Raw genomic sequence first — 230,686 nt, 5'->3', positions numbered from 1 at the left:
AAAGGCTATAACGTATACGTTGGTACAAGTCCTGGAGCTAAGGACGTTTCATCAGCTTTCGTTACCACAAATTCTTATACGATTCCTAATGCTGTAGCACGTGCCAAATACTATATGTACGTTACTGCGGTAGACAATCAAGGGAATATTTCATCTAATTCTGATAACGGAAGTGACGTTGCTAGGAAGCAATTGGACGCAACGATATCAAACTATTCGTTCCCTGCCCAAATGGAGGCAAGTGGAAATTACAATGTCACAGTAACAGTTAGAAACGAAGGTCTCCAAGCATGGACCTCTTCAGACGGTATCTATCTTGGTTCTAAAGAAGAAACGGACCCGCTAACAAAGGATACAAGGTTACCTTTAAGCTCAAGTGACTCAATAGGTACAACGCAAGAGAAAACATTTAATCTCACATTTGTAGGAAGCAAAAATCCAGGTGACTATATTAGTGAATGGCAAATGTTGAAATTAAATGTAGGACGATTTGGGGACTCTATCACCAAAAATATTAAAGTAGTAGACACTACCCCGCCAAAAGGAAATATCGTAATCAATAATGGTGAGACGTTAACTAACTCACCTAATGTCAATCTGCAGCTCTCACTAGATGATAATGCAAATGGACCTTATTACCAGAAGTTTAAGAACGAGAGCAACTCATGGTCAACTTATGAAACCTACTCTTCTTCCAAGCAATGGACACTGTCCAATTCAAATGGTGAAAAGACGGTTTCGGTTAACTATAAAGATGCGAGTGGAAATGAATCGATTGCTTATTCCGATAAAATTACTTTAGATACTTCTTTCCCAACAGCAAAGATCGATTCTCCTAATAGTTTAGACTATGTAAATGGAAAAAAAGTTATAAATGGATCAGCAACGGATAATGATTTAAAAGATTATACATTAAGTTATGGAGTGGGAGAAACTCCAAGTAATTGGACTGTATTCTCAACCAAAAATGGTGTTATTAGTCAAGGTGCCCTGGGGGAATGGGATACTACTGGTTTACAAACCGGATTATATACCCTGAAGCTAACGGTTACAGACCAGGCTGGTAATACTTCGGTTTCTTCGAAAATAGTGTGGATTGACCCCCTTGTTTCAATGCTGGGGGAAGAAGACTACTGGGCTTATGAAGATATCCAATCGGGATATGGATCATCCAAAGTAAACCTGGCAAATGGAAACCTTTTTGCTTTATTTACAGATAGTAATTTAAACGGAAGAGGGTTAGATACTTCCATTTTACGCGTGTACAATAGTCAGGATGACTCTAAAGAATCGCTAGGAAAGGGCTGGCGTTTCAATCATGATATGTCAATTTCCCAGCAAGTAAATGGTGATATTTTACTTACTGATGAAGATGGAACAAGACATCTGTTTAGTAAGAATTCTGATGCTACTTATACATCTCCTTTGGGAGTATTCAGAAATTTAACAAAACTCAGTGATGGGAAATACACTTTAGAAGATTTAGATGAATCAAGTTTAAAGTATTCTTTCAATAGTAATGGGCAGCTGATCTCATACGAAGATCGGAATGGGAATAAGATTCAAATTCGATACGATGCGGATGGCGTGAAGGAAATAGAAGATTCGACAGGACGAATCATTTCGTTCACCTATCAAGGTAATAAACTTTCAGACTTAACAACGTTTGCTGGGACAAGAATTCATTATTCCTATACAAACGACTTGTTGTCTAAAGTGGAATACTTTGATCAGGATACCAAACTCTATCGATCGATGAGTTATTCGTATAATGCTGATGGGAAATTGAAGGAGTATACAAATCCAAATCAAAACAAGGTAATTTATGACTATAACGGTCACAGAATTGTCAACGTAAAAAGTTCGTTAACTTCTTACAATGCTGCAACTGGTGCAAAGAATGAAGCATTCTCTTTGGATGAATCATTTAATTACGATTTGATAAAAAAATCAACAAGAGTAACGGAAACTGGACCAACCAAGTCCAACATTTCAGACTATGAGATAAACGAGTATGGTAATTTAGTTAAAAGTATTGATGATCCGAGTGGAATTAAGATTGAAGAAAGAAACATATATGAAAATAATAAGCTTAAAGAATCCTTTGATGGAAAAGGGTATAAAACTTCATATACTTATGATGGAAGAGGAAATGTCTTAACTAAAACGGAGCCGCAAACAACAGATATTGACGGCAATGTTTATACACCAGTTACACAATTTGAATATAAGTCTGGAACGAGTTTAATAAGTAAAGAGATAGACCCATTAAATAGAATTACAACATATGATTATGATACAAAGGGTAATCGTAAGTGGACGATGGATGTTGATGGTTTTAAAGAGAGTTATACCTATGATTCTTATGGGAATGTTCTTGAAACCAAATATGAACGCGGACCCATTTATGGTTTTATTCCGAACTATAGTTTCGAATCAGGAGAAGGTTCATCTGTTCCTAACTGGACTGTGAATGGAGCTACTTCGTATCAATCAACTGATAAGCGCAGTGGCAGTAGAAGCCTATCGGTTAGTGGGAATGTTGAATCAGAATTAATTCCGGTGAAAAAAGGGAATCTTCCGATTAGAGCTTTGGTATGGATGAAAGGAACTGGAGCAACTGTTTCTGTTCAATTCCTCAATCAGGACAAAAGCCTGATAAGTACACAGACGAGTGCCCCATCCAGCTCAACGGCTTGGAGTTTACAGCATGTTGTTTCTGACATACCAACAGACGCTTCTTTTGTGAAAGTAAAAGTGAATGCTGGAACATCTCCTGTACTGATGGACGATGTACGTATTGAAGAGACAAATTATATATCTACAAGTAAATATTCAGATAACGGTTTGTACTTGATAGAATCCTATGATCCTTATGGTAAAAAAGCAACATTTGAATATGATATTTTTGGAAACAAGAAAAAAGAAACGAATGAGTTAGGGCAAATCGCTCAATTTAAATATAATGCTGATGGTCAATTACTTGAAGAAACGGATCGTCGTGGGAAACTTACTAAATACGAATATGATCCAATTGGTAATTTGATTAAAGAAACGGATGCATTAGGTCAAGCAGTTGAATATGAATATGATGAACAAAATCACCAGGTGTTGATTCGGAATCCAAAAGTAACCAGAACATTCTATGATTCTCAAATTCCAAGAGAGTCAGAGGTTATCTCTATTACAGAGATAGATGAATATAACGCACTTGGGGAAAAAGTTACTGAGAAAGATGGAAATGGATCCATCATTCGGTATGAGTATGATGCTCTAGGAAGACAGACAAAGAGTATCGATCCCTTACGCAATGAATTGCGATTTACGTATGACTCGAATGATAATAAACTAACAGAAGAGAATTTTGCCTGGGATGAAGTGACCTCCACTTTATATCCAAAAGGAAAAACCTATTATCGATATGATGAATTAAATCGAATGACGGGGTACTCAGATCCAACTAAGGATCAAAATACGCTTGTTGAACAGACAAAGTATGATTCTGTGGGGAATATCACTAAAACGATTGATGGGTCAGGGAATTGGACGGAATTTCAATATGATAAGAATAATAACGCCATCTACAGTAAAGATTCCTCAACTCCATCAGTAGAGACTTGGACACTTTATGATGGCCTAGGCAATGAAGCCATTGCTCATGATAAGTTAGGTGCAACGACTTATATATATGAAGCAAACGGACAGTTAAAAGAGGTCCTCGATGCAGAAGGTAAAAAAACCACATACACCTACAATGCTGCGGGGGATAAAACAAAACTAGTAGATGCAACTGGCTCTGTAACAGATTGGACGTATGATGAAGAAGGTCAGCTTAAGACAGAAACAAATGAAGTTACAGATCCGACTACAGGAGAAACCACTTTACAGGTTACTTCTTATGAATACGATTCAATAGGACAAGTAAAGACAAAAAGCATTGCAGAAACGAAAGGTACTAATTCTACCACATCTAAAGAAAATACGTATGTCTATGATGAACTAGGGCGATTAGTTAAAGAAGCTGGTATTAACCTTGATGATGGTAAGAAGACAGAAAGTCGATACTACCATGATAGGAATGGAAATGTCACCAATACATGGATTTATGATGAAACAAATCCTGTTCCTTTACCTGTAGATCCAGATGGGGATGGCTATTTCAATAGTGAGACTATATCGGTATATGATAAAAATAACCGATTGTTGTCAGAGTCCATTAGTCATACTGGCACGACGACAACCAATACATTTAATGATAAAAATAACGAAGAGACGTTGAAAAACGCTTTGGGTGATACCGTAATCACATATGACGATAATGATCGTACTAAAAAGATTGTGACACCTAATTTCGATACATTTAATTATGAATATTTGGTTGATGATTCATTATCAAAAATCGTTAGCCCGGGTGTTGAAACATCTATTTCATACAATGGTGGTTCCAAAGTAAAATCTTTAAAAGCAATCAATCGGAATAACCAGAGTACAATTTCAGATTTACAGTATACACATTCTGACACTGAACAAATCGTACAAATTGCAGATAAGGGAACTGTAAAGAAAAAGTACACCTATACAGCGTCAGGGCAACTTGAAACAGTTGAATCAAATGGAAAAAAACTGAAGTACTCCTATGATGCGAATTCGAATATAGTAAAAGTTCAAAACCTTACAACTGGAAAAGTTGTAGAAGAATATTCTTATCTTACAGAAAATCGAATTCGTCAAAAAAAGGTTTACAATGAGACAACAGGTAACTTGATTCGAACATATGATTATGAACATAACGCCACTGGGACCCTTTCCAAAATCACCATTAAAGAAGGGGCAATTGTAACCGTCACAAACTATGATTACAATAGTGATGATCAACTGATGAAGGTCAATAAAACGGTTAACGGGCAAAAACAACCTGAAGTACTTTATGAATATGATACGGATGGGAATCGAATCGCTAAGAACGTAAATGATGGGACAAAGAACACTCATTATCATTATCACTTAGATACGAACGGCGGCTTGTTCTTAGAAACAATCGAAGGCCCGTCACAGCAACAACGAGTTAAATATTATCGTGACGCAGATGGAAATCTCCTGAGTTTTAGTTTAGATGAAGTGGTGTATTATTATCAGTTCAATGCAAGAGGCGATGTCATTGCCATTACGGATGCTGCTGGTAACGTAAAAGCAACCTATGACTACGATGAGTGGGGAAATGTAACCTCTATTACCGGAGACCAAAACCTAGCAAAAGCCAATGTGTATCGTTATGTTGGAAAATATGGTGTGCTTTATGATGCCGATACAAACCTTTACTTGATGGGATGGAGAGACTACGACCCAACTACTGGACGTTTTATTGTTCCTGATGAATATGAAGGTACGGAAGAGGATCCTACATCATTAAATCGTTATTTATATGCTGATGCTGATCCGGTAAATAATATTGATCCAGATGGCCATGCGCCTAAATGGCTACAAAAAGGATGGAAAGCAACGAAGAAGTATTCCAAAAAAGGGTACAACTACTACATTGGAAACGACATTAAAACGCTCAGAAGTAAAAAATCTAAATGGTACCATAAAGCCGGTGCCACAGCTTCGATTGCCAGTAACTTTATTCCAGGTGCTGGGCAAGCGAAATGGGCTGTAAAGGCGGCTAAAACGGGTATTAAATACGGAAAAAAGGCGAAAAAAACCAAGAAGTTCACCGCTTCATCTTTGAAGAAATCTAGGTCGAAAAGAAATGTGAATGCCAGCAAGAACTGTAACTGTTTCACTTTAGGTACTAAGGTTAAAACCATCGACGGTGAAAAGCCTATTGAAGAAATACAGGTAGGAGACGAAGTTCTTGCCAAAGATGAAAATACAGGTGATCAGGATTACAAAGAAGTCGAATGGTTATATGAAAGAGAAGTAGATGAAATATACGAATTGACCATCGACGGTGAGAAAATAGAAACTACTGATGAACATCCGTTTTGGGTTGACGGAGAAGGTTGGGTTAAGGCTAAGGATTTAAGGACAGGAGATCAGTTAGTCACTGATAACAAAAAAACCCTACCAATTACTAATATAGAAATAATAAAGAAGCATGTGACTGTTTACAATTTCAAGGTTAAAGATTATCATTCATATTACGTAAGTAACTTAAGGATATGGACACATAATTCTTGTAAAATAGAAAATGGTTATATTTACTTGAGAACGTCTAAAAATGGAAAGAAATATGTAGGTCAAGCAAAAAATGCTAAGAGGTATAAAGCTAGACAAAAAGAACATGACAGGAAAAACCCCGATGCCGAATATAAGTTTAAAGTTATCGGTCGAGCTAAAAAAGGGAAAAGTCTAGATGTTCTTGAACAAAAAAAAATTAATCAACATGGCGGTGTTAAAAAGCTTGAAAATAGAAGAAATCAAGTTCGTGAGAAAAACTGGAATAAGCACGGAATTAGACCTCCGAAAAAATAAAAAGAGTGGTGGTAGCTTATGAAAAGACAAGAGGTTAAAAAAGGTGATATATTTACAATGAAAATTCACCCAGAAAATAATTTGTATGCTTATGGTCAAGTAATTTCACTAGGTGATTTATCAGATTGTTTAATAGCATATGATTTAATTAATAGTAGTAGCGTTCATCCATCGTTAGGTTCAATAACTTCTGCCCAAATATTGTTTGTAATTCAGACAGTGACGTCTAGAATTGAGGATGGCTTATGGGAAATAATAGGTAATGAAAATATTCCTACCAATTTTGTATATCCACAATACAGAATGGAAGTTGAAGATGGGTATGAACTGGTTAATTATAGGGGTGAATTATTGAGAGAGCTTGATGAGGAATCTGCTGAAGGATATAAAGACTTTGAATCGTGGTCGCCCGTTAGTTTAGAAAATGCACTAAAAGCAAAGTATGTAACGGATTGGGATCCATATTATGATGAGTTAATTTATTCGAGTTAATTTAGCCTATAGAAAATATATTTTTAATTACAATGTGAAAGGAGTTTTATTAAAATTTCTTTATCAACAGAGCCTATGACCATCACAAGTAACAGGGGTGGGGCATTAGGCTCTTTTTTTACTTAAATTTAAAATACATCATATAAATCCAATTAGTCTTTTTCCAAATAGATGAGTATAACGCACTTGGGGAAAAGTTGCCGAGAAAGATGGAAGTGGATCCATCATTCGGTATGAGTATGTTGCTCTAGGAAGACAGACAAAGAGTATCGATCCTTTACGCAATGAATTGCGATTTACGAAAAACAAAAGCGGGAGAAGAAATAACTGATTTTTCACATGCAGAGTCCTCAATATTTTTATTGCGTAAGGATGTGACAATGAAGGTAAGTTAAAGAGTGTCTTTTCTAATGGGCAGGGTAAGGAAAACGCCCGTTTTCCTTACCCTGCCCATTATTGATGATCAATTATTAAATTTCGTGTTTCTTCACTAAGAACTTTGTAAGTAAGAATTCAATTATACTAAACAGTACAGGTAGTAATAAAAAGTAGATTATAGCATGAATAGAAAACTGTTTTTGGATGATAGTAAAGGGTATATAGATAAAAAATAGACATATGATAAAGTAAGACATTGATATAAATAAAAGGCTAGTCTTTTTATACCTCTTTTTTATATATTCAACTAAGTAGGAGATAGGAAGGCCAACGGACATACTTAAAAATATTGTAGGAAACATCATTAAGGAGTAGTATAAAACTCCTATACTACCTTGTTTAGGGTTATATACATAAGAAACAAAATACATACTACCTATTAACGATACAATAACTAGAGTTAAGACTTTCAAAATGAATTTTTTCATAGATATCTCTTCCTTTGTGAAAAGCCACTTTTATCTTTAGCCTATCAAAAAGATAGGCTGAATAAAAGTGGCTTTTCACTTAATATTATGAACTATACTGCCAATATTCGTTTGGAACTGGTGGGAAAAGGTTATAGAAGTCGCCCTCTCCTCCTACAGAAAAGTCGTGTATTCTATATGCGGGTAAACTTGAATATGCTCTAGCCAAATATACTTCGTGATTAGGGGCTCTATCATGGTTGCCTGAAGCAGTAATATTTCCGTTTTTATACATTCTTGCGTCGTATCTATAGTCAATTCCCGGATAACTAATTCCAAAAGGTACAGAAGCTGAATGCTCTACTCTCCATTCAATGTAGGAAGTATTAGAATATTCTTTGGTTATAGTTATTCCCGAATCAGAAGCAGTTGCACAACGAACATCTGAAGACGAACATGATTTTCCGATAGCCGAAGCATTCTCATATAAAGTACTTTGTGAAACATCTTTCTCTGAATAGAAACCTGGACTACCATTATACCATTCAGGCATAACATCTACACGAGTTCTATAGCTACTATTGAAAAAGTCAAAACCTCTCCAATTTGCTTTATCATTGCCATAGCCATCGCCTTTTAAATAAGTTCCCGAGTCACCAGCTAACCAATTGTTATTCGCGACATACTTCATTGGGATAAATGTAGTGTACCTAATAATGAAACTATCTAAAGTACTAGCTGCAGATTGAAAGTCTTCAAGTTGAGGTGTTAAATCCTTCTTCAAAATTTCTTTTTTATCTAAATTTTTTAATGTCATTACATCTTTTATAACTGTCTTTCTTTCTCTGTAAGCAGACTCTGGAATATCTTCTTTTTTATACCCTTCTTCTATAAGTTTTGATTGAATGGTTTCTTTCCTCTCATCACTAACTGTTTGTTCAGCAATTATTTTATAACGATAAGACTCCCCGTTTATAATATTTTCATCAGTATAGCTATTAGTTTTTACCATATCTATCTTTTTATCATCTCTATATATTTCAAATACCCCATCATCATCACTTAAATTAGCCCAATCTAATTTAATGTAATCTTTAGTTACTGCAGCGTTTATAACTGCATCCTCGTTTTCATAGGACTTATTCTTTTGGGAGGTACTTTGTATTAAACTTTTTGAAAATCCTTTTTTTGTTTGTGTTTTGTATTTAATTATGTCTTCAATTTCTTTTTTGTTTTTTTTGTATAAAACAATGTCATATGAATACATGGTATTGGAATTCAAATTAGTATCTTGAAATTCGGAATTTTTTCCGTTATAAATTAATTTATCGTCTCTGTATACTTCATAATAACTTCCTTTCCCTTCTTTCCAGTCTAGATCAATAGATGTCTGGTTTTCCTTACTAACTAGCATTTCTTCTTCTGCGGATGAAGTTGTGGCCAACCCGCAAAATAGCAAACTAGAAAAAATAGTGGCTCCTAATATTTTTTTCATAAAGAGATCCCCCTTAAAATTAGTACGGATCTAATAATATACAAAATATATAAAAATTGGAAATTCAATTAACTCTCCTTATTTATAAAGAGAGCTAAATACATACAGCAATACTTGTTTATTCTCCTTCTTCTATAAACTTTATAACTCTATAACTACTTTTAAAAAATATTAAAAAAGGTATTTATAGGTTTGATTGATAAAACTTGAAATTTATATTTCAATAAAGGAAGTATAGTTTAATAATATATTCTTACAACTGAAATATGGCGAGCTATTGAGGTGATAAAAGACTGATCAATTGACAATCTAATTCCACTAGAGCCTAGTTTGATGTTTCACCTTGTAGCAATAATATGGTAAATAATGTATATTGCGTTAACGGGCAGGATTATGGAATAAACGGATAAGGAGGTAACTTGACTTTAAGATGGGGTGGTTTTATTTCAATTTCGCTAATAAAATTATGTTTTTTTCTTCTCTCTTAGTTCTATAGAGAACCCTTAAGAAGGTGATAAACATGTTGCTGTACAGTCAAAGATAGCAGCAATTGTTTGTCTTTGGTTGTCCCTTTTTATTCTTTTCTTATAATTGCATATGAACTCTAAATACAATCTTTTGCTTATGAGGACTTATCAGGAACGGGATGAGTTTTTTTAGTTTCAAATATTTTTTGAGACCACTGCTTGATTTTGAAAGAATTTTTATTAAACTAAATTGCAGATTAATAAAGCTTTTAAACAATAGTTAACCATTTCCTTTCCTTCTGTTAATTCCAAAGCTTGAGATAAGGTATTTATTGCAGTCTCACTTTCCGTAAACTTCAAAAAGGCAAATCCCTTTATGCCAACGAACATATTGCATTAGATTTATATCATTCAAATAAAATAGCCTACTTTCAAGGGACAGTACTAAACTATACAATTTGTCGTATCTTTGATTCGTTCTTAAAGAGTCCATCTCGTCTATTGATTCTTGAACATAGTCTAAATTTGGTGTATAGGGAACGAAGGATGCGCTTGTCCACAAGAGAATCGAGCGAATTAGGTCAACCCGTCGTGGCACAACCCAGTCGTAAAGCCTCAACGCGAAACCGTTCTGAAAGCGTCCAGCAGAGACCGAGTATTGGGCCCCATGTGTCAACACGCTCTAAGGGTAACGCCATCCGTACAACCACTGATTCACCGGCGGTGCGCCCGTCTAACCCGACCGCAAAATTCAACATCCAGCCGTACCGAGGTGTATGGGGAGCGAAGGGAAGCCAAGAAGCTCACAGCTCCCATTCAGTTCGTCCTGGTGATGTTTATTGTGGTAGTCGTCTCGGTATTTGCGTTCGGGTTGTTAAGGGGAGACCCTACGACCTGATCGTCCGGAGCAGGAGCGCGGGGCAGGGACGGAGGTTTTCTATGAAAAAGAGGGAACAACCAGTACAAACACTGGTATTCTCCGCGGTCACTTATTTAACAGTACCAAAGATAAAAAGCACAGGGCTTATAGTTCTGTGCTTTAGGTGATTATATAATGATTAATTATTCGACTGGTTAATCGAACTAAATAAAATACTGTATTTAATTTCTCCAAGGATCCCCTCGTATGCCAACCCCCCCTGTAGTAAACTTTCTAGAATAATTTTGTTTCCTATGAAACTTTTTACGTGTTTTTTTAGTCTAACGGTTAGAAAAGAGGTGAACATCTTGATTGAACAAATAATTAAAAAGGCGAAATCCGGAGATGAAAAAGCGTTTGAAGAATTACTTCGAATAGAGAGAGAGAAACTTTATCGTATGGCATACCTCTACGTGAAGAATGAAGATGATGCCCTCGATATTGTTCAGGAGACCGCATGCAGGGCTTTTACGTCTATTAAGAGATTAAAAAGGCCTGAATACTTTTCAACTTGGCTGACCAGGATACTGATAAACTCTGCTCTCGATTTTATAAAAAAGAAGAAGAATGTAATCCCGTTCGACGATATTAGCATCTTTCCCGAAGAGGAGGATACCTCTCTGGAGGATAACATGGACTTAGTAGAAGCCATTAATCGATTAGATGACCACTATAAAACAGTTGTCATTTTAAGATATCAACAAGACTTACCCTTAAAAGAAATATCATCCATTTTAAAGTGTCCGGAGGGAACAGTAAAAACTAGAATTCGCAGGGCTCTTAATCAACTAAAAAATGAATTAAAAAGGGGTGTCCCGAATGGACAATCTATCTAAAGATGTAAAAAAGGTGATGGAGCAAATAAACATACCTGAAGAGAAATTGAATCAAGCTGTTTTACTTGGGGTCCAAAAAGCAAAAAGAGAAAAGAAGTTAAGAATAAAAAAATGGTCTTATGTCTGTAGTGTAGCTGTTTTGATGTTTGGGCTTTTTCTTGGTTCGGCATCAGTCTCCCCCACAATGGCAAAAATTGTGTCTAAAATCCCTTTATTGGGTCAAATATTCTATTCCGACGCTGATGTAGGTTACCTCATTTCTGAAAAACTTGAAGATAACGGATATAAAAGTTCTATTCAGATCTCGAGTATTAATAAAGAAATTAACATAAAAATAAAAGACCCTACAGACGATGAACAAAAACGAAAAAAGGTAGCAGGTATCGCCCAGAGCATCTTAGATGCCAAACAATATGACGCTTATTCAGTAACGGTTGCTAGTGATACAAACGTATCAAAAGGTGAGCCTATGAAAGACGAAGATGTACAAAAAGAAAGCGAAAAATTTCAATCGATTGATGCAGAGCTACGAAAAGAATTAAAACAAAGAAATATTGAAGTGTGGAGCATTATGTCAATGAATAATCCTAATTCTCTTGTTTTAACTATTTCTGATACAGAGACTAGAACGGACGAGATTAGACAAATCGCAAATGGCATTTTCGAGAGAAACCAAACATCCATCTCGCTTGATATAAAGAAAGTTGAATTAGATAAGAAAAAGCAAGAAAGTAGATGGGCTGATATCGTACGTTTAATTCAGGGCGATTTAAAAGGAAAAAAAGAATATAAAGTAAGAACTGTAGGTTTCACTGTAAATCCAGAACCGACAATACTAGTGCATTTGTCTATTTCCAATGAAGATGATGGAGCAAAAAGTTTCGCTAAGGAGCTTGAAAAGGTTATCAACGATTCCTTAGGGACTGAACAGATTCAGCAAAAAATTAAAAACGATAACTATAAGATAGAAATATACAATTCAGAAGAAAAAAAACTAAATTAAATTCATTTCTTTTAGAAAAAGCTGAAAATCTAAATAGTGATTTTCAGCTTTTTTTCTATTTTTAAAAATGAAACATGAAACACATCGACAAAAATAGTGAAAATGCCCCATTTTAGTATAAATTCTACCAATTAAGTAAATAAAATGGTATATTGATAGATGGATTTAACAATAAAGAGGGGGAAACGAAATGAAAAAAGCTTTAAGCACGATTGCAATCGCTACAGGTTTATTTGTCTCTACTTCCATGACATCTCTAGCCGCACAAGGGGAGGAGAGTATTGCTGTTAAGCCTAGCGTAATGCCTGAAAACAATGAAGCTGTTCAAGTAATAGATTTAGAAACAATTGGGTTGTCAAAAGACACCTTGAATAGAATTGCAGTGAGTGGTGATACGCAAAGCACCATCCAAAGGGCAGCAGGGTGGCAATTGCTGGACCCATCACATACAGTATGGCCAAATGCTGATAATGGTACATGGAACACCACAAATTGGGATTACATATCACAATCGTATACTGCAGTAGATGGAGGAAATATTGGTTGGTCGGTTTATAATCTCTCTGGTGTTTGGCAAGGTGCAAAATACCTTTCTCCTTCACTGGCAAGGATTGAAGTGATGGTATATGAAGATGATGGAGTATGGTCAGACGATGACTTTGTTACGAAATTTAATGTATACCCGTTTAATGGCGATCAACAAAAAATGTATACGATACCCATTAGTGGATGGGCCGATGGGACAAATGCAAAAGCAGAAGTTGAATTCCGATATACTTACAACTTTACAGCAACTAGTGAGGGAATTGGTAATGTTTGGGATTGATTCCAAATCATATTAGTAATTAGGATAGGGTCACCGAAAGGCTTAGAGAAATGAAAATTCTCTAAGCCTATTTATTTTACGGTAGTCAATTTCATATCCTCACAGGGGATGTTGCTCTTCACCTACGTATAGTATTACTCGCATATCTACTTTTAGGGGGCCATTTATTCGCCCTTTTAATCCAATGTTTATTTTCGTGCAGTTGTTCTCCAGCTTTCTCTTTGAACTTTTAAATAGACATTGTTCAACAAACGGGGGCGAATGTTGAAAAGCATAGGTAGAATTGATTAACCTTTTTTTATAAAAACCAAACTAAAATTTAATGAAGAAGAAGCCCTTTGGATTAGTATTTTTTCAAAATGGCTTCTTTTTATTAATCTAATATAAGGGTTTATTTCAAAGCTACAAATAGATCACTCATTTACCGGATTTGTTAAAAGGGCAGTAGAAAAAGCAGAAAGTGCTCTAATATCGGGAGGTAATGTGGAGGAACATATAGAATCCTTAAAAAGGTTTTACCAACTGTAAAGGGTAGTTATTACTAACAGAGAAGATAGAGAAATTAATTTCAACTTGATATTTCTTTGAAATCCCCCCTTATATTAAGCGGAGGATTTTTTAGTTTTCGTTCCTTTTTTTGGTATAATTAGAAAGGATCATTCAATGAAGGGGAATGTTAAGATGGATTACTTTATAGACCGGCTTGAAAAGCTAGATATTCAAACTAGGCTTAATAACTGTGTAGAAGCCGTTGAGAAATTGGAAAACAAAGAAGGAATTGAAACAGATACAGAAGCACTTAATTATATCGAACGTATAAAGTTGCTGGTCAAGCATGTAGAAAGTTTAATAGCTTCCTCTGATGTATACCTAACCCCTTTTAATGCGTATAAATCTGTAAGCGATAACCTAAATCAAATTCACTCAAATATCAATGCCTATATTTCAAATAATAATAGAGGACATCTAACAAACGTTGTTAATCAAAGTGATGCATTACTTGCAGCACTTAGCCAGTTTGCCGTTCCTCACTCAACAGAGGAACTAGAAAGTCTCATGGAGAGTATAGTCTCTGTGAAGCGCTCCCTTGGCCAGCATCGATCTAATATTAGGGAAGATGGGGAAAAGATACAACAATATAAAGATGAATCTCAAAGCTTAATAACTCTAATTCAAAAATATACGAGACTGATATAAAGAAAACAAAAGAGGGTCTTGAGAAAGTCATTGAAGAGTATCTTGTTGCACAACAAAAGGAATTTGAAAGTAGCAAAGAATCCATTTTGGAAGAGGAAAAGAACAATTATACTTCTGAATTTGATGAACTGGCTAAAGGTTTTGAGGATTATTTAACTAACCACAAGGAAGACCTGACACAAAAGCAAGACGAATTTATTAAACTTTTTAAGCTTGTTACGGACCAGGGTATATCCGGAGAGTTTCATAAGACAGCAAATGAAGAAGAAAAATTAAGGAAGGGATGGACTGTAACAACCTTAATAGGGTTTGGTGTTTTAATAGTTTATTCTGTCTACGCATTCTTTTTTCATGACTTAGTATTAGCGAAGGTTTTTGAGGTTGAAGTAGCGATAAGTTGGGCGGATATTTTAAAAAGACTTGCCCTTAGTTTAGCTCTTGGTGGATTTGTTACTTATGCAGCCAAACAAGCTGCGGATCATAAAAGAGAAGCTCGATATAATCGGGGAGTACAAATGAAAATCCAGTCAATTAACCCTTATCTATCTAATTACCAAGAAGAGCCTGAAGCTATCCAGGAAATAAAGCGAGAGTTGGCCAATACTATTTTCACAAAAGAGCCTACCTTAAATCAAAATCCGAATCATATCCAAAATCCCCAAATAGGACCGAACACAGCAGTTCCACTTGACTCGGTTATTACATTGATCAGAGAAATTGCAGCCGGTGGAGGGAATAAACAGTGATTTTCCACAAATCCAATGTAGCAATGAAATAAAGTCACGATTTTTATAAAAAGATGCTATTTCCTATTCAAATGGTTCTTGTACCTCAAATGGAAAAATTATCAAAATCTCTAAAGGGGGAGGAACGCTTCTTAGTTCAGAGGATGATTTTAAGCCTTTGCATATGTGATTTTTGAGGAGATAATTCCTTTAAATTAACCCTATTTAAAGCATCTGACACCTTCAATTAAACCAGCTAATAGTTTGTCAACATTTTTAAATGAAAAGTTCAAAATGAACATGTTACACTAAATTTAGGCATACCAAACAGCCTTCCACTATGTTTGTTATGGAAGGTTTTGTATTGAGTGGACAAGTCTATCTTTTAATCTATATCTTGGAAAACTTCTTTGCTTGTTAAAATGGCAAAGATCCATCTTAAAAGTTTGTTTACACAGGCTATTACGGCTACTTTGTAAGGTTTCCCTTCGTCTCGTTTCTTATCATAAAAGGCTATTAACCTTTTGTTTCGAGGGATAACCTCATCGGTGATCTTCTTTTTTGCGACAGTCACGAATGGCACACTTCACCGCCATCAATAACGCCTGGCGAAGACGACTTGAACCTCTTTTGGTTATGCGATTGATCGTGGCTCTGAACTTGCCAGATTCAAAGACACTTGGATCAATTCCTGCGAAGGCTACAAGCTTTTTGGGGTGACTAAACCGTTCAATCTCCCCGATTTCAGAGATAATCGTTGCCGCGATTTTTTCTCCGATTCCAGGGATTGATTTTATAAGTTCATATTCTTCTACTTCTTTTGCGAGAGCGTCTATTTCAGCTGCCAACTTTGATAGATGCTCTTTATACTGTAGAAGCATATGAATATACATGTTCATGCTCAAGATATGGCTTTGATAAAGTGTTTTTTGAATTCGATTACGCTTTGCCGCCTCTTTCAATTCAGTAGCTTTTTCTTTTGCCCATGCTTTAGATCGAGACTTACATAATTCAGCTATCTTATCAGAAAGCTCTTCCTCTTCCGTCCTTAAAATATCCTCTGAAGAAGGGTATTCCTTTAACGTCAGTAGTGATACCACTGAATATAAGCTGCCAAAAACCCCTTTATATTCCGGAAAAACTTGATCAAGTAGTGATTGGAATTGTAATTTAGCCTGTACATGAAGTTCTGTGATATTCTCATGTTGCCATGTGACATTCCGAAGGTTCAAGAGTTGGATTCCTCTCTTTTGTAGGGCTCTAACTCCTCCTTATAATACAGCTCACATAGGTGATAGGCATCAATCACATCAGTTTTTACCTTCCGTAAATTTGAACTTTTGGCTCTATAGGAGACAAGGGGATTAACAATAATTAATAGATAATCACGCTCCTCCAAATATTGGACGACTGGAAGGTGAAAGTGACCTGTAGATTCTAATACGACCGGAGGTCTAATCCCATAAGAGCCCTTATTTCCTCAAGATACTCTACGAGACAATCAAGTCCTTCTATAGTGTGGGGGATACTGAAACTCTTTCGGTGAGGCTTTCCTTTTTCCAAGAATGCTTGAACTTGGCTTTCTCCTTTAGAGACATCCAGACCAACGACTGGATTCATTCTAAGATCTCCTCCTTATGAATATACTTGCCGGTAACCCCTAAATCCATCTTGCAGTTTCATAGCTTCGCTTGTTATACGGGATCCTGGTCCCAACCAGCCTCAATCATGTTTCTACAAGTAGGGGACGAACAGTTTAATGGACGAGATCAAGTCCCACGGGGGCTTCCGTTCTACCCCGACTACCGTAATCATATATCGATATAAAAAATGGTCAACCAGAAATATCTGGCTGACCTTATAATACGAACGGGGGCAATAACTGTAGATCAGCAAGTTGATCCGGCTATTCCCCTTTTTTAATACGAAGGGGCAGGATACTTGAAGACTCAGCTGCGAGATAAGTATTCTTAAGACGCATAAGGAATGTTTCTTAATTTCATTATTTAAAGAAAGAACCTCAATAAAAGTTTAGAATGGATTCCTTACGTGAAATAATAATTGTATTGAATTAAAAGGGAGGATTTGCATGGAAGAGAATTATGAAGAAATATTTAAAGGTGTTTATAAACAATTGATCTCGTCTTGGAATGAGCGTAATGCACAAGGGATGGCTAGTCTATTTTCTAAATCAGGCGAGAGTATAGGGTTTGACGGAAGTATATCAAAGGGACCAGAAGAAATTGTTGCCCATCTAGAGCCGATCTTTAGAGATCATCTCACTGCTCCTTACGTTACAAAGGTTAAAGAAATTAAGTTTATCGGAGATAGGGTTGCCATGCTCAGAGCCATTGCCGGCATGATTCCACCTGGTGACTCTGATAAAAAGCCAGACGTAAATACTCATCACACAATAGTGCTAGAGTTAATAGATGATGTATGGAAAGTTGTATTATTCCAAAATACCCCTGCTCAATTTCATGGGAGACCTGAGTTAGTGAAACAAATGACAAATGAACTGAGAGAACAATTATAGGGAAAAAGAGCACTTTTCTTTGATGCTTATTTGAAGTTTTATGCGTATCAAATCTTGGTTTCGAGTATACATACACAGGAGATAATCCAATTAATGAAATATTGGTCCTCGTAAATTAGGAATGAGAACAATCTGGAAGTCCAATAATCGTATATGGGATGCTGATGACCTACATCCAGACTGGGTTGTATCCGACCTTGCTGAATTAAAAAGTATATTTATCAATGGGGTTGGGGTGTCTAAACTAATAAGTTTATAATCTAACAGGAATTTAATAGAACAGGTAGTTCTATGAGGTATGATGTCTTTTATTTTTGTGTGAAAGCATAATATTATACAGATACAAAGGGCACTTTACTTCCCCTTTACTGGATAATCCTTCTATACATGGTATTTAGAAGGATTATCCAGTAAAGGGGAAGTTTTTATGTTCAGAAAGAACTATGCGAATAGATTTCATCCCTAACTTCAGTTTATAGAAATATATTTGATTAAGGTCCCTAAACGCAACTACCGCCCTATTATTTCTGGGAGAATTAGATCCTACCTCTTTACATCCAATAGTAATTAATAACTTCACTCTATGAGGTATAAAACCATTGTTTCTGTAGATAATAGTATTATTAAAATTTTTTTACTGGAGGGAGGTTGAAAGAATGGGAGATTCAAATAAATATTGGCAGAGTATCAATGAAAAAGTTTCAGATGCCTCCCGAGTAATATTAAACGAATATTTGCTTAGTTTAAAGTTGGCAAACAAAGCTGAGAGAACCATTGAAACATATCGAAAGTTGTTAGAACAATTCTTCATCATGTGTCCCACACCTTTAGAAAGACTGACATCGAATGAGGTTTTAAGACAATTAAATGAATACTCCCAAAATAAAAAAACAAAAACTATCACCCTTTTCATATCTACTCTATCATCTTTCTTTAAATTCTGTGTTGCAGAAGATTATTTAAAAGAGATTGTCATAAAAAAACGTTGGCGACCAAAGGTGCCAGAATCTCTACCAAAATATCTAAATGAGCAAGAATTTGCTCAAGTAAAATTAGTAACTGAAGGCTTGTCAATTAGGGATCGAGCACTTGTTTTGTTTCTGTTTTCTTCTGGATGTAGGCGATCGGAGGTATCACAGTTAACTATTCAAGATATCGATATTGATAGAAGAACCGCAAAAGTAAAAGGGAAAGGGAAACGGATTCGACATATCCATTTCTCAGAAGAGTGTGCACTTATTTTAAAAGAATATTTAGGAATGAGACACTTTAAAAAAACAGATCCATTGTTTGTAACTCGAACTGGGAGGCCACTTCAGGGTGATGGGATTTATGAAGTAACAAAAAGGTTAGGTGAAAAAGCAAGTCTTCCATATATTCTGCATCCACATTGCTGCCGTCATACTTTTGCTTATAACATGGTGTTAAGGGGGGCTCCTCTCGAATTTATTGCAGCTGAAATGGGGCATGAAAACTTAAATACCACAAGAATCTATGCGCGTATTCCAACTGAAGATATGATACAAGCCTATCAAAATAAAATGGGGTAATTACTATGGATTTCGAAGTGCAAACAGCTTTTTTTAATGATTATAAAACCCGTTTCAGTCCGGCTACTATCCATAGCTACACAATCACTCTTCAACAACTCTTTACTTTCTGTAATAAGAGTTTTGATGAAGTAAAAGCAACAGATATTAGGTCCTGGTTAGCAGCTATGGAGGATGAGGGCCTTAAGCAAAGAACCATACACACAAAGCTAGCCGGAGTAAAATCTTTTTATCGATATTGTATAGAAGAAAATAAAGTAATTAAGGATCCCACATTAACAATTCAATCTCCTCAAATTGATGACTCACTCCCATATTATTTGAGTAAAAGACAGTTAGTTTTGCTTCAAGAATTGACGAGGGGTAACCTTAGAGACAGAGCAATAGTAGAAACCCTGTACGCAACAGGAGTGAGAATAAGTGAACTCTTACAGATTGCAACTGAAGATGTTAAATGGGAAACGAGGCAAATATGGATTCGTAAGGGGAAAGGAAATAAGGAGCGCTTTGTTCTTTTTACACACGAATGTACAGAGAGAATCAAACTTTACCATTTAAATCGGGGTATTAAGAGCGAATTTTTATTTTCCAATAGTAGGGGAGGGAAATTGAGTAGGCAATTTGTACAACAGCGATTCAGAGAATTTTCTACAACGCTGGGTTTCAAAGTAAGTCCTCATACTTTACGACATACTTTTGCAGCACATCTTGCTGAAAAAAATATGCCACAACTCTACATCCAAGAGTTACTTGGTCACGTAAATATTAACAGTACACGTATGTACACACGTTTAATGGAAACAGCAAGGAAAAAACAATATGACAGGTTCCAGACTTAATAAGGAGAAGATGTTCATGGATAAATACTGGGAATTAACTAAAACGCTTACAATAAGAGTAAACCAGGAGACAGTTAATGATTTCTTGCTAAGTTTAAAACTGTCTCACTGTAGTAGAGGTACTGTTATTCAATATCGCCGTTTCTTAGAGCGTTTCTTTGGAGATATGAACGAACCATTTTTTTCTATCTCATCAGAAACCATCTTGCACTGGTTTAGAGATCATCAAATTCACGTGAAAGAAACTACTCTTCAGTTGCGATTTAGCATATTATCCTCCTTTTTTACTTTTTGCTTAAAAGAAGAACTTTTGAAACGTTCCCCCATGAAGAGTAGATGGTATCCAAGATTACCACAACCCGTACCCAAATATTTAGAGAAGGAAGAAATAGCTAAAACACGTCAACAGAGTGAATCCATTTCTATAAGAAACCAAGCATTAATTGAGTTTATGCTTACCTCAGGGTGTAGGGTAAGCGAAGTTCATGGACTAAATTTGAAGGACATCGATTTACCTAATAGAACAGCGAAAGTGATGGGGAAGGGTAAGAAGATTCGTTACGTCCATTTCACTGATAAGTGTGCAGTCCTCTTTGAAGAATATTTATTAATAAGGGAAAAAGAGGCAACAACTTCTGCTTTTTTTGTTTCAAGTACAACTACTAAACGTTTGAGTATTCGGATGATTCAACAACTTCTAAATAATGTAGGAGAGATGGCAAACCTACCTACAAAACTGCATCCTCACCGATTACGTCATACTTTTGCAACAGAACTTTTAGCTAAGGGGGCAGATCTTTCTTTTATTAGTGACGAATTGGGACATTCTAATTTAAGTACCACTCAAATTTACGCCAGACTACCAAAGAGAGAGATCATCAGTCTTTATAGGAAATATATGGGTTGAAGGAGGTTTCATAATGATTAGCTCTGAGGAATGTATTCAAAATTTTATTTTAGAATACAGTTTTCGTTTAAATGAAAAAACGATAGATCTTTACCAAAAAGCTGTTAGACAACTTTTTAATCACTGCGAGAAGGTATTTAATGAAGTATCAACGAAAGAAATAAGGAACTGGATAAACTATCTAGATGATAACGATTATAAACCAGCCACAATAAATTCAAAATTGTTCGGAATTAAACTTTTCTACAAATATTGTGCAGAAGAAGGGTTGATTTCAAGCAACCCAGCAGTAGCAATATCTTTACTAGAATTAGAAGACTCACTCCCCCATTATTTACAAGTAGAGCAATTAATGCAATTGAGAAAAATGGTTGAAGGAAATACAAAAGAACGAGCGATTATTGAAGTTCTGTATTCAACTGGGATTCGATTAGGAGAGTTAATAAGCTTGAGGAAAGAAAATATCAATTGGTCGGAGCGATTGATAAATATAGAGAATGGCAAACGGAAAAAGGGGAGAATTGTATTATTTACAAATATGTGTGCCGAGCATTTAAAGATATATCTTCACCAACGTAAAGATGATCTTCCTTACGTATTTACAAACGCAACTAGCAGTGGCCCAGTTGTAAAACGAAGTATCCAATCAAAATTTGAAACTTATGAAAAAAATTTAGGGATTCGACTTACACCACATACCTTACGTCATACGTTTGCTGCACACTTAGCACAAAAAGGTATGCCAATAGAATGTATTCAGGTCCTCTTAGGCCATATCAGCCCTTATCAGACTCAAATATATGCAAGGCTATATAGCCATGCTCGAAAAATGATGTACGATGAGTGGATGTAAAGAAAACTAAAAATTTGATCCTTCAGTTTTCTTTTTTTGTTAAGTATCCAAAGTGAGTGAAGTAATTTACACATCAATAAGATTAAAATAAACTAGTTCAAGGCTCTCAAATTCACCACTATATTTTGAATAAAAATACGATAATTGTACATATTTGAATGGGGATAGGGTAAAGTATGATTAGAGTAAAAGTGGATGAAAATAATTTAAGAAGCCATGAATAGTACATTATCCGGAGAATAGAAGGTTTGCGTGAAATAGTAATTAACGCAATTAACTAAATAAATGAAGAACGCCAAGGATCCTTGATAGGGAGGGAACCTTGGCGTTTTTCATTCTACCACACCTTACCCAGAAAATTCCCATTAACGAACCACCAATTTTATTGTAGAATAGATAAATGGGAGGTTAGTAATCATGAATTTGAAAGCAGGGCTTTTTCAAAATCAACAACTCAAACTTCAAATGACTCAACAGCTTTCTCAAGCCATCACGATCCTCCAATATTCTACGATGGAACTGAATGCTTATTTAGAAGCTAAGCAATTAGAGAATCCCCTTATACAAGTAGAACCGCCTAAACAAGACTCCCTCTATCAACGAGAACCTTATACGTATAAACGAAATTCCGGAAATCCCGATCATATGGTTGATTGGTATGAATATGTTTCCGTGCCAACGAGATCCCTTGCGGATGCGTTATCTGTTCAAATGAATTTGAAATCGCTTACTTCTTTCGATCGGAAAATACTTGATGAATTAATATGCAGCTTGGATGACAACGGTTATTTAAGAATGGAGGAGCAATCCTTCATTCAAAAACATGGTTTGGAATGGGCTCAACTGGAAAACTATATTAAGTGGATTCAGGAGTTGGAACCGGCTGGGGTAGGGGCGAGATCCCTGCAGGAATGCATTTCCCTTCAGTTGCAGAGAAAAGCCGATGTCCCCCCTCTGGTGACGAAGATCGTAAACAATCATTTTCATGCTTTTGCCGAAAAGAAGTGGAAGTCGATCACCAAGGATCTTGGGGTTGAACTGAAAGACATCCAGCAGGCTGCTGATTTCATCCAGCAGTGCAACCCGAGGCCAGGATCGAAATACTCACAGCATATTGCTGAATACATTATTCCTGAGCTTGTGGTGAACGTGATCGACGGGCATACCGTGGCCGTATCGTTATATGATGGAACTACCGTGAACGTCACTTATAATGAAGAGTACACTGATTACTTGAAACATCATCCTGATAAGGAAGTCCAAACCTATCTTCAAGAGAAGGAGCAGGATTTCCAGTGGCTCCTGCAAAGTTTACGACAGAGAAAACAGACGATCCTGAAAGTGGGGAAGATGCTTGCTGAGAAGCAGAAGTCGTTCTTTCTGGAAGGGCCATCTGCAATCCAGCCTCTGACCCTGAAGCAGGTGGCGGATGAAATCGATGTTCATGAATCGACGATCAGCCGCGCCGTGAAAGGGAAATATATGCAAACCCCTTATGGGATCTTCGAGTTGAAGTATTTTTTTACCTCGGCGATCAAATCGGTCAGACTTGAGGACTCGGAAGCGGCATCTGCCAGGACTGTGAAAAACGAGCTTCAAAAGCTGATAGACGAAGAAGACAAGAAAAAGCCTCTCTCAGACCAGAAGATTGTGAATCTACTATTAGATAAAGGGTATGATGTTTCCAGAAGGACCATTGCCAAGTACCGGGATCAAATGGGAATCACTTCTTCTACGATGAGGAAGAGGTATGAATAGAGGATTTTTGCATGGAGACTGTACCTGGTACAAAATGGTTAGTTTGTACCAGGTACACCGAAGCTATTTTATACCTGGTACAAGGATAACAAACCAACCTTACGCTACCTACAACTAAACAAAGCGAGGCAACAATATGAAGCAAGTGATTTTTTATACACGAAACCAATGCGGACTGTGCGAAGACGCAAAAATCACTCTGAAACTGATTCAGGATGAGATGGGCTTTTCCATTAAAGAAGAGGATATTGATAAAAGCGATGACCTCACCGAACGTTTTGGACTCATGATCCCGGTCGTGGAACTGGACGGGGAAATCCTTCAGTATGGGCAGATTGATTATTTTACGCTCAGCAAGCGTTTACATGAAAAAACCCGATAGTTTCTAGTTGAATTACGATTCATACCCTGATAAAATGAATCTTGAAAGCAGGGATGAATTTTTTTTGGAGGCAGTGGGACATAATATGTCTATGTGGGACTTTTTAGGTCCATCTCATCTGTGCACTCCATTTGAAGGAGCTTTTAACTATGGAATCTTTAATTGACATACAAAAGCGATTATTACCTGACCTGCTTGAAGTTATGCAAAAAAGGCATCAAATTCTTCGTTCCATCCGTTTCATGCAGCCTGTCGGACGCAGAAGTCTTGCTCAGAATATGGGCCTGACCGAACGCGTACTGAGAAGCGAAGTGGAGTTCCTGAATAATCAAGATCTCATTGATATCAAAACCTCTGGCATGATCATGACGGAGGAAGGCACCAAGCTTTTAGAAAACCTTGAAAGCATGATGAGAGAGATTTCAGGAATCAACGTAATGGAACAGGAATTAAAAACGTTACTAAATCTTAATCAAATTGTAATTGTTCCTGGGAATAGTGATGAGTCTCCTTGGGTAAAAGAAGAATTAGGGCGTGCATCAGCTTCCAGTATGAAACGCCGACTTAAGGGAAATACTATCATCGCTGTGACTGGAGGCTCGACGATGGCAGCCGTGGCAGAAGGGCTGACGCCTGATTTTTCAGACGATACCCTGTTTGTTCCTGCTCGGGGTGGAATCGGAGAAGACGTTAAAAACCAGGCCAATACCATATGTTCCAAAATGGCCGAGCATACGAGAACGCGACATCGTGTTTTATATGTACCGGATCAGGTTAGTAAAGAAGTATACAAATCCTTCTTGAAAGAGCCGATGATCAAAGAGGTCCTGAATCTGATCAAATCGGCTAACATGGTTCTTCACGGTATTGGAGATGCTATTACAATGGCTGAAAGACGAAAGACCACGGACGAAGATTTTGAGAAAATCACCAGGGGGCATGCCGTCGGGGAAGCATTTGGTTATTATTTTAACGAAGCGGGTGAAGTGGTACATAAGGTGCCAACGATCGGCCTGCAATTAGAAGATTTAAGTCACATCGAGAACGTCATCGCCGTCGCTGGCGGCAGCTCGAAGGCGAAAGCGATTCGGGCGTATATGAAGAGTGCTCCTCATAAAACCGTGCTCATCACGGATGAAGGAGCAGCGAGAGAGCTTTTAAAAGGGTAAGCCCTTTTGAAATATAAAAAAATCATCCTTAACTATCTAAAGGAGGAAATTATTCATGGCAACAAAAATTGGTATTAACGGATTTGGACGTATCGGACGTAATGTATTCCGTGCTGCACTTAAAAATAACGATGTAGAGGTAGTAGCAGTTAATGACTTAACTGATGCAAACATGCTTGCTCACCTTTTACAATATGATACAGTTCACGGAACTCTTCAAGAGAAAGTAACTGTTGACGGTGACTACCTTGTAGTTGGCGGCAAGAAAGTAAAAGTATTGGCTGAGCGCGATCCTGCTCAACTTGGTTGGGGAGATCTTGGTGTAAATATCGTTGTTGAATCTACTGGACGCTTCACAAAGCGTGCTGACGCAGCGAAACACATCGAAGCTGGTGCGAAGAAAGTCATCATCTCTGCTCCTGCATCTGATGAAGACATCACAGTGGTTATGGGTGTTAATGAAGATAAATACGACGCGGCTAGCCACGACGTTATCTCTAACGCATCTTGTACGACAAACTGCTTAGCGCCATTCGCGAAAGTTCTTAACGATAAATTCGGCATCAAGCGTGGAATGATGACAACGATCCACTCTTACACAAACGACCAACAAATCTTAGACTTACCACATAAAGATTACCGTCGTGCACGTGCAGCTGCTGAGAACATGATTCCAACAACTACAGGTGCTGCGAAAGCTGTATCCCTAGTTCTGCCTGAGCTTAAAGGGAAACTGAACGGTGGAGCGGTTCGTGTTCCGACTCCTAACGTTTCTCTAGTAGACTTAGTTGCTGAACTTGATAAGAACGTAACGGCTGAAGATGTGAACGCAGCTCTTAAAGAAGCTGCTGAAGGCGATCTTAAAGGAATCCTTGCTTACAGCGAAGAGCCTTTAGTATCAACTGACTATAACGGCAGCCCTGCTTCTTCTACAATCGATGCACTTTCTACAATGGTTCTAGAAGACAACATGGTGAAAGTCATCTCTTGGTATGACAACGAGAGCGGATACTCTAACCGTGTCGTAGACTTAGCTGGTTATATCGCTTCAAAAGGACTATAATTTATAAAGTTTTGTAAATTGACATCATTAGCATGGTGATTGATGGATAAATTTTGTCCCACCATCTATAATGAAGATGTGATGAAGGGGAGCGGGGAAGATTCCCCTCTCCCTTTTCTTATTGTTGTTTCTATTTTTTTGAAAAAGATGTAGAAATTGAAAACCAAAGGAGGCCTTTTACGATGAACAAAAAGTCGATTAAAGATGTCGATGTACGAGGGAAACGCGTATTTTGCCGTGTGGACTTCAATGTACCGATGTCAGAAGGCAAAATCACAGATGAAACCCGTATTCAAGCTGCTCTCCCTACGATCAAGTATCTAGTAGACGGCGGAGCAAAGGTCATTCTGGCTAGTCACTTAGGCCGTCCGAAAGGTGAAGTGGTGGAAGAACTGCGCTTGACACCTGTGGCTGAAAGACTTTCCGAACTTCTCGGGAAAAACGTAGCTAAAGCAGACGAAGCGTATGGTGATGCTGTTCAATCAAAGATCGGCGACATGTCTGAAGGTGACGTTCTTGTACTTGAAAACGTTCGCTTCTACCCTGGGGAAACGAAGAATGACCCTGAGCTTGCGAAAGAATTTGCAGCGTTAGCTGACCTTTATGTGAACGATGCATTCGGTGCTGCTCACCGTGCGCATGCATCCACTGAAGGAGTCGCGAAACATCTTCCGGCAGTAGCAGGACTTCTGATGGAGAAAGAGCTTGACGTATTAGGAAAAGCCCTATCCAACCCTGAACGCCCATTCACAGCCATCGTCGGTGGAGCGAAAGTGAAAGACAAAATCGGTGTCATCGACAACCTGTTAGATAAAGTGGACAACCTGATCATCGGTGGAGGGCTTGCTTACACATTCGTGAAAGCCCAAGGCCATGAAGTAGGGAAATCCCTTCTTGAAGAAGATAAAATTGATTTAGCGAAGCAATTCATGAAAAAAGCAGAAGAAAAAGGCGTTAAATTCCTTATGCCTGTTGATGTAGTCGTTGCTGATGACTTCTCAAATGATGCAAATACGAAAGAAGTGGATATCGATTCGATCCCTTCTGATTGGGAAGCACTTGATATCGGACCTAAGACGAGAGCGTTATTCCAGGATACGATTAAAGATTCTAAGCTTGTCATCTGGAATGGACCGATGGGTGTATTCGAATTAGAAACATTTGCAAACGGAACGAAAGCCGTAGCGGAGGCGTTAGCCGATGCAACAGATACATATTCTGTTATCGGTGGCGGTGACTCTGCAGCAGCCGTTGAAAAGTTTGGCTATGCTGATAAGATGAGTCATATTTCTACAGGTGGTGGAGCATCACTCGAATTCATGGAAGGAAAAGAACTTCCGGGAGTAGTGGCTCTAAACGATAAATAATCGCTTCTCAAAGACCAACAATTTTTTAGAAACGATTTAAAACCAGAAAGGATGAGGACTATGCGTAAACCGATTATTGCAGGTAACTGGAAAATGAACAAAACGCTTGGAGAAGCTAAATCCTTTACTGAAGAAGTAAAAGGACTCGTGCCGGATCAAGAAGTGGTCGATTCTGTCATTTGTTCACCAGCCTTATTTTTAGAAAGCCTGGTGAGCTTGACGAAAGATTCAAAAGTGGCTGTTGGTGCTCAAAACATGCACTTTGAAGAGAACGGAGCATTCACAGGAGAAGTGAGTCCTGTAGCCCTTTCTGACTTAGGCGTCCAATATGTCATCCTTGGACACTCAGAGCGTCGTGAAATGTTCAATGAAACAGACGAGTCAGTGAACAAGAAGACTCTTGCTGCATTCAAACACGGATTAACGCCGATCGTTTGTGTAGGTGAAACCCTTGAACAACGTGAAAACAATGAAACGAAGGATCTTGTCGGAAATCAAGTGAAAAAAGCACTTGCAGGTCTTTCTGAAGATCAAGTGAAACAAACCGTCATTGCTTATGAGCCAATCTGGGCAATCGGTACAGGTAAATCTTCTACAGCGGAAGACGCGAACGAAGTATGTTCCCACATCCGTCAAGTGGTTGCAGGGGAATTCTCTGAAACAGCGGCAGACGCCGTGCGAATCCAATACGGTGGTAGTGTGAAGCCTGCCAACATCAAGGAATACATGGCTCAATCTGATATCGATGGTGCCCTTGTAGGTGGAGCAAGCCTTGAACCACAAAGCTTCCTGCAATTGTTAGAAGGTGCTAGTAACAATGAGTAAGTCACCAGTAGCATTAATCATCCTGGACGGCTTTGCCTTCCGTGATGTGAAAGAAGGAAATGCGGTCGCTCAGGCAAACAAGCCGAACTTTGACCGCCTGTGGAATCAATATCCACATAATCAACTGACTGCATGTGGCGAAGCGGTGGGACTCCCTGAAGGTCAAATGGGGAACTCAGAAGTGGGTCACTTGAATATCGGTGCAGGACGTATCGTGTACCAAAGCTTGACGCGTGTGAACCTGGCCATCCGTGAAGGGGAATTCGAACAGAATGCCACGTTCCTGGATGCCATCAATCACGCAAAAGAAAAAGGAACAAATCTTCATATCTTCGGACTGCTTTCGGATGGCGGAGTGCACAGCCATATCGAGCATCTTTATGCCCTCTTAGGTTTAGCGGCCAAAGAAGGAATGAAAGATGTTTATGTCCATGCCTTCCTTGACGGTCGAGACGTCGGCCCTCAAACGGCGAAGAAGTATATTGAAGACGCGGAAGCAAAAATGAAGGAAATCGGCGTCGGACAATTCGCAACGATTTCAGGTCGTTACTATTCAATGGACCGCGATAATCGTTGGGAACGAGTGGAGAAATCCTACCGTGCAATGGTATATGGTGAAGGCCCAAGCTATCAGGATCCAATCGAACTTGTAAACGATTCGTATGAAAATGGAATCCATGATGAGTTCGTGATTCCATCTGTCATTACAAAAGAAAACGGAGAGCCGGTCGCGACGATCAAAGACGAAGATGCAGTCATTTTCTACAACTTCCGTCCGGACCGTGCCATCCAAATCTCGAATACATTTGCGAATGCAGATTTCCGTTCATTCGATCGCGGGGACAAGTTCCCTAAAGATCTTCACTTTGTCTGCCTGACAAGATTCAGTGAAACGGTTGACGGCTTTGTTGCATTCAAACCGACAAACCTTGATAACACCCTTGGCGAAGTCCTTTCACAAAACGGACTGAAGCAATTGCGTATCGCTGAAACAGAGAAATACCCTCATGTCACGTTCTTTATGAGCGGTGGTCGTGAAGAGGAATTCCCTGGTGAAAAACGGATCCTGATTGATTCTCCTAAAGTGGCAACGTATGACTTGAAGCCTGAAATGAGTGCATATGAAGTGACGGATGCATTACTTGAAGAGATTCGTGAAGACCGTCAGGATGCGATTATCCTGAACTTTGCCAACCCTGATATGGTAGGTCACTCAGGTAAGCTTGAGCCAACGATCAAAGCAATTGAAACAGTGGATGAATGTCTAGGGAAGATCATCGATCTCATCACGGAAAAAGGCGGTACAGCCATCATCACGGCAGACCATGGGAATGCTGATGAAGTGGTGACGGAAGAAGGCAAACCAATGACGGCCCACACCACGAACCCGGTTCCTGTCATCGTGACAAAAGAAGGAATTGAGCTTCATGACGGTGGGAAACTCGGCGACCTTGCACCGACCATGTTAGATCTATTGAATGTAAATCAACCAGACGAAATGACTGGAAAATCATTAATTAAAAAATAAGGAGAGATTCTAAATGCCATTTATTACAGACGTATATGCTCGTGAAGTATTGGATTCACGCGGTAACCCAACAATCGAAGTAGAAGTTTACACACAATCAGGTGCTTTCGGACGCGCCCTTGTTCCATCTGGAGCATCAACTGGTGAATACGAAGCAGTAGAACTTCGTGACGGAGAAAAAGACCGCTACCTTGGTAAAGGGGTACAAAAAGCAGTCGATAACGTAAACAATGAAATCGCTGAAGAAATCATCGGTTACGATGTTACTGAACAAGTAGCAATCGACCAGGCGATGATCGCTCTTGACGGTACAGAAAACAAAGGTAAGTTAGGTGCCAACGCAATCCTTGGTGTGTCCATGGCTGTTGCTCGTGCAGCTGCTGACTTCTTCGGAGTGGAATTATACCAATACCTTGGTGGATTCAACGCGAAGCAGCTTCCAGTACCAATGATGAACATTGTTAATGGTGGAGAGCACGCTGATAACAACGTGGACATCCAGGAATTCATGGTTATGCCTGTAGGAGCTCCTACATTCAAAGAAGGACTTCGCATGGGTGCTGAAATCTTCCACAGCCTGAAATCAGTTCTTAAATCAAAAGGTTACAACACTGCAGTTGGTGACGAAGGTGGATTCGCTCCAAACCTTAAATCAAATGAAGAAGCACTTTCTACCATCATCGAAGCCATCGAAAAAGCTGGTTACAAGCCAGGAGAAGAAGTTCTTCTTGCAATGGACGTAGCAGCTTCTGAAATCTACAACAAAGAAGACGGTAAATACCATCTTTCTGGAGAAGGCGTCGTTCGTACGTCAGCAGAAATGGTTGATTGGTACGAAGAAATGTGTAACAAATACCCGATCATCTCAATCGAAGACGGTCTTGACGAAAACGACTGGGATGGTTTCAAACTACTGACTGACCGCATCGGTAACAAAGTTCAATTAGTAGGGGATGACCTATTCGTTACAAACACGACTAAGCTTTCTCAAGGTATCGAGCAAGGTATCGGTAACTCGATTCTGATCAAAGTGAACCAAATCGGTACACTGACTGAAACATTCGACGCGATCGAAATGGCGAAGCGCGCTGGTTACACAGCAGTCATCTCTCACCGTTCTGGTGAAACAGAAGACAGCACTATCGCTGACATCGCTGTTGCAACAAACGCTGGTCAAATCAAGACAGGTGCTCCATCACGTACAGACCGCGTAGCAAAATACAACCAACTTCTTCGCATCGAAGATCAATTGGCTCACACAGCTCAATATCTTGGAGCGAAAACATTCTATAACGTTAATCGCTAATAGCGATTGAAGAGAGGCAGCCCCGTCTAAGGACGGGGCTGTTTTTTTGATTTGACAGACATTCTTACCCCGTACCAACTCTTTCCACAATTCAATCAATATTACCTTGTCCAGTCCATCTTCCCTATGGTAAACTAATAGTAATGTTATGTTCGTATCAGGAGGTGGGACTCATGCACACAATACTCGTCACTTTACTTATTATCGTATCCATAGCACTTATTGCTCTTGTATTACTTCAATCAGGTAAAAGTGCTGGACTTTCAGGGGCCATCTCTGGTGGTGCAGAACAACTTTTCGGGAAACAAAAAGCGCGTGGTATTGACTTAGTACTGCACAGAATCACAATCGTATTATCGGTACTATTCTTCGTACTAACCATCGCCATCGTAGCTATCTAATACGAACAAAAACCTGATCATTAAAGGTCAGGTTTTTTTATTTACAAGCGAAATATTGGATTGTCTGTCCAATGTTTGCTAAAAATAGAGAAGAAGAGTGGTCTAAACGATCGTTTAGTGGAACGAAGCCTGTAATAGCAAGCTTCTTCGATACTAATCAAACGTTTGTTTATACTAAAATCCACTAATAATCAGATTACATAACAACATCATTTAAACATAAATGGAGCTTGTTAAATCAAGAGTTCAGCCTGTTTAAAATGAGATAAAAGGAGTCATAAAGATGAAAACCGTATTACCAAAACCATTTACATTCGAAGCAGGTCCGAGAGCTGTATTGCTGCTTCACGGATTCACGGGAAATTCAGCAGACGTCCGGATGCTTGGACGCTTCTTGGAAAAGAAGGGCTATTCATCACACGCCCCCCACTATAAAGGACACGGTGTTCCACCGGAAGAATTAGTCCATACAGGGCCTGAAGATTGGTGGAAGGATGTCATGGAAGGCTATGAGCATTTAAAGAGTAAGGGATACGGGGAGATTGCGGTTGCCGGCCTTTCTCTTGGAGGGGTATTTTCTCTCAAATTAGGTTACACTGTACCTGTAAAGGGTATTGTCCCTATGTGTGCGCCAATGTATATAAAAAGTGAAGACGTAATGTATAAAGGGGTTGTCGATTACGCCCGTGAATTTAAAAAGTTTGAAGGAAAACCGGAAGACCAAATTGAAAAAGAAATAGAAGAGTTTAAGAAAACGCCTATGAATACTCTGAAGTCCCTGCAGGAATTGATTGCAGACGTACGTGAAAACGTGGACATGATCTATTCACCGACGTTCGTCATACAGGCAAGGCATGATCATATGATCAATACGGATTCTGCAAATATCATTTACGACAACGTAGAGTCGGATGAGAAAGAGATCAAGTGGTACGAAGAGTCCGGTCATGTCATTACATTGGATAAAGAAAAAGAACAGCTTCATGAAGACGTCTACGATTTCTTGGAGAAATTGGATTGGACGGTTTGATGAATTCGATGATCAGGAGGGATTGTCATGGACGAAAATATTAAAGTGCATGTGGATAGGCTCCTTTCTTATATGAAGGAAGAAGCATACAAACCATTGACGGTGCAGGAGCTTGAAGAAGCATTCGGAATTGAAGGGTCCACGAATTTCAAGGATTTTGTCAAAGCACTTGTCGTAATGGAAGAAAAGGGGCTTGTCGTACGCACAAGAAGCAATCGCTACGGCCTGCCTGAGAAAATGAATCTGGTAAGAGGGAAAGTATCCGCTCATGCAAAAGGATTTGCGTTTGTGATACCGGAAGAATCCGGAATGGACGATATCTTCATCCCTCCTAATGAAACGAATAACGCCATGCATGGCGATATTGTATTAGTAAGAGTTTCCACCTCTTCTTCAGGTTCAAGAAGAGAAGGGACCGTCGTCCGCATTGTCGAACGCGGCGTCGATCAGATGGTCGGTACGTTCACGGAAAGCAAGCATTTCGGTTTTGTCATTCCTGATGATAAAAAGTTTGCAAGCGACATCTTCATCCCGAAATCTGCGCAAATGGGGGCAGCTGAAGGACATAAGGTCGTCGTAAAGCTGACTTCTTATCCTGAGGGACGCAAGAGTGCTGAAGGGGAAGTCATCGAAATCCTCGGTCATAAAAATGATCCTGGAGTCGATATTCTGTCGATCATCCATAAGCACGGGATTGACGTTGAATTTCCTGAAGAGGTCATGGATCAGGCGAATAAGGTGCCGAGTGAAATCGACGAATCGGAAATTCCAAACCGGAAAGATCTCCGCGATCAGACCATCGTCACGATCGATGGCGCAGATGCCAAGGATCTGGATGATGCCGTAACAGTGACGAAACTGGATAACGGGAATTACAAGCTTGGGGTACATATCGCAGACGTAACGTACTATGTCAAAGAGAGCTCCCCGATCGATCAGGAAGCATTTGATAGAGGGACGTCGGTCTATCTCGTAGACCGGGTCATCCCGATGATTCCGCATCGGTTATCCAACGGGATTTGTTCCCTAAATCCAAAGGTTGACCGTTTAACGTTATCATGTGATATGGAAATTTCACCTGAAGGCGATGTCGTCAAACATGAAATCTTCCAGAGTGTCATTAAGACGACAGAACGGATGACCTATTCTGACGTTAATAAGATTCTGGTCGATAAAGATGAAGCGCTCCGCACAAAATATGAGCCTTTGGTGCCGATGTTCGAGGAGATGGAGGACCTGGCTCAGGTTCTACGTACCAAGCGGATGAAGCGCGGGGCCATCGACTTTGATTTCAAAGAAGCGAAAGTATTGGTGAATGAAGAAGGGGAACCGACGGAAGTCGTCCTTCGTGAGCGTTCAGTGGCAGAGAAGCTGATCGAAGAATTCATGCTGGTGGCCAATGAGACGGTTGCTGAACATTTCCACTGGATGGAAGTGCCATTCATCTACCGTATCCATGAAGATCCGAAAGAAGATAAGCTTCAGCGCTTCTTCGAGTTCATCACTAATTTCGGGTTGATCGTGAAAGGAACAGCCAACAGCATCCATCCTCGTGCCCTTCAGGAAATAGTCGAAGACGTACAGGGTGAGCCGGAAGAAATGGTCGTTTCGACGATGATGCTTCGTTCCATGCAACAGGCGAAATACGATCCTGAAAGCCTTGGTCACTTCGGACTTGCGACTGAGTTCTATACTCATTTCACATCCCCGATCCGTCGTTATCCTGACTTGATCGTTCACCGTTTGATCAGAACTTATTTGATTGAAGGGAAAATCGATCAGGCCACCCGTGAAAAATGGGGTGCGCAAATGGGTCATATCGCGGAACACACATCAAGCCGTGAGCGCCGTGCAGTGGACGCAGAGCGTGAAACCGATGAACTGAAAAAAGCAGAGTACATGGAAGACAAAGTGGGAGAGGAATACGACGGCATCATCAGCTCCGTTACGAATTTCGGACTGTTCGTCGAATTGCCGAATACCATTGAGGGTCTTGTCCATGTAAGCTATATGACGGACGATTACTACCGGTTTGATGAACGCCATCTTGCCATGATCGGTGAAAGGACTGCCAATGTATTCCGGATTGGTGATGAAATCACGGTTCGTGTCGTAAGCGTCAATAAAGATGAGCGTGCCATTGATTTCGAAATCGTTGGCATGAAAGGGAAGCGCAAAGAGCGCGAAGGCCGTGTCCGTTCGATTTCGTCAGATCAAGGAAAATCAAACCGAGGGAAATCGAATCGTTCTTCTTCCGGTAAAAAGGACGGGGAATGGTCAACGCGTCCACCAAAAAATAATAAAAAGAAAAAAACAAATAAAAAGCATTTTGAAAATGCACCGAGAAGCAAACGCAAAAAGAAGAAGTAACAGGTTCAGGAGCAACGGGACATCCTTTGCTCCTTTTCTCTTCAGAGTGTAACGATACAATTTTTCTTGGAAATATGAGATAATAATGAGTAAACTGATGGAGATGACTAGGGGGATTCCAATGCCAAAGGGAGAAGGCAAGCTTATTGCCCAAAATAAGAAAGCACGTCATGACTATGCCGTAGAAGAAACATATGAGGCGGGTCTTGTGCTGCAAGGGACAGAAATCAAAGCGATCCGGGGCGGTCGTGTGAACTTGAAGGATTCTTTTGCCCGTGTTCAAAATGGAGAAATCTTCGTTCATAATATGCATATCAGTCCATATGAACAGGGAAATCGTTTTAATCATGAGCCGCTTAGAACACGTAAGCTGCTGCTTCATAAGAAGCAAATCAACAAACTGATCGGTGATTCAAAAGAAGCCGGGTATTCAATCGTTCCACTGAAGCTATACATCAAGAATGGTGTAGCGAAGCTTCTGATCGGGCTGGCACGCGGTAAGAAGAAGTATGATAAACGTGAAGACTTGAAACGTAAAGAAGCGAACCGTTCCATCCAAAGGGAACTGGCTCAGCGCCAAAAAGGAATGTAATACTACAGATTTCCGGAATCTGGCATTTGCAATTATCTCAGGATTTGTTATACTAGTATATGTCGCAAGGAAATCAAGCGGCAGTAAGAACAATTGAATAAGTGACTTACACGCTGAACTTATTCTTTCCCGTTCTTCCCTTTCTATCATGGGGACGTTACGGATTCGACAGGGATAGTTCGAGCTTAGGTCGCGAGCCGTAGGGGTCGTCTACGTTAAAACGCCAAAGCCAATAATAACTGGCAAAACTAACAATAACCTAGCTTTAGCAGCGTAATAGCGCTTTAGCTGTTCCTCCCTCCATCGCCTATGTGGTAGGGTAAGGGACTCACTCTTAGTAGGCTACGCCGGAGTCCACCGTCTGAGGACAAAGGAAGAGACCAATCAGACTAGCTGCACGGACGCCCGTCGATAGGCAGAAGCTGTAGCGAACTTGCGAATATATCGACTACGCTCGTAGACGCTTAAGTGGCGATGTTTCTGGACGTGGGTTCGATTAGTTCATAGTCGCCTTGTGTGGTAACACATAAGTGAAAATTTGGCTTTATCGGTGAAACCTAAGTCACACCCAGTGTGATAAGGCAATGCCGAGCGGTATGTGGAGCAATCCAACAGCCGTGTATCGACTTATAGGCTGCCGAAGATCGGTAGTACTAGGATGCGGAATCCTATCTGAGAACAGATAAATTTATATTTCGCATAATACGCCAAAGGACCTGAAACTACAAGGTTCAAGATATAGTCAGTGCCATGTCGAAAGCATGGAAGTGCACGTCCCACCGTCTCCACCAAATACATATTTGGTGGTTTTTTATTTGGGGTTTTATTGATACTCCTTTCCTATTTTTTAATTAAGTTAGCCATGTTCCTGTTTTAAAAGGAACATGGCTTTTTGGTGTTTGGGATTGGTTTTAGATATAAAATAACCTAAATCCGTTTAAACGCATTTTAACGGGATATAGTAAAAGTGTATCCAATAACCAAATTAATGGGAGGAATGAAAAAATGTCACATGAAAAGTATCAATCTGCCATCAAAGCACTGCATGCGTGCATGGAAGCTTGTAACCACTGTTATGATTCCTGCTTAAAAGAAGAAGATATCAACATGATGAAAGGATGCATCCGGTTAGATCGTGAATGTGCGGATATGTGTGCATACTTAGAACAGTCCTTAGTGAGAGGGACACCATTTGCGGCTGAACTCGCCCAGGTGTGTGCGAAGATATGTGAAACATGCGGGGAAGAATGTAAGAAGCATGATCATGATCATTGTCAAAAATGTGCGGATGCCTGCTTTAACTGTGCAGAAGAGTGTAAAAAAATCGCCTAACATGCACACTTGAGCAAGTGATCACCAGTTAAATAAACCTAAGAGATGATCCTTTAACGGGATCATTTTTTTTTGCCAGAGTTTATAGAAAACCACCAGTGGTACAGAATAAAGACACAGTACCTGAGCAAAAGATCTTTTTTACATATACCCAACTCAATCTGTTGACTAAAATCGATTACAGTTGTAAACTATAAATATAAATCGATTACAAATGTAAACGTAAGAGAGGTGTTCACCCTTGCCCGAAGAAGAAAAACCGGAAATCACGGATTCTGAATGGGAAGTGATGAGAGTCGTCTGGACTCTGAAAGAAGTGACCAGTAAAGAAATAAGTGCCGTCCTTCAGGAAAAGAAAGAGTGGAAACCGGCTACGACGAAAACCTTTATTGGGCGCCTGGTCAAAAAAGGGATGCTGACAACCGAAAAAATCGGAAACCGGTTCATTTACAGGCCGGGAGTCAGTGAAGAAGAAAGCCTTAAGACTTTGAAGTCAGGATTATTCACCCATATATGCAGCCGGGCGGTGGGGAAGACGATTGCCGACCTGATTGGAGAGGCAACGCTGAGTCATGATGATATCGCTCTTCTTGAACAAGTTTTACAAACCAAGAAGAAAGATGCTGTCGATGAAATCGCATGTAATTGCGTACCCGGACAATGTACCTGTAAAAAAGATCACGGCATGAACTGCCATCATTAAAAATTAAAGGAGTGTTTTTGCAATGGAAAAAACATTATTAAACGTATCTGGAATGACATGTGGGAATTGTGTAAAAAAAGTAGAGACTGTTTTGAATGAACTGGACGGAGTAGAAAAAGCCAAAGTTGATCTCGAGAATGGTGCGGCTAAGGTAAAGTATGACGAATCGAAGCAATCACCAGACAGTTTAAGTAAAGCGGTGTCTGATGCGGGATATCAAACAGAACCTGCAAAATAAAAGGTGGTTAACACAATGACGGAAAAAACATTGAACATCGAAGGGATGACATGTGCCTCTTGTTCACAGGCTGTTGAGAAAGCAACGAAGAAACTGGCTGGGGTTCAACAAGCAAACGTCAATCTTGCAACGGAGAAATTGAATATAACCTATGATGAAAGCGAACTCTCACTTGAAGAGATCAAGCAAGCCGTGGATGACGCAGGTTATAAGGCAGTCACAGAAATAGAGAAAAAGACCTTCAGCGTGACGGGCATGACATGCGCTTCCTGTGTGCAAACGGTCGAAAAGGCGACAAGAAAATTGGATGGTGTTAAGGAATCGACGGTCAATATGGCAACCGAGAAAATGGTCATTGAGTATGAGCCTGCCGTCGTTACCGTGTCGGATATCAAGGGAGCGGTTTCCGATGCCGGATATGAAGCACATGAGGACACGGACTCGGAAGAATCAGTGGACGAAGACAGAGACAAGAAAGAAGAGCACATCAAGACGATGTGGAAACGCTTCTGGGTTTCAGCTGTCTTCACGGTTCCCTTGCTCCTGGTATCCATGGGGCATATGTTTGGCATGCCTCTGCCCGATGCGATCGATCCGATGGTGAACCCGACTGGATTTGCATTGATACAACTGGTTCTTACAATTCCTGTCGTAGCGATGGGGAAACCATTTTTCACCGTAGGGTTTAAGACGCTTTCCAAACGGCATCCCAATATGGATTCATTGGTGGCGCTCGGAACTGGGGCAGCGTTCTTCTACAGCTTGTTTGCAACCATCATGATTATCACAGGTAGTGAAGGCTATTCACAGAATCTCTATTTTGAATCGGCTGCCGTCATCCTAACCCTCATTACATTAGGGAAGTATTTCGAGGCCCTTTCAAAAGGGAAAACGTCTGAAGCGATCAAGAAGCTGATGGGGCTCGCTCCTAAGACAGCCACCGTCGTAAGAGATGGAGCGGAAGTCGAGATTTCAGTTAAAGAAGTGGAAGTCGGAGATATCATCATCGTGAAGCCTGGTGAAAAGATACCGGTGGATGGAGTGGTGACAGAAGGAAAAACCTCTGTTGATGAAGCGATGCTGACAGGGGAAAGCATCCCTGTAGAGAAAACCAGTGGCTCGAACGTCATCGGTGCGAGCATTAATAAAAACGGCACCATCCGATACGAGGCGACGAAAGTCGGAAAAGATACGGCATTATCGCAGATCATCAAGCTGGTGGAAGATGCTCAAGGCTCAAATGCCCCTATTGCTAAAATGGCGGACGTCATTTCGGGATATTTTGTACCCATCGTCATCGTTCTCGCCATTCTATCCGGGGCCGCCTGGTATATTTCAGGGGAGTCAGGCCTCTTTGCCTTCACGATTGCCATTTCGATTTTAGTCATCGCCTGTCCTTGTGCTCTTGGACTCGCCACACCTACGGCGATCATGGTCGGTACGGGAAAGGGCGCTGAAAATGGGGTCCTGATTAAAAGCGGCGGAGCCCTTGAAGCGACCCATAAAATAGATACCATCGTGTTTGATAAAACCGGTACCATCACGGAAGGAAAGCCTGTAGTGACGGATATCGTGACGTCAGAAGGAATGTCAGAAGAAGAGCTTCTGATCCTTGCTGCTTCAGCAGAAAAAGGTTCTGAGCATCCACTTGGCGAAGCGATTGTCCGTGAGGCGGAGGAGAGAGGATTCGCCACTCGCAAAACCGATTTCTTTGATGCCATTACGGGACAGGGAATTGAAGTGACGGTCGAAGGAGACGATCTGTTGCTCGGAAATCGCAAGTTGATGGATGAAAATGACGTCGAAGTCGGGGAACTGGCGGAAGTTTCCGACCGCTTGGCAGCCGAGGGGAAAACGCCGATGTATATCGCCGTCGAAGAGGAAGTTGCGGGCATCATTGCCGTCGCAGACACTGTAAAAGAAACGAGTTTCAAAGCGATTGAAAAGCTTCACAGAATGGGGCTCCAAGTGGCGATGATCACGGGAGACAACAAGCGGACAGCGGAAGCGATCGCAAGAGAAGTAGGGATCGACCGCGTGCTGAGTGAAGTACTGCCTGAAGACAAAGCGAATGAAGTCAAGAAGCTTCAGGAAGAAGGAAGAAAAGTGGCGATGGTGGGGGACGGGATTAATGACGCTCCCGCCCTTGCGCAAGCTGATATCGGAATCGCCATCGGTTCCGGTACGGATGTGGCCATGGAGTCGGCAGACATCGTCCTGATGAGAAGTGACCTAATGGACGTACCGACAGCCGTTGAGCTGAGTAAAGCGACCATAAGGAACATCAAGCAGAATCTTTTCTGGGCATTTGGCTATAACATCCTTGGCATTCCCATTGCCATGGGAATCCTTTACCTGTTCGGCGGACCGTTACTTAATCCAATGATCGCAGGAGCCGCCATGAGCTTCAGCTCCGTATCCGTCTTGCTGAACGCCCTTCGATTGAAAGGATTCAAACCATCAGGACTATGATTTTAACGACTTTCATAAAGAGGGTCTGCGTTTATTCACAGGACCTCTAACTAATGGAATCAGATAAAGGATTGAAATATCTTATTCTTAGATAATTTTTTAATTTGATTTGTGAAATGTATTTGTGAAATATTCTAAAAAATCAACCTTTAAAACGCTCTCAATGTTATTCTCAGATAACGTTGAGAGTTATTTTTTTATCCATTGAGCAATTCTTTCCAACATTGTTACCGTTCTGTGAATAAAATGCGTCGAAATTTCGAAAATCTGTTTAAAAATGAAGTTATGAAGGGTACCTGATTAGAGAATTTGATAGTATAGGTCTACGAGAGTAAATTCTACATAAAGGAAGGTGATTTCTTTTGTTTAATAAATTTAAACCGTATTTAATTGTCTTAATAAGTCTTATTTCGTTATTTTTCATCATTATTTTCAGTACGGATAGCGAATTAATCATCCTGGATCCCAAAGGACCGGTGGGAGCCGTTCAAAAAGATCTAATTATGTTGTCCATCTACTATATGATTGCCATTATGGTTGTTGTACTTGGATTCTTTACAATCATATTATTCAAGTATCGAAGCAGTAAGAAGAATAGTGACTATAAACCGGATATGCACGGAAGTACATTCCTTGAGATCATTTGGACGTTGATTCCTGTCCTGATCGTCGTCGCATTATCCATCCCGAATACAAAGGCCCTTTATGAATTGAGGAACGCACCGGAAGCGACCTCTCATAAAGACCCGATCGTGATCCATGCGACGGCTGTCGATTGGAAATGGATCTTCAGTTATCCTGAAGAAGGAATTGAAACCGTAAACTATGTCAATGTCCCTGAGGATCATCCGATTCTTTTCAAAGTAACCGCAGCTGATTCCATGGCTTCCTTCTGGGTGCCGCAAATCGGCGGGCAGATCTATGGAATGCCTGGAATGGTCAATGACTTATATCTGCAGGCTGATGAGCCAGGAACGTATGATGGAAGAAATTCCAACTTCACTGGTGAAGGAATGACCCACCAAACGTTTGATTTTGTTGCGATGAAAAAAGACAAATATGAAGATTGGGTAGAAGATGCTCAAGACGAACCGAAACTGACGGAAGATACGTATGAAAAACTGATGCTTCCTGAAACGGTCGAAAAGATGACGTTTTCTTCCACTCACTTAGCATTTGTCAATCACGCCAAAAACCCTGAATATGCCTTGGCGATACGTGAGAAATACGGCTTGGATATCACGGTCGATGGAGCAGATCTAGATGCTAAATCGGTTCATGGCAACATGGATATGGAAGGCCATGAAGGCATGGACCATGACGATATGAAGAAAAAAGATCAAGATGACGACCATGAAGATCATGGCGGTCACGAGCACTAAGAAGGGAGGACTTTACATGTTTGATTTTATTAAGGATAATCTGATCCTTAACGATCCGTTGATTCTGGGAGCCAACATTTCAATCGTTTTCACCGTAATCGGAATCGTTGCAGTCCTCACTTATTTTAAAAAGTGGAAATGGCTGTGGAACGACTGGATCACAAGCGTTGATCATAAAAAAATCGGGATTATGTATATCCTGGCTGCACTTGTCATGCTCTTCCGTGGAGGGGTCGATGCACTCTTGATGAGGGCACAACTGACAGTGCCGAATAATTCATTCTTAACATCCGAGCATTACAATGAAATCTTTACGACTCATGGTACGATCATGATCCTGTTCATGGCAATGCCATTCTTACTTGGATTGATGAACGTGGTCGTTCCTTTGCAGATCGGTGCAAGGGACGTAGCCTTCCCTTATTTGAATAACCTGAGTTTCTGGTCATTCATGTTCGGGGCAATCCTTTTCAATATTTCATTCGTATTCGGTGGTTCACCGAATGCAGGTTGGACGAACTACGCACCGCTTGCGATTGAAGGTAGTCCTGGACCGGGTATTAACTATTACCTGTTGGGCTTACAGATATCGGGGATTGGTACGTTGCTGACCGGGATTAACTTTGTCGTCACCATCATCAAGATGCGTGCGCCTGGCATGACGCTTCTTCGCATGCCGATGTTCACATGGACAACGTTGATCACGGCTTTCATCATCGTGTTTGCTTTCCCGATTTTGACTGTCACATTAGCACTGATGACATTTGACCGTATCTTCGGTTCCCACTTCTTCACACTGACGGATGGTGGTAATCCGATGCTTTGGTCAAACCTATTCTGGCTATGGGGGCACCCGGAAGTATATATCGTTATATTGCCGGCTTTCGGTATTTTCTCAGAGATCATTGCTACATTTGCACGAAAAACACTATTTGGATATAAATCTATGATTATCTCACTTGTTGCGATTTCTGGATTAAGTTTCGTTGTGTGGGTCCATCACTTCTTTACAATGGGTGGAAGCGCCGCTGTGAACAGTGTATTCTCGATTTCAACGATGGCGATTGCCATTCCGACGGGAATCAAGATATTCAACTGGCTTGGTACGTTATTTAAAGGTAAAATCGAATTTACTGTCCCGATGTTATGGTCTGTTGCGTTTATTCCGACATTCCTGATCGGTGGGGTGACAGGGGTTATGCTTGGAATGGCTGCAGCCGATTTCCAATATCACAATAACTACTTCCTGGTTGCTCACTTCCACTATACGTTGATTGCCGGTGTCGTATTTGCCTGCTTCGCAGGACTTACTTACTGGTATCCTAAGATGTTCGGTCACAAGATGAATGAACCGATCGGCAGATGGGCTTTCTGGTTCTTCTCCATCGGATTCAATCTTTGTTTCTTACCGCAGTTCGTTTTAGGATTTGCAGGTATGCCAAGACGTGTGTACACGTATGGACCTGAAGACGGCTGGACATCATTGAATATGATTTCTTCCGTCGGAGCTTTCGGAATGGGAGTCGGATTTATGATTCTCGTGTACGGAATCTACTACAGCTTCCGTTTTGCCAAGAGGGAAACAACAGGTGACGCATGGGATGGACGTACCCTTGAATGGGCGACCAGCTCAGCGATCCCGCCTCATTACAACTTTGCACATGTTCCTGAAGTGAAGAGTCATGATGCATTTTATGATATGAAGCAAGAAGGAAGAAAGATGGTTCCTGATAACTTTGATTACAAACCGATCCACATGCCAAGTAATGCCGGAACACCTTTCATAATGTCCGCGCTGTTCTTCGTTGCAGGATTTGGTTTAGTGTTCGAACTGTTCTGGATGGCGATCATGGCGCTTGTCGGTATCTTCGGATGCATGGCATTCCGTTCATTGATGTCACACAAGCAGGATGAAGGTTATTATGTAAGTGTGGAAGAAATAGAAAAGACTGAAAATCCGTATAAGAGGGAGGCGTGAGCATGGCACATAGTACGAATATAGATCCAAACACGCCGCTTGAATATCAATCCGATATCGGTAAGCTGAACATATTCGGATTCTGGGTTTTCCTTGGCGCGGAAATCGCATTGTTTGCCACTATTTTCGCAACATTCTTCGCCCTTAAAGCAGGGACGATGGGTGGCCCGCTTCCAAGTGAAGTGTTTGATATGAAGAATACGATCATCATGACGCTTTTACTATTAATCAGTAGTTTCACGTCTGGTCTATCAATAAATGAATTACGAAAAAGAAATGTCAAATCCATGATGGTTTGGCTGATCATCACATTATTATTTGGACTCGGATTCCTTTACATGGAAATCACCGAATTCATCCATTTGATTCATGAAGGAGCTGCCATGGGCACGAACGCATTCTGGTCATCGTTCTATTTACTGACCGGGACGCATGGTCTCCACGTATCAGTGGGTATCCTGTGGATTCTTCTCGTCATGTTCCAGGTGAAGAACCGGGGATTGAATCCTGATACCGCTAAAAAACTATTTGTATCCAGCTTGTATTGGCACTTTCTGGACTTTGTCTGGATCTTCGTGTTCACAAGCGTGTACTTATTAGGGATGGTGGGATAATGTCACAACATACGAATCATAGTGGATTGCCTTGGACTCAGATCATTGGATTTATCTTATCGATTGCGTTGACGTTCTTAGCCGTCTGGTTTGGACTTTATACGAATATGGCATATGAACTGATCGTAGCCATCGTATTCGTCCTGGCATTCATACAGGCTGCTATCCAGCTCTTCATGTTCATGCACGTGACGGAAGGTGAAGGCAAATGGCAGGTAGGTAAGATGATGTCGGCGGCATTTATCGCGATTGTCATCGTGGCCGGATCTGTCTGGGTACTAAGCAATATGCATTAAAATGGAAAAAGAAGCTGTTGGACATTTCAACAGCTTCTTTTTTTTATGTTCGTGTATTGTTACCCTTCATGATCTTCGTAATTAAATTGCCATTGAATGCCGAATTTATCGGTGACTTGACCGTACAGCTTGCTCCAGAATGTTTCCTGAAGCTCCATATCCACCTTACCGCCTTCTTTCAACTTGTGGAAACGGGACGTCAATTTTTCAGGATCATCGCTTACCAGGGCAAGGGTGATGTTGTTACCTTCTACAAAAGGCATGTTGGGAAAAACATCGGAAAACATAACATTACTGCCATCGATGGTGAGTCGTGTATGTAGGACCAGATTTTTTGCTTCTTCCGGCAGGGGATAGTCAGGATGTGGTGGTGCCTCAGCGAACGTCATGATCTGTGGTGGTTCGGTTTCAAATACTTCAGCATAATACTCTGCCGCTGCCCGGCAATTGCCATTGAAATTCAGGTAAACATTGACCGACATATACAACACTCCTAAAATTGAGATGGGTATTCTTCTGTATTTTAACATCTTTGTAGTCGTATGAAATGATAAAAATTAGAAAAGTCAAAAAATATAACCTCAAAAAACCCCATCTTGCCTACTGGCGAAAGGGGTTTTAAGAATCGTATCAAGCTTTTAATTCTCTCAGGATATTGATGCCAAACATCAGTATACCAACTGTCGTAAGGACCCCGCCTGAGGCAATCACCGGCACGACCGCTTCATTTCCAAGTACAAACAGGAATAATCCGATCATCATCAGTGGCAAACCGATATTATGGAGCCAGAAATGAGCTTTGGCCAATTTGGTAGTCGATACAGCAGGGAATAAGTGATAAATGAGACCTGCAAGCGTCAGTGCCGTCCAGCCCAATAAGTTTATATGAACATGAACCGGGGCCAGGGTGTAGTCATGGACCATGGACATATAGAGCCCGATACATACACCGATCATAAAGTAGACGACTGAAATTTTAATCAGTTTGATCCCCATTTTAATCATCCTCCTTTTCACTGGTAATATATGAGTATTTTGACCCCTATAGAACGTCTCTTACGGAGTTTGCATAATAAAAGATGAACCATTCGTCTTCTAAAATGAGGAAAGCTCTTATCAGAAAATTGAAAGCGCTTTTTTGGAATTTTTGAAATTAATGGTTTTGTCCTTAAATCGTTGCCTACTTCGGCTCAAATTGATAGAATCATCAATTAGAGACAGCTAATCCGAATACGGGGAGTAGAGAAATGATAAACGTCACTAGTGGATTTAGAATAGAAAAAGATTTCCTCGGGGAAAAAGAAGTACCTGAAGATGTATACTATGGAATACAAACGTTGAGGGCCGTGGAGAACTTCCCGGTCACAGGTTATAAAATTCATAAAGAGATGATCGATGCCCTGGCAGTCGTAAAGAAAGCGGCCGCACTGGCCAATATGGAAACCACCCGCCTTTATGACGGAATCGGTCAAGCCATCGTGCAGGCATCCGATGAAATCCTGGAAGGCAAGCTTCATGAATTCTTTATCGTCGATCCCATTCAAGGTGGGGCAGGCACATCCATCAACATGAATGCCAATGAGGTCATTGCCAACCGCGCACTTGAGCTCATGTCCCATCGAAAAGGTGAGTACGGGAAAATAAGTCCGAACAGTCATGTGAATATGTCACAGTCAACCAATGACGTATTCCCGACAGTCATCCATATTTCAACACTGAAACTACTAGAGAAGCTGTTGGACACAATGGAACACATGCTGAACGCCTTTAGACAGAAAGCCAAGGAGTTCGATCCCGTCATTAAGATGGGTCGTACCCATCTGCAGGACGCTGTTCCAATTCGTCTAGGACAAGAGTTTGAGGCGTATAGCAGAGTAGTGGAACGGGATATCAAACGCATCGGGCGTACCCGTGAGCATCTGTATGAAGTGAATATGGGGGCCACGGCTGTAGGAACCGGCTTGAATGCGGACCCTGTCTATATCAAGAGCGTCGTCAAGCATCTGGCTGACATTAGCGGGTTGCCATTAACCGGGGCAGAGCATCTGGTAGATGCCACACAAAACACCGATGCCTACACAGAAGTTTCGGCTGCATTGAAGGTATGTATGACGAACATGTCCAAAATCGCCAATGATCTGCGTTTAATGGCTTCAGGACCGCGTGCCGGTCTTGGTGAAATTTCACTGCCAGCAAGACAGCCTGGTTCTTCGATCATGCCGGGTAAAGTGAATCCGGTCATGCCGGAACTGATCAATCAGGTAGCCTTTCAGGTGATGGGGAATGATCAGACCATCTCCCTGGCATCAGAAGCAGGTCAGCTTGAACTGAACGTAATGGAACCTGTTCTCGTATTCAATCTCCTTCAATCCATCAGCATCATGAACAATGCGTTCAGAAGCTTTACGGACAATTGTCTTGTGGGAATTGAAGCGAATGAGACGCGTATGAAGGAATATGTGGAAAACAGCGTTGGCATCATTACGGCTGTCAATCCGCACCTGGGATATGAAGTCGTATCCAGAATCGCAAGGGAAGCCATTCTAAAAGGGAAATCAGTAAGAGAGCTTTGCCTTGAGTATGATGTTCTGACTGAAGAAGAGCTTGATCTGATCTTGAATCCTTATGAAATGACGAATCCGGGGATTGCGGGTCGCGTGCTTTTTGATCGTGAATAAGTGATATGGAAACGTTCCGTTATGAATGACGGAGCGTTTTTTTTTATATAATCCTTTTCTGCCTCCAGTTGGGATAATTATATAGGTTGAAGGAACCGGGTGTTTATTCCTTTTTTTGAACAAAGCGAGAATATTTCAATTTGATTCTCTGAATATCCAGTATTTATATAGGTGCAAAGACCTTTTAAGTCGTGCCAGCTGTCTTAAAAAACCCCAAGTTCTCATTGATCACTTCTTAGTATAATAGGAGTAGAAAACGATATCACAATAATAATAGACAACGCGTTAGACCTGTTGTTTCCTTTCTACTACAGCATCCTGGAGGTTGAGACATGAACATTGGGGAATGTATGAAATACTACCGAATCTATAAGGGCATGACCCAGAAACAAGTAGGGGATGGCATTTGTACCCCGGGACATATTAGTAAAATTGAAAGCGGTCACCTGCACGTGACGAAAGAAAAGCTGGATCTCTTTAATCGAAGGCTCGGGATCAATATTGAAAATGAACGGAAGTCATATGAGAAATTACAAAAGGACCTGGGTATGTGGCACGATGCCATGATCAAGCAGATCAATGGGAAAGTGGAATTATTGAAAGAAACGATTGAACAGAATCCCCTTGTGAAGATTGAAACATTGAACGGTACATATAAACTCCTCAAAGCCCGCTATCTGATGGGGAAGGGGGATGTCCAGCAGGCAGCCTTTCTATTTAACCAGTTTTCCATTAAACGATTGTCCTATTATATGAGGGAGTTTGACCATCACTTATACTATCACTTCAAAGGAATGTTCGAGCTACTGAAGGGTGATGCCAGAGATGCCATCATACTTTTACAAAAAATTGACGCAAAAATATATACAAATTTCGAATATCACTTCCACATGGCTCTGGCCTATCAACAAATGGATCAACATGAGTTGGCCATTCACCATGGGGAGGTTTCCCTTCATCACTTTAAGGAAACGTTCAATTTCACCCGCTGCATTGATGCTGCTACGATTCAACTGGTTTCGGAATTTACAATGCGGAAATGGAATCTTGAAGATCTGGAAATCAAGCATAAAGAATTGATACAGCATTGTGATAATCTGCATGATCATAGAAGAAAAGCGATCCTGTATATGAACTTGGGGAATGTATATCGTGATGTGAAGAATGACAGGAAGGCAAAGGAAGCCTTTCAAATGGCGGATCGCCTCTCGGTGATTCCGAAAGCCATAGGGGAAGGCGCCACCATTCTTGAATCGTGGGTATAAAGTATAGAGAAAGTGGCAAGGACATAAGAGTTTAGTTAAATGAAAATCCGAACGATCATCGACATACTTTTTGAAATCGACGTCGTTCGGATTTGTCATTTAGCTGTTTACGTAAATGCTCTGCTTTGGGATATAGTGAGTAGTGGTTGATTTGCGCTCCGGGTGCTCGGTTTCCGCGGGGCTGGGCGAGCCGCCTCCGCTTTTCGTACTGTCCAGCATTTCCCGCCGGAGTCGAGCACCTTCCACTCCAATCAACTTTCTGGGCGTAAGTGATTTACTATAACAGGGTAGTGACGAAATTGCTACACCATGGCATACCCCATCTCTTATCCTATTAGTTGCAGTGACAGATTAGAGTTAGTAAAAAGGAATACTATTCCTTACCTAAACTATAGTCTGTGTATGAATAACTACAACCATGGTGAAACGGGACTTTTAATATTATTGCTAAAGCATATACACTGTATGAAGCTGGATCTAGCTTTTGATTGGAGTGCAAGACGAAGACTCCTACGGGAAAAGCGGAATAGGTGAGACCCCGCAGGAGCGTTAGCGACGAGGAGGCTTGCCTTCCGCCCGAGGAAAGCGAAGTCTTGCAAGGAAATCAAAAGCGGTGTACCAAGTGATCCTAACTAATTTTTTGATTGTTCGACTTTAGAGGAAATGGATTTAGATATGTTCCAGCCTCTTTTTACGTGTTTTCATTGGCGGATGGATAGAATTTATTTTCGATCTTCTTATACTCCTCAAGGTTCTTGGTGAATCGTGCCAGTTTATGGACTTCCTGCAGGAGAAAGGTCTTATCCAATTCATAGATGACTTCTCTTTCAATATGGTCAATGGTATTGCAGGCAAATCCCCAAATGTCCTGATGCTTGGATGGTTGAATGGATTCTGCAATGAGGGCAAGTGCCCGCACAATGTCCGTGATGATCAAATGATTGTCTTTTGCATAGTGTCGTATATAGCCAAACCCCCGATACAGGTAATAATCAAACGGTTCGGATTGGAGAATGACCCGGATCCTTCCTTCCTCATCGATCAGATAAGGGGTGAAGGATAGGTGATCCTCTATTGTCAGCATGAGGTCTGCCATCTGATCGATGGTATTAGAGGCCGTTTTAGGGTCATCATTCCCAAGTGATTTGATGGCAACTTCGGCCAGCTTGTGAATCCCCATTTGCAAGTCTTGGATTTCAGTTTCTTTATGGCCCATTTCAATGAAGTCGAGGTAGAAATTTGTTGAAATATCCTTTGTGTCCGGTCCCCATATGCTCACGATTTCATTCCCGGCCAAAACGTAGTCCCCGACTTTATAATGAAGTTGAATGACGAGGTTCTCAGTCTTTGCCCGTTGAATCATTCCTTGAAAATCGATTAATTGGATATAGCCCGATCCCCTGGAACTCACGTGAATAATATTCTGTTTATACTGATCCATCGTATCGCCATGTTCTGTCGTACGATGGGTCTCCAAATCTTTTTTAAGCGTCTGGTTGATCATCACTTCAGAAACCTGTTTCATATTGTATGTGATATTATGGACCTGCATCCACGTTGACGCATGATTAATGAAGAATATGAACGTGAGGGCAGACAGGAACGCCAGTCCGATCGTCATGACCGGGGCAGCAACAAACATTTCCTTCTTTGAATTTCCGATAAAAAGGAAAAGGAGGAGTACATAAACGAAACTCCCATTGAAAATGCCAAGGGCGTGCTGCGTTTGTTTATCCGAAATGAAATCCAACAGCATCCTTGGTGAAAATTGTCCACTGAACATCGTCAGCACGACGAGCAGGGAGTTAAGTGTAAAAGCACTGAGTGTCAGGATGCCTCCTATAAGTGTGCTCACCAGCATTCGTGTGACCGATGCATCCATGCTTAACACATCAGACGTGTACTGTGACACTTCAAGATAAAGATCTAAATAAAGGGTGAAGGCGACCATAAGCAAGGACAGGCATATGTATATAAAGGGCATATACCAAATGGTCAGCCTGATTTCATGCATACGCTGCCGTTTTGACATGAGCAAATATTTTCTGATGGATAAAGGGAGCATCTTTTTCAACATGATCGAAATGGTTCCTTTCTAGTAAATGGATATGGGTTAGTTTTCCCTCTCTAACACGGTTAAAACGTCCTATGAACAAAAAGATTAGTAGAAACGGGATTATTCTGGACTAAACCGATCGGAAATATCCTTTCCTGAATCACTAGAAAGAATTTTTAAAAAATAACAAAAATTCTATTGACGGAGTGGTGAATCCCCTATATAATCCAATTCATACTCAAATATCAAGTGAAAACATAACGTTATATCTCTTATCAAGAGCGGCGGAGGGATAGGCCCGATGAAGCCCGGCAACCTGCAGGATCAGTCTGTAAAGGTGCCAATTCCTACAGATTCCATGTGGATCTGGAAGATAAGGGGAGGAGCATGATCAATTAGCCCTCTTCTTACAAGAAGAGGGCTTTTCTGTATACCCTCTTTCTTTCCACCACGCCTTCAGACAGGAATCGTACGTGTATGTAAATCCGGAAAAAGGAGGCTGAATGATGTCAGCGATAAATGTAGCGCTTCTGGGCTTTGGAACAGTTGGTCAAGGGGTCTGTGAAGCCATTGATACTCATCAGGAGAGATTGAAAGAAGTACTCGGTAAAGAGGTGAAGGTAAGGGCCATCCTCATCAAGGATCCCACTAAGCAAAGGGAAATCGACCCGTCCATTTTGGTCACGACAGAATATAAAGACATTCTCGACATCCCTGACCTTCACGTGGTTTTTGAAGCCATAGTGGGAGAAGAACCGACTTATACGTATGTAACACAAGCAATCGAGAAGGGGATTCACGTCATAACGGCCAATAAAGCCATGTTTGCAAAATTCGGTCCCGACCTTTTGAAGAAGGCATTAATTAATGGGGTATCCCTTGGTTTCGAAGCGACCACAGCCGGGGGGATCCCGGTCATCGGCACCATCCGTCAGCTCTTGAAGGTAAATGAAATCACAAGCATTCAAGGCATATTGAATGGGACCTCCAACTTCATTCTATCTCAAATGAGGAAACGGGGACTTTCCTTTGAAACGGCACTAAAGCAGTCTCAAGAGAAGGGATATGCCGAAGCGGATCCAACGAGCGACATAGAAGGATATGATGCATTTTATAAGCTGCTGATTTTAAGTCAGACCGCCTTTGGCAGGCAGCCGGACTGGAAGGATATCAGGCGGAAAGGAATTACACACTTGACGGCAGAATGGCTGCAGGCGGCCGAGTCCTTCAGATTGCGATTTAAGCATGTGGGGTCTCTGGAACTGGACGGATACAATCGCATCAGGGGAGGGGTAGAGCCGATCCTTGTCCATGACACCCATCCGTTTTACGGGGTGGAGGACGTGGAAAACGCGATATCCCTTAAAGGGAGTCTGGTAGGGAGAATCACACTGCTGGGTCCCGGAGCGGGGAAATATCCGACTGGAAGCGCCATGGTGGAGGATTTTCTCTCCCTGATAGAGGGGAAATATACCGTCTCTCCCGAAAAGACGGAGAAGAGGGAAGATACGCAAGAAGAAAGCATCAAGCAATGGGTCCTGCGGTTCCAGGAAAAAGAGGAGTATCAAAGCTGGATTACCAAGTTCACCTTAAAGGACCGCATTCAGCTTGGAAAATACCTTTACGTCTTTGTCGAAGGAAGAAAAGAAGACCTCCAATCCCTTCTTCACTCACATGAACACATTCAGGCTGTATCGATCTTAAACGAAATACCTCTTGAAAATGAAGTGCAGGAAGGAATGGTTGTTTCATGACCGCTTTAGAAAAAGCGAAATCTGATAGAAAGTAGGGGGATCACTTGAGTATCATTGTTCAGAAATTTGGTGGGACCTCTGTAGGTTCTACGGATCGAATGAAGCGGGTGGCAGGTCATATTGTGAAGGAAAAAGAAAAGGGGAATGACGTCGTGGTAGTCGTATCGGCGATGGCCAATACGACGGATACCCTTGTTAAACTGGCAGGGGAACTTTCTGATTATCCCGGTAAAAGAGAGATGGATATGCTCCTCGCAACTGGTGAGCAGGTCACGATCTCCCTTCTGACGATGGCCCTCGAGCATAGAGGGATGAAAGCCGTGAGCCTGACAGGTCGGCAGGCGGGGATCCGGACCGATGCAGTGTTCGGCAATGCAAAGATCACTTCCATTGATACAGGAAGGATAAAAGAGGAGTTATCCAATGGGAAAATCGTGGTGGTGGCAGGTTTTCAAGGTGTAACCGAAGAAGGGGAGCTCACCACTCTGGGCAGGGGCGGATCCGATACGTCGGCTGCTGCACTGGCTTCAGCCCTGAATGCGGATCGGTGCGACATTTATACGGACGTGGACGGGGTGTATACTTCCGACCCGAGAGTGGTTCCACGGGCTGCCAAAATCGACGGCCTATCCTATACTGACATGCTCCGGTTTGCCACGATGGGAGCCAATGTCCTGCATCCGAGAGCGATTAAACATGCAAAGGAACACGGAGTACCTTTGATTGTCCGTTCCAGTTTAAAAGAGGGGCGGGGAACCGTCATCAGCGGGAAAGTCCAAAGAAATGATGCCATCGTAGGAGTTGCCCTCCAGGAAGAAATCTCTGTCCTTACGATCCATGGCTCCGATGGAGGGGAATCCTTGATTCTCTACGATCTTGATTCTCACCATATTGAAACAGAAAGGATCAAGCATCGACAAGACCTGGCCCTGATCATAAAAGATCAGGATGTTCCCCTGGTAAAAAAAATCGTCAGTCAGTATAGCCAGGCTTACTCTACTTTTGACATAAGGGAAGATTTATCGAAGGTATGTGTGATTGGAAGCATCCAGTCTTCAGGGGAAGTAAAAGAAAAGGTGACGAATGTATTTCATGATTACCATATAGGGAAGGTTTCGGTGTGGGAATCGTCAGTGGGCTTAAGCACCATTGTCGATCGCTCTGATGTTGAAAAGGCCGCAAGAATCCTTCATATGCACTTTGGGTTGGATTATATTGAATCAAAAAGGGCGATTTTATAAAGGGAAGAAGTGTATAGTTCGCTCTATACACTTCTTTCTTTATGGGGTGATCGATACCGGAGTCCCGACCGGTACGATTTTTGAGAGCTCTTCCACGTCTTTGTTATTCATCCTGATACACCCTTTGGATACCGCTTTCCCTATGGAGGCAGGGTTATTTGTTCCGTGGATCCCATAGCTTTCGTTGGATAAGCTCATCCACATCGTGCCAAAGGGCCCCCCGGGATTCGGTGCTTTATTGATGATGATGAATTCCCCGATAGGCGTTTCGAACAGGACCCTTCCGACTGCAATGGGGTATTCTTTCACTTGGACCCCATCTTTGAATAGTCGAAGAGTCCGGTTGTTAACAGACACTTGAATTCTGTAGGGATTTCCCGTTGTATCGGGGATTCCTGGGATGTTGATCGTCTGTCCCGGGTATAGTTGATCCGGGTCGATACCGGGATTAGCCTTCAGGATGTCAGCCAGGGGGGTCCTGAAATCCCTTGATATCTGATTAAGAGTTTCTCCTGTCTTTACGGTGTGGATCAATGGGACCAAACCTCCTTTTTCACTTTCTTATCATTCTATTCTATGTATGAGGCGGAAAGTGGTTCAATGAGCTAACCCCAAAAAAGCCCGCATCCATGAAGGTGCGGGCATTAGAGTCCAGATCATTGAGGTAGGTTTTGCTGCGGGACAGTTGTATAGCTCTGCAGCATGAGGGTCATATCCTGTGCATTCAGTTGGGGAACCTGATAATACCCGTGCTTATTTTGGTAAAGGAAAATTTCATAACTCATTTCAATGAAATTCGGTACACTGTCTGCAACAACACGGCGAAGCACGGGATTTGTCATCTCGAGAGCCGTCATGGCAAGGAGTGTGGCCAGGGATTTCGTCTGTCCCAGCATATAAGCGGACAAGCCTTTATCGGAAAGCTCCTGCACGGATTGATTCGGTTTTTTTGGTGCTCCGGGTTTGATACCATAAGTGGTCGTATGGTTTTGGGTCATTTGGTATTGTTGTGTCGGGACTACAGGGTCTTGTCCGGTCGAGAAGCTTCCTACAATGGTATTGTACATGGTCGTCACGAAGTCGGTCTGGCGCTTGACCATATCTTTCAATTCCGGGTCCTGAATGTGCTGATCATACATTTGATATTGGTCGAGCATGCTGATGATCCCAGCGATGACTTCATGGGCATCAAAGAGCTCGTGACCTCCGTGGTCTTGGCTTTGGGTGTTCATCATATTCGGCGGCATCTTCGCGCCAGGTTGCGGCATCCCGTTTGATTGACCTTGGTTATTCATATATATTCCTCCTCTAATGGTTTCGATGATTAGAATAACCCCGAAAAATAAAATTATGTATGACTAAGTCGGGGTTGGTCTAATACTTCCTGGCATGTCCGAATACAATAGGGAGAAGTCAACTCGAAGGTGGTTTGAATATGAGTATATTTTTTAGCTATATCGTCTTAGGGTTATCCCTGTCTGCACCTATGGGACCGATCAACGCCGCCCAATTGGACAAGGGGCTCCGATTCGGTTTCTTTCATGCCTGGCTTGTTGGAGTCGGGGGGATGGCGGCAGACGCCATCTTCATGCTCCTTATTTATTTTGGATTGGCTCAATTCATTGATACACCGTTGATAAAACTATGTTTATGGATCTTTGGTTTTATAATATTGACGTATACGGGAATCGAAAGCATCCAAAAGTCGGGTACCCTCACATCTTCCTCACATCCATCGCAGAATGAGTCGAAAGGAAAAGCGTTCCGGACGGGTTTCTTTATGGCGATTTCGAATCCGTTAAGCATCTTATTCTGGCTTGGAATCTATGGATCGATTCTCGCACAGACGTCCAGAGCATATGAATCCTCGCAGCTTTTCTTGTATAGTTTGGGAATATTTCTGGGAATAACCCTTTGGGATGTGACGATGGCTTTTGTTGCGACGGGGGCAAGGAAACTGGTGAGTCCCCTCATCCTGAGGATCATTTCCATCATATCGGGTACCGTTCTGATGGGGTTTGGCATTTATTTCGGCGTAGAGGCCTGTCGCATATTATTTGGTTAGACAGACACCCAATTGGCGCCCTCCTAATAGGATAGATGTGTAATCTTTAGGAGGGATCGGCCATGATATATACAAAAGGTTGGATTGATCAACATGTGGAAGAGCTTACTCCCTGGCAGCAATCTGCCTATACACACTTCTCGGAACTGATGTGTGATGAAGAGCATCCATACCCGTGCGTACCGGGTAAACAAGGCTATCTAACAGATACATTGCGCTTCGGTTTTGCAGGAGATCCGAGAAAGGATGAAGCGACGGATATGCTGGTCTCTTTATTAAAGGAATACGGAGGTATTTCAAGGGATACAGGGAAGTATGCATCACTTGTTGTGTTTTTTCAATCAGATGAAATCGCAGGTTCCGTTGAATCGTATCAACACATTTTCTGGGACTTATTGAATCGGGTACACGAGCTGGATGATAAGCCTTGGCCGGTTGATATCGGAAAGGATCCCCATGACCACACATGGGAGTTTTGTTTTGACGGGGAACCTTATTTTGCCTTCTGCGCGACACCAGCTCATATTATCCGAAAGAGTCGTCATTTTCCATATTTTCTCCTCGCCTTCCAGCCCCGGTGGGTATTTGATGAAATCAATTCGTCCACAGCATTTGGTCAGAAATTAAAGAAGGTCATTCGAAAACGGCTCGTTGAATATGACGGTGTCGATCCTCATCCCAGCTTGAAATGGTACGGACAGGAAGACAATTACGAGTGGAAGCAGTATTATCTCAGCGACGATGATTCTTCCATGAGCAAATGCCCCTTTTCACACATGCATAAGAAAATCAAGAGTTAAGGCATCAAGCTTTAACTTTTTTTTCTTTTATGAAGGCAGCTACAGCAATCAAGAGGATGAATCCCAGACTGACAAAGAAGCCGACACGGCTCACTCCATCAAGAAGAGTACCGCTGATGGCAAACAGAATGAGAAGCAGGGCAATGATCGTTCGAATCAGGTCCCAGGCTGTTTGGCTCATGAGTTTGTGAAAGGAAGCCAGGATGAAAAGCCATGTGTACAGAAGCATCAGCCCTGCAGCGGTAGTAATATATTCAAAGAGCTTATCCGGAAGGAGCATGGCAACGACAATGGATAGTGCAACAACCAAAGTGGTCAACCCAAAGGCGGGAAGCGGGACGGCCATTCTCCCCTTTCTGGCAAAAATCCCGGGAGCATCGCCTTCCTCGGCCAGAGCCACGAGCATCGTGGTGACGGCGTATAAAGAAGCGACCATGGTAGAAAATCCGGCAATGATCAGAATGGCATTGAATATGTGGGGGACCCACGGAATGCTGTATTGGTCAAGGGCTGTCAGAAATGGGCTTTCATTTGGGTCGATCCTGTTTGCAGGTACCAGCTTTAATACGAGATAAAAGGAAAGAATATAAAGGATCGTCAAAATCAAAAGCATGATATTCCCTGATTTCGGGGCTTCCTTTGGATCCTTCAGTTCCTTGGCCATCAGACCCATCACTTCAATCCCCCCGAATCCATAGAAGGCAAAAAGAAGGGCGAGCCATAAGCCTTTGCCATCATGTGGGAGAACTTCCTTTATGGGAGATTGAAGGACCCGAACCGAACTCCCACCCCCAAGCCAGCCAAACATGGCGGCACTTGCAATGATAATAAACATGATGATGGCAGCAGCTTTCATCACTCCGAAAACATTCTCCATTTGTTCTACTTTTCGGACTCCCATCAGGATGATCACTAAACCGAGAAGGGCAAATCCGCCCGTGAATATCCAAAGCGGGATTTGTGGGAACCAAAATTGGGCGAAGAGGGCGAGTGCGGTTAATTGACTTCCCATGATCAACATTTCTGCAGACCAATACACCCATCCGTTACTGAACCCTGCCCAGGAACCATATGCTTGTTTAGCATATGTCCGGAATGAACCCTTTTCCGGGTGATGTGCCGTTAGTTTGGCCAGTGCCTGGAAAACCATCCACGTGCCGATACCGGCCACTAAGTAGGCAATGAGAACCGAGGAACCCGCTCTTTGAATCGGTATGGCAGACCCAAGGAAATACCCGGTTCCGATGATGCAGCCCACTCCGATGAAAGAGAGCTGCCACCACGTTAGATTAGTCTGTTTCGTACATTTGCTCATATCATTTCACCTGACCTTTATCCTTCATATTGTGTTGTTCCGGCTCATGAATTATGTGATTGGAAACGGAATGATTTTTCATGAGAAAGGAGAAAGTAAGAGGAATTGATATCGAGGAGGCAGGCTGATGGAAAAGATTCATCCAAATTGCTGGAACGAACATGGAGAATTAAAGACGGTGATGGTATGCCCGCCTTCATCAGTGGATGTACCCGATCAAAGAACGGCGGATTATGTAGGGTGGGAGAAACCGGTAAACCAGGAGAAAGCGAAGGAAAACCATGAAGAGATGATGCGTGCCATGGAAGATGCAGGTGTAAAGGTCATCGATTACTCCAAACACCTTAAAGATGAAGTTAAGGACTTGAATCAACAGCTCATCAACCGTGTTTTTGTAAGGGATCTGGCATGTGTCTACGGGAAAACGGTGATCCCGGGTGATGCCGGCACTACGATGAGAGCACCTGAATATATTCACAGTCATGAATTATTTCAATCCTGGTTTGATGAGATGACGTTTTGCATTCAGGATAATAACCGGGTAAAGGCATTGGAAAATGGGGATGTGTTTGTGTTGAACAGGGATACCGTATTCATTAATACGGGCCTTAGATCGAGCATCGAAAGCATTGAAGCATTGAAGGGGAAAATTTTTCAGGCTGGATTTACGGAAATCGGGATCATCGACTTACCCAGGACGGGTGAAACGATGCATTTGGACATGAATTGCAATGTTGCCGGGGAAAATCTCCTCATTGCCAAAAGCTATATGAGGCTGTTCCCTGTTCAAATCGTCTCTGATAATGGGGGACGGTATGTGATGATGGAGGAGTTTATCAAACGTCACGGCTTCGACGTATTATGGACGGATGAGGTAAAGCATACGGTCGCGGATATCAATTTTCTGAATCTGGACCCGGAAACCCTGTTGATCAGCACGAAGGCCAATAAGAAGATATTGAATGATCATCCGTTTTTAAAAGGTAAGAAACTGGTTGAAGTGGATGTGAGTGAACTTGAAAAAGGCGGGGGCGGGATCCGGTGCATGACGCTGCCATTTGAAAGAGGATGAACGATTTTAATTGAATGAAATGATAAACCGGAGACTATTCTCCGGTTTTTTTTTGTGTTTCACTAAAATGAATTCTCAATAAGAAGTGCTGTAAATAAAACTTTTGTCCTGTATTACAGAGTGAGTCTTTATGACTGATTGTGGTGGTCGTACAAAAAAGTGTAATGCAGTTGATTTTATTTTTAAGGCGAGTAAATCCCCTTTCAACGCCAGGAACGGCGGGACGATGAGCCGAAACGAAAGAGATTCATCCAAAGTATCTGCAGAGAATATAATTAATTGAGAATAGTTATCAATCACTATTGACATTGATAATCATTATCAATTAAGATGACGTTGGAAGCAAAAGCCAATCTATCACGAAAGGAAGATTTGATTATGAAAGTACAAAGTGCCATTTCAAATAGAGAATTACTGGACCAACAAGAAAGACGCGAGTCCAATGCGAGATCCTATCCGAGAAGAATTCCACTGGCAATCAGTGAAGCAGAGGGAATCTATGTCACGGACATGGAAGGGAATAAATATTTGGATTGCTTAGCGGGAGCGGGAACATTAGCGCTGGGTCACAATCATCCGGTGGTCATTGAGGCAATGGAGCAAGTGATCCGTGATAAGCGGCCATTACATACATTAGATATTACGACGCCTGTGAAAGAGGAATTTGTAAATGAATTATTCTCCTCGTTGCCGGAAGCATTTCGTAATCGTGCGAAGATCCAATTTTGTGGACCGACAGGCGGCGATGCGATTGAAGCTGCGTTGAAATTAGTGAAGACAGCAACCGGGAGACAAAGTATTCTTACGTTTCAAGGCGGATACCATGGTGCCACTCACGGAACGATGGCGATCAGCGGAAATCTGGGCCCAAAAAAGAACGTACAGGGACTGATGCCTGATACTCACTTTTTACCTTATCCATATACATATCGCTGCCCATTTGGAGTAGGGGGAGAGGAGAGTCATCGCATCAGCAGTCAATACATCGAGAATCTACTTGATGATCCAGAGAGTGGAATATTACCACCGGCTGCCATGATTTTTGAAACGGTCCAAGGTGAAGGTGGCTCCATACCGGCACCGATCGAATGGATCCGGGAAATGAGAAGAATCACTAGTGAGCGGGGAATTCCACTCATCATCGATGAAGTACAGACGGGAATCGGACGCACTGGGGAACTATTTTCCTTTGAGCATGCAGGGATCGTACCGGATGTGTTTGTCCTTTCCAAAGCGATCGGAGGAAGTCTCCCCCTATCCGTCGTAATCTATGATCGTGACCTGGATGCCTGGGAACCGGGGGCACATATCGGCACATTCAGAGGAAATCAACTGGCCATGGCAGCAGGGACTGCAACATTGAAATTCATTAAGGAGAATCGCTTGGTCGACCATGCAGGGGAAATGGGAGAAAGACTTCTTCACTCTTTGCAAAAGCTTCAACAAGAATTTCCGGAGATAGGTGATGTAAGAGGCAGAGGACTGATGGTAGGAGTGGAGATCATTGATTCTGCTAAGACAAGTTCAGCGGTCGGTAGCAAGCCGGCTAACCCTGAAGTTGCGAGTGGAATCCAGCGTGAATGCTTCAAACGGGGATTGATCCTGGAGGTAGGGGGAAGACATGGGGCAGTGGTCCGTTTCCTTCCGCCATTGATCATCACAGAAGAGCAAGTCGATGAAGTGGTTTCGATTTTCAGAGAAGCTTTAGTAGCTTCTCTTACGGAGTAAAGTCATGAAAGTGAAGACAATCGATAGAGATACTAATCAAAATGTTGATTCCTTCTTCCTTCATCAAGGGGAAGAGAGTATCCAGGTATTTCATGAACTGATCGATGGAGTAAGTAAGAAGCTGCAAAATCTATATGAAGGCACGGGGCAGCCCTTTGTCGGGAAAATGCCAGAAGCAATAGAAGAAGAAATCAAACCGATCATGACCTTCACTCCTGAAGGAAAATCGTTTGAAGGTGTCCTGGATGAAATTAATGGACCTATATTGAAAAACAGTCTCCACATTTCCCATCAAAAGAGCATGGCTCATTTACATTGCCCTCCCCTTCTTCCAGGGGTGGCGGCGGAATTGATCATCGGAACGCTCAATCAATCGATGGATTCCTGGGATCAGAGTCCAGCTGCCACCTATGTGGAAGCGGAAATGGTGAAGTGGTTGACGGAAAAAATAAAGCTTCCGGCATCATCCGGCGGAGTCTTTACAAGTGGTGGAACACAGTCCAACTATATGGGACTCCTGTTGGCACGCGATGCCTTCTGTCATTCGAAATGGAACCATAACGTACAACGGGATGGTTTACCAGAAGGCTTTAACAGATTAAGGATTCTTTGTTCAGAAGAGGCCCATTTCACTGTGAAGAAAGCGGCTTCCCAATTGGGATTGGGAGAACAAGCGGTTGTGACGGTTAAGACCGATGAACATCATCGGATGAGCGTCCGGGAAGTGAATGAAACACTACAAGAGCTTGATCAGGGGGACTTATTGCCCTTTGCCCTTGTTGCTACGTGTGGGACCACCGATTTTGGAAGTATCGACCCAATGGAGCAACTGGCAGAAATCGCCCGTCGGCAGGGACTGTGGTTCCATATCGATGCCGCATACGGCGGTGGACTGATGCTGAGTCATTCTCATACAGACAAACTGAAAGGGTTGGGGAACGCCGACTCCATCACGGTAGATTTTCACAAATTATTTTACCAGCCGATCAGTTGCGGAGCCTTCCTCGTTAAGGATGAGGTCAATTTCCGTTATCTATCCTATCATGCTGATTACTTGAATCCCGTCAAAGACGATGAAGAGGGCATCTTGAACCTGGTGAATAAGTCGGTTCAAACAACGAGAAGATTCGATGCGTTGAAACTGTATCTGTCATTAAAGACACTGGGGACCGACCTTTTTGGCAGCATGATCGATGAAACGGTGAAGCTCTCCAGATACACAGCTTCTTATATGGAAGAGTTAAAGGACATTGTGATACAAAACCCTGAGCCGGAAATCAATACAGTCATCTTTCGCTATCAGCCGAAAAGGATGGAAGGAAATGATCTCGATCTCAATCATTTGAACCGGACGATCCAGCAAACCCTGCTATATAAGGGGAAAGGGGTTATTGCGAAAACAGTGATAAAGGGTCAAACCTTCTTGAAATTGACGTTATTGAATCCAAGAACAAAGCCGGAAGATATTCATTCCCTTCTACACGAGATTGAAGAGATCGGAAATGAATTAGTAAATGGAGGGGTCATACATTGAAAAATTCTAAGGAAATTGCTGAACATGCAACGATGCAAAGCTTTCTGAATTGCTATTTAAGAGAAACGGGGAACTACACTGAAGAGAGCCGCTCCGACAATGATCCGTCACTTGGGCAGTTTGAGAAAGTCATCGTATCTCATTTGGTTTTGCAGCAGATTGAATTGATTATACCAGTGAAATATTGGTCTCTTACGGATCGTCATCTAATCGGTTTCCCACTTTATTACCGGGTAGGGGAAAGCGAATTGAAACCACTCGACTACATTACCCTTACAACACTAGTGGTAAAAGAGTTCTTACTTGATAAGAGTCAAAGTGGTGCAGAGGACGAACTGCTCTTAAGAGTGATCTTAAGCTGTCGAAGTATAAAAAGCTATGTTGAAAGTCGGGTACAGGACAACGAGGCACTTACGGATGAAGAATTTGACTACATCGATGCTGAGCAGTCCCTTCTATTCGGACATATGCTTCATCCAACCCCGAAAAGTAAACAAGGCCTGACGGAACAAGAAGACCATTTGTATTCTCCTGAATATAAAGGAGAATTTCAGCTTCATTACTTCAGTGCAGACATATCCTTGGTAGAACAGGATTCAAGTGCCGACAAATCTGCAGCTTCCATCATTTTTGAAGAGTTAAAGGAAGATTCTGATGTAGATCAGTTATGGTTACAGAAGCTGCTGGAAGAGGGTGAACGCGTCCTGCTTCCTGTACACCCCCTTCAAGTGAAGACATTATTGGAAAAGGTGAACGTACAAGACCTGATGGAAGAAGAGCGACTGGAATACATCGGTCCATTAGGGAAGCGCTTCACGGCTACGTCATCATTTAGAACGGTCTATAGCAAAGAATCGCGATATATGTATAAATTCTCCGTACCTGTCAAAATCACAAACTCTCTTCGCATCAACCAAAAGAAGGAACTGGCAAGGGGAGTAGAGGTTTCGAAATTACTAGAAACGGAAGTGGGAAAAAGTCTTAACAAAGAGTTCCCACACTTTAAGGTCATCCAGGATCCTGCTTATTTAAACCTGGACCTGAAAGAAGAAGTTTCCGGGTTTGAGCTTGTCATCAGGGAAAATCCTTTCTATGAAAACAGTCGCGGGACCAGCTTGATCGCAGCCCTATGCCAGGACCATGCTTATGGGGGAATGGCCAGAATACATTCCATCATTAAAGGGATAGCGCAAAGAGAGAATAGAAGTCTGGAAGAAGTAAGCCAGGATTGGTTCAGTCGATACTTATCCCTGACGCTGGATCCGATGATCTGGTTGTTCCACACGTACGGGATCGCTCTGGAAGCCCATCAGCAAAACTCGGTGATCCAGCTGAGGAACGGTTACCCTGAAACCTTCTATTACAGGGATAATCAGGGATACTATTATAGCGAATCCAAAGTAGAAAAACTAAAAGAATTCCTTCCAGAATTAAATCAGGTAAGCGACACCATTTGTGCCGATGAAGTGGCAGAGGAACGATTGCGCTATTACTTCTTCTTTAACCATTTATTCGGACTGATCAATGGTTTTGGGGCAAGTGGTCTCATCGACGAAGAAAAACTTATGAATCTTGTAAAGGAACGTCTGGAGTACCATGAACAGCAGTGGGGGGAAGATTCCAATCTACTGAGCAGTTTATTATATCAACCGGTCCTTCCGTGTAAAGCGAATCTATTAACCCGATTCTATGACATGGATGAACTGGTCGGTCCAATGGAAGCTCAATCGGTCTACACGATGGTGAAAAACCCACTTGCCAAAGAGGTGGAAATCCATCATGTCCTATAACTACGAAGTGTATGATCAAGGAATTCAAAAGAAGATTCAATTTAAGAAGATTGATTTTGACCGGGACGCGGAGCTTATTCACAAATGGATGATGGAGGAACACGTCCACCCATTCTGGAATTTAAATATTCCATTTGAAAAGTTCCAAGACCATTTGATAAAAGCTTTGTCCGATTCACATCAAACCCTGTACGCAGGGTATCTTGACGGTGTGGCGATGAGTTACTGGGAGGCTTATTGGGTAAAAGGCGACGTGGTGGAGGAAACGTACACTCCTGCTCCATTCGATCAGGGAGTGCATCTGTTAATCGGGGAGAGGGAGTATCTTGGTAAAGGACTTTCCCTGCCATTATTACGAGCGATGGTTTCGTATCAGTTCCAAGAAAAGAAGACGACTAAAATCGTAGCGGAGCCGGATATCCGAAATGACAAAATGATCCATGTATTTGAGAAATGCGGTTTTAAACCCGTTAAGCCGATTACTCTCCCCGACAAAACCGGACTGCTCATGTTTTGTGAGAGAAGCGAATTTGAAAAGAGGTGGCTGAATGATGGACTTCACGAACAGATCAAATGAATTATATGACGTCATCGGGATCGGATTGGGTCCGTTTAATCTGGGGTTAGCTGCCTTATTGGATTCGGTACCCGAAGTGAAAAGCGTATTTTTGGAAAAGAAGAAAGCCTTCAATTGGCATCCGGGCATGCTGATTGACGGAACGACCTTACAAGTGCCGTTCTTTGCGGATTTAGTCAGTATGGCAGATGTACGAAGTGATTACAGTTTTCTCCGATACCTGGAGGCTCATAACCGCTTATATCACTTTTACTTTCTGGAAAAATTTCATATCCCGCGCAAAGAATATAACCATTATTGCCAATGGGTGAGTGAGCAGCTCACAACATGCCGGTTCGGGATGGATGTCCAAAGTGTCATCCCGGTCCAATTGGGGGGTGGGGAAAGTGTATATGAAGTCACCGTATGGAATGATTCCCTTCAACAAACGGAAACGATGTTCACGAAACATCTCGTACTCGGAATTGGTTCTGTTCCTTCTGTACCTGAAGCCTTTCAGGGAATGCTGGGCAAAACCGTCTTTCACAGTGCCGATTATTTATCCAATAAGGAGATATGTGCACAAGCTGAAACGGTTGCTGTGATCGGATCCGGCCAAAGTGCAGCCGAAGTGTTTCTCGATGTAGCCAAAGAACAGGAAAGTCAAGGGTTTTCACTGCAATGGTATACACGTTCAAAGGGATTCTTCCCGATGGAATATTCAAAACTGGGCCTTGAGTATTTTTCACCTGACTATACCCGGTTCTTTTATCAGCTTCCACAGGAAAAGAAGGATCAGCTCCTAAAGGAACAGGATCTTCTTTATAAAGGCATCAGTTCAGAGACGATCGCCGATATATATGATTATTTATATGAACGATCCGTAGGAAGAGAGGTTCCGGACATCTCCTTACAGGCCATGACAGAGATCGTCGGAATCAGAAAAAATGAAACAGGGTTTGAACTGCATGGCTATCACCGGATCAAGGATGAACATTTCATTGATAAGGCAGATGTCATCATTCTTGGTACTGGCTACAAGCCTGCATTCCCGGGATTCCTTTCAAAAATGAAAGAGTGGATTGCATGGGATGAATATGACAGATACAAAGTGAAAGAAGATTATCGATTGGAAACCTATGTGGAAGGTCCGGGTGAAATCTTTGTACAGAACGGTGAAATGCATACTCATGGAGTGGGGGCACCTGACCTTGGACTCGGTGCACACCGTAATGCGGTCATCATCAATACCATTACAGGGAGAGAAGTATTTCCGGTTCAGAACAAAAATGTGTTTCAAACCTTTGGAACAAAAGCGGCGTCCATTCCGGTTCCTCTCTGATGCAAAGAAAACATAGACTATGTGAAAGAAGGGATAATATGTTATTCAATGAAGAAATTCAACGTGTTTTTAAGAATGATAGCTGGACGAAAGTAAACAAGAAATTGATAGGCAAAATGCTGTCTGAATATATGTATGAAGAGATGATCCGACCTGAAATCCTCTCGGAAAAAGGGGAAGATATTGAATATTCCCTTCAGGTCACAGGTTCCAAGCACTATCACTACATCGCACAAAAACGATTGTTTGATAGTTTCGATGTGAAGTGGACGACGGTATATATCGTTGAAAATGGAGGAAGAAAGGAAGCCGATAGTGCAATAGAGCTATTGGTCGACCTTCAAGGTGTCATCGGGATGTCATCTGAGACGGCAGGGCATTTAATCAAGGAAATGAACAGTACGTTAATAGCAGATGCCCATCTTCTTGAAAAAGAAACGAAAACATCGGACGAACTGATTCATGAGGACTATGCCACCCTCGAAGGCTATATGACAGGACACCCTTGGATTACATATAACAAAGGGAGAATCGGGTTCGGATATGACGATTACCTTTCCTTTGCGCCTGAACAACAGAAAGAGATACAGCTTTCCTGGATAGCCGTACATAAGGAGCTTGCATCGTTTCAATCTGTGGGTGGATTGGATTATGAAACGTTGATTGCCGGTGAACTAAGTGAGGAAGACCGAATCCGTTTTGACAAGATCGTCAAACAAAATGGAAGCGAACCATCGGAATACTATTTCTTGCCGGTGCACGAGTGGCAATGGAAAAACACACTCATTCAGAATTTCCCCGAGGAGCTGGCCATGGGTCGCATCATTCCCTTGGGAGAGGGGGAAGACCGCTACCTCCCTCAGCAGTCGATCCGCACATTTGTAAATACAACGAACAAAGATAAGCATCATGTGAAGCTTCCGATGAGTATTTTGAACACGCTGGTTTATCGGGGACTGCCATCTGAACGAACCGTGATTGCTCCTAAGGTGACAGAGTTCATTAAGGGAATGGCTGAAAAGGATCCATTTTTAAAAGATGAATGCCGGGTCATCCTGCCAGGGGAAAATGCCAGTATGAATGTACATCACCGCTACTATACACAATTAAAACAGGCACCTTATCAATACTTGGAGATGCTTGGAACCATATGGAGGGAAAGCATCTATACGTATTTAGAAGACGGGGAACAAGCGATTACACTGGCTGCCTTATTGTATGAAGATCATGACAATAAACCGTATGTTGAGAGTTTGATTGAACAGTCAGGTCTCAGCCCAGAAGAATGGATGAAGCAATTTTTCAAAGTCGTCATGGATCCTCTCCTTCATTACCTTTACCAATACGGAACGGTATTCTCTCCCCATGGCCAAAATACGATTGTCGTGTTGAAGGGTGCGAAGCCTCACCGTTTAGCGATTAAAGACTTTGTTGATGACGTTAATATTTCAGACCAGGATTTTCCGGAGCTGCAAGGGCTGTCATCTGAGTTTAAAGCGGTCCTTCGAACGGAGCCGCCTGAAGGGCTTACACAGTTTATCTTCACTGGCCTCTTTATTTGTCATTTGAGATACTTGAGCAACTTGTTAAAGAACAATCAAATGATGGAAGAAGAAACCTTCTGGAGTCTTCTTGCTGACTCAATACTTAACTATCAGAAGAGATTCCCGCAATTACAAGAACGTTTCAAGCTATTTGATTTCTTTAAGCCAGAGCTTACGAAATTATGCCTGAACCGGAACCGAATGGTGGATTACGGATACTCTGATGACGATGACCGTCCTCACGCTTCTGAATTCGGGAAAGTAACAAACGCATTGGCTTTATATAAAATAAACCGGACTGTTGGGTTAATCTGATCATCTTTAACTCCCAAATAGAAAGAAGGATCATCACTTGAGTACAATTGTTCAGAAATTCGGTGGAACCTCTGTTGGTTCTACCGAGAGAATAAACCGAATGGCGGACAGAGTCATACAGGAAAAGAACAAAGGTCATGACGTCGTTGTTGTGGTTTCTGCAATGGGGAAAACCACTGATACTCTTGTAAAGTTAGTGAGTGAGATCACAACGAAACCAAGTAAGAGAGAGATGGATATGCTCCTTTCAACAGGGGAACAAGTAACGATCTCCCTCCTTGCCATGGCTCTGCAGCAACGAGGGGTAGAGGCAATTTCCTTCACTGGATGGCAGGCAGGCATTCAAACAGATTCCGTTCTAGGAAATGCCCATATTCAAGAGATTGACACAAAGCGTATTAGGAACGAAATGGATCATGGAAAAGTGGTTGTAGTGGCAGGATTTCAAGGAGTAACGGAAGATGGGGACATTTCTACCTTGGGAAGAGGGGGTTCCGATATCACGGCAGCGGCCCTTGCTTCAACATTAAAGGCAGATCGGTGTGATATTTATACGGATGTTGACGGAGTATACACCTCTGATCCCAGATTTGTTCCGAAAGCATCGAAGATCAATTCCCTTTCGTATGAGGATATGCTGAATCTGGCTGTCATGGGAGCCGGTGTTCTTCATCCAAGAGCGGTTAAACATGCAAAGAAATTCGGAATTCCTCTTTATATAAAATCAAGTTTTGAAAATGTCGGGGGAACCCTCATTCATGGAAAGGTAAAGCAGATTGAATCAAGCCCTGTGATCGGTGTCACATTTGAAAAGGATATTAATAGAGTAGAAATGTTTGAGTGTGAAGATGTTGAAGGATCCCGGGAAGCAATTATGCGTGAGCTGGCCACTCGTCACATTCAGGCGGATGTCTATACACAAAGTTGCCGAAACATCTTGTCCTTATTAATCAAGGAACAAGACCTTCAAGAGATATTATTCGTCTTAAGGAAAGAGAAAGACAGATGGAAATACTCCCGCATCGAACAAAGAAGCAGCCTGTCAAAGGTGTCGGTAATCGGTCAGAATATGAAATCCCAGCCTGAGATTAAGATAGGAATGTGCAAAATGCTACTGGAAAACGCAGTGAGAGTGAAACTGATAGGTGAATCTTCCATAAGCGTAACGGCAGTGATTGAGAAGAGTCATATACAAAAGGCTGTAGAGAGCTTGCATACGGGATTTGGATTGGATTATGAGGACATATTGAAGGCTACAGTGTGAATAAGAAGAAGTAGTGATGGAAAATAGGAAAGACTCCGCTTTATAAAGACAACAAAGGGGAAAAAGATGCGTGTCTTTTCCCTTTTCGCGTATATAGGACAGGATTCAACATCATTTCCTGGGAAAAGATGTTGAATCCTGTTGTGCTATTAGTGAATGGCTTGAACCATGTTGAAATCGCAAACTTTATTTCGACCTGTACGTTTTGCCAGGTAGAGAGCTTTATCCGCTTGTTCAAAAATTTCTTCTCCGGAAGGGGAAACTGTATCCGGATAAGTGGATACTCCGATGGAAATTGTAATGTTAATCGACTTGTCATCTGTAATCATAAAGGGATGTCGTTCCACCGCTTCCCGAAGTCTTTCGGCAATCACCATCCCATGGCTATGAGGGCAGTCGAGCAAGAGAATACTGAATTCTTCCCCACCATTCCTGGATACGATGTCGAAAGATCTGGAATGGTGGGTCAATACCTTTCCGAGTTCTTTTAACACTTCATCACCTGCCGGATGACCGAACGTATCATTAACAATCTTAAAGTGATCGATATCGATGAGCAGTAAGGAAAGTTTCTCGTCTCTTTCCTGAGCATGCCTCAAAGCTTGATTGTAACTTGCGTCGAATTGACGGACATTATTAAGACTGGTGAGGAAATCCTTTGTCGCGTTCTGTTTTAATAGATGATATTGCTCATTTGAACGTTTGATCTGCTCTGCAATAAAATAAGCGATAAAGCCGACCAGGAGCGAAGTGATTGCATGATAGGGAATAATTTTCAATGTATCCGGAAACCCGATATTGTGCTGTAAAGAGAAAAATATGATCATCAGGCTGAACATGTTCATAATCTGGATCTTTACTAGCCTCCGGGAAGGAAGGCAGCTTAATAGACTGCAGGAAATTCCAATGACCAACATCCCGAGAGCAGCTACAATCGCCTCATGAGTGACACCAAACATGATTGTTCTGCCGATTGTGATAATGGAGGCTGACAGAAGGGCAGGAATCCAACCGATATATACGGCCGTGGTAACGATTGCTAAATGTCTAAGGTCCATTATACTATTATGATTCAAAGGAATGGTAAAGTTCATGAGAATCAATCCAAGAACCCCGGAGAAGATCCCTATCAATAGGGTCATCGGAATCGGTATTTCCCGTGAATTCCTCAACACAATCCCCGCAAAGTATAAAAAGGATGTAAAGATACATATGTTGATGAATAATTGCTCCAACATGATCATCCCTCCTTCATAATGGATAGGTACCATGACATATTACCTATATTCATTATATCGGATTGCCGGGTCTGGTGGTTAAGATTTTTCTGAGCTTCTTATAACAATACAAAAAGCCGTCCGGATTGGACGGCTTTTTGTATTGTTTGAATAGCTATGAATTAATAAACCCCGACAGCATCCCATGCTGCTTTAACGGAATTGTAAGTGGAGCTTCCATTTCCGTAAAGATCAGCTGCTGATTGAAGAAGGGCAGCACGTGCATAACTGAAATTACTTGTTGGTGTTAAGTATACAGTCAGGGCACGATAGTAGATTTTTTCTGCTTTGGCTTTACCGATGCTTGAGATCGTGTTATAAGCCGCTTTATTCGGGATACCGGAGTTTGTATGAACCCCACCGTTATCGGAAGAAGTGTTCACATAGTTATTCATGTGAGCCGGTTGTCCATATTGAGTAGGATTCGATAGACTGCGAAGGGCGTCTCCTGAAATGCCTGGAGTATAAACATCTTCACCCATTAAGTAATCACCCGGATCTAAGAAATAGCCGAATACATCAGAAAATGATTCGTTCAGGGCTCCGGATTGATACTGATATTGTAATCCGGCAGTACGCTCTGTCACGGCGTGTGTCAGTTCATGGGCAACGACATCCAGTGCACCAGATAGGGAAGTGAACGTTGATCCATCCCCGTCACCATAGACCATTTGTGAACCATTCCAGAACGCGTTATTGTAGTTGGAACCGTAATGGACAGTCGAACGGATGGTTGCGCCGTTATTGTCGAAACTATTGCGGTTATGCGTGTTTTTATAATAGTCATAGACTTTGCCTGCATAAGCATGGGCATCGACGTCAGCGGCTTGGGAATAAGCAGTCCAAGAGTTATTGCTATCGACGGAATAACTTCCCGGAAGGCTTGATCCATTATTAGCCGTAAAGGTTTCAATGACACCGTTCATAGGTTTCGTCACATCATATAAGTAATAAGTTCCATTTGAAGAATAAGTATTAAGAGATTTATAGTCATCTAAAACCCCGTAACCGCTTCCGGTAGTCGCTGCGTCTGTCACAGCATTGAAAGCTTCGACAATCGATCCGTCTTTGGCATCCACATAGATCTGCCAGTTCGCTCCATAAGGCTCGATGAATTGAAGTTGTACTTTATAAGCAAGAGTGAACTTTCCGTCTTTTTCATGAATGACAAGATCGTTCTTCACGTTGGTGCTTTCTACGTTACTGTCTTTCTTTCCATCAATGGCGGGAACGTTTTGGGTTCCTGTCACTGTATCTGCTTTAGATAGACCGATATGTTTCCAGGCCAGATCCGTAGCTGATTTTTGGTTGATTTTAGATTTTGTCTTGGTCACCTTTTTAGAAGCTTCTTTGAATAGCTGTCCTGTAGTAGCCGTCACTTCATTCTTTTTATTTGTATGGACAATGAAGATGGCCCCTTCAACAGGAACACCGTCCACTGACTGAGTGAATCGATAATGAGACATCCCAAGATCATCTGTCGTCTTTTCAAGTAATGTCAGTTCAGAATGTGGATCGATGGCGAACAGCTCTTTATTTTCCTTCATGAACGCTTTCACGTCTTTGTCGTTCTTCACAATACCTTTTGATAGTTTCCCAGATAAGAAGCTTGGCCCTTTTTTATCTATGTTCATGACCTTTTGATGAATGTCCATTTTAGAAGTAATAGAATCTGAAGACTGGGCAAATGCGGATGCACCTGTAAAGGAGGCGCTGAATACAAGAGAAGTACCTAGTGCTAAACTGACTAATTTCTTTTTCGACATAATTACAAATTCCCCTTTTGATCATAGATTTTGGAAATAGCTATTTCTTTTGGCCCCGGCGGCTAATTAGTAGTTTAGTAAAAAAAAGGAAGGTTGACAATGAAAAAAATGGTAATTATCAGTAAATTTAAAATATTTAGTGTTTAATAATGTCGATATAAAACAAATTTGAGGGGAATTTCTACCATTATCTGTTCCATTTGGTGAAAAATATTTTTCTAGGAATATTCCACTATTTTTTGTGCATAAGTGTATCAGAAAAGAAGTGGTTGAAATTGTTACAGAATTTGGTATAATTAATGTGAAGTATTTCACAAACTTGCGCAAAAGAAATGAGTGGATACGGTGGAAAAGAAAATTGTCATAGCAGGGGGAACAGGCTTCATTGGCCGGTACCTTCAGAAGAAATTTCACGAGATGGGCTATATGGTGACCATCATTTCAAGACAGTCTCCTCATGTGTCGTGGGAGCGGCCCGATGAAATAGTACAGGCATTGGAAGGGGCGGAAATGCTCATCAATCTTGCAGGCAAGTCAGTCGACTGTCGGTACAATGAAAAGAATATAGCGGACATTTTCAAATCCAGGACGGAAACAACGAACATATTGGGAAATGCCCTATTCCAGTGTCAGAATCCGCCGCCCTTATGGATCAATTCGAGCACGGCCACGATCTATCGCCATGCAGAGGACCGCCCGATGACGGAGGAAGACGGCGATATCGGTACGGGCTTTTCCGTTGAAGTGGCAAAAGAATGGGAGAAAGCATTCTTCTCATTTTCATTACCGGAGACGCGGCAGGCGGCTTTACGGATCGCTATTGTACTGGGACCGGATGGCGGTGTGATGACGCCGTACAAAAACCTGGTCAAGTTTGGTCTCGGAGGGGTGCAGGGGCCAGGCACCCAGAAGTTCAGCTGGATTCATGTAGAAGACGTGTACCGGATCATTCTTTTTTTGAATGAAGAGAAGGAGTTAAGCGGAGTATTCAACTGTGCATCTCCGGATCCAGTCACCAATCGTGAACTCATGGCTCAATTAAGGGATGTGATGAATAAGAAGATAGGGCTCCCGACCCCGAAGTGGATGCTTGAAGCAGGTGCGGTGGTCATCAAAACGGAAACCGAACTGGTCCTGAAAAGCAGATGGGTCATCCCGGATCGGTTGGTGAAAGCAGGATTCGTCTTTCAATACGATACGCTTGACAAGGCATTGGGACAGATCCTGACCAAGTGATGAACAAGTTACACTTGAAGAAGTCCCGGGAGCTCTATCCGATCGCCATGTGAATAGCAAGATTGTGGCAAAAAAGGAGGGCCGATGTACTCGGCTCTCCTTTTTCATTACACTTCGTTATGATGTAGGTATTCAAGACTTTTTCGCACGCTTTCGATGGGCGGGATCTTGGATTCGTCCTGTTCGACGATCCACCAGTCTACATCGCTGTGCATACCGAATTCCAGGATGGGTTCCAGGTCCACTCCACCTGCTCCAAGTTCCGCGAAAAATCGTTCTCCGTCCGTTGTCATGTCTTTTAAATGGACAAGAGGAGTCCGCCCCTGATAACGCTTCAACCACTCAACAGGGCTTTCCCCGGCATAGGTCAGCCAATAGATATCAAACTCAGCTTTGACCATGTGGGGATTCGTTTCAGCCAGAATCGTCTCGAGAGCCGTTTTCCCGTTCGAAAGAGCCATTAATTCGAAGTCATGGTGATGATAGCAGAGGGTGATACCCGCTTCAAAGCATTTCGCACCAATCACGTTCAGGTCATCGATCAAGCGGAAATAATCTTCTTCTTTTCGTTCTTCAGGGGGCAAATACGGACATACGATGTAGGTACTGCCCAGCTCAAGCTGATCCTCGATTACCTGATCGATATTGCTCCTCAGTTCAGATAATGAAATATGACTGGAGACGGCACGAAGTTTCAGATTGTCCAGTATATCTTTTAACTCCTTTACCGATAAACCTCCGTAACCAGCAAGTTCTACACCTTTATAACCTAAATCCGCCACTTTTTGCAGAGTACCGATAAAATCCTTTTCTGCCTCGTTCCGCAATGTATACATCTGGAGGGCAACAGGAATCTCTTTCATACGCTCACTCCTATCCTTTGGTCATGTTTGCGTTGATTTGAGAAAGAACGCTCTTATATACTTCTAATTCTTCTTCTGAAATCCCTTTAAGAATCGTGTCTTCATACAAATTTTCAATGAAAGGGGACAGCTCGTCCTTTGCCGCCACTCCTTTCTCTGTAATGAAAATAAGGAATGATCTTCTATCCTCGGAATTCTTTTCTTTGTAGATCAGCTTTTTTCTTTCTAATATATCCAGGATCCTTGTCAGGGTCGGCTGGTCTTTTTCTGACCTCTTCGCAAGCTCTTTTTGACTGATTCCATCCTGCTCTGCAAGTCTCTTCAAAACGGTCCACTGTTCAGGTGTCACATCGAAATCTTTCAGATGGAGAGTGAGGAATCGAATGATATTTTTTACTGTGCGGCTCGTATATAAGCCGATGGTTTCATCTCGGGACATTGTCACTGGTTTCACCTTCTATATTCAGTTTCTTCTCTTTATCATACATGAAATCCCGAAGAATTTGAATTAATTGTCACAACAACTATATTTACATATATACATGTTGCAGATATAATTAGTACAACATCTAATTGTGAGAAGGAGAATGATAGTGGAGCTTTCAACGAAACAAAACATCTGGACACGGCCATTTTTTATGGCGTTATTGAATAATTTTTTTCTTTTTTTAGTTTTTTACTCATTGTTAACCATCCTGCCCCTGTATGTGCTCGATGAGTTACATGGAACAGAAGGGCAGGCAGGACTTGCTACAACAGTCTTCTTATTATCAGCCATCATTGTACGTCCCTTTTCGGGAAAAATCATTGAGCTGTTGGGAAAGAAAAAGACGCTCATCCTCAGTGTATTAATGTTCGGGATTTCCTCATTCATTTACTATTGGGTAAATGATTTTTATTTTTTGATGGGGCTCCGTTTTTTCCATGGGATTTGGTTTAGTGTCGGCTCAACGGTCATGGTGGCGATTGCCGCAGATATGATCCCGGCAAACAGGAAGGGGGAGGGGCTTGGTTACTTTGCCATGTCGATGAACCTGGCAGTTGTGGTCGGACCCTTTCTTTCCCTCGCCCTTATACAGTGGATTCCGTACACGACATTGTTTATGGGCCTTGCCTTGATTATTGTCATAGGCTTTCTTTGCACATTTGGCATTCAGGTGACAGAGGACGATGTGGTGGACCAGGTAGTGAGCAGACGCCTGACTCTTAAGGATTTAATAGAAGTGAAGGCAATCCCGATTGCATTGGTAGGATTCCTGACTTCATTTGCCTACTCCGGGATCATGTCGTTTATCTCCGTTTACGCGAAGTCTATCGGCCTATTCGAATCCGTCAGCTTATTCTTCGTCGTATTTGCCGCTGCCATGCTACTGTCGCGGCCATATACAGGGAGATTATTTGACCGGTCGGGACCCAACGCGGTCATCTACACGTCCCTCGTTATTTTTGCCGGTGGACTGATTCTCTTGAGCATGACTCATTCCGTCGTTTTATTATTGGTTTCAGGAACGCTGATCGGACTTGGGTATGGTGCTTTGCTTCCGAGCTTCCAGACGATGTCCATTCAGGCGGCACCGAAGAGGAGAACAGGGCATGCGACGGCAACGTTTTTCATTTTTTATGACCTGGGGATTGCGGTTGGATCGTTTGTGTTGGGGCTAGTCTCCTCGAAATTCGGCTTTTCAACTTTATATATTATCTGCAGTGGAGTGGTATTGGTCACAGTAGCGGCATATAAAATCGTGACAAAACGAAGAACGAGGGCTGTAAATCCAGATGAAGCATTGGAGTTATAAAATGTAAAGGGGACTTACCTTTCGAAGGTGGGTCCCTTTTTGATGGTCAGCAGTTAGGTGAAGGTATGAACCTGAAACGAAACGTACACTCTAATGGTACAGGGGAGGTGTAAAACCATGGCACAAGACGTACTATGTGAAGTAAGCAACTGCCGATACAACAAGGAAGGTAAGAAGTGTTCTGCAGACCAGATTTTCGTTGTCAGTCATAAAGGGAACAAAGCGCATAACAGCGAAGAAACGGATTGCAAAACATTCGAACCGGGTATGTAATAGGGGAGAAGGCAACCATAGGCGTGGTTGTCTTCTTTTTGTATAGTATTGATAATAATTCTCAATGTTATACAAAAAAACACATTTAAAGTAAATGACTCCTCCAACCCCTTAACCTACCCGCCACAGGCACCAAAAGAGGAACAAAATATATCCTCTCTTTTAACGAAAATCAATCAAACAAATCCAAACAAAAAAACCCGCCACCAACAGACGGGTTCTCAATCCTTTTCAATCCACTCCTGGGACCACTTCTCAATATTATTCATTAAAGGCTCTAAAGAATATCCTTTTTTTGTTAACGAATATTCAATCCGCACCGGTGTTTCGGGATAAACGGTCCGTGTAACGATTCCTTCTTGTTCAAGATCCTTTAATCGCTCGGATAGAAGTCTGCCGCTGATTCCTATTGCGTCTTTGATGGTGCAGTTCCGTTGAGGGCCGGAAAGCAGTTGATAAATGATGAGTCCCGTCCATCGCTGACTTAAGATGCCAATCGCTTTTTCAAATCTTGGACATATGTCAGATTGGTTCATCTTCAATGCCTCCTTTAATCATGGGAATTCTAATTAGTAGTATACCATATAAAAGGTAATTGGGTAATTTAATTACTTGACGGAATTTAGTTATTAAATTAAAATTAGTTACATAAAGTAACTTGATGGTAAACGCCTAAAAAATATCGGAGGAATCATAATGAACTTTCATAAAGAACCCCATACATTCGTTGGGGAAGTGAACCTGATCGTACAAGATTTGAAGCAGTCTCTCTCTTTTTACAAGGAAGTCATCGGGTTTAAGGTTCTGGAACAATCAGAAAGACGGGCCACTTTAACGGCGGACGGCATTCATGCTTTGTTATCCCTGGAAGAGCTGGAAGAAACTTTACCTAAAGAACCGCGGACGACGGGGTTATATCATTTTGCTCTGTTGCTGCCAACTAGAGAGGATCTTGGTAAGATTCTGGCCCATCTGATCAAGCAGAATATAAAGCTCGGTTCTTCCGACCATCTGGTCAGCGAAGCATTATATTTATCCGATCCTGATGGGAATGGAATCGAGATTTACAGGGACCGTCCATCATCTGCCTGGACATGGAATGGTGATCAAGTCGAGATGGCCGTCGATCCCATCGATGCACGGGGGATATTATCCGAGGCAGAGGGGAAATCGTGGAATGGACTTCCTCCCGGTACAGTGATGGGGCACATTCATCTCCACGTATCAGATTTAAGGTCGGCGGAAGAATTCTACGGGAAGGGTCTGGGCTTTAACGTAGTGAGCCGATTCGGGAATCAGGCACTGTTCATTTCGACAGGAGGGTACCATCATCACATAGGATTGAATACGTGGAATGGTGTAGGCGCACCGGCTCCTTCTGAAAACAGTGTGGGCCTCAACTGGTTCACCCTTCACTTCCCAAATGAAGAAAAGCGCAGCAGCATCATTCATCGACTCAAGTCCATTGGGGTCACAACACAGGAACATGATGGTAAAATTCTCACCGTGGACCCATCCGGCAATCACATCTATTTAAGCCTGTAAAGGGGAGGGACGGACCTCGAAAAACGAGGTCCGTCCCTTTTCTATATTCTTCTAAAATGTTGATACAACGGGATTTACCTGCCTTCACTGAAAGTGTTTCCCGTGATATTCCATCATAAATCGAGGTCCGTCCCTCTAAGCATCTTTTTTTGGTCCTGCAGATGTTAGTGGGATAATGGTAAGTACATACTATAGGAAATTCGGTTAGGGAGTGGGATGAATGAAGTTGAGTGTATTGGATCAGTCTGTGATTGTGAGGGGAGGGGACGCAGGTAGTGCGTTTCGGAATACGGTCAGGCTTGCACAGTATACAGAGGAGTTAGGGTACACACGATTCTGGGTGGCGGAGCATCACAATACGAATGGACTTGCGGGCTCTGCTCCCCAGGTTCTGATTTCACATATTGCGTCCATGACAACTACGATCCGGGTAGGATCTGGGGGCATCCTCCTTCCACAATACAGTCCGTACAAAATTGCGGAGGATTTCAAGGTGTTGGAAACCCTATTTCCCAATCGGATAGATCTTGGAATCGGCCGTTCGCCAGGGGGGTCATATGAAACACGGATGGCACTTACGGATGGGATGAAAAAGAGTATGAATGAGTTTCCGGGACAGGTGGAGGCACTTCAGAATTACTTGCATCTCTCACCTGAACAATCCGTGAAGGCTTACCCTGACGCAGCCTCTCCGCCACTTCCATGGATATTGGGCATCACCCACCGTGGTGCCCGGGTGGCTGCTGAAAAGGGCACGGCTTTTACCTTTGGTCACTTCATCAATCCGGCCAACGGAAAACGGGCTTTGGATTACTATCAAACTCAATTTCAGCCTTCCTCCTCATTAGCCCGACCTATGAGCAATGTGTGTATCTTTGTCGTTTGCGCTCCAACCGAAGAGAAAGCAGAAGAAATAGCTCTCACACAAGACTTATGGCTATTGGCTGTAGAGAACGGGATTGACACCGAAATTCCTTCTGTGGAAGAAGCAAAGGCAAGGGTGCTGACACCGAAAGAAAAACAAAAAGTAAAGGAAAACAGAAAAAGAGCAATCATAGGAACTCCTCAAAAAGTGAAGGAAGAACTTCAGTTGCTAAGTGAAGTATATCAAACCGAGGAATTTATGATCATCACCAACGTGGCACAGTTTGAAGACAAAGTAAGGTCGTATGAGTTGATGGCTGAGGCGGTTCTCTAATTCAAGGCGAGGCAAGAAAACCCCTAAAAATAACAAGGGGAACCTGTTACGCTTTAACGACAAGGTTCCCTTTTAATTTATATGAAATCAATAATAATAAGGATATGGTTGATAGCCATAAGGTGGCGGATATCCATACCCGTATCCATAACCATATCCTGGGCTCAATAATGCTGCTCCTAATAATCCACCGGCCAGTCCTCCTACAAACGGGCTGAAGCCGAATCCAAATCCTGGCCTTCCAAATCCGCCAAATCCAAATCCCGGCCTTCCAAAACCGACGCGTCCGATAGGCCGACGGACATCACCATAGTTTATAAAATGACCGTTGCCTGTTGTCTGAAAATGATTCAAAGAATAAAACCTCCTCTCTATCTAGGTTATGAGTATTCGTTTTAAAGAAAAATGGTATGGGCATATACCCAGATAAAGAGATTTTATAAAAAATGGACCCAGACGAGAAGGAAAACTAAAAAGGTCATGTATTAAATCAGTCATCCTAGTAGAGCACTTGAACCCGTTGCTCTACACTCTGAAAAGAGAATATGTATAGCAACTTCAAGTAGAGGATTCTTTTGTCTGTACGAGGGCTGAAATAATGGCACCGATTGCCTGGATCCAGCTGCCAACAACATTCAGGTTCCCACTGTCTTTATGATTTAAAGTGAGGATGCCTGAGATGGCTTGAAGGGAGTTTCCAATGACCTGCAGAAGGTTCCCGTAGATCGAATAAAGCTCTTCTAATGTATGTTCTTCATTGAAAGAATCTGCCAGGGCAGCAGATCCACCCAACGCCTGCAGGAGATTCCCTTTGATATTCAGCTCCTGCTTGATGATGGTATTGAAATCAATGACGATGCTGGCAATGACCGTTACGTTTCCGATGGCTTGAATTTCATTTCCCACTTTCGTCAGTGTGAATTCTTCTATGGCGTCTGCTTCAAGGGCGTTCCCTGTTGCCTGAAGTTCGTTTCCTATGAGATTGAATGACCTCAGTGTACCATCAGGAATCCTCTTAATGGGGGTGCTGCCTATGGCGGCAATGACGGTCCCAATGGCTGCAACCCACGCTCCGAACGTTGCTTTTTGCTCATTGCTCATAGTATAATCGCCTACTTTACAGTTCCTTAAATAGTGTATACATCAGGGCGATTGTTTGTTCATTCCCACCAAATCGAAGAGGGTAGAGAATCTTCTTCCAGAAGAAATGTTTCACCTATTTTAGGAGTGGCAACGGGCACATTCCGTTCAGCTCCTTTTTTCGTGACCCTTTTAATTGGATCCGTCCACTCATGAAAAGATAGGGTAAAGGCCCCCCAGTGGATGGGCAGCAGCCAATTCCCTCCCACATCAAGGTGGGCTTGGACCGTCTCTTCAGGAAGCATATGGATCGGTGCCCATCTGGGGTCATACTGTCCGCATTCCATCAGGGTCAAATCGAACGGACCAAAGGCATTCCCTATTTCTTTAAAGTGAGGACCATAACCACTATCTCCGCTAAAAAAGATCCTGGTAGTTTCACCGACGATAACCCAAGAACACCATAAAGTAGCGTTCCGGTCATTCAAATTCCGACCGGAAAAATGTCTGGCGGGAGTACAGGCTAAAGTAAGTCCATTGAATTCAACCTTATCCCACCAGTTTAGTTCGACTATATGTTCAGGATGAATTCCCCATCGTTCCAAATGACTCCCTACACCAAGGGGAACGAAGAATTGCTTCACTTTGTCTCGAAGCTTTCGAATCGTTCCGTAATCAAGATGATCATAATGATCATGAGAGAAAATTACTGCATCGATGGAAGGCAGTTCATCGAGTTGAAAGGGAAGCTCCTTGCTGTAGCGTTTTCCCCCTATCCATGGAAATGGTGAAGGGGTTTTTCCAAACATGGGATCAAGGAGAAGTCTCTTTCCATCGATTTCAATCATAGATGCGGAATGTCCGAACCACGTAACATTCGTCACAGGGTGGGGGTGGGAAATAGAAGGAAAGGCGACTCGTGGAATAGCCTGTCCCGGTTTGCGATTAGCATTTCGTTTGAAGAGGTCGAGAATCATTGAAACGGATGAAGAAAAGCTCGTGTCCATTGAAGTGGGTAATGAATTTTGAAAAGATCCGTGAGAATACTGGAGAGACGAGTTGACTCGCTCACGTGCAGGCTTTTTCCCCAATGCGGGGTAATACCTCACGATCATCATCCCGGTCAAAACTATGACTAAAAGCAATATAAGAGTGATAAACATGGAGATTCTCCTTTTCGTTGGATATCTATTACTATCTCAAATTTGTATGAGCCTGTCCAAAACGAAAACCGTGGGACATTTAAGAAATAATTAAGAATTACGTTAAGATTCCATAATGTTTGTTTTTTATACTATTGGTAATTGGAATTTCCTCGTTTTTCAGACAGGACAGCACCGGCATCTTCCTGCATTAAAAGGAAACCGATTCATCTTCGCCAGACAAAATGACTAGCAGTACAATGAATATATACAAAACCTTTGGAAGAGAAGGGTCCCAATCAGAGGGATTGAAGGAAGGGGCATTTAAATGGCGGGAAAAGTGTTAATTGTGGATGACGAGGAAAATATTGTGGATGTATGTTCACGATATCTTGTTCGTGAAGGGTATGAAGTGAGTGCTGCCATTAACGGCAAAGAAGCACTTCAACAATATGACGCATTCCACCCGGACATTGTGATTCTCGACATCATGATGCCCGAAATGGATGGATGGAAGGTAGCTGAAAAAATAAGGGAGGATCATGACACTCCGATCATCATGCTGACGGCTCTTGGGCAAGAAAAGGACCGTATTTATGGGCTTACTTTAGGAGCAGACGATTATATCACCAAGCCATTTAGTCCACGCGAGCTGTTGTTACGGGTTAAGAATGTTTTAAGAAGAACCCATTCTTCATCTGAAAGGAAAGAGGATATTCTCACGTGGGATGGTTTGCTCATTGATCGTACTAAACGGAAAGTGATTGCAGGGAGAAACGAAGTCGAAATGACGGTAAAGGAGTTTGAACTGTTACTCTTACTGGCCAAACATCCATCTCAGGTGTTCTCAAAATCCCAACTTATCGAAACGTTGTGGGGATATGAGTATCTTGGTGATGCGAATACGATCAATGTCCATATTCGAAGGTTAAGAGAGAAGATCGAGGTTGATCCATCCGACCCCAAGTGGATTAAAACGGTATGGGGAATAGGGTATAAATTCGAGGGGGAACAGCATGATGAAGATTAGGACCCTCCTCATTTTAGCCAACACGATTTCCCTGATGGTGATTATGATCTTCCTTACCATATCATATGTCCAAATGTTTATTTCAACAGATATCATCATTCTTCTCTTCTTTATTACATTGGGAGCGGGGGTTTTATCTTTTGCAGTCAATTTGATGATCACGAGCCCCTTATTAAATTCCGTGAAGCAAATGAGCAGAGAAGCAGGGAAGATGGCCAATGGTGATTTTAAGGTAAAGGTAACGGAAGCAGGACCTAAGGAAATCAAAGAGCTCGCTGCCAACTTTAATCACATGTCCACCAGGATAGAAGAGATGTTTGGGGAATTAAAGGAATCAGAAAAATTCAAAAGTGAGCTGATTGCCAATGTCTCACATGATCTGAGGACACCCCTGTCATCCATTCATTCCTTTGTAGCGGCTTTGAATGATGACATCATTGAAGATCGGAAGACCCGGAAGAGATACTACGAAACGATACTATCTGAAACGGAAAAATTAAGTCTATTGATAGGAGAAGTATTGGAATTTTCTCAATTAGAGAACAGAAAGCTGCCATGGAATCCACATTACACTTCAATCGATCAGCTTCTGATTGACACCCTTGGGCAATTCGAACGAAGAATACAGGAGAAAGGAATACAAGTGAGAGTCGAGTACGATGACAGCTTGCCACTCATTCCGTTAATGCCTGTTCAAATCAAAAGGGTCCTGACAAACCTTCTCCAAAATGCTCTTTCGTTCTCGCCCGATCAAACGGCTCTTACCATACGGACTGTCAAAAAAGGAGATAAAATGGAATTTTCAGTGACAGATCAGGGGAAGGGGATACCCATTGAAGAACAGGCTTCTATTTTTGAAAGATTTTACCGTGTGGAAAAGTCTCGCACTAAAGCGGGAGGAGGTTCAGGACTCGGACTCTCCATCAGCAAGGAAATCATTGAACTCCACTATGGGGAAATGGGCGTTGAAAGTGATGGACATTCCGGCAGCACATTTTGGTTTCAATTGCCATTAAAAAACAGCGAGGAGGAGAGACAGTGAAAAAAATTATGATCGGAATCGGATTGATACTCTTAGTTGCTATTGGAGCATTTTTTGGACCGAAACTGTATGCAAGCATCACCCAAAAATCGTTGGGAAGTGAAGCGGTGAAAACAGAGATGGTCGATGAAGACCATGCACTTGCTACCTTTGCAGGGGGGTGCTTCTGGTGCATGGAACCACCTTTTGAAAAACTGGATGGCGTATACTCGGTCATTTCAGGATACACGGGCGGAGAAGAAAAAAATCCTACCTATGACGAAGTATCCTCAAAACAGACGGGTCACGTGGAAGCGGTTCAAATCGAGTACGATCCTGACGTGATCACTTATGAACAATTACTAGAAGTTTTCTGGAGGCAGATTGACCCGACCGATGCAGGTGGACAGTTCGTAGACCGGGGGCCTCAATATGTAAGCGGGATTTTCTACCATGATGAAGAACAGATGAAGACTGCTCAGCAGTCTAAAAAGGAATTGGCAGACTCGGGACGCTTTGAAGAAAAAATTGTCACAGAAATCCCACCAGCCAAAACCTTTTATAAAGCCGAAGAGTATCACCAGGATTATTATAAGAAAAATAAATTAAGCTACAAGTTCTACAGAAGTAATTCAGGAAGGGATGATTTTCTGGATGAAGCATGGGGCGATGAACGTCATATCGAACTCCAAACCAATTCTCTTTATCCTTCTTTTACGGATCAAGAATTAAAAGATAAATTGACGGATATCCAATACAAAGTCACCCAGGAAGAAGCCACCGAGGAAGCATTCAAGAATGAATATTGGGATAACGAGAAGGAAGGCATCTATGTGGATGTCGTCTCGGGTGAACCTTTGTTCAGTTCAAAGGATAAATACAAAAGTGGAACAGGATGGCCAAGTTTCACGAAGCCCCTTGTGGAAGATAATATTGTAGAAGTAAAGGACCGGACTTTGTTCATGGTCAGGACGGAGGTCAGAAGTAAACACGCCGATTCACATTTGGGTCATGTGTTTGAAGATGGCCCTAAGCCAACAGGTTTAAGATATTGCTTGAACTCTGCAGCCCTTCGTTTTGTCCCGAAAGATGAATTAAAAGAGCAGGGATACGGTGAGTTTGTGTCTCAGTTTGAAACAAAAGAGGAGGGTGCCTCATGAATTCATCCACCCCGTTGCAATCGACTGCCATTTTAGAAGAACTGTCAGAGAGGCTCGTAAACTACTCAAAAAAAGAAGTCATCTTCCAGCCTTTTTCATTGGATAAGCATCTATATATGATTCATTCGGGAAAAATCAAGCTTTATAAGAACAGTGAGGACGGACGGAAAACCATCCTCATCGTTTTAGGAGAAGGCGAGATATTCAGCAATATCCCCAGTTTCAGTTTAGATGAAGAAGGGGTGTATGCAGAAACGATCGATCCGACAATTTTACATGTACTCTCTCACAAACGGGTGGAGAGTATGAAAGGCACACATTCACTGACCGTGACGGAATTATATTCAACTCTTAACCAACAAATGAAAATGCGAAATCTATTCATAGAAAGTATCATGTATACCCCTGTAAAAGAAAGGATCCTTTTCCTTCTGTCCTTTCTAATGAAGCGATTCGGAGAAAAGCAGGGTAATCTGATTAAAATCAATGTGCACCTTACACACCAGGACATCGCAAGCTTCATTGGTTCGACCAGGGAAACCGTCACCAGCCTCACAAAAGAACTAATCAAAGAAGGCTACATCCAAAAAATCAATAGAAATTATCATATGGTGAAAGGGACGGACCTTTCCTGAAGGTCCGTCCCTTTCATTCATCTATCTAATTTGACGATGTCTGCATCCGGGTTGGGACGGCCCGAGATAAGGTCCCGGAGTATGTTGGCTCCGAGCATGCTGTAGACCGTACCGTTTCCGCCATAACCGAGCAGGTAATAAATTCTTTCCTTTTCGGGATGTTTTCCAATATAGGGAAGGTTGTCCATGGACTCCCCGAAGCTTGCTCCCCATGCATAGTCCATCTTGATCTTCAGGTCGGGAAACAGTTTCTGAACTTCTTTTTCAATCTGCTTCCCGCGTTTTTCAATTTTCTTCTCATTTTGAGGTGCCTCTGCAGGGTCCTCGTCCAGTCCGCCGGCAATAATTCGATTGTCTACCGTGGTGCGCATGTATAAATATGGCCGCTTAGTCTCCCAGATGAGCGCTCTTTCATCCCATTGAGATAAGTCTTCAATCGGTTCTGTAGCAATGGCGTAGGAACGGTTGATATCTGAGCCGATGTTTTTATTTAAAGGAGGTGTTTCATAGCCCGTTGCATGGATCAGGTGCGTTGCTTGAATGATCCCATCAGTCGTATGGATGTTGACTCCTGTTGAATGCTCTTCTATATTTGTTGCTTCGAGATTCTCAAAGATCGTTGTTTGATTTCCTTCTTTTAAATAGTCAAATATCCCATTCACGAATTTGTATGGATTCACTTCTGCGTCTCCATGAGTGATTAACGCGCCGGGCTTAGAAAAAGGCAAGCGGTTTTTCATCTCTTTACGAGACCAATATTCCACAGGGAATCCGTGCTCTTTCAAGGTTTTATATTCTTTCTTTAACTTTGAAACATGTCGGGATGTGCTTGCATAGTAAATGCTTTTCCTGCGGATGAAATCAGGGGAAACCGGTAAATTCATCGCTACCTGCTCCAAATTCTCTACTGCTTTCATACATAAGGAATAAAAATGAACTGCATTGTCTTCTCCAATCTGGTCCATCAACTCATGAAGCATGACGTCATTGGAAAATTGAAGCAGACCCGTATTGGCGGATGAACTGCCGGCAGCAAGTGTCCGTTTTTCGATGATGGCGACGTTCAAGCCTTCCTGTACGAGTGAATAGGCACATAATGCCCCGGACATACCGCCTCCTATGATGACTGCATCATACTTTTTATCAAAATCTTCTTTTCTATTTTTTAATGTCGTTGGCCAAAACAATTGACCGTTGTGTAATTCCATCCTGGTGCCCCCAATGAGTAATGAATTTATTCATAATCCATTCCCTTAAAGAGGGGAGTTTAAAACATGGAATTTTTGGTGACGAGGATGTGTTTTTTTATGGAAAGCTGTTTCATTTGGGGAATGGAAGGCCGTTGCATTAAGAGGAAACACTGCGGCCGTATAATAGTCATTTTTTGGTGTAATTCAAATCCCAATGGATGCCGAAAGGATCTTTCACCTTAGCATACATTGCCCCCCAGAAGGTGTCCTGAAGCTCCATGATCACCGTTCCTTTTTCAGTTAATCGTTTATAATACAGGTCGATTTCTTTTTCACTTTCGAGTTCCAGAACAAGTGAAATGTGATTTCCGGGAGACGGGGCTTGTCCCGGGAAGCTGTCTGACATCATAAAGAAAAGTTCGCCTTTTTTAAATTGAGCATGCATGATATGATCTGCAATTTCAGGGGGACTCGGGAAATCTGCCTCACCGAAGGTTTGTACCCCCAGTACTTCGCCTTCGAATACTTCTTTGTAGTACTCCAGTGCATCCTTTGCCTCACCAACAAAGCTAAAATAAGGTGTAGCCTGATATTTCATTTGTCCTCCACTCCGATACCCAAGAATTTATTGTACTCTTTTATTATAGACCGGATGCAAGAATAATAACAAGAACAAATGTTCGTTTTTGATATAAAAAAAGGATGGGCATGTTGGTGCCCATCCTGATCCGTTAAAATAATTCAGTATGCAATTCTACATCGATATTTCCATTTGTCGCTTTTGAGTATGGGCAAACACCGTGTGCTTTTTCCACTAGTTGTTTGGCTTCATCCAATTCTACACCATTCACGGCGACTGAGAGGACAACGCCTAATTTAAATCCGCCGTCTGTATCTTTACCGATCGACACTTCAGCTGTTACGTTGGATTGGATTTTTTTCTTATCCTGGCGGGCCACTAAATTAAGAGCGCTGTCGAAACAAGCCGCATATCCAGCTGCAAATAGTTGTTCAGGATTTGTTGCCCCGTCTGCCCCGGAACCACCAAGAGATTTAGGCATGCCTAGAGCGACATCCAATACCCCGTCACTGCTTGTTACTTTTCCATCACGGCCGCCTTTAGCCGTTGCTTTTGCTGTGTATAATGCATTCATTTCTTTCACTCCTCTTTATTAGTTGTGCACAATTTAACTTTACAATATTAACTATAAAGAATTTAATTTTAATTGTCAACAATTAAGTTGTGCAAAATTAAATTTGATAAATGATCTTTTTTGTATGATAATCACAATTAGTATGTTCAAGAAAGGAATCTATATGTATGAAGGATCCACTTTTATTGGAAAATCAAATCTGTTTTAAAATATATACAGCTGAGAGGGAAATCACGAAGCTTTACCGGAGTCTCTTAGAGGAGATCGGGGTTACTTATCCTCAATATCTTGCTTTGCTTGTGTTATGGGAAGATGAAACGATATCGGTAAAGGACCTCGGGAGAAAATTATTCCTGGATTCAGGAACCTTGACCCCCATGTTGAAAAGGATGGAAGCGAACGGGCTTGTCGAACGGAAACGATCGAAAGAGGATGAACGGAGTGTCGTCATCAGCCTTACCGATAGAGGAAGAGACCTGAAGGAGAAAGCAGAGTGTGTCCCGACCCGTTTATTGGAGAGGCTTGAGATGGATGGTGTCGAGCTTTCGAAGTTGGATCAGACACTGACCACGATCCTCAATAAACTGCAAAATTAAGTAAGGGGGGTGACTTTGGTCGCCCTTATTTTACAGACTGCTTTTTTCCTCCTTCTCCCCCCGGAAAGCCAGTATTGTTGTCTTCAAGGAAGCGTAATTCCCAATCGCCGCATATCCGTAAAAAAAGCCCATGAATATACCTGTGACAAAATGACCCCTGTGGCTGATGAAAATGGAAATGAAAAGACCCAGTATGACGGCAATATTCGGTACTAGAAAAGCCCTCGGTTTAAAGAAAACTTTTATTAGCTGGGTTAACAGGATGATGACCGGTATGGCGATGACAGCATCCCAGAAGTTTGTGTGAATGGTTGGGAAATCCATATAGAGCCTCCAATAAGGGTTTTATTCATACTATTTCCTTATTGGGTGGGGTTTAACAAAAAAAAGTGACCCCTAAAGAGGGATCATCGACTATTTAAATCGTGCGTTCCAGCGTTCTGCCTTCTCGAGTGCAGCCGTATCATTCGCAATTTCACCGGGTTTGACGCCGGTACCAATCAGATAATCCGTGAACTCCATTTGGACAAATTCAAAAATATAGTTGAATTGCTGTACAAGGGGAAGACCTTTAATGTTGGCTGAGCTTCCTCCTGTGATCACCACATACGCCTTTTTCTTCGTAAGCTCTTCTTTCAGATTGAACCGCTCGTCTCGTAAATACTGACTCCAACGGTCGAAGAAGTTCTTCATAGGGCCGCTCATTCCATACCAGTAAAGTGGGGTGGCAAATATGAATACATCATGTTCTTCCATTAACCGGACCAGCTGTTCGTAATCATCTTCGACGGGCAGGAATCCTCCTTCAGTGTGACGCAGATCTTCAATCGGCTCAATATGCAAATCGGCAAGAGAAACGATGGTATGGTCGGTGCCGTCGATGATTTTTTTCGCAAGGAATTCAGAGTTCCCGTTTTTTCTTGTGCTTCCTAAAAGGGCTAGTACTTTCATTTTGAACACTCCTTTATATATTCATTTATATTTAGCGGTTTGTAGAGTATACAGTCTCTATTGTATGATTTCTTGTGACCTGAAGGGGTTCGTCCGCCATCATAAGAGTGGGGGTACTTGATGGTTATGAGTATATCATTGATGGAAAGATTAAAGTTATCTATAATTATCGATACTTACTATTGGAATTGGTGATAGGGAGGGAGAAAAATGGATCTAAACTATTTTTATACGTTTAAAGAAGTGGTTAAATGGGGGAGTTACACAAAGACCGGGGAGGAACTCGGGTATGCCCAGTCCAGTGTGACCACACAGATCAAGAAGCTTGAAGATCATTATCGGGTCAAGTTATTCGAGCGGATTGGCAGAAAGATGAGGCTTACACAGTCGGGGGAAGAACTTTACTTTTATGTAGAGAAGATACTGTGCCTGTTGGATGAAGCGGAAGAACGGATCTCAAAGGAAAGTAACTTGAGGGGGACACTTCGGATCGGAACAGTGGAATCCCTTGCCGCTTATTTCATCACGCCATATATCAAGGACTTGAAGGGCGAGCACCCTGAATTAAAGATCCTCCTTGAATCCGGACTTTGCCCGAACTTAAAAGAAGGGATCCATGAAGGGAAGTTCGATATAGCCATCTTACTCGACCGTTTTACAGAGCATCCCGATTTAACTGTGATTCCCATCCGCCAGGAGAAATTGGTGATGATTGTTCCACCAGGTCACCGACTGCATTCTTTGAAGGAAATGAATGTAAGGGAGCTTGAATCAGAAACCCTGATTTTGACGGAGGAAGGCTGTTCTTACCGGGTCTTATTGGAGCAACTTTTAAAAGAGAATGAAGTACAAGCGGGGTCCGTCATTTCTTTCAGTAGCCTAGAGGCCATAAAGCAGTGTGTTGCCGACGATTTGGGTCTGGCCATCCTCCCTGAAATAGCCGTGCGTAGGGAGGTTGAGAGTGGAAAGGTTGTCCAGATTCCAATTGATCATGAAAAAACCCCCGTCTATACACAGATTGTGTATCAAAAAAAGAAGTGGCTGACGCCTCCTCTCACACAATTGATAACAGCCCTCACCTTATAATCATCAATATTTTTGATGGATATAATATAAAACTATCAATAACTCCATGGGTTAAAAGAATGGTAAACTGAATGGACAATTCTTATGAAGAGGTGCTGAACATGAATACTTTCTTACAGTACAATCCGACGAAACTTTACTTCGGTAAGGATGAAGTGAAGCAGTTGTCTTCCATATTAGATAAGGGACTGAAGGTTCTCCTTGTCTATGGAGGAGGAAGCATCAAGAGAAATGGCATTTACGATGACGTGATGACCGAGTTGGGGAAAATCGATGCCAACGTTTTTGAGTTAAAGGGAGTTGAACCGAATCCCCGGCTGACCACTGTCCGAAAAGGTGTCGATATCTGCAAAAAAGAAGGCATCGACTTCATCCTGGCAGTAGGTGGGGGAAGCGTAATCGACTGTACAAAAGCAATATCGGCAGGAGCAAAGTATGAAGGGGACGTGTGGGAACTGATCACCGCCAAAGCTCCGATCGAGGAAGCCCTTCCCTTTGGAACGGTCCTGACTTTGGCTGCGACAGGTTCTGAAATGAACTCTGTGTCTGTGATTACAAACTGGGAGACAAATGATAAATTAGGCTGGGGTTCGCCTCTTGTCTTCCCGACGTTTTCAATCTTGGACCCTTCATATACATTCTCTGTACCCCGTGATCAGACCATCTATGGGATAGTCGACAGCATGTCACATGCCCTTGAACATTATTTCCACCGTACGGAAAATACACCGATGATTGATGGATTCATTGAGTCACTCTTAAGGACGGCGATTGCAACTGGACCTAAACTGCTGGAGGACCCGAAATCATTTAAGCACAGGGAAACGATGATGTATATCAGTACAACGGCCTTTAACGGAACACTGGCCAACGGGACAGATGGAGGCGATTGGGCAACCCACCGCATTGAGCATGCCATTTCTGCGATTTATGACATACCACATGGTGGGGGTCTAGCGATTCTTTTCCCGAACTGGCTGGAGTATGTACTGGAAGAGGATCCATCCCGGGTCAAACAGCTTGGGGTGAATGTGTTCGGGATCTCGACTGATGGCAAGGAAGATATCGACGTGGCACGGGAAGGGGCAAGAGCACTTCGTGACTTCTGGAACTCGCTGGGGGCACCGGACACACTTGCCGATTATGACATTGATGCCAGCCGGTTTGATGCTATTGTAGAGAAGACGTTCATTAAGCTAGGCGTAGGTACGTATAAGGAAATGGATCAGGACAGTGTGAGGGACATATTGACAAGATCTCTTTAGATGATGTGGTTCGTGGTTTTGGTATAGTGGTTGGGAATAAAAGTATAGCGGCTGGATTCCCCATCGCCCTGACCGGATCCCCCACACCCATGCAGCCCGAAGAAAAAAGGACGAATCGACACCACGATTCGTCCTTTTCTAAATCCTTCTGGCCGCCACGATGATGTATGCTACCGTCTCCGGAATCCTTCTTCACGCAAATACAACGCAGCTTCATCATACCCGCCAAAGCTGTCCTCAAGATTATCACCGGCGTAAATATTCCAGCGGTCATCTTCTTCAAGCAGGATGAGTGAATGCCCTTCAGCATCTTTCCACAATTGTTCCACCGGTGGCACCACTTCTTCTTCCGTTGCCAGATGATCAATCGAAGCACGAATGACTGTCAGGAGTTCATCTCGATTGAAATCCCGGATATTCACAAGGCCCTTCGGATTCGCTTCGTACCCGGGGAGGTTGCCCGTATATACAAACCCGTTCCCGTTCGGGTGCAGGTGATAGACGACGGTCGTTTTTTCATAGAGACTGTCTTCAAAGTGGAAGTTCACCCGGTTCAGTGAAACGTCCTTTCGTGTAAGTTCGGGAAATTCTTCTATGAGAGCTAATTTATCTTCAAATGTCAGCAATGTGATTCCTCATTTCATTTTACGATTTTCCCATTATAACACAGCGCCCTATTTTCTAAAGAGGATTACGGGTATAATGAGTATCAAAGAGGTGACCCCAATGAATGATTTTACTTCCTTAGGAATTCAACCTAAGTACGTCAATGCATTAAAAGAACAATCCATAACAGAGCCGACGCCGATTCAAAGCGAAACCATCCCTGTATTATTAAATGGTGAGGACGTGATCGGACAGGCACAGACCGGAACGGGTAAAACGATGGCGTTTCTTCTGCCTATGCTTGCGAAAATCGATCCTGAAAAAGATGAGATACAGTCTCTTATCGTGACTCCGACGAGGGAGCTCGCGATTCAAGTAACCGCTGAATTGAATCAATTACTTTCTTCTGTGGAAGATGACATACATGTATTAGCCGTGTACGGTGGTCAGGATGTTGAGAAACAGATTAAGAGACTGAAGAATAAGGCGATTCATATCGTGATCGGAACACCGGGGCGACTGCTTGATCATGTGCGCCGGGAGACGGTCGATTTATCTAATGTTTCGTTCCTCGTTTTGGACGAAGCGGATCAGATGCTTCATATCGGCTTCTTCGATGAAGTTGAATCGATCATCCGTGAGACGCCGTTCACCCGTCAGACCGCCTTATTTTCAGCGACGATGTCAAAGGATATCCGTAAGATCGGGAAACGCTATATGAATAATCCTCATAATGTGCAAATCCGTGAAAAAGAAAAAATAGTACAGGAAATTCAGCAGGAAATCGTGGAAACGACGGATCGAGAGAAGTTGGATGCCCTTAGTCAGACTATTCACGACGTCCAGCCGTTCCTCGGCATCATTTTCTGTCGGACGAAAAGAAGGGTCAGTAAGCTGCTAGGAGACCTTAAAGCGAGAGGCTTTTTAGTCGATGAGCTCCATGGTGACTTGTCCCAAGCGAAACGGGAAAACGTGATGAAGAAGTTCAGGGACGCAAAGCTCCAACTTCTGATCGCAACGGATGTGGCGGCCCGGGGTCTTGATGTGGAGGGAGTGACCCATGTGTTCAACTATGATATCCCTCAAGATGTCGAAAGCTACATTCATAGAATCGGGCGCACAGGCCGTGCCGGGAAAGACGGTCTTGCCATCACTTTTGTTGCCCTGAAGGATAAGCAGGACCTGGAAATGATTGAGAAAGGCATCGGACGTTCATTGCCTCGCCGAGTAGTAGAGGTCGTTTCTACAAAAGAAATCCCCAATAGCTCTAAAGGGACAAATGAAAGTGCAAAGGATCGCCGTGAAAAGCATATTCAAGCCAATAAGGAGAGAAAATCAAGGTCTCCACGGGGTGGCGGATCCAGGATCGGTGAGACGAATGGTCCGTCCCGCAGTCGCAGATCCAAGAGTGAAGACACAAATCCCCGCCGCGGTGGTGGTGAATCATCAGGTAACGCCCGCGGTAAGCGAAGCGGCTCAACAGGAAGAAACAACAATGGTAATCAACGAAATAGTGGCAGCAGATCCACTTCGAATCGAAGAGGACGCTAATCTCCAAGGCATGGTGACGAGAGGGTCATCATGCTTTTTTAGATGGGATTGATTTCTGAATATTCCCAAAAATAGTCCGAATCTGTTAATATAGTCCATATAATATGAAATAGAGGGGATGGATGTACATATGCACGTACCATTGGTGTTAACGGATTTTCTGGATCGGGCAGTGGAGTTATACGGGGATAAGGTAGCGATCATCGATGATGAAAAGCGTTTGACGTATAGACAGCTCGGTGAACGTGTAAATCAACTGGCCAGGGGGCTGATGGAATTCGGAATAGAAAAAGGAGATAAGGTGGCATATCTTGCTCCCAATACAACGGAGATGCTGGAAGGATTTTATGGCGTTTACTCTGTCGGAGGAGTCATGACCCCATTGAATACCAGATTAAAGCCTGCTGATTACCAATTTATCCTGACCCACAGTGAGAGCAAAGCCCTGTTTGTCGATGAGGATCTCTATCCGTTGGTTAAACCGATTCTATCAGAAGTACCACATTTGAAGCATGTGGTCATTCACGGTAAAACGATGGACGGACATCGGGGCTACGATGAGTGGCGGGGCTCGTTCAGTCGTGAGACGTTCGCCCGTGTAGAACTGGAAGAGACGGATATCGCCTCCCTTCTTTATACGAGTGGGACGACAGGAGATCCGAAGGGAGTGCTCCTCACACACAGATCCAATTACTTACATGCCCTATCCTCCATGCATCATTTACGGGTGACGGACCAGGATACGCTTCTTCACGTCCTGCCCATGTTCCATGTGAACGGATGGGGGTCACCGTTTTATTATACAGCCAACGGTGCGACCCAGGTGATGCTTCGAAAAGTGGATCCGGAAGTGATTTTGGATAAAGTGGAGAAGCATGACGTGACGGTGATGCATATGGCACCGACTGTTCTCAACATGCTTCTTGAGAGCTATCCAGACAGGGACCGGTCCATTGGACAAAATGTAAGAGTTGTCATTGCCGGGTCTGCCCCCCCTCCGGCATTTGTCCGGAAAGTGGAGGAGAATCTGAAATGGGAATTCATCCAGGTATACGGGATGACAGAAATTTCACCTCTAATCACGACTTCTATCTTAAGATCTTCGGAACAGGACCGGCCAAAGGAAGAGACATACCGGCTGAAGGCGAAAGCGGGATACAGCATGATCGGGAGTAAGGTAAAGGTGGTCACTGAACTTGGCGAAGAGGTGCCTCATAATGGGAAAGCGATAGGCGAAATCGTGACGAGGACTAATACGGTGATGGAAGGCTATTATAAAAATCCTGAAGCCACCAATCAGACGATCAGGGAAGGCTGGCTGCATACGGGAGATATGGCGACGGTCGATGAAGACGGCTACATCGAAATTGTCGACAGGATGAAAGACGTCATCATAAGCGGCGGAGAAAACATTTCTTCCATCGAGGTGGAGGGAGCCCTTTACGAGCATGAGGGTGTCCTCGAAGCAGCGGTTGTGGCCGTTCCCCATGAACGATGGGGGGAAGTTCCCCATGCAGTAGTGGCTCTAAGAGACGGTCACAGATTAACGGAACAGGACCTGATTGATTTTACGAGAGAAAAGCTTGCCCACTTCAAGGCACCAAAGAGCATTACTTTTGCGAAAGAATTACCTAAAACCGCATCGGGAAAGATTCAAAAAGTGGTGATCCGAAAAGAGTTCTGGAAGGATCATGATCGGATGGTTCATTAAGGAAAGAAGGCGTGCGACCTCCGCATGCTTCTATCTTTATGGTGGACATATGCCCTTATTTCATCTCTCGGGGCTGCTTGTCGTCCCTGTTAAAGCTTCGACGGCATAAGTTATAAAAAGGACGTTTTATCTTCATAATAACAGGGAAAAGCAGTTTTTAAGAGTAGATAATTGGAGGGCGTAAAGATGAGTTTAAATTCCCCGTTGGTTCCAAAATCAAAAACGTATTGTACCAATGAGTATGGAAAGTTAAAGAAAGTGGTCGTGGTTTCACCAGAAAATATGCAAATCAATGAAATCATAAATGAAACGCAAAAACACTTTTTGAAAGAAAATATTGATATAGATAAAGCAGTTTCCCAACATAAAAGATTTGTTGAAGTATTGGATAAAAATGGATCTGAGGTGATTCACCTTCAACCATCGCCTGAATTCAATGAACAAGTTTTCACGAGAGACATCGGTTTCACGATCCATGATCAGTTTTTCGTGGCGTCGATGAACACCGATGTCAGGCGGGGAGAAGTGAAGACCCTCAAACACTGGCTGGAAGAAAATGAGGTACCTTATAACGAACTTCTTCATTCCATCGAAGGAGGGGATGTCCTCGTTGATGAGGAAAATATCTGGATCGGCGTGAGCGGGCGAACGAATCAGCTGGCGATCCAATCGCTAAGAAATAAGCTCACACCCTATAAGGTACATGAACTTCCATTAAGAGAAGACATCCTCCATTTGGATTGTGTGTTCACCATCATTTCCAGTGAATGGGCACTTGTGTATCCGCCGGCATTTTCGAAAGAGGATCTTGCGACAATTAAGAAACACTACAATATCATCACGGTGACCGATGACGAACAATTTCAAATGGGTCCGAATGTATTGGCCATCGGAGATCAGAAGATCATCAGTCTTACCCAAAACCAAGCATTAAACGAGCGGATCAGAGCGGAAGGATTTAACGTGATTGAACTGGATCTGTCTGAAATCATTAAATCAGGCGGGTCATTCCGTTGCTGTACGCTTCCCCTTATAAGAGAATGATTTTGAGAAAAACAGGTGACTTTTTGCCTGTTTTTTTCAATTTACATAAGCTTTACCATCCTGTATTCGTTTCATAAATGCTTCTTCATATTTCCCCGATATGCTTCTACATGTACCATGAATTATAGGAGGTAGGGAAAATGAAGAAATCAATGAAGAAGATCCTTCCGTTGGCGGTCGTATCCTCATTAGCTCTTGGAAGTGTCATAGGAATGAATCAGGATAACACAGAAGCGAAAACCAAGGAATCTAAAAATGGTAAAGCCAAGAACGTCATCTTTATGATCGGTGATGGTATGGGGAATCCATATACAACGGCTCTTCGCTATATGAATGACAATCCGGATACGATGGAGATGGAGAAGACGGCATTTGATCCTTACCTAGTCGGACTGCAAACGACGTATCCGGAAGATGAAGAAGAGAACGTAACGGACTCAGCGGCTGCCGCAACAGCAATGAGCGGCGGAGTGAAAACATATAATAATGCCATTGCAGTGGATAACGATAAATCAGTTGTAAAAACGGTTCTGGAACAGGCGAAGGAAAACAACATGTCTACAGGAATTGTATCTACGTCAGAAATCACCCATGCAACACCTGCATCTTACGGTGCTCATGAAGAGTCACGCAAGAGCGAAGATGCGATTGCGGACGATTACTATGATGAAATGATAAACGGCAAGCATAAAATTGACGTCATGCTTGGTGGAGGAACGGATTTCTTCGAGCGTGATGACCGTAATGTGGCCGAACAGTTTAAAAAAGACGGATACAGCTATGTGAAATCAGCTGATGAGCTTAAAAACGACGATAACAAACAAATTCTTGGGCTTTTCGCTGAATCCGGAATGGACAAGATGATCGACCGTGATGAAAAACAACCAAGTTTAGCCGACATGACGACATCAGCCCTTGACCGTTTGAAAGACGATAAAGACGGGTTTTTCCTGATGGTGGAAGGCAGTCAAATCGACTGGGCCGGTCATGATAATGACGTAGTCGGTGCCATGAGCGAAATGAGAGACTTTGAACAAGCGTTTGAAAAAGTAAGGGATTTTGCGAAAGAAAATGGTGAGACCCTTGTCATTGTGACGGCTGATCACTCAACCGGAGGCATCTCAATCGGATCCGATGGTGAGTACAAGTGGGATCCAACCCCGATACAAGCGGCCAAGCATACACCTGACTACATGGCAGAACAAATCGTAAATGGTGCCTCTGTTGAAGAAACGTTAGCGAACAATATCGATCTTGAATTGACACAAGAAGAAATCGCTTCTGTAAAATCAGCTGCTGAAAAAGGCGATCAAACGGAAATCGATAATGCGATCGAGAAGATTTTTGATAAACGTTCAGGTACCGGTTGGACAACTGACGGACATACAGGTGACGACGTTCCTGTGTACGCGTTTGGACCTCAAAAAGAGAAATTTGCCGGTTTGATCGATAATACAGATCAAGCGAACCAAATTTTTGAGCTATTGAAGCACAAAGGGAAAATCAAAGACAAGAAATAAACAGATTGAAAAAAGACCATGTTGGGGCACCCCCGACATGGTCTTTTCTTACTTATACTTCTTCTAAGTCAGAAATACTTACTTCTGAACGTTCCTCAAGCGGTCCGCGGAGATGCACAACAGCCGTTTTGCCGTCTTCTGATACAGAGTCGATCCAAACGGATGCATCCTTGTATGTAACTTGGATGTCGGCTGAAGAAGATAATATCTGTTTGACTCTATTTTGATCCATATTCAATTCCTCCTAACGTTTTTCAATGATTAGTGTGTCCAAATTCGGAAGAACCATGACCGCATAATTCCATTGGGGAATTGAAACTCTATTAGTGAAAGGATGATGATATGAAAAAGCAGGATGAGAGAATGTCGGCAACTGAAGCCAATATGGAATTAAATGAACGATTATATGGAAGAGGGGAGAGGGAAGACGACCCCCGGAATATTCATGTTGAATCCAACATGACCCCAGTGAATATCTCAAAGGAAGACGACTGAATTTTGCACATAGCTAAAGTGACAAAAAAACCTGCCTGAAATGAATCAGGCAGGTTTTGACTATTTCGTTTTATTTTTCTGATCTTTATTATGCTTATTTCCCTTGCTGTTGTCACCGCTTATGATTTCACTTGCGAACTCTGTCGTACCTCGTTTCGGTGAGTTCTGGTTAGCACTGCCCCGGTTGTTTTTCTTGGTCAAAGGATTCCCTCCATTTCAGTATGATGAGTATTAGTTTTCGATAAGGACATGGGGACTATTCAATTTTTTAGAGAATATGTGTCTTTTTTCCTGTATTTAACAATCATAATGAAAATGTATCCCGACTAAACGATAATGAAGGAAAGAACTTCTTGTTAATGGGAGGGAAGGGCTGTGCAGGTGAAAGGGGGAAGGCGGATGGAGACAAAACCCGGCCATTGGTTTATAGACGAAGAAGCAGCGAATACAGATGGATTTCCGATTTTATTTATACATGGAATTAATACATCATCAGAGACGTGGCTTTCGGATAACGATATGCTTCCAATCACCCGTGGAGCCGGTTATCAATCGGTGTTCATCGAGTTGCATCCTGACGAAGATATGTGGAGAAATGGTGAGATACTGGCTGAAAAGCTCCGGGAGATGCATGAATACTTCAACAACAAGATTGTGGTTGTAAGTCACAGTAAAGGTGGAATCGATACCCAATCAGCGCTGGTCCATTATGGTGCTTCTGTGTTTGTGAAAAGGGTCATCACCCTTTCGACTCCCCATCATGGGTCAGAGCTTGCAGACCTTGCCTTCAGTAAATGGGCGGGATGGCTGACCGATGCGTTAAAAAGTAAGACAAATGCCGTCTTTTCATTGCAAACCGCTTATATGAAAGGATTCCGGGCTGAGACAGACGGATCTGATCTTATGAAGGAAATCCCCATCTATACATTCGGGGGTACCGGATGGGGAGAAGCCTATTCTGAATTATTTTGGGGAGGTTTGTATTTAAGCCGTTTCGGTCAGAGTGACGGGGCCGTGCTGGTAAAAAGTTCACGGCTGCCTTATGCCAAAGAAGTAGCGATTAGGGACTGGACACACAGCACGATAAAAAAAGGCAGCGAGGTTTTTTCCTATTTAAAGAAGCTATACACGGATGAAGTATCGGATGTTCCAAATGCAGTGGTGAGCGAAATGGCTTCGGATGGAGAAATGTCGGTCCTTCACAGGGGTGGAGAATTCGAGGGGGCCAGATCGGAGAGTTTCTCCGTCGAGGAAGGGATAGAGAGTATCACGGTCGATTGGATCAGTGACCAGCGGGATACGGTGTATGAACTGGTAGGTCCGGATGGCGGAGTTTACAGGAAGTGGAGTCTGGCTGAAGATGCTACAGGATATTTCCCTGGAGCGTACCATCATTCCATTCTTCTCACACACCCCATTTCAGGACAATGGGAAGTGAAGGCAAGTTCGGCTCAAATAGAACATTATATGGTCAGCATCCTATTTCATCAAAAAGGAATGAGTGATGTCGCGGGCACTTTGGCCATGGTGGGGCCTTCTGTGAAGAAGACCTATACGATTCATCATATCCCGATGAAAAGTGGGAAGAAAACGTCAACACTCATTACGTCTGAAGACCTTTCATCTCTGCCGCTGTCGGACTTTGAAGAAGGAATCCACAACATCACCACAGACCTGGAAGGGAAAACGGCGCAGGGAAATGACTTCCAACGGACGATGGTCCAGACAGTGTATGTAGATGGAAAAGGGAATATCTATTAAATGAAAAACAAAGGTCCGTCCCTCTGAAAAAAGAGGGACGGACCTTTGACGTTATAGTGTATTCAGGAACTCTGTCACTTGTTCTGGTGATTTGGCGTTGGCGCTGTGGAGGTGCGCGATTTTTTCGCCGTTTTTGTAGACCAGCAGGCTTGGGATGCCCATGACGTCATATTTCTCGGCGATTTCCGGGAATTCGTCCTTATTGATGTCATACCATTTATATTGATTGAATTCTTCCATGATTTCATCAATGAACATATCCATTCGGCGGCAGTCGGGACACCAGTCTGCATGGAATTTTACGACGACAGGATCTGTTGATGTAATAAGATCGTCAAAGGTTTCTTTATTTTTGATTGATTGCATGATGATAACCTCCCTTTCCCATTTATTTTATACAAAACAGTGACTGGTTGTAAAACGAATCATTTTTCCTCTGATCTTGTACATGATAATATGAGAATACATTTTGATAGAAAAAGGTGACATTATGCAACCCATTAAAGTCGGTTTAGCAGGATACGGTTTTTCAGGACAAAGCTTTCATCGTCCATTACTATCACATCTGGAGGAATTTCACATAGAAGCAGTGATGTCCTCCAATGAAGAAAAAGTATTGAAAGACATCGAGGGAACCACCGTTGTAGCAACACTTGACGACTTGCTTCAGGAAGATATCGAATTAGTCGTAATCACAACTCCCAATCACCTTCATTACGGTATGATTAAACAATCATTATTAGCTGATAAGCATGTAATCGTAGAGAAGCCATTTGTAACGAATAGCAAGGAAGGGAAAGAGCTATTGGCTTTAGCGAGAGAACGAGGCCTGCATCTCTCTGTTTTCCATAATCGGCGATGGGATGCCGACTTTCTGACGGTCCAAAAATTGTTAAAAGAAGAGACCCTAGGGCAGATTTATACATACGAAGCGCATTTTGATCGTTTCAGACCCGCCATCAAAGACCGTTGGAAGGAGAACAAGATCGAGGGGGCTGGGGTTCTGTATGATTTGGGTTCTCATCTTCTGGATCAGGCTTTAACCCTGTTTGGAACGCCAAATTGGGTACAAGCTGATGTATTCCCACAGCGGGATCCGGAAAAAGCGGAGGATTATTTTCACATCACTCTTGGATATGATGTATTGAGAGTTCAGCTCTATTCACGTTCAATCGTACTGGATCCGGGACCCCGCTATCAGGTCCATGGTCTGAAAGGCAGCTATGTGAAGCATGGCATGGATCGTCAGGAGGATGACCTAAAGGCAGGAAAGAATCCTGTTTCTGAAGAATGGGGAATCGAAGACGAAGGAAATTGGGGTGTCCTTACAACCATCGCAGGCGAAAATGTGACATCTGAAGTCATTCCATCTGAGAAAGGGGATTACACTCAATTTTACCTTGGAGTGTTCAGTTCGGTAAGAGAAAATGCTCCTCTGCCCGTTGACCCTGAGGATGCTTTACAAGTCATCACATTAATTGAAGCATGTAAAAAGAGTGCAGAAAGTAGACGTGTCATTAATATCAATTAAGAAAGAAAGGCTCCCTGACGTGCTGGGAGCCTTTCTTTCTATTATTCCACCGTCCCTGCTTCCAAAATCTGAATTTTTGCGTCTACATTGAATTTGACCCGTGGATAAATGCTGTCTTCCCATTCTTTGAAATCAAATCCTCGTACCCCGTGCTTTTGTATTTGACCGATGCCGACAGGGTCTATGCCTAACTCCTGGAATTCTTTCAGCATTCTCGTCCCATTTTCTTCAATATCCTTTTTCATCTGTTTCTCCACTTCTACCACTTTATCAGGCGTCAATTTCTTACCTGTATATTCACGGATGATCCCTCTTATTTTCACTCGGATCGTCACCTCCACAGGATCGGCGTCATGTTTGACGATGATTTTATTCTTGGATTTGAGACTGGTTACTGAAGCTTCGATGGAATTTTCTACATGTCCCCGGCTCTTTTCTTCCCCCATCTTAATGACGTAACTTCCTTCGGCATACTTATCCACAAGCAGTTTGAAGAAAAACATATCTTTGGCAGGGACTTTTTTGACCATTTTGTCTTTATCAAATAACGCGATTCCCGAAATCGCCACACTTTCATTGGACAGCTGTTTTAAGATCGGCAGATAGGGTGTCTGTCCATCCTGGAAATAATCGTATATGAACATATGGAGGTTGGTTTCGGGAAGTTCTCTCCGGGTGATATTATGATGGATCAGGTTGGAAAGGTATGTCCCATTTCCTCTTAATCCATAGTTTCCCTTGATGAGCTCTCCTGCTTCTCCTTCCGTAACGGTCAAATAAAGCCTGGCCCCGACACTGGCATCCCTTTGGAGGGAGTCACCGATATCGATAATTCCCTTCTTAGCAAGATCTTCCCCGACTAAAACAACGTCCAAGCTCCCTCGGACCAGGGGCTGCTGTGATCGTCTCTCCAATTTCTCAAGTACTTCCCTGGTAGAGGAAGCTTCTGCTGATAACGTCCCGTTTTGAATAGATTTATCAGAGAGGTAGATGGGAAACAAAGCAGTTCCCCTGATCTTGTCCTCTCCCGCGTAGTCATAAGCTTTCCCTGTTTCAATATATAGGTCGTCCAGGATTTCCTTTTCCACACATCCAGTTAACAATATAAAACTAATGAGAAGAGAAACAATCATGCAAATACGGTTCATTGTTTGTGCCTCACTTTCTTCATGATGATCACAAGCAACAGAAGAGCAGGGATGTAAAAATAGTTAATGTAAAATCCGATTTGCCCTGATACGGAATTGAGGAAATTCACTAGCTTCCGGTCAGTAAAAAACGTAAGGGCGGATAAGCATAGAAGGCAGATGATCAATAACGTATGCCTGTGCTTTAATGGAGTCATCCGTTTTAAGATCCGGCTTGCACACCAGATGGCGATACAAACGTTCGGAAGGATGATCAGACACCAATTGGCAATGCCGATGTATTCAAATCGTTCCACAAATGGCATTTCGACGATTTTCCACATGGAAAGGGTGGCCCAGACGGTTTTTTCCAGCTGCTTCTGGCTAAAAAAGGCAAAAGAAATGAGGGCTATCAACGTGTATAGAATGGTTGTGGTGAATAGAGCCCAGTGGGCATACTTTTGGGATTTCTTTGCATCTTTCACAAATGGATAAAGCATCAAGATGGATTCATAACCTAAATACGTCAGGGACATATTCTTAGTAGAAATCAAAATATCCTTTACCGAATGATCAAAGACAGGCAGAATATTTCGAAAGTCTGCATACTTGAAGGTGAAGGCAAACGTTAATACGAGATAACTCGGAAGAACGATACCAAAAAAGGCAGTTCCGGTAATTGTCCGAACCCCGCCGTTTACAATATAGTAAACAAGTATGAGAAAGAACAAGGAAAAGAAAAACGTACTTAACCTTGGATACATCCACACCTGTAATACCTCTACATACGTACGTATAATGGTAATCACAAGCAAACTAAAATAGATCACAAAGAAAAGATTGAATACCTTCCCAATCCACTTTCCAAAGGCCAGAGTGTGGGCAGATACCAGATCTCCATCCACTCTATTTAATATTTGATACATCATGAACATGATAACGTGAGTGAAAATACCTGCAAGAATGACGGAAATCCATCCATCATAGCCCGCATTTTTCGAAATGATACGCTGAAATCCAAGTACTCCTGCCCCCACCTGAATGGAGTGAATGAGAAAAAATACGAGAAAGGGCGATATTTTTCTTCTATCCGGAATGGGTTGCATCTGATCACCTCCAACCATTATTCATCAATATCAAACTTTTTCTTGCCTTCGGACGGACGGAATCTAAACGGCTTCTTTGTACGTAAATATTCCGGGCGCCCTGCTTGTTTATTAAATGGGAATCGGATGAGAGCATCTTTCAAGTCCTTTACCCTTGGGGGGAAAAGTGGCTCTAAAAACGGTCTTCCTAACGAAGTTAACTGTAATAGATGTCCCATTAGCAGACAGAAACAGTAAACGATTCCTAATAATCCCCAAAGTTGAGCGAACAACAGGAAGGGAAAACGTAATAGACGGATCGTATTACCCATCCGATACACAGGTGTTGTAAAGGAAGCAAGAGCCGCAAGAGCCACCAATATGAGCAACACGTTACTCGTGATCCCCGCTTCAACCGACGCCGTCCCGATGACGATCCCTCCAACGATACCGATTGTCTGACCTACCTTGGTCGGCAGGCGCGCCCCTGCTTCACGAAGCAGTTCAATCGTCAATTCCAGAAACAATGCTTCAAGTATAGGTGGCAGAGGGATCTCTTGTCTCGACGTGATGAGTGTGGCCATTAAATCCTTTGGTATGAGTTCATAATGATAGGTCAATGCTGCCACATAAATAGGCGTAATCAAAATGGAGAACCCCACTGCGAATACACGGACGAGACGAAGAAATGAGGAAATGGAAAAATTCAAAAAATAATCCTCATAGGCATTAAAAAATTCTACGAGAGTGGTAGGTCCTATCAGTGCATGAGGAGAACCATCCACTATGATGGCAACCTTACCTTCCACAAGGACAGAAGCGACCCGGTCTGGCCTTTCTGAATCCAATAATTGCGGAAAAGGGGATTTACTGTTATCGGCAATAAGCTGCTCTATAAACGAACTGTCCATGATTTGATCAAAGTCCAGATCGCGTAATCGCTGGCGGACTGTATCCACATTGGCTTTATCTGCCAATCCATCAATATATAGTAACCCGACACGCGTGTGGGTCAGCTTTCCGATATTGAATTCTTCCATAACCAATTCTTTCACAGGCAGACGCTTTCTAAGAAGATTTAAATTATCGCTGAGAGACTCTACAAATGCCTCTTTTGGTCCAACGACGCTGAACTCCACCTCTGGTTGGGATACTTTCCTCCCCATCTCATTCTTAGTAGCGATAAAGGCAAATTTTCGATTGGTCGCGTCCATTGTCAGCAACGTATATCCGTTATAGATCTTCTGCTCGATTTGGGTTTCATCAGTGGAAATTTGAATATCTATTACTGGAACCAGTGTTTTTAAATCATCGAATGAATGAAAATCCTTAGAAAGTAATGAAGGGAGGACATCCTCCTGCAGGATCTTTCCATCAATTAACGTCGTGACGAAGTGCAGGCTGAACTTCACCCCTGTATATGGATTCTGATAGAAGGCCTGTTTATAATCGGCAGATTTCTCCGCTTCCTTTTTCAGGCTCTCATATGATTGTTTCTTACTGTTCTTATCGGTGTTTTTCTTGTTCTTAAAGAATGGAAACATACTAATCCCTCATGTCCGATGTATGGTCTATCCTGTAGTGTTACCGAAAAAAGGAGAATTATGAAAAAGGAAGGGGGGAGAGGAAATAAACGTAAAGAATCCAATGAAAATCAACACACAAAAAAAGCCGGAAAGGGATATGCCCTTTTCGGCTTTTCACAATAGTTGTTTATTCCTGTTCTAAAAAGTACTTTTCGATATCATCAAGCATGGCATTTGCTGCAATGACGCCGCCTGCTGTGTTCCAAATCGCATCACTTACTTCATAGACCTTATCTTGTTTTGCTACTTCAAGATTTTTGAACAAAGGATCATTCAGCCACTCTTCAGCAAGTTTGTTCGCTTCGCCATCTCCTGTTTCATATGTGAAGTAGAAGAGGACATCTCCATCCATTGCCGGGATGCGTTCTTTGGTTACACCTTTTTCTGCAAAGTCATCTGCGTCCTGACCTTCAGGACGGGCGAAACCCAGCTGGTCCAGGATCACACCTGAGAATGAATCTTTATGGTAAATTCTTACGTCCCCTGCCAGAAATCGGACCATGGAAACTTTTTGATTCAGCTTGTCTCCGAGTTTACCTTTCAGATCTTCAATACGCTGATCATACTCCGCTAATACTTCGTTGCCTTTTTCTTCTTTATTCAGTGCTTTTGCATACAACTCGAAATTTTCTTTCCAGTTACCGCGTAATGTTTCGGCCATTACGGTTGGGGCGATGTCTTTCAGCTGATTGTATTGTTCCTCTTGACGCATTTTGTTCCCGATAATCAAATCCGGCTGAAGTTTGGCGATGGCTTCCATATTTAGTTCGCTCTCTGTTCCGACGACTTCCACATCTTTCATCTTGTCAGCGATGTGGTCATACCAAGGATCACCTGTCCATGATTGAACGGCACCGACGGGAGTGACACCCAGGGAAAGGAGGGCTTCTGTGCCTTCATTTGTAAGGATGACGACTTTCTTTGGCGTTCCTTTGATTTCCGTCGTACCCATTGCATGTTTCACTGTATACGTTTCTTCATTCGTATCGTTACCTGCAGCCTCATCTTTTTCTTCTTTATTTCCGCAAGCCGCAAGAAATAGAAGCGTAGAGATCAGCAATAAAGACAGTAAACTTTTTAATTTCATATGTAGATCCTCCTGATATATTTTTATCGATGATAATGATTATCATTTACACTCATAATAGTAGTTGAGAAGGTTTTCATTGTCAACACCTAAATGATAATGATTTTCAAAGTCATTGACGCTCCTTTCATTCTTCTTTAAAATAGAAAGGGAAGAGCAGTACGTGATTGTTTAATTGATTTCCTTTCCTTTTAAGGAATAGAAAGGTTAGCACATAATGAAAATTCAAAAAAAGCTTCTTTTATTTATAGGAACATTTCTTTTCCTTATCCTGTGCATAGGGATCAGTATTGTGTACGGATATACGGATACATCGTGGCAGACTGCCTTTGAGGCTTTTATCAATCCTACTGGATCGACTGAGCATATCGTACTTCAGACGATCAGGTTACCAAGGGCGCTGATTGCGGCGGCAGTCGGTGCATCCCTTGCGATTTCAGGGGTATTGATGCAAACATTGACCAATAATCCCCTTGCTTCTCCAGGGATCTTCGGAATCAATGCAGGGGGAGCTTTTATGGTGGTCGTAGCGGTTACGCTCTTTGGCATAACCAATCTTCAATCCTTTACGTGGCTTGCGTTTCTTGGTGCGGCCATTGCAGCAGTAGGCGTATTCGTCATCAGTTCTGCAGGGAATAAAGGCTTGACCCCGATGAAGCTGACCCTTGCCGGAGCCGCCATCACAGCTATGTTTTCCTCCTTTACACAAGGATTGCTTGTCTTGAATGAAGCGGCACTGGAGCAAGTGTTATTCTGGCTGGCGGGATCTGTCCAGGGAAGAAGTCTGGACATATTAAGCGGGGTCTTTCCATATATAGTGACTGGGTGGATTCTTGCTCTCTTCATTGCCGGTAAGATGAATATCCTCTCCATGGGGGAAGATGTGGCGAAAGGGCTAGGCCTGAAAACGAACTTGATTAAATTTCTTGCTTTGGCGGTTGTCGTTCTCTTGGCGGGTGGTTCCGTCGCCGTTGCCGGGCCCATCGGTTTTATCGGGATTGTCATCCCCCATTTAGCAAGGAAGATCATCGGGGTGGACCACAGGTGGCTCATTCCTTTCTCGGGACTTCTCGGAGCGATCTTATTATTGGCCGCTGACGTTGGAGCCCGTTATATCATCATGCCCCAGGAAGTGCCCGTCGGCGTCATGACCGCCATAATAGGCGCACCATTCTTCGTGTATGTGGCAAGGAAGGGGTTTTAACCGATGGATCGATTTATAGGAAAACGATGGCTTGAGGACCGTGTTTCCATGCTTGTTGATTTATCAGCGCTCAAAAAAATAACCATCCTGGGTTTAATTGCATTTCTGGTTCTGATTATGAGTACGGGAATAGGGGACTTGAAGATTGCCCCATGGAAGGTGATCAGTGTCTTCTTTGGAGGGGGGACAAGTTTGGAGCAGCTTGTCGTGACGTCCTTCCGCCTGCCGAGGATCCTCATTGCACTCCTTGCCGGGATGGCGTTGGCCGTTTCCGGGGGAATCCTTCAAGGAATGATACGCAACCCTCTTGCTTCACCGGATATCATCGGGATCACAGGAGGAGCGGGAGCGGCTGTCGTAGCCTTTCTGACCCTTTTCAGCAATGATGATAATACGTTGATGGTCAGCATTAAATGGCTGCCTGTTGCTGCATTCATCGGCGCGACAGTCATTGCCTTTCTCGTATATTTTTTAGCCTGGCGAAAAGGGGTCTCACCTGTCAGACTCGTTCTGATTGGCATTGGTATCTCGGCTTTGACTCAAGCCTTGACCACATTGCTTATGATACTCGGCCCGATTTACAGGGCCAGTCAGGCAAATATCTGGATCACGGGTACGGTGAACGGTTCTGACTGGCAGGATGTGTGGATCCTGCTTCCTTGGAGTCTGGTCTTTATCCTGTTAAGCTTCTTTATTACCCGTCAGCTGAATATACAGGAACTAGGCGAAGAAATCGCCACCAGTGTAGGAGGGAATGTTCAACGCCAGCGTTTCTTCCTCCTTCTCATGGCAACGGCGTTAGTAGGGGGAGCAGTCGCATTTGCCGGTGGAATCGGCTTTGTAGGTTTGATGGCCCCCCATATGGCAAGGCGGATGGTCGGGTCTTCATTCGGGGCACTGCTTCCGACTGCTGCCCTTATCGGCGGGATTCTCGTCATGGTGGCAGATCTGATCGGCAGGACCCTATTCCTGCCCCTCGAAGTCCCTGCCGGTGTCTTTACGGCAGCGATCGGTGCACCATACTTTATCTATCTATTATTTAAAACAAGAAATTCTTAAAGGAGTTGGCCATAGATGAGTGACGTATTACAAACGAAGGATTTGACTCTCTCTTACGGGGAACGGACGATCATCGATGAATTGAATATTGACATTCCACAAGGGGAGATTTCGGTTTTCATCGGCGGGAACGGCTGTGGTAAATCCACGCTTCTCCGCTCCATCGCCCGATTGCTTAAGCCGAAACAAGGATCGGTCCTGTTGGATGGGGAGGCAATCTCACGTTTATCAACGAAAGAAGTCGCTCGTAAAATGGCCATCCTTCCGCAATCCCCAACGGCTCCAGAAGGACTGACTGTCCTGCAGCTCGTCAAGCAGGGGCGCTACCCTCATCAAACCTGGCTAAAGCAGTGGTCACAGAAAGATGAAGAAATCGTCCAGGATGCGTTGAAGGCAACGAAGATGGAGGAGCTCAAAGATCGGAAGGTGGATGAACTATCGGGAGGACAGAGGCAACGTGCGTGGATCGCCCTCACACTCGCCCAGGATACAGACATCATCCTGTTGGATGAGCCAACCACATATCTTGATATGACTCATCAGATTGAGATACTGGATTTATTATTCGAACTGAATGAGAAAGAGCAGCGCACCATCGTCATGGTTCTTCATGACCTGAACCTTGCCTGCAGATACGCCCATAATATCGTGGCCATCCGGGATAAACAGATTTATGCCCAAGGAAAACCAGAAGAAGTGATCAGCTGTGAGCTCGTGAAAAATGTGTTCGATATGGATTGTCAGGTATCACGGGATCCTTTATTCGGTACTCCCTTATGCATTCCATTCGGTAAAGGACGCTGCATCCTGAAAGACGCAGTGGAGACAGGATGAACACCCTGAACGCGCAGCAGTGGGAATTCTTGAGGAAATACCGTTTCCATGCGTCCACCCAGGCTTTAAATGGGGAAGAGGCAACCTCCTTCCTGGATGGTGGAAAGATGAAAGCCTATTTATCTCATCAATGCTCCCAAATCGGGACGGACGACCTTAAAGTGGCAGCATCCTTATTTATGAAGCGCTATGCGTTTGTAGCGGCCATGGGATTAATGACCATGACATACTGGAATAAGAAATTGAATCTCAAGCCTGAGAATCTAATTATGGTGAATGGGGACAAAAATGGATTATGGATGCCGCAATTTCATCTGAAGGATGCATCGGTGGCAGAGTTTACATCCCAGGAGGAAAAGGTCTCGTTCATTCAATCCATCTTCCGGGATCATCTCGATCACGTGATTCAGTCGATTAAGAATGCCACTAAGCTATCGAATCTGATCCTTTGGGAAAACATCGCCGTGTACGTATTCTGGATATTTGAAAATGACGACTTCCTTTTGGACGAAGGGATGAAGCGTCAGCGTAACGACCAATTTCAGGCTCTTCTGTCAGATGAAAACAGCCATTGGTTCGGCAACTATCACAGGAATCCACTGGCCAGATATTATAGCAGAAAAGTAAATGTAGAAGAATTGACGGAAACAGTGCGTGTCAGAAAAACGTGCTGCTTCTCCTACAGATTGGGGAACGGGGAACAATATCGCTGTAAAACCTGTCCGCAGACCTGTCTAGTGAAAAAGAACTAATTCATCATTCGCAAGGAGGCTAATGCAATGAAGGAATTCCCTGAACAATTTGATGCATTGCTTGAAAAGTACACGGAACTGTTGGTGGGTGAAACCGACGACTCCAAGAAAGAAATGGTGTCACAATACGCTCTTTACTCATTCATCGCCAAAAACATGCCGGCACTGGTGAAACATTGGAATTCTCTCTATCCTGAAGGCAAGGATGAGATGAAACGGATCGTCGGTGAAATCAAAGAGATGAATGAAGCACACCGAGCAGAAATGAACAGGAAGAAAAATGATGAATGACGTTTGAAAAGTACCCTTTTGATGAAAAGAGGGTGCTTTTTTTATTGGATTCTGGTGGGCGGCAAACCCAATCTTCCCTCACGCACTCTCACTTTCACCAAGAAAAGGCAGACCCGAGTCTGCCTTCCGTTCATTATTGTACCTGACCGCCATACCCATATGGGAATTGAGAGGAATACTGCTGATGCTGCTGATAGGACTGCTGGATTTTTTGACTGTCTGCAGCCTCCAGCTTGTACCAGCCTTTGCGGAACATTTCATTGTATAACTCGCGTTGGGCATTTTGCGTTTCATTGAAAATCGTCAGGAGGTCCTGATATAGAGCTTGATGGCTTGCTTCATTCAATGCTGTACAGTAGGAAGCCGTCATATATTTCTCATGGGACAGGACATCCGTAATAAAGTCGCGATCATTCATTTGTGGCGTTTCCGGCACTTGTGTTTGCGGGTTTTGGATTTTTTGCTGATTCTGTTGATTCATGATTTAAGGACTCCTTTCTACATCATAGTTTGATTGGTGGTATTGAGGTGGGCAAGCAGTTGCTGGTAATGGCGCTGATGCATCTGGCCACATTTGTCCAATTCGGCTTTAATCTCAGTATCCTGACAGTGGGCAGCTGCAAAGTGACATTTCTTCATGGCGTTCAGATTCCAGGCAAGCATGTCATTCAAATAAAGTGAATCCTTGGTAGTGAGCATGTGCGGCGGTTGTGTGTACGCTTGCTCCTGGCTCCCTTGTTGAGGTTGTTGTTGCATGTTCCATTCCTCCGTTTCCTTTTTTAAGTCTTCGATATTCCTTTCTCAGTCCCTATCGAGTAGGTAATATTACCCTGTATACGTGGTGGTGAGAAAGCGGTATCATCAGAAGGCAAAGGTTATTTTTCCTACTATCCAACAGTCTTATTCACGTATTTACAAATTTCGATAATATTCTACTAAGAAAGTATTGAAAGTATATTCAAACCGTTTAAAAGGTGATAAAATGTTGGTAAATATACTAATAGTGTGAACCTTCTCTTTTTTAGCATTAAAGAAAACGGTTTCATTGTAGGATATATATGTTTTTTCAGGGGGTAAGCAACATGGAGCAAGCAATGCGTAATTTCTTTTTATTCCTTTCAAAAAATAAGCCGATGACGAAACTTGCTAAGAAATATGGCCTGCGTTTTGGTGCCGGTCGGTTCGTTGCAGGATCTTCCATCCTGCAGGCAGTTGAAGTCATTCGCGAGCTGAATAGTCAGAATCTTGTTGTAACGATCGACTATTTGGGAGAGTTTGTGGACAATGAGCGTGAAGCAAACGAAATGGCCCTTGAATGTGTAGAGGCGATTCGTGCGATCGGGAGAGAGAAACTTAATTCTCAACTATCCCTTAAGATGACATCGATGGGTCTGGATATTTCTGAAGAAGTGGTCATGAAGAATATGAGATTGATTCTTGATGAAGCAACTAAACAGGGCGTATTCGTCACCATTGATATGGAAGACTACTCCCGTTGTGGAAAGACCATCGATATCTTCACGCGCCTGAAATCGGAGTATGATAACATCGGCACGGTCATTCAAGCCTATTTATATAGAACAGAGAAGGATATCGATGATTTGAATGCGTATTCCCCCAATCTGCGTCTTGTAAAAGGGGCGTATAAAGAATCACCTGAAGTTGCATTCCCGGACAAGAAGGACGTTGACGAGAACTTTAAAAAAATCATTAAGACTCATCTATTAAATGGGAATTATACGGCAATCGCCACCCATGATGATGAGATGATCGAATATACGAAAAGACTAGTGGAAGAATATAAAATCCCACGTGATCAATTCGAGTTTCAAATGCTTTTCGGAATCCGTGTGGAACGTCAGCATGAACTGGTCAAGGAAGGCTATAAAATGCGCGTTTACGTCCCATACGGTACTGACTGGTACGGCTACTTCATGAGAAGACTGGCTGAAAGGCCGGCCAACGTCGCCTTTGTTCTAAAAGGGGTCATGAAGAAATAATAGTAAGTAAGAGGAAGGCTCTATGGATGCTCATAGAGCCTTATTTGTTTATAGGAGAGGGGAGGAAGGGAGAATGCAAATCGTTCCTTTTCGGTTGGAAGGAAAGTATTTCAAGAAAATGATTACATTATATTGCCGCCTATTTCAGGTGGATCCGAGAGGCATGGAAGAGCAATTTAAACGGCATTCCACGTATCCGTTTTTCGAAGGGTACCTGGCCATTATCGATGACCGGGTGGCCGGATATATTTATGGTTATTCTTCAAGAAAAGGGCAGTACTATCACGATTTACTAGCAAGTCATTTACATCCCGAGCGTGACTGGATGAAGAATTGCATGGAACTAGTGGAGCTGGGTGTGGACCCGTCATACAGAGGCAGGGGGATCGGGAAGCAACTCGTAGAGCAATTACTGAAAAATAGAAAAGAAAAACGGGTCCTCCTCACGACTCGAAAAGATAATGACACGGCCATCGCCTTTTATCATGCCGGGGGATTTAAGGTCATCCGTGAAGGGTTTTATCCGAACGTCCCACACGAATACATTATCATGGGTAAACGCTTATAAGAGCTGGTGAGAAAGGCAGAATAATTGTTACGTAATTCACAATGTTATATAATATAAGGGAATAATCTTCATGAAATTAGAGGCGATACTATGGAAATTACCATTGATAATTTGACCCTGCTTCTTGGCCTCTTGCTACTGGTCGGTGTGATCACAGCTAAGTTCTCCACACGATTAGGCGTCCCCTCATTGATTCTGTTCATCATCGTGGGAATGGTCTTAAATACATACTTCTTCTTCGATAATGCCCCTATGACTCAATTTATCGGTACGCTTGCACTCATCATCATTTTGTTCGAGGGTGGACTTCAAACGAAATGGGGGAATGTAAGAAAGGTGTATAAACCCGCCCTTTCACTCGCAACCATCGGGGTTGTGGCAACCACCGTATCCATTGGGGTGGCAGCCAAGTATATACTCGACGTGAGCTGGCTTGAAGGAATGCTATTCGGGGCGATCGTCGGTTCAACCGACGCTGCAGCGGTGTTCTCCGTACTAGGGAACAAGAACATCAAACCGAAGATATCTTCCACACTGGAAGCAGAGTCCGGCAGTAACGACCCCATGGCCATTTTCTTAACTGTAGCATTTTTACAATTGATTCTATTTCCGGGATTGAATCCTGCTTCCCTGATTCTGAGCTTCTTTTGGCAGATGGGAATGGGCCTGGTCCTTGGCTTGGTTCTGGGCCTGGCATCCGTGTGGGTCATCAATCGAATCAATCTGGATTCGTCCGGACTGTATCCGGTCCTCTCCATCTCCCTTGCCATCTTTACTTATGCCTTCACAAGCATCCTGGAGGCGAGTGGTCTCCTTGCTGTCTATATCATGGCAATCGTCGTCGGGAATAAGGAACTCACCTACCGCCATTCCATTGTCCGCTTCAATGAAGGATTTGCGTGGATGATGCAGATCGTCATGTTCATCCTCCTGGGATTGCTGGTCTTCCCTCAGCACCTACCGGAGATAGCGTGGCAGGGAATCATACTTGCGATTCTGTTGATTGTTGTAGCCAGACCTCTCGGAGTCTATCTAAGCTTAGCGCTGGCCAAGAACTTCACCGTTAAAGAAAAGTTCTTCATTTCATGGGCAGGCTTGAAGGGAGCAGTCCCGATTGTATTGGCAACGTATCCTATGGTAGCAGGCATTGAAAACAACGAAGTCATCTTCAACGTCGTGTTTTTCGTGGTTCTTCTATCCGCTCTGATTCAAGGGACGACGATTTCTCCTTTGGCAAACTATCTTAAGCTTGCAGGAAAAGAAAAACCTCCGATCGCCCACAGCATCGAACTCGTTTCCATCGGAAAAACAAATAATGAAATGCTTGAAGTACTCATTAACGATGATGCCTATATTACGAACAAAGAAATTAAAGACATCAATCTCCCTGAAAAAACATTAATTTCTGCCGTCATCCGAAATAGTGAACTGATTACGCCAACGGGTGAAACGTTAATCAAAGCGGGCGATACCCTTTATGTGCTTGCGAATAAGAGCCAGAGAAAAAGGATCAATGAGTTGTTGAATGCTAAAGGAGGAGTAGGTCTCTCATGACGCTCTCTTCACATGAACACGAAAAAAGCAACCTTCCAAATTGGGAAGGTTGCTTTTTGGTAAGATTCAGTCAGCAGTAACCGCTGCTTTCGCCAATGATTTTTTCTCAAAGAGCTGTTCGAAAATCGGGAAGCTGTATTGAACGACGAATCCCAATGTGAGGGTGACAATGATCGTCCCGATTCCGATATCCCCTTTAAAGAGGAATGCGAGTGAAAGGGCGAATCCTTCACTGATGATCCGGGAGTTACGAAGATTTAACCCGAAACGTGTATGAATCGCAACCATAAGGGTGTCCATGGGACTTGCTGGAAACTTCGCCTGAAGGTAAATCGCAATTCCAAGGCCCATCGTCAAAATCCCGGAAGCAAGGGCAACCAGCTGATGCAACACCATCTCGGGTGCATAATTGTTAAAGACAACGAGCAGCCAAAAATCAATCAACAGGCCAATGACCAGAATCGATCCTGCAGCGAGGACATCTGGTTTCTTTTTCATAATGAGGGAATTGAGTCCAATCAACACAATCCCATTGATAAATACCGCCGTCCCCACGGTGATCCCGAACATATTCGACTCCCCAACCGCGAGGGCATCCCAGGCAGAGGCTCCAAGGCCAGACTTAATAATCAGGGCTACCCCCATCGTCAAAATGAAAAGTCCAATCGTAAAAAACAAAAATCTGCGCTTCATTCACATAGTCTCCTTATCTGTAAACGTTATCATTCGTGTACTTAAAAAAACAGACGAGCTACTTTGATCGTGATGTTAGTAAAGTAGGAGGTCTGACGTCTTTGAATTGATAGTAATAGTTTACTTTAAAAGGGGCGGGAAGGCAAAGTTAATTTTTGTATGAGGGGTGGCCCCATCCAACCCACGAACAAAAAAACCGCACCCGAACATATTACTCGGGTGCAGTCTCCACATATTTCTATGGTTGCTTCTTAAATTGATTGTTTTGACTGTTTCTCTTGCCGCCGCCGTCCATCTCAACCGTCGGACCGGCATCCCCCTTCACACTCGCTGCACTAACCCCAGCCTTAGAAGGATGCTTCTTCTGCTTCGCCATATAGAACACCTCCACTCCTAACATTCCCTGATCATTAAAAAAATATGAGGGACGGACCTCCAATTTTCCGTGGGAACGAAGAAGCATGAGCACGAAAAACCCTTTATAATAAGCTTTCAATAATAAATGGGAGAAAAAATGGTCGTCTACACAAGGTCCGTCCCTCAAAATATTTCATATATATAAATAGGAGAAATTATTTTGACGGTTGTATATATCACGTGGACTTGGATGGTTGAATAGGTTGATTTGGATGATGGCCAATGTGGGTGTGGGAGACAATAGTTAATTTTTTGTAAATTTAACGTTTAAATATTGCGATATTTTAGAAAATCCGATATATTAGATGTAACAGGAACTCATTCGTGTCTTTTTTTTAAGTAAAAAATGAATGAGTATTCATTCAAAGTGTGTATAAGGGGGAAATACCATTGGTTCGTAGAATTCAGAAAGCCGCAGTGTTAGGATCAGGAGTCATGGGTTCAGGAATAGCCGCGCATCTTGCAAATATCGGCATCCCGACAATGTTATTAGACATCGTACCAAGAGAATTGACCGACGAACATAAAGCGAAGGGCCTTACGGAAGAGAGCAAGGCGTTTCGTAATCAATTTAGTGAAAACGCTTTAAAAAAGCTCTTCAAGCAAAAACCTGCTCCATTAACATCAAAACAAAACGCTTCACTTATTACAGCAGGCAACTTTGAGGATGACCTTGCACATATCGGGGATTGCGACTGGGTGATTGAAGTAGTCGTTGAGAATTTAGATATTAAAAAGAAAGTGTTCGAGCAAGTCGAACGCTACCGTAAATCGGGAAGCATCATCAGTTCCAATACGTCAGGGATTTCCATCGAGGCGATGTCAGAAGGACGGTCAGAAGACTTCCAGAAGAATTTCCTTGGAACGCATTTCTTCAATCCGCCACGTTACTTGAAGCTTCTGGAAGTCATCCCGACGAAAAAGACGGATCCGGAAGTCGTGAGTTTCATGAAAACATTTGGTGAAGACGTCCTCGGTAAGGGTGTCGTGATGGCAAAGGATACGCCAAACTTCATTGCAAACCGGATTGGAACGTATGGCTTATTGATCACCGTTCAGGAAATGCTGAAGGGCGGCTACTCTGTAGGGGAAGTCGATTCCATCACAGGACCTGTGATCGGAAGACCGAAAAGCGCCACTTTCCGTACTCTCGATGTAGTAGGACTTGATACATTCGCGCATGTTGCAAAGAATGTGTATGACCAAGTGGAAGGTGAAGAACAAAAGGTATTCGAAGTACCGGCTTTCATGCAGAAAATGCTTGAAAACGGCTGGCTTGGAAGTAAGAGCGGACAGGGCTTCTTCTTGAAAAAAGGGAAAGAGATCCTGGAACTTAATCCTGAAACGATGGACTATCAACCCCGCCAAAAGCTGAAAACGGCTTCTCTTGAAATGGCGAAAAATGAAAAGGGCTTAAAGAATAAAGTCAAATCACTTGTTTATGCAAAAGATCAGGCAGGTTCACTTCTGTGGAATATCGTGTCACCGGTCTTAACGTATTCAGCGGAGCTCCATGGTGAAATCGCCGATGATATCGTGGGCATCGACCAAGCCATGAAGTGGGGCTTCGGTTGGGAAATGGGACCATTTGAAACATGGGATGCAATCGGAGTGGAAAAATCAGTAACCCGTATGAAGGAAGAAGGCAACGCTGTACCTCAGTGGGTTGAAACGATGCTTTCAGAAGGCAACTCCACTTTCTATAAAGAAGAAAACGGTGAGCGTTACTTCTATCATAATGGAGACTACCAACTTGTAGAGCGTAACTCGAAGGCGATCGACTTAAAGGCGCTGAAGAACTCAGGAAAACTCATCAAAAAGAATTCCGGGGCCAGCCTGATTGACATCGGGGACGGAATCGCACTTCTTGAATTCCATTCTCCAAACAATGCCATCGGAATGGATATCACACAAATGATCAATTTTGCCGTTGAAGAAGTTGAAAAGAATTTCAAAGGGCTGGTCATCGGAAACCAGGGTAAGAACTTCTGTGTGGGAGCGAACCTGGCTATGATCCTCATGGAAGCGCAGGACGACAATGTATTTGAAATCGATATGGTCGTACGCCACTTCCAGCAGGCGATGATGAAGATCAAATATTCATCTAAACCGGTTGTTGCGGCACCATTCGGAATGACATTAGGCGGAGGAAGCGAAGTCTGCTTACCGGCTGCCCACATCCAGGCGTCGATGGAAACTTACATGGGCTTAGTCGAAGTCGGTGTTGGATTGATCCCTGGAGGAGGCGGAAACAAAGAGCTTTATATGAAGCACTTGGCCAATCTACCAAACGGAGTGGAATTCGACCTTCAAAAAGTGGCCAATAAAGTATTCGAAACGATTGCCATGGCGAAGGTTTCCACATCAGGGGATGAAGCAAGGGATAATAATTTCTTGAATAAAGCCGATGGAGTCAGCGTGAACAATGATCATTTATTATATGATGCAAAACAGGCTGCTCTAGGCCTATATGAAGCCGGTTACTCGGCCCCGATCCGTAAAAAGGTTCCGGTTGTAGGTGAACCGGGATATGCAACTCTTCTTCTTGGAGCTCAATCCATGTTCCAATCTGGCTTTATTTCGGACCACGACCTGATGATTGCGAAGAAGCTTGCTTATGTGATTGCAGGCGGAAAAGTACCATACGGAACAGAAGTCGACGAACAGTATCTGTTGGATCTTGAAAGAGAAGCGTTCCTTAGCCTTGTTGCACAGCCTAAGTCTCAGCAAAGAATGCAGCACATGCTTGTAAAAGGGAAACCATTACGCAACTAATCAGCGTTTCAATCATATGAGAAAGCGGGGGAATATCATGCGCGAAGCAGTCATTGTCGCTGGTGCAAGAACACCAGTCGGAAAATCTCGAAAAGGATCATTGGCTCAGGTAAGACCAGATGATCTTGGAGCACTTGTAGTGAAGGAAACCCTTAAGCGTGCAGGGAATTATGAAGGTAACATCGATGACTTGATCATTGGATGTGCGATGCCGGAAGCAGAGCAAGGGTTGAATATGGCACGGAATATCGGAGGACTCGCAGGTCTTCCTGATTCCGTACCGGCAATCACCATCAACCGCTATTGTTCATCCGGGTTACAATCCATTGCCTATGCGGCAGAAAAAATCATGCTTGGTCACTCTGATACGGCGATCGCCGGTGGAGCGGAGTCCATGAGTCTTGTCCCGATGATGGGCCATGTGGTCCGACCGAATTCGAAGCTTGCTGAAAACGCCCCTCAGTATTACATGAGCATGGGTCATACAGCAGAACAGGTGGCAACGAAATTTGGGGTATCCCGTGAAGACCAGGATGCCTTTGCCGTACGAAGCCATCAAAAAGCAGCCAAGGCCATCGCTGAAGGGAAGTTTGACGATGAAATCGTCCCGGTCGATGTGCTTCACCGTTCAGTGAACAGTGAAAATAAACTGGTTGAAAAACCTTTCCAATTTTCAAAAGATGAGGGTGTCAGAGCTGAAACCAGTTCTGAGGTTCTCGCTAAATTACGACCAGCTTTCAATGTGAAGGGCTCTGTCACGGCAGGGAACTCATCACAAACGAGTGACGGCGCAGCGGCAGTCATGGTGATGGATCGTGAAAAGGCAGGATCATTAGGACTGCAGCCGATGGCGAAATTCAGAAGCTTTGCAGTAGCGGGAGTCCCGCCTGAAATCATGGGGATCGGCCCTGTGGAAGCAATTCCGCGGGCACTTAAGATGGCAGGACTGCAACTTTCGGATATCGGATTGTTCGAACTGAATGAAGCATTTGCTTCCCAATCGATCCAGGTCATCCGTCAGCTGGGACTGGATGAAGAACGGGTGAACGTGAATGGAGGAGCCATCGCTCTCGGTCATCCACTGGGCTGTACCGGCGCGAAGCTGACCCTTTCACTGGTACATGAAATGAAACGCAGAAACCAGCAATTCGGTATCGTCACCATGTGCATCGGCGGCGGAATGGGAGCAGCCGGCGTATTTGAATTAATCGGTTAATCGGAGGGACGGACCTCGAATCTCGAGGCCCTCTACTCTTTCAAAATAACATTTTTAGGGGGATTCGAAATGGCGAATCAAACAGATAAGCTAATCAAGGGTGGAAGTTTTTTAATTGAAGATGTAAGCTTTGAGCAAGTTTTCACACCGGAGGATTATTCCGATGAGCAAAAAATGATTGCGAAAACGACAGAAGACTATGTACTGAATGAAGTGGTACCTGTCATTGATAATCTGGAAAATCATGAGTTCGATCATTCTGTGCGCCTTTTAAAAGAAGCAGGGGATCTCGGTCTTCTGGGAGCAGACGTACCTGAAGAGTATGGCGGACTGGGACTTGATAAAGTAAGTTCGGCTTTGATTGCTGAGAAAATGTCACGTGCCGGCGGATTCTCCATCTCTCACGGTGCCCATGTCGGTATCGGGTCCCTTCCAATCGTACTATTTGGTAACGAAGAGCAGAAACAAAAATATCTTCCTGCACTTTCTACAGGTGAAAAATTAGCGGCTTACGCTTTGACAGAGCCAGGATCTGGATCAGATGCCCTTGGTGCGAAGACGACGGCTAAATTAAATGCAGAAGGTACCCACTACATTCTGAACGGTGAAAAACAATGGATCACAAACTCTGCATTTGCAGATGTGTTCGTTGTATATGCGAAGATTGATGGGGAGCATTTCTCAGCATTCATCGTAGAAAAAGAATTCCCTGGCGTTTCAACAGGTCCAGAAGAAAAGAAGATGGGGATCAAGAGCTCTTCCACTCGTACATTGATCTTAGAGGATGCTGAAATCCCGGTTGAAAATCTACTTGGGGATGCAGGAAAAGGCCATATCATCGCCTTCAATATCTTAAACATCGGGCGTTACAAATTAGGTGTAGGTGCTGTCGGAGCGAGTAAACGTGCCCTTGAAGTAACCGTTCAATACACCAATCAGCGTCAGCAGTTCAAAACACCGATCTCAAGCTTCAACTTAACGAAAGAAAAGCTTGCGACCATGGCGTCTAAATTGTACGCAGCGGAATCTTCCGTTTACCGTACAGTAGGATTATTCGAAGACCGCATGAGCAAACTGACGGATGAAGAAGTAAAGAATGGAACAGAGGTTGCAAAGTCCATTGCTGAGTATGCAATCGAGTGTTCATTAAATAAATTCTTCGCAACAGAAGTGCTTGACTATATAGTAGATGAAGGTGTTCAGCTTCATGGTGGATACGGTTTCATGCAGGAATATGAAATTGAAAGAATGTACCGTGATTCCCGTATCAACCGGATCTTCGAAGGAACGAATGAAATCAACCGACTTCTTGTTCCAGGCACATACCTTCGTAAAGCCATGAAGGGTGAACTGCCATTGCTTCAAAAAGCACAGGCTCTTCAAGAAGAATTGATGATGCTTATGCCTGAAGAAGTGGGCGATGAGCCATTGGCACAAGAGAAGTATCTTGTGAAAAATGCAAAGAAAATCGGCTTGATGTTGGCAGGATTGGCTGCACAGAAATATGGTAAAGCCCTTGAAAAAGAACAGGAAATCCTTGTGAACATTGCGGATATCGTTTCTCAGGCTTATGCAATGGAATCCGTTGTCCTTAGAACGGAAAAAGCAATTGAAAAAGGTGGAGTCGAGAAAGCGAAACAAAAGCTTCTTTACACACAAATCTTCTGTCAAGAAGCTTTCAATGAAATCGAACAGCACGCGAAAGAAACGCTTGTGGCAACTGAAACAGGTGACACACTCCGTATGATGCTGTCAGCTCTTCGTAAATTCACCCGCCACACACCGATCAATGTGATCGCAGTGAAGCGTGAAGCATCAGAAAAGCTGATTGACTTAGAAAAATATGCCCTGTAAGTAACGTAGGGACGGACCTCCGATTCGGAGGTCCGTCCCTTTCTTTATTCTCACTTGACATTCCGAACTAAATTAATTATTATATGTTTAAACACTTAAACGTTTAAGTGTTTAAACATTAAAGTAAGGTGGTTATCATAAATGAATAAAACGGTACTGATAACAGGAGCTTCTAGCGGAATCGGGTTAAACTTCAGTCATAAATTCGCAGGATCTGGCCATGATGTGATTCTTGTCGCCCGTAGTGAGGGGAAGCTTCAAACTCTTTCAAATGAAATTGAGAATAAGTATGGGGTCAAGACATACGTATTTACTTCTGACCTTTCAAAGCCTGATGCTTCAAAGAAATTGTATGAGGAAATAAAAGCACAAAGAATACCAGTGGATATTTTGATCAATAATGCAGGGTTCGGTTTATTTGGAGAATTTGAGCAAACGGAGCTGTCAAAGGAATTGGACATGATCCAAGTGAATATTACTGCCCTTACAGAGTTGAGTAAGTATTTTGGTAAAGAGATGGTGAATAGGAAGAAGGGACAAATATTAAATGTCGCATCAACGGCTGCTTTTCAGCCCGGACCGCTAATGGCAGTGTATTATGCGACAAAAGCGTACGTATTGTCTTTATCGGAAGCTTTGGCGAATGAGTGGGCACCACATGGAGTGAAAGTGACGGCTCTATGCCCAGGTGCCACTAAAACGGGGTTCAGTGACGCAGCCGAACTTCAGTCCTCCAAACTGTTCCAATCAGGCGTGATGAGTGTTGAAGATGTAGTGGAGGAAGGATATAAACAGATGATGACCAATACGAAAACGGTAATTGTCCCGGGGATGAAAAATCGCATCCTCACTCAGTCGATTCGATTCATGCCGCGTAAAATGGTCACGAGTATTGTTCGCAAGGTACAAGAACGGGTATAATTACTATTGAATGAGTTTGAAGGGAGAACACTATGGGTCAAAAAGCAATCGATACATTTCGTGCTTGTATACCATTATTTCAAGCGCTGAGCGATCCTTATCGTCAAGATATCATTTTACTTCTTGCCGAACAAGAACCTCTTACGGTCAATCAGATAACTGAAAATATGACATTATCCCGACCTGCTGTTTCCCATCACTTGAAGATCCTTAGAGATCAGCAGCTAGTATCACTGGAGCAAAAAGGAACACAGCGTTTCTATTCTCTTGAGCTGGACAACGCAACCGTCCTCCTCAAAGAATTGGTTGAAACCGTTGAAAAACAATGTGAGTAATGTTCCGGAAAAGAAGGATACTAACGGATATTGTCGAATGTAAGACATAGATTCACGGTGACCGGATGGGAACACACCCTATCCGGCACTAACCAAGAAAGGTGGTGGAATGATGTCGTTGACTTTTTATTCTTATCCAAAGTGCGGTACATGCAAAAAAGCAAAAAAGTGGCTGGAGGACCAGGGTCTCTCCATAGATGAAATACATATTGTAGAAAATCCCCCGTCAAAAATGGAGCTCAAAAGCCTGTATGAAAAAAGTGGATACCCTCTTAAGAAATTTTTCAATACAAGTGGCAAAAAGTATCGTGAAATGGGCTTGAAAGATAAAGTGAATTCAGCATCTGATGAAGAATTATTAGAAATCCTTTCCTCAGATGGGATGCTCATCAAACGTCCAATCACAACGGATGGGAGCAAGGTGACCGTAGGTTTTAAAGAAGAGACGTTCGAGGAAACCTGGAAGTAAATATGGGTTCGAGATTCACAGATCGTGGACGATGAAAAAGTTTCATTATTCACACTTAGTTTTCTTGCTTTTTCGATGAAAAGTGTGTCAATATTAGGTTGTATAACTAGCATTTGGAGGGATAGAGAATGAGTACACCGAAAGAACTTCGTTATTCAGAAGAACACGAGTGGGTCAAAGTTGAAGGGGAAAATGTACGCGTAGGAATCACATCATTTGCACAATCTGAGCTGGGCGATATCGTATTCGTCGAGTTACCTGAAGTTGGAGATGAAATCAAAGCGGACGAGCCTTTCGGCAGTGTTGAATCGGTAAAGACCGTTTCTGAGCTATACGCCCCTGTTTCCGGTAAGGTTGTAGAAGTGAATGAAGAGCTGTCCGACAGCCCTGAGTTCGTGAACGAATCGCCTTATGAGAAAGCATGGATGGTCGTTGTGGAGCCTTCAGATGCTGGAGAAGTAGACAAGCTGATGACAGCTGAACAGTACGATAAAATGATTAATGAAGGATAATTTCCAACCGGACACCTTGAGGATTTCTCAAGGTGTTTTGTTATTCTTTTTGGGCAACATATGAGTATTCGTAAAAAGAAAGGATGAATACGTATGGCGCTTGAACCAAAGAAATTAGACGTTACAAGCAGGGTGACAGGCAGGCTTAAAAATGGTGAAGTCGAATTATTCCTAGATGGTCAGACAATCGGCAGAACTTCCTTGCCCCTTGATGGACTGACAATGGAACCGAACTTCGAAGCAAGAGAAAATAAAATTTATCAAAACTATACTTCCACTGAAGGCCATGATGCAAGGTACACGGATTGTGACGAAGGTGGATGGTGTTAAAGGGGACCGTTGTGCCAGATTCGATTTTATGGATCTGGCATCATTTCTATAAGCCGTTAGGCAAACCACTTGCACTATTTTTCTGAACAAGCGAAAATATGAGTAGAAAGTGGACATCATCTCTTGTTATCTGAATATACTATCCTAATCTTATTTCTGAAAGATAAGGTGATGATCATGATGGAACTTGATGAAAAGGTAATCATTGTCGAAGGCACAACCGACAAGCGGAAAGTAAGAGGAATAATTAAAGGACCGATTGAAATTATTTGCACGAATGGAACGATCAGTATCACAAAAATGGACGAACTCATCGATGAGCTATTTGAAAGGGATGTGTACATCCTTGTCGATGCGGATGATGCGGGGGAGAAATTACGTAAACAGTTTAAGCGTGAATTCCCTGAAGCGGAACATCTTTATATCGACCGGATGTATAAGGAAGTGGCCGCAGCCCCGGAATATCATCTTGCCTCCGTTCTCATAGGTGCAAATATCGATGTGCATAAAGAATATCTTGGAAAAAGGATGATTTAGTTTTGTTGGAGGTAAGCCAGACAGAAGAATTAAACGAATCGATCGAATACCATGCGTTTGAAGCCGTTTATCTATATACACCGATGTGTGGTACATGTCAGGTCGCGGGTAAAATGATGGAAGTGGTCGAGAAACTCCCCCAGTCATTTCATTTTGTGAAGGCTAACCTGAATTATCTGCCCCGATTCGCAGAAGAACAATCCATTGAAAGCGTCCCCTGCCTTCTTTTATTTAAAGATGGAGTGGAAATGGAGAGAATCTATGCCTTTCAATCCGTGCCATTCCTATACGAAACCATCAGCAAAATCCAAAACAGCTAGTGGGGATAAAAGACCTTAATGAAAGGTCTTTTTATTTTGTCTGCACTTCTTTTCTTCATCTGCTTTAAAAATAGGATATTGCCCTCTCAACACATAAGAAAAAATGATTATTATAACGAACAGTCTCGTATTTATCTAATTTGAGAATACATGAATAGTGTTGATTGGAGCGGAAGATGCTCGACTCCTTCGGGAATAGCGGGAAAGTTGAGACCCCGCAGGGCGAAGCTCGAGGAGGCTCAACTCACGCCCCGAGGAAAGCGAGCATCTGGAGCGGAAATCAACCAGCACGGTGCTGATAAAAACAGAAAAGTTTACGAAAACAGTCATTTTCTTTCTACAAACGAGGACATATTTCTTGGGAAATGTTTCGAATCTCATCATTTTTTGACTGGTCATCACCCAATTTCTTACTGTTCGACAAATAAGATAAATACATTCAAAACATGTCGAGAATGTCTAAAAGGGAAAAATGCCTAAAAGTGGAATTGATACTATATAGAAGTTTCACTGGGAGGGTATTCATGCGAATATATTTAGAGGAATTAGTAGATCAGTGTCATTCAAGGTATCACTTACGACTCTTGTTTCCAGATAGCCCATTTATTCTTCAGTTTCATTGTGAAAAGGACCTCTACGGGATTTCCATTTCAAACGGAGGTTGTACTGTATTGACCGATGGCAGTGGGGAATCACATTTTGTCATTGAGGGAAAAGAGAAAGACATGCTACCCCTTCTTTCAGGAGAAGAGCGATTATCTCAGCTGATCGAAAATAACATCCTTGAAGTCAGGGGAGGATACCGCCAGCTGTTATTTGTAGAGTCCGTCCTTTGGCTGACGAGGTCCAGGGTCAAGGAACCGGTACAAGTATGAAAAACGTGAGAAAAAAGAATTGACACATTTCTATTTTCGATGATAGAATCTCTCTTGTAGCAAATTTTCAGAGTCTTTAACAATTCGAAAAATTAAATAAATCGATACTTTACTCTTATTGAGAGAGGTGGAGGGACGTGCCCTATGAAGCCCGGCAACCGTCAATGAAAATTGAAATGGTGCCAATTCACTCAAAGCTTTGCTTTGAAAGATGAGAGAAAGGATAGTCCTATATATGATTATGCCTTTCTGCTTATCGCAGGAAGGCATTTTTTATTGTGTACGTAAAGACTGTGTGAATGGCGAGCGCAACTTTAATACTAATTAAAAATATCGTTTTACTCGGAAAGAAGGTGGAGACAGCATGATTACCATTTCAGATGTAAAAAAAATCTATCAATCGAAATCAGGCCCTATTTCAGCCGTTGATGGAGTCAACATCGACATTTCACAAGGAGAAATTTTTGGAGTGATTGGCTATAGTGGGGCAGGGAAGAGTACGTTGATCCGGATGCTCAATGGCCTTGAAGTTCCCACAAATGGAATCGTGAACGTGAATGGACAGATCGTTTCCCAAGTGAAAGGGAAAAATCTCCGGGAGGCGAGGCAGTCAATAGGGATGATCTTTCAGCATTTCAATCTCCTATGGTCACGCACGGTACTTGATAATATCCAGTTCCCATTAGAAATTGCTGGAATTTCCAGGAAGGAGAGAGTGAGAAGAGCCAATGAATTATTGGAACTGGTCGGATTAGATGGAAGAGGAGATGCCTACCCGTCCCAGTTGAGCGGGGGACAGAAGCAGAGGGTCGGGATTGCACGGTCCCTTGCCAATAATCCCAAAGTCCTTCTCTGTGACGAAGCCACCTCTGCTTTAGATCCGCAAACAACCGATTCCATCCTTGATTTATTGGTGGATATTAATAAACGTTTAGGTCTGACCATCGTCCTGATCACCCATGAAATGCATGTGATCAAAAAAATCTGCCATCGTGTGGCGGTCATGGAACAAGGGAAGGTTGTAGAGCTTGGGGATGTTCTTGAAGTGTTCAGAAATCCAAAAGAGCAGGTGACGAAGCGATTTGTGAGAGAAGTATCTCAAGTGGATGAAACAGGGGAAACGTTGGATCACCTCTTAGCTCAGTATCCGAACGGAAAGGTCCTGAAATTCACATTCGTCGGTGAATCAACTGAGCAACCGCTCATTACCAGCTTGATCCGAAGATTCGACCTGGATGTCAATATTCTTCAAGGACAAATTTCCCAAACGCAAAAAGGGGCTTATGGTACGCTATTCGTCCATCTTGATGGTACCGAAGAGACGATTCAGTCAGCCGTTGCCTTCGCTGAGCAACAGATGGTCAAAGTGGAGGTGATCGGAGGATGATGGAAAATTTATTTCCGAATGTGGATTGGGAGAAGATGTGGGAAGCGACAATCGAAACCCTTTATATGACGGGGATGTCAGTCTTGATCACCTTCGTAGTTGGGATGATTCTTGGAATCTTGTTATTTCTTACATCAAAGGAGAATTTATGGGAAAACAAGTTCACTTATACGGTGACCAGTGCAGTGGTCAATGTGTTCCGCTCGATTCCATTCATTATCCTGATTGTATTATTGATCCCATTTACAAAATTTTTATTGGATACCATCCGCGGTGCCAACGCGGCACTTCCCGCCCTGATCATCGGAGCTGCACCATTTTACGCACGCATGGTTGAAATTGCATTGAGAGAAGTGAACAAAGGCGTCATCGAAGCAGCGAAAGCAATGGGGGCGAAGACAAGCACTATTATATGGAAAGTGCTTATCCCTGAATCTCTTCCGGCTTTGATCTCAGGTATCACGGTAACAGCTATCGCCCTTGTGGGGTACACGGCAATGGCGGGTGTCATCGGTGCCGGGGGATTGGGAAACCTCGCTTACCTGGATGGTTTTCAACGTAGCAGGGAAGATGTAACCCTGGCTGCGACCATCATGATCTTACTCATTGTATTTGCGATACAACTACTGGGAGACTACTTCACAAATAAATTAGACAAACGATAAGAGGAGAGAATACAGATGAAAAAATGGTTAGCAGGAATGATAGCAGCAACAAGTATCTTTGGATTGGCAGCATGCGGGAGTGATTCCGGCTCTGGAAGCGGCGACGAAAAGGAATTAGTGGTAGGAGCCTCAAATGTTCCCCATGCAGAAATCCTTGAAAAAGTGAAACCGATTTTGGAAGATAAGGGAATCGACCTGCAAATTGAAACGTATCAGGACTATATCCTTCCGAATAAAGACTTGGATAATGGTGATTTGGATGCGAACTATTTCCAAACCGTACCTTACATGGACTTGCAGATGAAAGAGAATGAATATGATTTCGTAAATGCGGGCGGAATTCATATTGAACCGATCGGTGTATATTCTAAAAAATATAAATCTCTTGAGGACCTTCCTGAAGGTGCCACGATCTTGATGAGTAATTCCGTATCCGATCATGGCCGCATCCTTACATTATTAGAGAAAAAAGGTCTTATTACGTTAAAGGACGGCGTTGAAAATACACAGGCTCAGCTGGAAGACATCAAAGAAAATCCAAAAAAGCTGAAATTCGATTATGAGTACGAAGCAGCCCTTCTTCCGCAAATGTATGAAAACGAAGAAGGAGATGCGGTTGTCATCAACTCCAACTATGCCATAGATGCAGGCTTGAAGCCCCTTGAAGACTCCATCGCCATCGAAGACAGCAACTCCCCGTATGTGAACGTCATTGCTGTGAATAAAGGTGACCAAAACAAAGAAGAAGTAAAAGAATTGGTCAAAGCCCTGCGCTCAAAAAAAATCCAGGACTTCATCAATGAAGAATGGGATGGAGCCGTTGTACCGGTAACGGAATAACATTAAGAAAGCGGTTGGGACAATAGTGTTTTAGCCAAAGAAAAATCCGGACGATTATTCGAAATTCTGTTAAGGAAACCGAATTCGTTCGGATTTTTTATTGTTTTTTAAAAACATATAATAGTTATTTTGCAGATTCTAGCTGTTGCTTGGATTGCAAGACGAAGACTCCTACGGGAAAAGCGGAAAAGGTGAGACCCCGCAGGAACGCAAGCTGTGAGGAGGCTAGCCGAACGCCCGAGGAAAGCGAAGTCTTGCACGGAAATCAACAGCGGTGCAACAAGTGCCTCTAAAGAACAACTTATAGGTATTGCTCTTCTTTAGAGTGAATGGCGATAGTTTATGTCCAAGCCTCTTTCTTTCATCAAGGGATCATTCGGTAACTTTTTAACATATTCATTTCCAAATTGGCTCATACTATTTCCGATGAATCTATTTTCGAAATGGAGTTGGATGAAATGCAGATGGAACCAAGAAATACAACGGAAGCGGCCCTTCATGATTATAAAATGGGACTTGGAATCTTCACGGAGAAAATGCCTGAGCTTGCAGAGCAATATAATACGTTTACAGAGCACTGCTTCAGAGAAGGGGTCCTTTCCAAAAAAGAAAAACAGTTGATTGCACTTGGAATCAGCCTCTATTCCCAGGATGAATATTGTATCATTTACCATACAAAAGGATGCCTGGATCAAGGATGTTCGGAAGAAGAGATCCTCGAAACCATCGGTGTGACAGCTGCATTCGGTGGAGGCGCAGTCATGAGTCAGGCTGTGACATTAGTACAGCAGTCGATTCAGGAGTTGAATCAATTAAAGCAATGACTGTATCGAGAAGGAGAGATCCTTCTCTTTTTTATGAGGAAGTTTAGGATTTACACTTCTTCGAAGGTAATAAATATACACTCCAACTAATAATATTTCATCTGTATACTATTATTTGGCAGTATAATGGCGGAATTTTGTGAAAACTTAAGGGTAGCCTCCGGGAATCAGGCTGACGGATGAATTTCAGAAAAAATGATGAAATTCCGGTTTTGTCTTGTGAACGAGGGGGTAGTATAGTTGTAAAGTAATTAAAAACCTGAAAGGAATGATTCATTATCGACTCTCTTGAGAGTATCTCGTACACAAGTGAAATGGAGAAAGCAATGCATGGAGCCCATGGAATAGGTTATGAGGTGTACAAACGAAAGCATGAAGTCAGAATGCAAGTAGAGAAGAAAAGAGAGCAGGATTACAAGCAAAGCCGCCTAATGATTGCAGCCCTTGATCGCAGGGTGCACGCTAATATATAATAAGGAAGAAAAAAGCAAACCAGTGTAGAAGATGCACTGGTTTTTTATTTTTTAGAAATAAAATTTCTGATCATGTTAGGAAGCTCATGCTTAGAAAATTGAATGGAGCGGAAGGTGCTCGACTCCTACGGGAAACAACGAAAAGCGGAGGCGACTTGCTCAGCCCCGACAAGCATAAGATGAATGGGCCTAAGAAGGCGTTTTTTGCCTTCTTGGACCATTTAGCTTATGACCTCGAGGGGCTAGCCGCCGGAGCTGGACAAGGGTAGGACATCACTTGCAGCTGAGGAGGCTCACCGCCAGCCCCGAGGAAAGCGAGCACCTGCAGCGGAAATCAAACCACTCGCTATATGTGAAAAGCAAAAGTTCTCACATTGTCTACCTAAGAACAGCGGGCCTTAGACACCCTACATTTTCCCACCCGTTTTAGCCAACAATAGAATTGGATTCTATCGTTCGGTTAACATGAACTGACAACTTGAAAAAGTTGATAATAGCTTTTATTTGTTATAAGATTGTAATGAGAATAAATTGAGAATGATTAAAGAATTATATTCTTAAATTCATTATAAAGTCACGGAGGTAAATATACATGGCAGGTTCTACTTTAACAATTAAAGATCTTCATGTTGAGATTGAAGGAAAGGAAATCCTGAAAGGGGTTAACCTTGAAATTAAAGGTGGAGAAATCCACGCAGTAATGGGACCGAATGGTACGGGTAAGTCAACTTTATCTTCTGCTATCATGGGTCACCCAAAGTATGAAGTGACAAAAGGAAGCATCACGTTCGACGGGGAAGATGTACTTGAAATGGCAGTGGATGAGCGCGCCCGCGTAGGTCTTTTCCTTGCAATGCAGTACCCAAGTGAAATCACTGGAGTAACGAACGCGGACTTCTTGCGTTCAGCAATCAACAGCCGTCGTGAAGAGGGAGAAGAAATTTCTCTTATGAAATTCATCCGCAAGATGGATTCTGAAATGGAATATTTGGAAATGGATCCGGATATGGCTCAACGTTACCTGAATGAAGGATTCTCAGGCGGAGAGAAAAAGCGTAATGAAATCCTTCAACTAATGATGATCCAACCTAAGATCGCTATCCTTGACGAGATTGATTCAGGTCTTGATATCGATGCGCTTAAAGTTGTTTCTAAAGGGATCAACAAGATGCGTGGGGAAGATTTCGGTTGCTTGATCATCACTCACTATCAGCGCCTTCTTAATTACATCACTCCTGATCACGTTCACGTTATGATGCAGGGACGCATTGTGAAATCAGGCGGCGAAGAATTAGCGCAGCGCCTTGAAGCAGAAGGATATGACTGGATTAAAGAAGAGCTGGGAATCAAAGACGAAACTGTCGGCCAAGAAGCGTAAGTGTTAGGGGGATGAAAATGACTGTAGAAACGAAACTACCAGTAGAACAAGACTATGTCAGCTCCTACTCAAAACAACTTGGAGAGCCGGAATGGTTAACAACCCTTCGTACAGATGCCTTTGATAAAGTAAAGGATCTAAGCCTCCCAGTTGCTGATAAAACGAAAATCACAAATTGGAATTTCACTCAATTCCAAAAGCACACAGTGGATAGTGATACGTTCTCATCATTGAGTGAGCTGCCGGATGAAGTGAAAGCATTAGTTGATTTAGAAAGCAAGGATCAAAGCCTTTATATTCAACGGAATAATACACCTGCTTTTCTTTCTCTTTCAAACGAATTAAAAGATAAAGGTGTTATTTTTACGGATATTTTCACAGCAGTGAAAGAGCACAGTGAGCTTGTACAGAAGTACTTCATGACTGAAGGCGTGAAAACGGATGAGCATAAGCTTACGGCCCTTCACGCAGCACTGATGAATGGAGGAGCATTCCTCTACATTCCTAAGAACGTGGAGCTCTCTCAGCCGATTCAAGCAGTTTACGTTCACGACAACGCCGAAGTGGCTATGTTCAACCATGTATTGGTTGTCGCTGAAGATAACAGCTCAGTCACATATGTTGAAAACTATGTTTCCACTACGGATGTGGAAGATGGGGTTTATAACATCGTAACGGAAGTGTTGGCGAAGGATAATGCGAAAGTGGCATATGGTGCAGTGGATACCCTCTCAAGCGGAATCACGACTTACGTAAACCGTCGCGGGGTAGCTGCAAGGGATGCGCGCATCGAGTGGGCACTGGGATTGATGAACGACGGGGACACTGTTTCTGAAAATGTAACGAACCTAATGGGCGATGGCTCTTATGGTGATACGAAAACCGTAGTCGTTGGACGCGGGAAACAGAAACAAAACTTCACGACAAAGGTTGTTCACTACGGTAAGAATTCTGAAGGGTACATCCTGAAGCACGGAGTAATGAAAGACGAATCGTCATCAATCTTCAATGGCATCGGTAAGATCGAACATGGCGCCTCAAAGTCAAATGCAGAGCAGGAATCACGCGTATTGATGCTTAGCGAAAAAGCACGCGGCGATGCAAATCCGATCCTTCTTATTGATGAAGATGATGTAACGGCAGGGCACGCTGCTTCAGTAGGTCGAGTGGATCCACTTCAACTTTACTATTTGATGAGCCGCGGGATTCCTCAGCATGAAGCTGAGCGTCTTGTGATTCACGGCTTCCTGGCTCCAGTGGTGAAACAATTACCAATCGAAGGAGTCAAGAAACAGCTGGTTGAGGTTATCGAAAGGAAAGTAAACTAATGGATGTAAAAGAGATTCGTAAACAATTTCCGATTCTCGACCAGGAAGTGAATGGCCATCCACTCGTTTATCTTGACAGTGCCGCAACATCTCAAAAACCTGTTTCCGTCATTGAAGCAGTGAACGATTATTATCGTGGATATAACTCGAATGTTCACCGTGGTGTCCACACCCTTGGGACGAGAGCGACAGATGGATATGAAGGGGCCCGTGAAAAGGTCCGCAACTTCATCAACGCTTCCTCAACTCAGGAGGTCATCTTCACCCGTGGAACGACGACCGCGATCAATACCGTCGCAGCAAGCTACGGCAGGGCAAATGTAGGTGAGGGTGATGAAATTGTGATCACTCATATGGAGCATCACAGTAACATCATTCCTTGGCAGCAACTGGCGAAAGAAACCGGTGCGACGTTAAAATACGTTCCACTTCAGGAAGATGGAACGATTGCAATTGAGGATGTAAAAGAAACCGTAACACCTCAGACGAAGATCGTCTCCATCATGATGGTTTCCAACGTACTCGGTACAATGAATCCAATCAAAGAAATTACCAGGATCGCCCATGAAAATGGTGCCGTCATGGTAGTGGACGGAGCTCAGGCTGCTCCACATATGAAGGTTGACGTACAAGAATTGGACTGCGATTTCTTCGCCTTCTCCGGTCATAAGATGGTAGGTCCTACCGGGATCGGGGTATTGTACGGCAAGAAAAAGCATCTGAATAATATGGAGCCGGTGGAATTCGGAGGTGAGATGATCGATTTTGTCGGACTTCAGGAATCCACTTGGAAAGAGCTTCCGTGGAAATTTGAAGGAGGCACTCCGATCATTGCAGGCGCCATCGGACTTGGAGCTGCCATCGATTTCCTCGAGCAAGTAGGCCTTCATAACATTGAAGAGCATGAGCATAAGCTTGCCGCTTATGCCTTGGATAAAATGAATGAAGTAGAGGGTATGACCATCTTCGGACCAAGTGATCCCGGGCAGCGTGCCGGTCTTGTGACATTCAACATAGATGATGTTCATCCCCATGATGTTGCAACCGTGCTTGACGCTGAAGGGATAGCCGTTCGTGCTGGTCATCATTGTGCACAGCCGCTGATGAAGTGGTTGAATGTATCCGCAACGGCACGTGCCAGCTTCTATCTTTACAACACAGAAGAAGATATTGATAAACTTGTTGCCGGCCTGGTGAAGACGAAGGAGTTTTTCAGCGATGTCTTTTAATAATTTAGATCAGTTATATCGACAAGTCATCATGGATCATTATAAGAATCCACGGAATAAAGGTTCTTTAGAGGATGGAAGCTTTACCATCGATATGAATAACCCTACATGTGGAGACCGTATTCACCTTACGTTAAAGGTGGAAGATGGTGTCGTTCAGGATGCGAAGTTCGACGGGGAAGGTTGTTCGATCTCCATGGCTTCTGCGTCCATGATGACACAGGCAGTCAAGGGAAAAGAGATCGAGAAGGCACTCAAGCTTTCCAAGATCTTCTCTGATATGATGCAGGGTAATGATTATGACGACGATGTGGATTTAGGAGATATAGAAGCATTACAAGGAGTCGCGAAATTTCCGGCCCGTATCAAATGTGCGACACTAGCCTGGAAAGCGATGGAAAAAGGAGTGCAGGAAGAAGAGCAGGAATAAGCTCTTCTCCAACTCTATTTAAGAATGGAGGAATCAACATGGCAAAGAAGATGCCTGAGATCGGAGACTATAAATATGGCTTTAGCGATAAAGACGTATCGATTTTCCGTTCTAAACGTGGTTTGACGCGGGAAATTGTAGAAGAAATTTCTCGTATGAAAGAAGAGCCTAAGTGGATGCTTGATTTCCGTTTGAAGTCACTTGAGCATTTTTATAATATGTCTATGCCTCAATGGGGCGGAGACATGCAGGAACTGAACTTCGATGAGATCACTTACTATGTGAAGCCGTCTGAGAGATCAGAGCGCAGCTGGGATGAAGTACCTGAAGAAATCAAGCAGACGTTTGATAAATTAGGGATTCCGGAAGCTGAGCAAAAATATCTTGCAGGGGTATCTGCACAGTATGAATCAGAGGTTGTCTATCACAATATGCAATCAGATCTTGAAGACATGGGAATCGTATTTAAAGATACAGATTCTGCCCTTAAAGAGAATGAAGAACTTTTCCGTGAGCACTGGGCAAAGGTAATCCCTCCGACGGATAACAAGTTTGCAGCCCTGAACTCAGCGGTTTGGTCTGGTGGATCCTTCATCTATGTTCCTAAAGGCATAAAGGTGGATACACCGCTTCAAGCTTACTTCCGTATTAACTCTGAAAACATGGGTCAGTTCGAGCGTACACTGATCATCGTCGACGAAGGCGCAAGCGTTCACTATGTAGAGGGTTGTACGGCACCTGTTTACACAACGAATTCACTTCACTCTGCAGTCGTTGAAATCATCATCAAGAAAGATGCGTACTGCCGATATACAACGATTCAAAACTGGGCGAACAACGTGTTCAATCTGGTTACGAAACGTGCCGTATGTGAAGCGAACGCAACGATGGAATGGGTAGATGGAAACATCGGTTCTAAACTAACGATGAAATACCCTGCGGTCATCCTTAAGGGTGAAGGCGCACGTGGTATGACACTATCCATTGCACTTGCAGGTAAAGGCCAGCACCAGGATGCCGGAGCGAAAATGATTCACCTGGCACCTAACACATCTTCTACAATCGTTTCCAAGTCCATCTCCAAACATGGCGGGAAAGTAACGTACCGTGGAATTGTACACTTTGGCCGTAAAGCGGAAGGCGCACGCTCGAACATTGAGTGTGACACGCTGATCATGGATAATCAATCGACTTCCGATACGATCCCTTACAACGAAATTCTGAACGATAACATCTCGTTAGAACACGAAGCGAAGGTTTCAAAAGTATCAGAAGAACAATTATTCTATCTTATGAGCCGTGGTATTTCTGAGGAAGAAGCAACAGAAATGATCGTAATGGGCTTCATCGAGCCATTCACGAAAGAACTTCCAATGGAATACGCAGTGGAAATGAACCGTCTGATCAAGTTTGAGATGGAAGGTTCTATCGGTTAATCAGCAATCAAATCAAACTCCCTTGATATCTCATCAGGGGAGTTTTTTTGGTTTTAATAAATCACCCTGCTATCCCTCAATGAAACTAAACATAAGAATTTCCAATTCCCTTATGATAAAATGGACATGTTCATAATAAAGCAGGTGAATGCGGATGATATACATAGGTGTGACAGGCTGGGGAGATCATGATACCCTCTATGAGAATGTTTCCCCCAGGGACAAACTAAAAGAATACGGAGCTCATTTCCCCATCGTGGAGGTGGACACGACGTTTTATGCTGTCCAGCCTATTCGGAATGCGGAGAAATGGGTAAAGGAAACACCAGGGGACTTTAAATTTATTGTAAAAGCATACCAGGGGATGACTGGTCATCAGCGTGGAGAAATCCCTTTTGAAACAAAGGAAGAAATGTTCAGAGCCTTTAAAGAGTCCCTTGCTCCATACACGAATGCAGGGAAACTGGCGATGGTCCTTCTTCAATTCCCGCCATGGTACGATTGTAAAAAAGAGAATGTCGATTATATACGGTATTGCAGGGAGCAATTGAAAGATCTTCCTGTATCACTTGAATTCCGGCATCAGAGCTGGTTCAGACCCGAGTATCGGGACAAGACCCTGACGTTCATGAAAAAAGAAGGATGGATCCACAGCATTTGTGATGAACCTCAAGCAGGTGAAGGATCCGTTCCCCGGGTGCTGGAAGCGACGCATGAAGATGCCACTCTTATCCGGTTTCACGGCAGGAATCTTTATGGATGGAATAAACCGAATGGGGAAGATTGGCGGGAGGTCCGCTATTTATATCGCTATAATCGTGTTGAGCTCGAGGAGTGGATCCCCCATATTCATGAGTTGCAAGAAAGGTCTAAGGATCTTTATCTTCTTTTTAACAATAATTCTGGTGGGGACGCGGCTGATAATGCGAAAGAATTGATTGAATTATTGGGGCTTGAGTATGAAGGACTTGCCCCGAAGCAGTTGGATTTATTTTAGCCGACAGGAGATGAAAGGCAGATGGAATGGATTGTTCTTCTATCGATCGGGCTTTTGGCAGGTGCGATAGGATCACTGGTCGGTTTAGGCGGTGGCGTCATCATAGTACCCGCCCTGATCTATTTTGGTACATATACAAGCCTGGTAGAAGGGATGAACCCGCAGACCGCTGTGGGTACCTCATTGGTCATCATGATTTTTACAGGGTTATCTTCCACCCTTGCATACTTAAAGCATAAAACCGTCGATTATAAAAGCGGATTGATTTTCTTTGCGGGCAGCGGACCCGGTTCGATTCTTGGTGCCTGGGTGAACAAGGGATTGAATATGGAAAGCTTCAATCTTTATTTTGGTATCTTTATGATACTGGTAGCCCTTATTCTTATGATCAGGAATAAATTAAAGCCTATAGAAAAATTCAGAAATGCATCTTTTCAGAGGGAATTCACCGACCCAAATGGAGAAACCTTCCGGTATGGATACCCTCCAGTACTTGGAGTGATGATCGCCTTCGTTGTTGGATTTACTTCTGGTCTGTTTGGCATTGGCGGCGGTTCTCTCATGGTCCCTGCCATGATCCTGATTTTTCTTTTCCCACCCCATGTGGCTATTGCAACATCCATGTTCATGATTTTTCTTTCGGCATTGGTGAGCTCGGGAACACATGTGTTGTTCGGGAATGTCAAATGGCTGTATGCACTGGCTCTCATTCCGGGAGCCTGGATCGGGGCAAAGGCCGGGGCATATATCAATACGAAGCTCGAGTCCAAAGTATTGGTGAGCGTATTGAGGATAATATTGATTTTAATTGGTATTCGATTGATTTATCAAGGAATGACAGGATAACATTCCTCCAATGGGAGTGAACGATTTATGGGAGAAACCATACATATTTATCATACGAACGATCTTCACAGTCACTTTGAGAACTGGCCAAGAATCAGGGATTTTTTACAACAGAGAAAAGAGAAGCATGTAAATGACGGTGAGTCTGTGTATCTATTTGACATCGGTGACCATGTGGACCGCTGGCATCCATTGACAGAAGCGACGTTGGGAAAAGGGAACGTTGATTTATTAAATGAAGCTGGGTTCGATGCTGTAACAATCGGCAACAATGAAGGAATCACATTGGATTATGATGATTTAAACAGCCTGTATGACAGTGCCCGGTTTGATGTGATTGTAGGAAACCTGCTGGATCGTTCCTCACGGCGTCCAGAATGGGTGGAGACTCACCGGATATATGAGACGGGAAGTGGTATGAGGATTGGCGTCCTCGGTTTAACGGCCTATTTCAAACCATTTTATAAAGCTCTCGGCTGGAACATTACCTCCCCTTTGGATGAACTTAGGGAGTTGGTTCAGGAGGTTCGCCAAAGCGTCGATATGATCATACTCCTTTCCCATTTGGGGATAAGGGATGACGAGATGATCGGTGAACAATTTCCTGAAATAGACGTTATCCTGGGTGCCCATACTCACCATGTCCTGCCTCAGGGGAAAGAGGTGAATGGCACCATGCTCGGTGCTGCAGGGAAATATGGTCATTATGTCGGTCATGTGAGGATTGAGGTGGATACAGACACCAAGCAGGTCATGGAAAAGAAGGCACGACTATATGAGCAGGGGGAACTTCCGGCCGTTATCAGGGAAGCGGAGGAAAGAGATCAATGGTTCCGGGACGGGGAGGAGCTATTAAAGCAGGAAGTGACCTGCCTGACAAACGCATTCCCTGTTAATTGGTTTCAGCCATCTCCACTTCCTGAAATGCTTTGTGATGCACTAATGGAGTGGTGTGGAGCTGATTGCGGTTTCCTTAATGCCGGTCTTCTCATAGAGGGACTTGACGAAGGAAGGGTGACAAAGCAGGATTTGCATCGCATCCTTCCACACCCCATCAACCCTTGCATGATCCGGATGAAGGGAGCTGAGCTGAAGGAAATCATTAAGCAGACCCTCAATGAAGACTGGCCGCATCTTGAAGTGAAGGGACTTGGTTTCAGGGGGAAAGTGATGGGGAGGTTCGTGTATTCGAATATCCATTTTGAAGACCATGACATCTTCATCGGAAACGGTCCGATCGAGCCCGGGAAGATATACAAGCTGGCCCTGCCGGATATGTTTACATTCGGCCACTTTTTTCCGGACCTCCAGAGGCTTGAGAAGAAGTACTTTATGCCGGAGTTTTTACGGGATGTCCTCGAATGGAAATTGAAACAGTAAATGTCTCACCGTTTCCACACTCATGACATACATATGAGTGAAGGGAGCGATGAACCATGATGAATGTATCTCCGATTTCCATTGGGGGACATACCTTTACAGCGATTTCTGTTGCACTTCCGAAAACCAATCTCCTCGTCGTGACGAGTGAAAAAGGATATATAATGTGTGGGGCACTTGATGTTGCACTGCTGAATGAAAAATTAAAGGACAGGGGGATCATCGCAGGAAGAGCGGTTGGTGTGAAAACCATCGATCAGCTCCTCGATGCGCCACTGGAGTCCGTCACCTACGAAGCAGCGAATCTCGGCATCCACACGGGAATGGCCGGAAAGGACGCACTGTTAAAAATGATATAGAACATAGAATGACCAGTGCTCATTATTGAGTGGCTGGTCTTAATTTTGGGAAGAAATAGGATGATTAGGGGGAAGTTTTGCTAATGGGTATATTTGGTATTTGGAAATGCTATTTTTTATACTTTCATTTGCTGCTATAAGAGTAATTGCGTCATTATATTTTAAATTGCGTCAAAATCAACCTCAATTGCGTTTATTTACAAAATAAGGAAATGCGAGTCTTTACCCAGTCACCCAGACCCTCCCACATTAAGGAAATTCCTCTTATTACCTCGATATTCTTTCATGAATATTTAAACAAATACACCTTGCAAGATCATTTTTATCCTTTATAATGGAGATACTAGGAAATTTTGTCGAAAAATGAAAGAATTACATAGGAGAATTCTATGAGGCTTATATCAACAAGGGCGTTGAAACCCGGCATGGTTCTAGCTACAACGGTATATAATATGAGAGGTCAAGCGTTGATTCATGATAATGTTCCCATTACAGAACGCATGATTTACAGATTGCAGGAGCTTAGTATTCAGTATGTTTATATTGAAGACTCTCTTTCCAGTGGAATCCATGTGAAAGGGACCGTTTCGAGTAAAGTGAGACAAGAGGCGGTTCAGAATATCGAGATGGCCTTCAATCAAATAAGCACATCCAAAGAGAAGCCAAGCCTCCTTGTGATTGAAGATAGTGCTTCTCAATTAAAGCAGGTGATTGATGTCGTCCTGTCCGAGGTAAAGGCGAATCATGATCTTCTGACGATTTTGACAGATGTGTTTACATACGACTCCTATATTTTTCATCATTCATTTAATGTTACGTTATATACACTTTCCATCGGTCTTGAACTAAAGCTTTCACAGAAGCAGCTGGAGCAGCTCGGGGTTGGGGCGATCCTCCATGATATCGGTAAGATGCTTGTACCGGAAGAAATCCTGTTAAAGCCTGGGAAGCTTACGGAAGATGAATTCTGCGAAATCAAGAAACACTCTGAACATGGCTTTGACATTTTGAGACAGCTTCATTCAGTGTCCCTGATCATCGCACACTGTGCCTATCAGCATCATGAGAGGCTTGATGGCTCCGGTTATCCGCGGGGGATCAAGGGTGAAGATATTCATCCCTTCGCAAAGATCATCGCTGTGGCAGATGTATTCGACGCCATGACGTCTAATCGGGTTTACAGGAAAGCGATGCTTCCCCATCAGGCATTGGAGGTCTTGTATGCGGGATCTGGATCCCTGTTCGACCCACATGTGATCGAAGCCTTCCGGTCATCGGTCGCGATGTTTCCGAATGGCATGATCGTGGAATTGAATGATGGACGGAAAGGAATTGTCACCGATCAAAATAAAGGGGTGACAGACCGCCCTGTAATACGGATCATCGAAGAAGATGGTCAGGAGTTAGTCTCGCCTTATCCAATCGATTTAAGCAAGGAATTAGACAAGGTGATCACAGGCTTTGATCCGGATTATGAACCGCAATCTCTTAAGATTAAATAAATTTTTGCGTTAAACCCCTCTTACAATGCATACAAATAGCTTGTAAGGGGGGATTTTTTTGTCAAAGTTCAAAACCTACAAACCCCGAAGAGGAGGTCCGCTGCCTTTTCGACATGTCATGATCATTACGTTTCTATTCTTTATGATGTCAACGGGATTCGGATTGTGGATCATTAACAAAGGGCTGAAGCCGACTCTCCTTGCTTATGCCGAAACACAAACGAGCAGGATCGGTACCCTGGTGATTAACAAAGCGATCAATAAGAAGATTGCCGATGTTCTGGATATTTCGGATATAACAGAAGAAGTGAAGAACTCAGAAGGAGATATCGTTTCGTTTAAATATAATACACAGACGATCAACAGGGTCCAGGCAGAAATCACGAATCTAGTACAACAGAATCTTCAGGAAGCAGAAGCGGGGAATATTGAAAATCTTGAATTCCTCACTGAGGTGGAAATTGATCAAGGGAAGTCCAAAACATCAAAGGGCATTACCTATTCCGTTCCTTTGGGCCAGGCGACGAATAACGTATTGCTCGGGAACCTGGGGCCGAAAATCCCGATCCGTTTTCATTCCATCGGTGATGTACGATCCGATGTGAAAACGACGGTAGAGCAGTTCGGGATCAATAATGCCGTTGTGAAGGTATTTGTGGAGCTTGAAGTGAACGTGCAGATCATCATCCCGTTTGCGACGAAAACCGAAACGATCAAGCAGGATATCCTGGTTGCGATGGGTACCGTTCATCTGGATGTACCGCAATTCTATAACAGTGGTGGAGGGGGATCGAGTCCTTCCATTGAATTTCCCACAAATTAGTCAGGAAAAAAAGTTGTCAAAAGAATGATAGTTTGTTATATTAATAAAGAAAATTTTATAACACACCACATCATCAGTCCGATGGGGTAGAGGCGCAGGGTTCAAGAGTAATCTGTTCGAGGATGACAACTGAGAAAACAGATGAAAGGGAATCTTTGCCGAAGTAAATATGCTTGTCGAAGGGATATTTGCTGGGGTTGTCTTGAAGAAGGATAACACTGTCATTATAGGGAAATCTCTATAATGGGGAGCTACAGATCGTGATGGAGCACTTAAATTACTTACTAAGGTAATGATAGCTTCTCTATCGTTGCCTTTTTTTATTATCCTCTGTCATGCTACGATGGTTCCCCCCCTATCAAATAGGAGGAGGACACTATGGAAAACACGATTTACTCATTATTACCACCCCTTTTAGCCATTCTTATGGTTATTCTCACAAGACGGGTTCTACTTTCATTGGGAGTGGGAATCGTTGCGTCTGCCTTTCTGTTGGCAGATTTCTCAATCACGAAAACATTCAGCTTTATGTGGGACGCCTTTAAGGGCATCTTTGTCGCAGACGGTGGACTTAACACCTGGAATGTCTACATCATTTTCTTCTTACTTATTCTTGGTATCATCACAGCATTTGTGAATATTTCAGGCGGTAGCCGCGCATTCGGTGAATGGGCGATGAAACGTGTGAAGACAAGACAGGGTGCACAGCTTTTGGCTGCGGTATTAGGTATCATCATTTTTATTGACGACTATTTCAATGCCCTTGCTGTCGGTCAGGTTTCAAGACCCATTACGGATCGTCACAGAATTTCACGTGCTAAATTAGCCTATATCATTGATTCAACATCGGCTCCGATCTGTGTCGTTTCCCCGATTTCAAGCTGGGGAGCATACATTATCGGGATCATCGGCTCCATTCTTGCTACTCACAATATCACGGAGTACACGGCATTCTCAGCATTCATTCAAATGATTCCAATGAACCTATATGTATGGGCAGCAGTTCTGCTTGTCATCATGGTCGCCTATAAGGGGCTCGATTTCGGTAAAATGAAAGAGCATGAAGTGCGCGCCCTTGAAACAGGAGATCTTTATGATCCGGGCAAAGAAATCCCCGGAGAATTGAAAAATGATCTTCCAGTCAGCTCAAAAGGTTCGGTGGGCGATCTTGTCTGGCCGATCGTTGCCCTTGTCATCGGGACTGTGTCCATGATGCTGTGGACTGGGTATCAAGCGGTGGGATCATTTGACCTGCTGCCGATTTTTGAAAATACGGATGTAACCAAATCATTATTGTATGGTGGATTATTCGGACTTCTAATATCCCTGATTTTCTTCCTTCGCCAAGTCAGCTTGAAAGGAATTGAAGGGAGTGCCATCGGGACAGCTGTAGTGGAAGGGATCAAGTCGATGCTTCCTGCTGTTTACATTCTGATCTTTGCATGGACGATCGTGACACTGATCGATCAACTGCAAACGGGTACGTATCTTGCCGGTCTCGTTGAACAATCAAGCTTACCGATGCAGGCGTTACCGGTCATCTTATTCCTGGTTGCCGGAATCATGGCTTTCTCAACGGGTACCTCTTGGGGATCATTTGGTATCTTACTCCCGATCGCCGGAGAAATTGCTGCAGCGACAGATGTAAGTATCTTACTTCCTGCCATGGCAGCGGTACTTGCCGGATCTGTATTGGGTGACCATTGTTCACCAATTTCGGATACAACGATCCTTTCATCTACAGGAGCGGGAAGCAACCATATCGATCACGTGATCACCCAGCTTCCATATGCCGCTATCGGTGCAGTTGTTGCAGCCATCGGTTACCTTGTATTAGGATTCACCGGCAGCACCATCCTTGGTCTCGCGGTTGTCATCATTTTGATCCTTGCCTTTGCCTTTTTGTTCGGTGAAAAAGCAAAGCCTGCATCTGCAGAGTAATTCAAAAAAACCAGAAGCCTACACAGCTTCTGGTTTTTTTATGTAATCAAGCCGATTTCCCCGCATGATTCCATCGCCACCCATTCTCCAAAATCCGACAAAATTCTTATTGTGAAATAGTACTGTAGAAATTTGGTTAATTTCTCAATAAAACACTAAAATAAAGCTTTGACAATTGTCCTGGAACTAGCTATACTGACTTTAGATTATAAATAATCTGAAAATATAAAAATTTCAATTACCTCAAGGCAGGTAGTTGGAAAGAACTAGGGGGGAACAACATGGAGAATCGTGCACAGTTTGGTACACGGGCAGGATTTATTCTTGCAGCTGTCGGTTCAGCAATCGGATTAGGGAACATTTGGCGTTTTCCGGCAGTAGCGTATGAAAATGGTGGGGGAGCATTCTTTATTCCTTATTTATTCGCTCTTCTAACAGCAGGTATTCCATTATTAGTACTTGAATTTACAATTGGTCATAAGTTCCGTGGTTCAGCACCGTTATCTTATTACCGTCTTAATAAGAAAACAGAATGGCTTGGCTGGTGGCAGGTTTTAATTGCCTTCGTCATTTCCACCTATTATGCCGTCATTATCGCATGGGCGATGTCGTACAGCGTATTTTCTTTCAATTTAGGCTGGGGGAAAGATACGGAATCATTCCTTTTCAGTGATTATTTAAAGCTTTCAGTGGACGCAGGCCAGACGGGAAGCGTGGTCCCCGGGGTATTCATCCCTCTAGTCATCGTATGGGCAGTCACGCTTGGTATTCTTTTCAAGGGTGTAAAGAAAGGAATCGAAGTAGCGAATAAAATCTTTATTCCAGCACTTGTTATCTTATTCTTAATTATTGTTATTCGCGCTTTAACATTACCTGGAGCGATGGATGGTCTGGATGCGTTCTTCAAGCCGGACTTCAGTAAAATTGCCGATCCTGGCGTGTGGGTGGCGGCATATGGACAGATTTTCTTCAGCTTATCCATTGCCTTTGCCATCATGATTACGTATTCAAGTTATTTGCCAAAGAAATCGGATATTACGAACAACGCGTTCATTACAGGGTTCAGTAACTCAGGCTTCGAGTTATTGGCAGGTATCGGAGTATTTGCTGCACTTGGTTTCATGGCACAATCACAAGGTGTGGCAGTGCAGGATGTAGTAAGTGGCGGTGTGGGTCTGGCGTTTGTTGTCTTCCCGCAGATCATTAACGAATTTCCGGCGTTCAACGAAGTCTTTGGTTTCCTATTCTTTGCTTCACTCGTCCTTGCCGGATTGTCATCATTAATTTCCATCTCGGAAACATATGTAGCCGCTGTTTCTGAAAAATTCGGGATTTCCCGCAATAAAGCCGTCCTATTCGGTGGCGGACTTTCAGCCGTTATCTCCATTCTTTTTGCCACACAGGGCGGACTGCTGTTCCTTGATGTAGCGGATTACTTCATCAACCAATTCGGAGTGGCGTTTGTCGGGTTAGTGGAAGTAGTCGTGATCGCCTGGTTCCTTCGTAAATTGGGAGCATTCCAATCCCATGCGAATGGAATTTCCGATATCCAACTTGGTGCCTGGTGGAAAGTATGTCTTGGCGTCATCACTCCGATTGTCCTTGGATGGATGATGTTCGGTCTATTCAAAATGAATTTGTTAAAAGAATTTGACACGGAAACAGGAAACTACGAAGGGTATTCAGATACCTTCATTCTCTATAGCGGATGGTTCGTAGCAGCCTTTGCCATCATTGTAGGGGTTGCCTTCGGATTTAAACGCTGGCATGCCAAGACAGAAGCTGATAGTTATAAGGAGGTAAGCTAACATGACTGGTAGCGCGATTGCTATGATGGTTGTAGGAATGGTCATCATCTGGGGTGGATTAGCAGCTAGTATCATGAACGCTGTTTCCAAATCAAAAAAACAGGTATAAGAAAAGAAGCAGACGATGGAATCTCCATTGTCTGCTTTTTAGTGTTTCCTGCTTTTGATCCTGTCCTGGCGTTCCCACATTCTTAAGTGGGGATAGGGATCGAAAGACCATTCCGTCAGACCATTATCCTTATACATTCCATAATGTAAGTGCGGAGGGAATTTTCCTGACGTTCCCGGAGGTCCATATCCTGAGCTTCCGACTCCACCGATCACCATTCCTGGCTCAACCACTTGTCCGACATGAAGATCTTTGGCGAAACCACTCAAATGGGCGTAGTAATGATACGTATTATTAATGTCACGTATTCCGATACGCCAGCCTCCATAACGATTCCAGCCTTTCATTTCGATGATTCCATATGAGGTCGCCCTGACAGGAACCCCATAATCAGCAAATAGGTCCGTCCCTTCATGGATCCGTCTTCCGCCCCATCCCCGGGCATCTCCCCAAGTGTTTCGGTAACTATAGTTGAATCTCAGGGGGAGTGGAAAGGCTTTTTGATTGAGATGAATCGTTCCGTACTGTTTATATATTTTGGCATTTCCCATAATGATACTGACGGTTTTATCCCGTTTGTAATAATCCCAGAGGGCAAGCTTGAAGTTGTCGTGATCAATGCCGTAACGGAGTATAAAGTCGGTTAATGCGGCAAGAATATCTTCATCACTTTTCAGGCTTGCTTTACCGTCATGATCCCCGTCCCGACCGGCTCCATTGAAAAGAGCGATCGTTTCAGGATTGTCATCTTCGGGGTGGGGGTTCAAAGGACCGACCCACTTTTCTGGCTCCATATAAATCGAGATGAAAGAGGATGGTTTATCCCTGTCTTTACGGACGAACCGGAGACTGCGTTCATACTGATCAATGGCAGCCAGGTAGTACCAGGGGATATGCGTCAATGCCTCGCTCTTTTGAAATAATTCCATTCGTTTCGTGTAAATCTGTTCGTCCGTAAGCTTTTCTGCTGCAAAGCCCTGACACGGACTGATCGCTAAGAAGAAAACGATGCAAAAGATCAATCGTTTGTACAAAATCATCCCTCCATTTTTAGGGGCCTATTAGTAGTTTGTATCGTTCCGGGGGATTCATAATCATCAATAAATGGTAATAGGGCATCACATGCTTGTTTTCACTTTTTTAGTATGATAAAGTGACAAAAGAAGTATATTGATGATGGCTTTTTTTACATAGGATGAACGAGACAACGTTTCACTCTTTGCCTAAGTCAGAATTATTTAGGATTGGAGATGAGGGGTATGAGTAAGAAAGATGAACACATTCGTAAACCGGATTGGCTTAAGATTAAGCTGAATACGAACGATAATTATATGGGTCTGAAAAAAATGATGCGGGAAAACAATCTTCATACAGTTTGTGAAGAGGCTCGTTGTCCTAATATTCATGAGTGCTGGGGAACGAGACGTACGGCAACGTTCATGATCCTGGGTGACATTTGTACACGTGCCTGCCGTTTCTGTGCCGTTAAAACAGGTCTACCGACTGAATTGGACTTGCAAGAGCCTGAACGCGTTGCGGATTCCGTACAATTAATGAACTTAAAGCACGTCGTCATTACAGCGGTTGCCCGTGATGACCTGAAAGACGGCGGTTCAAAAGTCTTTGCTGAAACCGTCCGCGCTATCCGTCGTAAGAGCCCGTTTACATCCATCGAAGTACTGCCTTCTGATATGGGTGGGATATTCGATAATATCAAGACATTGATGGATGCTAAACCTGATATCATGAATTACAATGTCGAAACGGTTCGCCGTCTGACTCCAAGAGTTCGAGCCCGTGCGACTTACGATCGTACATTGGAATTCCTGCGCCGTGCGAAAGAATTGAATCCGGACATCCCTACGAAATCAAGCATTATGGTCGGTCTCGGGGAAACGAAGGAAGAAATTCTTGAAACGATGGATGATTTACGTGCCAATCATGTAGACATCGTGACATTAGGTCAATACCTGCAACCATCGAAGAAGCACTTGAAGGTTCAAAAATACTATCATCCTGATGAATTTGCCGAACTTCGTGAAGCGGCAATGGAAAAAGGCTTCAGCCACTGTGAAGCCGGCCCGCTCGTTCGCTCTTCTTACCATGCCGATGAGCAAGTGAACGCAGCAGCGAAAGCCCGACAAGCTAAGGGTGAGCAGGAAGTACAGAACGCATAATTCAGAAATACAAAAGGACTGACCTGAAGGAGAAGCTCTCTGACAGTCAGTCCTTTTTGTAGATGAAGTTTTTCGAGATGTCCAGCTCCGGCGGGCTAGAGGCTCGAGGTCATAAGTCAAATCAACCAAAAAGGCAAAGAACGCCTTTCCGGTTGATTCGTCTTATGCTTGTCGGGGCTGAACGAGCCGCCTGCGCTTTTCTTTAGTCCATCATATTATTATCAGTATAGTCATTCCGTTTCTGACGATCCATATTGATTTTATGGGTATCATCATCACGCATTTCGTATTGATCAGATGTCATTTCACCGTTGGCGTTTTCACCTGAGTCGACATTTCTACCTTGTGGAGAGTCTTTAAGCATCAAGTTGATGGTATCGTCAATGGCTGTATTCGCGTTTTTGCTGTCACTATCCATTTGGGCCAGGTTTTCAACATTTCGCATTAACGCTTTGTCATCTGTCACATAGACATGGTACCAGCGCGGAATGACCGACATAGCTGTTTTCTTTACCTGGTCGGCTACTTCGAAGCGTCCTTGTTTATCTTTTTTGTCGGTCACATAAGAGACCAGAACTTCTTCGTCCGTCACGAGGGTCGAGCAATCTTTCACGTCAGGAAGGGCGACGCCCATTTTGCTGATGCTGTCGGCTACCTGCTCGCGATTGATACTGTACATATCCTTCGTGGAAATGTTTTGACCACCGGTAGGGCTCTTCTGCTGGCGGACATAACCAAAGTCTTCCCCGCGGTGGGCCCCTTTTTTGGTCCAGCCATTTTCGTTATACAGGTCTTCCCTGTCACTTACGTTAATGGTATTCCCGTTGTCGTGGAACATTTCCTCATTGGCAGTGTCGATGCCGTTACAGGCTGTCCCGATTAATGTGATGCCGAGGACCGTTGTACCTAAAAGTAATTTATTCAACTTAAACACCCCCTATTTAGTAGGGTGACCATCTCTTATGGTAATTTTTCATAGTAATTAATGGACAATCCGTTATAATTTAAAATAAGGAAACGAAAGTGGGTGGACAGAGTTGATTTGTGTGCAGAACACGTGCTACGAAATCGTCGAGGAATTCAGGGACGGATTCAACGAGGAAGCTTTCAAGGAGAGATATAGCGATATCTTAAGTAAATATGATTTTATTCTTGGTGACTGGGGATACGGACAGCTCCGATTGAAAGGATTCTTCGATGATCACAATCAGAAGGCTTCTTTTGACACGAAGGTGAGTACCCATAAGGATTACTTATATGAATACTGCAATTTTGGGTGCGCTTATTTTCTCGTGAAGAAAGTCAATAAATAATCATGAAAAGGAACAAACGACGATGGTCGTTTGTTCCTTTCTTTTACTTGTTTTCAGTATACGGCGGTTCTTCATTCACATCCGGGTCGGCATGAACAGGATGTGATCCGGGTTCCTGACGAGGTATATCCTGATGCAGGGATTTATTCTCGTAGTTGAAGGCACTATAATACCGTTGTCCTTCTTCCCATGGAGTACTCTTGTTTTCAACAGGGGTGTGCTTCCCTCTGGGAGCTCCATATGGGCCTTCCGGAAGTGTTTCGGGGACGAGGAAATTACGGTATGTTTCTACATTAGAGAAGTCACTGTATACTTCTTCTTCTTTGTCATAGGATTTCCGGTCTTTGCTCATTTTATCTCCCACCTTTCATACCTTTAGTATGTGAGCGGGAGGCGGAGTTCATTCTCTCGAGGGGCCATTTGGATCAGAGGATGATCTCACCTAAGAAGTCCCTTAATTCATCTGCTTCTTCCCCGGTCAATTTAAATACGCTCTCAACATAACCGGGTTCATCAAGGTCATCTCTTCCCATGATGGCAAATCGACTGCCCTGTAGGTCCAGAACCAATGATTTTCCGTAATACCTTTCCGTTTGGGTAATGGCCAGGTCGTACCGCTGGTTTTCCCCCATGAAACTCACGAATCGCGTTCGTGTATTTTCTGTATCGTCATATAAATAAAAACGTTCACTCATCAAGATGTCCTCCTCTATTTCTGCTTATTTCATCATATCAGACTGAGACGGGAATTGCAGGATGTACCTGTATGGGTCTGGTGAAATTATGTTAAAATAAGGTGTCAGGTTATTGTTAAGAGAGAGGTGAGCAGCATGTATTTCGTAGACAGGGAAAAGATTGAAGAAATATTGACCTATATGGATCAGCAGTTAAACATATTTAGTCGTCAAGAACAGTGGAACGCAACACTGGAAAAGTTGGCCCTTGAAAGGGTTGCCCACGTCATCATTGAATCCATCCTGGACGTAGGGAACAGCATGATCGATGGATTCATCATGAGGGACCCCGGGAGCTATGAGGATATCATTGATATTCTTCTGGATGAAAAAGTGATCACAGATAAGATGAGCGAAGACCTTAAACGCCTCGTCGAACAACGTAAACCACTGGTCCAGGCATATACAACCGTTGATCACAAGCAATTACATACCATCCTGGAAGAAGTGTTCCAAACACTGAACCAATTCCCACAAAAGGTCCGTAACTACCTTGAAAATGAACTGGGCCCCGTATCGGCATTTAAAAACTAAACGTATTTGACAGCGCTTTCCTAAAAGAGGATGCGCTGTCTTATTTTCTTTAGAGAGCAACGTACTTCAGTAGACTTTATAGCGAAGCAATTAGAAATATTGGACATACTAACCACAACATTTGGAGGTAGATGATGAAAGAATATAAAGGGTATTTAATTGATCTTGACGGAACGATGTATAAAGGGAAGGAGAAGATCGAAGAAGCGGGGGATTTTGTGAAACGGCTGCAGGATAAGGGCTTACCTTATCTGTTCGTGACGAATAACTCTTCAAGGAGACCGGAACAGGTGGCGGAAAAATTGCGTTCCTTTGATATACCCGCAACAAAGGAACAGGTATTTACGACTTCCATGGCGACGGCACAGTATATGGCGAAGGAAAAGCCTGAAGGAACGGCTTATGTCATCGGTGAGGAAGGAATACGCTCAGCGCTTGAAGAGAACGGCATTACACTGCGGAATGATAAACCGGATTTCGTTGTAGTGGGGATCGACCGGGAGATCAATTACGAGAAATTATCCCTTGCTTGCCTAGGTGTGAGAAACGGGGCAACATTTATTTCGACTAATGGAGATATCGCGATTCCCACTGAAAGAGGATTGCTTCCGGGAAATGGTTCCCTGACGTCTGTCGTGACTGTCTCTACCCAGACCGAACCGATCTTTATCGGAAAGCCGGAGTCCATTATTATGGAACAGGCATTGTCTGTGTTGGGAGTCCCGAAGGAAGAAACCCTGATGGTTGGGGATAACTATGACACAGATATCCTGGCTGGAATAAATGCAGGACTCGATACGCTGCTTGTTCATACAGGAGTTACAACAAAAGAGGCATTGACTCAAAAGGATATTCAACCTACCTATACAATTGAAACATTGGATCAATGGGATATATAGTATGAAAAAAGTGGAGGCTGACAGCAGCCTCCACATCTTTCATGACCCTGCTGAGTACTCAAGTAAAAGAAAATGTCTATAATTAGTTTAATTAGTAACATATTCATAATAGACAACACACGTTTGTATAAGTAAAATAGAACTAGTGTGAAAAGAAGTAAACAAAATACTATTTATACTAAGGGGACTTTTGTAGCGGTCCTTTTGGTAACGATATCTATGCCTCTATAGATATTGTTGTAAGAATAAGTAGTGAATGTACATTATACTCCTAATGAATTATGTGGTTTTTCCTCTAACTAACGATACTTTTTCCGTGACGCATATTTGAGTACCCAGAAGGATCATGACGACAGAAAGTAAAATAGTGAAATTTTTTTAAGAAATTTTCGAAATTATGTGTAAAGGTATTTAACTAGGGTAAACATCAAAGGTAGTAGGGGACTATTAGCATTGATACCTGTTTCAATTTCTAACTATTCTTTACGAATGCACACAACTTTAAGAATGAAAGTCACTGTTTCTTAGCTTGATTTTCGAAACAATCCACGTCATTTCTAAAGAATTTTTAAAAGGGTAGTGAGGTAATGTGTATTACAGTTACAGGACTTGTCGGAAAGAAAATAAGGCAGCATAGAAGAGCAAAAGAAATCACCATACAAGAATTAAGTCGCAAATGTGGATTAACGGTCAATTATATTTCGTTGATTGAAAAGGGAGAGGCGAACCCTTCTTTGAACAAGCTGTTTGCGATCGTATGCTCTTTGGAGATCCAATGGGAAGACATCATGCCGACTTGTGAAGAACACCAGGACATCTACAATCATACGATTCTTTAATGAACTAATTTTCTCTTTTTAATTTCTTGTTCAATCAGCATGATGAATTCAATGCTGAGTTTTAACTGTTTTGCTTTTGTATAGGCATCGATAAGGGCTTTGTCACTCAGGAGTTTAATAAGATCTCACCTCGATCATTTTCAAAAACGTATGTAAAATGTGTGATGCTGTAGACTCCAAAAGAGAGAAAGCCTTTTTTTGGTGTGTATGTATTTTAGTTAGGCCCTGGTTACAACTATAATGAATATAATTACAACTATATTTGTAATTATATAAAATTATTCGCTGATGTGCAAACATTAAGTTAGTTAATGGATCTAATTATGTTACCTTGTATATTTTTTAGGGTAGATTGTATCAAATATCTTGTACACTTCTTCCATCACTAAAAATCAGACGACCCTGTCGTCTGATTGGATACATATTACCTTTTATTCTGCGCACTTTGCCCTGTGTGCCAATCGGCTTGAAGCGGCAGCTGCAATGGCACCAACGATATCATCAAGGAAGGTATGGCACATGCCTGACGATTTATCATTCAATCTCTCCAGGATCCCCGGTTTTTGCTTATCGATATATCCGTAGTTCGTGAATCCGATCGAACCATACACATTTACAATCGAAAAGGCCAGGATTTCATCCACACCGTATAACCCCTCATCTACTTCAACAATCGCCTGCAAAGGTTCCGCAAGCATCTTTTTCTCAGCTAATATATCAAGTTGAATGCCTGTAAGTATGGCGTTCTGCACTTCACGCTTCGTCAATACGCGTTCAACGTTATAGACACATTCCTTCAATTCAAGATCAGGATGATATTTCTGTTGAAGGTACATGACTAATTGAGCAATATCTTCTATTTCCACTCCTCTTTCATGCAGCCATTTCCGTGCGGTTCTCTCTAATAAATCCATTGATTCTTTATCCTTCATCTTATTCACCTTTTTCCTTGAAAGATTATAAAACCCCTAATTCGATTAGACGAAGCCTTGTTTTACTCATATGATACCCAATTGAAAAATAGACATAATAATAGCTTCTGTTCTCATTCTTGCCCATCCCTGGATTTGGATATTCACATAACTGGAGAAATGATGATCCCCGGGAGCACATTTAGCACATGAATGATGAAAAAGAACGGTCATTAAAGATAGGAGAGGTCGGTATGTCTCAAGAGATTCTAATAAACCACTTTGGGTTGCATCCTGAGCGGGCATTCTTCGATGGAATGATGGATCGATATATGGTCGGGGGATTAGTATATAGTATTGTGGGTGTATCGAATATGGAACAGGAAACCCTGGTGGAACTTTATAAATTGGCAGAGCACCTGAAAAGCTCCGGGGACCGGCATGTGTCGACCTTTGTCCAGAGCCAAGAGGGGAAATTCCTTGTGGTGGAGAAGGATAAAGATTATGTCGTCCTTCGAAATGAGGGAATCGAGTCCCCACCAAATCATAAACTCGGCAGAAAGCTAAGTAAATTCCATTTCAGGGGACGGACCTTCGAAGAGAAAGTGGAGAAGATAAATCGCATGGGTCAGTGGAAAAGTCTGTGGGAAAAGAGGATGGCTCAATTGGAAAAGGCCTTTTACCAGGTCATTCAGGACCAGCCCGCTGACGAGTTTGAACGCCGGTTTGTAGAGAGTTATCCTTATTATAGTGCGCTTTCAGAAAATGCGATTCAATACTTGGTCGATACGGAGCTTGATGAAGACCCGAAGGCAGAGGACGCCGGAACGATTTGTCATGAACGGTTTCTAGAGTCAACATGGGGGACCGAAATGTGCATACATTTTCCGTTTCAATGGGTATTCGATCACTCTAGCAGGGACATAGCAGAATGGGTGAGGGAACGATACTTCATGAGGAGCCAAACCTTCCATCCTGAGCTTCAGGAATTCCTGAAAGAGTATGAATCGATTACACCCCTTTCCCCTTTTTCATGGAGGTTGGTGTATTCCCGGCTATTGTTTCCCCTCCATTATTTCGAATGCATCGAAGAGTATTACATTTCCCAATCAGAACAGGAGAAAAAGACAGTCGAGGAAAAACTGGAACGCTATTTGAAGAATTCCCATCAATACGAAGCGTTCCTGTCAGACTTTTACCATATGTCCGAAGTGCCGGTGAAAAAATGGGGAATTCCCCTCATAGCGTGGCTGTAAACCAATCTCCTAAGATAGGATATGCCTTCCCTTTTATGCTAAACTGAAGAAAATAAAAGTGAAGGCGGGGGATGTATGTGAAGCCATTCATCTATATTACGAGGAAACTTCCTGAGACCGTTGTAGACCCATTAAAAAGAGAGTTCGAGGTGGAGATGTGGGAACGGGAGGATGCCTCCGTGCCGAGGGACATCCTTCTGGATAAAGCAGAGAAAGCGTCTGCTTTACTTACCATGCTATCGGACAAGATCGATCGGGAACTCTTACAGAATGCCACCTCTTTAAAAGTTGTGGCAAACCTTGCAGTAGGCTATGACAATATCGATCTTGAAGCGGCAAAAGAAAAGGGTGTCACGATCACCAATACACCGGATGTATTGACGGAAACGACGGCGGATTTAACCTTCGCCCTCCTGATGGCAACAGCGCGACGAATCGTAGAAGCAGACCGGTACATTAAAGAAGGAAAGTGGAAAAGCTGGTCGCCTCTTCTCCTTGCCGGTATGGATATTCATCACAAAACGATGGGGATCGTCGGGATGGGAAGTATCGGGGAAGCGGTGGCGAGAAGGGCGAAAGGATTTGATATGGAAGTGCTGTACCATAACCGTTCCCGTAAATCCGAAGCGGAAGAGACCCTCGGAGTCCGGTATGTGTCATTTGATGATCTTCTTGCCCAGTCGGATTTCGTGGTCGTCCTGGCACCTTTAAACAAGGAAACAGAGGGGATGTTCCAGGAAGATCAATTCAGTAAAATGAAGGATACAGCGATCTTCATCAATGCAGCGCGTGGAGCCATCGTCAATGAATCGGCCCTCGAGCAGGCGTTGAAGAGGGGGGAGATCGCGGGAGCAGGACTGGATGTATTCGAAACCGAACCGATAAGCGAAGATCATCCTCTCCTGCAATTGGATCAAGTCGTCGCCCTCCCCCATATCGGAAGCTCCTCTAGTGACACCCGTTATGACATGATGAGCCTGTGTGTAGAGAACATACTTGCCGTCCTTAAAGGAGACAACCCCAAAACAGCAGTGAAGTAAAAGAAAAAGATCCTGAATCCAATAAAGGATTCAGGAACTGAGGTTCAAGCTCGATTAGAATACTTGCTCTACTTCAACGATACCAGGAACTTCTTCAACCAATGCGCGTTCGATTCCTGCTTTTAATGTGATGGTTGAACTTGGGCAGCTTCCGCAAGCACCAAGAAGGCGCAATTTCACAATGCCATCTTCAACGTCTACAAGTTCACAATCTCCACCATCGCGAAGTAGGAACGGACGTAATTTATCTAATACTTCCTGAACGGGTGCAATCATTTCGTTTTCAGCCATAATTATCTACTCCTTTCCTTACTATCTATTATAATGACATATTCGCAAAAAATCTATCAACCTGCAAATGATTGGGCATTTCTTTTTTAAGAAATGTTTCCCATTCCGTTCCGTTTCCAGAAAGAAAATGGTTCCAACCTTCCTGCTTTTTTTGTAAAATAAACAAAAGAGGGGAACAAGGGGGAGGATCATATGGAACGTAAGCCAGTTGAACTTTACGTGTACGGGGCAGAAATACTCTGTCCAAGCTGCGTGAACTTACCATCATCGAAAGAAACGTACGAATGGCTGGAGGCTGCAGTGAGCCGGAAATACCCAAATCAGCCATTTGTCATTAAATATGTGGATATCCACAATCCGCCGGAAGAAGAATCGGTGAAACAGTTTGCCTCAAGGGTAGTGGAAGAAGATATGTTCTACCCGGTGGTCTTGTTGGATGGCAAAATTGTCGGAGAAGGAAATCCCCGTCTGAAGACGATTTACTGTGAACTTGAGAAGTATGGATATAAAGCGGTTTAAGCGCGGAGGAAGCCCATTTCATTTAATGAAATGGGCTTTATTTATGTGTAGGGTGAGGCGAATGAATTGATGCAGCACCTCCCTTATCTTATACTGATTGAGAATACTGACTAGTCAGTTAACTAAAGGGGGAAGATGATGAATTCGTTCGATACAATATTTCAGTCCAACTTTAAAAGGGGAGCCTTCCCATTCTATTCCCACTTAAGAAATACAGATCCGGTGTTTGCCGCATGGGAAAACGGGGGGCATACGACGTGGATCGTGTCAGGGTATGAAGATGTGTTAGAGCTACTAAAGACACAATCTTTTATCAAAGATCAATCAAAAGTATTTTCGGATTCTGGGAGAAGTAACGATTTGCCATTGGAGACAAGGGTATTTCAGCACATGATGCTCGATGTCGATCCACCTGACCATACTCGGCTGAGAAAACTTGTACAACCCTATTTCAATCCTAAGAGGATACAGGAGCTTTCACCCAGGATCGAGGTCATCGCCGATCAACTCATTGATGAGATGAAGGCCCAAGAAGGCTCCGTAGATCTGATTGATGAGTTTGCCTTTCCGCTTCCGATCATCGTCATATCGGAACTTCTTGGTGTCCCGTCAGAAGATCGTGAAAAGTTCAGGCGCTGGTCCAACACCATCGTGTCGGCATCAGACAATATGAACACTGGTTTCCAGGAAGAGATGAAGGAATTTATTAACTATTTGACGCTTCTGTTTGCAGAGAAGAAGAAAAGCCCTAAGGAAGATTTGATTTCCAATATGATCTTGCATGAGGAAGAAGGGGAGCAGTTAACGGAAGATGAACTATATTCAATGATTGTTCTTCTCATCATTGCGGGGCATGAAACAACGGTCAACCTGATCGGGAATGGAATATATGCGCTCTTTGAACATCCGGATCAATTAGAGAAGCTGAGGATGGATCACTCTTTGATTGAGACGGCCATTGAAGAGTCACTTCGTTTCTATAGTCCGGTTGATTTCTCTACCGCACGGTGGTCTGATGACGACATCGATTTCAAGGGGAAACGCATCAAGAGAGGAGACGTGGTACTTGCCTCGATCTCATCTGCCAACCGTGATGAAAGGAAATTTGATTGTGCGGATACTTTTGATGTGACTCGGAAACCCAATCAGCATATGGCCTTTGGATATGGAATTCATTTCTGTCTGGGAGCACCCCTTGCAAGACTAGAGGGGAAAATAGCCTTTGAAAAACTGCTCAGCGCATTTCCCTCCATGTCCATGACGGGGAAGCACGATGAGTCCAATTGGAGGGATATGTTCCTGCTTAGGGGCCTTAAGGATTTGTATGTGGAATTGAATGGATGAGTGATGATTAGAATAAGGACATAATAAAACCCCTACTGTTGAAAAGTAGGGGTTCTTTTATCAACCATTATGATATTTATACATCCACAATACACCGGATTTCAACAAACGGGCGACGCGTCCTGTAATGGAGCGCTCGTTTACCAGTCCGAAACCATGTTTCTTTCCGAGGGAGCCAAGGATTCCCTTCAGCTTGATCTTTGGTAACTCTGACGGAAGCTCTTCATTATTCCAACGCTTCAGCAAGATGGTTACGATTTGTTCAGCCTGTCCTTCAGCAAGTTGTGCACTCGGGGCTTGAGGAAGGCTTGCGCAGTCACCGACTACATACACATTCTCATCCTGAGGCAGATTATGATACTTTGTCAGGACGACGCGACCGCTTGCATCCTTCTCCACATCCATATCGCGAACGACCTTGCTCGGTTGAATCCCGGCAGTCCAAACAATGGCATCACAGAAAATCTGTTCTTCATGGTTATGCAGTGTATTTGGTTCCACTCTTGTAATATTGGAATTGTTCACGATTTCTACGCCGTTTTCGTCAAACCAACCGTGAACGTAAGAGCTCAGACGTTCAGGAAAGGCATTGAGAATACGTGGCCCACGGTCAAATAATTTAATTTTCAAATCAGAACGGCTTTCCCTAAGCTCACTGGCAAGTTCAATCCCGCTCAAGCCGGCGCCGACGATCCCGACAATCGAACCCGCTGGAAGATTACAAAGCGTTTGGTAAGTCTTACGTGACCTTTCAATCGTCTGAATCGAAAACGTATGTTCATCTGCGCCGGGTACATTATGATATTTATCCTCGCACCCAAGACCGATGACAAGATCATCATAAGGTACGGGATCCTGATCTTTCATACGAACGAGTTTATTCTCCATGTCCACGTCTGAGATATCTCCGTATACATAGGATAACCGGTCATGTTCCGGGAAGGACACGCGTACATGTTGATCTGAAATCGTCCCTGCAGCAAGTGCATAGTATTCTGTCTTCAGACAGTGATAAGGATTTCTGTCAATCAGGGTAATCGATACATCTTCAGGTAATTGGTTGGGTAATAAGCGAAGAAGGACGCGCATGTTGCCATATCCTCCGCCAAGCAGCACTAATTGTTTCATGAAAATTTCCCCTTTTTGCACTCTACATTATTGTTGAAATAGTGTGTTTGAATATAATTTATATCCCGGTTTAAATAGGGACAGGGTTTAAAGGACAGTCGCGCCGAAGCGGGTCCTGGTAAAGTAAGCATTTTCAATGTGAAGCATAATTCGAGTGAATTCTACATAAATAAACCTATTAACATTAAAAGTATATCGAAATAAAGGTGTTTTCACAACAGAAATAAGCGAAAATGTTCACAATCTGTTATACCATTACATGGAATGCAAATCATTGACGATAATGATAAAAAAAGGTAGCATAACTAAGAGTAGTGAGGTGATGGAATTGAAACCTATTATTGAATTTTGTATAAGCAATCTTGCTAGTGGTGCGCAAAAAGCGCTTGAGATATTAGAAAGAGACCCGAACCTTGATGTCATTGAGTACGGTTGCCTGGGATACTGCGGAAAATGTGCCCAAGCGTTTTATGCTCTCGTCAATGGGGAGGTTGTAACAGGTGACACGCCTGAAGAACTGGTGGATGAGATCTATCAATTCCTTGAAGACAACCCGATGTTCTAAACAAAAGCCGGCCCTGACCGGCTTATTTTTTTTGTGGATTGAAAATATGCGTTGGTCCACCGCTGTTGATTTCCGTGCAAGACTTCGCTTTCCTCGGGCGTTCGGCTAGCCTCCTCGTCGCTTTCGCTCCTGCGGGGTCTTACCTATTCCGCTTTTCCCGTAGGAGTCTTCGTCTTGCACTCCAATCAACAGCTGGAACCGTCTACATACGCTTCCCTACAAAAACAAAAAATCCGAATGATCATTTCAATTAAGAAATTCAAATGATCATTCGGATTTTTTTTGACTGGAATACTTTTGTTCCATCCTCTTTTACAAAGGTCTTCTCGCAGAAATTGTGTTCCTCCAGCGGAAATCAACCAACACTCGCTACATTAAATATCAACCTTACACAAACTTCATTTCTTTATAGATTTCCCGGATTTCATACCAGCGCTCTCTGGCCATTTCAATGATTTTTGGTTCGGTGGAGAGGTGCTGCTTACTGATGACTTTAGAAAGGTAGGCTGCCGCTTCCTCGATCTTATCCTGCCTCCTCAGTAATTCAGCGATGATATACAGAAGCTTCGTCTCGGACATCAAAGAACCTGAAGCACCATCTGTCACATAGGCATCGATGTATTCATGTGCAGCCAAATTAATGAAGCGTCTTTCCTGTTCTTTATCAGCCATCTTTCGATAAAGCCAGGCTGTTCGAAGGTATAATCCTGCTATGGTCACTTTTTTCTCCTTCTTGATCAGGGCACAGTAGGCGGCCAGTTTATACGTATTGACGGCCTCTTCATATGATCTGATTTTCCCGTAATCCTGAGGCTGCCAGTGCAGACTGATTTTCTTTTCAAGCTCTGCCTTAAGAACAGGAGGTATGTATGCTGTAAAATCATCGGTATACGAAAAACCGCACTGCGGACAGACGGATACGTTATAAAGCAAAGGATTCACTTCATCTGACTGGTACAGGGGACAAAAGTCACTATCATACCCGGTGACCTTCACAAATCGGGACCGGATCCTTGTCGTACTATATGAATGTTTACACGATAGACACTGGGTTTTCTTATCATAAAATGGGGTCACCACCGTCATGAATCTCACCTCATAATCGGGACTATTTACCTCATTATACCTTGAAGTTGGTGAAGGGAACCAGTGTTTTTTATGTATTGTGAGTAAAAAGTTGTGTTTAATGAGAATATTCGTATAATTTCCTTTCCAATCATTCACCAAAGCCCCATCGGTTGAGTAGTAAAATAGAAAGGAGTATACTAAGTAGTAAGAAATGAAAAGGTTGGGGGTGTAATGAATGAGTGAAGTTGTCATTCTAACAGAAGCCGCTGCCCTTCAGATTAAAGATATGATGAAGGAACATGACGAAACAGATGCCATGTTACGTGTAGCGGTAAAAGGGGGAGGCTGCAGCGGCCTTTCTTACGGTATGGGATTTGAACATGAGCTTCAAGATGGAGATGCAACGACAGAGCAGCATGGAATCAAGCTTGTCGTAGCAAAAAATGATGCTGCCATCCTGAACGGTACGAAAATAGATTATAAGCAGTCCATGATGGGCGGCGGATTCACCATCGACAATCCAAACGCCATCGCTTCATGCGGGTGCGGATCATCGTTTGTAACGGCGACGAATAAGGGTACGCCGGAGAATTGCTAAACATAAAAGGGACGGACCTCAATTTGTGAGGTCCGTCCCTTTTTCAATTTTAATGAATATTTTTCAGCGCTTCTTCTACAGGAGTGTCACCGCTCAAGATTTCGAATACTTTATGATTGGTTTCTTCGATGGTTAAAGAGTCCACAAGCACTTTCGCCACATCTGCACGGGAAATCTCACGGCTTTTATCCGTAATGCTTGTAGCCGCTTCAATCTTTCCTGTTGAATCATCGAAAGAAAGGGATCCAGGGCGGACGATGGTGTAATTTAAGCCGCTTTCTTTCAAGTGGGCATCCGCTGCACCCTTGGCTTTTAAGTAGAACTGCAATTCATCGGGTCCGCTTGAAGGGTTATCGGCCCCCATGGAACTGAGCATCACAAAACGCTCAATGCCCATCTTCTTGGCATAATCGACTGCTTTCTTAGCACCCTCCTGGTCGATGGCTAACGTCTTATCGTCTCCTGTCGATCCACCACTGCCGGCTGCAAAAATGACGGCATTCACATTTTCAAGGGCATACGAGAAATCCTGTTCAAGGTCGGCAACAATCGGTCTTGCTCCCAAGTCTTCCATTTCCTTCGCCTGTTCTGTTTTTCGGATCATGGCTCTCACGAAATGCTGACTGCTATTTGAAAGTTCTTTCACTATATGGCGGCCTGTGTTGCCGTTTGCTCCGATAACTAACACATTCATTTTACACATCATCCTTTATCTGAAAATTTTTGTCCTACTATTAGTCTACCCATTCATGGTGAAAATAAACAAAGGCGTGGGTGCGGATAAAATGAAGGACATGATGAAGAGGAGTCGATCTTCTATAAATGAGAAAAAGGTTCAGGAATCGATATCCTGAACCTTGCAAATGGAATTAATCGGTAAACATGGACGTACTGTGCATTGGCTGTACCCGTGCCTTGGGATCCATATAGGCCTTCGCGTTATTCACCGCTGTCGGTGCCTCCCCGAATCCGCTGGCGATAAGCTTGACTTTACCATCATACGTACTGATATCACCGGCAGCATAAATGCCAGGGATATTCGTTTCCATTCGGGAATTGACCACGATTGAGTTCTTTTCAATCTCAAGACCCCAATCTTTGATCGGACCGAGGGAGGAGACAAATCCGAAATTTACAATTAACTCATCAAGGTCGATGATTTCCTTTTCATCGCCTTTCGTTTCCTCCAATACGAGCTGATTGATCTTCTCCTCATCAACGACCAGCTCAGATGGGACGTATGGTGTTTTCAATTCAACCTTGGAGTTGTGTAAATTCTCTACGCTGTGTTCATGAGCCCTGAATTTATCCCGTCTATGTACGAGATAAACTTTTTCTGCGATCGGCTCAAGCATAAGAGCCCAGTCAACAGCAGAGTCTCCGCCACCGCAAATGACCACTTTCTTATCTCTGAAATGCTCCAGGTTATCAACAAAATAATGAAGGTTTTTCCCTTCAAACCCGGATGCGTGCTCAAGTTCCAGGCGGCGTGGCTGGAAGGCGCCGTTTCCTGCCGTGATGATGATCGTTCTTGAGAAATGAACTTCTTTATCGGTGGTGAGCTTGAACATACCGTCAGCCTGTTTTTCTACACCTTCTACGGCCTGCTCCAAACAAATGGTCGTTTCGAATTTCGCCATTTGCTCTTTTAAATTATTGACCAGGTCCTGGGCCTTCACTTTAGGAAAACCGGCAACGTCATATATGTATTTCTCAGGATATAGAGTAGCAAGCTGCCCCCCGAGTTGTGGTAAACTTTCGATGATCTTAACTGATGCTTTTCTCATGCCGCCATAGAACGCTGTAAACAGCCCGGTTGGACCGCCGCCTATGATCGTAATATCATACACTTTTTGATCTTCCTTCAACTGGATCCCTCCAACAATTAAGATGTATTTCGTATTCATTTATTCTAACATACCGGTCTCGATTCTTCACAATAATCGGCATATTAGTGGGAATAATCAGACTTTTATCCGAGTGGTTGTAAGACGTTTCGGGTAGAAAGAGTTTCTAACTTTTGTGTACTATTATTTAAATATTCATAAGTTTTCAATTTACGATATACATCTTGAAAATACATCACAAAAAGAATATTATGTAATGTAGACATATTGTTAAGGATTTATGACAATTTTCGCATAGCTATGAAGTAGTTCGTGAAAAAGGTCACATACTTTTGTTCTCATATTTTTTATACACTATTTCCTTCTTCAATGGGGAAAAAACATCGCGTTTGATTTGTTTTAGTTTCCTTTTAATAGGGAAAAAGATAATAGCATCATATTGAACGGGATAAAAACGCATAATGTGGAGGACTCTAAGAGTATCCAAAGCAAATTTATCAAAAAAAGGTGGATGTGATTCAGTTGAGAAAGCCAAGAATCGTTGTATTAGGTGCAGGTTATGGTGGATTAATGACGGTAACCCGTCTTCAAAAGCAACTCGGAACAAATGAAGCAGAAATTATTTTAATTAATAAGAACGATTATCACTATGAAACCACTTGGTTACACGAAGCTTCCGCAGGTACGCTTCATCACGATCGTGTGCGCTACGACGTGAAGGATGTTGTCAACACGAGCAAAGTGAACTTCCTGCAAGCGACTGTTGAAGATATCAAGGTGGAAGAGAAGAAAGTCATCACGGGTGAAGGCGAAGTAGAATTCGACTACCTGGTCGTTGCACTGGGTGCAGAATCAGAAACATTCGGAATCCAAGGCCTTCATGAGCATGCATTCATGATTTCAAACATCAACTCTGCCCGTCAAATCCGTGAGCACATTGAATTGCAATTTGCTACGTATAAGAACGAGGGAGAATTGAACGATGAACGCTTGACCATCGTTGTAGGTGGAGCAGGCTTCACCGGTATCGAATTCCTTGGGGAACTTGGTAACCGTGTTCCTGAGCTTTGTCATGAATATGATATCGACCGTAAGAAAGTGCGCATCGTATGTGTGGAAGCTGCGCCAATGATCCTTCCTGGATTCGATCCGGAGCTAGTGAAATACGCCCGTGCAAAGCTTGAGAAAAAAGGCGTGGAATTCCATATCGGAACTCCATTAAAGGAAGCAAAAGCAGACAGCGTTCTAATCGCTAAAGGTGAAGATGAAGTCGAAGAAATCAAAGCCAGTACGATTGTATGGGCTGCAGGTGTCCGCGGTAACTCCATCATCGAAAGAGCTGGAATCGAAAACATGCGTGCCCGCGTAAAAATCAACAGAGATCTTCGCGCACCAGGTCACGACAACATCTTCATCATCGGTGACTGCTCACTGATGATTAATGAAGAAACGGATCGCCCGTATCCACCGACTGCACAAATCGCCATGCAACAAGGTGAAGTATGTGCCCGCAACATCGCTTCTTTACTGCAAGGTAAAGAGGAGCTGGAATTATTTACTCCAGACATCAAAGGTACAGTATGTTCCCTCGGTGAAGATGATGCAATTGGTGTTGTTTACGGCAAGAAGATCACAGGTACAAAGGCTTCCTTCATGAAGAAGGTTGTCGACAACCGTGCTCTTTACATGGTCGGTGGACCATCACTAGTGTTTAAAAAAGGGAAATTCAAGTTCTTTTAAGTCTTGAATGATTGAATGAAAGCAGAGTGGATTCCACTCTGCTTTTTATTATGGGAGAAAGTAGACGGAGGTGCTTATAATGAAAAGGGGTAAGGTGTGGTTGGCCGTTGCAGGTCTTGTCATTGATGAAAATGGTAAATGGCTGGTGGTGAAAAAGAAATACAGCGGATTGAAGGGGATGTGGTCCCTGCCTGCAGGATTTGTGAACGCCGGGGAAACAGTCGATGAAGCAGTCATAAGAGAAGTGAAGGAAGAAACGGGATTACATACGACCATCAAAGGGATCATCGGTGTAAGATCAGGGGTCATCCAACAGGACATCAGCGATAATATGATGATCTTTCTGCTGGAGAATAAGGGAATTTCTTCTATTGAAAAAGAAGAAGCTGAATTATGGGATGTCCAGTGGAAGTCCCCTCAGGAACTATTGACAGATGAGAAGGCATCTGTGATGGTGCATGAGATGATCAAACGAATGGGCTCTCAGCACAACTTGAATATGATAGAAGGAATCAATCCAGGTGACCAGTTCGCGTACACAGAATACCGATTATTTTTATAAAATTCTGTAAATTTTAAGAAAGAAAGAGATAATGAAAGAAAAACATAAATGTATTCGCTTTCTTAAAGGTACATCCCCTATAATGTCCCTTTTCTTTATTTCGGATAGATGATATATTATCAGAAAATTAAGAAATTAAAGAAAAGGGAGAGGGAAGAATGAGAGCTACTGCGAATGCTAAAACGAAATACTGTCTTTATTGTTCAGGAAAAGGATATTTTCAGTTAGTATTGGGTGGTTCTGAAACGTGTCCGTGCTGTGGAGGCAGCGGGAAACAGAAATAACCCCCTAAAGGATAGAGGATGAAAGCAGACCTAACGAAGGTGGATACTTCCCTTGTGAAGTATGGAAACCGTTGTTGGGTCTGTTTTTTCATGTGTGGATGATAAATAAGTTTATTTTGTGAATAAGTGACAAATCTTTCCCTGAAAATATTGACGCTTACATTTCACTCGGGGTACACTATTCTTTAGTGTTATGGAGGTGTAATTTGAAATGCCTATACATGTAATGATTATATCGATGCTTCTATTTTTTGTTCTATTTTTCGGAATAGGGTTTTTGTTAAATATGTTATTGCGCATGACTTGGATCATGGCCATCATTTATCCGATTGTCGTAATTTTTATCGTGGACGAAGTTCGTTTTATAGATTATTTCCGAAATGCAGGTGAGTCTTTTTCAGAACTTGGGACAAGACTCAGTCACTTGGCCGTAGCCGATCTCGTGATTCTCGGAAGCGGCCTCGCAGGTGCCATCCTGTCAGGTATCGTCATGAGAATCCTAAGAGCAAAAGGATATCGCATGTTCTAACCACATCCGTTTAACCGGGAGCCTAAGTCCCAAGGTTGAACGGGTTTTTTATTTAGGACGATTAAAGTTTGGTATTCATTTATAAAGTGATTATCCGACACAAAATCTATTAGAGCTTTTAGTGTTTTGGGTATTCCTTGTTAGATAGTCAAGATTTTTAGTATTAAAGCACAGAGTGGATTGAAGCGGAAGGCACGTGACTTCTGCGGGAATAGAGGAAAGGATCGAAAAGCGGAAGCGGCTCGCTCAGCCCCGACAAGCATAAGATGAATGGGCCTAAGAAGGCGTTATGTTGCCTTCGTGGACCATTTAGCTTATGACCTCGGAGGGGCTAGCCGCTGTAGCTCGACTTCCTCCCCGCCGGAAAGCAAGTGCCTGGAGCGGAAAGGAACGGTCCCTGTTTCCAGGCACTTTCTCATAAATATTAATTCTCTAAGAAAATATTTTAGAAATTAGAACATACTAGTTGAAGTATAGAATAGCCTGGTTTTAAAGGACTTTTCCCCTAAAATTAAAAGCGGAATAATTTCCAAATATTGAAACTATTCGAGTTTTTTATCAATTTATGCATATATCTCCTCCCCAATGGGAAGTATGTAGGGTGGGAGGAGTGAATACATGAATCTGTTTAAAAGTTGGACAAAAAGATTCGTTATGGTCAGTTTGTTTATCCTTGCACTCGGCACGACCTTTCAATCAGTGTCGGGGGTAGAGGCGCAAACCTTTAAAACCTGGATGATGGACAAGGGTGACAATGATCAAAAGAGTCTCCAAGATAAAGAGCATAAGACAAATCCCCTGCATTTGTCATTCAAGTTTCTTAAAAGGTTTACAGGTAATGAGACAAAAGTGTCAGCCAGTGCTTCTGTTAAGCCTGCAACATTGGAAGAATCCATTGATTGGAATCAATATACGAAACATACGGTGGTAGCGACGGGCTATACTGCCGGCGTTGAATCGACGGGGAAGGACCCTGGTCATCCCCTTTATGGCATTACATATTCGGGAGTGAAAGTGAAGCGTGATCTGTATTCGACGATCGCAGCGGATACTTCCGTCTATCCCATCGGTACCATCCTGTTTATCCCGCATTATGGATACGGGGTCGTTGCCGATACAGGGAGTGCAATCAAAGGAAATAAAGTAGATCTTTATTATGAAACGGTGGACGACGTTTTTAATGAATGGGGCAAGCAGACACTGGACGTCTATGTAATCCAGATGGGGACAGGTGAGTTATCCGAACAGGATTTGACCGATCTTAATGAGAACAAATCCATGCAAGTTTTCAGGCAGCAGATTTTATCACCTGAAAAAGAATAGAGACGGGCACGCAGTCGAACTGCGTGCTTTATTTATGTGCCGGCCAGATGCAATCTGTTTAGCAACAGTGTAAATAGGGGAAAAGTAAAGTGAGATTCGAAATTAAAAGGAGTGGAAGATATGAACAAAAGTCAATTCGACAAAATGAAGAACGGAGAAGGATTCATCGCGGCCCTTGATCAAAGCGGTGGCAGTACACCGAAAGCATTAGCAGGGTACGGTGTGAAGGAAGACTCCTACTCAAATGAGGACGAAATGTTTGATAAGGTCCATGAAATGCGGACGAGAATCATCACTTCCCCATCCTTCAGCCCCGACAGGATCCTTGGTGTCATTCTGTTTGAACAAACGATGGACCGGGAAATCGAAGGTAAATATACAGGGGATTATCTTGCAGATAAAGGCATCGTCCCTTTCCTGAAAGTGGATAAAGGACTGGCGGAAGAAGAGAACGGTGTGCAGCTCATGAAACCAATCCCTGACTTGGATGAGACACTGCGCCGTGCCTCTGAACGGAAGATTTTCGGCACGAAAATGCGCTCTGTCATCCATGAACCGAACACGAGCGGCATCAAAGAAGTCGTAGAACAGCAATTCAAGTTCGGAAAACGCATCATTGCTGCCGGTTTGGTCCCGATCATCGAACCCGAAGTCAATATCCATAGTGAACAAAAGGAAAAATCTGAAGAGATTTTGTGTGATGAAATCTTGAAACACTTGAATGAACTATCAGAAGAGGAAAACGTCATGCTGAAGCTCTCGATCCCGACGAAAGCGAATGCGTATAAAAAGTTGGTTGAGCATCCACGTGTCGTGCGGGTCGTCGCACTTTCCGGCGGCTATTCACGTGATGAAGCGAATGAAAAGCTGAAAGAAAATGACGGGGTGATTGCAAGTTTCTCCAGGGCATTGGCAACTGACCTAAGTGCCGATCAATCCGAAGAAGAGTTTGATGCTGCGTTGAAGAAGGCGGTTGATTCGATTTATGATGCCTCTGTTCAGAAGAACTGATGGAGTGAGAAATCTTTAAGGACAAAGAATAAAGAACATGCCTGCTCGCATATACGTGAGCAGGCATGTTCTTTTATGTCTATCAGATCGCAGAATCATTATACAAATCAGGATGAAGCAACCGGGCAAGTTTCACGGCCCCTTTTAACAAAAGAGGGGATGGCCTGCAATAGAGTGCTTCTTCCAGGACGAAAATTCGATCTTCTTGTACAGCATCAAGTGTATTCCAACCAGGGCGGTTCTTCACGATCTCAGGCTTGACCCTGCTTTGCCTGACGCCTACCCATGCCAGGCAGATGTAATCCGGGTTACGCTTCAATACGTCCTCCCATTCGGTTTGAACACTTGCCAAGTCCACATCTTCAAAAAGGTTCCGCGCACCGACCATTGTGCTTAATTCGGTCAGCCAATTGACCCTTCCGGGGGTGAAGACCGGTTTAGGCCACCACTCCCAATAAAGGGAGGGAGGATTTGAAACCTTGTCCCCGATCGTCTTTAAACGTTCGACAGTATCCATGAATTCCTGTCGCCGTTTTAAGGCATGTTCTTCGATCCCACACGCTTTTCCTACTGTTAAGAGATCATCGGCAATATCAGTGAAACTCTGGGGATTCAAGGTGATGTGGGGAATATTTCTTCTTTCAAGTTCTTCTATATTCTTTTCCATACCAGGTACGCTTAAGGATGAAAACACCAGATCCGGCTTCAATGACTCCAGCTTATCCATGTTAATCGAAAGGTCCGGTCCGAGCTGCGGAAGGGACTTTACCTCCCCGGGATAATCGGAGTAATCATCGACGCCTGCAAGAAGGGGTGTCAATCCCAGATAATCAATGATTTCTGTATTACTGGGGCAAATGGAAACGATTTTCATGCTCACACTCCTAGGCGATGAATAAATAATGAAGCAGAAGGGTCAGGATGATTCCTGAAAGTCCGCCAAAGAATACTTCTATAGGTTTATGACCAAGTAATTCCTTCAGTTCCTTGCGCTTCTCCTGTTCAGGTTTGTTCTGCCAGCCTTTGGCTTCTGACATGAAGCGCTGGAAGTCCACCATCAATTGATTGAGGACGATCGCCTGCTCTCCTGCCTGCCTTCTGACACCCGTTGCATCAAACATCGTAATGATGGCAAACATGGCAGATACGGCGAAAATAGGAGAAGAGAGTCCTACTTCAAGGGCGACCCCGGTGGATAATGCAGTCACGGCTGCTGAATGGGAGCTCGGCATCCCGCCTGTCGAGGTGATCAATGACCAATTCAATTCCCTCGTCGCAATAAACTGGATGGGAACCTTTACAAATTGAGCAAAAAAGATGGAAAATAAAGACGCCCATAATGGAAAATTATACAATACTTCCATGCTGTGAAATGCCACCCTTTCAATTGATTGAATAAAAATAATGTTCTCATTATATCATACCCTATTCCCCCCTCGTATAACGTTGAACAGTAGATTGTTAGAAAGTCGAAATAATTGGACATCTCCGCTATAATAGAGAGTGGAGGTGTCTGTATACATGAAATTTTCAATCAATCAAAATGAAGTAAACAATGCAAATGGAGAATGCCTGATCGTAGGTATTTACAATCAGCCGACATTCGAAGGGGAGCTGAAAGAGCTCGATCATAAGTTTGAAGGCTATCTTACACAGCTTGTGAAGGATGGGGACATTTCTTCCAAGCACAAAAAAGTATCCAAGATACATACGTTTGGAAAAATTGAAGCGAAAAGAATAGTATTCGTAGGACTTGGAAAACAAAAGGAGCTTACGTTTGATCTATTGAAAGAATCATTGGGGACAGCGTCCAAATCTTTAAAAAATATGAAAGTGTCCTCGTTTTCTGTCGCACTCGACACATTTGTTTCTGAGGAGATGGCGGCAACGGACGTGGCCCATGCCTTCATGGAAGCCTTTACGATGTCTACCTATGAATTCGACGGTTATAAGAAGAAATCAAATGAACCGGAAGTACACGTAGAAGCGATCGAATTTTTTACAAATGGAGATTCGAAAGAAGTGGAGACGGCTTTACACATCGGTTCTGCCTTCGGGAATGGAGTAAACTCAGCCCGTACACTGGTGAATACACCTGGTAATCTATTAACGTCGACAAAATTGGCGGAGTACGCTCTGAAACTGGCTGAACGATACAACTTCGAGGTGGAAATCCTCGACAAGGAAGAAATGGAGCACCTCGGAATGGGCGCACTCCTTGCCGTGAACCAGGGATCCGTTGAACCTCCGAAGATGATCGTCCTTAAGTACAACGGGAAAGAGGACTGGAAAGATGTCATCGGTTTAGTCGGGAAAGGGATCACGTTCGACACAGGCGGCTACTCCCTGAAGCCAAAAGATGGAATCGTCGGTATGAAAACCGATATGGGCGGCGCAGCGGCAGTACTCGGTGCCATGGAAATCATCGGCGAAATCAAACCTGAACAAAATGTCGTTGCTGTCATCCCGTCAACGGACAATATGGTGAGCGGCTCTGCATTCAAGCCGGACGATGTGATTACCTCCATGAGCGGTAAAACCATTGAAGTGTTAAATACGGACGCAGAGGGGCGTCTCGCTCTTGCTGACGGTATGACCTATGCAAAGCATCAGGGAGCCAACTATTTAGTGGATGTTGCAACCTTGACCGGTGGAGTCATCGTGGCTCTCGGTGAGGATAAAACCGGCGCCCTCACAAATCATGAAGCATTCTTCGAGCAGGTGCTGGAAGCTTCAGGTGAATCAGGTGAATTTATCTGGCGCCTTCCTTATACGGAAAATGATAAAAAGCGGGTACGGGGAAGTGATATTGCCGATTTGAACAACTCACCGGGACGTGCAGGCCATGCCATCATGGGGGGAGCCTTCGTCGGTGAATTCGCCGAAGGACTTCCTTGGGTACACTTGGACATCGCTGGAACGGCTACCACGAAAGGAAGCCATGATCTCGGGCCTTCAGGGGCCACAGGCGTCATGGCAAGAACCCTTGCCTTACTGGTCGAACGTTTTGAGCCTTTAGAGAAATAATCTCATTTGCACGACGGGAGAGTCTTTTTTCAGTGCCAGAGCTTAGGGGCGCTGGGAGGAGGCTCTTTTTTATTATTTGTTTTCGGAGGGAGTGGGGGTGGAGAAGTATTGGGTATAATTAGTAAATGACGCAAATAAAGAAAAAATGAATAAAACCAGCCGATTAACATTTAATGGAATACACCTTCTTGCGGAACCGACACCCATCGCATCATCCTCCCCCCGCAACCACCACATCGAAACCTATGAAAAAATTCCCACTCCATCTTTCACCCTTCTAAAGTATTGACAAACTCTCTTTATCTTGTTAAAGTTGAAATCGTGATTTTATTACTCTACCAATTTAGCGAACTAAAGCAATGAAATGATAAATGAAGGATCAAAAGGAGGAAGCAGTTATGAACGCAGTTGTGATAGCGGTACTAGTCATGCTCGTATTGAGCCTTGCGCGTGTGAACGTTGTATTCGCTCTGATTACTGGTGCGTTAGTCGGGGGATTGACGGGCGGACTGGGATTGGACGAGACGATATCCATATTTACAGAGGGAATTAGCGGTGGGGCGAGCATCGCGTTAAGTTACGCCCTGCTGGGTGGATTTGCAGTTGCGATTTCCTATACGGGAATTCCGAATCTACTCGTTGACTGGGTATTGAAGGTCGTCGGGAAAAAAGGGGATTCAAGAAAGACAGCCCTTTCGAAAGCACTTATTGTTATTTCTATTTTAATCATGGCTTGTTTTTCTCAAAATGTGATTCCGATTCACATCGCTTTTATTCCGATTCTGATCCCTCCCTTATTGAAGGTGATGACGGAGTTGCGGATCGATAGGCGTTTGATCGCATCGGTGCTCACGTTTGGACTCACGGCTCCGTATATCCTTTTGCCAGTAGGATTCGGACTACAGTTCCATGAAATCATCGCTCAGAACATGGCATCGAGTGGAATGGAAATCAACATGAGCGATATTCCGAAAGCCATGCTTCTCCCGATAGGTGGAATGGTGATCGGATTACTGATTGCTGTGTTTGTGAGTTATCGCAAGCCTAGGGACTACAGTGAAGCTAAAGAAGTCATTGCTGATGAAAAGGTCGTTTACAATAAAAGGGCGATGGTTTTCGCTCTCATATCAATCGTAGTGGCCTTATACGTTCAGCTTCAGCTGGAATCGATGATCTTCGGGGCGCTGGCAGGTATTGCCGTCTTATATCTTTCTGGATCGGTTAAATGGAAAGAAGCAGACGGGTTACTGAATGAAGGAATGAAAATGATGGCCTTTATCGGCTTTGTCATGATCACGGCATCCGGATTTGCAGCAGTGGTATCGGAAACGGGTGATGTAGAAACATTGGTAAAGGCGACGGCTGATGTCATCGGCGGCAACCAGGCTTTGGCGGCCCTTATCATGCTCGTCGTCGGGCTGCTGGTGACGATGGGCATCGGTTCTTCATTTGCCACGATTCCAATCATTGCAGCCATCTTCGTCCCACTTGCCATGGAGCTTGGATTCAGCCCTCTCGCAACGATTGCGATTGTCGGTACAGCAGGTGCACTTGGGGACGCAGGGTCTCCGGCATCAGACAGTACGCTTGGACCGACAGCGGGATTGAACGCCGATGGCCAGCATAATCATATCTGGGATACATGTGTCCCAACCTTTTTACACTATAATATTCCACTGATCCTGTTCGGCTGGATCGCAGCGATCATTTTATAAAGAAAAGAAGCGGGGCTCCCTCGCTTCTTTTTTTGTGCATCATGAATCATTCTCTTTCAAGTCCAACGAACAATCACGATTAAGTGGCAGCAATCCACCTGCCCAAGCTTTTCGTCAAATACGAGGCGGACTCCATCCGGATTGAACGATACAATCGGCTGTACCCTTGTACCGATGGTTTGAAGTAGTTTATGTACTTCAGGTAGGTTCGATTGCTGTGCGGCGTTCATGAATTTTGAGGCGAAGTCTTTGGAAGTGTTGATTTTCTGAAGCACCTTTTGGGCATCTCCCAGTAAGCTTAACGTTTTCCCTGCCGAAGACATGAATGTTTTCGTTTCGACAGGAGGGTAGGTCCGATTATAGGATGGAACAGGTTGGGACCTCGAGTGGATCGGCGAGTAGGGGCGTTGAACAGGTGGATAAAAAGGGTGGTACCGATACATAACATAAAACTCCTTTCGTTAAAAATGCTCTAAGGAAATGTATGAAACTGTTCAACGGATTATTCATCAATCGAAGGCAGGACTGGCGGGGCAGGGAAAATAGAGGATTTTCACACACTTTCTCGAAAAGTATAGTAGAGAAGACTATTAAATGGGGGAATTCAAGTGAATACGGAGAATACAATGATCAGTGCGTTAGGGATTGAATTTGTAGAACTGGGAAAGGGTAAGGTCATTGCGACGATGCCGGTGAATGAACAGACGAGACAGCCCTTCGGCTTCCTTCATGGGGGGGCTTCGGTTGCACTTGCAGAAACGGTTGCGAGTATAGGCGCGGTACAATTGATCGACCTGGATAAAGAAATATGCTTCGGCCTTGAAATCAATGCAAACCATATTAAAGCGAAGCGGGAAGGCATCGTCACTGCGACGGGTACGGTCATGCATCAGGGCAGGACCACCATGGTATGGGACATTAAGCTTACAGATGAGGACGATCAATTGATCTGTGTATCGCGCTGCACGATGGCAGTGGTACCGAAACGCTGACGGCAAACTGAAATGTTTAATCAGTGAAGAAATGGGAAATCAATAACTAACCAATACATTAGGAGGCAAATGCAAATGAGTTGGACAAGAAATGATTACCCTGATTCACTAAAGAACCTGCCTGCGGACGTACGGAACAAAGCCATTGAGATTGCCAATGCCCTTTTGGATGAAGGATATGAAGAGGGAAGGGCGATTGCGATCGCCACTGACCGTGCCCATCAATCTGAAGAGGGGGATACATCGGATAAGGTTGAATATCACATCACCCCTCATGACGACGGCTGGCAGTTAAAGAAGTCCGACGGGAAGAGGGCCATCCTGGTTGAGAGTACAAAGGACAAACTCCTTTCGAAAGCGAAAGACTATGTGACGGATCATTCCGGGACTCTGGTTGTGCACAAACAAGATGGAAGTGTTGAAGATCACTTGTATCAACGCTAGGAAATAGAAAAAGGCTTGACCCTTTAATAATTCGGGTCAAGCCTTTTTGTGTTTCTTATTGATTGTTCTGACGCTCGTATTGTTCTTTATCCTTTAAATCATCCCGTACACTTTTGTCCCAAAGCTTGACGCCGGTATTATAGGCGGCGCGAGAGATGAGGTGGCCGGAAACCGGCGCTGTGACAAAGATGAAGACGATGGCCAGGATCAGTCTTGAATTGAAATGGCCATGCTCCAGATAAAAGTAAAGAAATGTGGCGAGCAGGATCGACATGACCCCGAGCGTCGCACTTTTAGAAGCAGCATGATTTCTCGTGTATACATCAGGAAGTCTCAATACGCCAAAAGCCGTGACAAGGCTGAGAAATCCTCCAATGACTAAAAAGAATCCGATGAAAAATCTAATGATCTCGCTCACGTTCGATGATCTCCCCTTTCTCCAGGAACTTTGAAAAGGCGACGGTTCCGATGAAAGCCAGGATTCCGAGAAGCAAAATCACTTCAAGAAAAGCGTACGTATCGAGCATCATCGAAACGAGTGCAATGATGGCGATCAGGTTGATCCCGATTGCATCGAGTGCCACTACCCGGTCAGGGATCGTGGGACCTTTCACCACTCTGTAAACGAGGCCGAGCATGGATATGGAGACGCATAATAACGTGATTTGAAAGATCAGATGTAACATTAGCGGCTCACCTCCATGATGGCTTTTTCAAACGAATCCTTTATTTCATTAATGGCTTCATCAACATCCGGCATATCGATGGCATGAACATAAAGAATCTTGTTGTCGTACGACACATCCATGACCAGTGTCCCAGGTGTCAGTGTGATCAGGTTCGCCAAGAGCGTAATCTCCCAATCGGTCTTTAATTCTGTCGGTAAAGCGAAGATGCCCGGCTGGAAGTCCAACTTCGGTTTCAGAACCGTTTTTAACACCGAGATGTTTGCCATGATCAGTTCCTTCAAGAAGAGGAAGAATAAACTGATCACCGCAGCCACCCGCAATAAATAAAACCGGGAGTTGAAAAATCTCCTGAATGCAAAGATAACAAGCAATCCTAGTAAAAAGCCAATAAAGAATGACTGAGAAGTAAAGGATACCGAAAGAAACATCCAGACAAAGGCCAGGAAAAAGTTTAATAAGATTTGAAAAGCCATTCTACATTACTCCTTTAACACTGCGTCTATATAAAGATTCGGATTCACCAGTACTTCGGTTGCTTGTGAAAAGAGTGGACGAATCGCTTCTGCACCAAGGCCGTAGCCTACAGCGAGCACGACGAGTACAGCAGACGTCATCCATAAGTAACGGGCGTCTCCCTTTGACACTCCGTTATATTCCTTGGGGCTTCCCCAAATACCATTCACGAAAATTTTGATGACAGAGTAGAGCACCAACAGACTGGATGCGAGGACGACACCTGCACCTACATAGTCTTCTGCCGCAAAGCTCCCCCGTACGATTAAAAATTTCCCGATAAAACCGCTTAAAGGCGGGATACCGGCAAGGGAGAATGCAGCGACGAGGAATGTCCATCCAAGCCATGGATAGTGCTTGATCAATCCGCCCATTTTCTTCAGGTTGGACGTGCCTGTGATGGCAATCATGACGCCGATCAGAAGGAATAAAGCGGCCTTGATGATCATGTCATGAACCAGGTAATAAATGGCTCCCTCCAGTGCTTCAGGGTTCATTGTCGATACCCCGAAAAGAATCACACCTACAGCAATGACGATGTTATAGATGATGATCTTCTTAACATCCCAATAGGCAATGGCACCGATACAGCCGAGAACGATGGTGAGGATCGCAAGCATGCTCAGGATCTCATGGGTGAAACCGGTATCGTGATAGAAAAATAGTGTGTATGTCCGTATGATCGAATAAACTCCGACTTTTGTAAGCAGTGCCCCAAACAGTGCAAGGACCGGTGTCGGCGGTGCACTATAAGAGCCGGGCAGCCAAAAGTACAGAGGAAAGATCGCACCTTTAAGGCCAAAGACCAAGAGGAACAGGATAGCGATGCTCGTGATGATGCCCGGCTGATCCACTATGGCTATTTTCCTCGAAATGTCCGCCATATTCAGGGTTCCAACGACTGAATACAAGTAGGCAACGGTAATGACGAATAGGGCAGAGGAGATGACATTCACCAGAATGTATTTAATCCCTTCACGCAGCTGCGCCTTCGTCCCGCCAAGGACCAGCAGGACATAAGAACTCATAAGCATTACTTCGAAAAAGACGAATAGGTTGAAGATATCACCTGTCGTGAAAGCCCCGTTCACTCCAACCAATAGAAACTGAACGACAGGATAATAGTAGAATCGCTCCCTGTCCACTCCAATCGACTTAAACGAGTAGATGAGCACGACAAGGGCTATGATACTTGTCGTAGTCACAAGTAAGGCAGAGAGCATGTCGGAAACGAGGGTGATCCCAAAAGGAGCTTCCCAGCTTCCGAGGTTCACCGTCTGGATTCCATCCTGGTGAACCGTATTGATCAGGACAAGGGATGCTGCGACGGTCGCCAATGTCGACAGAGCAGATATCCCTCGTTGCAGTTTCACATATTTGCTGATAAACATTAAGATAATCGCCGTGAATAACGGGATTAGAATCGGTAGTATTAATAAGTTAGTCATTTCCTTCGTTACCTCTCATCTGATCCATATTATCTGTGCCAAGCTCCTGATATGCCCGATAAGCGAGAACGAGGAAGAAAGCTGTCACTCCAAAGCTGATGACGATTGCCGTAAGGATCAATGCCTGTGGCAGGGGATCTACATAGTCTTTAGCGTGTTCCCCGAGCAGAGGTGCAGCCCCTCCCTTAAGTCCACTCACGGAAAGGATCAATAAATGGGCACCGTGGCTTAATAGGGCTGTCCCGATGATGATCCGGAGCAAGCTCTTGGATAACATTAAGTACACAGCGCTTGTGAATAGAATTCCGACGACGACGGCCATGATGATTTCCATTATTCGCTCACCCCAATCGTTTGAATAATGGTCATGGTGACTCCGATGACCACCAGATACACGCCTGTGTCAAAGAGAACGGCTGTGTGCAGCGATGTCTTCCCTAACAGGGGAAGGTGAAAATAATCGTACGCGTGGGTGAGGAACGGAACATCGAATAATAAAGCCCCGGCACCCGTGGCCACTGAAAAGAATAGTCCGATCGCCGTGATGATCTTGTAATCCACCGGTAAAATGGTGGCGACGGTCTTGATGTCATAAGCGAGTAACAGTAACACAATGGCCCCCGACGTCATCAAGCCCCCGATGAATCCTCCCCCCGGGGTGTAGTGACCCGAGAAGAAAAGTCGCAACGAGAACAGGATGATGATGAATGCGACCACATTGGTAACGGTCTGCAGGATGACATCATTCGTTTTCACTTTTGTTTTCATCCTTCATCCCTCCTTGTAAGGCGCAATTTAATCATGGAGAATATGCCGAGTGCCGCAATGGCCAAGACGCAGATTTCAAACATGGTATCAAACCCACGGAAGTCTACGAGGATGACGTTGACCATGTTTTCCCCGCCGGCTTTATCATGGGTATTCTCAATATAATACTTCGAAATGGAATCAAACATTTTCGAGCTGTAGGAAGAAATGGCAAATAATGAGACGACCACTCCGACTCCGATTGAAATCAAAGCATTCCCCAGTTTAAACCGCATACGTTCTTCATGCCTGCTTAATTTAGGCAGATGATAGAAGCAAAGCAGGAACAGGGCCACCGACACGGTTTCAATGACAAGCTGTGTCAGGGCAAGGTCCGGTGCACGGAATAAGACAAAGAATAATGAAACCGTATATCCTGCAGCACCGAGCGAAATGATGGACGTCAGTCGTGATTTCGCAAACAGGATGGTGACCGAACTGATGACAAGGAGAAGCGCAATGGCAATCTCATATACTCCGACCGGCGCAAGCTCTTCCGTATTGATGGTGAACGCTCCTTTGAACCACAGTGAAAACAATGATATGGCAATCAAGAAGGAGAAGATGTACACCAGATACGTACGGATAAAGCCTGTCATATAGCCGCTTGTGAAATTGTGTGCGCCTCGCTCGCTCTTAATCAGTCCCCCATCATAGAAAGAATTCAACGTAAAGCGTTCAGGGATCCATGTGTACACCTTTTTCCATGAAGGAAAGAGGAGATACAACAGGATACCGAATAGAATGACCCCAAATGTCATGAATAGCTCAGGTGTAAATCCATGCCAGAATGAAATATGCGTTTCGACCTCATGTCCCTCCTGGATAAGGCTCGGCGTGATTGCCTCCACAGCTGGCGCGATGATCCGCTCTGACAGGATATTCGGGAAGAAACCGAAGATGACCACGAGCGAAGCCAAGATGATCGGTGAGATCAACATACCAAGAGGTGCTTCATGCGGTTTCTTTTCAAGTTTCTCGGGTTGGTGCTTCCCGGTAAAGGTTTTGAAGACCAGGATCATACTGTAAATAAACGTGAACACACTTCCTACCCAGGCAAGGAGCGGGAAGATCATGCCGAATGTATCCAGGTTGAAAATATCCATTTCAAGGACCCTGACCATTCCTGTAAAGAACATCTCCTTGGAAAGGAATCCGTTGAACGGAGGGAGCCCGGCCATGGAGAATGCTCCGATGATGGCAATGGTGAACGTGATGGGCATGAAGTTCATCAGCCCGCCAAGTTTTCGGATATCCCGGGTACCTGTTTCATGATCAATGATCCCGACGACCATGAATAAACTTCCTTTGAAGGTCGCATGGTTGATCAAATGGAATACGGCGGCAAGGGTTGCCACCATATAAATGTTATCATCAAGCTCTGTGTAATGAAGAGCTGCCGCTCCCACTCCCAACAGGGACATGATGAGTCCAAGTTGACTGACGGTGGAAAAGGCGAGGATCCCTTTTAAATCCGTTTGTTTCACGGCGTTGAAAGAACCCCAGAATAAAGTGAAAATCCCGACGCCGCCGACGAGCCACAGCCAAACGCTTGATTCTGCGAATACCGGGCTCAAGCGGGCGACAAGATAAATACCTGCTTTAACCATGGTGGCAGAGTGAAGATATGCACTGACCGGTGTTGGTGCTTCCATGGCATCCGGCAGCCAGATGTGGAATGGGAACTGAGCGGATTTCGTGAAAGCTCCCAATAGTACCAGAAGCAAGGCAGGAAGGAAAAGCGCCTGTGTCATAAGCTGATCTGCCTGTCCGACTAATTCCCTGATGCTGAAAGTCCCGCCCATCAGATAAAGGAGCAGGAATCCTCCAAGCATGCTGAGTCCCCCAAATACCGTGATGAGCATGGATTTTTGTGCTCCATATCTGGAACGCTCACGGTGGTACCAGTAACCGATCAATAAGAATGATGAAATGGAAGTGAATTCCCAGAACATATAAAGAACGATGAGGTTGTCGGAAAGGACAACGCCCAACATCGCTCCCATGAACATCATCAAGTACACATAAAAATTATGTAATTGCTCCTTCTTTTTATCTAAGTAATAAATGGAGTAAAGGACAACCAATGAACCGATCCCCGTGATGAGCATGGCAAAAAGCAATCCAAGGCCATCTACATAAGCGGTGAAGTTGATCCCGAAGGAAGGCATCCACTCCAAGGTTTCCTTGACGGTATCCCCGTTTCTCGTAATGGAGATGAATTGAAAAAAGTACGTGAATAAAGCTGCCGGTAACAATAGTACGAACCAGCCGGTATGTACATTCCGAAATGCTTTATATAGAAATGGAATGAGTACCGCAAATAAAAAAGGCGATACAATTGCCCAATGTAATAAAGTCATTTAAAACCCCCCTCTTATTATAATCGTTTATTCTCAACATGGTCTCATGTCAACCTTATTCATTATTCGGCAACATTCTTCAATACTCGACCGAAGCTGAACCCTAAAAAGCATTATAACGTAAAAAATAAATGCTTGCATTACTCAGCATCCCATTCATATCACAACTTTCAAGAAGTATTAAATATGAAGATACGTGGAAATGCACGTAGAAAAATTTGTTGGATTTTCTCCTCGAATCTCGACACTTCCAGAATAGTTTCGGTCAAATTGGAGAATCCTATCCATAAGGCGGTGAAGTTATGAAAAAGAAAACAGTAGCGGTTACGACCATATTTTTTGCTTTTTTTGGCTTTGCGTGGATGGTGGAAACCGAAGATCGATTCAATCGGGGAATCATTGAGACCGAAGACCCGACGAGTATGAATATCAAACCGGTTCAATATGGTGAAACGGAAGAAGTGGAAGAGGAAATGATGCAAGAATCCACTCGAGGGAGACAACCATTTGGATCCAGGGAATATATCAGAGTGGTACCCCATTCTCATTCCCTTGAATGAAACGGCCCTTTCTTCCATAACAGAAGGGGCGTTTTTTTGTTTGTGGGCGTTAAGGGTAGATAGGCATATTGTCATTGTTCCTTCTGATTCTATACCCTTTTCAAGATCTCCATAAACGATTATGATGAGAGTGGATGAAGAATCGTTATGGGAGAGTTTTGAGTGAAAAATACATACTTAACAAGTTATTTACCCCTTTTTTCGATACTATTGTTTAGTCTGACGTTTTCCGTTTATGGAGTGGGAGTCTTCGTGGACGTATTCAAAAAAATCGGTGTCTACCCGGGCATGAGGGAGTTTTTATCCGATATACAGCTTAAGCTTGCCATTTTGATCCTGTTAATGGTCGCCTTCTTCATGGTTTTCGCGGCTTTAAAACTGATTGCGGAAACCATCAATGGGGTATCCATGCTGTTTTTTGCCACGGATTCGGATGGGCAGTTGTATAATCTTGTTCGTACAGGTTCGATGATTTACTTCATCGGGGGCTTGGTGTCTGTGGTTAGTCTAAAGTCTTTTATAGGGCTTTTCATCATCTTTGCCCTGAGTTCCCTCGCTTATTTTATCTACTTTGTGTATAAAATAAGTCCGTCCCTCTCGAAATGGGGGATTTTCGGAGTGGTGAGTTTGCAGGTGTTTTCATGGTCTTCGTTATTTTTGACGATTTTCTTTGTGTTTTTGAAGCTTTATAACGGAGTGATGGCAAGTCTGCCGATTATGTCGAAGGTGAAATTATAATAGGGAAAAAGCGTCTGCAGCACATGCTGTAGACGCTTTTTTGATATGAAGTCATTCCATGATTTCCTGCCACACTTTATGGCTTGGACGCTGGCGTTCGATCTCACTCATATCACGGGGGATATCATGGCCGACCCAAACGCCTGTCGTAAGGGTATCGGTCAAACCCATCACCCAGTAATCATGATAGTTATTGGTCGTGCCGGTTTTGATTCCTACAAAGGGTTTTGATACGTACGCGGCTCTTCCGGTACCGGAAGTCGCCCCTTCATTGAGCATTTTTCTTATTTTAGCAGTGGTGTCTGCTGACCAGACTTTCTTCGGATTTTTTTTCCATTGATAAAGAATGTTTCCTTTATTGTCACTGACTGAAATGATGGCATGACTCTCCTGATAACGACCGTCAATAAAAGAGGTGTAGGCATCCGTCAATTCCAGGGGACTCATCCCATAAGTGAATCCGCCAATGGAAGAGGCGAAGGTTTTATCTTCTTTTATCACCCTCTCAAAGGAAAAAGGGGAGATGGATTGGAAGGCTTTTTCGATGCCGACTTTTTCCATGAGACGAAGCGCCGATCCGTTATAGGATTGTGCCATGGACTGTTTCAATGTCACCGTACCCGGCTGGGTCCCCCCATAGTTGACCGGGCAATAGTCGCCGACACAGTATTGATTGGCATTGACTTTGTCATTGATGCCGGCCTTGAATTTCTCGATATAGGGACCGTATACGAGCAGCGGTTTAATAACCGAACCGGGCTGTCTGAAGGCTTGAAATGCATGATTGAAATTATACTTCTTGTAATCCCTGCCCCCTGCCAAGGCAACAATCATTCTTGATTTGTTGTCGATGGTGACAGATGCTCCCTGTAATTCTTCATTCAGCTGACCATTCAAAGCCCGAACGCTTTTTTGTTGAAGAGCGGGCTGCAATGCCGTTTGAATCCGGACACCGGACGAAATCACGTCCTGGAAGCGGTTCTCGAGCTTCTTGGCGATTTTATTCTTATCCTCTTTAGACGCGGCGCTTTCCAGTTCCAGCTTATAGCCTTCGTTTAGAGCGATCAGTTCCTTTAGCTCGTTTTCTACATAAAAGGCATAATCGGGGTAGAGGTCGGTCTTCTTGCGGACATTCAGAGTGATCGGCATCTTCTTTAATTTCTCCGCTTCATCCTTCGATAATTTTGACGCGCTTACAAGAATATCCAGGAGTCGCTCCTGACGAATCTTCGTTTGATCGAAATGGTCAACGGGATCATATTTCCCCGGATTATTCGGGATCGAGGCGATGAACGCCATCTCCGCCTGGTTAAGGTCGGTGACGCTTTTTTGAAAATAGTATTGGGAGGCTGTTTCAATCCCGTATACTCCATTACTGAAGTAAATGACGTTCATATATAACTCCAGTATTTCATCCTTTGATAAGGATTGTTCAATTTCATGGGCATAAAACAACTCAGTCAGTTTGCGATTATAGGTTTTCTCCTGTCCAAGATATAAGTTCCGGGCCAGCTGCTGGGTAATGGTGCTCCCACCCTGCTGGATATGGGTGAAGACCAGATTTTTCACGACCGCCCGAAGGATTGCGCCAGCATCGAAACCGACGTGCTCGTAAAAATGCTGATCTTCAGATGAGACCAGTATATCCTTTAGGAATGGCGGGATCTTCTCGTCCGGGACATACAGACGGTAAGGCCGGTTCACTTCAGAAAAGACCTTACCGTCCCCGTCAATTAATAAGCTTGTACGATCCAGGTCGATGGAATCGGTACTCACTGCATGCTCCAATTCCTGTTGAAAGCTTTGTACCTTGTTCCATTCACCTGTCGCAAAAAATAAGGTGGTGAAAAAGATGAGCATAAAACCAATCACCGTTACATAACCTGCAAAAACTCTCATATGTCACTCTACTTTTCTAGTAATCTTTCACATGGCTTGGGGTTTCAGAATGATGTATACTCCACCATAATAATCCAAATGCCCCCAAGAATAAAGCACCTGTTACATAAAAAACGGAAGAAATGCCAATATATCCGGACACGATGCCACCAAAAGCCGGGCCGATAACATTTCCAAGAAACCGGAAACTCTGATTATATCCAAGGACTTCCCCCTGCATACTCAAGGGCGCTTCCTGACGGATATACGCCGTCACACAGGGAATCATGCCGCCGATCGCGATCCCGAACAGGAACCGGAAAAGGACAAGCTGCCATAGCTCGACAGCCAGGGCTTGTGGAACAATGAAGATAGAAGCGAGAACGAGAAGGATGGATAAAACTTTTTCGTACCCGATATCGTCCCCGAGCTGTCCCCATCGTCTAGTTGCAATCAAATTTCCGAATCCCGTGGCAGAAAAGGCGATTCCTGCTAAAAATGCCAGATTACTAGAAGAGGTGAGTTCATCGACATACAAGGCGAGAAGCGGCTGTATGCTGAAGTTCGCCACTTGAATCAGGCAGGAAAGGATCAGGACCGTCACGAGTAGTTTATGACTGAAGATATGCTGGAGGACTTCTTTACTCGAGTACTTGTTTCGCTGATCCCGTTGTTCCCTGCTTCTTTGTTCGTCGATCCCGAGAAGGACGACAGTCGCAGCAGTGGCAATGGCAATCGAAGTGAAGATGAAAGTGTATGAAAATCCCACATTGTCTGCCAACAGTCCTCCAATCACCGGTCCGAATAAACCGCCAGATACGGTCCCCATCTGAAGGGTGCCAAGTGTTCGTCCCGCTTCTTCCTTAGGGGTCTGGGAGGAAATGAGTGCCATCGATGTAGGGATGAACCCCGTCACCGCACCCATGATCCCCCGCAGAATGAACAGTCCCCCGACGGAATGCATAAACCCCATTAAGAAGATGGACGTTGCAATCCCGTATCCGGTGATGAGGAGAATCGGTTTATATCCAAAACGATCCCCGATCCGACCCCATAAGGGAGATATGAAGAACGCCGTTAAGAATGTAACTCCAAAGACAAAACCTGACCAGCGCTGCACATATTCGTGACTATATGTTCCAAAGGTTTCGATGTAAAGGGATAAAAAAGGCAGCACCATTGTTGCGCTGGCAGCTACCAGAAAATTGGCCACGAGCATGATGGTTAGATTCTTTCTTTTTTGTGAAATGATTAACACCTTCTATATGTTTTTTATTTCGTATACCTAAATATTCATTTTATTAAAGATTTGGTCCATAGTCCACTGAATAACATTTATTCGCATGGAAAGCCGGGAATTAGTCATAATTTCCGGGCTCAGCATGATATAATGTAAGAATAAGAAGTATGGAGAAATGATGAGCATGTCTACTTATTTTAATCATGCAGTTCTCCTTTCGGATGAAGCATGGAAAATAGGATTATCCTGAAAAAATTCTTTTATTATAGATGAATTGGGGTCTTATCTACATTTGAGGAGGGAGTTTACGTGGCGAAAGCGGAACAGCTTGTGTTTATAGATTTTGAGTTTTCTATGCCGGAACGACATAGGGTCCCCAAAGGTTTCTTCCCTGAAATCATCGAGGCCGGGGTAGTGGTGGTGGAGTATGGGAAAGTGTCAGATACGTTTTCCTCTTATGTAAAACCGACTGCATTCCCCAAACTGACCAACCGCTGCAAACGATTTTTATCCATCACCCAGAATGAAGTGGATTCAGGGATTTCGTTCCAATGTCTGATTGATTATTTTAAAGGGCTGAATGACCTGGGGGTCGCGAAGGTAGTAACGTGGGGAAATATGGATATGAAAGTACTGCGCGATAACTGTGTTCAGTCCGGCGTTCCATTTCCTTTCCAAGCTCAATTCGTCGATTTATCCATGGAATATAAGCGCTTCTTCGGTGATCAGAACCAGACGGGGCTATGGAAAGCCGTGCAGGAATATGGAAGGGAAGGTGTCGGAAAGCACCATAAAGCGTTGGATGATGCCCTCACCACCCAGCACATCTACAACCTGGTCGAAAAAGACAAAAAATACCTCGATAAAGCCGAGCCCACCACCATCGGCGACAGAATCGACCTCTCCAAATTCTATAACCAGCTTGCATGAAAAGACGGGGGACGGACCTTCATTTGAAGGTCCGTCCCCCGTCTTTATTAAAATGTGAGGTTATACATCAATTCGTATTCCCTTTGAATGGATTGCAGTGTTTCAAGGCTCTTTTGTGCGTGGGGGGAAGCGTCTTCTTCAAGTTCCTGCTTCAACGTTACGTATGAATGGATAAGTGTTTCATTGTACTCAGGGATGTCTCCGTCATATGGCTTGACCATTTTCTCAGGCATGTTGGCACGCTCGCCGTGGGCAAGTGCTTTCCGTTCATGGAACAATGGTACATCCACAGATTGAGGGTTATGCAGGTCCCCTTGCCTTGGATGCTTTAAGACAGCCAGAATCTTCACGACAAAGGCACCAGGGCGCTCTCCCGTGACCTCCCCGACGTATTTTCCCGTTTTATAAAAAGCTGTGACATAATCACCAATTTGAATGTTTTTCATAAAAAACCTCCTCTAATACATCAATCTCTATTATAATGTAAGCAGAATGAAACTGAGAAATAACTACTATAAAGGTAACATGTGGAGGTACATATATGAAGCGTTTAATGATCGTTACCCTCTGTTTACTAGGTTTAGTTCTTGCCTCATGTGGACAAACAGAAAAGGGAGATACCACTGAAGAAAAGCCAAAAGCATCCGAGAAGCAGAAAACAGCAGAAGAAACCAAAGGAGATGAAGATATGACCTATCCTCAGCTGACAACAGAAGTTGCTAAAAACGAAAAATTAGTTGAAATGAAAACATCCATGGGAACAATCAAGATCAAGTTATTCCCCGAGCAGGCTCCTAAAACCGTGGAGAACTTCATCAAACACAGTAAAGAGGGCTATTATGATGGATTGAAATTCCACCGGGTCATTAAAGATTTCATGATCCAGGGCGGTGACCCGAATGGAAACGGAACGGGTGGGGAAAGCATCTACGGAGAATCATTTGAAGATGAATTTTCACCTGAATTATTCAATCTCCGTGGTGCTTTATCGATGGCGAATGCCGGTCCTGATACAAATGGCAGCCAATTCTTCATCGTACAAAAAAGTGACATCGATCCTCAGTTGGAAGACCAGATGAAATCTGCCGGTTTCCCGGAACAGATCGTCGATGCCTACATGGAGAATGGTGGAACGCCATGGCTTGATCAGAAACACACTGTGTTTGGACAGGTGGTTGACGGTATGGACATTGTGGATAAGATCGCTAACGTAGAAGTTGGGGAGAACGACCTTCCAAAAGAAGACGTCATCATTGAAAACATCAAGGTTGTAAAATAAATGCTTAAAGAGCTGCGAACCCCATTAATGGAGTTCGCAGTTTTTTTAAAGAGAAAAAAAAGGTATTTCCTCGGAAATTGTCGGGGGAAGTTCAAAAATCCGTAAAAAAACGTGAAGATTTGAAGTTGGTTTGTCCTTTACAGAGTTGTTATAATGGACAAAGAGTTTGTTTTCGAAAGGAGCTTACTATGCTTTCTTCATTTGTATTAAATTTATTTCTCTATTTCCCAGAAGATAAGACAGAATATATCCCGGCCGGCATCACAATGGCCATCTTCATGATCGCTGCCCTGCTCACATTCCGGATCATCCAAAAAGCTTCAAAACGCGAAGAATTGAAAACAAAGAAAATGGAAGAAGAAGCAAGGGTTCAGAGGAGAACAGAATAGAAAATCGAAACACGCCTCCTGAGCGTGTTTTTTTCGTCCTATGGATGTCCTTCATACAGCTGCTCTTCATGGAAAAAGGAATAATTTTCACCATGGGAGTCAACAATGGTGAAAGAGTATGAAGAGATGGAGGAAGAGAGATATGAAAATTTTTTCCCTACTATATATGGTCATGATCACACTCCTTGCAAGCGGATGTGCCATCGAAAATCCCCAAAAGCTAGAATTGGAAATGAAAAATGAGAACGGTGATTCACTGGGTAATGCGACCCTTCAGGAGAAATCTGACGGAGTCGAAGTCGCATTGGATCTCGAAGGACTTCCTCCGGGGGAGCACGGAATCCATATACATGAAAAAGGAGTATGCAAGCGGCCGGACTTCGTATCGTCAGGTAATCACTTCAATCCTGACGACACGAAGCACGGACTGCTTCATCCTGAAGGGGCCCATGGCGGAGATCTGCCCAACCTCATCGTGGGGGATGACGGCACTGTGAAGGTGAAACTCATGGCACCGATGGTTACGTTATCAAAGGGGAAGACATCCCTCTTTACGAAAGAAGGGACATCACTCATCATTGATGAAAACAAAGACGACGGGATGACACAACCCTCGGGTGATTCCGGTAAACGCATTGCCTGTGGCGAGATCAAAAGCGATAAGAAATGACCGATAAAAAAATGTACCAGGTAGAATCCGGACGATTCGTACCTGGTACATTTTTAATTCAACTCATCCCAATGCGGACCTCAATCTTTCCAGCCCGTCCATCAGCGTGTCTCTTGGACATGCAATGTTCATCCGGACAAAGCCTTCCCCGCCAGGACCATATTTCAGACCCGGTTCCAATGCCAGTTTCCCTTTATCCAATAGTCGACTCTTCAGTTCATCATCGGATAGGTTCAACTTCGTGCAATCGATCCAGAGTAAATACGTCCCTTCTGCTTCCACCACTTGCAGTTCAGGTAGATGCTCTTCAATGAATTTTTTCGTGACGGTCACATTTTCCTGCAGGTAATCCAGGATTTCTTCTAACCACTGTTCTCCGTGGCGATAGGCCGTTTCCATCCCAATGATGCCGAGTGTATTGAGAGTAAAGAAGCCTTGCTTTTTATGGACACCTGCGATCTTTTCCCTGATTTCAGCATTGGGAGTGATCATGGCTGAAGCCTGTAACCCTGCCAGGTTAAAGGTTTTGCTCGGTGCAATGCATGTAATCGTCATATCCCGGAATGTCTCATTGAGAGAGGCAAGGGGAGTATGTGTATAATTTTTATAAACCAGATCTGAATGGATTTCATCCGAAACAATCAAGACGTTGTACTTGAGACATAATTCCGCCATTCTGGTCAGTTCTTCCTTCGTCCACACCCGACCGCTCGGATTGTGAGGGTTGCAAAGAAGGAATAGCTTCACACCTGTTTTAAGGGATTCTTCAAAGGCGTCAAAGTCGATGGAGTATCTTCCTTCGTGGTAGTGCAATCGTGCATTGACAATTTCCCTGTCATTATCCTCCACCAGACTGAAAAAAGGAGTATAGACGGGAGATTGGACAAGTACTTTGTCTCCGGGAACAGTGAGTGCCTGAATGATCGTTGATATCGCGGGAACGACTCCGGGACTGTATTGAAGCCAGGTTGTCTCGATTTCCCAGCCGTGGCGTTTTTGAATCCAATCTTTAATGCTTGACGCCGTTTCATCCCCTACGAACGTGTAGCCGAAGATTCCGTGCTCCAGCCTGTTCCCGAGTGCTTCCAACACTGCCTCAGGGGGGAGGAAATCCATATCTGCCACCCACATGGGAAGGACATCCTCTCTTCCAAACACAGTTTTCGTGAGGTCCCACTTAACGGAGGAGGATCCTTTCCGGTTGATGATTTCTTCAAATCTACTCATAATTAATGCCCCTTTTGCTAATGTATTTATATATATAATCATATGATGGAAACGAAAAAGATGAAAATGATACGTCTTACCGCCAATCACTTTATCCAAACATAAGAAAAAAGGGACTTCTCCCTACGTTTCAGTTAGAAGCGTCTGGGAAAGTCCTTTTTGAAATAGAGGCGCTGTCCTGGCCCCATCCGATACTTCTTCTGTGGCGGCGGAAACAAATGATTGAATATTCTCCAATACTTCCCGTGGTTTTTCTTCCGGTACAAGATGCCCCGTCTCTTTCAGAACCACGAGTTTCGAGTCCGGAATATCCTGATTCAGCCTTTCTCCGGTTGATAAAGGCACCACCCTGTCATGCTCCCCCCATACGAGGAGGCAGGGGGTTTGAATATTTCGCAGGTCATTCACCGATAGATCACCTTCGCGGTCCCGTATCATCCTGGTCAACGCTTTGAAAATATCATCCTCCAGGAAAGGTCTCAAATAGCCAAACATCATTTCATCGTCAATCATTGTAGAGTCATGCACGACGTTTTCAAGATTGTTACGGACGCCTGAACGGGTAAGCCACAGTTTCACATAAAGATGGAAGAAAGGGATGCGGCTCAGCATCGTGACGGGCCAATTCATCCGTTTGAGATAACCGGAACTGCACAGGAGGACGCCTTTTTCCACCAGGTCAGGGGCTTTTTTCATCACATTCAAGGCGATCTGCCCACCCATTGAATGACCGGTCAAGTGGATGTTGCTGACTTTCAGATGACCCAGTAATTCAATGACTGTATTGGCAAGGTTGTCGTATGAATAGATGAAGCTGTTGAGTTTCCCGCTGTTTCCGAAGGGAGGAAGGTCGATGGAAATGACATTATAATGTTCTTTCAAAAGGGGTGTAAGCCGTCTGAAGCTGAAAGTGGATGACAGAAACCCATGAAGAAGGACAAACGTCTCTGAGGCAGTGGGATGTTCGTGATATTCAAAGTAAACATTGGTACCGTTCACCTCCACCACTCTGGAGAAATCGTTTTCTTGCATTTTTCCTCACTCCTCTCTGTTTAATGTATAGATATTTTACCCCCAATTACATATTTAACACCCTGATTCGAGTGTTTTGACATATTGAATCCCGTTGAAGGGGAAGATAGGTTGACTCTTTTCATATACGTGACTTCTGATATAATGAAACCATTTAGTGGTGATGAGGAGGAAGCAGAATGCAACTGAGAGAAATGGAGCTTGATTTAGTAAGGATTTTACAGAAGGATGCAAGAATTTCGACAGAAGATTTAGGAAAAATGCTTCAAGTTCCGGGAAAGGAAATTGAGGAAGCGGTTGAAAAGCTTGAAAAAGCGAATATTCTTGTCAGATACAGCTCGATTGTGGACTGGTCGAAAGTGGATGGCCATGAAGGGGTGACAGCCATGATTGATGTGAAAGTCGCTCCGAAAAGAGGGGTGGGCTTTGATGAAGTGGCTCACAGGATATACCGGTATAAAGAAGTGAAAAGCGTCTATCTGATGTCCGGGGCGTACGATTTGTCCGTGACGGTTGAAGGGCGGTCCATGCATGAAGTGGCGACATTCGTCTCTGAAAAGCTCTCGACCCTTGATTCTGTCTTATCAACGACCACACATTTTCAATTGAAAAAATATAAGCATGATGGAACGATTTTCGGTGATCATGACGAAGATAGAAGAATCGTGGTGTCCCCATGACAACCAAGACATCATACATAGCTCAATCCGTTAAGAATTTAAAGCCTTCAGGGATCAGGAAATTCTTCGATCTGGCTGCCAATATGGAAGGAGTCATATCCTTAGGCGTAGGGGAGCCGGATTTTGTCACCTCCTGGACGGTGAGAGAAGCGGCGATTCTATCCTTGGAACAGGGATATACCTCCTATACTGCAAATGCAGGACTTCTCGAGTTGAGGGAAAAGATTGCCCGGTATATGAAAGAGGGATACTCGGTTGACTATGACCCGAAAACGGAAATCATCGTGACCGTCGGGGCTTCACAGGCACTTGATATCAGTATGAGGGCCATCATCGATCAGGGTGATGAAGTGATCGTGGTGGAACCGGGCTTCGTTTCGTACGTTCCCCTCGTCCAATTGGCGGGAGGAGTGCCGGTAACGGTTGAAACGAAACCAGAAAATGGCTTCAAGGTCACAGCTGAAGAACTCGAAGCTGCCATCACGCCAAAGACAAAAGCTGTGCTGCTTTGTTCCCCGAACAATCCGACAGGGACAGTCCTTGAAAGGGGAAATTTAGAGAATCTGGCTGAAGTGATCCGTAAGCATGACCTTGTCGTCTTTTCAGATGAAATTTACGCGGAGCTTGCCTATGACCATCACCATGTATCAATCGCTTCGTTAGAAGATATGAGAAAAAGGACCATCGTCATCAACGGCTTCTCGAAAGGGTTCGCCATGACGGGTTGGAGGCTCGGCTATATATGCGCCCCTGAAGAGATTGCCTCATCCTTATTGAAAATCCATCAGTACGCCATGATGTGTGCGTCGACACCTGCTCAATATGCAGCAGTCGAGGCACTGGATAAAGGGATGGACGATGTGATGGAAATGAAGAAAAGCTACCGTCACAGACGTCACTATTTCGTCGACTCCCTGAACGAATTAGGATTAACCTGTCACACCCCGGGAGGAGCCTTCTACGCCTTTCCTTCCATTCAAAAGACGGGGATGTCTTCCGGGGAATTTGCTGAAAAACTCCTGATGGAAGAAAAAGTGGCGGTCGTGCCAGGTAATGTATTCGGTAAAGGTGGAGAAGGGTTCATCCGTTGTTCTTATGCATCAAGTATGGAACAGTTGCAGGAAGCTGTGAAACGGATGAAACGGTTTGTGGAGAATCACAGTTAAGGAAATGAGTACCCAATGAATGGTGCCGGGCAATCCCGATTAGTTCTAGGGCACCCATGAAATTGGGCAAAAAAAATAGGACGATACAATGATCGTCCAACAAATGAAAACAAAAGGGGGAATACTTAGAAAGCTTATTTTCAGTATGACCCCTTTTGTTTTTCTCTATACATCATTTTTTAAAAAAGTTTTTAAGATTGGTTTTTTTCATATTTCAGTTCGTACAGCATTTGCATCACCCGTAAGAAATCTTCCTCGGTGAATTCCTTGGCTTTGCGGAGGATGAGCTTCGTCCGTTTGGGACCCAATTCCTTGATCAGCTTCTCCATTTCGGCATCGATGCCGGCAGGAGGATGCTCCTTCATTTCCCGTTCCATAAGTTCGGAAGCAGGGATATCAAGAACAGTGGAAAGCTTAAGAATGGTCTGGGTGTCGGGTATCTGCAGATCAGATTCATATTTCTCAATCGTTTTCGTTCCCAATCTTGCCCGTAGAGCCAGCTCCTGTTGAGACAATTTACGCTCTTCCCTTACTCTTTTCAAATTTTCACCAAAATGAGACATAACCCATTCCCTCCTCTAAAAAATGACTTCCGTATATTTTTAGTTTATCACCAATTGGAAAAAATTAGCCCGATAACCCGTGAACAAAATGTTACATAAATAAGAGGTCCGTCCCTCATGGTGAGGGACGGACCTCTTAGGATCACGATATGAAAACGAGTATGATCGCTATTGGTACGATGTAGCGCAGGAGGAAGATCCAGCTGTTGAATAAGCCCCTGGAGATGGAGGAACCGGATTGAAGTTCATTCCAGATGTCCTCACGTTTCAATCGATAGGATACGAAGATTGAAATGAGTAAAGCGCCTACAGGCAATCCGAAGTTACTCGTAATATAATCGGCGAAGTCGAAAAAGTTCTTTCCTCCGATAAGAAACTCATTGAATACTCCAAATGATAGGGCGCTCGGAATTCCGGCAATGAAAACGAGGATTCCGATCACCCATGTAAACGGGATCCGTTTCTTCTGATTTCCTTTTGACAAGGCAGCGACACCGATTTCTAAGATGGAGAAAGCGGAGGTAAGGGTGGCAAACAGTAACAGGATAAGGAACACGGTTAAGAATATGCCACCGAACGCAATTTCATTAAATACGGCAGGAAGTACCACGAAGGCAATCCCGGGGCCCTCATCCGGCTTAAAGCCGAGTGCATACACCGCCGGGAAAATGACCAAACCTGCGAGTAGGGAAATGAAGATATTCAGACTTGAAACACTGATGGCTGACCTTGGCATGCTGTCCTCTTTAGATAGATAGGATGCATATGTCACCATGACGGATAGACCGACCGTTAAAGCAAAGAAAGCTTGTCCCAGTGCGAGGAGAACCGTCTCTCCATTCAAATAACTCCAATCCGGCAGTAACAGGAAGCGGACACCTTCCATCGCCCCATCCAATGTCAGGGACCTGATCACCAGAATAATAAATAAAATGAATAATGCAGGCATCATATAGCGACTGGCGCGTTCAATCCCTTTTTGTATCCCACCCTGTACAACAAGAATGGTTATGACGATGAAGGCGAACTGAGCGATCAGCACTTCTTTGGGGTCCGCTATTATGCTTTCGAACAAAGCGCCATATTGTTCTTGCGATTTTCCGATCAGTGAGCCTGTCACACTTCTTGCCAAATAGGAAAGAATCCATCCTCCCACCACACTGTAAAAGGATAAGATGATGAAAGACACCACCGTTCCTAAATAACCGATCCAGTGCCAACTGGAATGAGGGGCCAGTATTTTATAAGAAGTAACAGCATCCGCCCCGGCACGCCTGCCTATGACGAATTCAGCGAGAAGAATGGGGGTTCCAATTAAAACGGTAAAAAGTATAAAGAGCAAGAAGAAAACACCCCCGCCATTCGCACCAGCCATATAAGGGAATTTCCAAATCGCGCCCAGGCCGATGGCAGATCCTGCCGCTGCCAGAATAAAGCCTATTTTAGAAGTCCATTGATCTTTCTTGGCCATACCTAAGATCCTCCTTTCAAAAAATAAGATTTTTCAATCGTACTATGTTTTAGTACCTCTGTACACCGGATTTTTAAATTTTCAATAAATGGGGTAAAGGAAAGGTAAAGTAGTTCAATGAAGAAAGTAAACAGAGTGTCCGCACCCCATTTCCATTTATTATGGATGAAAACGCTTTAAAACATTACTTTTCAACTAATTTTTAGAAAAGAAGTCAAAAACAAGGCAAATAGACTGGAAATTTTCTGAATATGTAGTATACTAATTGTAACAAAACGTTCACAAATTATTCTTTTTTTCGCCATAATTGAAAGCGTTTACTACAGAAATGGAGGAATTGAAATGGATGTCTTTCTAGTATACCTATTCGTCGCAACGGCAACTCCACTTTTTCTTTGGGTCGAGCATCGTAAATGGGCGGTTCTTCATATCCCATTCGTTATAGCCTTATGGTCAGTATTTATCTATTATGTAGCCGTACCTGAACTTGGAGGCTGGGGACATGTAACCCTGTGGAGTCTTTTCGTGGCAAACCTGGCATTCGCACATATCGCAGCTTTCATATTATATGCCGTTCCTTTTATCCAAAAGCAAAGAAAGAAAAAATCAACGACTGTCAGGGACTTTTAGTCTGACCCATTTTTGATGGGGTCGGGCTTTTTTTTTTGCAAAGTCGGATGAGTCCAAAGAGGAGAGAGCTGACATAATATAGTAGAGAGTGGTAAAATCGTATAATCTATTTTGTCTAATCGCTACAGATGGATCCTGTTGAATCCCTGTTTCACACTGTTTTAATTAAATGAATAATTGGGAAGCATAACTAGTGAGAAAGCAATTATAGACGGATAGTAGGATGTAAGGGAAGGAGGGCAAAGAATATCCCTTTGCCGAATTCCCGAATCTATGATATAATCTACAATTGCGTGTAAAGACGAAAAATAATATATATACTAGGAGTGTTACCATGACTACAAAATTCGAAACAGGAACTGTTGTAACAGGTAAAGTTACAGGCATTCAACCATACGGTGCGTTCGTTGCACTTGACGAAGAAACTCAAGGATTAGTCCATATTTCTGAAATCACTCACGGATTTGTTAAAGACGTTAGTGAGCACCTTTCAGTAGGCGACGAAGTAAAGGTTAAAGTATTATCAGTGGACGAAGCTGCTGGTAAAATCAGCCTTTCTATCCGTGCTACAGAAGAGGCTCCTGCTCAACAAGCAAAGCCTGCTGCAGCGAAAAAACCTCGCCGTCAAGGTCAAGGAAGTGTGAAGCAAGCTAACGAAGAAACAACACCAGCTGGCTTCAACACTCTTAAAGACAAGCTTGAAGAGTGGATCGAACAATCAGAACGTGAAGATCTAATCAAGAAATAATAGATGTATAAACAGACCGGCTCTCCATAGAGGGCCGGTTTTTTTACGGAAACATAAATTAACGAAAAATAAAGAATTTTGGAACAATATACTTGTCCGTACCTCCTAAATGGCATATAATGAGAAATGAAAGCGCTTAACTAAATAAAAATACATAAAATCAGGAGGAACTTAGATGCTTTATAACAATCCGAATACAGAAGGTTCGTTGGTCCAATTCAAAGACAAGTATGAGAACTTTATCGGTGGGGAATATGTTCCGCCGGCAAGCGGGGAGTATTTTGAAAATGTATCTCCTGTAACGGGAAAAGTGTTCACCAAAATTGCCCGTTCGAATAAAGAGGATGTTGAAAAGGCTTTGGATGCGGCGCATGCAGCGAAAGACGCATGGGGGAAAACGTCTGTAGCAGAACGAGCCAATATCCTGAACAAAATCGCTGATCGCATGGAAGAGAATCTTGACATGCTTGCAGTAGCCGAAACATGGGATAACGGGAAGCCGGTTCGTGAAACGATGGCTGCAGACTTACCGCTGGCGGTCGATCATTTCCGCTACTTCGCCGGATGTATCAGAGGTCAGGAAGGATCACTTGGAGAAATTGATAACGATACGGTTTCTTATCACTTCCATGAACCAATCGGGGTTGTGGCACAGATCATCCCTTGGAACTTCCCTATACTGATGGCTGTATGGAAGATCGCCCCTGCCCTTGCTGCAGGAAACTGTGTGGTATTGAAGCCGGCAGAGCAAACGCCTGCATCCATCATGGTACTGGTTGAACTGATTGAAGACCTGCTGCCAAAAGGTGTATTGAATGTGGTACAAGGATTTGGAGTGGAAGCAGGGAAGCCACTTGCACAGAGCAAGCGCGTTGGCAAAGTAGCCTTCACGGGTGAAACGACAACCGGCCGCCTGATCATGCAATATGCTTCCCAGAACATCATTCCTGTTACATTGGAGCTTGGCGGGAAATCACCTAATATCTTCTTTGAAGATGTCATGGACCAGGATGATGACTTCCTTGACAAGGCAGTCGAAGGGTTCGTCATGTTTGCCTTGAATCAGGGAGAAGTGTGTACCTGCCCTTCAAGAGCCCTGATCCAGGAATCCATCTACGATAAGTTCATGGAGCGCGCAATCGAACGTGTGAAACAAATCAAGCAGGGGAACCCGTTAGATACGGACACGATGCTTGGTGCCCAGGCTTCTCAGGAACAATTAGAGAAGATCCTCTCTTATATTGAAATCGGAAAAGAAGAAGGGGCAGAAGTACTGATCGGTGGAGAGCAGAATAAACTGGAAGGCGATCATGAGACAGGGTTCTATGTGAAGCCGACCGTATTCAAAGGCGATAATAAAATGCGTATATTCCAGGAAGAAATCTTTGGACCGGTTGTTTCCGTGACAACGTTCAAGACGAAAGAAGAAGCACTTGAAATCGCCAATGATACTCTTTATGGTCTTGGTGCGGGTGTATGGACGCGTGATATGAACACGGCTTACCGTTTCGGCAGAGAGGTTCAAGCAGGACGCGTATGGACCAACTGCTACCATCAATACCCGGCACACGCAGCATTCGGAGGCTACAAAATGTCCGGTATCGGTCGTGAAAATCATAAAATGATGTTGTCCCACTATCAACAAACGAAGAATTTACTAGTCAGCTATAGTCCTAAAGCGTTAGGATTCTTCTAAAATGGAACAGCGACTAGAGGCGACAGAACAAGCTCTCCAGTTGATTGAAATGTTAAAGGGAAAGCACGGTGCCCTCCTGTTTCATCAGTCAGGTGGATGTTGTGATGGCAGTTCCCCTATGTGTTTGAGTCAAGATGATCTGATCATCGGAGACAGTGATGTATTGGTAGGTACTGTAGCCGACTGTCCTTTTTATATGAACGAACAACAATATGAATATTGGAAGCATTTCCGGATCATATTGGATGTGAGAGAAGGTAGAGGGGGAGTATTCTCCCTCGAATCTACGGAAGGTGTACGTTTCATTACAGATTCTAAATTGATGAAAGTGTAAGATTGCTTATCCCTTTTAGAGGCAGCCTGTTTCATAGGTTGTCTCTATTTTGCGGTGTGAAGCGGTCTTACCACCTCTCAACCCCGCAAAAAAACCACTCCCCCAAAAATGAAAGTGGCTCCCGACTATTTAAAACGAATTCCGCTCGATCCCGTACTTCCGTATCCGGTACTGCAAGTTCTGTCTGCTCATCCCCAGTGATTTCGCGGTCTTGGTAATATTGAATTCATGGTATTTCAATGCTTTCTGAATATAATAGGTTTCTGCTTCCTCTATGAAAAGCTCTAATGGCTTGATTTCCGTTCCTGATTGATAGAGGAATTCCGATCCATCCCGGCTTTCGTCACCTGTTGCCGTATGATGGACCCTCTGCCTGAATCCAAATGGAAGATGCTTGAACCCTATTTCCTCCTCGAACCCTACGAGATTGAATGCCCCTTCCATGACATGCTCGAGCTCCCGCACGTTCCCCGGCCAGTCATACTGCTGGAATATTTCACGCACTTCATCGGAGATCCCTTTAATATTCATGGCGAAGTGATGGTTGAACTGATTGATGAAATAATCCACAAGCTCAGGCAGGTCCTCCTTTCTCGAACGGAGAGAAGGGATGAAGACAGAAACGATGCTGAGACGATAATAAAGATCCTTCAATAACCGTCCTTCTGCAATGGCGTCGATCGGATCCTCGTTCACCGTCGCGATCACCCTCACGTCAAATGGAAGGTCCGTCCCTCTTGAGAAGAAGTTTAGTAGTTTCTCCTGGAGGGAAGGGGTTAATGAGTTGATTTCGTCGAGGAGGAGTGTTCCTCCTTGGGCCTGCCGGAAGAGAGAGGGACGGCGGTCTTTAGGATCTTTCCCCTTCCGCGTGTCGTTAAAGAGAATTTCTTCGAGCGTGTTATCGCGCAAAGAAGAGCAATTCTGGGTGATGAAGGGATGGTTGGCACGGGCGCTGTCGTTGTGAATGCTTTGGGCGAACAGTTCTTTCCCAGTCCCGATTTCGCCGCAGATCAAGACAGGGGAAGAGGTCCGCGTCGCCTGCTTTCCTGTTTCGACAGCGTCCTTGAGGCGCGGGTGGTGCCCGATGATGCTGTCAAACGTGAAGAAGCTGCTGGGCTTTTTATGTATATGATCCCTCATGACCTTCTCAAGTTTTGTGATGTCCCTGGCAATTTCGATGGCTCCGATCAGTTCCTCATCGTGAAAAATCGGGAATGTGTCATTCATCGTCGTGATTTCGATTCCGTTCATATTAAAGTAGGTCTGCTTTACATTAAGGGTAGGATTATTTGTTTTCAGGACCTTTAAAAGGGTGCTCTCTTCCTCGGAGTGAAATTGAAAAACATCCAGCAGATTTTTATCGAGGACGTCTTCAATTCCCATTCCTTCGATCTCACGCATCTTGCGATTGTAGATGATGGTTCTCCCGGTAGAATCAATGACATGGACGCCTGATTCGAGATGTTCAGCGACTTTTTCGTACATATACAACCGTTTTTCAGATTCCAGCATGATGTTTCTCACCTCTTTTTAAACATTGGTTCTTACAGCAAAACGTCTATTTTTATAACTATTTGTGCGAAGTTTCCATTTTGACATGGATGGGTGCAAGCCTTCTTCTCAGTGGAAATCGCAAAAAGAGTGGAATTATAAAAAATTTTTAAAAAACTCTTGAAAAACGCAACTATCTTTTGCATTATTATAAGTGTAAGGGTTTTCTAAATGCAAATTTTTTTTGCACATTTGTGATGAAGAAGAATAAAATCTTTGTTTAAAGGGGGCAGACCGGATGATCTTCTGCTTCACCTTCAAGCAAAAACGAGTGAAGACGGGAGGGGCCTTTGAACAAGGGGCTCCATCCTTTTATAAATAAGATAAAGTTTTAAAATTTGTAAGGAGGAATCAGTATGACAGTAAGTACGCATTCGATTATTGAACAAACAGAAAAGTATGGTGCGAAGAATTATCTTCCGTTGCCAATCGTTATTTCAGAAGCGGAAGGTGTATGGGTAAAGGATCCTGAAGGCAATAAGTATATGGATATGCTCAGCGCCTATTCAGCCGTAAACCAGGGACATCGTCATCCAAAGATCATCCAGGCACTGAAAGATCAGGCAGACCGTGTGACACTGACGTCACGCGCGTTCCATAATGATCAATTGGCCCCTTGGTATGAGAAAATCTGTAAGCTGACAGGTAAAGACATGGCGCTTCCAATGAACACGGGTGCTGAGGCTGTGGAAACGGCGATCAAGACAGCTCGCCGCTGGGCATACGATGTAAAAGGGGTTGCCGAAAACAGTGCTGAAATCATCGCATGTAACGGAAACTTCCACGGCAGGACGATGACAGCTGTATCCCTTTCTTCTGAAGAGGAATACAAGCGCGGTTTCGGTCCGATGCTTCCGGGTATCAATCTGATTCCTTACGGGGACCTTGATGCGTTGAAAGAAGCAATCACACCAAACACAGCTGCGTTCCTCATCGAACCGATCCAAGGGGAAGCAGGGATCGTATTCCCTCCAAAAGGCTTCCTGAAAGCGGCTTATGAATTATGTAAAGAAAATAATGTCCTGTTCATTGCAGATGAAATCCAGGCCGGGCTGGCCCGTTCCGGAAAAATGTTTGCATGTGAGTGGGAAGATGTCGATCCTGATATGTACATTTTAGGAAAAGCACTTGGTGGGGGAGTATTCCCGATTTCATGTGTGGTTGCAGATGAAGAAGTACTGGGCGTATTCAATCCGGGCTCCCATGGATCAACATTCGGGGGTAATCCAATGGCATGCGCGGTGTCTGTTGCCTCCCTCGATGTATTGATCGATGAAGATCTTGCAGGCCGTTCCCTTCAAATGGGAGAATACTTTATGAGTAAACTTCGTGAGATAGATAATCCTATGATTAAGGAAGTTCGTGGCAGCGGATTATTTATCGGAGTGGAACTGACAGAACCTGCCCGCAAATACTGTGAACAACTGAAAGAAGAAGGACTGCTTTGTAAAGAAACGCATGATACAGTCATCCGTTTCGCCCCGCCGCTGGTCATTTCACAAGAAGACCTCGATTGGGCCATCGAAAGAATCAAGAAAGTACTGTCTTGATATCACCAGGCGGCTGAGAAGTTTTTTTCTTGAATAGGCCTGAAAACCCTTGGAAATAAAAATTATTTCTTTCCCAAGTCAATGGTTTAAGATACGGTAATATGTTACAATAACAACGTTTCAGATCACATAATAAAGAGGCGAATGTTTACAATGGGAGAAAACCTTAATCTGTTTACTTCTACACAGCATGTCATCAATGATGCTTTATCAAAGCTTGGATATACGGAAGAAATGTATGAACTCCTGAAAGAGCCGATCCGTATGTTGACCGTCCGGATTCCTGTTCGAATGGACGATGGCAGTATCAAAGTATTTACAGGCTATCGTGCACAACATAACGATGCAGTGGGTCCAACAAAGGGCGGAGTACGATTTCATCCTGAAGTGGATGAAGAGGAAGTTAAGGCTTTATCCATGTGGATGAGCTTGAAATGCGGCATCGTGGATCTGCCATATGGCGGAGGGAAGGGCGGAATCATCTGTGATCCGCGAACAATGTCCTTCACTGAACTGGAAAAGCTCAGCCGCGGCTACGTACGTGCCATCAGTCAGATTGTTGGGCCGACAAAGGATATCCCGGCACCTGATGTGTACACAAACTCTCAGATCATGGCTTGGATGATGGATGAATACAGTCGTCTTCGTGAAAATGACTCACCAGGATTCATTACGGGAAAACCGATTGTCCTCGGTGGCTCCCAAGGTCGTGAAAAAGCAACGGCTCAAGGTGTGACCATCTGTATCGAACAAGCAGCAAAGAAACGCGGCATCGATATTAAAGGGGCACGAGTCGTCATCCAGGGATTTGGTAATGCCGGAAGTTTCCTTGCGAAATTCATGAATGATGCAGGTGCGAAGGTCATCGCGATTTCCGATGCTCATGGTGCGCTCCATGATCCGGCAGGTTTGGATATTGATTATCTGTTGGATCGCAGGGACAGCTTCGGTACCGTAACGACTTTATTTGAAAACACGATTTCAAATAAGGAATTACTGGAACTCGAGTGTGACATCCTTGTACCTGCAGCGATTTCAAACCAGATCACAGAAGAGAATGTCTATGATATTAAAGCATCCATTGTAGTAGAAGCTGCAAACGGTCCTACTACCTTTGAAGCTACACGAATCCTTTCCGAGAGAGGGATCCTCCTTGTACCGGACGTCCTTGCAAGTGCCGGTGGAGTAACGGTTTCTTATTTCGAATGGGTTCAGAACAATCAAGGGTACTACTGGACAGAAGAAGAAGTAAACGAGAAGCTTTATGCTAAACTTGTCGAAGCTTTCAACAATGTATACGAAACATCACAGAATCGTCGAGTGAATATGCGACTAGCCGCATACATGGTCGGCGCACGCAAAATGGCTGAAGCCTCAAGATTTAGAGGTTGGGTGTAACGATCGCATGAATAAGAAGAACGTATTCTCATTTTATATGAGGTGCGTTCTTTTTTTATTAACTCTTTTCGCAAAAATTGTTGTTTTCTAACATAGGAATTCTGAGGCTCTGTCTATGTGTGTATGGATAGATGGTGAGGGGAACAGCTTCGCTTTCCGGCGGACGAACGGCCAAGCCTCCTCGCATTCGCTGCGGGGTCTTGTCTCGTCCGTTTTTCCGCAGGAGTCTACGCCATTCCCCTCCCAATCTAAATGAGATAGCGTGACAGAGCTTACCAGTGAAAAACGAATGAAACAGCAAATTGACCACACCGCTCATAGAAAATGATGTTTTTCTAGAGGTGTACAGAAGTAGATTAATCCTCCATACCAATAAAGTGATTGTAGTGGAAGGTGCTCAACTCACGCCCCGCGGAAAGCGGGCACCTGAAGTGGAAATCAACCACTACTCTCTACCTTACATAGCAACAAAGTTTACGAAAAGAGCCATTTTAATTAAAGGAGTTCCCGAAATGAATGTAGAATGATTAGGAAGCGGTGGTTTAGGGTAAAATCACTGAAAATGGGCATAGGTGTATGTACATTGCACGTGGAATTTTTGTTCTTATGTTTAAACGTATAAACATTAAAGATTCGGAGGGAAACAAATGTCTACTGAATTGTTCATAGAGGAAGCTTCTCTCGAGGCGATAGAAGCAAGTCTTCAACAGCATAAGCAATTTTTTAAGTCCGGGGTGACCCGTCCCCTTCAATACAGAAAAGATTTGTTGGAAACATTCTCCACTGTCATAAAAAATCATGAAAAAGAAATCATCAGCGCCCTAAAAAAGGACTTGAATAAATCCGAGATGGAAGCGTATGTGACAGAAATCGGCATCCTTTTGGAGGAAATTCGTTTTGTCCTTAAGAATATCGATGAGTGGGCAGAACCGAAAAAAGTGAAAACGGCGAAGACCCATATTGGATCGAAGGCCTATACGGTGCCGGAGCCATACGGAGTCACCTTGATCATCGCACCGTGGAATTATCCCATCCAGCTTGCCCTGGCACCGGTCATCGGAGCGATTGCAGCAGGTAATACGGCGATCATAAAACCGTCAGAGCTCACCCCGACGACTTCTGCATTACTCGCTCAACTGATCAACACACATTTTGATCCAAGGCAGATCTTCGTCATAGAGGGCGGGGTGGAGACGACCCAGAATCTCCTTAAGCAACCTTTTGATTATATTTTTTTCACCGGGAGTGTGCCTGTCGGGAAAGTGGTCATGGAAGCCGCCGCCAAGCAGTTGATTCCGGTAACTCTTGAACTCGGTGGAAAAAGCCCGTGTATTGTCGATGAAACGGCGGATATCCCGCTTGCCGCCAAGCGTATCGCTTTCGGGAAAGTGACAAATGCAGGACAGACTTGCATCGCACCGGATTATTTATTTATTCATAAAAGCAAGAAAGATGAATTCATCACTGAATTTAAGAAAACCGTGATTGACTTTTATGGAACAGAACCGCTTATCAGCGATAAATTCGGCCGGATTGTCAACGAGAGGCATTTCAATCGTTTGAGGGGCTATTTAGAAGACGGGGAAATCCTCTTGGGGGGCAATGTGGATCCCGGCACCCTGAAAATCGAACCGACATTAATGGAGCCGAGGGATTTTTCGGTACCTGTGATGCAGGATGAAATATTCGGACCGATTTTTCCTGTCATAGAGTATGAAGATCTCGATGAGGTCATCGATTTTGTAACGGAGCGGCCGAAACCCTTGGCGCTTTATCTGTTCACGGAAAACCCCATCACAGAAGAGAAAATCAATGAATCGATTTCTTATGGGGGTGGATGTGTGAATGATACCCTTATGCACATCGTAACACCTTATCTTCCTTTCGGCGGGGTAGGGGAGAGTGGTATAGGAAATTATCACGGGGAATCGAGCTTTTCAACCTTTTCCCATTATAAGAGCATCTTGAAGCAAACGACGAAATTCGATATGAGCTTCCGATATCCAAGCGCACGATTCGGAATGCAGATTCTCAAGAAATTATTGAAATGACAAAAGGTGACCCTGGCTGGGTCACCTTTTGTATTGGGGTTCTTTTATCTTGTTGGTTCTGTACGAGGTTCTCTTTCAAGCTCTTCCGTCGGTTTGAATAACAGACCAAGATTGATGAGGCCTGCAATCCCTACTAAACCGTAAACGATCCTGGATAGAGCTGCATCCTGACCGCCAAAGATCGCTGCAACAAGATCGAATTGAAAGAAACCGATAAGTCCCCAGTTGATAGCACCGATGATCGTTAGAACCAAAGCAATACGCTGAATACCACTCATGTTTTTTTCCTCCTTTTATTCAATGGCTCATTCATAAGTTTCCCTCTGAGTCCATTCCTATTCAATTTGTCCATAGTAAAATTTCCTTGTGCAAGTTCTTTGCAATTAGGGGATGATATATTCGATAATAGAGAATGTGCTAAGAACATTTTGGGTAACGAAATAAATCGGCCCTTACAGAATACAAGGAGGTAACAAAAATGAATGACTTTACATTTTACAATCCGACTAAATTAATTTTTGGTAAAGGACAAGTAGAACAATTGAAAGAATTGGTACCTCAATATGGTAAAAAGGTGCTTGTCGTTTATGGCGGGGGAAGCATCAAGCGTAACGGACTATACGATCAAGTGATGTCAGTGCTGAAAGGGATTGACAGTGAAGTATTTGAATTATCCGGAGTTGAGCCGAACCCACGTCTTTCTACTGTTAGACGAGGAGTGGAAATCGCTAAGGAGAAGAACATCGACTTTATTTTAGCAGTCGGCGGCGGAAGTGTCATCGATTGTACGAAAGCCATCGCTGCTGGCGCAAAATATGACGGAGATGCATGGGACCTTGTAACGAAGAAAGCTTTCGCGAAAGAAGCCCTTCCATTCGGAACGGTTCTTACTCTGGCTGCGACGGGTTCTGAAATGAATGCCGGATCGGTTATCACAAACTGGGAAACAAATGAAAAATATGGTTGGGGAAGCCCGGTGACATTCCCTCAATTCTCCATCCTGGATCCGGAAAATACGTTTACCGTACCAAAGGATCACACCATTTATGGCATGGTGGACATGATGAGTCACGTGTTTGAACAGTATTTCAATAATGCGACAAACACACCGCTTCAAGACCGCATGTGTGAATCTGTCTTGAAAACAGTGATCGAAACGGCTCCGAAGTTGATCAATGATCTTGAAAACTATGAACTTCGTGAGACGATTCTGTACTCAGGTACGATTGCACTTAACGGAATGCTGCAAATGGGTTATAACGGAGACTGGGCAAGCCATAACATCGAGCATGCCGTGTCAGCTGTATATGACATCCCACATGCCGGGGGACTTGCGATCCTATTCCCGAACTGGATGAAGCATAACCTCAAAGTAAACCCATCACGATTTGCCCAAATGGCTGAACGCGTATTCAACGTCGACCCAGCCGGTAAATCGGAAGAAGAAGTGGCCCTTGAAGGGATCGAAAAACTTCGTGAATTCTGGTCAAGCCTGGGTGCACCATCCCGCTTGGCGGATTATGATATCGACGACAGCCAAATTGACCTGATGGCTGACAAAGCGATGGTCAACGGCGAATTCGGTAACTTCAATAAACTGAACAAAGACGACGTTCTTGCGATTTTAAGAGCATCACTATAATTTAATGGGGAGGGACGGACCTTGTGGAGCGAGGTCCGTCCCTCTTTATTCCCACCGTTTACCGAAATATAGGGTTTTATTCCCACTAAATAGGGGAACATAAACAGGTGAGGCTGGGCATAAATAAAAAGTTTATTATGGACACGCTTTCATAGAGGGAGCGTTCTTGATTCTCGGGTCAGCTTTCGATAAAGTGAGATAGAAGAAAATATTTTAATCGGAGGATGGTTATGACACACATTCGTTTTGATTATTCAAAAGCGTTATCGTTTTTTGGAGAACACGAACTTACATACTTAAGTGATGCGGTTAAGGTTGCCCATCATTCACTTCATGAACAAACAGGTGCCGGGAGTGACTTCCTGGGTTGGATCGACCTTCCTGTGGATTATGATAAAGAAGAATTTTCACGCATTCAGAAATCAGCGGAGAAAATCAAAAATGATTCCGATATCCTTCTTGTGATCGGTATCGGTGGGTCTTACCTGGGAGCGCGTGCAGCGATTGAAATGCTGAATCACAGTTTCTACAATGCTCTGCCGAAAGAAAAGCGTTCCACTCCACAAGTATTATTTGTCGGGCAAAACATCAGCTCCACATACATGAAAGACTTAATGGACCTTCTGGATGGAAAAGACTTCTCCATCAATGTGATCTCAAAGTCGGGTACGACGACTGAACCGGCCCTTGCCTTCCGTATCTTCCGCAATATGCTTGAAGAAAAGTACGGAGTGGAAGAAGCCCGCACCCGTATCTATGCGACTACGGATAAATCGAAGGGTGCATTGAAGACGCTGGCGACGGACGAAGGCTATGAAACATTCGTCGTTCCGGATGATATCGGAGGACGCTATTCTGTTCTTACTGCAGTAGGATTGCTGCCGATTGCCGTCAGCGGAGTGGAGATCGAAACGATGATGAACGGTGCGGCACAAGCCCGTGAAGATTTCAGCAAATCCGAGCTGACCGAGAATGCTGCGTACCAATATGCCGCGGTTCGTAATGCCCTTTACAACAAAGGCAAAACAATTGAAATGCTCATCAATTATGAGCCGGGACTGCAGTACTTTGCTGAATGGTGGAAGCAGCTGTTCGGGGAAAGTGAAGGAAAAGACCAAAAAGGCATTTATCCTTCTTCTGCAAACTTCTCGACGGATCTTCATTCCCTTGGACAATATGTTCAGGAAGGACGCCGTGACATTTTCGAAACAGTCATCAAGGTTTCAGAGCCCCGTCATGAGCTGAAAATCGAGAAAGCGGACAGTGACTTGGATGGATTAAATTATCTTGCTGGTGAAACTGTGGACTTTGTAAACAATAAAGCATTTGAAGGGACACTGCTTGCCCATACAGATGGAGGGGTACCTAACCTGATCGTGGAAATTCCTGCAATGGATGCCTACACATTCGGTTACCTTGTGTACTTCTTCGAGAAAGCATGTGCCATGAGTGGATACCTTCTTGGTGTGAATCCATTCGATCAGCCGGGAGTGGAAGCATATAAAGTAAATATGTTTGCCCTTCTTGGTAAACCAGGATTTGAAGAGAAGAAAGCCGAGCTTGAAAAGCGTCTGAAATAATGAACAGGAGCACTGAGTAAATCTCAGTGCTCTTTTTACATTTTTCTTTTCTTTTAGGAGAAACTATCCCTAAAAGAAAGGGGATGCATCCACGTGATTGAGCTTTCATCGAGCATTGAAGGACAGCATTATCAACTGTATAAATTGGAACAGCTTTTAAAGCCGCTTGGATATTCGATCGGCGGTAATTGGGATTACGATCACGGCTACTTCGATTATAAAATTGATGATGAGGTAGGGTATCAATTTTTAAGAGTGCCGTTTACCTCAGTGGACGGCCAACTGGACTCAAGGGGGGCTACCGTTGAATTCGGTAAACCGTTCCTTCTTTCTCATAAATATCAGATTGGCCTGGACGATTTTGCGTCGACAGGGAACTTTTCAGGTTCTGTCAATCAATTTTCAGAGCCACAGGATCCCGATGCAAGTTTTCCTGACAAGTACATTGCCGTTGGGAAGGAACTTGTGAAAGAACTGGAGAGCACACTGTTTTCTAGTTAGAAATCACAAGAAGTTCGTCTGATTCTTCAACAATCGTCGTTAAAGGAGGATTCACTGTTGTGTTTTCTCCTTTTTTAATTCCTAAAAGGATGATGTTGTTCTTTAGGAGATGACTGCTTAATGAATGGAAATTTTCATTGATATACTCTTCTGAAACGGGAATCAGCTTCAAATTATTTCCTTTCAAGTGATTCAGCAGCTTTAAGATTGTTTTAGACATACCTTGGGAAATGATGCTGTTCATCATCACATAGCTGGTCTGCATATTCGTTTGGATGACTTCATCGGCTCCTGCCCGCTTCGCATTTGCCACTTGATCTTTTTGAAGGATCTCCACCACGGTATATAATTCCGGATGATTGCCCTTAATGGCAAGGAGCGTGAGGACCGAATTCATATCCGAAGTCATCTCATCTTTATTTTGGTCTGCGGTAATGATGGCGATGGAAGCTTCCTGCAGGTTGACTTTCTTCAGGATTGCGTCCTTAAACGGCGTTCCGCGGATGAAATGAATATGATTATTATTGTAGGGATTCTTCTGAAGCGTTTCATCGACCAGGATGATATCACATTTGGAGTGAAGGGAGGTCAGTTGATTGATCACTTCACGGGTCCGTTCATTCCAGCCTACGATGATGACATGTTCTTTTCCTTTGAATGTTGCCCGTCCTTCCAGGTAGGCATTTTGTGTCATGACGGTTTCCGCTGCGAGAGTGACAAAATAGGTTGAGAGAAAACCTGCACCAACAAGGATCAGGACAATCCCAATCAATCTTCCTTCGATTGTTTTTGGAATAAAATCTCCATATCCAACAGTGGAAGTCGTAATGATGGCCCACCAAATCCCATCAAATAAAGAGGGGAAGGTATCCGGCTCTATCAAATGAATGATCGTGCCAAACGAAATCATCAGCGTAATGGCGATCGTAAATATTCGAACAACTAAAGGCCAGCGCAAGAACCCATGAAACATCTGCTGTACCATTCTACCAGCTCCTTTTTCATCTGCACTGACCATTATTTCCTTTTCAGGTTCGTCTAAAACTCGGCAAGCCATTCTTTCTTTAACAAACTGTACATATAAGCGTCAAATGTATGGTCATCCTGAAGGATATATTCCCTTAACAAACCTTCCTGCCTGAACCCAAGCTTCTCAACCACCCGTGATGACGCCTTGTTATAAGGAACGATCACAGCTCCTATTCGATTCATTCCTTTTTCTGAAAACAGGTAACGAAGTAAAGGGGAGAGAGCTTCACCCATGATCCCCTTACCCCAATGACCGGGATGCAGGTCATATCCGATTTCGCAGCGTTTATAAGCCTTTGAAATGCCATGGAACCCGCATGTCCCGATCATTTTGCTGGAATCTTTCTCCACGATGGCCCAGCGCATTGGGCCTCCTGATTCCAGGTGCTTTTCATAGTTTTCCACCATACTCACCGCCACGTCTTTCGATTCAATCGGACTCATCCCGAAATAGCGGAGAACGTCAACGGACGTATAGAGTTCATAAAGAAAATCGACATCTTCCATTGTAATCTGTCTTAAAGTCAATCTCTCTGTTTCAAATACTGGATACTTTTCCATATTTATCAACTCCTTTGTAGAAGAAAGTATACCATGGATAAACCCTTGGCAGGGGGCAAAAATCATTTATACGAAAAAGCCCCTGCCGGTTTAGACAGAGGCTCCTTCATTATGACTTGAATCCTGCAGTTTGTTGTACGTTCCATCCTTTCTTCGAATGAAATGAACCGTCCTTCACGGACGACAGAAGGGAGGGATCACATTCTGTAATGGATGATTGACCTGAAAGGGCCAATGTTAAATCGAGATCGGCCAGTATATTCCGGATCACGTCTTTCACCCCTTGTTCACCTGCCAGGGTCAGTCCGTACATATAGGGCCTGCCTATGAGAACGGAATCTGCTCCGAGGGCCATGGCTTTTACTACATCGGCACCACGCCGGATGCCGCTGTCAAAGAGCACAGGGATGCGGCCGTTCACAACGTCGCATATCACCGGAAGGGAGTCTAATGCTCCAATGGCCCCGTCAACCTGTCTTCCACCATGGTTGGATACGATGATTCCATCCATTCCCAGGTCGACGGCAAGCTTGGCGTCGTCGGGGTGGAGGATTCCTTTCAATAGGATCGGCAGGCGTGTATGTTCACGCAGAAAGTCCAGGTCATCCCATGTCAAGGAAGCATTGCCAAACACTTGGGACCAGAGGATGGCAGCTGCACTTCCATCAACTTCCGGGGGGTCTTTCAGCTTTGAACGGAAGACGGGATCGCTCACGTAATTACCGACTCCTTCTCCCGTCAGAAAGGGAAGATAGGCGTTTTCAAGGTCGTATTCACGCCACGCCATCATTGGGGCATCAAGAGTGACAACGATAGCGGAGTATCCTGAAGCTTCAGCCCTCTTAAGCATACTGGCTGCAATCTCAAGGTCATTACTCCAATACAGCTGGAACCATCTTGGGGAGTCCCCCATGACGGAAGCGAGTTCCTCCATGGAGGAAGTGGACGCTGAACTTGCAATGAACGGGACATTCATGGATGCCGCCGCGCGTGCAGACGCCAGCTCTCCATCAGGGTGAACGATGGATTGCACTCCGATCGGTGCAAGGAGGAGGGGAGAGGGATAGGTTTCTCCAAATAACGTCACTTTCAGGTCGCGATTTTCTACATTATTCAGCATACGGGGGACAATCTGCCAACGGTCGAGGGCACTTCTGTTGGCGCGCATAGTCTCTTCGCCGCCGGCCCCTCCCGCCACATAATAAAAAGGGCCGTCTTCAAGCTTTTCCCGTGCCTTTTGTTCCAGCTCTTCAAACCGGAAAGGGATAGAGGGACGGACCTTCTTCTGATAAATTTCATTTTGGACATGGTTTCCATACTGATTCATGGTCTTTTTCTCCTTTCATCTTTGCCGGAAGAAATGCAAATCGTAAAAAGGAAGCGTATGTAATCGGCGTGCTTTTCCTTATATGGAAAATGGTACTTGTGGTATTCAGAAAAGTCAAACAAATCATTTTTTAATAAGAGGCTGGGACAAAAGTGTTTAGTTAAAAGAATTTCGAATGATCATTCGAAATTCTTTTTTGAAAATCGAAATCGTTCGGATTGATCAATTTGATGTAGTGAGTAGTGGTTGATTTCCGCTCCACGTGCTCGCTTTCCGCGGGGCGTGAGTTGAGCCTCCTCGGCTGCAAGTGGTGTCCTACCCCTGTCCAGCTCCGGCGGCTAGCCCCTCGAGGTCATAAGCTAAATGATCCAAGAAGGCAAAAAACGCCTTCTTAGGCCCATTCATCTTATGCTTGTCGGGGCTGGGCAAGCCGCCTCCGCTTTTCGTTGTTTCCCGCAGGAGTCGAGCACCTGCAGCGAGAATCAACTTCCCAAGCGTAATTACTAAAACATTGTAATGTCGAGATTGCTTCACCCATTGAATACACTAACTCACTAACTATTTCTATGAGATGCAGTGATCGATGACCGTTGTTTATCCAAATTCTCTTTCTAACCTGAAGTGAATGACTCATTCTGCGCCGACACATCTCAAATGATCGAACATTCGAAAACTATAGTCTGTGTATGAATAACAATAACCATGGTGCCCTGGCCTTTTATTATTTTTGCGAAAGCATAACCAGTGTATATAGCAGGATCTAGCTATTGATTGGAGTGCAAGACGAAGACTCCTACGGAAAAAGCGGAATAGGAGAGACCCCGCGGGAGCGAAAAGCGACGAGGAGGCTAGCCGAACGCCCGAGGAAAGCGAAGTCTTCCACGGAAATCAATAGCGGTGTAGCAAGCAACCCTAACTAATTTTTTGATTGTTCGTCTTTGGAGGAAATGGATTTAGTTATGTCCCGTCATATCCAATTTATATCCCAACCTGCTTTTTAATCGCATCCAATCGTTTATCCAGCTCATCAGAAACGGTTTTCACTTCTTTGTGCTTCGTTGATTCCAGGTCATTCAGGTAGTTCCTGATTTTCTCTTGACGGTCATCAAGGAGAGAAGAGATGGCAGAGCGTTTCTCTGAATCAATGAGCTCCTCTTTTTCCAGGCGGTTGAGTGTCTGGATCATTCTGTTTTCTTCATTCCGAATCATGCTTTGATAAGTAGAGACGATATCCCTCAAGGCATTATAATGATCGACCGTTTTCCAAACATTGTCACTGAACCGGTGGACTGCCCACCACCTCCACGTATTTTTATTGATGGCTTCTTTCCACACATTTTCGATTTCAGACAATTGCTGTTTCGTTTTAACCGAGGAGTACTCTCCGCCACCGGCATCGGCCACCTTCTTCAATTGTTCGTCGGCTTCAGAGTCCACATCGAATCCGATGATATTGATTTTGACATCGGTATTGTCCGCCTTCACCATTGTGGCTGCGGCCACCGGATCCCCATCGCAGGTTTCGATACCGTCGCTCACGACATATATGAAGTTCTCCGTCTTTTCGTCACTTTGGGAAGAGAGTTGTTCGTTGGCTAATTCGATGCTTGAAGCCAGTGGGGTCCAGCCCTTGGGATCGAATTTTGTCAGTGATTCCGAGAAGGCACCCTCATCATATGGTTGAAGCGGGTAGATAGATTCGACTGCTTTACACGACATCTCTTTATCGGCATCACTTCCTGTCCCCTTATGTCCGAACGCAATCAGGGAAACATCCACGGATTCGGGTAGCTCCTTTGCAAGAGTTTCCAGGCTCTCTTTGGCAAGGGACATCTTGCTTTCACCATCCACGTCTGCTTTCATACTCCCGCTCGAATCGATCAACAAGGCGACATTCACCTTTTTGTCTTCCTTCTCGGTGATTTCATCCATCGGGACATCCTGCAGGAGTCTACCGTCGGGCAGCTCCATTTCTTCATATACAACCTCATAGTTTTCAAGCTCAGAGGCAATATCCCCGTATCTCGTCCGGAGACTTGAGAGGATGGAGTTTGTCCACTTTTCATCACTCCATGTATCCGTTTCTTTCTGTCGAACATCTTCCACATATTCATCCACGGCCTTTTCTGAAGCTTCTTTATATGCCTCAGGATCTTTGGCACCGTTCTTATTTTCTATGTATTGTTGGTAAAGGTCCCCTGCCTCCTGGTTGATCCATTCTTCAGGTGTGATGCTTGATGGATCCACTTCCTTAGAGGCTGTGCCCGGTTCCTGGACGTTTTTCTTTTTGGTGGAAACGTCTTCAGCATGATCCTGGCATCCTGCTAAAAGGAAGAACAGGGAGGATAAGATTAAAAGTGGTTTCATGTGTCTCATATCATTCTCCTTTTTAAAATTTTTCAATGCACTATTTTATCCATAAATTTACTTTTTATCTACTACCCTTAGAACCAGGACAATAAACCCATAGATCACACAATAAAAAAAGCGCCCTTATTGAGTAAATAAGGACGCCTCTTTATGTTATTTCGGTATGGAGCATAGCGGGATCGAACCGCTGACCTTTTGGCTGCCAGCCAAACGCTCTCCCAGCTGAGCTAATGCCCCGTGAATCGGTCAAGGTTTATTATAAGAAAGTTCAGAGTGTTCGTCAATGGTTTTTTATCATATTCTTACGTTTATTTTTCATCTATTGAAAAGCGGCGAGACCCCCGCCGCTTTTTTGGATATGGATCAATCTTCATTCTTCACTTCACATCTTTATTCGCTAATTCCAACCCTTTTACAAGTGCCGAAGCTTCTTCATCAGCAATCACCGTAACATGGTCATGGTTATTCAGAATCGAAGCAGGGAAGCTTTCAGAAATAGTGCCTTCTACTAATTTTCTTAGTGCTTCCTGTTTCGCTTTGCCTGAAACAAGGAGGAGAATTTCCCTGCTTTTCATGATCGATGAGATTCCCATCGTAATCGCATGGGTCGGTACTTCATCAATTGAATCGAAATAACGGGCATTTGCCTCGCGGGTTGACTGAGCAAGTTCCACCACGTGGGTGTTGGATTCAAATGATGTCCCTGGTTCATTAAAGCCAATATGACCGTTGCTTCCGATCCCAAGTACTTGAATGTCGATGCCGCCGTGGGAACGGATTTTTTCATCATATGCCTTGGATTCCTTTTCGGGATCGGCTGCATCTCCTGAAGGGATATGGGTGTTTTCTGAATCTATATCAATGTGTTTGAATAGGTTCTCATTCATGTATTGGTAGTAGCTGTTCGGGTGTTGACGGGATAGTCCGATGTATTCGTCCAGATTGAAGGAAGATACATGTCGATATGACGTTCCATTTTGTTCATGGTCATCAACCAACACCTCGTAAAGCCCTTTTGGGGTGCCTCCGGTGGCCAGTCCCAGGGTCAGATTTTCGGATGTTTTCACTTTGGATAATAGATAGTCTGCAGCGACTTGACTCATTTCCTGGTAGTCTTTTACTTCAATTCGTTTCATGAGTGTCATCCTCTCGAATATAGGCTATTTTCCCTTTGCATATCGTGGTGTATACGTCTTTATTCTCATCTAACAGGACGATGTCTGCATCTTTCATGGGTGCGATGCTTCCTTTGCGGCCAAAAACATTTAATTGTTTGGCGGGATTCTCTGCTGTCATTTTTATCGCACTTCTCATATCACTTGTTGTGAATGATTGAATGTTTGAAAAGGCATCCTTCATTTTCAGTACGCTTCCTGCCAATGTGTCTTCATCTAACAGGGCCTTGCCGTCCTTCACCGTCACCATCTGACCGCCGAGATCATACTGACCGTTCTTCAGACATTTCGCCCTCATGGAATCGGTGATAAGGATTAAGCGTTCATCTGTGATCTGATTGAAAGCCAGTTGAATCACTTCAGGTCGGACGTGGATGCCATCGGAAATCAATTCCACCATCAGTTCCTGTCTGAGGAAGGATGCCCCGGCGATTCCGGGCTCACGGTGATGAAGGCCGGACATTTGATTAAACAAATGGGTCACATGGGACAAGCCGGCATCGATGGCTTCCCCGACCTCATCGAAGGTTGCACTGGAATGGCCGACTGAAGAGACGATACCATTTTCTTTTAAGTAACGGATCAATTCATAATCCTCATCAAGTTCTGGGGCGAGCGTGACTAATTTGATGTGGTTTTGAGAGAGTGCCTGCCACCGTTTAAAAGTGTCGACGCTCGGCTTTTGGATTCGATTGAGAGGTTGCGCGCCTGCCCGGTCCGGATTGATGAACGGTCCTTCTAAGTGAAGGCCGAGAATTTCCGCCTGACCATCTTTTTGATGATTGGACATATAGTCCGCGGTATTCTTCAATGCTTTCTCGATGGCATCGGATCCTTCTGTCATGGTTGTTGCAAGGAAACTCGTGGTTCCTTCTTTCGGAAGGGTCCTGGTCATCGTATCAAGGGCTTCCCTGGTCGCATCCATGGTATCGGATCCGTTGACGCCGTGAATATGAATATCTATCATTCCCGGGACCACACTATACCCATAGGGAAGAGAAATCACTTTGTAATCATCTGTACCGGCTAAGCGGGAACGGTCGCCGATTTCGGTGATCATTCCATTCTCGATTTTGATATACCCTTTTTCATACACTGTATCTTCTGCATAGATGGTTCCGTTCAGTATGAGCATTTTTTCTGTTTTTGAGGTCATTGAAATCACTCCTTGAGTACTTTACCACTCTACAATACCATCAGTGAGTATAGATGTCTATACCAGTTGAGTTTAGATTGCACATTTTCACTTCAGAATTAAGGGGTATCATTTAAATAAATAAAGCAATAAGGTCTAATCAATAAATTGGTATAGACATCTATTCCTTTTTAATGATATGATTCTGCCTAAGCGCTTTCACTTGAAATAAAAGGAGAGAATAGTATGTTAGGTTTTTTACAACGAATCGGTAAATCGCTCATGCTTCCCATCGCGGTCCTGCCTGCAGCTGCATTACTGCTGAGATTGGGTCAGGATGATCTGCTGGGTATCGCATTCATGTCTGAAGCAGGAGATGCCATATTTAAAAATTTAGCATTAATCTTCGCCATCGGGGTGGCCATCGGGTTTTCGAAAGATGGAAATGGTACAGCCGGATTGGCAGGTGCCATTGGTTATTTGGTATTATCGGGTGGGTTAAAAGCCCTTGATCCGGATTCCGATATGGCGATTTTCGGCGGAATCATATCCGGTGTCGTGGCAGGATTATTATATAACCGTTTCAACGATATTAAACTTCCGGCATGGCTCGGATTTTTTGGAGGCAGACGTTTCGTCCCTATTGTGACAGCTGCATCCATGGTTGTACTCGCAGGGATCTTCGGCGTCATCTGGCCGCCGATCCAAAGTGGGATCAATTCCATCGGTGAATGGATCATCGGGGCAGGTGCGACGGGAGTGGGTGTGTTCGGCCTGCTAAATCGTCTCCTGATTCCGGTTGGACTGCATCATGTGTTGAATACCCTCGTCTGGTTTGAATTCGGTACATTCAAAGATGCAGCGGGTGAAGTCGTGAAAGGGGATATTCCCCGATTCTTCGCAGGGGATCCTACAGCCGGGACCTTCCAGACCGGGTTCTTCCCGATTATGATGTTCGGTCTTCCGGCAGCGTGTCTCGCCATGATCGTGACGGCAAAAAAACATATGCGTGCCAACGTAGCGGGGATGTTGATCGGTCTCGCCGTCACTTCCTTCTTAACGGGGATCACTGAGCCGATTGAATTCAGCTTCATGTTCCTATCTCCTGTCCTATACGGGATTCACGCTGTCCTGACGGCGAGTTCTATGGTCGTTACCTATGTACTTGGCATTCATCATGGATTCGGGTTCTCTGCGGGTGCCTTTGACTACATCCTTAATTTCAGCATCGGTCAAAAACCTTGGCTGTTACTCGGAGTCGGGATTCTTTACGGGATCATCTACTTCCTCCTGTTCACTTTCTTGATCAAGAAGTTCAACTTGAAGACTCCGGGTCGTGAAGATGATGAAGACGTTGTGGCACCGGAAAAGAATTCAGGCGGGAATGGTAAATACGAAGTCATGGCTTCACACTTCCTTCAAGACCTGGGTGGAAAAGATAACCTGGCCGTCATCGATAACTGTGCCACACGATTACGTCTCGAAATCAATGATGTCACACTGGTGGACGAAAAAGCGTTAAAAGCTCACGGGGCGAAAGGTGTGATGAAGGTGAATAATCGGAACCTTCAAGTCATTGTAGGAACAGATGTAGAATTTGTCGCAGACGAGCTGAGAAAGCTGAAATAAAAGGAGACTGATTGATTCTACTGAGCTGTCCTCATCGGATCGTTGTCTGTTATATACATGATAGGTATAATAAAATAGAGCATAAATCCGTAATATCGAAAGGAGAACCGTTCGTGGTTAATAAAAATTCTCCTCTTCCTTTGTATTATCAGTTAGAAGAACACCTTAACCATTTAATACAGTCTGAAGAGCTAAAACCGGGGGACGCCCTGCCGTCCGAACGGGAGCTTGCTGAGTCGTTTAAAATCAGCAGGATGACCGTGAGACAGGCGATTACCAATCTGGTGAATAAGAATGTCTTATATAGAGAGAAAGGGCGGGGCACATTCGTTTCCCACCGGAAAATCGAACAAAACCTCCAAGGACTGACAAGCTTTAGCGAAGACATGAAAAGCAGGGGACTCGTGCCTGGGAATAAATTATTGCATTTCGAAATTTCACCGGCATCAGAGGATATCCGGGAACTCCTTTCACTGGAGGAAGAAGAGCTTGTGTATACGATGAAGCGGATCCGCCTTGCAAACGGCGAACCGATGGCATTGGAGACGAGCTATATACCCGTCAAGCTGCTTCCTGGATTGAATCAGGAAATATTGGAGAAATCCCTGTATCACTATATCGAAAGAGAGTTGAATCTTCGCATCAGTCATGCCACCCAGTCAGTGGAAGCGGCACTTGTGACAGAAGCGGATACGAAACATCTGAAGGTGAAAAACGGGGAGCCGGTGCTTTTCATCCAACGGGATTCATTCCTGGAAGACGGTACCCCTTTTGAATTGGTACGATCCGTATATCGAGCCGATAAATATAAGTTTAAAATCAACCTCGACAGAATGTGAAAAAAGGAGCAGGAGCCCTGTTTTAATAGGGATCCTGCTCCTTTTTGATTACAGTCCTTTTGTTAACAGGGGAATCCGCCCCCGGTACTTCTCGATCAACCTTTCATTATGATCCCCTGCACCATCCACGTTTCCGCTGATGAAGATAGGCGGCTCAAACCCTCTTTCCGCCATGTGTTCGATGGCACCAGCCATGATGCTATTCAAAATCGCAGATCCGACAACGGTTGAAGATGGAGAAAACGGAACGGCCACCCGTTCATCAGTAAGGACTGCATCCCCGACGACAGAGTGATTGTTCATGGCAAGATCCACTACTTCACTAAGAAATTTCCCGCTCGGATGCCTGGATGTTTCTTTTTCGACGTAGTCAAAGGAGCTGATGGAAGCAACATAAGCGCCCTTCTCCTTCGCATGAAGGGCCACGTCGATAGGGACGGGGTTCTTTCCTGAGGTGGAGAGAACGATCACCACGTCTTGAGGCTGGATATCCTGCCAACACATGAACTCTGACGCATACCCTTCTGCTCTTTCTAATTGAGAAGACCGTACGGCGCCTTCATGGAGCATGAGTGGCTCGATCAAAATCGGGTTGACCGGAACCAGTCCACCTGCTCTGTAGAACACCTCTTCAGAGAGGATGTGAGAGTGGCCGCATCCAAACAGGTGGATGATGCCGTCATGTTGGATGCAGATAGAAATGCGTTGAGCAAGACTAGCTATCTTCTCTGCTTCTTGCGTTTGAACCACTTGAAGTTTTTCCTGGATTTTTTCAAAATATGCAGTAATCATTCTGTTCCCGCTTTCATTTTTTCTTTCAGCATACCATAATGTTAATGAATCTATTCAATTCTCTCTCCCCACGGAAAGCGAGCGCCTGCGCTCTTTTCATACGTATAAAGGATATTCATTTTTCAAACATACCAATAGATGTTATAGTAAGATAATATAAAATCGGATTTCCTGAAAGGATGTTCTTTATGAGCTATAAAATGATTGTACTTGATTTAGATGATACATTATTACGGGATGACCAAACGATTTCAGAACGCACGAAAGGTGCACTCACACAAGCACAGGAAGCCGGAGTGAAAGTCGTCCTAGCATCTGGACGTCCAACCCAGGGTATGCGTTGGGTAGCGGAAGAATTGAAACTCGATCATTACGGAAGCTACATTCTACCTTTCAACGGATCGAAAATCATAGATTGCAAGACAAATGAAGAGAAATACAGCCGGACCCTTTCAGCTGAAATGGCTCATTCCTTATATGATATAAGTAAACGAGAAGATGTAGGTATTCTGACTTATTCAGAAGACGCCATTATAGTAGAAGAAACAAATCAATTTGCTTCCATAGAAAGTGACCTGACAGGCCTGCCGGTGAAAGTCGTTCCGGATTTTAAGGAAGCGATCACGGGACCGGTCGTGAAAGCTCTTATGCTGAAAGAAGCCGATCATCTGGCCGAAGTGGAGAAAAAGCTTCAAACAGAGCTTCACGATGAACTCAGCGTGATGCGATCGAAGCCGTTCTTCCTGGAATTCACCCAGCTTGGTGTCACAAAAGGAGCCAGCCTTGACTATCTGATCAAGTCCATGGATATCAAGCCTGAGGAAGTCATTGCCATCGGGGACAGCTATAATGATCTGACCATGATTGAATTTGCCGGCCTCGGAGTCGCCATGGGTAACGCCCCGGATGACATTAAGGAGAAGGCGGATTACGTTACAGCATCCAATATGGAAGACGGCGTAGCAGAAGTGGTCGAAACATTTATGTTGAATGAATTGTCCAAACTGTGATGGTAAAAGGACCGGAGTCCATTCAGGGGACTCCGTTTTTTTTTGCCCATTTTTAAATAAAAGGAAAAAAATGTATAAAACCTTCCGTTCTATGATACTATTAAAAGTAACATTGTAAACCGGAGGACAAAGTTTTGAAATTTATAGGTGGTGTAGTAGTCAAATTCCTATTATCGATCATAGGGATCATTTTTATAGGCGGCCTGCCCGTCCTGCTATCGGGTATTAACGAGCGGGAATTGAAATTGCAGGCGTACTGGCAATCCATAAAGGAGATTGTTTATGCCCTGTCTCATGCCGGGGATTTAACATATGTGGTAATCGGTGGACAAAAGGAACGTGACTTGTTTCCTTATTTATGGGAGCCGATCATCTATTCCTTGATCATTTTATTTTCCGCTTTTCTACTCGCAAGTTTCTTGAGCATCCTCCTCACGATCTTCACCATGCTGTTTTCACAGAAAAAACGAAATCGAATCAAATTCATCTTATATTTATTCGAATCGATACCGGATGTTCTGGTCATCCTGCTTTCTCAGCTTGTTGTCCTCTTCCTGTATAAGCAGACAGGCTTCCTGTTGTTTGAAATTGCTTCCGTAGCAACAGAAAAGGCGTATCTTCTTCCTATCCTTGTGTTGGCGGTCTTGCCTACGGTTCAGCTGTTCAGAATTTCAATCCTTTCGTTTGAAAGGGAGGAAGAAAAAGACTATGTGACACTGGCTCAATCGATTGGCTTGGGGAAACTGGTGATTTTAACATTCCATATATTAAGGAATGCCATTATCTCCGTTTTTTTTCAATCAAAGAAAACGGTATGGTTCATGCTGTCCAATTTATTCGTCCTCGAGCTTTTGTTCAATATCGCAGGGATTACCCGTTTCCTGAAGTCGACATTACAACCGAAGATGTTTACGATCGCCATTCTTTCGATTTTCATTCCTCTGTTTGTCTTTTATACGGTGGGAGAAATGATTCTCTCTAAAAAAGCCAATAAGGGGGAGGAAATTTGATATGAAGAAAAGCGTATGGAGAAACCCGTTCTTTCTTACTGGATTTATATTTGTTTTTGTGATGATTGCGTCTAGTTTCCTGTATTCGTTTGTATGGGGGAACGAGGTCAGAAGATTGTATTTTATCTCTGTAGAAGGAATGGTCGTGGAATCTTCGCCTATTTCACCGAAGTGGCTTTTTCCATTCGGGACCGATGCCCAGGGGCTTGATATGCTCGGTAAAATCATCATCGGGGCGAAATATACAATCTTAACGGCCTTTGTGATTGCCTTCTTACGGGTTTTTTTATCGATCCCCCTCGGTTTGATACTGGGAACCTTCCTGATGAAGTACAAGAAGTACATCAATGGCTGGATCGATTCCTTTCACTACATCCCTTTGACGATTCTTGCTTATTTTTTGCTGGAGCCGGTCCTTTGGGAACCGTTCGAAGGGTTTTCCACTTCCATCGTGGAGCGGTCCGTCATCGAAATTCTCATATTAACGCTACTTATCGTCCCGATCTTGTCTGCGCTCCTGGGAAATGAAGTGTCTTTAGTGTACAAGCAGGAATTCATTTTGAGTGCGAAAACACTGGGGGCAGGGAAGTGGAGAATCATCTTTAAGCATATCTTACCTTCCATGAAAGAAAAGCTTGTGATTTTACTGGGGCAGCAATTCATGCAAACACTCGTCATCTTCATACATCTGGGGTTACTCACCTTATTCTTGGGTGGGACGGACGTGGACTATCAGATGGTACATGACCCCCCAAGGTCGATTACGTATGAATGGTCCGGGCTGATTGGCGATTCGTTCCGCTATCTTCAAGGGGCACCGTGGATCCCATTGACCCCGATCCTGTTTTTTTCTGCGACGATGCTATCGGTTTCGTTCATGATCGAAGGATATGTCCAGTCAACGAGCGGGCAGTCCTATTATAAACAGAAATTCAAAGCGGCCTACCGCCAAACGAAGGAAAAGAAAGTGAAAGAGCTGGATAAATCGGATTTTCAGAAGGTAAATATGTAAGGATGGAGCATAATAAATGTGAATACACCTAACTTACTGGTAAAAATTTCATGAGGGATTTATGTTTTACGTAAAGATTTATGGGGAATTAGTTTACACTGAGCAAACAAAACAAGGATATATTTTACAATGGTAGTATATTCAACCACCAGGGTGGGAATATATGGGCCGTTCACTTCTTGTTCAAATATCCTTAACCCTTGTCAGCCAAGGCATCTGCACCGTATTTGGCGGCGTTTGTCGAATCCCCATGAAATATTTTTGTTACATTTACCGCAAAATGTTATACACATGAAATCAATTTTTGTTATAATACTCGTTGTTGATTCGATTGGATTTACATTCGCTTTACAATCTCTTAATCAAATGATGCTAATAATTGCTATAAATTAAATACAATAAAAAAAGGTGATGAAGTATGAACTTCTTTAAAAGACAGTTTGAAGATATGCGCACTGGGAAGTTATCGTTCTTCTTTACAGTCGTCGTATTATTTTGGATCAAGACCTACGCAGTATATTTAGCCGAATTTAATCTCGGAATACAAAATGCGCTTCAGCATTTTCTTTTATTTCTTAACCCATTAAGCTCAGCGCTCCTATTCTTTGCACTGGCATTATTCTGGAAAGGCAAGGGACGGTATATTGCATTCATCGTCATTAACTTCCTGATGTCCTTTGTCCTTTATGCGAACGTAGTGTACTATCGTTTCTTTAATGACTTCATTACAGTTCCGGTATTACTTCAGGCAAAGACGAATAACGGACTTGGTGGAAGTGCACTGGAATTATTGAGTCCTATCGATATTCTGTACTTCTCTGACCTGTTCATTATCATCGGATTAATGATCATGAAAAAAGTGAAGCCACAGGAAAAATTACGCTTCCGTTCAGTATTTGCCGTCATGACATCAGCAGTCCTTGTGTTCTTACTGAACCTTGGCCTTGCGGAGATTGATCGTCCAGAACTATTAACACGAAGCTTTGACCGTAACTATCTTGTGAAGTATCTTGGTACTCACAACTTTACGATTTATGATGTGATCCAGAATTCTAAGACATCTGCCAAGCGTGCCCTGGCAGACAGCAATGAAGTATCAGAAGTAGAGAACTATGTAAAAGCCAATAAAGTGGATCCGAACCCTGAATATTTCGGTAAAGCAAAAGGTAAAAACGTCATTTATGTATCGATGGAATCCCTGCAAAACTTTGTGATCGGGAAAGAAATCGATGGGCAAGAGGTAACGCCATTCCTTAACTCACTAGTGGAAAAAGAAGATGCGATCTATTTCGATAACTTCTTCCACCAGACGGGGCAAGGAAAGACATCAGATGCCGAGTTCATCATGGAAAATGGATTATTCGGATTACCTCAGGGTGCCGTTTACATGACGAACGCAAACAACACGTTACAATCCGCACCTGGAATCTTAAAAGGTGAAGGATATACTTCAGCGGCGTTCCACGGAAACTATAAAACGTTCTGGAACCGTTCTGAAATGTATCGCACGATGGGATATGATGAGTTCTACGATGCAACGTATTATGATATGAGTAAACCGGAAGAGCAGCTTCCTTACGGATTAAAGGATAAGCCGTTCTTTGAAGAGTCCATGCCGATGCTAGAAAAATTACCACAGCCGTTCTATACGAAATTCATTTCGCTATCGAACCACTTCCCGTTCGATCGTCATGAGGATGATACAGACTTCGAACCGGGTCAATTTGGCGATGGTGTAGTGAACCGTTATTTCCAAACGGCCAACTATATGGATTCTGCTTTGGAACAATTCTTTAATGATCTGAAAGAAAGTGGACTATATGATGATACCGTCATCGTCCTTTACGGCGATCACTATGGTATTTCTGAAAACCACAATAAAGCAATGGAACAAGTCACAGGCGAAGAAATCACAGATTTCAAAAATGCACAGCTTCAACGTGTTCCGTTATTCATCATTGCTCCAGGAGTAAAAGGTGAAGTCAACCACACATACGGTGGTCAAATAGACGTCCGTGAAACACTATTCAACCTTCTTGGTGTGGATAACAAAGACTTCATCAGCTTCGGTCAGGACTTACTGTCCAAAGATCGCAAGCAGATCGTACCGTTCCGTAATGGAGACGTCATTACACCTGAGTACTCTGATATTAAAGGGGTATGTTACGATAACGAAACGGGTCAACCTGTAGAAGAAGGAAGCAACGCATGTGAAGAGGCATCTAAAGAAGCTACGAAACGTCTCGAACTTTCAGATAAAGTAGTATATGAAGACTTACTTCGTTTCTACAAACCAGAAGGCTATAAACAAATCGATCGTTCAGATTATCAATATATAAACCCGAATCCGAAAAGCACAGAAAATCCTGAAGCTTCACAGGAAGAGTCGCACGAGTAATTCGGGAATGCGAGCCAGTCCTTTCACCATGATGGTGGGGGCTGGCTTTTTTTGTTGTGGGGAGGAGTTGTTCGTTCAACTGCTGAATATGTGGGGAAAATCAGCAGAGGGAAAAAAGAAGGATTTTGACAGTTGATTAAATGCATTGATCAATTATGACTGATTAATGATTGAAATTGAATGTTTTTGATTAAAAATGATTGATTTTTGTAACCGTTCTCATTATAATGAAGGTAACAAACGATCGGAGAAAGTAGGAGAGACCATGTTAACCGAGGAACGTCATCGAATCATTTTAGACTTATTGAAGGAGAAGGATGCGATTAAGATCCAGGATATCGTGGATGCAACGAATGCCTCAGAGTCAACGATTCGAAGGGACCTGACGCAGCTTGAACAGGAGAAATTCCTGAAGAGGGTCCATGGCGGGGCGTCAAAGCTTCAAGGCAAACTGAAGGAATTGAGCGTTTCTGAAAAATCATCCAAAAGCCTTCATGAGAAACAGGCGATCGGCCGATACGCAGCCGCTCTGGTGGAAGAAGGGGATTGCATCTATCTGGATGCCGGTACGACGACCTTGAGTCTGATCGATTATCTTCCTGAAAAAGACATTGTCGTTGTCACGAATGGATTGACCCATGTGGAAGCCCTGCTTCAAAAAGGATTTAAAACCTATATGATCGGTGGGTACGTCAAGCCCGTAACGAGAGCGATGGTCGGTAGTGGGGCACTGGACTCCATTCGTCAATACCGGTTTGATAAAGCATTTATGGGAGCAAACGGCGTGCATGCACAATATGGATTCACCACCCCTGATCCTGAAGAGGCCCAGGTGAAGCGCATGGCCATCGAGTTATCAAGAGAAGCTATATTTCTTGCCGATGATTCGAAATTTGGGGAGATTGCTTTCAGTAAAATAGTGGATCTCGATAAAGCGATGATCATTACGAACACTCTGGATGAAGAACATGATAAGGAAATGAAGAATCAAACTACAATAAAGGTTGTGACAGCATGATTTATACATTAACACTGAACCCTTCTGTAGATTACATTATGGAACTTGACTCCTTTCAAAAAGGCGGTCTAAACCGGAGCAGTGCGGAAAGTGCTTTTCCAGGGGGAAAGGGAATCAACGTCTCCCGTGTTTTACACAAATTGAACGTGGATAGTGTGGCTCTCGGATTTGCAGGTGGACATACGGGGGAATACATTAAACAATTTTTGAATCAAGAGGATATCAGAACAGAGTTTGTCGAAGTAAAGGAACCCTCTCGCATAAACGTCAAGGTGAAGGCGGATGATGAGACGGAAATAAACGGAAGCGGCCCTTCCATTACTGAAGAGCATATCCGGGAGCTGCTCGATCAAATATCTTCCTTGACGGAAGATGACATGATCGTGCTTGCCGGTAGCATACCTGGTTCTGTGCCAAAAACATTTTATCAGGAGATTGCGACTCAATGTGAAAAACAGGGGACAAAAGTAATCATCGATGCTGAGAAAAAACTGATCGAACCGGTCCTGTCCTTAAAGCCATTCCTTATCAAGCCGAATCATCATGAGCTCGGGGAAATGTTTGATGTTGAGATCGACTCTATTGAAAAAGCAGTACATTACGGAAAGAAACTCAAAGATACCGGTGTTGAAAACGTCATGGTATCCATGGCTGAAAAAGGTGCACTTCTACTGACTGAAGATGATGTATTTTATTCTTCTGTACCTAAGGGGGAATTGAAAAGCTCGGTCGGTGCAGGGGATTCAACGGTCGCCGGATTCCTTGCCGGCCTGTCGAGGGGATGGAGCGTGAAGGATTCATTCCGCTTGGGTACCTCAGCCGGATCGGCGACTGCCTATTCCATTGGCCTCTGTTCATCGGAACACGTAGAAAGATTATTTGAAGATATTCAGATTACAAACATATAGAGGGGGAATTCAAAATGAGAATAACGGAATTACTGACAAAAGATACGATTCAGCTTCAGGTATCTTCTCATTCAAAAAACGGAGTCATTGACGAGTTGGTATCCGTTTTGGATCAAAGCGGTAAATTGCAGGACCGTGATGAATTCAAGAAAGCGATCCTTAATCGGGAAGCACAGAGTACGACTGGGATCGGAGAAGGAATTGCGATTCCCCATGCGAAAACATCCGCTGTTAAAGCACCTGCGATTGCGTTCGGGAAATCAGTAGAGGGCGTTGATTATGAATCCCTTGATGGCGCACCAGCTCATCTTTTCTTTATGATTGCAGCGACTGAAGGGGCGAATCAGACCCATTTAGAAGCACTCAGTCGCCTTTCTTCCATGCTGATGGATATGGACGTCCGGAAAGCGCTTTTGAATGCCGCTACAAAAGAAGAGGTATTGGAAATCATCAACGCTCATGATGGTGAGGATAAAAAAGAAGAGACACCCGTTGAAACGTCAGATCCGGGCGGGAAAATACTTGCTGTAACGGCTTGTCCTACCGGGATAGCTCATACGTATATGGCAGCCGACGCTTTAAAGGCAAAGGCAAAAACGATGGATGTGAATCTGAAAGTAGAGACAAATGGTTCAGGGGGGGCGAAGAACGTCCTGACACAAGATGAAATCGAAAGTGCCATAGCCATCATTGTCGCAGCGGACACGAAAGTGGAAATGAACCGCTTCAAGGGAAAACACGTCATCGAAGTTCCTGTGGCGGAAGCGATCAGACGTCCTGAAGAACTATTGAATCAAGCCATGAAAAAGGATGGCCCGGTTTATAAAGGGGGAGAACAGGAGGAAGATACCGATAAGGGCTCTGAGAAAAAGCAAAAATCCGGTTTCTATAAACACCTTATGAATGGTGTATCCAACATGCTTCCGTTCGTCGTAGGAGGAGGGATCCTGATTGCGATCTCATTTCTATTCGGCATTCAGTCAGCGAACCCTGATTCTCCGGAGTACAATGAGTTTGCGGCGATCTTGAATACGATCGGTGGAGGAAATGCCTTTTATCTGATGGTTCCTGTCCTTGCAGGATTCATAGCCATGAGTATAGCCGACCGACCTGGATTTGCACCGGGTATGGTAGGCGGATTGATTGCGGCAACGGGTCAAAGTGGGTTTTTAGGCGGGATCATTGCCGGTTTCTTAGCCGGTTATGTCGTACTTGGTATCAAACGGTTGACTAAGAATTTCCCTTCCGCACTGGAAGGAATCAAGCCGGTGCTCATTTATCCGTTACTTGGTATTTTCATTACAGGTGTGATCATGCTTCAATTCCTGGTTGAACCTCTGAGTGCACTCAATACGGGCATCCAGAACTGGCTTGACGGGCTGGGGACAGGGAACTTGATATTGCTTGGATTGATCCTCGGTGGAATGATGGCTGTCGACATGGGAGGTCCTATCAACAAAGCGGCCTTCACGTTCGGTATCGCCATGATAGAAGGCGGGAACTTAGCACCACATGCGGCCATTATGGCAGGGGGGATGGTACCTCCATTAGGACTTGCCATGGCAACGACATTATTTAAGAAGAAGTTCAATGATAATGAGCGGAAAGCAGGTATTGCTGCTTACTTTATGGGTGCTTCCTTTATTACCGAAGGCGCGATTCCATTTGCAGCAGCGGATCCATTCCGTGTGATTCCATCGATTGTGGCGGGATCTGCGATTGCAGGGGCATTGACCATGTTCTTCGGGATCGGTTTACCTGCACCGCATGGGGGATTATTCGTCTTCCCTGTAGTGGAAGGGAATCCATTCTTATATCTACTGGCGGTTCTGATCGGATCCGTCATTACAGCGCTAATGGTAGGCTTCTTGAAGAAACCTGTAAAATAGCCTGGAGTAGGACAAATAAAAGAACGAGGGACTTTCTCCTCGTTCTTTGTTGCGTTTATAAGCTTTCAATCTCTACATCCTTGATTCCTTCTATATCTGAAATGGTGTAGTAAATGTCTACCGTCTTTTTCCTGAAATCAACTATGATCTTTAACTCTAATAGATGGTGCTGATTCTTCAAATCTTTGATCCTGATATTTTCAATGGTAATCTCTTCGGCTTTGATTTTTTCAATGATCGACTTGATCTCCTTCTTTTCGGATATCGTGGCGCGTAGGGATAATTCTTTTTCCCTCAGACGCTTTGGGCCTAAGTAAGTAATGATGATCGGGACCACTTCTACAGATACGATCAACAGGATGACCCCTGCAGTTGCTTCGAAATAAAAGCCTGCTCCTACGGCTATCCCTATTCCTGCTGCCCCCCAAATCATCGCAGCAGTGGTCAAACCTGAAATACTATCGTTCCCTTTGCGCAGGATGACACCTGCTCCCAGGAAGCCGATACCCGAAACGATCTGAGCGGCTAATCGAAGCGGGTCCATGGTGATGTTCACTTTATCCGATCCCTCAGCAAGATAGGCTGATTCCATTGACACAATCGTTAATAAACAACTCACAATGCAGATGACAAGAGACGTCTTCAGCCCTACAGGCTTTCTCTTCAATTCCCTCTCGAGACCTATGATCAATCCCAATACGGCTGAAACACCGAGTTTTATCAAGAATGTCGTATCTAATAGTTCCATTCATCCCCCTCCAATCCTTCAGACTCCAAAAAAATTCATGTAGTAATTCGGTTCGTCTGATTATAAAATAGAGCAATGAACAACATATATCAGGAGGTCTGTCATGTCGGATACGAAAGTAAATCCATACCTTATACTTGCTATCGGAGTCATCTCCGTTTCGACCTCTGCCATCTTAGTGAAGGTATCGAGTGCGCCATCAGGCATTTTGGCATTTTACCGGTTGTTTTTCACCGTTCTTCTAATGTCCCCGGTATTTTTCTTAAAGTATGTGAAGGAATTGAAACTTATTACTGTGAGAGATTGGATGTTTTCGATTTTAGCAGGTGTATTCCTGGCGTTTCATTTCATCCTTTGGTTTGAATCGTTACACTACACCTCGGTCGCGAGTTCAACGGTGCTTGTCACACTCCAACCGTTATTCGCGTTTATCGGTGCGTACCTATTCTTTCAGGAGAAATTGACGGCGAAGGCTTTATTATCCGCTGTCTTAGCCGTTGCCGGGAGCTTCATCATCAGCTGGGGGGACTTCCGTATAAGCGGCAGCGCTCTCTGGGGAGATATTTTGGCTTTGATTGCATGCGCCCTTATAACGGGATACCTCTTATTCGGGCAGACAATCAGAAAACGGCTATCTCTTATGACTTATACGTATCTCGTTTATGCCATAAGCTCAATCGTCTTATTGATCTATGTCCTTGTCCGGTCGGAAAGTCTTGGACCTTACCCGAAAGAGGATTGGGCCTACTTCCTTCTTCTTGCCATCATCCCGACGCTACTCGGGCATTCATTGTTTAATTGGTCGTTAAAGTGGTTAAGTACCTCGACGATCTCCATGGCAATCCTCTTTGAACCAATCGGTGCATCTCTCCTCGCCTATTGGCTCTTGGCGGAAAAAGTTCAGATGACTCAGGTGATAGGCGGCATGGTCATTATGACCGGTGTCACTCTCTTTTTAATAGAAGAAAGAAAACTGAAAAAACTTACCCGTGCCAGGGAGGTGAAGACGGATGCACTATAGAAAGGCAGAAAAGCAAGACGCAAAAGGACTGGCATACGTCCATGTGCATAGCTGGAGGACCACCTACCGGGGAATCGTTTCAGAAGATTACCTCGAGTCTTTATCCATAGTGGAAAGAGAAAAGAGGTGGGTCAATATCCTTGAAGATTCCCATCACACGTATGTATGTGAAAAGGGAGACGGAGAAATCGTAGGTTTTGTTTCAATTGGAAAAGAGCGTTCAGGTAAATATGAAGGAGAGTTGTATGCCATCTACCTTTTGGAAGATTATCAAGGGAAGGGCATTGGGAAAGCATTATTTGATATTGCCAGGCGAGAGCTCAAGAACAAAGGCTTCAACTCCATGTGGATCTGGGTGTTGAAAGAGAACCCGTCGAAACACTTTTATTACAAATATAATCCTGTCCTGTTGAAGGAAGAGATATTGACAATAGGGAATGAAGAGCACCCGGAAGAAGGACTGCTATTGGACCTCAAACAAAAAGACTAAGGAGCGAAGGAGCCCCTTAGCCTTTTTGTTTCATCGGACTTAAGAAAATACGTATGTAAACCCGGAAAAAACAAAAGCCATGACAACAGAAAAAATAAAGGTCAGTCCCCTGACAGGAGCAGTACTTTCACATATCTTAAGGGCCTGTACATAAGAATACGCAAATAAATATACTGCCATGATGAAAGATAGAAATAGAGCAACGGTTGTAAGCATGTCAGAAAAATCCCCTTTCAGAATGCGTAGTACTCATGTATATGGAGGATATCCGATTATCAGAACATGCTTAAGGTTAATTATATTTTAAGTTTTCCTTAAAAATATATTGCAATAGCATTAACTGCGTGTTATATTAATAAACGTCGCTGATACAGCAACATCATTCATGAAAAATAAATGAATAAAGTTGTTGACGCGAAAGTGTGAAACATGATATATTAATAAAGTCGCTTCTTGGACAAGTGATAAACATTGAACCTTGAAAACTGAACAAAACAAGACAATACGTCAACGTTAATTCTAGATTTATTTTTAAAGAGCTATTCAAACTTTTATCGGAGAGTTTGATCCTGGCTCAGGACGA

Annotated in this window: 227 protein-coding genes, 1 tRNA gene, 1 other RNA gene, 1 pseudogene and 3 riboswitches (1 of these 233 cut by a window edge); of the genes and pseudogenes, 157 read left to right on the top strand and 73 right to left on the bottom strand. The window is 43.5% G+C overall.

The window, feature by feature from the left end; translation table 11 throughout:
• A protein-coding gene (locus tag NQ095_RS05145) for a DNRLRE domain-containing protein (protein WP_258262402.1) crosses the window boundary here: on the top strand, nt 1-6,474 show its 3' portion. The gene continues 1,911 nt to the left of window position 1, outside the view; 6,474 of the gene's 8,385 nt are visible here — the last part of the coding sequence; its start codon lies off the left edge, out of view; the stop codon is at nt 6,472-6,474.
• Between the two features lie 18 nt (nt 6,475-6,492).
• On the top strand, nt 6,493-6,966 hold the full coding sequence (locus tag NQ095_RS05140) for an immunity 26/phosphotriesterase HocA family protein (protein ID WP_258262401.1): 474 nt from the start codon (nt 6,493-6,495) through the stop codon (nt 6,964-6,966).
• A 951-nt stretch (nt 6,967-7,917) separates the two neighbouring features.
• Here NQ095_RS05140 and NQ095_RS05135 read toward each other — a convergent pair.
• Nucleotides 7,918-9,306 (bottom strand): DUF3238 domain-containing protein, encoded by a 1,389-nt coding sequence (locus tag NQ095_RS05135; protein ID WP_258262400.1) that lies wholly within the window; start codon nt 9,304-9,306, stop codon nt 7,918-7,920.
• 1,685 nt (nt 9,307-10,991) lie between these two features.
• Here NQ095_RS05135 and NQ095_RS05130 point away from each other — a divergent pair.
• From NQ095_RS05130 to NQ095_RS05110, 5 genes are all read left to right on the top strand, one after another.
• Nucleotides 10,992-11,528 (top strand): sigma-70 family RNA polymerase sigma factor, encoded by a 537-nt coding sequence (locus NQ095_RS05130; protein WP_309137614.1) that lies wholly within the window; start codon nt 10,992-10,994, stop codon nt 11,526-11,528.
• Complete coding sequence (locus tag NQ095_RS05125; protein ID WP_258262399.1) at nt 11,512-12,531, top strand: DUF4179 domain-containing protein; 1,020 nt, start codon at nt 11,512-11,514, stop codon at nt 12,529-12,531. Before NQ095_RS05130 ends, NQ095_RS05125 begins: the two co-directional genes overlap by 17 nt.
• A 190-nt stretch (nt 12,532-12,721) precedes the next feature.
• The gene (locus tag NQ095_RS05120) at nt 12,722-13,357 is read left to right on the top strand and encodes a hypothetical protein (protein WP_258262398.1); all 636 of its coding nucleotides are present in this window, start codon (nt 12,722-12,724) and stop codon (nt 13,355-13,357) included.
• Nucleotides 13,358-14,038: 681 nt separating this feature from the next.
• On the top strand, nt 14,039-14,554 hold the full coding sequence (locus NQ095_RS05115) for a hypothetical protein (protein ID WP_258262397.1): 516 nt from the start codon (nt 14,039-14,041) through the stop codon (nt 14,552-14,554).
• Nucleotides 14,555-14,640: 86 nt separating this feature from the next.
• Complete coding sequence (locus tag NQ095_RS05110) at nt 14,641-15,300, top strand: hypothetical protein (RefSeq protein ID WP_258262396.1); 660 nt, start codon at nt 14,641-14,643, stop codon at nt 15,298-15,300.
• A 364-nt stretch (nt 15,301-15,664) separates the two neighbouring features.
• Here NQ095_RS05110 and NQ095_RS05105 read toward each other — a convergent pair.
• Nucleotides 15,665-16,899: pseudogene (locus NQ095_RS05105) on the bottom strand (IS110 family RNA-guided transposase).
• Nucleotides 16,900-17,368: 469 nt separating this feature from the next.
• On the opposite strand from NQ095_RS05105, the gene NQ095_RS05100 reads away from it, so the two are divergent.
• The 26 genes from NQ095_RS05100 (at nt 17,369) to qoxD (ending at nt 44,770) form a co-directional block, all read left to right on the top strand.
• A complete protein-coding gene (locus tag NQ095_RS05100; RefSeq protein WP_258262395.1) occupies nt 17,369-17,815 on the top strand; it encodes an SgcJ/EcaC family oxidoreductase in 447 nt (148 codons plus the stop codon).
• Nucleotides 17,816-18,471: 656 nt separating this feature from the next.
• Nucleotides 18,472-19,365, top strand: coding sequence for a tyrosine-type recombinase/integrase (locus tag NQ095_RS05095; protein ID WP_258262394.1), 894 nt, complete (start codon nt 18,472-18,474; stop codon nt 19,363-19,365).
• A gap of 5 nt (nt 19,366-19,370) precedes the next feature.
• Nucleotides 19,371-20,204, top strand: coding sequence for a tyrosine-type recombinase/integrase (locus NQ095_RS05090; protein ID WP_258262393.1), 834 nt, complete (start codon nt 19,371-19,373; stop codon nt 20,202-20,204).
• 16 nt (nt 20,205-20,220) lie between these two features.
• Nucleotides 20,221-21,111, top strand: coding sequence for a tyrosine-type recombinase/integrase (locus NQ095_RS05085; RefSeq protein WP_258262392.1), 891 nt, complete (start codon nt 20,221-20,223; stop codon nt 21,109-21,111).
• Between the two features lie 13 nt (nt 21,112-21,124).
• Nucleotides 21,125-21,964: a tyrosine-type recombinase/integrase gene (locus NQ095_RS05080; protein WP_258262391.1), complete on the top strand. Its 840-nt coding sequence runs from the start codon at nt 21,125-21,127 to the stop codon at nt 21,962-21,964.
• Between the two features lie 417 nt (nt 21,965-22,381).
• Nucleotides 22,382-23,722, top strand: coding sequence for an RNA polymerase factor sigma-54 (rpoN, locus tag NQ095_RS05075; RefSeq protein ID WP_258262390.1), 1,341 nt, complete (start codon nt 22,382-22,384; stop codon nt 23,720-23,722).
• Nucleotides 23,723-23,858: 136 nt separating this feature from the next.
• Nucleotides 23,859-24,104, top strand: coding sequence for a glutaredoxin family protein (locus tag NQ095_RS05070; protein WP_258262389.1), 246 nt, complete (start codon nt 23,859-23,861; stop codon nt 24,102-24,104).
• Nucleotides 24,105-24,253: 149 nt separating this feature from the next.
• Nucleotides 24,254-25,273, top strand: a complete 1,020-nt coding sequence (locus tag NQ095_RS05065) for a sugar-binding transcriptional regulator (protein WP_258262388.1) — start codon at nt 24,254-24,256, stop codon at nt 25,271-25,273.
• A 55-nt stretch (nt 25,274-25,328) separates the two neighbouring features.
• Entirely contained in the window at nt 25,329-26,336 is a 1,008-nt protein-coding gene (gap, locus tag NQ095_RS05060) for a type I glyceraldehyde-3-phosphate dehydrogenase (RefSeq protein WP_258262387.1), read from the top strand.
• 182 nt (nt 26,337-26,518) lie between these two features.
• Nucleotides 26,519-27,703, top strand: a complete 1,185-nt coding sequence (locus NQ095_RS05055) for a phosphoglycerate kinase (RefSeq protein ID WP_258262386.1) — start codon at nt 26,519-26,521, stop codon at nt 27,701-27,703.
• Between the two features lie 60 nt (nt 27,704-27,763).
• Nucleotides 27,764-28,528, top strand: coding sequence for a triose-phosphate isomerase (gene tpiA, locus NQ095_RS05050; RefSeq protein WP_258262385.1), 765 nt, complete (start codon nt 27,764-27,766; stop codon nt 28,526-28,528).
• The gene (gene gpmI / locus NQ095_RS05045) at nt 28,521-30,056 is read left to right on the top strand and encodes a 2,3-bisphosphoglycerate-independent phosphoglycerate mutase (RefSeq protein WP_258262384.1); all 1,536 of its coding nucleotides are present in this window, start codon (nt 28,521-28,523) and stop codon (nt 30,054-30,056) included. Before tpiA ends, gpmI begins: the two co-directional genes overlap by 8 nt.
• Before the next feature lie 13 nt (nt 30,057-30,069).
• The gene (gene eno / locus NQ095_RS05040) at nt 30,070-31,362 is read left to right on the top strand and encodes a phosphopyruvate hydratase (protein ID WP_034764211.1); all 1,293 of its coding nucleotides are present in this window, start codon (nt 30,070-30,072) and stop codon (nt 31,360-31,362) included.
• Between the two features lie 173 nt (nt 31,363-31,535).
• Nucleotides 31,536-31,763 carry a preprotein translocase subunit SecG gene (secG, locus tag NQ095_RS05035; RefSeq protein WP_060672588.1) on the top strand — a complete coding sequence of 76 codons (228 nt, stop codon included), beginning with the start codon at nt 31,536-31,538 and terminating at the stop codon, nt 31,761-31,763.
• A 283-nt stretch (nt 31,764-32,046) separates the two neighbouring features.
• On the top strand, nt 32,047-32,793 hold the full coding sequence (locus tag NQ095_RS05030) for an alpha/beta hydrolase (protein WP_258262383.1): 747 nt from the start codon (nt 32,047-32,049) through the stop codon (nt 32,791-32,793).
• Nucleotides 32,794-32,820: 27 nt separating this feature from the next.
• A complete protein-coding gene (gene rnr, locus NQ095_RS05025; RefSeq protein WP_258262382.1) occupies nt 32,821-35,163 on the top strand; it encodes a ribonuclease R in 2,343 nt (780 codons plus the stop codon).
• A 121-nt stretch (nt 35,164-35,284) separates the two neighbouring features.
• Complete coding sequence (smpB, locus tag NQ095_RS05020) at nt 35,285-35,755, top strand: SsrA-binding protein SmpB (RefSeq protein ID WP_044338267.1); 471 nt, start codon at nt 35,285-35,287, stop codon at nt 35,753-35,755.
• 158 nt (nt 35,756-35,913) lie between these two features.
• Nucleotides 35,914-36,254: a transfer-messenger RNA gene (gene ssrA / locus NQ095_RS05015) on the top strand.
• A 506-nt stretch (nt 36,255-36,760) separates the two neighbouring features.
• A complete protein-coding gene (locus NQ095_RS05010; RefSeq protein ID WP_258262381.1) occupies nt 36,761-37,087 on the top strand; it encodes a four-helix bundle copper-binding protein in 327 nt (108 codons plus the stop codon).
• A gap of 241 nt (nt 37,088-37,328) precedes the next feature.
• Nucleotides 37,329-37,790 carry a CopY/TcrY family copper transport repressor gene (locus NQ095_RS05005; RefSeq protein ID WP_258262380.1) on the top strand — a complete coding sequence of 154 codons (462 nt, stop codon included), beginning with the start codon at nt 37,329-37,331 and terminating at the stop codon, nt 37,788-37,790.
• A gap of 22 nt (nt 37,791-37,812) precedes the next feature.
• Entirely contained in the window at nt 37,813-38,028 is a 216-nt protein-coding gene (locus NQ095_RS05000; protein WP_098439095.1) for a heavy-metal-associated domain-containing protein, read from the top strand.
• 15 nt (nt 38,029-38,043) lie between these two features.
• Nucleotides 38,044-40,500 (top strand): heavy metal translocating P-type ATPase, encoded by a 2,457-nt coding sequence (locus NQ095_RS04995; RefSeq protein ID WP_258262379.1) that lies wholly within the window; start codon nt 38,044-38,046, stop codon nt 40,498-40,500.
• 362 nt (nt 40,501-40,862) lie between these two features.
• A complete protein-coding gene (gene qoxA / locus NQ095_RS04990; protein ID WP_258262378.1) occupies nt 40,863-41,882 on the top strand; it encodes a cytochrome aa3 quinol oxidase subunit II in 1,020 nt (339 codons plus the stop codon).
• A gap of 16 nt (nt 41,883-41,898) precedes the next feature.
• Entirely contained in the window at nt 41,899-43,860 is a 1,962-nt protein-coding gene (gene qoxB, locus NQ095_RS04985) for a cytochrome aa3 quinol oxidase subunit I (protein ID WP_258262377.1), read from the top strand.
• A 2-nt stretch (nt 43,861-43,862) separates the two neighbouring features.
• On the top strand, nt 43,863-44,474 hold the full coding sequence (qoxC, locus tag NQ095_RS04980) for a cytochrome aa3 quinol oxidase subunit III (RefSeq protein ID WP_258262376.1): 612 nt from the start codon (nt 43,863-43,865) through the stop codon (nt 44,472-44,474).
• Nucleotides 44,474-44,770 carry a cytochrome aa3 quinol oxidase subunit IV gene (qoxD, locus tag NQ095_RS04975; protein ID WP_060672612.1) on the top strand — a complete coding sequence of 99 codons (297 nt, stop codon included), beginning with the start codon at nt 44,474-44,476 and terminating at the stop codon, nt 44,768-44,770. The genes qoxC and qoxD overlap by 1 nt, the downstream gene beginning before the upstream one ends.
• Nucleotides 44,771-44,829: 59 nt before the next feature.
• On the opposite strand, the gene NQ095_RS04970 is transcribed toward qoxD, so the two are convergent.
• Both NQ095_RS04970 and NQ095_RS04965 read right to left on the bottom strand, forming a co-directional pair.
• The gene (locus NQ095_RS04970) at nt 44,830-45,252 is read right to left on the bottom strand and encodes a VOC family protein (protein ID WP_258262375.1); all 423 of its coding nucleotides are present in this window, start codon (nt 45,250-45,252) and stop codon (nt 44,830-44,832) included.
• Between the two features lie 148 nt (nt 45,253-45,400).
• Nucleotides 45,401-45,766: a cytochrome-c oxidase gene (locus NQ095_RS04965; RefSeq protein ID WP_258262374.1), complete on the bottom strand. Its 366-nt coding sequence runs from the start codon at nt 45,764-45,766 to the stop codon at nt 45,401-45,403.
• Between the two features lie 251 nt (nt 45,767-46,017).
• On the opposite strand from NQ095_RS04965, the gene aspA reads away from it, so the two are divergent.
• Both aspA and NQ095_RS04955 read left to right on the top strand, forming a co-directional pair.
• Nucleotides 46,018-47,448: an aspartate ammonia-lyase gene (aspA, locus tag NQ095_RS04960; RefSeq protein ID WP_258262373.1), complete on the top strand. Its 1,431-nt coding sequence runs from the start codon at nt 46,018-46,020 to the stop codon at nt 47,446-47,448.
• Between the two features lie 332 nt (nt 47,449-47,780).
• Entirely contained in the window at nt 47,781-48,713 is a 933-nt protein-coding gene (locus NQ095_RS04955; protein ID WP_258262372.1) for a helix-turn-helix domain-containing protein, read from the top strand.
• A gap of 691 nt (nt 48,714-49,404) precedes the next feature.
• Here the strand turns inward: NQ095_RS04955 and NQ095_RS04950 are convergent.
• A complete protein-coding gene (locus tag NQ095_RS04950) occupies nt 49,405-50,790 on the bottom strand; it encodes a DUF2254 domain-containing protein (RefSeq protein WP_258262371.1) in 1,386 nt (461 codons plus the stop codon).
• 248 nt (nt 50,791-51,038) lie between these two features.
• Nucleotides 51,039-51,149: riboswitch (SAM riboswitch) on the top strand.
• Between the two features lie 123 nt (nt 51,150-51,272).
• Here NQ095_RS04950 and NQ095_RS04945 point away from each other — a divergent pair.
• On the top strand, nt 51,273-52,523 hold the full coding sequence (locus NQ095_RS04945; RefSeq protein WP_258262370.1) for a homoserine dehydrogenase: 1,251 nt from the start codon (nt 51,273-51,275) through the stop codon (nt 52,521-52,523).
• Nucleotides 52,524-52,567: 44 nt separating this feature from the next.
• Nucleotides 52,568-53,764 carry an aspartate kinase gene (locus NQ095_RS04940; RefSeq protein WP_258262369.1) on the top strand — a complete coding sequence of 399 codons (1,197 nt, stop codon included), beginning with the start codon at nt 52,568-52,570 and terminating at the stop codon, nt 53,762-53,764.
• A gap of 39 nt (nt 53,765-53,803) precedes the next feature.
• Here NQ095_RS04940 and NQ095_RS04935 read toward each other — a convergent pair whose 3' ends face one another.
• Nucleotides 53,804-54,298, bottom strand: a complete 495-nt coding sequence (locus NQ095_RS04935; protein WP_258262368.1) for a L,D-transpeptidase family protein — start codon at nt 54,296-54,298, stop codon at nt 53,804-53,806.
• A gap of 122 nt (nt 54,299-54,420) precedes the next feature.
• Nucleotides 54,421-55,059, bottom strand: a complete 639-nt coding sequence (locus NQ095_RS04930) for a spore coat protein (protein WP_375162810.1) — start codon at nt 55,057-55,059, stop codon at nt 54,421-54,423.
• 140 nt (nt 55,060-55,199) lie between these two features.
• Between NQ095_RS04930 and NQ095_RS04925 the strand changes: the two genes are divergently transcribed.
• Nucleotides 55,200-55,829 carry a LysE family translocator gene (locus NQ095_RS04925; protein WP_258262367.1) on the top strand — a complete coding sequence of 210 codons (630 nt, stop codon included), beginning with the start codon at nt 55,200-55,202 and terminating at the stop codon, nt 55,827-55,829.
• Between the two features lie 62 nt (nt 55,830-55,891).
• Complete coding sequence (locus NQ095_RS04920) at nt 55,892-56,629, top strand: YqcI/YcgG family protein (RefSeq protein WP_258262366.1); 738 nt, start codon at nt 55,892-55,894, stop codon at nt 56,627-56,629.
• A 4-nt stretch (nt 56,630-56,633) separates the two neighbouring features.
• Here NQ095_RS04920 and NQ095_RS04915 read toward each other — a convergent pair whose 3' ends face one another.
• Entirely contained in the window at nt 56,634-57,944 is a 1,311-nt protein-coding gene (locus tag NQ095_RS04915) for an amino acid permease (RefSeq protein ID WP_258262365.1), read from the bottom strand.
• A gap of 127 nt (nt 57,945-58,071) precedes the next feature.
• On the opposite strand from NQ095_RS04915, the gene NQ095_RS04910 reads away from it, so the two are divergent.
• The 8 genes from NQ095_RS04910 (at nt 58,072) to NQ095_RS04875 (ending at nt 69,089) form a co-directional block, all read left to right on the top strand.
• Nucleotides 58,072-59,016 carry an arginine deiminase family protein gene (locus tag NQ095_RS04910; RefSeq protein ID WP_258262364.1) on the top strand — a complete coding sequence of 315 codons (945 nt, stop codon included), beginning with the start codon at nt 58,072-58,074 and terminating at the stop codon, nt 59,014-59,016.
• Nucleotides 59,017-59,394: 378 nt separating this feature from the next.
• Nucleotides 59,395-60,744 carry an aspartate aminotransferase family protein gene (locus NQ095_RS04905; protein WP_375162809.1) on the top strand — a complete coding sequence of 450 codons (1,350 nt, stop codon included), beginning with the start codon at nt 59,395-59,397 and terminating at the stop codon, nt 60,742-60,744.
• A gap of 4 nt (nt 60,745-60,748) precedes the next feature.
• On the top strand, nt 60,749-62,278 hold the full coding sequence (locus tag NQ095_RS04900; protein WP_258262362.1) for a pyridoxal phosphate-dependent decarboxylase family protein: 1,530 nt from the start codon (nt 60,749-60,751) through the stop codon (nt 62,276-62,278).
• Nucleotides 62,275-64,068: an IucA/IucC family protein gene (locus tag NQ095_RS04895; protein WP_258262361.1), complete on the top strand. Its 1,794-nt coding sequence runs from the start codon at nt 62,275-62,277 to the stop codon at nt 64,066-64,068. The genes NQ095_RS04900 and NQ095_RS04895 overlap by 4 nt, the downstream gene beginning before the upstream one ends.
• A 22-nt stretch (nt 64,069-64,090) precedes the next feature.
• On the top strand, nt 64,091-64,645 hold the full coding sequence (locus NQ095_RS04890; RefSeq protein WP_258262494.1) for a GNAT family N-acetyltransferase: 555 nt from the start codon (nt 64,091-64,093) through the stop codon (nt 64,643-64,645).
• The gene (locus tag NQ095_RS04885; RefSeq protein ID WP_258262493.1) at nt 64,620-65,966 is read left to right on the top strand and encodes a lysine N(6)-hydroxylase/L-ornithine N(5)-oxygenase family protein; all 1,347 of its coding nucleotides are present in this window, start codon (nt 64,620-64,622) and stop codon (nt 65,964-65,966) included. Before NQ095_RS04890 ends, NQ095_RS04885 begins: the two co-directional genes overlap by 26 nt.
• A gap of 38 nt (nt 65,967-66,004) precedes the next feature.
• The gene (locus NQ095_RS04880; protein WP_258262360.1) at nt 66,005-67,825 is read left to right on the top strand and encodes an IucA/IucC family protein; all 1,821 of its coding nucleotides are present in this window, start codon (nt 66,005-66,007) and stop codon (nt 67,823-67,825) included.
• 37 nt (nt 67,826-67,862) lie between these two features.
• Nucleotides 67,863-69,089, top strand: coding sequence for an aspartate kinase (locus NQ095_RS04875; RefSeq protein ID WP_258262359.1), 1,227 nt, complete (start codon nt 67,863-67,865; stop codon nt 69,087-69,089).
• Nucleotides 69,090-69,238: 149 nt separating this feature from the next.
• Here NQ095_RS04875 and NQ095_RS04870 read toward each other — a convergent pair whose 3' ends face one another.
• Entirely contained in the window at nt 69,239-70,327 is a 1,089-nt protein-coding gene (locus NQ095_RS04870; protein ID WP_258262358.1) for a GGDEF domain-containing protein, read from the bottom strand.
• A gap of 161 nt (nt 70,328-70,488) precedes the next feature.
• Nucleotides 70,489-72,132 (bottom strand): M4 family metallopeptidase, encoded by a 1,644-nt coding sequence (locus NQ095_RS04865; protein WP_258262357.1) that lies wholly within the window; start codon nt 72,130-72,132, stop codon nt 70,489-70,491.
• A gap of 345 nt (nt 72,133-72,477) precedes the next feature.
• Here NQ095_RS04865 and NQ095_RS04860 point away from each other — a divergent pair, with 345 nt between their 5' ends.
• Nucleotides 72,478-73,368 carry a TIGR01777 family oxidoreductase gene (locus NQ095_RS04860; RefSeq protein WP_258262356.1) on the top strand — a complete coding sequence of 297 codons (891 nt, stop codon included), beginning with the start codon at nt 72,478-72,480 and terminating at the stop codon, nt 73,366-73,368.
• Nucleotides 73,369-73,475: 107 nt separating this feature from the next.
• On the opposite strand, the gene NQ095_RS04855 is transcribed toward NQ095_RS04860, so the two are convergent.
• Complete coding sequence (locus NQ095_RS04855) at nt 73,476-74,231, bottom strand: sugar phosphate isomerase/epimerase family protein (protein WP_258262355.1); 756 nt, start codon at nt 74,229-74,231, stop codon at nt 73,476-73,478.
• Nucleotides 74,232-74,241: 10 nt separating this feature from the next.
• Nucleotides 74,242-74,670: a MarR family winged helix-turn-helix transcriptional regulator gene (locus tag NQ095_RS04850; RefSeq protein ID WP_258262492.1), complete on the bottom strand. Its 429-nt coding sequence runs from the start codon at nt 74,668-74,670 to the stop codon at nt 74,242-74,244.
• A gap of 148 nt (nt 74,671-74,818) precedes the next feature.
• Here NQ095_RS04850 and NQ095_RS04845 point away from each other — a divergent pair, with 148 nt between their 5' ends.
• Nucleotides 74,819-76,027 carry an MFS transporter gene (locus NQ095_RS04845; protein ID WP_258262354.1) on the top strand — a complete coding sequence of 403 codons (1,209 nt, stop codon included), beginning with the start codon at nt 74,819-74,821 and terminating at the stop codon, nt 76,025-76,027.
• Between the two features lie 117 nt (nt 76,028-76,144).
• The gene (locus tag NQ095_RS04840) at nt 76,145-76,300 is read left to right on the top strand and encodes a DUF1540 domain-containing protein (protein ID WP_224876261.1); all 156 of its coding nucleotides are present in this window, start codon (nt 76,145-76,147) and stop codon (nt 76,298-76,300) included.
• 221 nt (nt 76,301-76,521) lie between these two features.
• On the opposite strand, the gene NQ095_RS04835 is transcribed toward NQ095_RS04840, so the two are convergent.
• Nucleotides 76,522-76,836 carry a winged helix-turn-helix transcriptional regulator gene (locus NQ095_RS04835; protein WP_258262353.1) on the bottom strand — a complete coding sequence of 105 codons (315 nt, stop codon included), beginning with the start codon at nt 76,834-76,836 and terminating at the stop codon, nt 76,522-76,524.
• 160 nt (nt 76,837-76,996) lie between these two features.
• Here NQ095_RS04835 and NQ095_RS04830 point away from each other — a divergent pair, with 160 nt between their 5' ends.
• Entirely contained in the window at nt 76,997-77,845 is an 849-nt protein-coding gene (locus NQ095_RS04830; RefSeq protein ID WP_258262352.1) for a VOC family protein, read from the top strand.
• Nucleotides 77,846-78,065: 220 nt separating this feature from the next.
• Nucleotides 78,066-79,043: an LLM class flavin-dependent oxidoreductase gene (locus NQ095_RS04825; protein WP_258262351.1), complete on the top strand. Its 978-nt coding sequence runs from the start codon at nt 78,066-78,068 to the stop codon at nt 79,041-79,043.
• Between the two features lie 87 nt (nt 79,044-79,130).
• Here the strand turns inward: NQ095_RS04825 and NQ095_RS04820 are convergent, their stop codons facing one another.
• The 3 genes from NQ095_RS04820 to NQ095_RS04810 form a co-directional block, all read right to left on the bottom strand.
• On the bottom strand, nt 79,131-79,361 hold the full coding sequence (locus tag NQ095_RS04820) for a spore coat protein (protein WP_258262491.1): 231 nt from the start codon (nt 79,359-79,361) through the stop codon (nt 79,131-79,133).
• 240 nt (nt 79,362-79,601) lie between these two features.
• On the bottom strand, nt 79,602-80,144 hold the full coding sequence (locus tag NQ095_RS04815; protein WP_258262350.1) for a DUF6944 family repetitive protein: 543 nt from the start codon (nt 80,142-80,144) through the stop codon (nt 79,602-79,604).
• Nucleotides 80,145-80,203: 59 nt separating this feature from the next.
• Entirely contained in the window at nt 80,204-81,286 is a 1,083-nt protein-coding gene (locus NQ095_RS04810) for an MBL fold metallo-hydrolase (protein WP_375162808.1), read from the bottom strand.
• A gap of 307 nt (nt 81,287-81,593) precedes the next feature.
• Here NQ095_RS04810 and NQ095_RS04805 point away from each other — a divergent pair, with 307 nt between their 5' ends.
• Genes NQ095_RS04805 through NQ095_RS04790 form a run of 4 tightly spaced genes read left to right on the top strand, consistent with a single transcriptional unit; the run spans nt 81,594 to nt 85,111 of the window.
• Nucleotides 81,594-82,295, top strand: coding sequence for a response regulator transcription factor (locus tag NQ095_RS04805; RefSeq protein ID WP_258262349.1), 702 nt, complete (start codon nt 81,594-81,596; stop codon nt 82,293-82,295).
• Nucleotides 82,282-83,337 (top strand): sensor histidine kinase, encoded by a 1,056-nt coding sequence (locus NQ095_RS04800; RefSeq protein WP_258262348.1) that lies wholly within the window; start codon nt 82,282-82,284, stop codon nt 83,335-83,337. The genes NQ095_RS04805 and NQ095_RS04800 overlap by 14 nt, the downstream gene beginning before the upstream one ends.
• Nucleotides 83,334-84,476 carry a peptide-methionine (S)-S-oxide reductase MsrA gene (gene msrA, locus NQ095_RS04795; protein ID WP_258262347.1) on the top strand — a complete coding sequence of 381 codons (1,143 nt, stop codon included), beginning with the start codon at nt 83,334-83,336 and terminating at the stop codon, nt 84,474-84,476. The genes NQ095_RS04800 and msrA overlap by 4 nt, the downstream gene beginning before the upstream one ends.
• Complete coding sequence (locus NQ095_RS04790; RefSeq protein ID WP_258262346.1) at nt 84,473-85,111, top strand: Crp/Fnr family transcriptional regulator; 639 nt, start codon at nt 84,473-84,475, stop codon at nt 85,109-85,111. Before msrA ends, NQ095_RS04790 begins: the two co-directional genes overlap by 4 nt.
• Before the next feature lie 17 nt (nt 85,112-85,128).
• Here the strand turns inward: NQ095_RS04790 and NQ095_RS04785 are convergent, their stop codons facing one another.
• The 3 genes from NQ095_RS04785 to NQ095_RS04775 all read right to left on the bottom strand — a co-directional run bounded on the left by NQ095_RS04785 (nt 85,129) and on the right by NQ095_RS04775 (nt 87,455).
• Entirely contained in the window at nt 85,129-86,319 is a 1,191-nt protein-coding gene (locus NQ095_RS04785; RefSeq protein ID WP_258262345.1) for an NAD(P)/FAD-dependent oxidoreductase, read from the bottom strand.
• A gap of 169 nt (nt 86,320-86,488) precedes the next feature.
• Nucleotides 86,489-86,899 (bottom strand): VOC family protein, encoded by a 411-nt coding sequence (locus NQ095_RS04780; protein ID WP_258262344.1) that lies wholly within the window; start codon nt 86,897-86,899, stop codon nt 86,489-86,491.
• A gap of 133 nt (nt 86,900-87,032) precedes the next feature.
• Entirely contained in the window at nt 87,033-87,455 is a 423-nt protein-coding gene (locus NQ095_RS04775) for an organic hydroperoxide resistance protein (RefSeq protein WP_258262343.1), read from the bottom strand.
• Nucleotides 87,456-87,622: 167 nt separating this feature from the next.
• On the opposite strand from NQ095_RS04775, the gene NQ095_RS04770 reads away from it, so the two are divergent.
• Nucleotides 87,623-88,051 (top strand): MarR family winged helix-turn-helix transcriptional regulator, encoded by a 429-nt coding sequence (locus NQ095_RS04770; RefSeq protein ID WP_258262342.1) that lies wholly within the window; start codon nt 87,623-87,625, stop codon nt 88,049-88,051.
• A 30-nt stretch (nt 88,052-88,081) separates the two neighbouring features.
• Here the strand turns inward: NQ095_RS04770 and NQ095_RS04765 are convergent, their stop codons facing one another.
• Both NQ095_RS04765 and NQ095_RS04760 read right to left on the bottom strand, forming a co-directional pair.
• Entirely contained in the window at nt 88,082-88,375 is a 294-nt protein-coding gene (locus NQ095_RS04765; RefSeq protein ID WP_258262341.1) for a hypothetical protein, read from the bottom strand.
• 90 nt (nt 88,376-88,465) lie between these two features.
• A complete protein-coding gene (locus tag NQ095_RS04760; protein WP_258262340.1) occupies nt 88,466-89,002 on the bottom strand; it encodes a flavodoxin family protein in 537 nt (178 codons plus the stop codon).
• 210 nt (nt 89,003-89,212) lie between these two features.
• Between NQ095_RS04760 and NQ095_RS04755 the strand changes: the two genes are divergently transcribed.
• Nucleotides 89,213-90,088: a LysR family transcriptional regulator gene (locus NQ095_RS04755; protein WP_258262339.1), complete on the top strand. Its 876-nt coding sequence runs from the start codon at nt 89,213-89,215 to the stop codon at nt 90,086-90,088.
• A 101-nt stretch (nt 90,089-90,189) separates the two neighbouring features.
• Nucleotides 90,190-91,353: an iron-containing alcohol dehydrogenase gene (locus NQ095_RS04750; RefSeq protein ID WP_258262338.1), complete on the top strand. Its 1,164-nt coding sequence runs from the start codon at nt 90,190-90,192 to the stop codon at nt 91,351-91,353.
• 170 nt (nt 91,354-91,523) lie between these two features.
• On the opposite strand, the gene NQ095_RS04745 is transcribed toward NQ095_RS04750, so the two are convergent.
• Nucleotides 91,524-91,979 (bottom strand): hypothetical protein, encoded by a 456-nt coding sequence (locus NQ095_RS04745; RefSeq protein ID WP_258262337.1) that lies wholly within the window; start codon nt 91,977-91,979, stop codon nt 91,524-91,526.
• A gap of 100 nt (nt 91,980-92,079) precedes the next feature.
• Here NQ095_RS04745 and NQ095_RS04740 point away from each other — a divergent pair, with 100 nt between their 5' ends.
• The 4 genes from NQ095_RS04740 to NQ095_RS04725 all read left to right on the top strand — a co-directional run bounded on the left by NQ095_RS04740 (nt 92,080) and on the right by NQ095_RS04725 (nt 97,785).
• Nucleotides 92,080-93,510 (top strand): DEAD/DEAH box helicase, encoded by a 1,431-nt coding sequence (locus NQ095_RS04740; protein ID WP_258262336.1) that lies wholly within the window; start codon nt 92,080-92,082, stop codon nt 93,508-93,510.
• 130 nt (nt 93,511-93,640) lie between these two features.
• Nucleotides 93,641-95,221 carry a long-chain-fatty-acid--CoA ligase gene (locus NQ095_RS04735; RefSeq protein ID WP_258262335.1) on the top strand — a complete coding sequence of 527 codons (1,581 nt, stop codon included), beginning with the start codon at nt 93,641-93,643 and terminating at the stop codon, nt 95,219-95,221.
• A 186-nt stretch (nt 95,222-95,407) separates the two neighbouring features.
• Nucleotides 95,408-96,265, top strand: a complete 858-nt coding sequence (locus tag NQ095_RS04730) for a dimethylarginine dimethylaminohydrolase family protein (RefSeq protein WP_258262334.1) — start codon at nt 95,408-95,410, stop codon at nt 96,263-96,265.
• 140 nt (nt 96,266-96,405) lie between these two features.
• Nucleotides 96,406-97,785 carry an alkaline phosphatase gene (locus tag NQ095_RS04725; protein WP_258262333.1) on the top strand — a complete coding sequence of 460 codons (1,380 nt, stop codon included), beginning with the start codon at nt 96,406-96,408 and terminating at the stop codon, nt 97,783-97,785.
• 52 nt (nt 97,786-97,837) lie between these two features.
• Here the strand turns inward: NQ095_RS04725 and NQ095_RS04720 are convergent, their stop codons facing one another.
• On the bottom strand, nt 97,838-98,017 hold the full coding sequence (locus tag NQ095_RS04720; protein ID WP_258262332.1) for an H-type small acid-soluble spore protein: 180 nt from the start codon (nt 98,015-98,017) through the stop codon (nt 97,838-97,840).
• Between the two features lie 110 nt (nt 98,018-98,127).
• On the opposite strand from NQ095_RS04720, the gene NQ095_RS04715 reads away from it, so the two are divergent.
• A complete protein-coding gene (locus NQ095_RS04715) occupies nt 98,128-98,280 on the top strand; it encodes a hypothetical protein (RefSeq protein ID WP_258262331.1) in 153 nt (50 codons plus the stop codon).
• A 60-nt stretch (nt 98,281-98,340) separates the two neighbouring features.
• On the opposite strand, the gene NQ095_RS04710 is transcribed toward NQ095_RS04715, so the two are convergent.
• Entirely contained in the window at nt 98,341-98,481 is a 141-nt protein-coding gene (locus tag NQ095_RS04710) for a hypothetical protein (protein WP_258262330.1), read from the bottom strand.
• Between the two features lie 198 nt (nt 98,482-98,679).
• Between NQ095_RS04710 and NQ095_RS04705 the strand changes: the two genes are divergently transcribed.
• Nucleotides 98,680-100,041: an esterase/lipase family protein gene (locus tag NQ095_RS04705; RefSeq protein ID WP_258262329.1), complete on the top strand. Its 1,362-nt coding sequence runs from the start codon at nt 98,680-98,682 to the stop codon at nt 100,039-100,041.
• A gap of 51 nt (nt 100,042-100,092) precedes the next feature.
• On the opposite strand, the gene NQ095_RS04700 is transcribed toward NQ095_RS04705, so the two are convergent.
• Nucleotides 100,093-100,407: a thioredoxin family protein gene (locus NQ095_RS04700; RefSeq protein WP_258262328.1), complete on the bottom strand. Its 315-nt coding sequence runs from the start codon at nt 100,405-100,407 to the stop codon at nt 100,093-100,095.
• Nucleotides 100,408-100,531: 124 nt separating this feature from the next.
• On the opposite strand from NQ095_RS04700, the gene NQ095_RS04695 reads away from it, so the two are divergent.
• Nucleotides 100,532-101,572, top strand: coding sequence for an oxidoreductase (locus NQ095_RS04695; protein ID WP_258262327.1), 1,041 nt, complete (start codon nt 100,532-100,534; stop codon nt 101,570-101,572).
• A 41-nt stretch (nt 101,573-101,613) separates the two neighbouring features.
• Here NQ095_RS04695 and NQ095_RS04690 read toward each other — a convergent pair whose 3' ends face one another.
• From NQ095_RS04690 to NQ095_RS04675, 4 genes are all read right to left on the bottom strand, one after another.
• Complete coding sequence (locus NQ095_RS04690) at nt 101,614-102,705, bottom strand: Ger(x)C family spore germination protein (protein ID WP_258262489.1); 1,092 nt, start codon at nt 102,703-102,705, stop codon at nt 101,614-101,616.
• Nucleotides 102,706-102,716: 11 nt separating this feature from the next.
• Nucleotides 102,717-103,805 (bottom strand): GerAB/ArcD/ProY family transporter, encoded by a 1,089-nt coding sequence (locus NQ095_RS04685; RefSeq protein WP_258262326.1) that lies wholly within the window; start codon nt 103,803-103,805, stop codon nt 102,717-102,719.
• Nucleotides 103,806-103,822: 17 nt separating this feature from the next.
• Entirely contained in the window at nt 103,823-105,328 is a 1,506-nt protein-coding gene (locus NQ095_RS04680) for a spore germination protein (protein ID WP_258262325.1), read from the bottom strand.
• Nucleotides 105,329-105,497: 169 nt separating this feature from the next.
• Nucleotides 105,498-106,457 (bottom strand): ABC transporter substrate-binding protein, encoded by a 960-nt coding sequence (locus NQ095_RS04675; RefSeq protein ID WP_258262324.1) that lies wholly within the window; start codon nt 106,455-106,457, stop codon nt 105,498-105,500.
• 217 nt (nt 106,458-106,674) lie between these two features.
• Between NQ095_RS04675 and NQ095_RS04670 the strand changes: the two genes are divergently transcribed.
• The 5 genes from NQ095_RS04670 to NQ095_RS04650 are packed head-to-tail and all read left to right on the top strand — an operon-like array spanning nt 106,675 to nt 110,597.
• Entirely contained in the window at nt 106,675-107,661 is a 987-nt protein-coding gene (locus NQ095_RS04670; RefSeq protein ID WP_258262323.1) for a FecCD family ABC transporter permease, read from the top strand.
• Nucleotides 107,662-107,664: 3 nt separating this feature from the next.
• Nucleotides 107,665-108,720 carry a FecCD family ABC transporter permease gene (locus NQ095_RS04665; RefSeq protein WP_258262322.1) on the top strand — a complete coding sequence of 352 codons (1,056 nt, stop codon included), beginning with the start codon at nt 107,665-107,667 and terminating at the stop codon, nt 108,718-108,720.
• A gap of 15 nt (nt 108,721-108,735) precedes the next feature.
• Nucleotides 108,736-109,554, top strand: a complete 819-nt coding sequence (locus NQ095_RS04660; protein WP_258262321.1) for an ABC transporter ATP-binding protein — start codon at nt 108,736-108,738, stop codon at nt 109,552-109,554.
• The gene (gene fhuF / locus NQ095_RS04655) at nt 109,551-110,306 is read left to right on the top strand and encodes a siderophore-iron reductase FhuF (RefSeq protein ID WP_258262320.1); all 756 of its coding nucleotides are present in this window, start codon (nt 109,551-109,553) and stop codon (nt 110,304-110,306) included. The genes NQ095_RS04660 and fhuF overlap by 4 nt, the downstream gene beginning before the upstream one ends.
• A gap of 27 nt (nt 110,307-110,333) precedes the next feature.
• Complete coding sequence (locus NQ095_RS04650) at nt 110,334-110,597, top strand: DUF2573 family protein (RefSeq protein ID WP_258262319.1); 264 nt, start codon at nt 110,334-110,336, stop codon at nt 110,595-110,597.
• Between the two features lie 133 nt (nt 110,598-110,730).
• On the opposite strand, the gene NQ095_RS04645 is transcribed toward NQ095_RS04650, so the two are convergent.
• A complete protein-coding gene (locus NQ095_RS04645) occupies nt 110,731-111,078 on the bottom strand; it encodes a spore coat protein (protein WP_148970081.1) in 348 nt (115 codons plus the stop codon).
• Nucleotides 111,079-111,095: 17 nt separating this feature from the next.
• Nucleotides 111,096-111,353 (bottom strand): hypothetical protein, encoded by a 258-nt coding sequence (locus NQ095_RS04640; protein WP_258262318.1) that lies wholly within the window; start codon nt 111,351-111,353, stop codon nt 111,096-111,098.
• 326 nt (nt 111,354-111,679) lie between these two features.
• On the opposite strand from NQ095_RS04640, the gene NQ095_RS04635 reads away from it, so the two are divergent.
• The 3 genes from NQ095_RS04635 (at nt 111,680) to NQ095_RS04625 (ending at nt 114,719) form a co-directional block, all read left to right on the top strand.
• The gene (locus NQ095_RS04635; RefSeq protein ID WP_258262317.1) at nt 111,680-112,597 is read left to right on the top strand and encodes a proline dehydrogenase family protein; all 918 of its coding nucleotides are present in this window, start codon (nt 111,680-111,682) and stop codon (nt 112,595-112,597) included.
• A 73-nt stretch (nt 112,598-112,670) separates the two neighbouring features.
• Nucleotides 112,671-113,165: a GNAT family N-acetyltransferase gene (locus NQ095_RS04630; protein WP_258262316.1), complete on the top strand. Its 495-nt coding sequence runs from the start codon at nt 112,671-112,673 to the stop codon at nt 113,163-113,165.
• Between the two features lie 90 nt (nt 113,166-113,255).
• The gene (locus NQ095_RS04625) at nt 113,256-114,719 is read left to right on the top strand and encodes a potassium/proton antiporter (protein ID WP_258262315.1); all 1,464 of its coding nucleotides are present in this window, start codon (nt 113,256-113,258) and stop codon (nt 114,717-114,719) included.
• A gap of 66 nt (nt 114,720-114,785) precedes the next feature.
• On the opposite strand, the gene NQ095_RS04620 is transcribed toward NQ095_RS04625, so the two are convergent.
• Nucleotides 114,786-115,412 carry a YczE/YyaS/YitT family protein gene (locus NQ095_RS04620; RefSeq protein WP_258262314.1) on the bottom strand — a complete coding sequence of 209 codons (627 nt, stop codon included), beginning with the start codon at nt 115,410-115,412 and terminating at the stop codon, nt 114,786-114,788.
• Nucleotides 115,413-115,650: 238 nt separating this feature from the next.
• The gene (locus NQ095_RS04615; RefSeq protein ID WP_258262313.1) at nt 115,651-115,788 is read right to left on the bottom strand and encodes a YuzL family protein; all 138 of its coding nucleotides are present in this window, start codon (nt 115,786-115,788) and stop codon (nt 115,651-115,653) included.
• Nucleotides 115,789-116,219: 431 nt separating this feature from the next.
• On the opposite strand from NQ095_RS04615, the gene NQ095_RS04610 reads away from it, so the two are divergent.
• From NQ095_RS04610 to NQ095_RS04455, 31 genes are all read left to right on the top strand, one after another.
• On the top strand, nt 116,220-118,604 hold the full coding sequence (locus tag NQ095_RS04610) for a 3-hydroxyacyl-CoA dehydrogenase/enoyl-CoA hydratase family protein (RefSeq protein ID WP_258262312.1): 2,385 nt from the start codon (nt 116,220-116,222) through the stop codon (nt 118,602-118,604).
• 37 nt (nt 118,605-118,641) lie between these two features.
• Nucleotides 118,642-119,820, top strand: a complete 1,179-nt coding sequence (locus tag NQ095_RS04605) for an acetyl-CoA C-acetyltransferase (RefSeq protein WP_258262311.1) — start codon at nt 118,642-118,644, stop codon at nt 119,818-119,820.
• 69 nt (nt 119,821-119,889) lie between these two features.
• Nucleotides 119,890-121,674, top strand: a complete 1,785-nt coding sequence (locus NQ095_RS04600; RefSeq protein WP_258262310.1) for an acyl-CoA dehydrogenase family protein — start codon at nt 119,890-119,892, stop codon at nt 121,672-121,674.
• Between the two features lie 141 nt (nt 121,675-121,815).
• On the top strand, nt 121,816-122,595 hold the full coding sequence (locus NQ095_RS04595; RefSeq protein ID WP_258262309.1) for an SDR family NAD(P)-dependent oxidoreductase: 780 nt from the start codon (nt 121,816-121,818) through the stop codon (nt 122,593-122,595).
• A 32-nt stretch (nt 122,596-122,627) separates the two neighbouring features.
• Nucleotides 122,628-122,930 carry an ArsR/SmtB family transcription factor gene (locus NQ095_RS04590; RefSeq protein ID WP_258262308.1) on the top strand — a complete coding sequence of 101 codons (303 nt, stop codon included), beginning with the start codon at nt 122,628-122,630 and terminating at the stop codon, nt 122,928-122,930.
• 112 nt (nt 122,931-123,042) lie between these two features.
• On the top strand, nt 123,043-123,399 hold the full coding sequence (locus NQ095_RS04585; RefSeq protein ID WP_258262488.1) for an arsenate reductase family protein: 357 nt from the start codon (nt 123,043-123,045) through the stop codon (nt 123,397-123,399).
• A gap of 128 nt (nt 123,400-123,527) precedes the next feature.
• A complete protein-coding gene (gene gcvH, locus NQ095_RS04580) occupies nt 123,528-123,911 on the top strand; it encodes a glycine cleavage system protein GcvH (RefSeq protein WP_258262307.1) in 384 nt (127 codons plus the stop codon).
• A 93-nt stretch (nt 123,912-124,004) separates the two neighbouring features.
• Nucleotides 124,005-124,241, top strand: coding sequence for a YusG family protein (locus NQ095_RS04575; protein WP_258262306.1), 237 nt, complete (start codon nt 124,005-124,007; stop codon nt 124,239-124,241).
• Between the two features lie 180 nt (nt 124,242-124,421).
• Entirely contained in the window at nt 124,422-124,778 is a 357-nt protein-coding gene (locus NQ095_RS04570) for a toprim domain-containing protein (RefSeq protein WP_258262487.1), read from the top strand.
• Between the two features lie 5 nt (nt 124,779-124,783).
• Nucleotides 124,784-125,098 carry a thioredoxin family protein gene (locus NQ095_RS04565; RefSeq protein ID WP_258262486.1) on the top strand — a complete coding sequence of 105 codons (315 nt, stop codon included), beginning with the start codon at nt 124,784-124,786 and terminating at the stop codon, nt 125,096-125,098.
• 524 nt (nt 125,099-125,622) lie between these two features.
• Nucleotides 125,623-125,973: an SCP2 sterol-binding domain-containing protein gene (locus tag NQ095_RS04560; RefSeq protein ID WP_258262305.1), complete on the top strand. Its 351-nt coding sequence runs from the start codon at nt 125,623-125,625 to the stop codon at nt 125,971-125,973.
• Between the two features lie 112 nt (nt 125,974-126,085).
• Nucleotides 126,086-126,191, top strand: a riboswitch (SAM riboswitch).
• Nucleotides 126,192-126,337: 146 nt separating this feature from the next.
• Entirely contained in the window at nt 126,338-127,360 is a 1,023-nt protein-coding gene (locus tag NQ095_RS04555) for a methionine ABC transporter ATP-binding protein (RefSeq protein ID WP_258262304.1), read from the top strand.
• On the top strand, nt 127,357-128,025 hold the full coding sequence (locus NQ095_RS04550) for a methionine ABC transporter permease (protein ID WP_258262303.1): 669 nt from the start codon (nt 127,357-127,359) through the stop codon (nt 128,023-128,025). Before NQ095_RS04555 ends, NQ095_RS04550 begins: the two co-directional genes overlap by 4 nt.
• Before the next feature lie 15 nt (nt 128,026-128,040).
• Entirely contained in the window at nt 128,041-128,865 is an 825-nt protein-coding gene (locus NQ095_RS04545; RefSeq protein WP_258262302.1) for a MetQ/NlpA family ABC transporter substrate-binding protein, read from the top strand.
• 458 nt (nt 128,866-129,323) lie between these two features.
• Nucleotides 129,324-129,689, top strand: coding sequence for a carboxymuconolactone decarboxylase family protein (locus NQ095_RS04535; protein ID WP_258262485.1), 366 nt, complete (start codon nt 129,324-129,326; stop codon nt 129,687-129,689).
• A gap of 314 nt (nt 129,690-130,003) precedes the next feature.
• Complete coding sequence (locus NQ095_RS04530; RefSeq protein ID WP_258262301.1) at nt 130,004-130,162, top strand: YuzK family famiily protein; 159 nt, start codon at nt 130,004-130,006, stop codon at nt 130,160-130,162.
• A gap of 86 nt (nt 130,163-130,248) precedes the next feature.
• Complete coding sequence (locus tag NQ095_RS04525; RefSeq protein ID WP_258262300.1) at nt 130,249-130,431, top strand: hypothetical protein; 183 nt, start codon at nt 130,249-130,251, stop codon at nt 130,429-130,431.
• Between the two features lie 323 nt (nt 130,432-130,754).
• Nucleotides 130,755-131,540 carry a Fe-S cluster assembly ATPase SufC gene (gene sufC, locus NQ095_RS04520; protein ID WP_258262299.1) on the top strand — a complete coding sequence of 262 codons (786 nt, stop codon included), beginning with the start codon at nt 130,755-130,757 and terminating at the stop codon, nt 131,538-131,540.
• A gap of 17 nt (nt 131,541-131,557) precedes the next feature.
• Nucleotides 131,558-132,868, top strand: coding sequence for a Fe-S cluster assembly protein SufD (gene sufD, locus NQ095_RS04515; RefSeq protein WP_258262298.1), 1,311 nt, complete (start codon nt 131,558-131,560; stop codon nt 132,866-132,868).
• Nucleotides 132,868-134,097, top strand: a complete 1,230-nt coding sequence (locus NQ095_RS04510; protein ID WP_258262297.1) for a cysteine desulfurase — start codon at nt 132,868-132,870, stop codon at nt 134,095-134,097. The genes sufD and NQ095_RS04510 overlap by 1 nt, the downstream gene beginning before the upstream one ends.
• Nucleotides 134,087-134,527 (top strand): Fe-S cluster assembly sulfur transfer protein SufU, encoded by a 441-nt coding sequence (gene sufU, locus NQ095_RS04505; protein ID WP_034763670.1) that lies wholly within the window; start codon nt 134,087-134,089, stop codon nt 134,525-134,527. The genes NQ095_RS04510 and sufU overlap by 11 nt, the downstream gene beginning before the upstream one ends.
• Nucleotides 134,528-134,565: 38 nt before the next feature.
• Nucleotides 134,566-135,963 carry a Fe-S cluster assembly protein SufB gene (gene sufB, locus NQ095_RS04500; RefSeq protein ID WP_258262296.1) on the top strand — a complete coding sequence of 466 codons (1,398 nt, stop codon included), beginning with the start codon at nt 134,566-134,568 and terminating at the stop codon, nt 135,961-135,963.
• A gap of 154 nt (nt 135,964-136,117) precedes the next feature.
• Nucleotides 136,118-136,960, top strand: coding sequence for a DUF72 domain-containing protein (locus NQ095_RS04495; protein ID WP_258262295.1), 843 nt, complete (start codon nt 136,118-136,120; stop codon nt 136,958-136,960).
• Nucleotides 136,961-136,981: 21 nt separating this feature from the next.
• The gene (locus NQ095_RS04490; protein WP_258262294.1) at nt 136,982-137,806 is read left to right on the top strand and encodes a sulfite exporter TauE/SafE family protein; all 825 of its coding nucleotides are present in this window, start codon (nt 136,982-136,984) and stop codon (nt 137,804-137,806) included.
• A 27-nt stretch (nt 137,807-137,833) separates the two neighbouring features.
• The gene (locus tag NQ095_RS04485) at nt 137,834-139,186 is read left to right on the top strand and encodes a bifunctional metallophosphatase/5'-nucleotidase (protein WP_258262293.1); all 1,353 of its coding nucleotides are present in this window, start codon (nt 137,834-137,836) and stop codon (nt 139,184-139,186) included.
• 56 nt (nt 139,187-139,242) lie between these two features.
• Nucleotides 139,243-139,545, top strand: a complete 303-nt coding sequence (locus NQ095_RS04480) for a YunC family protein (RefSeq protein WP_258262292.1) — start codon at nt 139,243-139,245, stop codon at nt 139,543-139,545.
• Between the two features lie 389 nt (nt 139,546-139,934).
• Entirely contained in the window at nt 139,935-141,047 is a 1,113-nt protein-coding gene (locus tag NQ095_RS04475) for an HD-GYP domain-containing protein (RefSeq protein ID WP_258262291.1), read from the top strand.
• A 58-nt stretch (nt 141,048-141,105) separates the two neighbouring features.
• Nucleotides 141,106-141,870 (top strand): sporulation protein YunB, encoded by a 765-nt coding sequence (gene yunB / locus NQ095_RS04470; protein ID WP_258262290.1) that lies wholly within the window; start codon nt 141,106-141,108, stop codon nt 141,868-141,870.
• Between the two features lie 79 nt (nt 141,871-141,949).
• Nucleotides 141,950-142,132: riboswitch (Lysine riboswitch) on the top strand.
• 116 nt (nt 142,133-142,248) lie between these two features.
• A complete protein-coding gene (locus NQ095_RS04465) occupies nt 142,249-143,811 on the top strand; it encodes a Na+/H+ antiporter NhaC family protein (RefSeq protein WP_258262289.1) in 1,563 nt (520 codons plus the stop codon).
• Between the two features lie 281 nt (nt 143,812-144,092).
• Nucleotides 144,093-145,619, top strand: coding sequence for a sodium-dependent transporter (locus tag NQ095_RS04460; RefSeq protein ID WP_258262288.1), 1,527 nt, complete (start codon nt 144,093-144,095; stop codon nt 145,617-145,619).
• A 1-nt stretch (nt 145,620) separates the two neighbouring features.
• Nucleotides 145,621-145,728: a methionine/alanine import family NSS transporter small subunit gene (locus NQ095_RS04455; protein ID WP_201714229.1), complete on the top strand. Its 108-nt coding sequence runs from the start codon at nt 145,621-145,623 to the stop codon at nt 145,726-145,728.
• Nucleotides 145,729-145,766: 38 nt separating this feature from the next.
• Here the strand turns inward: NQ095_RS04455 and NQ095_RS04450 are convergent, their stop codons facing one another.
• On the bottom strand, nt 145,767-146,768 hold the full coding sequence (locus NQ095_RS04450) for a M23 family metallopeptidase (protein ID WP_375162807.1): 1,002 nt from the start codon (nt 146,766-146,768) through the stop codon (nt 145,767-145,769).
• A gap of 219 nt (nt 146,769-146,987) precedes the next feature.
• On the opposite strand from NQ095_RS04450, the gene lipA reads away from it, so the two are divergent.
• On the top strand, nt 146,988-147,905 hold the full coding sequence (gene lipA, locus NQ095_RS04445; protein ID WP_258262287.1) for a lipoyl synthase: 918 nt from the start codon (nt 146,988-146,990) through the stop codon (nt 147,903-147,905).
• A gap of 202 nt (nt 147,906-148,107) precedes the next feature.
• Here lipA and NQ095_RS04440 read toward each other — a convergent pair whose 3' ends face one another.
• Nucleotides 148,108-148,839 (bottom strand): YhcN/YlaJ family sporulation lipoprotein, encoded by a 732-nt coding sequence (locus NQ095_RS04440; RefSeq protein WP_258262286.1) that lies wholly within the window; start codon nt 148,837-148,839, stop codon nt 148,108-148,110.
• A gap of 103 nt (nt 148,840-148,942) precedes the next feature.
• Between NQ095_RS04440 and NQ095_RS04435 the strand changes: the two genes are divergently transcribed.
• Nucleotides 148,943-149,218 carry a YutD family protein gene (locus tag NQ095_RS04435; protein WP_113968994.1) on the top strand — a complete coding sequence of 92 codons (276 nt, stop codon included), beginning with the start codon at nt 148,943-148,945 and terminating at the stop codon, nt 149,216-149,218.
• A 43-nt stretch (nt 149,219-149,261) separates the two neighbouring features.
• Here NQ095_RS04435 and NQ095_RS04430 read toward each other — a convergent pair whose 3' ends face one another.
• Both NQ095_RS04430 and NQ095_RS04425 read right to left on the bottom strand, forming a co-directional pair.
• Nucleotides 149,262-149,570 (bottom strand): cytosolic protein, encoded by a 309-nt coding sequence (locus NQ095_RS04430; protein ID WP_258262285.1) that lies wholly within the window; start codon nt 149,568-149,570, stop codon nt 149,262-149,264.
• 73 nt (nt 149,571-149,643) lie between these two features.
• Entirely contained in the window at nt 149,644-149,913 is a 270-nt protein-coding gene (locus NQ095_RS04425) for a DUF3055 domain-containing protein (protein ID WP_258262284.1), read from the bottom strand.
• A gap of 135 nt (nt 149,914-150,048) precedes the next feature.
• Here NQ095_RS04425 and NQ095_RS04420 point away from each other — a divergent pair, with 135 nt between their 5' ends.
• The 3 genes from NQ095_RS04420 (at nt 150,049) to NQ095_RS04410 (ending at nt 152,224) form a co-directional block, all read left to right on the top strand.
• Nucleotides 150,049-150,486 carry a DUF86 domain-containing protein gene (locus tag NQ095_RS04420; RefSeq protein ID WP_258262283.1) on the top strand — a complete coding sequence of 146 codons (438 nt, stop codon included), beginning with the start codon at nt 150,049-150,051 and terminating at the stop codon, nt 150,484-150,486.
• A 134-nt stretch (nt 150,487-150,620) separates the two neighbouring features.
• On the top strand, nt 150,621-151,385 hold the full coding sequence (locus tag NQ095_RS04415; protein ID WP_258262483.1) for a TIGR01457 family HAD-type hydrolase: 765 nt from the start codon (nt 150,621-150,623) through the stop codon (nt 151,383-151,385).
• Nucleotides 151,386-151,972: 587 nt separating this feature from the next.
• Complete coding sequence (locus NQ095_RS04410; protein ID WP_258262282.1) at nt 151,973-152,224, top strand: helix-turn-helix domain-containing protein; 252 nt, start codon at nt 151,973-151,975, stop codon at nt 152,222-152,224.
• On the opposite strand, the gene sda is transcribed toward NQ095_RS04410, so the two are convergent.
• Together sda and NQ095_RS04400 are read right to left on the bottom strand one after the other, a co-directional pair.
• Nucleotides 152,221-152,334 (bottom strand): sporulation histidine kinase inhibitor Sda, encoded by a 114-nt coding sequence (gene sda, locus NQ095_RS04405; protein WP_375162813.1) that lies wholly within the window; start codon nt 152,332-152,334, stop codon nt 152,221-152,223. The two genes, NQ095_RS04410 and sda, sit on opposite strands and share 4 nt — an antisense overlap.
• A 321-nt stretch (nt 152,335-152,655) precedes the next feature.
• Nucleotides 152,656-153,156, bottom strand: a complete 501-nt coding sequence (locus NQ095_RS04400) for a phosphatidylglycerophosphatase A family protein (RefSeq protein WP_098439191.1) — start codon at nt 153,154-153,156, stop codon at nt 152,656-152,658.
• A gap of 233 nt (nt 153,157-153,389) precedes the next feature.
• Between NQ095_RS04400 and yutH the strand changes: the two genes are divergently transcribed.
• Both yutH and NQ095_RS04390 read left to right on the top strand, forming a co-directional pair.
• Nucleotides 153,390-154,391, top strand: coding sequence for a spore coat putative kinase YutH (gene yutH, locus NQ095_RS04395; RefSeq protein WP_258262281.1), 1,002 nt, complete (start codon nt 153,390-153,392; stop codon nt 154,389-154,391).
• A 77-nt stretch (nt 154,392-154,468) separates the two neighbouring features.
• Entirely contained in the window at nt 154,469-155,431 is a 963-nt protein-coding gene (locus NQ095_RS04390) for a 2-hydroxyacid dehydrogenase (RefSeq protein WP_258262280.1), read from the top strand.
• 54 nt (nt 155,432-155,485) lie between these two features.
• Here NQ095_RS04390 and NQ095_RS04385 read toward each other — a convergent pair whose 3' ends face one another.
• Nucleotides 155,486-155,722, bottom strand: coding sequence for a NifU family protein (locus NQ095_RS04385; protein ID WP_034763763.1), 237 nt, complete (start codon nt 155,720-155,722; stop codon nt 155,486-155,488).
• 192 nt (nt 155,723-155,914) lie between these two features.
• Here NQ095_RS04385 and NQ095_RS04380 point away from each other — a divergent pair, with 192 nt between their 5' ends.
• Together NQ095_RS04380 and NQ095_RS04375 are read left to right on the top strand one after the other, a co-directional pair.
• Nucleotides 155,915-156,241, top strand: coding sequence for a YuzD family protein (locus NQ095_RS04380; protein ID WP_258262279.1), 327 nt, complete (start codon nt 155,915-155,917; stop codon nt 156,239-156,241).
• 135 nt (nt 156,242-156,376) lie between these two features.
• On the top strand, nt 156,377-157,585 hold the full coding sequence (locus tag NQ095_RS04375; protein ID WP_258262278.1) for a cytochrome P450 family protein: 1,209 nt from the start codon (nt 156,377-156,379) through the stop codon (nt 157,583-157,585).
• A 60-nt stretch (nt 157,586-157,645) separates the two neighbouring features.
• Here the strand turns inward: NQ095_RS04375 and NQ095_RS04370 are convergent, their stop codons facing one another.
• Nucleotides 157,646-158,713, bottom strand: coding sequence for an NAD(P)/FAD-dependent oxidoreductase (locus tag NQ095_RS04370; RefSeq protein ID WP_258262277.1), 1,068 nt, complete (start codon nt 158,711-158,713; stop codon nt 157,646-157,648).
• Between the two features lie 322 nt (nt 158,714-159,035).
• Between NQ095_RS04370 and NQ095_RS04365 the strand changes: the two genes are divergently transcribed.
• A complete protein-coding gene (locus NQ095_RS04365; RefSeq protein ID WP_258262276.1) occupies nt 159,036-159,278 on the top strand; it encodes a YuzB family protein in 243 nt (80 codons plus the stop codon).
• Nucleotides 159,279-159,665: 387 nt separating this feature from the next.
• Here the strand turns inward: NQ095_RS04365 and NQ095_RS04360 are convergent, their stop codons facing one another.
• Nucleotides 159,666-160,364 (bottom strand): DUF2225 domain-containing protein, encoded by a 699-nt coding sequence (locus tag NQ095_RS04360; protein ID WP_258262275.1) that lies wholly within the window; start codon nt 160,362-160,364, stop codon nt 159,666-159,668.
• A gap of 217 nt (nt 160,365-160,581) precedes the next feature.
• Here NQ095_RS04360 and NQ095_RS04355 point away from each other — a divergent pair, with 217 nt between their 5' ends.
• A complete protein-coding gene (locus NQ095_RS04355; protein WP_258262273.1) occupies nt 160,582-160,944 on the top strand; it encodes a HesB/IscA family protein in 363 nt (120 codons plus the stop codon).
• A 49-nt stretch (nt 160,945-160,993) separates the two neighbouring features.
• Here the strand turns inward: NQ095_RS04355 and NQ095_RS04350 are convergent, their stop codons facing one another.
• Both NQ095_RS04350 and NQ095_RS04345 read right to left on the bottom strand, forming a co-directional pair.
• Nucleotides 160,994-161,638 carry an SDR family oxidoreductase gene (locus tag NQ095_RS04350; RefSeq protein ID WP_258262272.1) on the bottom strand — a complete coding sequence of 215 codons (645 nt, stop codon included), beginning with the start codon at nt 161,636-161,638 and terminating at the stop codon, nt 160,994-160,996.
• Between the two features lie 175 nt (nt 161,639-161,813).
• Nucleotides 161,814-162,812: an NAD(P)/FAD-dependent oxidoreductase gene (locus NQ095_RS04345; protein WP_258262271.1), complete on the bottom strand. Its 999-nt coding sequence runs from the start codon at nt 162,810-162,812 to the stop codon at nt 161,814-161,816.
• Between the two features lie 501 nt (nt 162,813-163,313).
• On the opposite strand from NQ095_RS04345, the gene NQ095_RS04340 reads away from it, so the two are divergent.
• The 6 genes from NQ095_RS04340 (at nt 163,314) to NQ095_RS04315 (ending at nt 168,240) form a co-directional block, all read left to right on the top strand.
• Nucleotides 163,314-164,531 carry an NAD(P)/FAD-dependent oxidoreductase gene (locus NQ095_RS04340; protein WP_258262270.1) on the top strand — a complete coding sequence of 406 codons (1,218 nt, stop codon included), beginning with the start codon at nt 163,314-163,316 and terminating at the stop codon, nt 164,529-164,531.
• Nucleotides 164,532-164,607: 76 nt separating this feature from the next.
• A complete protein-coding gene (locus tag NQ095_RS04335; RefSeq protein ID WP_258262481.1) occupies nt 164,608-165,093 on the top strand; it encodes an NUDIX hydrolase in 486 nt (161 codons plus the stop codon).
• A gap of 158 nt (nt 165,094-165,251) precedes the next feature.
• Nucleotides 165,252-165,377: a YuiA family protein gene (locus NQ095_RS04330; RefSeq protein WP_159362729.1), complete on the top strand. Its 126-nt coding sequence runs from the start codon at nt 165,252-165,254 to the stop codon at nt 165,375-165,377.
• Nucleotides 165,378-165,588: 211 nt separating this feature from the next.
• A complete protein-coding gene (locus NQ095_RS04325; protein ID WP_034763779.1) occupies nt 165,589-165,906 on the top strand; it encodes a YuiB family protein in 318 nt (105 codons plus the stop codon).
• 618 nt (nt 165,907-166,524) lie between these two features.
• Nucleotides 166,525-167,229, top strand: a complete 705-nt coding sequence (locus tag NQ095_RS04320) for a 3D domain-containing protein (protein ID WP_258262269.1) — start codon at nt 166,525-166,527, stop codon at nt 167,227-167,229.
• Nucleotides 167,230-167,349: 120 nt separating this feature from the next.
• Nucleotides 167,350-168,240 (top strand): fructose bisphosphate aldolase, encoded by an 891-nt coding sequence (locus NQ095_RS04315; RefSeq protein WP_258262268.1) that lies wholly within the window; start codon nt 167,350-167,352, stop codon nt 168,238-168,240.
• 82 nt (nt 168,241-168,322) lie between these two features.
• Here NQ095_RS04315 and NQ095_RS04310 read toward each other — a convergent pair whose 3' ends face one another.
• Complete coding sequence (locus tag NQ095_RS04310; protein WP_258262267.1) at nt 168,323-169,114, bottom strand: ABC transporter substrate-binding protein; 792 nt, start codon at nt 169,112-169,114, stop codon at nt 168,323-168,325.
• A 10-nt stretch (nt 169,115-169,124) separates the two neighbouring features.
• Entirely contained in the window at nt 169,125-169,604 is a 480-nt protein-coding gene (locus NQ095_RS04305; RefSeq protein ID WP_258262266.1) for a divergent PAP2 family protein, read from the bottom strand.
• Between the two features lie 157 nt (nt 169,605-169,761).
• Between NQ095_RS04305 and NQ095_RS04300 the strand changes: the two genes are divergently transcribed.
• Both NQ095_RS04300 and NQ095_RS04295 read left to right on the top strand, forming a co-directional pair.
• Nucleotides 169,762-171,267, top strand: a complete 1,506-nt coding sequence (locus NQ095_RS04300; protein ID WP_258262265.1) for a leucyl aminopeptidase — start codon at nt 169,762-169,764, stop codon at nt 171,265-171,267.
• 398 nt (nt 171,268-171,665) lie between these two features.
• A complete protein-coding gene (locus NQ095_RS04295) occupies nt 171,666-172,982 on the top strand; it encodes a Na+/H+ antiporter family protein (protein WP_258262264.1) in 1,317 nt (438 codons plus the stop codon).
• Between the two features lie 56 nt (nt 172,983-173,038).
• Here NQ095_RS04295 and NQ095_RS04290 read toward each other — a convergent pair whose 3' ends face one another.
• On the bottom strand, nt 173,039-173,425 hold the full coding sequence (locus tag NQ095_RS04290) for a YuzC family spore coat inner layer protein (RefSeq protein ID WP_258262263.1): 387 nt from the start codon (nt 173,423-173,425) through the stop codon (nt 173,039-173,041).
• Between the two features lie 165 nt (nt 173,426-173,590).
• On the opposite strand from NQ095_RS04290, the gene NQ095_RS04285 reads away from it, so the two are divergent.
• Both NQ095_RS04285 and NQ095_RS04280 read left to right on the top strand, forming a co-directional pair.
• Nucleotides 173,591-173,974 (top strand): PaaI family thioesterase, encoded by a 384-nt coding sequence (locus NQ095_RS04285; protein ID WP_309137613.1) that lies wholly within the window; start codon nt 173,591-173,593, stop codon nt 173,972-173,974.
• Between the two features lie 75 nt (nt 173,975-174,049).
• Nucleotides 174,050-174,418, top strand: a complete 369-nt coding sequence (locus NQ095_RS04280; protein WP_258262262.1) for a DUF2188 domain-containing protein — start codon at nt 174,050-174,052, stop codon at nt 174,416-174,418.
• Between the two features lie 55 nt (nt 174,419-174,473).
• On the opposite strand, the gene mnhG is transcribed toward NQ095_RS04280, so the two are convergent.
• Genes mnhG through NQ095_RS04245 form a run of 7 tightly spaced genes read right to left on the bottom strand, consistent with a single transcriptional unit; the run spans nt 174,474 to nt 180,238 of the window.
• Nucleotides 174,474-174,836 carry a monovalent cation/H(+) antiporter subunit G gene (mnhG, locus tag NQ095_RS04275; protein WP_258262261.1) on the bottom strand — a complete coding sequence of 121 codons (363 nt, stop codon included), beginning with the start codon at nt 174,834-174,836 and terminating at the stop codon, nt 174,474-174,476.
• Nucleotides 174,820-175,104: a Na(+)/H(+) antiporter subunit F1 gene (locus NQ095_RS04270; RefSeq protein WP_034763802.1), complete on the bottom strand. Its 285-nt coding sequence runs from the start codon at nt 175,102-175,104 to the stop codon at nt 174,820-174,822. Before NQ095_RS04270 ends, mnhG begins: the two co-directional genes overlap by 17 nt.
• The gene (locus NQ095_RS04265) at nt 175,104-175,580 is read right to left on the bottom strand and encodes a Na+/H+ antiporter subunit E (RefSeq protein WP_060673087.1); all 477 of its coding nucleotides are present in this window, start codon (nt 175,578-175,580) and stop codon (nt 175,104-175,106) included. The genes NQ095_RS04270 and NQ095_RS04265 overlap by 1 nt, the downstream gene beginning before the upstream one ends.
• Before the next feature lie 6 nt (nt 175,581-175,586).
• Nucleotides 175,587-177,068, bottom strand: coding sequence for a Na+/H+ antiporter subunit D (locus NQ095_RS04260; RefSeq protein WP_258262260.1), 1,482 nt, complete (start codon nt 177,066-177,068; stop codon nt 175,587-175,589).
• Nucleotides 177,061-177,402, bottom strand: coding sequence for a Na(+)/H(+) antiporter subunit C (locus NQ095_RS04255; protein WP_258262259.1), 342 nt, complete (start codon nt 177,400-177,402; stop codon nt 177,061-177,063). The genes NQ095_RS04260 and NQ095_RS04255 overlap by 8 nt, the downstream gene beginning before the upstream one ends.
• Entirely contained in the window at nt 177,402-177,824 is a 423-nt protein-coding gene (locus NQ095_RS04250; RefSeq protein WP_258262479.1) for a Na(+)/H(+) antiporter subunit B, read from the bottom strand. Before NQ095_RS04250 ends, NQ095_RS04255 begins: the two co-directional genes overlap by 1 nt.
• A gap of 8 nt (nt 177,825-177,832) precedes the next feature.
• Complete coding sequence (locus NQ095_RS04245) at nt 177,833-180,238, bottom strand: Na+/H+ antiporter subunit A (RefSeq protein ID WP_258262258.1); 2,406 nt, start codon at nt 180,236-180,238, stop codon at nt 177,833-177,835.
• A 302-nt stretch (nt 180,239-180,540) separates the two neighbouring features.
• On the opposite strand from NQ095_RS04245, the gene NQ095_RS04240 reads away from it, so the two are divergent.
• The gene (locus NQ095_RS04240; protein WP_258262257.1) at nt 180,541-180,798 is read left to right on the top strand and encodes a hypothetical protein; all 258 of its coding nucleotides are present in this window, start codon (nt 180,541-180,543) and stop codon (nt 180,796-180,798) included.
• Between the two features lie 162 nt (nt 180,799-180,960).
• Entirely contained in the window at nt 180,961-181,536 is a 576-nt protein-coding gene (locus NQ095_RS04235) for a DUF5366 family protein (RefSeq protein ID WP_034763820.1), read from the top strand.
• 51 nt (nt 181,537-181,587) lie between these two features.
• Here NQ095_RS04235 and NQ095_RS04230 read toward each other — a convergent pair whose 3' ends face one another.
• Together NQ095_RS04230 and NQ095_RS04225 are read right to left on the bottom strand one after the other, a co-directional pair.
• Nucleotides 181,588-183,435, bottom strand: coding sequence for a transglycosylase domain-containing protein (locus tag NQ095_RS04230; RefSeq protein ID WP_258262256.1), 1,848 nt, complete (start codon nt 183,433-183,435; stop codon nt 181,588-181,590).
• 16 nt (nt 183,436-183,451) lie between these two features.
• Nucleotides 183,452-184,663, bottom strand: a complete 1,212-nt coding sequence (locus NQ095_RS04225) for an MFS transporter (RefSeq protein ID WP_258262478.1) — start codon at nt 184,661-184,663, stop codon at nt 183,452-183,454.
• Between the two features lie 300 nt (nt 184,664-184,963).
• On the opposite strand from NQ095_RS04225, the gene kapD reads away from it, so the two are divergent.
• Complete coding sequence (gene kapD, locus NQ095_RS04220; RefSeq protein ID WP_258262255.1) at nt 184,964-185,584, top strand: 3'-5' exonuclease KapD; 621 nt, start codon at nt 184,964-184,966, stop codon at nt 185,582-185,584.
• A gap of 47 nt (nt 185,585-185,631) precedes the next feature.
• Here the strand turns inward: kapD and kapB are convergent, their stop codons facing one another.
• Nucleotides 185,632-186,030, bottom strand: coding sequence for a kinase-associated lipoprotein KapB (gene kapB, locus NQ095_RS04215; protein ID WP_258262254.1), 399 nt, complete (start codon nt 186,028-186,030; stop codon nt 185,632-185,634).
• 242 nt (nt 186,031-186,272) lie between these two features.
• Here kapB and NQ095_RS04210 point away from each other — a divergent pair, with 242 nt between their 5' ends.
• The 3 genes from NQ095_RS04210 (at nt 186,273) to NQ095_RS04200 (ending at nt 187,922) form a co-directional block, all read left to right on the top strand.
• Nucleotides 186,273-186,863 (top strand): peptidylprolyl isomerase, encoded by a 591-nt coding sequence (locus tag NQ095_RS04210; protein ID WP_375162812.1) that lies wholly within the window; start codon nt 186,273-186,275, stop codon nt 186,861-186,863.
• A 188-nt stretch (nt 186,864-187,051) separates the two neighbouring features.
• Nucleotides 187,052-187,252 (top strand): hypothetical protein, encoded by a 201-nt coding sequence (locus NQ095_RS04205; RefSeq protein ID WP_060673138.1) that lies wholly within the window; start codon nt 187,052-187,054, stop codon nt 187,250-187,252.
• A 142-nt stretch (nt 187,253-187,394) separates the two neighbouring features.
• The gene (locus tag NQ095_RS04200; protein WP_258262252.1) at nt 187,395-187,922 is read left to right on the top strand and encodes a superoxide dismutase family protein; all 528 of its coding nucleotides are present in this window, start codon (nt 187,395-187,397) and stop codon (nt 187,920-187,922) included.
• A gap of 63 nt (nt 187,923-187,985) precedes the next feature.
• On the opposite strand, the gene NQ095_RS04195 is transcribed toward NQ095_RS04200, so the two are convergent.
• Nucleotides 187,986-189,149, bottom strand: coding sequence for a MalY/PatB family protein (locus NQ095_RS04195; RefSeq protein WP_258262251.1), 1,164 nt, complete (start codon nt 189,147-189,149; stop codon nt 187,986-187,988).
• A gap of 123 nt (nt 189,150-189,272) precedes the next feature.
• Nucleotides 189,273-190,181 (bottom strand): alpha/beta fold hydrolase, encoded by a 909-nt coding sequence (locus NQ095_RS04190; RefSeq protein WP_258262249.1) that lies wholly within the window; start codon nt 190,179-190,181, stop codon nt 189,273-189,275.
• Between the two features lie 179 nt (nt 190,182-190,360).
• On the opposite strand from NQ095_RS04190, the gene NQ095_RS04185 reads away from it, so the two are divergent.
• Together NQ095_RS04185 and NQ095_RS04180 are read left to right on the top strand one after the other, a co-directional pair.
• The gene (locus NQ095_RS04185) at nt 190,361-190,861 is read left to right on the top strand and encodes an Lrp/AsnC family transcriptional regulator (RefSeq protein WP_258262248.1); all 501 of its coding nucleotides are present in this window, start codon (nt 190,361-190,363) and stop codon (nt 190,859-190,861) included.
• Nucleotides 190,858-192,027, top strand: coding sequence for an aminotransferase (locus tag NQ095_RS04180; protein ID WP_258262247.1), 1,170 nt, complete (start codon nt 190,858-190,860; stop codon nt 192,025-192,027). The genes NQ095_RS04185 and NQ095_RS04180 overlap by 4 nt, the downstream gene beginning before the upstream one ends.
• 191 nt (nt 192,028-192,218) lie before the next feature.
• On the opposite strand, the gene NQ095_RS04175 is transcribed toward NQ095_RS04180, so the two are convergent.
• Both NQ095_RS04175 and NQ095_RS04170 read right to left on the bottom strand, forming a co-directional pair.
• Nucleotides 192,219-192,590, bottom strand: coding sequence for a helix-turn-helix domain-containing protein (locus NQ095_RS04175; protein WP_258262246.1), 372 nt, complete (start codon nt 192,588-192,590; stop codon nt 192,219-192,221).
• 142 nt (nt 192,591-192,732) lie between these two features.
• A complete protein-coding gene (locus NQ095_RS04170; RefSeq protein ID WP_258262245.1) occupies nt 192,733-194,061 on the bottom strand; it encodes a sodium-dependent transporter in 1,329 nt (442 codons plus the stop codon).
• 342 nt (nt 194,062-194,403) lie between these two features.
• On the opposite strand from NQ095_RS04170, the gene NQ095_RS04165 reads away from it, so the two are divergent.
• From NQ095_RS04165 to NQ095_RS04150, 4 genes are all read left to right on the top strand, one after another.
• Entirely contained in the window at nt 194,404-194,691 is a 288-nt protein-coding gene (locus NQ095_RS04165; RefSeq protein ID WP_258262244.1) for a spore morphogenesis/germination protein YwcE, read from the top strand.
• A 334-nt stretch (nt 194,692-195,025) separates the two neighbouring features.
• The gene (gene yugI, locus NQ095_RS04160) at nt 195,026-195,439 is read left to right on the top strand and encodes a S1 domain-containing post-transcriptional regulator GSP13 (protein ID WP_034763847.1); all 414 of its coding nucleotides are present in this window, start codon (nt 195,026-195,028) and stop codon (nt 195,437-195,439) included.
• 175 nt (nt 195,440-195,614) lie between these two features.
• Nucleotides 195,615-197,135, top strand: coding sequence for an aldehyde dehydrogenase (gene adh / locus NQ095_RS04155; protein WP_258262243.1), 1,521 nt, complete (start codon nt 195,615-195,617; stop codon nt 197,133-197,135).
• A gap of 1 nt (nt 197,136) precedes the next feature.
• Complete coding sequence (locus NQ095_RS04150; RefSeq protein ID WP_258262242.1) at nt 197,137-197,469, top strand: DUF779 domain-containing protein; 333 nt, start codon at nt 197,137-197,139, stop codon at nt 197,467-197,469.
• A gap of 129 nt (nt 197,470-197,598) precedes the next feature.
• Here NQ095_RS04150 and NQ095_RS04145 read toward each other — a convergent pair whose 3' ends face one another.
• A complete protein-coding gene (locus tag NQ095_RS04145; protein ID WP_258262241.1) occupies nt 197,599-198,981 on the bottom strand; it encodes a sigma-54 interaction domain-containing protein in 1,383 nt (460 codons plus the stop codon).
• A gap of 395 nt (nt 198,982-199,376) precedes the next feature.
• Between NQ095_RS04145 and NQ095_RS04140 the strand changes: the two genes are divergently transcribed.
• From NQ095_RS04140 to NQ095_RS04125, 4 genes are all read left to right on the top strand, one after another.
• Nucleotides 199,377-200,570 carry an ornithine--oxo-acid transaminase gene (locus NQ095_RS04140; protein ID WP_258262240.1) on the top strand — a complete coding sequence of 398 codons (1,194 nt, stop codon included), beginning with the start codon at nt 199,377-199,379 and terminating at the stop codon, nt 200,568-200,570.
• A 153-nt stretch (nt 200,571-200,723) separates the two neighbouring features.
• Nucleotides 200,724-201,968: a Glu/Leu/Phe/Val family dehydrogenase gene (locus NQ095_RS04135; protein ID WP_258262477.1), complete on the top strand. Its 1,245-nt coding sequence runs from the start codon at nt 200,724-200,726 to the stop codon at nt 201,966-201,968.
• A 341-nt stretch (nt 201,969-202,309) separates the two neighbouring features.
• Entirely contained in the window at nt 202,310-202,495 is a 186-nt protein-coding gene (locus NQ095_RS04130; RefSeq protein WP_258262239.1) for a hypothetical protein, read from the top strand.
• A gap of 120 nt (nt 202,496-202,615) precedes the next feature.
• Nucleotides 202,616-204,019 (top strand): aldehyde dehydrogenase, encoded by a 1,404-nt coding sequence (locus tag NQ095_RS04125; RefSeq protein WP_258262238.1) that lies wholly within the window; start codon nt 202,616-202,618, stop codon nt 204,017-204,019.
• Between the two features lie 44 nt (nt 204,020-204,063).
• On the opposite strand, the gene NQ095_RS04120 is transcribed toward NQ095_RS04125, so the two are convergent.
• Nucleotides 204,064-204,297, bottom strand: a complete 234-nt coding sequence (locus NQ095_RS04120) for a DUF378 domain-containing protein (protein WP_060673111.1) — start codon at nt 204,295-204,297, stop codon at nt 204,064-204,066.
• Between the two features lie 200 nt (nt 204,298-204,497).
• Between NQ095_RS04120 and NQ095_RS04115 the strand changes: the two genes are divergently transcribed.
• The 3 genes from NQ095_RS04115 to NQ095_RS04105 all read left to right on the top strand — a co-directional run bounded on the left by NQ095_RS04115 (nt 204,498) and on the right by NQ095_RS04105 (nt 207,742).
• Nucleotides 204,498-205,661, top strand: coding sequence for an iron-containing alcohol dehydrogenase (locus NQ095_RS04115; protein WP_258262237.1), 1,164 nt, complete (start codon nt 204,498-204,500; stop codon nt 205,659-205,661).
• Between the two features lie 230 nt (nt 205,662-205,891).
• Entirely contained in the window at nt 205,892-207,241 is a 1,350-nt protein-coding gene (locus tag NQ095_RS04110) for a glucose-6-phosphate isomerase (protein WP_060673113.1), read from the top strand.
• Nucleotides 207,242-207,334: 93 nt separating this feature from the next.
• A complete protein-coding gene (locus NQ095_RS04105; RefSeq protein WP_258262236.1) occupies nt 207,335-207,742 on the top strand; it encodes a YugN-like family protein in 408 nt (135 codons plus the stop codon).
• Here the strand turns inward: NQ095_RS04105 and NQ095_RS04100 are convergent.
• The 4 genes from NQ095_RS04100 to NQ095_RS04085 form a co-directional block, all read right to left on the bottom strand.
• Nucleotides 207,735-208,799, bottom strand: a complete 1,065-nt coding sequence (locus NQ095_RS04100; RefSeq protein ID WP_309137612.1) for a potassium channel family protein — start codon at nt 208,797-208,799, stop codon at nt 207,735-207,737. The two genes, NQ095_RS04105 and NQ095_RS04100, sit on opposite strands and share 8 nt — an antisense overlap.
• Nucleotides 208,781-209,332 (bottom strand): GNAT family N-acetyltransferase, encoded by a 552-nt coding sequence (locus NQ095_RS04095; protein ID WP_258262235.1) that lies wholly within the window; start codon nt 209,330-209,332, stop codon nt 208,781-208,783. The genes NQ095_RS04100 and NQ095_RS04095 overlap by 19 nt, the downstream gene beginning before the upstream one ends.
• Before the next feature lie 109 nt (nt 209,333-209,441).
• Complete coding sequence (locus tag NQ095_RS04090) at nt 209,442-210,659, bottom strand: lactate 2-monooxygenase (RefSeq protein ID WP_258262234.1); 1,218 nt, start codon at nt 210,657-210,659, stop codon at nt 209,442-209,444.
• Nucleotides 210,660-210,974: 315 nt separating this feature from the next.
• Nucleotides 210,975-211,193, bottom strand: a complete 219-nt coding sequence (locus NQ095_RS04085; RefSeq protein WP_258262233.1) for a hypothetical protein — start codon at nt 211,191-211,193, stop codon at nt 210,975-210,977.
• A gap of 233 nt (nt 211,194-211,426) precedes the next feature.
• Here NQ095_RS04085 and NQ095_RS04080 point away from each other — a divergent pair, with 233 nt between their 5' ends.
• The gene (locus NQ095_RS04080) at nt 211,427-211,579 is read left to right on the top strand and encodes a hypothetical protein (protein ID WP_258262503.1); all 153 of its coding nucleotides are present in this window, start codon (nt 211,427-211,429) and stop codon (nt 211,577-211,579) included.
• A gap of 58 nt (nt 211,580-211,637) precedes the next feature.
• Here NQ095_RS04080 and NQ095_RS04075 read toward each other — a convergent pair whose 3' ends face one another.
• The 4 genes from NQ095_RS04075 to nagA form a co-directional block, all read right to left on the bottom strand.
• Complete coding sequence (locus NQ095_RS04075) at nt 211,638-213,035, bottom strand: vWA domain-containing protein (protein ID WP_258262232.1); 1,398 nt, start codon at nt 213,033-213,035, stop codon at nt 211,638-211,640.
• Nucleotides 213,036-213,193: 158 nt separating this feature from the next.
• Nucleotides 213,194-213,266 (bottom strand) — tRNA-Ala (locus NQ095_RS04070).
• A 140-nt stretch (nt 213,267-213,406) separates the two neighbouring features.
• A complete protein-coding gene (gene nagB / locus NQ095_RS04065; protein WP_258262231.1) occupies nt 213,407-214,165 on the bottom strand; it encodes a glucosamine-6-phosphate deaminase in 759 nt (252 codons plus the stop codon).
• Complete coding sequence (gene nagA / locus NQ095_RS04060) at nt 214,152-215,360, bottom strand: N-acetylglucosamine-6-phosphate deacetylase (protein ID WP_258262230.1); 1,209 nt, start codon at nt 215,358-215,360, stop codon at nt 214,152-214,154. The genes nagB and nagA overlap by 14 nt, the downstream gene beginning before the upstream one ends.
• A gap of 225 nt (nt 215,361-215,585) precedes the next feature.
• Here nagA and nagE point away from each other — a divergent pair, with 225 nt between their 5' ends.
• Nucleotides 215,586-216,968 (top strand): N-acetylglucosamine-specific PTS transporter subunit IIBC, encoded by a 1,383-nt coding sequence (nagE, locus tag NQ095_RS04055; RefSeq protein WP_258262229.1) that lies wholly within the window; start codon nt 215,586-215,588, stop codon nt 216,966-216,968.
• A gap of 113 nt (nt 216,969-217,081) precedes the next feature.
• Nucleotides 217,082-217,807 (top strand): GntR family transcriptional regulator, encoded by a 726-nt coding sequence (locus NQ095_RS04050; protein ID WP_258262228.1) that lies wholly within the window; start codon nt 217,082-217,084, stop codon nt 217,805-217,807.
• A 48-nt stretch (nt 217,808-217,855) separates the two neighbouring features.
• Here the strand turns inward: NQ095_RS04050 and NQ095_RS04045 are convergent, their stop codons facing one another.
• Complete coding sequence (locus tag NQ095_RS04045; protein WP_258262227.1) at nt 217,856-218,599, bottom strand: SIS domain-containing protein; 744 nt, start codon at nt 218,597-218,599, stop codon at nt 217,856-217,858.
• A gap of 188 nt (nt 218,600-218,787) precedes the next feature.
• On the opposite strand from NQ095_RS04045, the gene NQ095_RS04040 reads away from it, so the two are divergent.
• The 7 genes from NQ095_RS04040 to NQ095_RS04010 all read left to right on the top strand — a co-directional run bounded on the left by NQ095_RS04040 (nt 218,788) and on the right by NQ095_RS04010 (nt 227,844).
• The gene (locus tag NQ095_RS04040) at nt 218,788-219,609 is read left to right on the top strand and encodes a Cof-type HAD-IIB family hydrolase (RefSeq protein ID WP_258262226.1); all 822 of its coding nucleotides are present in this window, start codon (nt 218,788-218,790) and stop codon (nt 219,607-219,609) included.
• Nucleotides 219,610-219,743: 134 nt separating this feature from the next.
• Nucleotides 219,744-220,619 (top strand): ABC transporter permease subunit, encoded by an 876-nt coding sequence (locus tag NQ095_RS04035; protein ID WP_258262225.1) that lies wholly within the window; start codon nt 219,744-219,746, stop codon nt 220,617-220,619.
• A 1-nt stretch (nt 220,620) separates the two neighbouring features.
• Nucleotides 220,621-221,631, top strand: a complete 1,011-nt coding sequence (locus NQ095_RS04030; protein WP_258262224.1) for an ABC transporter permease — start codon at nt 220,621-220,623, stop codon at nt 221,629-221,631.
• Between the two features lie 418 nt (nt 221,632-222,049).
• Nucleotides 222,050-224,029: a lipoteichoic acid synthase gene (ltaS, locus tag NQ095_RS04025; RefSeq protein ID WP_258262223.1), complete on the top strand. Its 1,980-nt coding sequence runs from the start codon at nt 222,050-222,052 to the stop codon at nt 224,027-224,029.
• 196 nt (nt 224,030-224,225) lie between these two features.
• On the top strand, nt 224,226-225,047 hold the full coding sequence (locus tag NQ095_RS04020) for a DeoR/GlpR family DNA-binding transcription regulator (RefSeq protein WP_375162806.1): 822 nt from the start codon (nt 224,226-224,228) through the stop codon (nt 225,045-225,047).
• The gene (gene pfkB / locus NQ095_RS04015) at nt 225,044-225,955 is read left to right on the top strand and encodes a 1-phosphofructokinase (RefSeq protein ID WP_258262221.1); all 912 of its coding nucleotides are present in this window, start codon (nt 225,044-225,046) and stop codon (nt 225,953-225,955) included. Before NQ095_RS04020 ends, pfkB begins: the two co-directional genes overlap by 4 nt.
• A gap of 14 nt (nt 225,956-225,969) precedes the next feature.
• Complete coding sequence (locus NQ095_RS04010; RefSeq protein WP_258262220.1) at nt 225,970-227,844, top strand: PTS fructose transporter subunit IIABC; 1,875 nt, start codon at nt 225,970-225,972, stop codon at nt 227,842-227,844.
• A gap of 55 nt (nt 227,845-227,899) precedes the next feature.
• Here the strand turns inward: NQ095_RS04010 and NQ095_RS04005 are convergent, their stop codons facing one another.
• The gene (locus tag NQ095_RS04005; protein WP_258262219.1) at nt 227,900-228,592 is read right to left on the bottom strand and encodes an MgtC/SapB family protein; all 693 of its coding nucleotides are present in this window, start codon (nt 228,590-228,592) and stop codon (nt 227,900-227,902) included.
• 103 nt (nt 228,593-228,695) lie between these two features.
• Between NQ095_RS04005 and NQ095_RS04000 the strand changes: the two genes are divergently transcribed.
• Entirely contained in the window at nt 228,696-229,613 is a 918-nt protein-coding gene (locus NQ095_RS04000; RefSeq protein WP_258262218.1) for a DMT family transporter, read from the top strand.
• Nucleotides 229,603-230,103, top strand: coding sequence for a GNAT family N-acetyltransferase (locus tag NQ095_RS03995; RefSeq protein ID WP_258262217.1), 501 nt, complete (start codon nt 229,603-229,605; stop codon nt 230,101-230,103). The genes NQ095_RS04000 and NQ095_RS03995 overlap by 11 nt, the downstream gene beginning before the upstream one ends.
• Nucleotides 230,104-230,686 lie beyond the last annotated feature (583 nt).

This window comes from Rossellomorea sp. SC111, assembly GCF_024733565.1.
In the GTDB taxonomy this organism is placed as follows: domain Bacteria; phylum Bacillota; class Bacilli; order Bacillales; family Bacillaceae_B; genus Rossellomorea.
This window is presented reverse-complemented; position numbering and strand designations above follow the sequence as displayed.

Bases quoted from the DNA above. Each gene is read 5' to 3' on its own strand.
- NQ095_RS04310 (WP_258262267.1), bottom strand. From the start codon at position 169,114: ATGAAAATCGTTTCCATTTGCCCCAGTAATACAGAAATCATTGATTAT.
- NQ095_RS04000 (WP_258262218.1), top strand. From the start codon at position 228,696: ATGTCGGATACGAAAGTAAATCCATACCTTATACTTGCTATCGGAGTC.
- NQ095_RS04380 (WP_258262279.1), top strand. From the start codon at position 155,915: ATGGAACGTAAGCCAGTTGAACTTTACGTGTACGGGGCAGAAATACTC.
- qoxC (WP_258262376.1), top strand. From the start codon at position 43,863: ATGGCACATAGTACGAATATAGATCCAAACACGCCGCTTGAATATCAA.
- NQ095_RS04700 (WP_258262328.1), bottom strand. From the start codon at position 100,407: ATGCAATCAATCAAAAATAAAGAAACCTTTGACGATCTTATTACATCA.
- NQ095_RS04545 (WP_258262302.1), top strand. From the start codon at position 128,041: ATGAAAAAATGGTTAGCAGGAATGATAGCAGCAACAAGTATCTTTGGA.
- yutH (WP_258262281.1), top strand. From the start codon at position 153,390: ATGTCTCAAGAGATTCTAATAAACCACTTTGGGTTGCATCCTGAGCGG.
- NQ095_RS04365 (WP_258262276.1), top strand. From the start codon at position 159,036: ATGGAATTGAAACCTATTATTGAATTTTGTATAAGCAATCTTGCTAGT.
- NQ095_RS04265 (WP_060673087.1), bottom strand. From the start codon at position 175,580: ATGGCTTTTCAAATCTTATTAAACTTTTTCCTGGCCTTTGTCTGGATG.
- NQ095_RS05095 (WP_258262394.1), top strand. From the start codon at position 18,472: ATGGGAGATTCAAATAAATATTGGCAGAGTATCAATGAAAAAGTTTCA.
- yugI (WP_034763847.1), top strand. From the start codon at position 195,026: ATGACTACAAAATTCGAAACAGGAACTGTTGTAACAGGTAAAGTTACA.
- NQ095_RS04490 (WP_258262294.1), top strand. From the start codon at position 136,982: ATGGAATGGATTGTTCTTCTATCGATCGGGCTTTTGGCAGGTGCGATA.
- NQ095_RS04480 (WP_258262292.1), top strand. From the start codon at position 139,243: ATGATGAATGTATCTCCGATTTCCATTGGGGGACATACCTTTACAGCG.
- NQ095_RS05115 (WP_258262397.1), top strand. From the start codon at position 14,039: ATGGATTACTTTATAGACCGGCTTGAAAAGCTAGATATTCAAACTAGG.
- NQ095_RS04830 (WP_258262352.1), top strand. From the start codon at position 76,997: ATGAACTTTCATAAAGAACCCCATACATTCGTTGGGGAAGTGAACCTG.
- NQ095_RS04605 (WP_258262311.1), top strand. From the start codon at position 118,642: ATGCGCGAAGCAGTCATTGTCGCTGGTGCAAGAACACCAGTCGGAAAA.
- NQ095_RS04170 (WP_258262245.1), bottom strand. From the start codon at position 194,061: ATGGCCAAGAAAGATCAATGGACTTCTAAAATAGGCTTTATTCTGGCA.
- NQ095_RS04535 (WP_258262485.1), top strand. From the start codon at position 129,324: ATGCAGATGGAACCAAGAAATACAACGGAAGCGGCCCTTCATGATTAT.
- NQ095_RS04360 (WP_258262275.1), bottom strand. From the start codon at position 160,364: ATGACGGTGGTGACCCCATTTTATGATAAGAAAACCCAGTGTCTATCG.
- NQ095_RS04090 (WP_258262234.1), bottom strand. From the start codon at position 210,659: ATGAATCAGTATGGAAACCATGTCCAAAATGAAATTTATCAGAAGAAG.
- NQ095_RS04135 (WP_258262477.1), top strand. From the start codon at position 200,724: ATGGGAGAAAACCTTAATCTGTTTACTTCTACACAGCATGTCATCAAT.
- NQ095_RS04760 (WP_258262340.1), bottom strand. From the start codon at position 89,002: ATGAAAGTACTAGCCCTTTTAGGAAGCACAAGAAAAAACGGGAACTCT.
- NQ095_RS04920 (WP_258262366.1), top strand. From the start codon at position 55,892: ATGATATATACAAAAGGTTGGATTGATCAACATGTGGAAGAGCTTACT.
- NQ095_RS04355 (WP_258262273.1), top strand. From the start codon at position 160,582: ATGAGTGAAGTTGTCATTCTAACAGAAGCCGCTGCCCTTCAGATTAAA.
- NQ095_RS04950 (WP_258262371.1), bottom strand. From the start codon at position 50,790: ATGTTGAAAAAGATGCTCCCTTTATCCATCAGAAAATATTTGCTCATG.
- NQ095_RS05000 (WP_098439095.1), top strand. From the start codon at position 37,813: ATGGAAAAAACATTATTAAACGTATCTGGAATGACATGTGGGAATTGT.
- NQ095_RS04670 (WP_258262323.1), top strand. From the start codon at position 106,675: ATGAAAATTCAAAAAAAGCTTCTTTTATTTATAGGAACATTTCTTTTC.
- NQ095_RS04970 (WP_258262375.1), bottom strand. From the start codon at position 45,252: ATGTCGGTCAATGTTTACCTGAATTTCAATGGCAATTGCCGGGCAGCG.
- NQ095_RS04175 (WP_258262246.1), bottom strand. From the start codon at position 192,590: ATGTCTCATTTTGGTGAAAATTTGAAAAGAGTAAGGGAAGAGCGTAAA.
- NQ095_RS04600 (WP_258262310.1), top strand. From the start codon at position 119,890: ATGGCGAATCAAACAGATAAGCTAATCAAGGGTGGAAGTTTTTTAATT.
- NQ095_RS04295 (WP_258262264.1), top strand. From the start codon at position 171,666: ATGAACGCAGTTGTGATAGCGGTACTAGTCATGCTCGTATTGAGCCTT.
- NQ095_RS04305 (WP_258262266.1), bottom strand. From the start codon at position 169,604: ATGGAAGTATTGTATAATTTTCCATTATGGGCGTCTTTATTTTCCATC.
- NQ095_RS04045 (WP_258262227.1), bottom strand. From the start codon at position 218,599: ATGATTACTGCATATTTTGAAAAAATCCAGGAAAAACTTCAAGTGGTT.
- sufB (WP_258262296.1), top strand. From the start codon at position 134,566: ATGGCAAAGAAGATGCCTGAGATCGGAGACTATAAATATGGCTTTAGC.
- NQ095_RS04385 (WP_034763763.1), bottom strand. From the start codon at position 155,722: ATGGCTGAAAACGAAATGATTGCACCCGTTCAGGAAGTATTAGATAAA.
- NQ095_RS04300 (WP_258262265.1), top strand. From the start codon at position 169,762: ATGAAATTTTCAATCAATCAAAATGAAGTAAACAATGCAAATGGAGAA.
- NQ095_RS04100 (WP_309137612.1), bottom strand. From the start codon at position 208,799: ATGGCTTGCCGAGTTTTAGACGAACCTGAAAAGGAAATAATGGTCAGT.
- NQ095_RS04715 (WP_258262331.1), top strand. From the start codon at position 98,128: ATGAAAAAGCAGGATGAGAGAATGTCGGCAACTGAAGCCAATATGGAA.
- NQ095_RS04190 (WP_258262249.1), bottom strand. From the start codon at position 190,181: ATGCAAGAAAACGATTTCTCCAGAGTGGTGGAGGTGAACGGTACCAAT.
- NQ095_RS04880 (WP_258262360.1), top strand. From the start codon at position 66,005: ATGTTATTCAATGAAGAAATTCAACGTGTTTTTAAGAATGATAGCTGG.
- gpmI (WP_258262384.1), top strand. From the start codon at position 28,521: ATGAGTAAGTCACCAGTAGCATTAATCATCCTGGACGGCTTTGCCTTC.
- NQ095_RS04200 (WP_258262252.1), top strand. From the start codon at position 187,395: ATGAAAATTTTTTCCCTACTATATATGGTCATGATCACACTCCTTGCA.
- NQ095_RS04315 (WP_258262268.1), top strand. From the start codon at position 167,350: ATGAACAAAAGTCAATTCGACAAAATGAAGAACGGAGAAGGATTCATC.
- NQ095_RS05125 (WP_258262399.1), top strand. From the start codon at position 11,512: ATGGACAATCTATCTAAAGATGTAAAAAAGGTGATGGAGCAAATAAAC.
- NQ095_RS04805 (WP_258262349.1), top strand. From the start codon at position 81,594: ATGGCGGGAAAAGTGTTAATTGTGGATGACGAGGAAAATATTGTGGAT.
- NQ095_RS05085 (WP_258262392.1), top strand. From the start codon at position 20,221: ATGGATAAATACTGGGAATTAACTAAAACGCTTACAATAAGAGTAAAC.
- NQ095_RS05055 (WP_258262386.1), top strand. From the start codon at position 26,519: ATGAACAAAAAGTCGATTAAAGATGTCGATGTACGAGGGAAACGCGTA.
- NQ095_RS04210 (WP_375162812.1), top strand. From the start codon at position 186,273: ATGACCTATCCTCAGCTGACAACAGAAGTTGCTAAAAACGAAAAATTA.
- NQ095_RS04110 (WP_060673113.1), top strand. From the start codon at position 205,892: ATGACACACATTCGTTTTGATTATTCAAAAGCGTTATCGTTTTTTGGA.
- NQ095_RS04165 (WP_258262244.1), top strand. From the start codon at position 194,404: ATGGATGTCTTTCTAGTATACCTATTCGTCGCAACGGCAACTCCACTT.
- NQ095_RS04185 (WP_258262248.1), top strand. From the start codon at position 190,361: ATGCAACTGAGAGAAATGGAGCTTGATTTAGTAAGGATTTTACAGAAG.
- kapB (WP_258262254.1), bottom strand. From the start codon at position 186,030: ATGAAAAACATTCAAATTGGTGATTATGTCACAGCTTTTTATAAAACG.
- eno (WP_034764211.1), top strand. From the start codon at position 30,070: ATGCCATTTATTACAGACGTATATGCTCGTGAAGTATTGGATTCACGC.
- NQ095_RS04690 (WP_258262489.1), bottom strand. From the start codon at position 102,705: ATGATTGTTTCTCTTCTCATTAGTTTTATATTGTTAACTGGATGTGTG.
- NQ095_RS04075 (WP_258262232.1), bottom strand. From the start codon at position 213,035: ATGAGACACATGAAACCACTTTTAATCTTATCCTCCCTGTTCTTCCTT.
- NQ095_RS04145 (WP_258262241.1), bottom strand. From the start codon at position 198,981: ATGCTGGAATCTGAAAAACGGTTGTATATGTACGAAAAAGTCGCTGAA.
- qoxD (WP_060672612.1), top strand. From the start codon at position 44,474: ATGTCACAACATACGAATCATAGTGGATTGCCTTGGACTCAGATCATT.
- NQ095_RS04865 (WP_258262357.1), bottom strand. From the start codon at position 72,132: ATGTCGAAAAAGAAATTAGTCAGTTTAGCACTAGGTACTTCTCTTGTA.
- sufU (WP_034763670.1), top strand. From the start codon at position 134,087: ATGTCTTTTAATAATTTAGATCAGTTATATCGACAAGTCATCATGGAT.
- NQ095_RS04350 (WP_258262272.1), bottom strand. From the start codon at position 161,638: ATGAATGTGTTAGTTATCGGAGCAAACGGCAACACAGGCCGCCATATA.
- NQ095_RS04845 (WP_258262354.1), top strand. From the start codon at position 74,819: ATGATAGTGGAGCTTTCAACGAAACAAAACATCTGGACACGGCCATTT.
- NQ095_RS04205 (WP_060673138.1), top strand. From the start codon at position 187,052: ATGCTTTCTTCATTTGTATTAAATTTATTTCTCTATTTCCCAGAAGAT.
- NQ095_RS04325 (WP_034763779.1), top strand. From the start codon at position 165,589: ATGCCTATACATGTAATGATTATATCGATGCTTCTATTTTTTGTTCTA.
- NQ095_RS04695 (WP_258262327.1), top strand. From the start codon at position 100,532: ATGCAACCCATTAAAGTCGGTTTAGCAGGATACGGTTTTTCAGGACAA.
- NQ095_RS04915 (WP_258262365.1), bottom strand. From the start codon at position 57,944: ATGAGCAAATGTACGAAACAGACTAATCTAACGTGGTGGCAGCTCTCT.
- NQ095_RS04945 (WP_258262370.1), top strand. From the start codon at position 51,273: ATGATGTCAGCGATAAATGTAGCGCTTCTGGGCTTTGGAACAGTTGGT.
- NQ095_RS04955 (WP_258262372.1), top strand. From the start codon at position 47,781: ATGAACATTGGGGAATGTATGAAATACTACCGAATCTATAAGGGCATG.
- NQ095_RS05065 (WP_258262388.1), top strand. From the start codon at position 24,254: ATGGAATCTTTAATTGACATACAAAAGCGATTATTACCTGACCTGCTT.
- NQ095_RS04010 (WP_258262220.1), top strand. From the start codon at position 225,970: ATGAGAATAACGGAATTACTGACAAAAGATACGATTCAGCTTCAGGTA.
- NQ095_RS04790 (WP_258262346.1), top strand. From the start codon at position 84,473: ATGAATTCATCCACCCCGTTGCAATCGACTGCCATTTTAGAAGAACTG.
- nagE (WP_258262229.1), top strand. From the start codon at position 215,586: ATGTTAGGTTTTTTACAACGAATCGGTAAATCGCTCATGCTTCCCATC.
- NQ095_RS05120 (WP_258262398.1), top strand. From the start codon at position 12,722: ATGAAAAAAGCTTTAAGCACGATTGCAATCGCTACAGGTTTATTTGTC.
- NQ095_RS04660 (WP_258262321.1), top strand. From the start codon at position 108,736: ATGAGTGACGTATTACAAACGAAGGATTTGACTCTCTCTTACGGGGAA.
- nagA (WP_258262230.1), bottom strand. From the start codon at position 215,360: ATGACCTCAAAAACAGAAAAAATGCTCATACTGAACGGAACCATCTAT.
- NQ095_RS04905 (WP_375162809.1), top strand. From the start codon at position 59,395: ATGAAAGTACAAAGTGCCATTTCAAATAGAGAATTACTGGACCAACAA.
- NQ095_RS04620 (WP_258262314.1), bottom strand. From the start codon at position 115,412: ATGAAGCGCAGATTTTTGTTTTTTACGATTGGACTTTTCATTTTGACG.
- NQ095_RS04810 (WP_375162808.1), bottom strand. From the start codon at position 81,286: ATGTTTATCACTCTTATATTGCTTTTAGTCATAGTTTTGACCGGGATG.
- NQ095_RS04785 (WP_258262345.1), bottom strand. From the start codon at position 86,319: ATGGAATTACACAACGGTCAATTGTTTTGGCCAACGACATTAAAAAAT.
- NQ095_RS04555 (WP_258262304.1), top strand. From the start codon at position 126,338: ATGATTACCATTTCAGATGTAAAAAAAATCTATCAATCGAAATCAGGC.
- NQ095_RS03995 (WP_258262217.1), top strand. From the start codon at position 229,603: ATGCACTATAGAAAGGCAGAAAAGCAAGACGCAAAAGGACTGGCATAC.
- NQ095_RS04595 (WP_258262309.1), top strand. From the start codon at position 121,816: ATGAATAAAACGGTACTGATAACAGGAGCTTCTAGCGGAATCGGGTTA.
- NQ095_RS04630 (WP_258262316.1), top strand. From the start codon at position 112,671: ATGCAAATCGTTCCTTTTCGGTTGGAAGGAAAGTATTTCAAGAAAATG.
- NQ095_RS05080 (WP_258262391.1), top strand. From the start codon at position 21,125: ATGATTAGCTCTGAGGAATGTATTCAAAATTTTATTTTAGAATACAGT.
- qoxB (WP_258262377.1), top strand. From the start codon at position 41,899: ATGTTTGATTTTATTAAGGATAATCTGATCCTTAACGATCCGTTGATT.
- NQ095_RS04430 (WP_258262285.1), bottom strand. From the start codon at position 149,570: ATGAGCAAAGACCGGAAATCCTATGACAAAGAAGAAGAAGTATACAGT.
- NQ095_RS05140 (WP_258262401.1), top strand. From the start codon at position 6,493: ATGAAAAGACAAGAGGTTAAAAAAGGTGATATATTTACAATGAAAATT.
- NQ095_RS04040 (WP_258262226.1), top strand. From the start codon at position 218,788: ATGAGCTATAAAATGATTGTACTTGATTTAGATGATACATTATTACGG.
- fhuF (WP_258262320.1), top strand. From the start codon at position 109,551: ATGAACACCCTGAACGCGCAGCAGTGGGAATTCTTGAGGAAATACCGT.
- NQ095_RS04415 (WP_258262483.1), top strand. From the start codon at position 150,621: ATGAAAGAATATAAAGGGTATTTAATTGATCTTGACGGAACGATGTAT.
- NQ095_RS04900 (WP_258262362.1), top strand. From the start codon at position 60,749: ATGAAAGTGAAGACAATCGATAGAGATACTAATCAAAATGTTGATTCC.
- aspA (WP_258262373.1), top strand. From the start codon at position 46,018: ATGATAAACGTCACTAGTGGATTTAGAATAGAAAAAGATTTCCTCGGG.
- NQ095_RS04965 (WP_258262374.1), bottom strand. From the start codon at position 45,766: ATGGGGATCAAACTGATTAAAATTTCAGTCGTCTACTTTATGATCGGT.
- NQ095_RS04995 (WP_258262379.1), top strand. From the start codon at position 38,044: ATGACGGAAAAAACATTGAACATCGAAGGGATGACATGTGCCTCTTGT.
- tpiA (WP_258262385.1), top strand. From the start codon at position 27,764: ATGCGTAAACCGATTATTGCAGGTAACTGGAAAATGAACAAAACGCTT.
- NQ095_RS04755 (WP_258262339.1), top strand. From the start codon at position 89,213: ATGGATCTAAACTATTTTTATACGTTTAAAGAAGTGGTTAAATGGGGG.
- NQ095_RS04095 (WP_258262235.1), bottom strand. From the start codon at position 209,332: ATGGAAAAGTATCCAGTATTTGAAACAGAGAGATTGACTTTAAGACAG.
- NQ095_RS04510 (WP_258262297.1), top strand. From the start codon at position 132,868: ATGGATGTAAAAGAGATTCGTAAACAATTTCCGATTCTCGACCAGGAA.
- NQ095_RS04730 (WP_258262334.1), top strand. From the start codon at position 95,408: ATGAGTTTAAATTCCCCGTTGGTTCCAAAATCAAAAACGTATTGTACC.
- NQ095_RS04115 (WP_258262237.1), top strand. From the start codon at position 204,498: ATGAATGACTTTACATTTTACAATCCGACTAAATTAATTTTTGGTAAA.
- NQ095_RS04850 (WP_258262492.1), bottom strand. From the start codon at position 74,670: ATGTCCCGAGATGAAACCATCGGCTTATATACGAGCCGCACAGTAAAA.
- NQ095_RS04030 (WP_258262224.1), top strand. From the start codon at position 220,621: ATGAAGAAAAGCGTATGGAGAAACCCGTTCTTTCTTACTGGATTTATA.
- ltaS (WP_258262223.1), top strand. From the start codon at position 222,050: ATGAACTTCTTTAAAAGACAGTTTGAAGATATGCGCACTGGGAAGTTA.
- pfkB (WP_258262221.1), top strand. From the start codon at position 225,044: ATGATTTATACATTAACACTGAACCCTTCTGTAGATTACATTATGGAA.
- NQ095_RS04240 (WP_258262257.1), top strand. From the start codon at position 180,541: ATGAAAAAGAAAACAGTAGCGGTTACGACCATATTTTTTGCTTTTTTT.
- NQ095_RS04780 (WP_258262344.1), bottom strand. From the start codon at position 86,899: ATGAAATATCAGGCTACACCTTATTTTAGCTTTGTTGGTGAGGCAAAG.
- NQ095_RS04525 (WP_258262300.1), top strand. From the start codon at position 130,249: ATGCTTAGAAAATTGAATGGAGCGGAAGGTGCTCGACTCCTACGGGAA.
- gcvH (WP_258262307.1), top strand. From the start codon at position 123,528: ATGAGTACACCGAAAGAACTTCGTTATTCAGAAGAACACGAGTGGGTC.
- NQ095_RS04575 (WP_258262306.1), top strand. From the start codon at position 124,005: ATGGCGCTTGAACCAAAGAAATTAGACGTTACAAGCAGGGTGACAGGC.
- NQ095_RS04665 (WP_258262322.1), top strand. From the start codon at position 107,665: ATGGATCGATTTATAGGAAAACGATGGCTTGAGGACCGTGTTTCCATG.
- NQ095_RS04675 (WP_258262324.1), bottom strand. From the start codon at position 106,457: ATGAAATTAAAAAGTTTACTGTCTTTATTGCTGATCTCTACGCTTCTA.
- secG (WP_060672588.1), top strand. From the start codon at position 31,536: ATGCACACAATACTCGTCACTTTACTTATTATCGTATCCATAGCACTT.
- NQ095_RS05135 (WP_258262400.1), bottom strand. From the start codon at position 9,306: ATGAAAAAAATATTAGGAGCCACTATTTTTTCTAGTTTGCTATTTTGC.
- NQ095_RS04400 (WP_098439191.1), bottom strand. From the start codon at position 153,156: ATGAAGGATAAAGAATCAATGGATTTATTAGAGAGAACCGCACGGAAA.
- NQ095_RS04125 (WP_258262238.1), top strand. From the start codon at position 202,616: ATGTCTACTGAATTGTTCATAGAGGAAGCTTCTCTCGAGGCGATAGAA.
- NQ095_RS04650 (WP_258262319.1), top strand. From the start codon at position 110,334: ATGAAGGAATTCCCTGAACAATTTGATGCATTGCTTGAAAAGTACACG.
- NQ095_RS04550 (WP_258262303.1), top strand. From the start codon at position 127,357: ATGATGGAAAATTTATTTCCGAATGTGGATTGGGAGAAGATGTGGGAA.
- NQ095_RS04140 (WP_258262240.1), top strand. From the start codon at position 199,377: ATGACAGTAAGTACGCATTCGATTATTGAACAAACAGAAAAGTATGGT.
- NQ095_RS04815 (WP_258262350.1), bottom strand. From the start codon at position 80,144: ATGAGCAATGAGCAAAAAGCAACGTTCGGAGCGTGGGTTGCAGCCATT.
- NQ095_RS04635 (WP_258262317.1), top strand. From the start codon at position 111,680: ATGGAGCAAGCAATGCGTAATTTCTTTTTATTCCTTTCAAAAAATAAG.
- rpoN (WP_258262390.1), top strand. From the start codon at position 22,382: ATGAATTTGAAAGCAGGGCTTTTTCAAAATCAACAACTCAAACTTCAA.
- NQ095_RS04570 (WP_258262487.1), top strand. From the start codon at position 124,422: ATGGAACTTGATGAAAAGGTAATCATTGTCGAAGGCACAACCGACAAG.
- NQ095_RS04280 (WP_258262262.1), top strand. From the start codon at position 174,050: ATGAGTTGGACAAGAAATGATTACCCTGATTCACTAAAGAACCTGCCT.
- gap (WP_258262387.1), top strand. From the start codon at position 25,329: ATGGCAACAAAAATTGGTATTAACGGATTTGGACGTATCGGACGTAAT.
- NQ095_RS04585 (WP_258262488.1), top strand. From the start codon at position 123,043: ATGTCGTTGACTTTTTATTCTTATCCAAAGTGCGGTACATGCAAAAAA.
- NQ095_RS04560 (WP_258262305.1), top strand. From the start codon at position 125,623: ATGCGAATATATTTAGAGGAATTAGTAGATCAGTGTCATTCAAGGTAT.
- NQ095_RS04260 (WP_258262260.1), bottom strand. From the start codon at position 177,068: ATGACTAACTTATTAATACTACCGATTCTAATCCCGTTATTCACGGCG.
- NQ095_RS04835 (WP_258262353.1), bottom strand. From the start codon at position 76,836: ATGAACCAATCTGACATATGTCCAAGATTTGAAAAAGCGATTGGCATC.
- NQ095_RS04775 (WP_258262343.1), bottom strand. From the start codon at position 87,455: ATGAATGCATTATACACAGCAAAAGCAACGGCTAAAGGCGGCCGTGAT.
- smpB (WP_044338267.1), top strand. From the start codon at position 35,285: ATGCCAAAGGGAGAAGGCAAGCTTATTGCCCAAAATAAGAAAGCACGT.
- NQ095_RS04495 (WP_258262295.1), top strand. From the start codon at position 136,118: ATGATATACATAGGTGTGACAGGCTGGGGAGATCATGATACCCTCTAT.
- NQ095_RS04370 (WP_258262277.1), bottom strand. From the start codon at position 158,713: ATGAAACAATTAGTGCTGCTTGGCGGAGGATATGGCAACATGCGCGTC.
- NQ095_RS04420 (WP_258262283.1), top strand. From the start codon at position 150,049: ATGTATTTCGTAGACAGGGAAAAGATTGAAGAAATATTGACCTATATG.
- NQ095_RS04150 (WP_258262242.1), top strand. From the start codon at position 197,137: ATGGAACAGCGACTAGAGGCGACAGAACAAGCTCTCCAGTTGATTGAA.
- NQ095_RS04590 (WP_258262308.1), top strand. From the start codon at position 122,628: ATGGGTCAAAAAGCAATCGATACATTTCGTGCTTGTATACCATTATTT.
- NQ095_RS04645 (WP_148970081.1), bottom strand. From the start codon at position 111,078: ATGAATCAACAGAATCAGCAAAAAATCCAAAACCCGCAAACACAAGTG.
- NQ095_RS04640 (WP_258262318.1), bottom strand. From the start codon at position 111,353: ATGCAACAACAACCTCAACAAGGGAGCCAGGAGCAAGCGTACACACAA.
- NQ095_RS04375 (WP_258262278.1), top strand. From the start codon at position 156,377: ATGATGAATTCGTTCGATACAATATTTCAGTCCAACTTTAAAAGGGGA.
- NQ095_RS04765 (WP_258262341.1), bottom strand. From the start codon at position 88,375: ATGGATTTCCCAACCATTCACACAAACTTCTGGGATGCTGTCATCGCC.
- NQ095_RS04885 (WP_258262493.1), top strand. From the start codon at position 64,620: ATGGACTTCACGAACAGATCAAATGAATTATATGACGTCATCGGGATC.
- NQ095_RS04740 (WP_258262336.1), top strand. From the start codon at position 92,080: ATGAATGATTTTACTTCCTTAGGAATTCAACCTAAGTACGTCAATGCA.
- NQ095_RS04020 (WP_375162806.1), top strand. From the start codon at position 224,226: ATGATTGATTTTTGTAACCGTTCTCATTATAATGAAGGTAACAAACGA.
- NQ095_RS04485 (WP_258262293.1), top strand. From the start codon at position 137,834: ATGGGAGAAACCATACATATTTATCATACGAACGATCTTCACAGTCAC.
- NQ095_RS05010 (WP_258262381.1), top strand. From the start codon at position 36,761: ATGTCACATGAAAAGTATCAATCTGCCATCAAAGCACTGCATGCGTGC.
- NQ095_RS04680 (WP_258262325.1), bottom strand. From the start codon at position 105,328: ATGTTTCCATTCTTTAAGAACAAGAAAAACACCGATAAGAACAGTAAG.
- NQ095_RS04450 (WP_375162807.1), bottom strand. From the start codon at position 146,768: ATGATTTTGTACAAACGATTGATCTTTTGCATCGTTTTCTTCTTAGCG.
- NQ095_RS04465 (WP_258262289.1), top strand. From the start codon at position 142,249: ATGGAAAACACGATTTACTCATTATTACCACCCCTTTTAGCCATTCTT.
- NQ095_RS04720 (WP_258262332.1), bottom strand. From the start codon at position 98,017: ATGGATCAAAATAGAGTCAAACAGATATTATCTTCTTCAGCCGACATC.
- NQ095_RS05090 (WP_258262393.1), top strand. From the start codon at position 19,371: ATGGATTTCGAAGTGCAAACAGCTTTTTTTAATGATTATAAAACCCGT.
- NQ095_RS04290 (WP_258262263.1), bottom strand. From the start codon at position 173,425: ATGTATCGGTACCACCCTTTTTATCCACCTGTTCAACGCCCCTACTCG.
- NQ095_RS04245 (WP_258262258.1), bottom strand. From the start codon at position 180,238: ATGACTTTATTACATTGGGCAATTGTATCGCCTTTTTTATTTGCGGTA.
- NQ095_RS04800 (WP_258262348.1), top strand. From the start codon at position 82,282: ATGATGAAGATTAGGACCCTCCTCATTTTAGCCAACACGATTTCCCTG.
- NQ095_RS04530 (WP_258262301.1), top strand. From the start codon at position 130,004: ATGGAGAAAGCAATGCATGGAGCCCATGGAATAGGTTATGAGGTGTAC.
- NQ095_RS04255 (WP_258262259.1), bottom strand. From the start codon at position 177,402: ATGGAAATCATCATGGCCGTCGTCGTCGGAATTCTATTCACAAGCGCT.
- NQ095_RS04930 (WP_375162810.1), bottom strand. From the start codon at position 55,059: ATGAATAACCAAGGTCAATCAAACGGGATGCCGCAACCTGGCGCGAAG.
- NQ095_RS04195 (WP_258262251.1), bottom strand. From the start codon at position 189,149: ATGAGTAGATTTGAAGAAATCATCAACCGGAAAGGATCCTCCTCCGTT.
- NQ095_RS04475 (WP_258262291.1), top strand. From the start codon at position 139,935: ATGAGGCTTATATCAACAAGGGCGTTGAAACCCGGCATGGTTCTAGCT.
- nagB (WP_258262231.1), bottom strand. From the start codon at position 214,165: ATGAAACGAATTGAAGTAAAAGACTACCAGGAAATGAGTCAAGTCGCT.
- sufD (WP_258262298.1), top strand. From the start codon at position 131,558: ATGACTGTAGAAACGAAACTACCAGTAGAACAAGACTATGTCAGCTCC.
- NQ095_RS04870 (WP_258262358.1), bottom strand. From the start codon at position 70,327: ATGTTGGAGCAATTATTCATCAACATATGTATCTTTACATCCTTTTTA.
- NQ095_RS04180 (WP_258262247.1), top strand. From the start codon at position 190,858: ATGACAACCAAGACATCATACATAGCTCAATCCGTTAAGAATTTAAAG.
- NQ095_RS04460 (WP_258262288.1), top strand. From the start codon at position 144,093: ATGGAGAATCGTGCACAGTTTGGTACACGGGCAGGATTTATTCTTGCA.
- NQ095_RS04750 (WP_258262338.1), top strand. From the start codon at position 90,190: ATGAATACTTTCTTACAGTACAATCCGACGAAACTTTACTTCGGTAAG.
- rnr (WP_258262382.1), top strand. From the start codon at position 32,821: ATGGACGAAAATATTAAAGTGCATGTGGATAGGCTCCTTTCTTATATG.
- NQ095_RS04410 (WP_258262282.1), top strand. From the start codon at position 151,973: ATGTGTATTACAGTTACAGGACTTGTCGGAAAGAAAATAAGGCAGCAT.
- NQ095_RS05100 (WP_258262395.1), top strand. From the start codon at position 17,369: ATGGAAGAGAATTATGAAGAAATATTTAAAGGTGTTTATAAACAATTG.
- NQ095_RS04005 (WP_258262219.1), bottom strand. From the start codon at position 228,592: ATGGAACTATTAGATACGACATTCTTGATAAAACTCGGTGTTTCAGCC.
- NQ095_RS04615 (WP_258262313.1), bottom strand. From the start codon at position 115,788: ATGGCGAAGCAGAAGAAGCATCCTTCTAAGGCTGGGGTTAGTGCAGCG.
- NQ095_RS04725 (WP_258262333.1), top strand. From the start codon at position 96,406: ATGAAGAAATCAATGAAGAAGATCCTTCCGTTGGCGGTCGTATCCTCA.
- NQ095_RS04770 (WP_258262342.1), top strand. From the start codon at position 87,623: ATGAAGGATCCACTTTTATTGGAAAATCAAATCTGTTTTAAAATATAT.
- NQ095_RS04330 (WP_159362729.1), top strand. From the start codon at position 165,252: ATGAGAGCTACTGCGAATGCTAAAACGAAATACTGTCTTTATTGTTCA.
- NQ095_RS04455 (WP_201714229.1), top strand. From the start codon at position 145,621: ATGACTGGTAGCGCGATTGCTATGATGGTTGTAGGAATGGTCATCATC.
- NQ095_RS05030 (WP_258262383.1), top strand. From the start codon at position 32,047: ATGAAAACCGTATTACCAAAACCATTTACATTCGAAGCAGGTCCGAGA.
- NQ095_RS05070 (WP_258262389.1), top strand. From the start codon at position 23,859: ATGAAGCAAGTGATTTTTTATACACGAAACCAATGCGGACTGTGCGAA.
- lipA (WP_258262287.1), top strand. From the start codon at position 146,988: ATGAGTAAGAAAGATGAACACATTCGTAAACCGGATTGGCTTAAGATT.
- NQ095_RS04625 (WP_258262315.1), top strand. From the start codon at position 113,256: ATGGAAATTACCATTGATAATTTGACCCTGCTTCTTGGCCTCTTGCTA.
- NQ095_RS04120 (WP_060673111.1), bottom strand. From the start codon at position 204,297: ATGAGTGGTATTCAGCGTATTGCTTTGGTTCTAACGATCATCGGTGCT.
- NQ095_RS04320 (WP_258262269.1), top strand. From the start codon at position 166,525: ATGAATCTGTTTAAAAGTTGGACAAAAAGATTCGTTATGGTCAGTTTG.
- NQ095_RS04230 (WP_258262256.1), bottom strand. From the start codon at position 183,435: ATGAGAGTTTTTGCAGGTTATGTAACGGTGATTGGTTTTATGCTCATC.
- NQ095_RS04735 (WP_258262335.1), top strand. From the start codon at position 93,641: ATGCACGTACCATTGGTGTTAACGGATTTTCTGGATCGGGCAGTGGAG.
- NQ095_RS04925 (WP_258262367.1), top strand. From the start codon at position 55,200: ATGAGTATATTTTTTAGCTATATCGTCTTAGGGTTATCCCTGTCTGCA.
- NQ095_RS04425 (WP_258262284.1), bottom strand. From the start codon at position 149,913: ATGAGTGAACGTTTTTATTTATATGACGATACAGAAAATACACGAACG.
- NQ095_RS04840 (WP_224876261.1), top strand. From the start codon at position 76,145: ATGGCACAAGACGTACTATGTGAAGTAAGCAACTGCCGATACAACAAG.
- adh (WP_258262243.1), top strand. From the start codon at position 195,615: ATGCTTTATAACAATCCGAATACAGAAGGTTCGTTGGTCCAATTCAAA.
- NQ095_RS04910 (WP_258262364.1), top strand. From the start codon at position 58,072: ATGGAAAAGATTCATCCAAATTGCTGGAACGAACATGGAGAATTAAAG.
- NQ095_RS04685 (WP_258262326.1), bottom strand. From the start codon at position 103,805: ATGCAACCCATTCCGGATAGAAGAAAAATATCGCCCTTTCTCGTATTT.
- NQ095_RS04705 (WP_258262329.1), top strand. From the start codon at position 98,680: ATGGAGACAAAACCCGGCCATTGGTTTATAGACGAAGAAGCAGCGAAT.
- NQ095_RS04855 (WP_258262355.1), bottom strand. From the start codon at position 74,231: ATGAAAGAGATTCCTGTTGCCCTCCAGATGTATACATTGCGGAACGAG.
- NQ095_RS04825 (WP_258262351.1), top strand. From the start codon at position 78,066: ATGAAGTTGAGTGTATTGGATCAGTCTGTGATTGTGAGGGGAGGGGAC.
- sufC (WP_258262299.1), top strand. From the start codon at position 130,755: ATGGCAGGTTCTACTTTAACAATTAAAGATCTTCATGTTGAGATTGAA.
- NQ095_RS04270 (WP_034763802.1), bottom strand. From the start codon at position 175,104: ATGTTACATCTGATCTTTCAAATCACGTTATTATGCGTCTCCATATCC.